This window comes from Glutamicibacter sp. 2E12 (assembly GCF_050030965.1).
GTDB lineage: Bacteria > Actinomycetota > Actinomycetes > Actinomycetales > Micrococcaceae > Glutamicibacter.
The window spans coordinates 2,216,020-2,443,791 of sequence record NZ_CP188297.1 but is presented as its reverse complement, the minus strand read 5'-3'; the positions used below and the strand labels follow the sequence as shown (position 1 = coordinate 2,443,791).

Sequence of the window (227,772 nt, the reverse complement as noted above, 5' to 3'; positions counted from 1 at the left end):
CTACTTCACCGTCTGGGGCCTGCTCCTGCCGGTGCTTTCGCTAGTTGGCTGGTTCGTCCTGCGTCCCCGCAAGCTCGCTGGCTGGATCGTCGGCCTGCTCTCCGCGGTGGGCCTGGGATTTGCGGCCCTGTCCGTGGCTGGTTCGGCCAGCGGATCCGTACTCGCCTTTACCCTGGTGACCTTGGCGCGCTACATTCTTCCGGCGATCCTCTCCGCCACCGCGGATCTTCTGGTCGCCAAGTACAAGGTACGCAAGAAGTAAAGAGCATCCGGCATAAAGCAGTGGCCAGCATCCAAATAAATGGATGCTGGCCACTGCTTTATGCGCTTGCCTGCTAGATCAGCGAATCACTGAGGTGATTCGGGGTGCCGAAGCGGTGAGCGGTGATGGATACGGCCTGCTCATGCAGGAACGGAAGCATCTCCACCCGTCCGGCAGCGGTCACCGGCGATGCGTAGATGGCCACATCCGGCTTGCCGTTGGCTGCCTCGGCGACAGCCTTCATCGAGCCGCCGATCAGGCGGATGCGGGCAGCGGACTCCGGACCGGTCTTCGCAGCCAGCTTCGCAGCACGGGCGGCGAATGCCGCAGCGTCTTCGCGCACCACGGTGACCGAGTTCTCGGCCAACAGGTTGCGCACGCCCAAGGGCAGCTGCACGTCAGCGGAGAAGATCACGCGGGAACCTGCGGTGACACCGGCGGCAATGACGCGCAGCGCCTCGGCCAGTCCGTGGCCGCTGGTGGCTTCTTCGAAGCGCACGGTCACGTCAACCGCGCGGTAGCGGAAGATGTTGCGCTCGGCGACCAGCCCCGAGCGGTCCTTGGCCTGGTTGAACTCGTTGTTCCACCACAGCTTGTCGCTGGCCAGTGCCGAGCCCAGCCACTGCGCCTGCTCCGAATCCAGTTCTGCGGTGTTCAGCAGGCGCTGGTCGAATGCCGAGAGCGCTGCGCCCTGCGTGGCGGGGGCGTCCACCCAGGAGCCCATGCCGACCAGGTAGTTCGGGCCGCCGGCCTTGGTGCCTGCGCCGATGGCCGACTTCTTCCAGCCGCCAAACGGCTGGCGCTGCACGATGGCACCGGTGATGCCGCGGTTGGCGTAGATGTTGCCCGCCTGGATGTTCTCCAGCCAGTAGCCCATCTCCGCCGAATCCAGCGAATGCAGGCCCGAGGTCAGGCCGTAGTCCACCTCGTTGACGATCTCCACCGCTTCTTCCAGGGTCTTGGCGGTCATCACGCCGAGAATCGGGCCGAAGTATTCGGTCTTGTGGTACTCGCTGCCGCGGGCCACATCGTAGCGCACGCCCGGCGAGTAGAGCTTGCCCGAGTCATCGAGCTGCTTCGGCTCAATGGCCCAACGCTCGCCGGCGCCCAGGGTGGTCAGGCCCCGCTTGAGCTTTTCGCCCGGCTCGCCGATCAATGGACCCATCTGGGATTCGGGGTTCCACGGGTAGCCGACCTTCAGCGACTTCACCGCATCGATCAGCTGGTTGTTGAAACGGCGGGATTCAGCCACCGAGCCCACCAGCACCACCAGCGAAGCTGCCGAGCACTTCTGTCCGGCGTGGCCGAAGGCCGACTGCACGACGTCGCGCGCAGCCAGATCCAGGTCGGCGTTCGGGGTGACGATGATGGCATTCTTGCCGGAGGTCTCAGCCAGCAGCGGCAGGTCCTTGCGGAAGGAGCGGAACAGTTCCGCGGTCTCGTAGCCGCCGGTGAGGATCAGGCGGTCCACGCGCTCATCGGAGACCAGCTGCTGGCCCAGGGAGCGATCGCCCACGAAGACCAGCTGCAGCACGTCCTTGGGCACGCCGGCATCCCACAGGCACTGCACCATGACGGCGCCCACGCGGGCGGCCTGGCTGGCAGGCTTGATGATCACCGAGGAACCGGCGGCCAGCGCCGAGAGGGTGGAACCGGCCGGAATCGCCATCGGGAAGTTCCATGGCGGGGTGACCACGGTCAGCTTCGACGGGACGAACTTCGCGCCATCCACGGTATCCAGTTCACGGCCCAGTTCCGCGTAGTAGTGCGCGAAGTCGATGGCCTCGGAAATTTCCACATCGCCCTGGTCAATGGTCTTGCCGCATTCGGAGCCCAGGACCTCGAGCAAGGTGGCGCGGCGCTCCTCGAAGAGCAGGCCGGCACGGTGCAAGATCTGCGCGCGCTGGGCCGCGCCCAGCTGCTGCCAGCCGGCGGCGGCATCCACGCCCATGGCGATGGACTCGTCGAGTTCGCCGGCGCTGTTCAGGGTGTTGTTCTTGACCAGTTCCTTGCCCAGCGGCGATTCCTGCATCTTGGCCAGGATCTCGCGTCCCCAGGCACGGTTCTGGTTCAGGTCCGGGTCGGTATCCGGGGTGTTGAAGAATTCGGTGGAGCCATCGGCGAAACCGGCCACGCGGGTGCTCAGCGCCGGATCCTGGACCTGGCGGTTCTGCACGCGGTGCGGGGCAGGGACCACATAGGACATGGCTTCCAGGGAAGCGAGGAAGCGGTTCTTCTCGCGTTCGAACAAGGCCTCGTTCTTGGCCAGCTCGAAGACTGCGGACATGAAGTTTTCCTGGCTGGCGCCCTCTTCGAGTCGGCGGATCAGGTAGGCGATGGCCACGTCGAATTCCTGCGGGTGCACCACCGGGGTGTAGAGCAGCAGCGAGCCGACGTCCTTGCGCACCGCTTCGGCCTGGCCGGTAGCCATGCCCAGCAGCATTTCGAATTCGATGCCGTCGGTGGCATTGCGCGACTTGGCCAGCAGCCAAGCCAGTGCAACGTCAAAGAGGTTGTGCCCGGCGATACCGATGCGGATGTTCTTCACGTGTTCGGGGCGCAGCGCGTATTCCAGCACGGATTTGTAGCTGGTGTCAGAGTCCTGCTTGGTGTGCCAAGTGGCCAGCGGCCAGCCGTGGATGTCGGCTTCCATGGTTTCCATTGGCAGGTTGGCGCCCTTGACCACGCGGACCTTGATGGGTGCGCCGCCTTCGGCCACGCGGGCCGCGGAGAATTCCTGGAGCTGGATCATCGCGCCCAGCGCATCTGGCAGGTAGGCCTGCAGCACGATGCCGGCGGGCAGGTCCTTGAATTCCGGCTTGGAAAGGATCTTGGTGAAGACCGCGATGGTCAGCTCCAGGTCCTTGTACTCTTCCATGTCCAGGTTGATGAATTTCTTCTTCGGGCTGTTGGCAGCCAGCTCGTACAGCGGCTGCAGCTTGTCCACGATGTGCTCCACGGCTTCGTCGAACGCCCAGTGGTTATGCGGGGCGACGGTCGAGGAGACCTTGATCGACACGTAGTCCACGTCGTTGCGTTCCAGCAGCTTGGTGGTGCCATCCAGGCGGCGGGCTGCTTCGCCTTCGCCGAGGATGGCCTCGCCGAGCAGGTTGACGTTCAGGTCCACGCCCTCGCGCTTGATCTTGGAGATCGCTCCGCCGAGCTTGGCATCCGAGGCGTCAATGATCAGGTGGCCTACCATCTCGCGCAAGACCTTGCGGGCGATGGGGACAACTACCTGCGGCACGATTGGGGCCATGGCGCCGCCAACGGCGACGGCCTTGCGCATGTACCAGGGCAGGAAGCCTGGAACCATTGGAGCCAGCGCCTTGAGGTTGGCTGCCGCGACGTTCAGGTCTTCGGGGCGGATCACGCCATCGACGAAGCCTACGGTGAAGTCCAGGCCCTTGGGGTCCTTGAGCACTCCGGCCAGGCGGGCGGCGGCGGCATCTACGGGGTATTCGGAAGCTTCGGTGAGCCAGCGGCGCACCAGCTTGATGACGTCGTCAGCGAGTTCGGCCGGCGAGGTGAGCGGGTTGCCGTCGGCATCTAGTGCGGCTGGCACTACGTGCTGGGTGGAGGTGAAAGACACTGGTGGTCCCTTCGATGCAATTCGTACTTGTGGTTCGGCACCGAACGCTGATGTCGTTGTGGCTAATCCGGCGGCCTGCTGCTGCCAGAGGGCCGCTAGGAAAAGCTGTGTGCAAGATCGAGTATGAACCTATATTGTCTTAAGCAAAAGTGAACAAAGCCGAAGATGTTCGTTCGGTTTTGCCGAAGTATTTGGACTCCGTGAGTCCCTATTAACTGAATGGCGGGAAAACCGTGCTTGAACTGAGAAGATTGCGCTTGCTTCGCGAATTGCATATCCGCGGAACCATTGCCGAGGTGGCCGACGCGCTGAGCTACTCCCCCTCATCCGTGTCGCAGCAGCTGAGCCAGCTGGAAACCGAAACCGGGGTGGAGCTGCTGCGGCGCACCGGACGCACCCTCAAGCTCACCCCGCAGGCCCAGATCCTGGTGGCCCACACCGAAGAGCTGCTCGATTCCATGGAACGCGCCGAAGCGGACCTGTCCGCGGCCATGTCCACGGTGTCCGGAACCGTCCGGCTAGCGGTTTTCCAGACGGCCATGCTCCGGCTCATGCCGCCGGTACTGCGCGAACTGCGCACCAGGCACCCCAATCTGCGGGTGGAAATGAGCCAGCAGGAACCAGCCGACGCGCTGAATGAAACCAGCAGCCGAAGTTTCGATTTGGTGGTCGCGGAGCAGTACTCGGGACATTCCGCGCCGCACTACGACAACCTCGATCGGCGTGTTCTGACTCACGATCCGATCCGCCTGGCCTTGCCGGCACGAGGCGCGGCCGGAAATGCAGAATTCGACCGGGTGCACACCTTGGAGCATGCCAACTCACTGCCCTGGGTGGTGGAACCCGCGGGTGCCGCCAGCCGGCACTGGGCCCTGCAGGCTTGCCGGCTTGCAGGGTTCGAGCCGGACCTGCGCTACGAAACCGCTGATTTGCAGGCTCACGTGCAGTTAGTCGCTTCGGGCAACGCCGTGGCGATGCTCCCAGAGCTGGTCCTGCGCGACCAGCGCAGCAGCCTGCGCACGGTGGATCTTCCCGGCTCTCCGGAGCGCACCATCTTCACCGCCATGCGGCATTCCTCCACCCAGTCCCCGGCCATCCGCGCGGTGCGCAAATCGCTGCACGCGCAGCCCGGAATGAGTGATGCAAGCAACTCCGCGATTTTGGCTACCCCTGCAGACTTCGATACGGTCGACTAGATAACAGAATGATCACAGACCAAATGGCACCCGGCGACAAACCGGAGAATTAGTGCCATAGTGGTGACTCGCACCACAGAAATCCGCGCCTATGGCGGCTGAGAAAAGCCCCAGGCACAAACGGTAATGAGGAAAAATGTCCGACCAGACTTTCCAGATGATTGCGATCGCAATTTACATGGCCGCCATGCTTGGCATCGGCTATATTGCATATCGCCGCACCAACAACATTGACGATTACATGCTGGCCGACCGCGGCCTGAAGCCGTGGGTCGCAGCCCTGTCCGCAGGCGCATCCGACATGTCGGGCTGGCTGCTCATGGGCCTGCCCGGCGCCATCTACCTCGGCGGCCTGCACGAAGCATGGATCGGCATCGGCCTGCTCATCGGCGCGTGGCTGAACTGGAAGTTCGTCGCTCCGCGGCTGCGTTCCTACACCGCGATCTCGCAGAACGCCATCACCATCCCGAGCTTCTTCGAAAAGCGCCTGAAGGACAACAGCCACCTGCTGCGCATCGGCGCATCGGTGATCATCCTGGTGTTCTTCACCTTCTACGTATCCTCCGGAATGGTGGCTGCAGGCAAGTTCTTCGAGGCTTCCTTCGGCTGGCAGTACCTTGCGGGCATGTTCTTCGTGGCAGGAATCACCCTGCTCTACACCCTGTTCGGCGGCTTCCTCGGGGCGTCCCTGACCGACATGGTCCAGGGCTTGCTGATGTTCGCCGCGCTGATTGCCGTGCCGATTGTGGCAGTCATCCAGATCGGCAGCATCGGGGACATTACCTCGAAGGTCACCGAAGTCAATCCCGAAGCGTTCAACCTGTTCTCCTCCTTCAGCGACAACAGCGCGATCCTGGCCGCCGTGGCCATCTTCTCCACCGCAGCGTGGGGCCTGGGCTACTTCGGCCAGCCGCACATCATCGTGCGCTTCATGGCGCTGCGCACCCCGGGCGAAGCGAAGACCGCACGGCGCATCGGCATTGGCTGGATGTTCCTGACCACCCTGGGCGCCATCGCCACCGCGTTCATCGGCGTCGCGTACTTCGCCGATCAGCCGCTGGACAAGGCCAGCAGCGAAACTGTCTTCCTGCTGCTGAGCCAGATCTTCTTCCACCCGCTGATCGCCGGCCTGGTGCTCGCCGCTGTGCTGGCGGCCATCATGTCCACCATGTCCTCGCAGCTGATCGTCTGCTCCTCGGCACTGGTGGAGGACCTGTACAACATCACCGGCCGCAAGGCTTCGCCCAAGGCCCTGGTCATGCTGGGCCGCTCCGGCGTACTGCTGGTGGCCGTCGTCGCCGCCCTGCTGGCGCTGAACCCGAACTCCTCCATCCTTGAGCTGGTCTCCTTCGCGTGGGCAGGCTTCGGTGCCGCCTTCGGCCCTGTTGTCCTGCTGGCCCTGTACTGGCGCAAGCTGACCGCCGTGGGCGGTTTCGCCGGCATGGTCACCGGCGCCGTCGTGGTGTTCATCTGGGGCAACGTGGACGTGCTGGCCTCGGCCATGTACGAGATCGTCCCGGGCTTCCTCGCCGCACTGGTTGTCGCATGGCTGGTTTCCCGGGCAACCTACCGCCCGAACCCGACCATCGATGGCGAGTTCACCGAAATGGAACAGGAAGTCGGCGCCAAGGTTACTGCCTAGCCAACGCCCCGATCCGAAGCTCCCTTGGTCCGCATGGACCAAGGGAGCTTTTCCCGTTCCAGGACCCTGGTGTAACAGTTCAGGCAGGCTTCGATGTCTATCCTGCCGAAGTGCACCGGGCACAGTAGCCTAGAGCTATGCCCGAGAAACCGAGCTGGAAGGAACTATTCCAAGATGAGCACCACGAGTAAATTCACGCACTGGCAGCGCACCGAGTCGCAGTTCCTGGCCGCTGACCCGCAGGCCGTCTATTCGATCGTGGGCAACCTGTCGCAGACCGGCCAGTGGATGAAGAGCTTCGACGGCTTCATCGTGCATGACGACCAGCGCGGCGTGGGCACCAAGGTGGATCTGTTGCCGCCGGGCAAGTTCTTCGGCCCGTTGCACCGCAGCACCGCGCCTTCGGGCTCCATCACCCGGCGCAACCAGGACACCCTCATGGTGGAGTTCACCCAGCCGCAGCCGGCCGGTGAAATGGTCTTGCGCTGGCAGGTAGAGCCCCATGAGCACGGACCCGTGCTGCACTTCACCGCTGAGCTCAACGGCCCGGGCACCACCGCTTTCAAATTCACCGTGGCCAACGCCCTGTGCAAGGACTTCGCCATTGCGGCGGCCCGCCTGTACCGGATCATCGCCCCGGGTGCGCACCGCAAACGCGATGCCCATGTGGTGATCTCCGGTGGTCGCGGATTCCTTGGCCGCAACCTCGTCGCCGATCTGGTCTGCCGCGGAATTTCAGTATCGGTGCTGACCCGCAACCCAGAAAACGATTTCCCTGCCGAGCAGTACAGCTGGGATGGCGTGCACCAGGGGCCCTGGGCCCGCGCGCTGTCCAGCAAGAATCCGGTGCACCTGGTCAATCTGGCCGGCGAGCGCGTCGACAAGCGCAACACCCCGGAGAACATCGCAGCGCTCACCGACTCGCGTGTGGCCTCCACCAAGACCTTGGCCGAAGCCGCAGCCTCGGCGCCCCAGCTGGCCACCTGGATCCAGGCCAGCACCACCGCCATCTTCGGTGACGCCGGCGAGGAAGAGCTGACCGAGTCCAGCCCCGTTCCCAGCGACCAGCGCGCCCTGCCGGAAATGACCGGGGTCGCTTCGGCTTGGGAGCAGGCCTTCTCCGAAGCCGCGGTCAACGCCGAACAGCGCTATCTCTTGCGCACTTCGCTGGTGATGCACCCCGACGCTCCCCTGCTTGGCCCGCTGAACCTGCTGGTGAATACCGGCATGGGTGGTCCCCTGGGGGACGGCAAGCAGTGGTTCAGCTGGATCGGGCTAGAAGACTGGCTGCGCTTGATCCGGTGCCTGCTCGGCTTCGAAGAGCCCTCCATCCCTGCCGGCCTGGTGCATGCCGCCAGCCCGAAGCCGCTGCGCAATGCCGAGGTCATGGCCGCCTTGCGATCCATCGCTGGGCTGCCTGGCCTGCCCACTGGGTCGGTGCTGCCCAAGATCGGCGCCGCGGTCATGGGAACCAATGCCCGGGTCGCGTTGACCGGCCGCAAGGTCACCAGCGAAGTCCTGCAGCAGGCCGGATTCGAATTCCAGCAGCTGGATTTCGCCTCGACAGTGGCTGGCTAGCGGCCGCCAGCTGCCGCAATAAGGAGTAACCTTTACCTCGCTTTGGGCTCGAACCTGCCGTTGCATGCCACGTCACAAGCCGCAGCGGCGGGGGCGGGCTCAATGTTCACCACGCGTTAAGCAGAACGTGTGCCGGTGCTTACGATGAGCGCTGAGCATGAAACTGTCACGCATTGTGCCGTGCAACCGCCCTTCTTCGGACAGTTTCAAAGGACATCTCCACATCATGGCCAACATTCTTGAAGCCCACGCCCCGGCTTCTCGCCACCGCATGCCCAAACCCAGCGATCTGGACAAGCTGCGCCACAAGGCGCGCGTTGTTACCGATCAGCTCAGCGCCAACGTCGCCGTCGACGCGGCCTACAACGAGTCCGAACCCGCGAATCTCCCGGCCAAGGTCCTGCGCATGGACCGCAAGCTGAAGAACATGAGCGAAGTTCGCCATTTCTTCCGCACCAATACCACTCCGATCTTCTTCCTCGGCGCCACCCCGGTCAATCTGCTGGGCCTTGACCGATGGGTCCGCAAATTCAGCTACATCACCTACTACGACGGCTGGGACGGCCACCACCCGCGGGTCTTCACCCCCGCCGAGAAGCCCTATGTCGATTTCCAGAGCGCCGAAGAGATCAACAACTGGCTGCTGGAGAACTCCGAGGTCCGCGAATACATCGATTCCCAGTGCACCCCGGGCGGTCCCCGGCCGAAGATCGCGATGGTCTTCTTCGACGAGGAAACCGAATCAATCTGCGAGGAACTGGGCTACGACCTGATCCTGCCCTCGGCCGCCTTGCGCACCGAACTGGACTCGAAGATCGTTACCACCAAGCTGGGCAATGCCGCCGGCGCACCATCGGTGCCCAACGTGCTGGGCACCGCCGATAACTACGACGAGCTCATGGAACTGGCCGGGGAAGCCGGCCTGGGCAAGGACCTGGTGGTCCAGACCCCCTACGGGGATTCGGGCAAGACGACCTTCTTCATCGACTCGAAGGCGCAGTTCAAGGCGCATGCCAAGAACATCATCGGCGAACAGCTCAAGATCATGAAGCGCATCAACAACCAGCCGGTAGCCGTTGAGGCAGTGCTGACCGAATGCGGCACGGTGGTGGGGCCGATCCTGACCGAACTGGCCGGCTACAAGGAACTGACTCCGTACAAGGGCGGCTGGTGCGGCAATGAGATGCACCCGGATGTGGTCACCGACTCGCAGCGTTCGCGCGCCATCGATCTGGTCCGCAAGGTGGGCAACGGTCTGAAGGACACCGGCTACCGCGGCTTCTTCGAGGTGGACGTGCTGGTGGACACCGACACCGACGAGGTGTACCTGGGCGAACTGAACCCGCGCATCTCCGGGGCCAGCGCCATCACCAACGTCACCGCCGGAGCCTATGCCGACGTGCCGCTGTTCCTCTTCCACCTGCTTGAATTCCTTGATGTGGAATTCGAGCTGGACATTGACGAGATCAATGCTCGCTGGGAAGAGATGAGCGGGGCTGATGTCTGGAGCCACATGATCATCAAGGAAACCGATGACATCCTGCAGTACATCACCCATGCCCCACGCACCGGAAACTATTACCTCGACTCGCGCGGCAAGCTGCAATTTTCCCGTTCCGCATTGGACTGGCACCAGCTACAGACCCACAAGGAAGCATTCTTCCTGCGCATCTACGGCGTAGAGGATTACCGATGGAAGGGAGCCGATCTTGGGGTCCTGGTCACCAAGGCCAAGCTGCAGTACGAAGGCAAGAAGAAAACCAAGCTCAGCATCGATGCCAAGCACTTCATCTCCTGTATCCGATCCCAATACAAGGGAATTGACGTTCCGCCATCAGAGCATGGCAACTGAAGCGACTGATGCCGCCGGGCACATGGCGGCCAACTTGGCAGGTCCTCCCAGCAAGGCGCTGAACATCGCCACCTGGCAGTACCCGCAGAATATCAAGCGCTCATTCCAGAACATCGCCAGGATCCATCCCACCGTGAAGGTTTCGCGCGGCGATGGCCCGATCGTCAGACTGCACCTGGCCGAGGAGAAGCTGGGCAAACTGGAAGTGGCCAAGGCGAGCATTACCGACCCGGCGCTGACCGTGCGCGGGGTAATGCACGCGACCAATACCGACGCCGTGCTGGTCATGCACAATGGACGGATCCTTTGGGAGAAGTACTACAACACCATGACGTCGCTGACCGATCATCTGCTGATGTCGGTCAGCAAGACCCTGGTGGGTTCCCTGGCCGGGGCGCTGGTGGACGCCGGAATGCTTGATGCCGAGCAGGCGGTAGCCACCTACGTGCCGGCGTTGGAACGCAGCGGCTATGCCGGCGCCCGGGTGCGCGACCTGCTGGATATGCGCTCCGGGATCAAATTCTCCGAAGAGTATCTGGATCCCAATGCCGAGGTGCGCCAGCTGGAGGAGGCCATCGGCTGGGCCCCGTCGCGTGGCGGCATCGGGCCTATCGGGATGTACGAGTTCTTGCTGACCCTGCAGGCCAAGGGACCGCACGGCGGGGTCTTCGAATACCGTTCCTGCGAGACCGACGCCCTGGGCTGGGTGCTGGAAGCCGCCGGCGGCGCCCCGCTGCAGGAGCTGCTTTCGGATTATGTCTGGTCCAAGCTCGGTGCCCAGCAGGATCTGGTGATGGGCGTTGACCAATTCGGCACCGGAATGTTCGACGGCGGATTCAACGCCTGCCTGCGCGATTTGGCGCGTTTCGGCCATCTCTATGTCAATGGCGGGCGTGCGCTGACCGGCAAGCAGGTTCTCTCCGAGGCATGGATCGCCGACACCTTCGCCACCGATCCCGCACTGGTCCAGGCGTTCGCCCAGTCCCCGGGCGACAACATGATGCCCGGCGGGCACTACCGGAACCAGATCTGGTTCCCGAACCCTGCCACCGGGGCCGCGGTGGCCCTGGGCATCCATGGCCAGATGATCTATATGGATCCGGCGACCAAGCTGGTCGCGGTCAAGCTTTCCAGCTGGCCGCTGCCGCAGGATGCTTCCAAGCTGTTCCCGACCATTCGTGCGTTCGAGGCGATCTCGGCGCATCTGGCCGGACGGAAAATACAGCCTTAGGGCTGCTCGGGACTCAGGCCCTGATTTGCGCATTCGGTGCGCGGATCAGGGCCTTTCGGTTCATGACGGCACCTGTTCTTGCGTGCAGCGTTCTTCGCCGCGGAAGCCGGAACTCACCCGGGGATGCCGGGTGGGTCCGCAAGCTGCGTTCAAGGCAATCCGCTCAACCCGCTCAGGGCTGCTGCTCCGCGACCTGTTCCAGGGCTTCGCAGGTGAACACCTGGTAGCCCAGGTCCTGGTGGTAGCCGTGGATCTCTCTGGTATCGAGCCGGTCCATGTAATCCAGAATGCACAGGGTAATGACCTGGCCGGGGACCAGCACCGGGAATCCCGGCGGGTACGGGGTGACGAATACCGCCGACACGACGCGTTCTCCGTTCACCAGCTGGGTGCGGATCTGCGCGGAGGACAGGAAATGCGTCGCCGGGTCCTGGTAGGTCAGGTAGTAGGCCGAGCGCATGTCCCCGCTTCCACCGCCTCCTGCGAATTCAGGAGCGAAGGCGCTGAAGTCCGGCAAGGGAATCTGTTCGGCCGCAGGCTTCTTGCCCAGTGCCAGCACTCTCCCATCCAGCCGGCGTTTGCGGTCCAGTTCCTCGGCGATCTTCACCAGCACCTCGATCAGGTGCGCCACGGCCGAACGGGTGGTGCCGATATTGGTCATCAGCAGCACCGAGGTGCGGCTGGTCTTGTTGACCTGGATCGAATGCCCATCCATCAGGTATTCGTGCTTGAAGGTGTCCCCGTCCACGCCGGTGCGGCTGATGTCCAGGGTCAGGCGCGAGGGGTCGACCACGAACTCGTCTTCCGCCCAGGCTTCGTCCCAGGCTGCCAGCCCGTCGCGCACCGGGTTCTGCGTGGTGGACTGGCGGTACTTCTGCGGGATCAGGTCCGTCGAATGCAGGATCTTGAAATACTTGCCCAGCAGCTCGTTGCGCGCCATGGCCCGCGAAATCGACTGCGCCAAATCGACCTGGCGCTGCACCAGCGCGTAGCCTTCCAGCTCCGCCTGACGGCGGCCGATATCCAGCGAAGCGAGGATCTGGTAGTTCGGCGAGGTGGAGGTGTGGGTCATGTAGGCCTCGCGGAAGGCGTTGAGGTTGCGCACCGCGAAATCCTGGTCGTAGATGTGGATCATCGAGCCCTGGCGCAAGGAGGTCAGGGTCTTATGCGTGGACTGCGTGGAGTACACCCGCAAGCGGACCTGCTCCGGATCCGGAATCAACCGGGTCTCCAGCCAGGCCTGGTCATTCTCCGGGTGCTCCACGGTGCCCGGTGATGGAAGGGCCGCACGCTGCGCGGCGTAGCGCTGGTGGTAATCCGCGGTCTCCAGCTGCTTTTCGAGCACGGCCGCCACGGTCATGGCGGTGCGCTGGCGGTACACCGGGTGGAATCCTGCGAAGGCGAACCAGGCCTCGTCCCAGAGGAACACCAAATCCGGCTTGATGGCCAGGCATTCTTCCATCACCCGGCGCGGGTCGTAGATGATCCCGTCGAAGGTGCAGTTGGTCAAGGTCAGCATCTTGACCTTGTGCAGCAGGCCCTCGCGGCGCAGCTGCAGCAGCCGTCCCTTGATCTCCTCCAGCGGCACCGCCCCGTACATCGAATGCTCGTTGAGCGGGTAGGCCTCCAGGTAGCTGACGTTCGCCCCGGCGAGCACCAGCGAGTAGTGGTGGGACTTGTGGCAGTTACGGTCCACCAGCACGATGTCCCCCGGAGCGAGAATCGACTGGTGCACGATCTTGTTGGCGGTCGACGTGCCATTGGTGACGAAGTAGGTGCGGTGGCTGCCAAAAGCCCGGGCCGCCAGCTCGTGGGCCTTCTTGATGGAACTTTGCGGGTCCAGGAGGGAATCAAGCCCGCCGGAGGTGGCCGAGGTTTCGGCCAGCAGCAGGTTCTTGCCATAGAAGTCCACCAGGTCCCTGGCCCATGGGGAGTTCTGCACCGAACCTGCACGGGAAATCGGCATGGCGTGGAAAACCCCGCCAGGCCGCTTGGCGTACTTCTGCAGCGCGTTGAAGAACGGGGTCTGGTAGCGTTCGAGCACTTCCGAGACAATCGACAGGTGCAGATCCATCCGGTCATTGCGCGAGAAGATCCGGCGGAAACGCCCGGTGATCTCGTGGGCAATCGATTCCAGGGCGACCCCGGCGATCAGGTACACCGGGACTTCGGGGCGCAGTTCATCGAGGATGTTTTCCAGATCCAGCAGGCCCTGGATCTGCCTGGTGGATTGGAAGTAGCCTTCCATCCGCCGGGCTATGAAATTCTTGAGCGTCGAGGAGAGCCGGCGACGCGTGCGCACATCAAAGCGGGCGGTCAGCACGACGGACTGGATGCCGGGGTTGATCAGGATCGCGGCCAGGGCGTCTTCCACGCTGGGCACCACCACGAAGTTGTAGTGGAACGGATCGGTGCGCTGGCGCTGTTCGGCGATTTCTTCCTTGAAAAGCTCGATCTCCTCCGCCGGGCCATTATCCACCAGCAGGATTTCCACCATCGGGGCCTGCACCCTGGCGTTGCCAGGTGCACCGTTGCCCAGCTGGGATGGATCCTGTTCCGCCTCGTCATGGCCTTCAAGGTCAATGTACTGGGTCAGCGTCCTGAAGGTCTGGTTCGCTTGGTAGACCAGCTTCATGGCATCTTCGTACTGCCCGCCGGACATGAGCCGGGAAACCTCGTTGAAGTATTCGATGCCGGGATTCGCCCAGTACGGTTCTATGGCTGCCAGCAGCCCCAGCAACCGGCCGGCCTCCAGTTCGTGCTCCGTGCGGCGGTCTTCCTCCTGGTATTCAGAAGAGATCTCGCTGAGCACATAGCCCAAGTGCTCCCACGCGTCCTTGCGTTTGCGCCACGCGCTTTCAGGCGTAGCCGTTCCCTGGTTCGTCCCGTAGGTCAACCTCTTGCTCACGGTTGCCGGTATTCCTTTCACCCCTGCAGCGTTAACTGGTTGTTAACAGCGCGAGCGAAGCCATGCCGCCCGGTATCGTGAGACTATGCCACTTCCGAAGCGGTTCCGAACCGTTGAGGCGATATTACGCATTATTATCGCCTTTCGGGGAAGTGTTCACTTGCCGTTCACCTTCCTGGGCCCAGCGGCGAACAGCGGCCAAAGACGAGTTGGACTCCAGTTGAATTCTGGTGCTGCACGACGCGGTTTCCTGGTCTGGTTCAGCTACTGATCAGCCGCCCACCGCGTTTGCGGGCGCTAACCACCAGAGAGGCCTTAACTTGCAGCATCGAGTTCCCCCAGGCGCTGTGGGAAATGAAGTCATAGAGCTCGGCCTGGTTGGCCACCGTCACGTCGACCACCAACTGGCAATCCCCGGCCACGGCCGCTGCATAGCGAACTTCCGGTCGGGTGGCGAGTCGCTGGCCCAATTTTTCGACTTGGGATGGCGTCGTCGAAACCCAGAGCAATGCCTCGACCGGCAACCCCACGGCCAGGGGCTCAACCAGGGCGCGAATGGCGATCTGCCCGGTGGATAGGAGCCAATCGATCCGCCGCGCAACAGAGGTCTCGCTCATCGCCACCCGGCGGGCAATCGACTCGAAGCTGGCTCTGCCGTCATCGTGCAAAGCATCGATGATCTGCTCGTCCTTGGAGTTGAGGTTCGGCTGGATGCGCCAGCTCGTGACATCCGGGTCCTTTTGCAAGGCAAGCTCTTCTGCGGGCTTCAAGGATCCCAGGCGCCACCCGCGGATCGTCTTGAAGTACTTCAACACCGGATACACGACAATCGACGAGACCCCCGGCGTAGCAGGCAGTTCCAGGGAGAGCACTTCGGTCACATCTCCGTTGTAGTGCATTTCCACGACGAGATCCTCCCGGCCAGTGACCTGGTAGGAAAAGCTGGTATCCGGCCGGGAAGACAAGGATTCACTGGCAATCCGCCCGGTGCCCGGGGCGCAAGTGCACGCGATCAGCAGCGAATGCTCGCGGTGGCGGATCGCCGCAACCGTAACCAGCCCATTCTCCAGCAACCACGCGCCATGGCGGGCGACCGAGCGTTCAGGCAGGTCAAGCACGGCAGCTATCTTCCGCCAGGTGGCTCGCCCGTCCACTTGGAGGGCGGCAATGATGCGGCGTTGCACCGTGCTCAGCTCGATCATCCGTTCCTCTGTTCTAGTCATCCAGCGGCGTCCCGCACCTCCTGGTTGGCCGTTTTCGGCCGGCCAATCGATGCATACTTCAGCGCGCGCCGGCCAGGCAGCTGCGCGGCATCTGTCGCCGCAAGCTGCGCAAGCGCCGTGGACACTGCCGCTCCGACTTCCAGCGAGAAGCGCTTCGGAGCGGTGGTCACATCATACTCCTCGGGGACGATCACCTGTACTATCCCCGCACGTCGCAGCGAGTATGCATCGGTTTTCTGGGCATAAGCCAACGGTGCGGCGTGCTCCGTGTCCCGGTACATGATCGCGCTGGCTCCCTCCGGCGGCAACGGGGAGAGCCAGGAGTTTGCTGCGGCTATGGAGATATCAGCCGGCAGCAAGGCAAGTGCGCCGCCTCCGGTGCCCTGGCCCAGCAGCAGCGAAACGCTCGGAACGCCAATGCCCACCAAGGTGCTCAGCGAGCGGGCAATCTGCCCGGCCATGCCGCCTTCCTCGGCCTCACGGCTCAGCGCCGCTCCTTCGGTGTCGATCACGGTGAGCATCGCTATGCCCAGATTCTGTGCCAGCAGCGCCCCCCTCCGGGCTTCGCGCAGGAAGGCAGGCCCCAGCGGATCGAGGTTTTCGGAGTGGTCTATCCGCGACCGGTCCTGGCCGATGACCACCGCCGGCTGGCCCCCGATGCGCGCGAGCGCCAGGTACATCCGCGGATCGCTTTCCCCTTCGGTGCTCCCGGAAAGCTGCAACGCATCGCTGGCGGCGTACTTGATGACGTGGCGCACCGAGGGGCGTCGGGATTTGCGCGTGGCGAGTATGGCATCCCACACCTGGGATTCGGTGAGTCTCCGGTCATCTGCCAAGGGGTAGCCGGCAATCGAGTCGATCGGATCTCCCGGGGCGATGATTGCAAGCACCCGGTTGACCAGCCCGCCCAGCTCATGGACCGGGACCACGGCGTCGATCAGCCCGTGCTTGTGGAGATTCTCGGAGACTTGCACTCCCTGCGGGAAGGGTTTGCCGTAGATGGTCTCGTACACGCGCGGGCCAAGGAATCCCAGCAGGGCACCGGGCTGTGCGATGGTGATGTGCCCGGTGGATCCCCACGACGCCATAACCCCTCCGGTGGTGGGATGCCGCAGGTACACCAGGTATGGCAACCCGGCAGCAGAATGCGCCCTAACCGCGGCCGTGATGTGCACCATCGACACGAACGCAGGGGTTCCCTCCTGCATCCGGGTTCCGCCCGAGGCCGGGGAAGCCAGTACCGGCAGTCCCAATGCGGCGGCTTTTTCGAATGCCGAAGCAATCCTGCGGGAGGTGCCCTGGCCAATTGATCCGGCCAGGAATCCGAATTCGGAGAGGACGACGGCCACTTTGCGGCCATTGATTGTGCCGGATCCGGTCAGTACCGCTTCGTCGGCCCCGGAACGGCGCGCGACTTCTTCCAGCTGGGCCCGGTAGGCGTCATCGGCAAAAGAATAATCCGCCGGCTCATCCCAGCTCTCGAAGCTGCCCACATCGAGCACCTGGTCGATCATGTGCTGTGCACTGATGTGCTCGATTTTCTCCTGCACCATACTCAACGCACCGCCTGCTGCGCGCGGGTCTTGAGCCATTCCCGGATCCGCTGCTCGTCATGGTTCAGCAGTGGCGGAGCGGAGTGCCCGGTCCGGGTGACTTCCTTGCCGCCCTCGAAGAACCGCAGCGGCGCGCCTGGGAGAGTCAGCTCCCCTAGCAACGGGTGCTGGACATTCAATGCCAGGCCTTGCGAGCGCACCTGGTCCCATTCGTACACCTCATCCAGGGTTCTGACGATGCCGGCAGGGACGCCGGCTTCACCGAGCATTTCCAGCAGCTGGCTGGTACCGTGGCGCTTGAACTTTTCTTCGATGGCTTCGATGAGCTCGTCACGCCGTTCGACGCGATGCTCATTGGTTTCGAACCCCTCGGTTGGCAGCTGGAATGCCGCCACCAGTGAATCCCAGAGCTTCGGGCTGCCCACGCTAATTTGCACAAAGCCATCGGCGCTGCGGAACAGTCCATAGGGCGCGATGGATGGATGGTGGTTGCCCTGGGCGCGCGGAACCTGTCCTGCAACCGTGCTGCGGGTGCCCTGAAAGGCATGCACTCCGATGATCGATGCGAGCAGCGAGGTGCGCACATGCTGGCCTCTGCCCGTGCGCTCGCGTTCCAGCAGGGCCGCCAGCACGCCGTAGGATCCATACATCCCGGCCAGCAGGTCTCCGATGGGAACGCCGACTTTCTGCGGGTCCTCCGGTCCGGAACCGGTCAGCGACATCAGCCCGGCCTCGCCCTGCAGAATCTGGTCGTATCCGCTGCGCCAGGCTTCAGGGCCGTCATGGCCGAAGCCGGAAATCGAGAGGGTCACGAGCTTTCCGTTAATCATCTGCAGGGCTGCATCGTCGAAGCCGAGCCGGTCCAGCACTCCGGGGCGGAAATTCTCTACCAGGACATCGGCCTGCGTCAGCAGGCTGCGCAGGGTCTGGATTCCGTCGGGGCTCTTCAGATCCAGGGCAATGGATTCCTTGTTGCGGTTGCACGAGAGGAAATAGGTCGATTGGCGGTCCTCCTCCGGCCCGACGAAGGGCGGACCCCAGCCTCGGGTGTCATCGCCGCCCTGGATATTTTCCACCTTGATTACTCGGGCTCCCAGATCGCCAAGCATCATCGTGGCATGCGGTCCAGCCAAGGCCCGCGACAAGTCGATGACGGTGTACCCGGACAGCGGTCCGGTGCTGTGCTGTTCCTTGTTCATATTTGCCTCTCTAGAATTCCGGTATCAGGCGCTGGCGGTCTTGACTGCATTGACGGCCACCGACTGCGGATCAGTGGCCAGAACCGGCATCACGTCCGCGAAGCGGTTCTGCTCCTCGTAGCCGGCAGCCCAATTGAGCAGCTGGGCGTCCTTGTAGTGATTCGCCGCCAGCTGCCATCCCACCGGAAGCCCGGACTCGGTGAAGCCTCCTGGCATGGCGATGACCGGCAGGCTCGTGGCCGAGAGCAGGCAGGCAGATCGCATCCAGTCCAGATAGGTCTCGGCGCGGGTTCCAGCGATTTGCTCAGGCCAGCGCTGCGCTGCGTCGAAGGGCAAGACCTGGGTTGCCGGGGAGAGGAACAGATCGTAGCGCGAGAAGTAGCGCTGAACTGCTCGTTCCAGCCGGGTTCGGGCCGCCATCGTCGAAATCATGGCTTCTCCGTCGAGGTCCGTCCCCTTCTTGACATTCCAGAGGACCTCGGGCTTGATCAGCGAGCCGTGGCTCCGCACTAGTCCGCCAAGATTAGTGGCGAAATCGAAGGCCCTGGTGTTGCCGAAGACTTCGTCGGCATCGGTAAAGTCAATGCACGCCTCTTCGACAATTGCGCCAGCGGCCTCGAAAACCGAGAGTTGGCGATGCAATACCTCTACGACCTCGCGCTCGATCGGAACACCGATCCCGAAATCGAAGCTATAGCCGATGCGGACTCCGCGCAATTCTGGTTCGGGAGTGCCGAAATCGCTGGCTGAGAGCTTGTTCGGGGTCGGAAGCCTGTCGTCACCTGCGCTGGCTCGCATGAACAGCGCGATATCCTCCACTGTGCGTGCGATCGGTCCCGAACGGGCCAGCCAGGAGTAGGCATTGGATTCCGCCTCCAGCGGGATGACCCCGTAGGAGGGCCGGAAACCAATGACATTGCAGAAACTGGCCGGAATGCGCAGCGAACCGCCCATGTCTGAGCCGTCACCGAGCGGCTGGATCCTAGCGGCGACCGCGGCGGCTACGCCGCCTGAGGAGCCTCCTGCCGATCGATCCACCGCATAGGGATTCGTCGTGGTGCCGAACAATTCATTGAAGGTATGCGATCCGGCTCCGAATTCCGGGACATTGGTCTTCCCCGTCCTGATCGCGCCTGCTGCTGCCAGTCGGGCGATCTGCAAGTCGTCCTGCTCTGGGACGTTGTCCTTTAATGCCAGCGACCCCTGGGTGGACAGCAAGCCGGCGGTGTTGAACGTGTCCTTGTGCGTCATCGGCAGACCGTGGAGCACTCCAGTCGGCTCGTTTCCCGCCGTGGCTTCATCGGCCTTAGCAGCGAGAATTCGCGCGCGTTCGAAATCCGTGATGACCACGGCGTTGATTTGGGCGTTAACTTCATCGATTGCCTGGATATGGCTCTCCAAGGCCTCACGCGCCGACAACTCGCGGTTGCGGATCTTTGCCGTGAGCTCCGTGGCGCTCAATTGCTGGATCTCGTTCATGGCCGTGCCTTTCTAAAGGATGACTGCATTGCGATATGTGTCACAATCTTCCGTCTACGTTGACCGCAAATGGAATACTCCTCAAGAAAACTCGCCATTTTGGGGGATCTCGCCATAAATATGGCTAATTCCGACATTCCTTGCCGAAGGCCTCCAATAGGAGGAACCTTGAATTCAATGAGACCGGCATCACATCATGCTGGTGAATATCGAAGGAGTTCCGATGCATTTCCCCCTTGCAGCCGGCGATCCAGTTTCAACTGACATCTGGGCCGTCGCCAACAGCCCTTTCCTGTGGTTCTGCGCTCTGGGCGTCTTCGCCGTGATCTTCGTCCAGACCATTCTCTATGTCCGTGCTGCCAAGGCCGCAGCACCCCATGTCGATATGCCCGTCCGCGAAGTCAAGGAAGCCTTCCGTGCCGGTGCCGTCGCCTCGATCGGGCCATCCCTCTCGGTGGTGCTGGTCGCCATCGCATTACTGGCTCTGTTCGGAACGCCAGCCGTTCTTGTCCGCATCGGGCTGATCGGCTCGGCCTCCACGGAAACGGCCAGCGCCAACTTGGCAGCCCAATCCATGGGCTCGATGCTCGGCGGGGATACCTACACCCAACAAGTTTTCGCCGTGGCCTTCATGGCCATGAGCCTATCGGGAGGCATGTGGATGCTCTGCACCTTGCTGCTGACCCCGGTCTTGAAACGCGGCGGCAAGTCCTTGGCCAAGCGCAACCCAGCGGCCATGGCCCTGATCCCCACCGCAGCCCTGCTCGGAGCGTTCAGCATGCTGACCATCGCCGAAATTCCCAAGTCCAGCATCCACATGACGCTGGTGCTGATCTCGGCAGCCTCCATGGCTTTGTTCCTCTTCTTGGCCAAAGTGCTCCAAGCCAAATGGCTCAAGGAATGGGCCTTGGGATTCGCGATCCTGATCTCGATCACCGCCGGCTACCTGATGCACACCGCATAGCGAATTAGAAAGGACAGAACCCATGAGCTCACCAGCAATGACCACTGCGGACGCCTCGATGGCCCGCTTCGAGCAGCAGACCACACGCTACGGTTCACTGACCATGACAGCCGGCTTGATCCTCTCGCTGCTCGGCCCGATCTACCTCGTATTCTTCACGGACCTCGACATCAGCCCTTCGATGATCTGGGTCGCCTTCGCCGCCGTTGCGGCCACCTTCGGAATTTTCTGGTTTGTCGAACCACTGACTTATTTCCCGATCCTGGGTTCGGCAGCTATGTACCAGGCCTTCATGATCGGCAATATCTCCAACAAGCTGCTGCCTGCCGCCATCGTGGCCCAGTCCGCGATCAATGCCAAGCCCGGCACCAGGCGCGGCGATCTGGCCTCGGTGATGGCCATCGGCGGCGCGGCCACCGTCCACCTGACCAGCCTGCTGGTCTTCGTGGGGATCTTCGGGTCCTGGCTGGTCTCGATCATTCCAAACGACATGATCGAGGTAGCCCGAATCTACATCTTGCCCTCCCTGATGGGAGCGGTACTTGTCCAGGCCATCGTCGCCATGAAGCAGGTTCGCCCGACCATAGTTGCCATCGTGCTGTCGCTGACCATGTATTTCGTGGTCATCCCGCTGGTTCCATCCTTGGCCCTGTTCGGCACAGCCCTGGTTGTGCTCTTCTCCATCATCGTTTCGTGGATCGTGCGCGATCGCAAAGCAGTCCACACGCCCGTTGCTGACTAAAGGAGTCACTTTGAATACCCAACCCGCTGGCGCATTGCAAACCGTCCTGACTGGCGAGCAAGCCGAGCTTATGCACGAAATGTATCGCCACCTGCATGCCAATCCCGAACTGTCAATGCAGGAACGCGCGACCGCCGCTTATATCGGCAAGCAACTCGACACCATGGGAATCGAGAACTTCGTCTGCGGCGGTACCGGCGTCGTCGGCATCCAACGCAATGGCGAGGGGCCTGTGGTAGGGTTCCGCGCCGATACCGATGGCCTGCCCATCGCGGAAGATACCGGAGCCAGTTATGCTTCGGAAGCTCGCGGCCAGCTGGCCGATGGCACTGACGTCCCGGTCATGCACGGATGCGGTCACGACACCCATGTCACCGCGGCGCTGACCGCCGCTGCCCGGCTCGCCGAGCAGACGGGGGCGTGGAACGGAACCATCGTGTGGATTTTCCAGCCCGGCGAGGAAACCAGCGCTGGTGCCAGGGCCATGCTCGAAGACGGACTGTGGGACAAGGCCCCGGTACCCTCGGTCATCCTCGGCCAGCATGTCTTTCCTTTCGCCGCGGGCTCGGTGGGCCTGACCAGCGGCCCCGCCATGGCAATGGCTGATTCGCTGAAGGTGACGCTGCACGGCAAGCAGTCCCACGGCTCACAGCCGCAAGACTCCATCGACCCGATCGTCCAGGGCGCGCACACGATCACGCGCCTGCAGAGCCTGGTTTCGCGGGAATTGCACCCTCAGACTCCTGCGGTGCTCACCTGCGGCTCGTTCCACGCCGGGTTGAAGGAGAACATCATCCCGGATCGCGCCGAATTCACCTTGAACATCAGGACCTTCGATGAGCAGACCCGCACCCAAATCCTGGATGGGGTCTCACGCATAGTGAGCGCCGAAGCCGCCGCGTCGAATGCTCCGGCACCTGAGATCGAAACGCTGAATTCCTTCCCCAAGCTGCACAATGATCCGGGCCACACCGAGCAGGTCAAGGAGGCTTTGAGCCGGGAACTCGGGGAAGGCAAAGTTGTCGACCTGCCCGCTGCCATGGGATCCGAGGATTTCGGGGCTCTGGGAGATGAGATTTCGGTGCCGTACGTCTACTGGTTCTTCGGCGGGTTCCTGCCCCGTGACGAGGCGCCACCGGTGAACCACTCGCCGTATTTCCTGCCTGATTACGAGCTTTCCCTGGCAACAGGGGTTCGCGCCGCGCTGGCGGGCCTGGGGCATTACCTGGCCAGGTAGCGGACTCCGGTTCCCAAGTCGATCGCGCCGCCGGCGGCATGCCAAGGCCCGGGTGGAGGAACACTCCTTCCGCCCGGGCCTTCGGAATGTTCTTGCCGGTTTGGCTAGAGCCGGGTACGCCCATCGAGGTAGGCGCCGAGCACCTGCAGCACACCGTGCTCGAGGTTGGAAGGCGCGGTGAAGTTCGCGGCTTCTGCCACCACCGGATGCGCATTGGCCATGGCGAAGGAGTAGGTGGCGGCCTTGATCATTTCCAGATCATTGGGGTAGTCGCCGAAAACTGCCGTTTCATCCGCGCTGATTCCCAGCTTGTCCTGCAAGGCTGCCAGGGCCAGTCCCTTGTGCACGCCATGGTTCATGGCATCCACCCAGTGGCTGCCGGAGATCACCACCTGCAGCGGCACCTGCAGCGCTGCCGCCATTTCCTGCACGGCGCCGGTGCCGACGTTGACGGCCATCTTGATGATCTCGTCCTCGACCTGGGCCAGGTCTTCAACCACCTGCACGGCGCGGTAGTACGGGGCCACGGCGTTGGCGAACTGCTCATCGGCGCGCTCCACATAGGCGGTGCGGCGTCCGCACAGCACCAATCCGGCATCCAGCGCCGCTTGCCCGCGCACGGCCTGGATGACGGCGGCTACCGATGGCGGGTCGATGATGTTGGAGTAGATCTCGTTCTCGCCGTGCATCACGACGGTCCCGTTCTCGGCAATGATCGCGATCTCCCCCAAGGGGGCGAACTGCTCGCGCAGGGTCGCGAACTGGCGCCCGGAAGCTGGCACGAACTTGATGCCGCGGGCCTGGAGCTTGTCGATCACAGCCCACGATGCCTCGGGGATCTTGCCTTCGCCGTCCAGGAAAGTGCCGTCCATGTCAACGGCGACGAGCTTGATCTGGGCCTTCGGGTCAATCGTATGCATAGGTTCCTAGTTGCCGGGTTTCAGCGCGCGGTGCGCAGCGCCCAGTACCCCGGCGGCGTTGTTGAATTGGGCAGGCACGATCTTGGCTCGCAGTTCCAGCTGCGGCAGGAACTTTTCGTGGTCTTCGGAGATCGCTCCGCCGATGATGATCAAATCCGGGCTGCACAGGAATTCCACGTGGGACAGGTAGCGTTGCAGGCGGGCGATGTACTGCTCCCAGCTGAGGTTTTCCTCGTGCATGACTCGCGCGGCAGCCTTGCTCTCGGCATTGAATCCGTCGATTTCGAGGTGGCCGAATTCGACATTCGGGAAGAGCACGCCGTCGCGGAAGAAGGCCGAGCCGATGCCCGTGCCCAGGGTCAGCAGCAAGGTGCTGCCCTTGACCGGCTTGCCATGTTCGGCTCCGGCACCCGCGTAGACCTCGGCCACGCCGGCGGCATCCGCGTCGTTGAGCACAAAGACGTCGCGGCCCAGGATCGCGCTGAAGGTGGCGGTGACGTCCAAGCCGATCCAGGCCTTGTCGATATTGGCCGCCGAGTGCACGACGCCGTCGATGACGATGCCAGGCACGGTGACGCCAGCGGGGATTCCTGCCAGCTCGTCGCCGGTGAGCTCCTGCAGGTCGGCAACGATGCCCGCCATCACCTGGGCGACAGCATCCGGATGCGCGCCCTCAGGGGTAGCTGCCTTGCTGAAGGTGCTCTCAACAAGCTTGCCGTCGGTTCCAACCAATCCGTACTTGATCGACGAGCCGCCCAGATCAAGGCCGATGGCAGCGAACTGCGACATGGATGCCGATGCGTCAGATGGTGCCATCAGTGGTCTCCCCGGTGAAGCAAATAAAATTTTAAGGACTCTTTACAATATATAGCTTGGATCACTTTGGTCAACGTACCCGGTAGTTTTCCCATAAGTTGGCCAAGGCCAGCTCCCTGGCGCCGGCCAAAGCGCCGCGTGCCGCGGCCTCGGTTCCCAAGGTGGAAAGCTGAACATGAACCGGTTTGGGCAGCAGGCTGTTCAGTTCGCTTTCCAGCGCCGAGCACAATTGCGGGGTGAGCCCCGGGCCGATCGCCACCACTCGCTGCGGATCAACGAAGCCGATCAGGTTGGCCAGGACGCGGCCGAACGGAGACAGGAAGGCTGGCCAGTTCCGTTCATCGGCCAGTTTTTCCCAGAGCACGCGGGTCTGGAACATCCCGGCCTCGCCGAGCGCATCGCGCAGGTTCGCGGTGCCTACCAGCTGGGTCTCCAGCTCGCCGGCGGTGCCGTGCTTGCCGCGGTGCAGCGCACCGTCGATGACCAGGCCTGCGCCCAGGCCGGAACCGATGTAGATCATCATCAAGGAACCGGCCAGCTCCCCGGCTTCTGCCAGGGCCATCCAATTCACGTCGTTATCCAGCAGCACCGGAACCCCGCCGGCGAACTGGCCGGCAAGGTTGGCCCCGGAGGAAGGGAAAATCGGGGTGGCCAGGACTCGCAGCCCGCCATCGCGCTGCACCGGGGCTGACTGGCTCACGGCCCCGGCCAGCAATGGGGAGCCGAGCTCAGCGGCCACGCGGGAGATCTCGCGGGCTCCCATTTGCTCTACCTGCGCGGCGGTGGTTTGCGCCGTCAGCGGGTAGAAGCGGTCCACCAGCGTCTTTCCGGCCAGGTCGGTGGCGCGGACCTGCAGGAATTCTGCCTGCAGGCACAGTGCCAGCAGGTGGCCGAAGCCGCTGTCCAGCGCATAGTGCTCGGGAACGCGGCCGCGCTTGGGCTCGTTGTCCCGCTCGATGGCCGAGGCCAGCCCGTTCTCCTGCAGGCGCGAGATCGCCTGCGATGCGGTAGGCTTGGAGATCCCCAGATCCGCAGCGATCTGGGTACGGGTCGCCGGGGCTTGGCAAAGGTAATCGAATACCCGGATGTCAGTCAGCGTTGCCAGGGCACGGGGCCCCGCAGTGGAATCAGTCACCCACCAATCCTACTGGCCTTCTGCCCTGATTTCAGGGCAGCAGAACTTGGCGCACCGACCGTCCCTCGGCTAGTGCATCCAGGGCGTCGTTGACCTCGGCCAGCGGCCTGGTTTCCACGAGTTTCTCCACAGGGAGCTTGCCGGAGCGCCAGAGCTGCTCGTAGTAGGGAATATCCTTCTTCGGCAGAGCAGAACCCATGTAGCTGCCGATGATCGTGCGTGCTCCTGCGGTCAGGCCCAGGGGCTCGATGCTACTCATCGCGCCCGGAGCCGGAAGCCCCACGGTCACCAGGGTTCCGCCCACGCCGGTGGCCTGCAAGGCGGTTTCGAAGGCACGCGGATGCCCCGCGGCCTCGATCACGATTTCGGCGGTGCGCTGCCCCAGGGCCTGCGGCGTGCAGGCTTCATCGGCGCCCAATGCCAGCGCGGTGGCCAGCTTGTCCTCATTGGCGTCAACGGCCAGGATCCTGCCGGTGCTCCTTTGCCCCGCGGCCACCAGCAAGGCGGCCATGCCTACCCCGCCCAGGCCGACGATGGCGACATCCTGGTCGCCGGTTGCCCCGGCGGCATTGCGCAGTGCACCGCCGCCGGTGAGCACCGCGCAGCCCAGCACCGCGGCCACTTCAGCAGGAACGTCCGCGCCCACCGGGATGAGGCTGCGCGCATCCATCACCGCATAGTCGGCAAAGGCCGAGACGCCGAGGTGGTGATGGACCGGCTGGCCATCGAGGGCCAACCGGCGAGCGCCGGTCAGCAGGGTCCCTGCTCCGTTGGACGCGGTGCCGGCGCTGCACGGCAGCTTGCCGCCCTTGGCGCACGCTTCGCAATGCTCGCAGCGGGGCAGGAAGACCGAGATCACCTGCTGGCCGATGTCCAGATCCACCCCATCACCCACCTGCTCGACGATGCCTGCTGACTCGTGGCCCAGCACCATCGGCAGCGGACGAGGCCGGTTCCCGTCGATCACCGACAAGTCCGAATGGCACAGTCCGGCCGCGGTGATGCGCACCAGCACTTCGCCGGGCCCGGGTTCTTCCAGTTGCAGCTGGCGCATCGCCAGCGGCCGGTGCTCGGCATAGGGCCGCTGGTTCTCCCGGCGCTCAAGTACCGCGGCATGGATCTGGCGCATGCTCAGCCCGCGGTTGGCTGGTTGGCTTCGGCCGACTCCGGGTTCCACCCGCGCACGCCACCTTCTGGCAGCAGGTTCTTCACGATCAGCGAGCAGTCCTTGTCACCCAGCCCCTGCTCGATCAGTTCGTCGAAGTGCTCGCGGGCCAACCTGGCTGCCGGCAGCTGCACCCCGGTGCTTGCGCCCGCGTCCAGGGCCAGCCCGATGTCCTTGCGGGCCAAGTCGGTGCGGAAGGTGGCCTCGAAATTGTTGTTCGCCGCGGCGGTATCGATGATGCCCGGCACCGGGTACCAGGTCTGCTGCGCCCAGGAGCGTCCCGAGGAGACCGAGGCGATCTGCCAGAAGACTTCCGGGTCCAGGCCCAGGGCCTCGGCTAGCTGGGAGCCTTCGGCGCTGGCCATCAGGTCGATGAACAGCATCATGTTGTTGCAGATCTTGGCGGCAATGCCCATGGAGGGGCCCCCGGCAACGATGGTCTTCCCGCTCATCGGGGCGATGAATCCGGTGGCCTGCTCCATCAGTTCTGGTGCCCCGCCGAGCATGAAGGCCAGGGTTCCGGCCGCGGCTCCGGAGATGCCGCCGGAGACTGGGGCATCGACGAAGTGCAGGCCGCGCTGCGCGGAGCCCGCGTGGATGTAGCGGGAAGTCTCGATGTCCACCGTGGAGGAATCCAGCAGCAGCATGTCCTTGCTGGCGTTGGCCCAAATGCCGGCGTCACCCTCATAGACCGCGCGCACGTGCGCTCCCTTGGGCAGCATGGTGAACACGGCGTCGGCCTGGTCCATGGCTTCGGCGATCGATCCGGCTATCTGGACTCCGCCGCCGGCCGCGGCGGCGCAGGCCTGCTCGTCCAGGTCGTAACCGCGCACGGTGTGCCCTGCGGCCACCAGATTCGCGGTCATCGGTCCGCCCATGTTGCCCAGGCCAATCCATGCGTACGTGCTCATCTGCACACCCCTCGTCCTTGAGTATTGTCCTTGTCAGGCCAGCGTAGGGTGCACGGCGTGCCAGACTCAATGCACTTGGGCACGCCAATTGCGCAAGCCTAGTGTGCGCTAGCGCACACGAGGCATGGCAGACTGTGGACCATGGACCGTCAGATCGATTACCGCCATCTCGAATCCCTCATTGCCCTGCTGACCGTTGCACGCCTGGGCCGCTACACCGCCGCCGCGAATGTTCTCGGGGTGAACCACTCGACGATTTCCCGTCGCATCGACGCACTGCAAAAAGCCATGGGCGGCCACCTGCTCACGCGCTCTCCCAACGGCTGGGAACTGACGGACCTGGGGCGCCGGGCCATGTCCAGCGCGGAAGCCATCGAGCAGGCCGTGGAAGCCATCGGCTCCCAGAAGGAGACCGGTGCATTGGCCGGCCATGTGCGCGTCGCCGCTCCCGACGCCTTCAGCGCCCACCTGGCGGCTCCGGCCCTGGCAAAGCTCCAGCTAAAGCATCCGCAACTGGTCTTCGAGATCGTTTCGGAAACCACCCGTGCACGGCAGACGCGGACCGGCATGGATTTGGAGATTGTCATTGGCGAACCCAGCGTCCGCAAGGCGGCCTCCACGAAACTCCTGGATTACGAGCTGCGGCTCTACGCCACGGCCGAGTACCTGGAAGCCCACGGCACCCCGGCACAGGTTGCCGATCTGGCCGGGCATAGCCTGAACTACTACATCGACACCGCGCTGACGGTGGACAAGCTCGACGAGGCCACCGCCGCCTTGCCGCCGATGCACCGCGCGATTTCCTCCACCAGCATCGCGGTGCAATATGCGGCCACCATGAACCATGCAGGCATCGGCTTGCTCCCCACCTTCCTCTCGGAGCACTACCCGAATATGGTTCCCGTGCTCCATGACCAGTTCACCTACCAGTCCGAGTACTGGCTGGTGGGACGCGAAGAAGCCTTGCGCAGCCGCGCGGTCCAGGAGACGGTGCGCGCGCTCAACGATGCAACCACCGCCGGAGACTGGTTCATCCCGCCATTCCCGGCGTACAACTTGTCCTCCGGCTAGGCGCCCTTCACCGTGGCCCGTCCGGTTCCCAGTCCACGATGGCCTGCAGCAGCTGCGCCACTGATCGGGCGCTGTCCAGCCGGAGCACCGGACGGGCTTCGTCATCCAGCCAGGCCTCATGGCGGGCGCGGCTGCGTCCGCTGAAGTCCGGGTCATCGTAGCCAGCTGCCCACGCCATGAATTGTTCCAGGGCTCCGAGTTCCAGGGATTGCCCGCTCAGGCGCTGCTTCTCGCGTTCTGCAAGACGGCGCAGGCGCACCTGGGGATCCAGCGCCAGGAAAACGAAGGCATCGCACTGCGACAGGACTTCTTCTCCCCATCCCTGCACTGATCCGGACAGTACCCAGGCTTTGCGCGGAACGAAGACCTGGTTCATGAGCATGGTTCGGGCAGCCGGCGCGCGCTGCTCGCGGTATGGCGGATCGGTCGGAACCCAGAAGTAGTCGTCGCTATCGGCATGCGGCACGGACCAGGCATCGGCCACGGCGCGCGCGAGGGTCGTGGTGCCACTGCCGCTGGCACCGAAGATATGCAGCCTGCACCGCTTCATCCAGAGCCCCGGCGGCAACTGTGGCTACTTTTCATCATTCTTCCGGCTGCTCCGGCGCCGCCCGTATGAAGCGCAAGCGGCAATGAAGCCAACACCGAACAGGAACGCCAACAGGTACTCAATTCCCATCTGCCCGTGCACCTCGCAATCGCATCATGCTGGGGGCAGTGATGTCCACTCAAACCCCATCCTTCTTGGCTGCCAGACTCGCAGATCGGCAACGGCGGCGCAAGCCGATGGCCCGCCCGCAGGTCGCTGAACACGCCCAAGACCAGCCCCTTCCGTGGAGCTGGTCTTCGGCGTCGTGCTGGATCTTGCGGCTTACTTCTGAATCTTCAGTTCGTCGCGGGCGGCCTTTTCGCCGTTCACTGCCAGCCGGTCCGCCTCGTCGATCTCACCGAGGTCCAGCCCCTTGGTTTCCTTCATGAAGAACACCGCCACCAGGGTGACCAGGGCGGCGAACACGATGTACCCGGCCACCGGAACCCAGGATCCGTAGACCTTGAGCAGGAAGGTGGCGATGATCGGGGCCATGGACCCGGCCACGATCGAGGTGACCTGGTAGCCCAGCGAGACGCCTGAGTAGCGCATGCGGGTCGGGAACATCTCGGCCATGATGGCCGGCTGCCCGGCGTACATCAGCGCGTGCACACCCAAGCCCAGCACGATGGTGGCCAGGATGACCGCATCGTTGGCGGTATTGAACAGCGGGAAGGCCGCCACGCCCCAGACGGCCATGAGCACCACGCCGGTGGCGTAGACCGGGCGGCGGCCGAGGGTGTCGGTGAAACGGCCGACGATCGGCACCAGGATCGCGTGGATCACGTGGGCAATGAGCATCAGGCCAAGGATCGTGGAGGTGTCCATGTCCAGCTGGGTGGCCATGTAGGTGATGGAGAAGGTCACCACCATGTAGTACATGATGTTCTCGCCGAAGCGCAGGCCCATGGCGGTGAACACCCCGCGCGGGTAGCGCTTGAAGACTTCGCCCACGCCGTAGCCGGCAGCCGCGTTCTGCTCCAGCTCAGCCTTGGCCTCCTTGAAGATCGGGGCATCGGAAACGCGGGTGCGGATGTAGTAGCCGACGACCACGATCACCACCGAGAGCCAGAAGCCGATGCGCCAGCCCCACGCCAGGAAGGCCGCTTCGCTCAGCGTTGCCGAGAGCACCAGCAGCACCACGGTGGCCAGCAGGTTGCCCACCGGCACTGCGGCCTGCGGCCAGGAGGACCAGAAGCCGCGTTCCTTGTTCGGCGCGTGCTCGGCCACCAGCAGCACCGCGCCTCCCCATTCCCCGCCCACGGCGAAGCCCTGGGCGAAGCGCAGCACGATCAGCAGGATCGGTGCGGCATAGCCGATGGAGTCGAAGGTGGGCAGGCAGCCCATCAGGAAGGTGGTTGCGCCGACCAGCACGATCGCCACCTGCAGCAGGTGCTTGCGTCCGTACTTGTCGCCGAAGTGGCCGAAGACGATGCCGCCGATGGGGCGGGCAATGAAACCGACCGCGTAGGTCAGGAAGGCCTTGATGATGTTATCCAGATCGTTGCCGGTATCCGGGAAGAAGATCTTGTTGAAGACCAGGGTTGCCGCGGTCGCGTAGAGGAAGAATTCATACCATTCGACGACGGTGCCAGCCATGGAGGCTGCTACGACCCGGCGCAATCCCTTGCGCTCGGCCTTCGATGACGTTTCGCTTGCCACTGTGCGTTCCTTCCGCCCACGCCAGTACCCCCTTTGGAACCGGCCTCATCAGCGAGTATGGCCTAGATCACATCGCGAAAGATAGGCGAAACGAGGCATAGTGGGAGGCGGATTCTGCACATTCAGCGTGCATTTTTGCACACGCAGCGGCGGCTGCTTGAAAGGTCGAGGATGACGGCTTGGGAAAACCCCGCTCACCAGGTGGCGTTGCGAGGCGTGCGCATGGATGCGCAAACCCGTTGCGCCCACTACCACTCCTTGTTCGATGTGATCGCACTGAAGCACGACTGCTGCGCCACCTTCTACCCCTGCCACCTCTGCCATGGCGAACTGGCCGATCACGAGGCAACGCCGTGGCCGGCGGACCGGTTCGATGAACCCGCCGTGCTCTGCGGGGTCTGCAGCACGCAGCTGAGCCCGGCGAAGTACCTCGATGCCAGTTCCTGCCCGAACTGCCAGGCCCTGTTCAATCCTGGCTGCAAAGTGCATCTGGACTTGTACTTCGAGATGAAGCCAGCCAGCTAGTCCCAGGGCAGTTCGTTCTCTTGTGCAGGCTGCTGCGGGATCACCAGCACCGGACGATGCTGCTTGTGGGCCAGCGCCACGGCGATCGACCCGTCCATCAGCTGGGCCATCTTGCTGCGGATCCCCGGACGGCGGGTGCCCACGACGATCATCTGCGCATCGAGCTGCTCGGCTACCGCGGCCAGCACCTTGGCAGGGTCGCCGGCCACGGTATAGCTCTTGAGCTCGACACCGGTAATCACCGAGGTGATTTCCCAGGCGAGTTCCTCGGAGACCGGGCTGGCCGAAGCCAGCAGGTCGCCCTCGGACAGCTTGTCGGCAATCAGGCGTCCGGAATCAGCGTGGATGCACACCAATCGTGCATCCAGCCCGCGTGCCAGGGCACCGGCCGCCGCCAAGACCGCCGGGGACATGCCCGATTCCACGCCCATGACCATAGTGCTCATCAGCTCTACCCGCTTCCCTTATTGGCAGTTCCGGTCGAAGGAACTGCAGTTCACAAATCCTTGAGCGCTATGGCCGGATCGCTGAGCCGGTCAGCGTCGATCTCCCGGCCCACCAGACCGCGCAGGGTGCCATTGACATCCCAGATGTTCACGTTCGCCGCAGCGGTGATTTCCGATCCGTCCTGCCAGAACATCAAGAACTCCCCGGATTCCATATCCCCGCGCACCACCGTCGTATCCCCGGGCGAACCATGGCCGACATATTCCATCCCGAGATCGAATTGGTCGGTGAAGAAGTAGGGCAGCCAGTCATAGGACCTTTCCTCCCCGGCCAGCGTGGCCGCGGCCAGCTTGCCTTGGCGAATCGCGTTATCCCAGTGCTCGACGCGCAGCTGCCTGTGCAATGCGGTGTTGAAGGCCTGGGCAATGTCCCCCACGGCTAGTATCCGCGCGTCGCTGCTGCGCAGCGAGGCATCCACCACGACGCCGGAGTCCACGTCCAGCCCGGCAGTCTCGGCCAGCTGCACATTCGGCTGCGCACCCACGGCCAGCAGCACCAGGTCGGCACGCGAGGAGCCCGCATCGGAAAGCACCTGCAGGTGCCCGTCGGCTTCTTCGATGCCGTGCACCCGTGCAGTGCGCACATCCACGCCATGGGACTGGTGCAGCTCCAAGAGGTGATTTCCAAGCCGTTCGCCGAACACCTTGGCCAACGGGACCCCGGAGGGCGAGTAGACAGTCACCCGTGCCCCGCGCTGGCGGGCGGCTGCCGCCACTTCCATGCCGATCCAGCCCGAACCCACCACCGCCACCTGGGCGCCCTCGACCAGTTCCGCACGCAGGGACTTCGCATCGTCCAAGGTGCGCAGCACGTGCACTGCGGGCAGGTCGTAACCGGGTATCGGGGTTCGGCCGCCCAGGCTGGCCCGCGAACCGGTGGCCAGCACCAGCTGGTCGTAGTCCAGTGCGCTGCCATCGGCCAGCAGCACCTGCCGCTTGGCGGTTTCGATGCTGGTGGCGGCGACGCCCAGTCGCAGTGCGACATCATGGCTTGCGTACCAGGATGCGTCATGGACGGTGAAGTCCGCCGGTTCCTCCTTGCCCTGCAAGAACCCCTTGGACAGCGGCGGGCGCTCATAGGGCAGCTGCGTTTCCTCGCTGACCAAGCTCAGCGCCCCGGTGTAGCCGAGCTCGCGCAGTTCGCCGACAACGCTCGCGGCGGCCAGGCCGCCACCAAGGACAACGATCGATTCCATGCTGCACCCCACTGCTCAACGACGATGTACTTTGATCCTCACACCCCATGGCCAGCTTGGCAACCTCTGGCCAGTTCACTGCCGGGAAAAGAAGAAACCGGCGAGCGGGCCGCTGCCTGCGGCCAGCTCGCCGGCTGTCAGGCATCCGCCTGCCCTGGCGGGTGCTACCGCTCGCCGTCCTTCTTCCGGCGCCCGCGGTCTGCGTTCTCCTCGCGGCGGCCAAAGGCACCGCGGGTGCGCGTCACCCGGTAGTCGATGCGGTCATCGACGTAGCGGCGCAGCTCCGGCTGGTCTTCGAGCGTGGCCCACAGCTCGTCGGAGACGTGCTCGGTGACCCGCTCGAGGCGGAGCTTGGCCTCGATGATCTCCAGCGTCTTGCTCTCGTGGCGCAGCCCCTTGATGGTCGCCACCGCCATCATGATCATGATGATGCTGAAGGGCAGCGCCGTGGCCAGCGAACCGGCCTGCAGCGCCTGCAATCCGCCAGCCATCAGCAGCGCCGCGGCGAGCAAGCCCTTCGAGCACCGCCCACAGCACGCGGGACCAGGTCGGCGGGTTCGGGTGCCCGCCGGAAGCCAGCATGTCCACCACCAGCGACCCGGAGTCCGAGGAGGTGATGAAGAAGATCGCCACCAGGATGATTGCCATCACCGAGAGGATCGATCCCAATGGCAGGTCCTGCAGGATCTGGAACAGCGAGCCCTCGGCGGAAACCGCCCCGTCCTGGACCATGTCCCCCGCTCCGAAGAACTGGCGGTACAGCCCCGCGCCGCCCATCACAGAGAACCAGAGGAAACCGACGATGGTCGGCACCAGCAGCACACCCAGGACGAACTGGCGCACGGTGCGGCCGCGCGAAATGCGGGCGATGAAGATGCCCACGAACGGGGCCCATGCGATCCACCAGCCCCAGTAGAAGACCGTCCAGCTGGAGAACCAGGTCTGCGCTTCCTCACTCTGCTGGAAGGCGCCGACGTCGAAGGTCATGTTCATCCAATTGGCCAGGTACACGCCCAGGGACTGCACGAAGTTCTGGAAGAGGAACAGCGTCGGGCCCAGCAGCAGCACGCTGATCATCAGCAGCCCGGCCATGGACAGGTTGATGTTCGAGAGCCACTTGATGCCTGCGCCCAGGCCGCTGACCACGCTCATGGTGGCCAGGAAAGTGATCACGACGATGAGGATGACCAGCAGCGTGTTGTCCACCGAATCCACCAGCCCGATGGATTGCAGTCCCGAGCTGATCTGCTGCACGCCCAGGCCCAGCGAGGTCGCGATGCCGAAGACCGTGCCGAAGATGGCCAGCACGTCGATCACATCGCCCAGCCAGCCCTTGACCCGCTCCCCGAGCACCGGTTCCAGCGCCCATCGGATGGAGACCGGGCGGCCGCGGCGGTGGATCGCATAAGCCAGGGCCAAGCCGATGACTGCGTAGATGGCCCACGGATGCAAGCCCCAGTGGATGAAGGTCTGGGCCATGGCCAAGCCCGCCAGTTCCCCTTCGGTGCCTTCCCATCCGGGCTTCGGGTCGACGGTGGCGTACATCAGCGGTTCGCCCACTCCGTAGAAGACCAGGCCGATGCCCATGCCGGCGGCGAAGAGCATCGCAAACCAGCTGAACAGCCCGAATTCAGGCTTCTCCCCGTCATTGCCCAGGGTGATCCGGCCCAGCTTGGAGAAGCCGACGACGATCACCAAAGCCACGAAGCCGCCGATGATCAGCATGTAGTACCAGCCCAGGTTCGTCACGATCCAGTTCTGCATCGCGTTGAACGTGGTGCTTGCGGTATCCGGCAGCACGATGGCGAACACGGCCACCGCGAGGATCACGACCAGCGCCGGCCAGAAGACCGCCGGAGCGATCCCGCCCTTGCCCAGGCGCACGCCCTGCCGGCGCAGCTTCGCGGTGATCTGCGCGTCGGTGTCATTTTCTGCAATATGCATATGCACCGGAATCGGCGCAGTATGCGGGGATGCCTCCGGCTCCGCGTCCAGCGGCCTGGGCAGCTCGCTGTTGGACTCCGCGGAGTCCGAGTCGTCGATTTTCTGGGTCATCGTCTCCAACCTTCCTTGCATTGTTGTCCTTCTGCTTTACACCCTTGTAGCTTGTGCGCCCAGAAGCAAGCTGATCTGCGATAAAAAGCTTGCGAAGCCGGGAATGGGAGTTTGCGCAAAGTCCTCATCGCCCCGGGCTAAACGTCTGGCGCAGCGGGTAGGGTGCGAAGTAACTCGCCAAGCACGCACCGGCGTGTGCCGGAAAACCAGCTAAGGAGCCAGCCATGCATACTTCCCGCCACCAAAGCACCGAAGCCGCTGAAGTCCCGGGCCGCTACGTGCTCGTCTTCGACCAGCCAGCTGCCGGCGCCCCTGGCCTGGCCCAAGTCCAACGCGACACCGAACTGCCCCAGCTGCTGGCCGAACAGGGCTACTCCACCAGCGAATACTTCCCGATGCTGGGCATCGCGGTGGTCTCCAGCGGCACCGAGCAGCTGGAGGACTTCCGCCAGCGCTGCGCCGGGCATCGGCTGCCGGCCTCGGTGGTGCCGGAACTGGTCTACCGGATTCTGCCCGATGCCGCCAAGGCCCCGGGCCAGTCCCCGTTCGCGGACACCGCGGAATTCACCTGGGGCCTGCAAGCGGTGGGCGCAGAGCTGTCCAGCTACACGGGCAAGGGAATCAACGTGGCTGTGCTGGATACCGGCTTCGACAGCGCGCACCCGGATTTCGCCGGCCGCACCGTGGATGCCAGGTCCTTTGTCGATGGCGAGGACGCCAACGACGGCCATGGGCATGGCACCCACTGCATCGGCACCGCCTGCGGTCCGCGCGACCCGCGGCAGGGACCGGGCTACGGGGTCGCCACCGAGGCCAATATCTTCGCCGGAAAGGTGCTGGGCAGCAACGGATCGGGCTCCGACTCCACGATCCTGGCCGGAATCAACTGGGCGCTGGAAAACAAGTGCGAGGTCATCTCGATGTCCCTCGGTGCCGACGTGAGAACCGTGCACCCGCCCTATGTCACCGCTGGGCGGCGCGCCCTGGAGCTGGGCTCGCTGATCGTGGCCGCCGCCGGCAACAACGCGCAGCGCTCCGCCGGGAACCCGGGGTTCGTCGGCGCCCCGGCCAACAGCCCCTACATCATGGCGGTGGCCGCCGTGGATCCGCACCTGGCCATTGCCGATTTCTCGGCACAGGCGCTGGATGCCCAGGGCGGCGCAGTGGATATCGCCGGCCCCGGCGTGGACATCTACTCTGCTTGGCCGGGAGAAAAACGCTACAACACGATCAGCGGCACCTCCATGGCCACCCCGCATGTGGCCGGCGTGGCCGCGCTGCTGGCCGAATCCACCGGGCTGCGTGCCCAAGAGCTGTGGGACAAGCTCCTGTCCACCTCCCGCGATGCCGCGCTGCCTGCTGAGGATGCCGGTGCCGGGCTGGCCCAAGCCCCGGCCGGGGCGGAAGGCCACTAGGATGTGCGACGTCCAGGTGCACATCTACGTGGTCACCGTGGTGGCCACCGTGGCCCCCGAATCCATCGTTGACCAGCTGCAAGCCCGCGGACTGCAGGTTAAGCAGGTGCTCGCTGCCCTGGGCCAGATTATTGGCGAGGGCAGCGAGCAGGTGGCCGCAGCGCTGCGGGATCTCGACGCGGTCGAATCGGTTGATGCCCAGCAGCGCTACCGGGCCATCGACGAGGGCAGCTAGCGCAGGATCACCGTGCGCTGCGCGCACCGCGCAAGGCCGGGCTATGGCACCGCTGGCGCGGCGAACTCTGCCATGGCATCGAGCAGCCAGCGCACGGCGTGCTCGGTGAACGAGGCACGCGGCATGATCCGCCAGCTCTGCTCGCCGGTGCGCCACAGCAGCACCGGAATATTCGCCAGCGAGGTGCTGATCGCCTGGTTCACGCCGAAGGCGCGCGGGTGCAGGTCCGCCGGGCAGCTCTTGCGCAGCACCAGCGGCGCATCCGGGCCGGAAAGTTCCAGCACGCTGCGGTTGGCCGAGAGGTCCACCACCTGCCCGGGCTGCTCGCCCAGGGCCGCGGTCAGCGCCCCGGCCAGCTCGGCGTTCTCGGCACTGGTGGCCAGGAACTCATCCGGCGCCAGCCACAGCACCGCGGTACCCGGCGCCTCGCCGGCCACCTGGCCCACCGCGGCGGGCAAGCCCACTCCGGTGGCCGCGGCCACCGCCGCATGCGCCGGACTGCCCGGCGCGCAGCGCAGCGAGATCTGGGTGGCGAAGGCGATTTCGCGCAGGCCCACGCGGCCGGCGATGCTGGCCGCTTCCATTTCCTGGGCCAGGTGCTGGGCCGGGGAACGGCGTACTTCGCTGTCAATCATGGTGTTGCTAGCCATCGCGACGGCTTCCTTCCGGGTCGTAGAGCACGGTTTCACAGACTTCGACGTCGACCAGCTGGCCGCCCACCGGGGTCTTGAGCACTTCGCCAATGCGGCTGCGCCCGTTCTTGATCAGCGCCAGGCCGAAGGTGCGTCCCAGCGCCGGCGAGTCGTAGAAGCTGGTGACCCAGCCTTCCATCGGGGTGATGCCCTCGGTGGCCATCGCGTCGGCGGCCACCAGCGCGGCACCCTCGGGCAGCCGCAGGGACTTGTCCACCGGCAGCACCGAGACCAGGTGCTTGCGGTCCTCCCGGAGGTTGTCCGCCCGGGAGTAGGAGCGGTTGCCGATGAAGTCCTTGACCTTGGAGACCACCCATTCCATGCCGGCATCCTGCGGGGTCACCGTGCCGTCGGTGTCCTGCCCGACGATGATGAAGCCCTTCTCGGCGCGCAGCACGTGCATGGTTTCGGTGCCGTACGGGGTGATGCCGTATTCCTGGCCGGCGGCGTACACGTCTTCCCAGACGCGCAGCCCGTGCCAAGCCGGCACCGCGATCTCGAAGGCCAGCTCCCCGGAGAAGGAAATGCGCGAGATGCGCGCTTCGATCCCGGAATCCAGCACCACGTCCTTGAAGGCCATGAACTTGAAGCCCTCGTTGGACACGTCCACGGTGGAGGCGACCTTGGCGATCACCTCGCGCGACTTCGGCCCAACCACCGCGACGGTGGCCAGCTGCTCGGTGACCGAGGTGCACACGACATCCAGCTCGGGCCATTCGGTCTGCAGCCACTCCTCCAGCCAGTCCAGCACGTCTCCCGCGCCGCCGGTGGTGGTGTGCAGCAAGAAGCGGTCCTGCGCCAGGCGCAGGGCTACCCCGTCGTCGAAGATCATGCCGTCGGCCTTGCACATCACGCCGTAGCGGCCCATGCCGACCTTCAGCTTGGTGTAGCCGTTGGTGTAGATGCGGTTCAGGAACTCGGCCGCATCCGCCCCGCGGATCTCGATCTTGCCCAGCGTGCTCGCATCGAGCATGCCCACCGAAGCGCGCACCGCGGCGGACTCGCGGTAGACCGCCTGGTCCATGGTTTCCCCCGGCTGCGGGTAGTACCAGGGGCGCTTCCACTGCCCGACGTCCTCGAAGGCCGCGCCGTGGGCCAGGTGCCAGGAGTGCATCGCGGTGATGCGCGCCGCATCCAGCTGCTGCCCGCGGTTGCGCCCGGCCAGGGCCGCGAAGGCCACCGGGGTGTAGGGGGCGCGGAAGGTGGTGGTGCCGATCTGCGCCGGGTTCTCGATGCCCAGCACCGCGGCGATCACGCCGATCGCCGCTACCCCGGAGGTCTTGCCCTGGTCGTTGGCGGTGGAGATCGAGGTGTACCGCTTGATGTGCTCCACCGACTTCATGCCCGCACCGGTGGCGCGCAGCACGTCGGCCACGGACTGGTCGCGCTGCAGGTCCACGAAATGGGCGGTGTAGTTCGCGGCGTCATCGCCCTTGGCCGATGGCACCAGCCAGACCGGACGGGTCTGGCCCAGCGCGGTCTCCAGCGCCTGCGGGGTGCGGGCCACGGTGGCGAATCCTGCCGCGGTGGCAGCCGCGGCGCCGGTGGCGGCCCCGGTGGACAGGGCGCTGGCGGTATCCAGGCGCCCGGTCACCGCGCCGGCCAGGTGCTGGTTGGCCACCGCGGCGGCCGGGACGAAGGCGTGGATGGTGGTATCCCAGTCCAGCTTGCCCTGGCGCTGGGAGTGCAGATGCACCACCGGGTTGAAGCCGCCGGCCACGGCCAGCACATCGGCTTCGAAGCGCTGGGTGGCCCCCAGTTCGCGGTGCTCGTCGAGCGTTGCGACCACGATGGCCGACAGCTCGCCGGCGGCATCCGCTTCGGTATCCACCACCACCGAACCCGGGATCACGGTGACTCCCTCGGCCACGGCGGCCGCGGCGGCGGCCGAGATGCTGGTGCGGGCGTCGATCACGGCCACGACCGAGCCGCTGGAGGCCAGTTCGGTGACCAGCCCGTAGGCCGAGTCGTTGGTGGTGGCCACCGCGATCCGCGACCCGGCGCGCACGCCGTAGCGGTTCAGGTAGCTGCGCACCGCGCCGGCGAGCATGATGCCCGGGCGGTCGTTGTTCTCGAAGACGATCGGGCGTTCGTGGGCGCCGGTGGCCAGCACCACCTGCTGGGCGCGGATATGCCAGATGCGCTCGCGGGACACCCCGGGCTGCGACGGACCGTCCAGGTGCACGGTGCGGCGCTGCGCGGCGATCAGGTAGTTCGCGTCGTAGGACCCGAAGACGGTGGTGCGCTGCAGGTGGGTGGTTTCCTCTGCTTCGGCCAGTTCGCCGGTGACCTGCTCGATCCACTGGCTGCTGTCCAGGCCGTCGATCTGCTCCCCGGCGGTGTCCAGCAAGGTGCCCCCGGCCTCGGCGCGCTCGTCGAGCAGCATCACCCGGGCCCCGGAGCGCGACGCTTCGCGGGCCGCGGCCAAGCCGGCCGGACCGGCGCCGACCACCAGCACGTCGGTGTGCACGTGCACGTGGTCGTAGTAGGCCGGATCGGTGGCCGGGTCCAGCACGCCCAGGCCCGACAGCAAGGTGGCGTCCAGCCCGTCGGTGACCGCAACGGTGGTGGCCGGCAGCATCGACTCGTCGATGTCCTGCTCATGCCGGGCGCCGACGGTGACCAGCGCGTTGGGCTCCTCGACCCCGGCGGCGAAGATGCCGCGCGGGCGGTCCAGGTACAGCGAGTTGCCGGCCTTGCGCAGCCCGTTGGCCAGCATCGCGCTGGCCACGGTGTCGCCGCGGAAAGCGGAGAGCTGCGCGCCGCCAATGGACAGGGCCAGTGGTTCCTCGCGGTTGATGCGGGCGCGGGTGCTCTGCGCTGCAGGCAGGCGTTGCGGCTTGCTCATCGGGTGCCTCCTTCGGCGCTGCGGATGTCGGTGGTGCTCAGTTCTGGGCGTGGTTCGCTGGCCTGGTAGATGGCCTTGAACTCGTAGGTGACGGTGTCGCGCAGGGCGTTGAACCACTTGCGGCAGCCGCCGGCGTGGACCCAGCGTTCGGCGAAGATGCCCTTCTTGTTCTGCCGGTAGAACAGGTAGCGGGACCATTCCTTGTCGCTCAAGGCGCTCGGGTCCGCCGGGTAGGCCACGTGGGCTTCTCCCCCGTACTTGAATTCGTTCTCATTGCGTGGCCCGCAGTTCGGGCAATCAATCAGCATCATGGCGGTTGCTCCTAGTGTGCGACGGCTGCGGCGCCGTGCTCGTCGATCAGGTGGCCGGTTTCGAAGCGATCCAGGCTGAACGGCTTGTTCAGCTCGTGCGGCTCGTCGTTGGCGATGGTGTGCGCCAGGGTGAATCCGGCACCCGGGGTGCCCTTGAATCCGCCGGTGCCCCAGCCGCAGTTCACGTACAGGTTCTGGATCGGGGTCTTGGAGATGATCGGCGAGGCGTCCATGGTGGTGTCCACGATGCCGCCCCAGGTGCGCAGCACATGCGCCCGGGCGAAGATCGGGAACAGCTCCACGGCCGCGGCCATCTGCTCCTGGATGACGTGGAAAGCGCCGCGCTGCCCGTAGCCGTTGTAGTTGTCGATGCCCGCGCCCATGACCAGCTCCCCCTTGTGGGCCTGGGAGACGTAGACGTGGATGTGGTTGGACATGACCACCGTCGGGTGCACCGGTTCGAACAGCTCGGAGACCAGTGCCTGCAGCGGGTGGGACTGGATCGGCAGTTCGAAGCCGGCCATTTCGGCCAGCACCGAGGAGTGCCCTGCCCCAGCCAGGGCGACCTTGCCCGCGTGGATGGTGCCGCGGGTGGTCTTCACGCCGGTGACCTTCTCGCCGTCCTTGATGAAGCCGGTGACTTCGCAGTTCTGGATGATATCCACGCCCAGCTCGTTGGCCTTGCGGGCGAAGGCCCAGGCCACGTGGTCGTGCTTGGCGATGCCGGCACGCGGCTGCCAGGTCGCGCCCATGACCGGGTAGCGGATGTCGTCGCCGATGTTGATGATCGGGCAGGCTTCCTTGACCTGGGAAGGGTCCAGCCATTCGGCATCCACGCCGTTAAGCTTGTTGGCTTCCACGCGGCGCACGGATTCGCGCACATCACCCAGGGTGTGGGCCAGGTTCATCACGCCGCGCTGGGAGAACAGGAAGTCGTATTCCAGGTCCTCGGGCAGCTGCTCCCACAGCTTCAGCGACTTCTCGTAGATGCCCGCTGACTCGTCCCAGAGGTAGTTGGAGCGGATGATGGTGGTGTTGCGGGCCATGTTCCCGCCGGCCAGCCAGCCTTTTTCCAGGACGGCGACGTTGGTGATGCCGTGGTTCTTGGCCAGGAAGTAGGCGGTAGCCAGGCCGTGGCCGCCGCCTCCGACGATCACTGCGTCGTAGGACTTCTTCGGTTCCGGGTTGGCCCAGAGGAATTCCGGGTGCTCAGGCAGCAGATCAGCCATGGCTATTCTCCAATCTTCTTCAGGTTCGGGTACAGCGGGTGGGCCGCGGCAAGCTGCAGAACACGATCCTTCAGCTCCGGCAACGCCGCCGCATTACCCTCAGCACCAGCAATCAACGCCTGCGCAATGATCTCCGCAACCTCAGCGAACGCAGCCTCCGAGAAACCACGGGTAGCCAACGCCGGGGTACCAATACGCAACCCCGAAGTCACCATCGGCGGACGAGGATCAAACGGCACCGAATTGCGGTTCACCGTGATCTCCACCTGCGCCAAAAGATCCTCACCCTGCTGCCCATCCAGCTCGCTATTACGCAAGTCAACGAGCACCATGTGAACATCCGTGCCACCAGTCAAAACGCTGATGCCCTTGGCAACAACATCTTCCTGGGTCAAGCGCTCAGCCAAGATCCGCGCACCAGCCAAGGTCCGCTCCTGGCGCTCCTTGAACTCCGGCGAAGCGGCAATCTTGAAAGCCACCGCCTTGCCAGCAATCACGTGCTCCAACGGACCACCCTGCTGGCCAGGGAACACCGCCGAGTTCAGCTTCTTCGCGATCTCCGCATCATTCGAGAGAATAATGCCGCCACGAGGACCAGCAAGCGTCTTATGCGTCGTGGAAGTCACCACGTGAGCGTGCGGGACCGGCGAAGGATGCAACCCGGTTGCCACCAGGCCAGCGAAGTGCGCCATATCCACGAACAGGTACGCGCCGACCTTGTCAGCGATTTCGCGGAAGCGCTTGAAATCCAGCTGGCGCGGGTACGCCGACCAGCCAGCAACAATCATCTTCGGCTGGTTCTCGATGGCAAGGCGCTCCACCTCGTCCATGTCCACTTCATAGGTTTCCTCGTCCACACCGTAAGGAACGATGTTGAACAAGCGGCCCGAGAAGTTCAGCTTCATCCCGTGGGTCAGGTGGCCACCGTGGTTCAGGTTCAGCCCCAGCACGGTATCGCCCGGGCGAACCAGCGCGTGGTACACCGACGCGTTGGCCTGCGCACCGGAGTGCGGCTGCACGTTGGCGAACTTCGCCCCGAACAGGTCCTTGAGGCGCTCGATCGCCAGCGTCTCGATGACATCAACTTCCTCGCAACCGCCGTAATAGCGGCGGCCCGGGTAGCCCTCGGCATACTTGTTGGTCAGTACCGAACCCTGCGCCTGCATGATTGCCTGCGCAGTGTGGTTCTCCGACGCGATCATTTCCAGGCCGCGCTGCTGGCGAGCCAGCTCAGCGTCAATACGCTGCGCTACTTCCGGATCGAGATGCGCGAGGTCTGCGGTCAGGGAATCTGCCGAGAGAGTTGAAGCTTGTGCCATTGCCCATTCCTAAATGTATGAATTGCCGACAACTGATATATCAATCTGCGATTCACTGTATGATGGAAGTCACAGCCCGGTCAATGGGTAGCCCGAAATTATTTCAGCGTGTAGCAATCACGCAGTATGGAACAGAGAAAACGGAGGCAAGATGACACTCGCCACACAGCTTCCCGTGGGCGCCGAGTCCCTGGCTGAACGCGCCTACCTGGTTCTGCGAGACCGGCTCATCATGATGGACATCGCCCCCGGCGACCCGATCAACGAAGCCCATCTGGTCAACGAACTTGGGGTCGGCCGCACGCCGTTGCGCGAGGCGCTCAAGCGCCTGGAGGTCGACCACCTGGTGCAGTCCTATCCGCGACGCGGCACCTTTGCCACCCGCGTGGACATCACGGAGCTGGCCGATATCACCGAAGTCCGCGAAGCCCTGGAACCCCTCGCCGCGGCCAAGGCAGCAGCCCTGCATGGCGGCAGTGCACGCAGTCGCATCGAGGCAACGCTCCAAGCCGTCAGCCAGCTGTCGGGCGCGAATCTCCGGCGCACGCTGATGGAGAACGACCTGGAAGTGCACCGGCTGATCTACCAAGCGGCCGGCAATCACCACCTGGAGCAGACACTGATCCGCCTGGATAACCTTGCCACCCGCATCTGGTGCATGGCCCTGGATCGCCTGCCGAGCATCGACGAGCACATTGAAGAACACATCTCGCTGCTCCAAGCCATCCTCGACGGCGACGCGCAGCTGGCACAGGAGTTGGCCCTGGAGCATATCGTGCATTTCGAGGCGTCGGTGCGATCCGTTCTCTAGCCGCGGCTTCACCGCTGGAGCGATGCCATGCACTGCGAAAAAATACTTATCCCCATTTCTCAGAATCGAAGACATGTTCGAGTAAGCGAAGTATAATTAGAACATGTCCGAAGCAAAGGCGCACGGAAACAGCCTCACCCCACCAGCACCCCCCGAGGAATTCGACCTCCACGTCCAAACCGTGCAAAACGACCTCTCCGCCCTCGAAGAACACGGCAGCAAAGCCGACTGCGCCCACGGCATCGAACTGCTGGAAGCCCTCATCTCCGCAGCACGCTGCAAGCAGGCCGGCCTCGCCCACCAAATCGAAAAAGAATACGTCCGCGACCACGAAGAACGCGGCATCCACCTCGATGACCAAACCCGCGGCGCAGCCGCCTGCGTCGCCCTGGCCCGCAAGCAATCACCGCACGGCATGCGCAACTACCTGGTCAATTGCCGCATCCTCTTCGAAGACACCCCGAACCTCGCCGCCGCCTGCGCCCGCGGCGAATTCACCGAAGCCCAAACCCAAGCCATCCTCACCCCGCTCCAAGACCTCAAACCCCAGCGCCGCACCGAATTCGACCAGTTCTACGCCCAGAACCCGCACATGTTCGAATCCATGGGCACCACCCAAATCAAGGAAACAGTCCGAAAATTCGCCCTGGCCTACATCTCCGACCCCGACTCCATCAAGCAGAAAACCGTCGAAGAGCAACGCAACCTCACCCTGAAAATCGACGACCAGCACGGCCGCATCATCATCCACGGCGAATACCCCCTGCTGCAGGGCATGTGCCTCAAACGCTACCTCGCCGAAGAATCCAAAACCCTGCGCAAAAAAGGCGACCCCCGCACCCGCACCCAGATCCGCGCCGACCTGCTCTTCAGCTACATGATGGTCGGCGAACCCTCCAAAATGCCCATCGCCCTGCAAGTCGCAGTAGTCATGACCGACCGGGCCCTGTTCGCCGGCGAACGCGAACCAGCCTACCTGGAAGGTTACGGCTTCATCCCCGCCCAGAGCGTACGCGAATGGATCAGCGGGCACCAGATCCCCAACAGCCTGACCTTCGACCAAATGGACGCCAAACCCACCACGGAGCTGATCGAACAGCTCGACGTGCGCACCGAACTGGCCCGCCTCTACACCGCACCCGGCGACCAGGACCTGATCGCCATGGACTCCAAAGCCCGGATCTTCCCGGAAAAGCTCAAGAAGTTCATCGCGATCCGCGACCGGCACTGCCGCACCCCGTTCTGCGACGGCATCGTGGAGGAAATAGACCACGTCAAGCAATACGCCCGCGGAGGCAAGAGCACCGTCTTCAACGGCGATGGCCGCTGCGCTAGTTGCAACAAGGCCAAGGAATCCGCCGGCTGGTACGAATACACGACCTACGGCAACGGCCACACCATCATGATCTGTCCCGGCTCGGCGATGTCCTACAAGTCCACCGCGCCACCAGCCACGGGGTACGCGCACAAGCCGTTCCCACAATTGAGACGCGACTCGAAATGGATACAGCAACTCAAGGAACGGCTGAAGCCCCCACCCGAACAACCGGATCCATGAGCCGCGAGGTAAACCGATCGTTTGCACCGCTCGCCGCTATTACGCAACCACGCATCACCCCGTCCCACCCCTGCTTGGCGCGCTAATCCAAACCGCCTGGCATGCATCCGCCACGCAACACTTCGATTTTCGTGCACCGCGCAAGCTGGCACCTCGTTACCGCACTGGCTTGGCACCTCTTCTTGCCGCTCATCGTGCAGATGCTGAACCCGCGAGATGCGCCACGACCACCATGCGAAGTTTTTCACCATGAGGCTTGACTGTGACGTGAGCCACTGAAATGATTCAGTGCAACACTGTTGCGCTTCTTGCAACCGTATTCCGATACCGAATCTTTCCCGCCTGCGGCATTACTTGCCCCACGGGTCCAGGAGAATTCCATGCACTCAGTATTCATAGACGAACTCGATGCCCAGACTTACGCCGAGAACGTAGCGCGTACCGGATCCACCATTATCATCCCGGCCGGAGCGACCGAACAGCACGGACCTCACATGCCACTGGGCGTAGATGCCATGCTCTCGCGTTCCATCGCAGAAGCCGTCGCGCAACGCACAGGTGCTTTGGTTGCGCCGGCGTTGAGCTACGGGTACAAATCCCAGCCCCGCTCCGGCGGCGGCAACCACCGCAAAGGCACCACCAGCCTCGGCGGCACTTCGCTTAGCTTGATGATTGAGGACGTAGTTGCATCCTTCATCTCCCAGGGCTTCGATAATGTTGTCGTCCTCAACGGGCATTTCGAGAACTACCAGTTCATCTACGAAGGATTGGACAACGCAGTAGCCAAGTGCCGAGCCGCCGGCGCGGCGTCGCGCGCCATCCTGCTGTCTTACTGGGACTTTGTCGATGAGGAAACCTTGGCCAAGGTCTTCCCCGACGGCTTCCTCGGCTGGGACATCGAGCACGGAGGCATCCTCGAAACTTCCTTGATGCTCCTGCTCCACCCGCACCTGGTAAACATGGATCGGGTTGTCGACCACCCGCCCGCTAAGCTCGCGCCCTATGACATCTTCCCGGAGGATCCGTCACGCACCCCGGACAGCGGTTGCCTCTCTTCTGCGAAGGGCGCCACGGCAGATCGCGGCCAGCTGCTATTCGAAACCGTCACAAACCAAGTTGCCGATGCACTCAAAGGCGAGCTGCTGCTGGGCAACATCAGCATCGAGGTGAAATAGCATGTCTGTGGATAGCTCGACATCCCAAGACAGGAAAAAGTCCGCGAAAGCACCCCGGACCCCTGAAGGCACTAAGAAGCAAGTTGAGGTACCACGTTTCATGGGGCGGCACATACCTCCCATGGATCGACTGCTCATTCGCGTAATCCCCCCAGTACTGATTATCGCCGTGATGATTTGGGTCCTGTCCAATCCAGAAGCCGCCTCAGCCGCGATTTCCGAAATGCGCACTTTCGTCACCGGAAAATTCACCTGGCTCTTCATCTTGTATTCAGTATTCACAGTGGTGGTGTGCATTTGGCTCTCCATGAGCCGAGTAGGCAAGATCCGTCTCGGTGGCCCGAATGCCAAACCGCAGCACAGCAAATTCGCATGGTATTCCATGCTGTTCGCTTGCGGCCAAGGCATCGGCTTGATCTTCTGGTCAGTTGCCGAACCAATTATGCTTCGCGATGAAAACCCCGTGATCCCAGCAGGGCCAAACGGTGGCGGCGAAGAAGGGGCCATTGTTTGGACCTACTTCCACTGGGGCTTGACCGCCTGGGCAATGTATTGCGCCGTTGCAGTGTGCTTGGCCTACTCGCATCACAACCTCGGCAAGACATTGACTTTTCGCGAGGCTACCGTGGATATGCTGCCCCGCTGGTCGCGACGCGGAGCCGGTGTCATCGTTGAGCTCCTGGCAATTATCGCGACCGTACTCGGCCTGGCTACCTCCTTCGGATTCGCAGCCATGCAGTTCTCCTCCGGCCTGACTTCCTTCACTGGATTAACCGCCAGCCCAATGATGTGGTTCATGGTCATTCTGATCTTCGCCGGCATCACCTCAATTTCGGCTATCGTCGGCATCAGCAAGGGTATGGCACGCATCAGCGGATTGAACTCGATCCTCAGTATCGTGCTGATCGCAGCGGTGCTGATTTTCGGCCCATCGCTGTACATCATCTCGAATCTGTCCCAGACCTTTGGCAGCTTCTTCACGAACTTCGCCAATATGAGCCTATGGAGCGATTCAGGATTGGCCACCACCACCCTGGATTCATGGCAAGACAGCTGGAATGGCTGGTGGACGGTCTTCATATGGTGCTGGGTTATTGCCTTCTCCCCATTTGTGGCCGGATTCATTGCCCGCATTTCGCGTGGCCGTACCATCCGCGAATTCGTTCTCGGCGTGACCATAATTCCTTCATTGATCGTGATGGTTTGGGTTGCAGTGATCGGCTCCGCAGCCCTCTACTACGATGACCAGACTAATCGTGGCATCAGCAGTGCAGTCGCCGAGGACACTTCCTCCGGCTTGTTCGTCATGCTTGACTCCGTGCCTGTCGTTGGCACGGTCTTGCTAGTTGTTTCCACCATCCTGGTGGCCACCTACTACGTGACATCCTTGGACTCTGGCATTTACGCACTCAGTGAATTCGTCTCCGCCCCGGGCAAATCCGGTCCAGTCTTCCGTGTAGTCCTCGTGCTGTCTGTCGCAACGGTGACCACCGTGCTGCTGACCATGGGCGGAACCGCGGTGGTCGATACGGTCCAAACTGGCACCATTATCGGCGCCTTCCCCTTCTCCTTCGTGATCATTTTGATGATCATCAATTTGATCCGGAGGCTGCTCAAACGAGACAAGGCGATCAAGCAGCTGGAAAAGGACATCAACAACCCCGACCCGAATCTGGTCTTCGTAGCCGACCCCGATGGCGGCGGAGCGATCCTCAAGGAAGACCCAGGACAGGACCCACAGAATTAAGCAGTAGAACCCGCATTGGCATGAAGGCCGCGATGCTCGCCATGATGAGCTTCGCGGCCTCCTGCATTACCTCGTGGTTTTCATATTCATGCAGGACAATTCCGATCTTGTGCACTGCAGAAAAAGTTTTCACAATCGCCCTTGACAGTGACGCAGGGCACACATAATTTAAATGCAACGGCGTTGCAGTGAGCGCAACACGTACTTCTTCTCCGGCGATTCCCATGAATCCTCGCAATCCATCTGATTGGGCCGGCCTCCCTTGACAGTTGATTTCCCACAAGGAGCCAAAACCATGACTACCGCCAATATCGCCACCAATGTTTCCGAACTGGCCCGACTGAAGACCCTGCACAACGGCGCCAAGGAGCAGCTGACCTTCTCGGATGCCGAGTTCGAGCGCCGCCTGGCCGGCCTGCGCCAGATCATGGCCACGAAGTCGCTGGACGCAGTCATCCTGACCAGCTACCACGGCATCAAGTACTACTCGGACTTCCTGTACACCACCTTCGGCCGCAACTACGCGCTGGTGGTCACCGCCAGCAACTCCACCACCGTCACCGCGAACATCGATGCCGGCATGCCATGGCGCACCAGCTACGGCGACAACATCGTGTACACCGACTGGAAGCGCGACAACTTCTTCTACGGCCTGCAGGAAGCACTTAAGCGCGACGGCGTGAAGGCAACCCGGATCGGCGTGGAAGACGACTTCCTGCCAGGCCGCACCCGCCAGCAGATCGCCGACACCTTCGACGGGGCGGCTCTAGTAGATGTTTCGCAGGACGCCATGCGCCAGCGCATGATCAAGTCCGCCGAGGAAATCGAAGTCATCAAGCACGGTGCGCGCATCGGCGACCTGGGCGGCGAAGCCATCAAGGCAGCGATCCGCGAAGGCATCAGCGAATACGAGGTCGCACTGATCGGCACCGAGGCGATGGTGCACGAGATTGCCAAGACTTTCCCGCACCGCGAAGTGCGCGATACGTGGGTCTGGTTCCAATCGGGCATCAACACCGATGGCGCCCACAACTGGGCCACCACCCGCAAGCTGGAGCGCGGGGACATCCTCTCGCTGAACTGTTTCCCGATGACCTCCGGCTACTACACCGCTCTGGAGCGCACCTTGTTCCTCGGCGAGCCGGATGCCCGCAGCCTGGAACTGTGGAACGTCAACGTCGAGGTCCACAAGCGTGGCCTGGAGCTCATCAAGCCCGGAGCGGTCTGCAAGGACATCGCAGCGGAGCTGAACGAAATCTACATCTCCCACGGACTGCTCCCGAACCGCACCTTCGGCTATGGCCACTCCTTCGGCGTGCTCTCGCACTACTATGGCCGCGAAGCTGGTCTGGAACTGCGCGAGGACATCGAGACTGTTCTGGAGCCGGGCATGGTCGTTTCGATGGAGCCAATGATCACCGTCGCTGATGGCGAGCCAGGTGCCGGCGGCTACCGCGAGCACGACATTCTGGTCATCGGCGAGGACGGCGGCGTCGAGAACATCACCAAATTCGGCTTCGGCCCGCAGAACAACATCATCGATGCCTAGGGGCAACTGATAACCGTGGGGCGGGGCCCGAGCCCCGCCCCACGGCTGCTTTAGCCATCTGGGGCGCAGCAAGCAGGGGGCTGTGCCTAGAACCGAAGACCACCCACCGGTCTGCCGGAACACTTCATCATTCCAGCGGCAAAGAAGCCAGCACTGGCCAAAGCCGTTGCCCTCCAGAGGCGGTTTCACCCCATGAACCATTCCAGCAACTCCCCACTGCAAGCTCCCACCGGAACCACGGCCGCAGCGGCCACCGGCGTGCCCCAGTCCCGCACCATTGACGCGAAGACCCGCCGCAAGGTGATCGCTGCCAGCTTCATCGGCAACTTCGTGGAATGGTTCGACTACGCGGCCTACGGCTACTTCGCCGTCACCATCGCCGCCGTATTCTTCCCCAGCGACGACCCCCAAGCTGGTCTGCTGATGACTTTCGGGGTATTCGCCATCTCCTTCCTGGTCCGTCCTGTCGGCGGGTTCATATGGGGGCATCTGGGCGACAAGATCGGCCGGCGTGAAGCCCTGTCGTGGTCGATCCTGCTGATGACCGGTGCCACCTTCTGCATAGCGCTGCTCCCCGGCTACGCATCCATCGGTTTTGGCGCGCCCCTGCTGCTCCTGGCCCTGCGTCTGGTCCAGGGCTTCTCTGCCGCCGGCGAGTATGCCGGCGCCTCCGCCTTCCTGGTCGAGTACGCGCCGGCCAACCGGCGCGGCCTGTACGCGGCAGTGGTTCCGGCGAGCACTGCCACCGGCCTGCTCTTCGGCTCACTGATGGCCGCCGGGCTGACCGGGTTGCTGTCAACCGGGGATCTGGAGTCCTGGGGATGGCGCATACCGTTCTTGCTAGCTGCGCCCATGGGGCTGATTGGCCGCTATATCCGCACCAAGCTGGAGGATTCGCCAGCTTTCCTTGAAGCATCCGAGTCCTCCACTCCTGAGGGATCCCCAGTCGGATCGTTGCTGAAGAACCACTGGCGCCAGCTGGTCCAGGCTGCGGGCGCAGTGCTGCTGAACGCCGTCGGGTTCTACGTCATCCTTTCCTACATGCCGACCTATCTCTCTGAAGAGCTCGGACTGGACGCCACCCGTTCCTACCTGGCAACGACAGTTGCACTGTTGACCTACGTCGGATTCATCTTTGTCACCGGCATGCTTTCGGATCGCTTCGGCCGCAAGCGTGTCTTGATCAGCGCATCGATTCTGTTCATCCTGTTCACCGTTCCTGCATTCATGGCCTTGGAATCGGGAAACTTCTTGGTCATTGTCTTGGTCCAGGTCCTGCTCGGCGCGATGCTCACGCTCAACGACGGCACCCTTCCGAGCTACCTCGCGGAAATGTTCCCCACCAAGGTCCGCTATTCCGGCTTCGCGGTGTCGTTCAACCTCTCAAATGCATTGTTTGGCGGAACGGCGCCATTCGTGGCCACATTACTGATTGCCACTAGCGGCAACGTCCTTGCCCCCGGCTGGTACTTGATGGGCGCAGCGGTGATTTCGCTGGTGGCGGTGGCCTGCTCGGTCGAAACCAGCCGCAAACCACTGGTTTGAGCCGTAGGATAGTAGCAACTCAGGAGGGGAAATGACTGAAATTCGCAGTGAAACCCGAGGCACCTCGGTGATCGTCAACGTGCTCGATGTGCTCCGTTGCTTCACCGTTGAGCGCCCGGTAGTGGGCGTCACCGAAATCGCGGAGCAGGTCGGCCTCCACAAATCGAGCGTCTCGCGCATTCTGGCCACCCTTGAGCAGGAACGCGTTGTGGATCGCGACGCGGAAACCCGCAAGTACCGCTTGGGTGTCGGCCTGATTGCCATTGCCGGACCATTGCTTGCCAACCTGGACGTGCGGCAGGTGGCTTACCCCATTCTGGAAGATCTGCGTGAAGCTACCGGCGAGACCGCTGTACTGAACATCTGGGACGGCAGCGAGTCGATTTCGGTAGAACAGCTGCCTTCAACCCATCTGGTCAAGCACACCTCGGTCATGGGGTCGCGGTACCGTTCGGGGCTGAGCGCTACCGTCCAGGTATTCCTCGCCAATGAGGATCCAGCACGCCGCGCGGAGCTGATCTCCAACGGAGAGATCGATCTTGCCGGCACGGCCCCCGCCGAATACCAGGCACGCCTGGATCTTGTACGCGAGCGGGGCTACGCGGTCAACTACGGCGAGACCTCCGCCGAGGAGGTCGGAGTGGCCGCAGGAATTCTCGATCACCGCGGTGAACTCGTCGCCTGCGCCATGACCGCCGCTCCGTTCTACCGCATCGGCGCCGATGAGCTGGAGCAGCTCTGCTCCAGCACCCGCACCGCAGCAAGGCGAATCAGCACCAGGCTGGGATACCAGGCGGAGGGATAGCCATGGATCCGTTTGAAGCGCGCGATGCCCATGCCTTCGACTACGGTATGCACGAAGGGTCAGCTATGAAAGTCAGCCACCACTTCGCCGGGCATACCGGGATGCCAGTAGCCATCCAGACCTGGGTGATCGAACCAGGCGGATTCGAGGGCTTCCATCGCCACGAGGGCGAGAGTGCTTCGCAGGAGTTCTACCAAGTGCGAGAGGGTCGGGCGCTGATGCGGGTCGGCGAGCGCGACTACGAGCTGGGCCCGGGCGACAGCATCTTGGCCGATGCAGGGGTGGACCACGACCTGCGAAATACCGGCGGCACTGGCCTGCGCGTGCTCACGGTTTAGGTCCCGCCACGCAAAGCCGACTTCTCAGCCTTCGGCTCGCAGCAGATTACCCAGCGCGGTCAACCAGGCGGACTGGCTTAGCTGGGAGTTTGCCCGAGGGCCTTTTGCCACCCCTCGCCCCGGTGCTGAAGTGGTTCCATGGATTACAACATCGGCTATTTCGTCGGTTCGCTCGCCACGAACTCCATCAACCGCGTCCTGTCCAAGGCCCTGATAGCCCTGGCACCTGAAAACCTCAGTTTCACGGAAATCCCGATCAGCGATCTGCCCTTGTATAGCGCTGACTACGATGATAATTATCCCGAAGCCGGGACCGCGCTAAAGACCGCCATCGAGGCCTCGGACGGCCTGCTATTCATCAGCCCGGAGTACAACCGTTCAATTCCCGGTGCGCTGAAAAATGCCATCGACTGGGGTTCGCGGCCCTGGGGCACCAACTCCTTCGCCCGCAAGCCCACCGGCCTGCTCGGCGCTTCGGTCGGAGCCATCGGTACCGCGGTCATGCAGTCCAGCATGCGCAGCGTCCTCAGCTTCCTGGATGCCCCGCAGCTGAACTCCCCCGAGGTCTACCTGCAGTACCGTCCCGAAGACTTCGGCGAGGACGGGAGCATCAGCAACCCGGACACCCAGAAGTTCCTGGCCCACTACATGGGCGAATACGCGGCGTTCGTTGAGCGTGTGCTCGATGCGACAGCTGCGGGTCATATCGGAGACGAAGGAATGTAGCCGCCTCCAACGTCCACTAGCCGCGCGAGTATTCGGCAAGGCAGACTCCGGAGGCAAAAGACTGCATGTTCTCCAGCTTCCAGCGATCCGGGGCATACCCGGTGTCCCCGAAGAGCCTGATACCCGACCCGAACATCACCGGCTGCACTTTCAGGGCCAACCTGTCGATGTCCGGCCGGAGTCTGGCGGCCAATTGCCCTCCGCCGCACAGCCAGATGCCGTCACCCGGTTGGGATTTGAGTTCCCCGATGACCTCTCGCGGATCCGCGCTGGTGAACTGCACCTCTTGGCTTCCTGGAGGTGCAGAGTGCTCGCGCGTGAAAACCATCTGCCTCAGATGCGAGTAAGGGCTGGGCAGTGCTGGCAAGCCGACAGCGTAGGTATTCCAGCCCATCAGCACCGTATCGAAAGGGCACCCCTCGATAGGCAGTCCAGCCGACTCTGCCAGCTGGGTCGGCGCGGTGCCGCGGTAGCGGTCCCAGATGGGCGCCGCATGGTCACCAGCCACCGCGAAAGCATCGAATTCACCGTTAGGACCGGCAATGTACCCGTCCAAGCTCACTGCAACGAAGTAGGTTAGTTCTCTCATTGATTCTCCCTTGGTTCGAAGACGGGATCGTCTGGGAAATTGAGCCAACCCTACAGCATGGCCTGTTGGGAACTTGGGAGAATGCGAAAAAGCCGGGAAACATCATTTCTGATGTTTCCCGGCTTGTTTCCATTTGGTGGAGGTAAGGGGATTCGAACCCCTGACCTTCTGCATGCCATGCAGACGCGCTACCAACTGCGCCATACCCCCAAATGAGGTGGTTTTCCGCAGTTTGAACAACCGCTGAACCGAGATAAAACTCTACCGGAGCACTGCCGAAAACGCCAAATCGGCCATTCGAGATGCTGGTCACACTCCGCTATTCACACGGTGCTCCCCAAGTGGAAGAATATGGGTCGGGACCTGCCGGCCCCACCCACTCCTTCGAAAGGCGCAATCCCATGACCATCGGACTGACCCCATACCTGCGTTTCGCCGGAGACGCCAAGGAAGCAATGGAGTTCTACCACCAAGTACTCGGTGGCGAGCTTTCCATGATGACCTTCCAAGAAGGCATGAATGACAACAATCCGGCCGTTGCCGACCAGATTATGCACTCCTCGCTATTCGTTGAACGCGGCCTGCACTTCATGGCCTCGGACACCCCGCCCGAAATGGACGCGCGGGGCAATGGCGTGATCGCGCTCAGCAGCGACGGGACGGCCGGAGCCGACGCGGAGACCCTGACCCGGTGGTGGGAAGGATTGGGCGAAGGCGGCCAGATCAACATGCCATTGGAGCGGGCCCCGTGGGGCGACTCTTTCGGCGAGCTGCGCGACAAGTTCGGCGTGGTCTGGATGTTCAACATCACCGCGGTGGCAAGCTAGCCGAAGCAGCTAGTGGGTGCGCGCCTGCTCGCGGGCTTCCAAAGCTTCGCGGCCTACGAGCAGGCCAACCTTCTTCGCGCGGATCTGGGTTATCCACGCTATCAGCAGGCCCAAAGCGGCCAGTCCAGCGCCGACCACAGATGGGGCGCGGAATCCGTAACCGGCGGCAATCACCGCGGCACCCAGGGCGGCGCCCAGCGCGTTGGCAACATTCAGCGCGGAGTGGTTCAGCGAAGCAGCCAGCGACTGCGCATGCGGGGCCGAATCCATCAGCAGCGTCTGCAACGCAGGGATCAGCAGGGAACCCACCGCGCCCATCACGAAGACCATGATCATCGTCGGAACCACCCAGCTGGTCACGGCCGCGAAAATCAGCATGGTGGCGATCATGAAAACGGAAGAAAGCTTGATCGCGCCGAAGATCGACCAGTCGGCAAGCCTGCCACCGGCCAGCGAACCAACGACCATGCCTACGCCATAGAGCGCCAAAGCCAACGGCACCAGCTCAATTGGCAGTCCTGCTTCTTCGGTCAGCGTGGGCGAAATGTAGGAGTACACCGCGAAGAATCCGCCGAAGCCGACAATGCCGGTGAGCATCGCCAGCCACACCTGGGCACTCTTCAAGGCGGTCAGCTCGCGGCGGATGCTCGCCCCGGCATCGGTCTTGCGCCATGGGACGAACAAGCTAATCAGCACAGCGGTCAACACGCCGATCGCAGTGACGACCAGGAACATCGAACGCCAGCCGTATTCCTGGCCGAGCCGGGTCACCAACGGGACACCGGCAACGTTGGCCACCGAGAGCCCGAGCATCACCCAGGCAATGGCGCGTCCGCGCATCGTGGCCGGAACCAGGCTGCCGGCAAGCACACCGGCCAGTCCGAAGTAGGCCCCATGCGGCAGGCCTGCAAGGAAGCGGGTCACCAGCATGGTGTTGTAGTCCGGAGCGAAGAATGAGGAGAGGTTGGCGAGCGTGAAGAAGAGAATCAGCAGCTGCACCGCACGCTTGCGCGGGATCTTGGCAGCCAGCGCAGTGAGCACCGGGGCGCCCACCACCACGCCGATTGCGTAGGCGCTGATCATCAGGCCCATCTGCGCATAGCCCACTTCCAGATCAGCGGCACCTTCCTGGAGCAAGCCCATCATGGCAAACTCAGTGACACCGATGCCGACGCCGCCCATGGCCAAGGCAACAATTGCCAGCAGTAGTTTTCCGCCAGATACATAGGCAGTCATTCAATTTCTCAATTCATGGCAGGGTCTTGGGAAGCGGCTCCCTCGGCGCTCTTATCCATCGTAGTGACTGCATCGGGCGACAGTGGCAATCCCCGAGCGGAAAATTACGAATCCCACAGTATTTTGTGCCACTGTATTAAGTCCTATGCCTCATTCATCGCACCATCGCCTGTCGGCCTCGCGAATAATCGCGAGGTTCTTCTTTGTCATGCTCTGTCTCGCGCTGGCCGGGCTAATGGTGTTCCACCAGCAGATCCCCGATGTCCTGGGTCTCGGATTGATCGTCGATAACCTGGCCCCGTGGATGGGCCTCGGAATTCCAGTGCTCTTGCTGATGGCCTTGGTGGTGCGCGGACGCATCAGCTTCATCGGCCTGCTCGTACCGGTCGTTGTTTGGGCTGTGCTCTTCGGGCCGGCGTTCCTGCCTTCGGACCGGCGCGCACCAGAAGCTTCCCTGCTGGTTGCCACGCAAAACGTCCACGAGTCTGCGGGCGTGCAAGCCGCCCGCGAATTGGCAGCCAACGGCGCGCAGGTCATCACCCTGCAGGAAATCGGTGAAGGCCAAGAGCCGGAAATCACCGCCGAGCTCGCCCAATCCCATCCTTACAGCTACATGGTCAGCACCGTAGGCGTGTGGAGCGCCTATCCGCTGAAGAATCCAGAGCCCCTGGATCTGGGGCTGGGTTGGGACCGCGCGTTGCGGGTGGACGTGGCCAGCGAAAAAGGGGATGTCCGCCTGTACGCTGTGCATGCGGCGTCGGCCAGGCCTACCGGCCATCACGAGCGGGACATGATGCTTGCTTCCTTGGCCGGCTACCTCGCCGATGACGATTCTGCGAAGATCGTTGCCGCCGGAGACTTCAACGCCACCAGCTCCGACCGCCACTTCGCGCCGGTCGCTAACCAGCTGGAGGAAGCCCACTACAGCGACTGGGGCTTGGCCCTGACCTGGCCGCGGTCCCTGTTCCCGATGCTCGGCATCGATCATGTGATGCTGCGCGGCGTCGAATCAGCAGGCCTGGAGCGGCTGGAAATCGCCGATTCCGATCATTACGCGCTCGCTGCCACGATCGATCTGGGGAACTAGTTCGCTTCCAGCCCGGTCTGGCGCAGCGTGATGTTAATGCGTCCGCCGCCAAGGCCCAGGCCTGCAGGCGCGGTCCCGGCATGGATCTTGCTCACCCCGTGATAGGCGAAGCGTGAGGGGCCGTCGAAGACGAACAGGTCCCCCGAAGCCAGCCGGATCTCTTGCCATGGCCGGTTGCGGTTCTCGGTATTGCCCAGGCGGAATGTTGCCGAATCGCCGATGGACAGCGAAACCACTGGGGCGTTGATGCGTTCTTGCGCATCCTGGTGCATGCCCATGGCGGCCTGCTCGTCGTAGTAGTTCACGATAGCCGCATCGGGCTGGTAGTCCTGCGCGCGCTGCAGGTCACCAGTAGCTTCTGCGACCGCTTGCTTGCCCAAGCGGACCAGCCAGTCTTCCATGGGCGCCACTGATTGCCCGTCCAGGTCGTCAGCGGTCTTGGAGTAGCGGTTCGGGCTCCAATGCCATCCCAGGCACAAGCTCTGCACGCTCATCGGATGGCCGTTGACGGCTGTGCGGTGCGGCGGAACAGGCCCGCTGCCCCATTCGAAGAAGCGCCGGACGATCCACTGCTGCGCGGGCGCGTCCAGCCACCCCGGCAAGTGCCAGGCTCCTGGGCGCAAGGCTCCCCCGGTACGGGGCAGTGCACTGTCGTCGAACAGGGATTCCATGTTCCCAGCGTGCCCGTTGCAGGCAGAACTCGGCAAGTCTCCCGCGTATTCGCTCACTGAACTTTGCAGGATCAGCCAGGCCGGTGCCTCGCAACAATATTTACATTAGAGACTTTGTGTTTCGTCTTACCCTCGCGAACATTTCGAAAAGGTTAACCTTTACTCGAATTATTGCGCTTGAAACATTTGCGATACCTCCGGGAAAACCTGGGCGCCTAAGCTGGGTGCATCCACTAGTTCAAGGAGAATCCCATGTCACCCCTAGAAACTCGAGCAGAATCAAGGAAACCATGATTGGCATCGACCTCGAACTGCGCGGATGCACTGTGCTGATCGCTGGAAGTAAATCCGGGAGCAAAAATACTGCGCTGCGCTTCCAGGCGGAGGGCGCCACGGTGCTCACCGCCGACGGGCCCTTCCAGGCAGTACAGTTGCTGGAACAAGCCGGCCTGCTGGTGATCTGCGATGCCGAACCGCTGCGCTTCGCCTCGGTGGTGCAGGCCGCGCGCATTCCCGTCATGCACCTTGGACCAGCGACCCGGGCCGGATCCATCACCCTGCTCGGTGGCGGCCCCGGCGCATTGGACCTGCTGACCCTGCGCGGCGTGCGGGCCCTGGCCGAAGCAGAAGTCGTCTTCGCCGACAGGCTCGGTCCCGCAGCGCACCTGCCGGCTCTCGCACCGCAAGCTCAAATCGTGGACGTCGGCAAGCTTCCCGGACACCACAAGCTCACCCAACGGGATATCGAAGCCCTGATGATCGAAGCGGCCCGCGGTGGCGCTGCCGTAGTCCGGCTCAAGGGCGGAGATCCCTTCGTCTTCGGCCGCGGCTTCGAAGAAATCGCGGCCGCTACCGCTGCGAGCATCCCGATCAGCGTCATCCCGGGACTGAGCTCGTGCATCACCGTGCCGGCAGCAGCCGGCATCCCGGTCACCGCGCGCGGGGTGAACACCATGTTCACCGTGGTCTCGGCCCACGATCCACTCAGCGATGCGCAGCTTGACCACCTGGCCAAGCTGGGCGGAAGCATCGTGATCCTGATGGGCATGGGCACCATCGAGCAGACCGTCGCCGGGCTGCACCGGGTCGGCATGGACCCGCAAATGCCATGCGCCATCGTCGAATCCGGCACCACCGACATCCAGCGCACCAGCTGCACCCGGCTAGCCCGTCTCGCCGAAACAGCCCGCGGCCATTCCAACCCTGCAGTCATTGTCATCGGTGAAGTCGCTGGGCTGCCGGCCACCCTGGTGAACGCGGCAGCGCAAGAAGAGCCGGCCACGCTGGCAGCGCAATTGGAAGTGGCCTGATGAGCAGCCCCAAACCCTTGGCCGGCTTCCGGCTGGCCGTCACCAGCGACCGCCGTTCCGCAGAACTCATCGAAGCCTTCGAACGCCGCGGCGCCGAGGTGACCCATACTCCGCTGCTCCAGCTCGCCCCGCTGGACGATGAGCAGCAACTGATCGCGCAAACGCAAAAGCTGATTGAGGTCCGTCCGCAGGTAGCCATCATTACGACCGCCTACGGACTGCGCCGCTGGGTTGACACCTCCGAGGCTGCCGGCATTGGCGACGAGCTGCTGGCAGCGCTCGGGCAGGCGCAGCTCTACGTCCGCGGGGCCAAAGCCCATGGCGCCGTCAAGGCGCTGGGCCTGGAACCGGCCGCCGTGGCCAAGGACGGGCGCAGCGTCTCCATGCTGGAACTGCTGGAGGGCAAGCTCCAGGGCGCCACCGTCGCCTTGCAGCTTCATGCCGATTCCGACCATGGAATGCCCCAGAGCCTGCGCGAGCTGGGCGCTCGCCGGGTGCTGAAGGTGGAGCCCTACCGCTGGCAGGACACCAGCAGCGATAGCGGGATTTCTGCTTTGGTGGAGGGCCTGTGCGCCGCCCACTTCGACGCGGTGACCTTCACCAGCGCGCCAAGCGTGCACGCGCTGTTCGCCGCTGCCAAGGCGCGCAATCGCTTGCCCGCACTGCTGCGCTCACTGGCCGAGCGCGTCGCAGTGGCCACCGTTGGACCGGTGACTGCTGCCCCGCTGATCGAGGCGGGCATCTGCCCGCTGGTTCCCGAGCGCCATCGCATGGGTGCGATGATCGGCCAGCTCGTGGAGCATCTGGCCTCGCTGGGCACGTTGCAGGCGCAAACGGTCCACGGCCAGGTGCAGCTGCGCGGTCGCACCCTCTCAGTCCAGGACGAAAACTGCGAATTGACTCCCGGGCAGGCCGAATTGGTGCGCGCGCTGATCGAGGCCGGCGGCAGCGTCCTCTCCCGCGAAGAGCTGGGGGCCGCACTTCCGGAAGCCAGTTCCAAGCATGCCTTGGATATGACCCTGAGCCGGCTGCGCAAGGCGTTGCCGCAACCAGAAATCATCGCCACGGTCATCAAACGTGGGTACAGGCTGAACGTATGATCACCCCGATGGGCTTTTTCCCTCCGGGTTACGTAGGATCGATGTCATGGTTAATATTCAGGTTGCCGGTGAAGCCCTAGTCGATATCGTCGATGGTGTGGCGCATCCCGGCGGTTCCCCGATGAATGTTGCTGTTGGACTGGGCCGATTGGGCCACGAAGTCCTGCTCCAGACGGACATCGGCGATGACGAGCATGGCCGGCTGATCGCCGAACATGTGGCGGCCTCAGGCGTTCAGCTCGCAGCCGGATCGCACACCGATGCGCAGACTTCCAGCGCCACCGTCGTGCTGGACGAGTCCGGAGATGCCAACTACGAGTTCCAGCTGAACTGCAAATTGCAGAGCATGGCTTCGACCCAAGCCACCTTGTTCCATTCAGGATCCGTTGCAGCATTCCAGGGTCCGAGTGCCGCTCGAATCCATGAGGCTTTCGAGGCTTCCCCACCGGGCCAGATCCTGAGCTTCGATCCGAACCTGCGTCCGGAGCTGGTCGAGGACCGGGCAGAATCGGTCAAGCAGATCGAGAAGCTGGCCGGGCTGGCGGATATCGTCAAGCTCAGTGACGAAGACGCCCTGTGGCTCTATCCGGGATGGGACACCAATCGCATCCTGGAGCACTTCTTGGAGCGCGGGGCATCGCTAGCGATCATCACCTTCGGCGCACGCGGAGCCGAGGCCCGGACCAGGCAAAGCGAGGTCATGGTTCCCTCGATTTCGGTGCGTACCGTAGATACGGTCGGCGCCGGTGATGCGTTCATGGCCGGGCTGCTCCACGCCATCTTGGACAGCTCGCTGGCCAAGTCCCTTCGCGATGGCACGCAGCTGGACAGCGTCGAGCTGGAGAAGGTCATGCAGATCGCTTCGGTGTGCGCGGGAATCACCGTGTCGCGCGCCGGGGCGAATCCTCCAACCCTTGACGAGCTGAATCATTTCCTCAGTTCCACGACGCGCTAGACCTTTCATTTCTGGCCGATAGTCGCTGGGATCTCCGCCTGGAATGGCGCTGATCCCAGCGACTATTTATTTCATTCGTTGTGGGTGACTAGCATTATCCGCCGGCAGCCAGCCCAGCAGCCTGGACTATCGAAGGAAACCGCTGACCAGGTTGCTAGAGTTCCTTGCAGAGCACTATGCACGATTCATTGAGGAGGCCCCATGGGCAGCAAGGTTCCAGCGGCCGATAACACCTTGCGGATCCTCAGGTTGCTGGCCAGCAGGAAGACCCCGACTCCGGCGGCAATGATCGCCACGTTGCTGGAGCTTCCTCGATCCAGTGTCTACCAGCTGCTGAACGTGATGCTGGAGCACGGATTCATCACCCACTATCCAGAGGACAAATCCTATGGTCTGGGTGTCTCCGCTTTTGAGCTTTCCAGCGCCTATACCCGCCAGGAACCGCTGGCACGGCTGGGTGCCCCGCTGATTGCCCAGCTGGTCGACAAGGTCGGGGAAAGCGCCCACCTGGCCGTGCTGCATGGTTCCGATGTTCTCTACATTGTCGAAGAACGCGCCAAGGGCCGGCCATCCTTGGTCACCGACGTGGGTGTTCGCCTGCCTTCGCACCTGACCGCATCCGGCAGGGCAATTCTCGCCGCGCTGCCCAAATCCCAGGTGCGTGCGCTCTACCCCGGTGCTGCCAGCTTCACGGAGCGAGTGGCCGAGTCATCGATCTCCAGCTACTCGCAGTTGCGCCGCGAGCTGGACCAGAGCACGCAGCGCGGCTATGCCGTAGAGCGCGGGGATGTCACCCCGGATTTCCACTCGCTCGCGGTAGAAATCCGGGATTCCAGCGATTGGCCGGTGGCCGCCGTTGCTGTCACCTTCCTGGCCGATCGTGTCCCCGAAGAGCAGTGGGAGACTCTCCTGCTGCAGATCCGCGCCACCGCTTCGGTGATTACCTCGCGGGTGCAGGGCAAGCGTCCTTCCTAGCCAGGTGCTACTGGTTCGAGAATGCCGCGTCGAAGGACGCTTCGGGGCGCTTGAACAGGAGGCTGCGGATGTAGCCCACAGCTTCCTTCGCACCGTGCAAGCGGTCCATTCCCGCGTCTTCCCATTCGATGGAGATGGGGCCCTTGTACCCGTGGAAGTCCAGTGCGCGGAAGGCATCTTCCCAGTTGATGTCTCCGTGGCCGGTGGAGACGAAGTCCCAGCGCCGGCGGGGATCGCCCCATGGGAGATGGGAACCCAGGATGCCGTTGCGCCCGTTGGGATGATGCATCCGGGTGTCCTTGCAATCCACGTGGTAGATGCGGTCGGCGAAGTCGGTGATGAATGCGACCGGGTCGATGCCCTGCCAGAACATATGGCTGGGATCCCAGTTCAGCCCGAACGCTTCGCGGTGGCCGATTGCTTCCATGGTGCGCACGGTGGTCCAGTGATCGTAGGCGATCTCGGAGGGGTGCACCTCCAGCGCGAACTTCACCCCCTGCTCATCGAATTCGTCCATGATCGGATTCCAGCGATCCGCGAAGTCCTCGTAGCCTGCATCGATGACCTCGCCCGGAACCGGCGGGAACATGGCGACGTACTGCCAGATCTTCGAGCCGGTAAAGCCAACCACTACACCGGCACCGAGCTTGCGGGCGACGCGGGCCGAGCGCTTCATGTCCTCGGCGGCCCGCTGGCGGACGCCTTCCCCATCCCCATCGCCCCAGACATAGTCGCGCAGGATGGCCTGGTGGCGGAAGTCGATGGGGTCATCGCAGACAGCCTGGCCGCCCAGGTGGTTGGAGATCGCCCAGGCTTTCAGCCCGTATTTGTCCAGGATTTCCAGCCGCGACTGGAGGTAGGCCGGATCCTCGTCGGCACGCTTGAGGTCCAGGTGGTCACCGCTGGCTGCGATTTCCAATCCGTCATAACCCCACTCGGAAGCCAGCCGGGCGACTTCTTCGAAGGGCATATCAGCCCACTGGCCGGTGAAAAGCGTCACTGGATGCGTCGCGTTCATGGTGGTTTCTCCTCTAGTCATCGGTGTCGATCCAGTCCCCGGAATCAGCCGATTCCAGAACGGCATCGGTCAAACGGCAGGCGCGGGCGCCATCGGCAAAAGTTGGGAGCCCTTCGGGTGCTTCGCCACGGATCGCCGCGTAGGTGTCGGCCACGAAAGCGGCGAAAGCATCCAGGTAGCCCATCGGGTGTCCTGCAGGTACCACCGACAAGCGTGCGGCATCGGGACTGAGATCAGCGGCCTGGCGGGACAGGATCGAGGACATGGCGGGTTTGCCGATCCACAGTTCTTCCGGCTTTTCCTGCTTGAATTCCAGCGCCGACCGGTCTCCGGACAACTCGATGGTCAAGGCGTTTTTCCGGCCGGCGTTGACCTGTGACACCATCAGCGTGCCGATGGCTCCCGAAGCCATCTGCACAATCAAGGCGGCAGCATCCTCGGTATCGACGTCCACGGCGCCCCGCTGCTTATGGGCAATGGAGGTGGCCGCGTTCAGCCGAACGATCCGCTCCCCCGCAATGAATTCCAGCAGATCCACCAGATGCGAACCGATGTCCGCGAAGGCCCGCGAAGGCCCGCCTTTGGCCGGTTCTACCCGCCAGTTGCTGTCGCTGACCGTATGCATCCAGTCTTGCAGGTACTGGCCACGCACGGTCAGCAGCCGGCCAAGTTTCCCTTCCTGCACGTGGGCCCGGGCCTGCCGCACCATGGGGTGGTAGCGGTAGACGAACGGCACCGAAGCCACGGCCCGGGAACGCGATGCCAGCAATGCCAGCTCGCCGGCTTCCCGGGCGCTGGTCGCCAGCGGCTTCTCGCAAACAACGGACAGGCCAGCTGCCAGTGCGGCGGCTGCCTGCTCGGCATGCAACGCATTGGGCGAGGTGACATGCACGGCGTCGCATTGGGCGAGCAGCGCTTCGACGCTGCCGAAACCGGGCACGCCCAGGGCGGCTGACGCTTGGCGGGTGGATTGCTCGCCGTTGGACCGCACCCCGATGAGCTGGGCGCCTGCCCGGCGGATCGCATCGGCGTGGGTCCGGGCCATGAAGCCGCCGCCGATGACGCCGACCTTCAGTTCCTGCATGGCCGGTGCAGCCTGCTGGCTGTTCAACTGGGACATGTAATTCCTTGTCTTTTCTTACTTGACCGCGCCGGAGGACAAGCCTGCGACCAGGTGCCGTTGCGCGAAGAGGAAACCGACCAGCACCGGAATCGATACCACCACCGAGGCGGCCATCATCTGGTTCCAGTACACATCGGTCTGCGAAGCGTAGGCCTGCAAGCCGATGGACAGCGTCCTGGTGTCCGAATTGGTGAGCACACTGGCGAAGAGCACTTCGCTCCAGGAAGTGATGAAACAGTAGACCGACACCGCGATGATCCCCGGGCGTGCTACCGGCAAGACCACCTTGAGCAGTGCGCCGAGCCGGCCAAGTCCATCGACCATGGCCGCCTCTTCCAGTTCCTTGGGCATGGCGGCAAAGAAGCCGGTGAGCATCCAGATGGAGAATGGCAGGGAGAACGTCATGTAGGTGACGATCAGCCCCAGGTAGGTTCCGTTCAGCTGCAGTCCCACGGCACGCTCCAGCTGGGTGAAGATCAAGAAGAGCGGCAGCAGGAACAGGATGCCGGGGAACATCTGGGTGGAGAGCACGATCAGCCGGAAGGACCGTGCCCCGCGGAAGTCGAAGCGCGAGAGCGCATAGGCGGCCAGGATCGCGATGGAAACCGAGAGGATGGTGGCGCTGATGGTCACGATCAACGAGTTGGCGAAGTACTTGCCCAGCGGCACCGTGGTCCAGATATCCAGGTACGGGGCCAGCGTGATTTCCGAGGGAATCCATTCGAAGGCGCCGCGCACATCCTTGAGGGGCTTGATGGAGGTCGTGAGCACCACGTAGAGCGGCAGCACGATGATCAGGGTGATGAAGGCTAGTCCGAAAACTCGCAGGATGCGGAAGCCGCGGGTCTCAATCATCGATGCTCTTTCCCTTCGGCATGACAAGTCGGATGTAGAACGCTGAGACGATCAGCAGGGCAATCAGCAGGACGACGCTCAAGGCGCCACCCACGCCGAAGTTCCAGTTGTTGAAGGACTGCTGGTAGATCAACGGGGAAATCAGGGTTGCTTCTTCCGGGGACACCGGGCCGAAGAGCAGGTAGGGGATGTCGAACTGGTTGAACACCCACAGTCCCAGCATCAAAAGCAGCACCACGTTGGCGTGCTTGATCATTGGCAGGGTGATCCTGGTGAACTGCTTCCACAGGCTGGCTCCATCCAGGGAAGCGGCTTCATAGACTTCGTTCGGGATGGATTGCAGGGCGGCCAGCAGCATCAGGAAAGCGAAAGGCCAGAATTGCCAGACGGCGACAACCACCATGACAAAGAAGGAATTCCCGCCCAATAGCCAGAACGGCCCTTCCTCCAGGATCCCGAGGTCTTCGACCAGGAAGCGGTTGACCATGCCATCGCGCTGGTTGAACATGAACGCCCAGGCGATGGTGGTGACGTAGCTTGGCAGTGCGTAGGGCACCAGGAACAGGGTGCGGAAGAATCCGTTGCTGCGGAATTTGGATGCCAGCAAGACCGCGGCGAAGATGCCAAGGCTCCAGGCGATTGCCACTACCAGGAAGGTGAACAGGAAGGTGCGCCCGAGGGCGTCGAAGAATTGGGAACCGATCGGACCGTTGGGGTCCAGCGCGGTGGTGAAGTTCTGCAGTCCCACGAACGGGGCCTTGACCCAGTTGGCAATGGAGAACTGGGTCAACGAGAGGAAGGCGATCCATACGCCGAGCAGCATCGGGATGATGTGGATCAGCAGTTCCAGGAATGCTGCGGGCGCTGAGAGCGCATAGGGGAAGAACCGGTCGCGCTTGATTGAACTGCGCTTGATCGCCCTTGAAGCGTCGCGGGGCTTGAGCGGTTCGCTGATTCGAGGCGGTGTCTGGGCTGGCGCCGACATTCGGTCTCCTTTCATGAAAACGAATTTGGGTGCTGCAACTGGCCGCGGGGGCGCAAGGAGGTCCGCTCCCGCGGCCAGTGCAACGTGTCGGGCCGCTAGCTAGCCGGCATCTGCTTCTGCGCGTCTTCCAATGCCTTGCGGACATCGGCCTCGGTGATTTTTTCGCCCTGGGCAATCCTGGCGAATTGCTTGGCGATGGCCTCGCCTACGAGGGATTCCATCTGCCCTTCGGTGGGGAACAGCGGCATCGGGGCAGCGTTATTGGCCAGGATCTCCTTCTTGGCCTGCTGCTCGGGGGTGTCGAAGGCCGGGTCGTCGAAAGCTTCGGTGACCGATGGCAGCGAGGTGTACTTGGCGTTCAGCTTCTTCTGCTCATCGACGCTGAGCAGGTGGTTCACGAATTCAAGGGCGGCATCCTTGTTATCCGAGTTCTCGAAGACGCTCACGTTGATGCCGGCAACCAGCGACTGGGTGGCTTCCAGCCCGGTGGCATCGGCGTTCTTCAGCGGGATGGGCGCCATGGCGTAGTCCTCGAAGCCAGCGGCATTGAAGGACTTGCCCGGGGCCTGGTCGAAGAACATGGCGGCGTTGCCGTCCATGATTTCCCCTGGCAGCACCGAACCGTCATTGATCTCGGCGTTGGACTTGGAGACCACGCCGTCCTCGCCCATCAGCTGGATCCAGTCGTTGACGCCGCTGACGACGCCATCATTGGTGAAGTCCGGCTTGCCGTCCGTGGTGTACAGCTCGCCGCCGTTCTGCATGCCCAGGATGAATGCGGAGTGGGCATTATTGGCGGTACGCTGTCCGGCCAAGGTGAAGCCGTACTGGTCGACCTTGCCGTCGTCGTCGGTATCCTTGGTCAGCTTCTTGGCGGTGGCCAAGAATTCATCCCACGTCTTCGGAGCCTGCTTGATGCCGGCTTCCTCGAACATCTTGGTGTTGTAGTACAGGCCGTAGGCCATGGAATACAACGGCAGCGAGGTTGGGGCCTGGCCCTCGGCGCCGCCGGTGGCCAGGGCTGCCGGCACGAACTTCTCGGCTCCGCCTATGGCCTCCAGCGCCTCGCCTTCAAAGGGGACGAAGGCGCCGCTGGCCTGCAAGGTGGTGGCCCAGGTGTTGCCGATGTTCAGCACGTCCGGCCCTTCGCCGCTGGAGACGGCGGTGAGGATGCGGTTGTACAGGTCGGCCCAGGGAACGACTTCCAGCTCGACCTCGATGCCGGTTTCCTCGGTGAACCGCTTGATGGATTCGCCCAGGATCTCCTCGTCCTGGGTGACCGAGCTGCCCTGGTTCGAAGCCCAGTAGGTGATGGTCCCGCCGGCTTCTTCCGAGCCGGAGCCGGAAGCCGAGCCGGAACAGGCGGCCAGGCCGCTGAGCGACAACGCTGCGATGGAGGTAATCGCCGTGAAGCGCCCCAGCTTGCTCTTGAAATGTGGTGCAGACATGTTTATTCCTTTTCAGGTGCGGGTGATGCTGTCAAGGGGTGGTGCTTCAGGCAAGGATGCCGGGAGCCGAAGGATCCCAGGCCGGGTCCAGCAGCGCGATGGGCTCGACCGTCGAGGCCACGTCGATGAATGCTCCCGATTCCATTGCTTCCGCGGCGCAGACCATGATGTCCAGGACGTGGAACGCCAGTTCGCCGGGCACGCGTTCCTTGCGTCCCTCGCGGATGGCTTGGGCGAGTTCGGCAACGCCGGTGCCGCGCCCGTAGGTGGATCCTTGGGCGGTGACAACGCTCGACTCCTGGTCCTCCAGGTGCAGGATGGTGTCTCCGGTGAATTCGTTCGGATCCGGCAGCTGCGCGGTGCCTTCCGTTCCGGAGATCTCCACGAACCCTGCACGCTTGAGCTTGGAGTCGAAGCTGAAGATGCACTGCGCACTGGCCCCGGATTCGAAGGAGAGCAGCGCTCCGACGTGGGTTGGGACCTCGACCGGGAAGCTGGTTCCGGCCTTGGGGCCTGCACCGATGACCCGCTGCGCGCGGGCCTGCGAACCCAGGGCGGCAACCTTGGCTACCGGGCCGAAGACCCGCACCAGGGTGGTCAGGTAGTAGGGCCCGAGGTCGAAGAGCGGTCCTGCGCCGTGGGCGAAGAGGAATTCCGGGCTGTGGTGCCAGGATTCCGGGCCGGGGCCCTGGAAGATGGCCAGGCCCGAAAGCGGGGTGCCGATGGCGCCTGCTTCAATCTGCCGCAGGCCGGTCTGCAGGCCCGCACCCAGGATGGTATCCGGGGCCACGGCGACGCGGACTCCTGCTGCCTTGGCGGCTTCGACCAGCTGCCGTCCGGATTCGCGGTCCAGCGCGTAGGGCTTCTCGCCCCAGACGTGCTTGCCGGCGGCCACCGCCTGCAGGGCTACCTCGACATGCACTGCCGGGATCGTCAGGTTCACGACGATCTGGATGTCTTCGCGGGCCAGCAATTCAGCATAGGTTCCCGAGGCTCCCACGGACCATTTGCGCGCTTGGCTTGCTGCGCGCTCGGTATCCAGGTCGGCGATGAACCGCACGGCGAGGTCCGGGAATGCGGTGAGGTTCTCCAGGTACTGGTCGCTGATGGTGCCGGCTCCGACAATGCCCACGCCCATGGGCTGATTCTGAAATTCCATAGTCCCTAGTTCTTTTCTGCTACGAGGTAGGCGCGGCTTTCGGACACGGCCTGGAAGATGTCGCCTGCGAAGTCATCGAGTTCCACTACATGCAGCATCCCGTTGGTGGCGTCGATGATCTGGTCGATCGGCATGGATCCGCTGCCCACTGGAACCTGTTCCTTGTGGTTCTTGGACTTCGGCCCGTCCTTGATGTGCAGGGCTACGACGCGGGGTGCCAGCGCTTCAAGCAGCTGGAGCACATCGGCGCCGCCCACGGCAACCCAGTAGGTGTCCACTTCCAGGACGACTTCCGGGTCCAGCAAGCTAGCCAGGTATTCCAGGGCCGTCTTGGAATTGATCTTGCTGGAGATCTCCCAGTCGTGGTTGTGGTAGCCGACCTTGATGCCGTATTCGGCCCCGCGCCGGGAGGCGGCGTTGAGCTTCTGCGCGATGGCACCGATGGACTCGGCATCCTGCCACTGCTCCGCCGGGATGAACGGATCGATGACGGTGCTGATGCCGAGTTTGCCGGCCGCGGCGAAGACCTCGTCGTAGTCCGAGGAGAGCAGCGGTGCGTGCGCCGTTGGCGCGCTGAGTTCGTTCTCGGCCAGCGCCTGTGCATACTCGTCAGCGCGGGCCACGAAGTTGTACGGCTCGACTTGCGTGTAGCCGATGCCAGCTACGCGTTCGAGCGTCGCGGCCAGGTTCTCTGCGATGTGCTCGCGCAGCGTGTACAGCTGGATTGATAGGTCGTGGGCAGGCAAAGGCGTCTCCTGAAAGAAGTGGTGGGTGCGATCCAGATGCTCATGACTTGCATCACACCTTGAGACTAGTTTTACTTTTGTCGATAGTCAATAGAAGTATGTCGACATTCTCATAAAGTGTTTCGGCTTCGCGTCCATTGCTGTGTTTTACTGGGTTCATGGCCAATCCTTCGAGCCCCCAAAGCATGCAATTCGCCCGCGGCGCCAGTGGGGCAGGCGACGTCTTGCAACTGTTCATGGACGGTGCCGCGCACAGCCGCACGGACCTTGCCGCCCTGACCGGCATGGCTCGCTCCACCCTGCAAGAGCGCCTCGACGTGCTCATCCAGCTGGGCCTGGTTGGCACCATCGCGGATGGCGCGTCCACCGGAGGCCGCCCTCCCCAGCGGCTTGCCCTGCTCCCCGATGCCCGCCTGGTGCTGGCCGTCGATCTGGGAGCCAGCCACCTGCGCGTTGCCCTGACCGATCTGGCCCCCACTCCCCTAGTGCAATCCCAGGCTCCCATTTCCTTCGCCGACGGCCCGGTGGCGATCTTGCAGACCGCGATGGATCTGGCCGATGGCTTGCTCGATTCGCTGGGCCGCACCCGTGACGATGTCATTGCCATAGGCATGGGAGTGCCAGGGCCGGTGAATTTCGAGACCGGCCGTCCCGCCAATCCGCCCATCATGCCCGGATGGGACGACTTCGACATCCCCGCTTGGTTCCAGCAGCAGCTGGACGCCTTGGTAGTCGTGGACAATGACGTCAACCTCATGGCCATTGGCGAGAAGGACCAGCTGGAGACCGGCAGCGAGGACTTCATTTTCGTCAAGCTGGCCACCGGCATCGGCTCGGGCATCATTTCCGGAGGACTGCTGCAACGCGGAGCGCAGGGCACAGCCGGCGATATCGGGCACGTGCGCATCCGCCGCGGCGATGGCATCTACTGCCATTGCGGCAATGAAGGCTGCCTGGAAGCCGTAGCCGCCGGACCCAAAATTGCCACCGCATTGCGGGCGCAGGGCATCGAAGCGCACAGCAACACCGATGTGGTCGCCCTGGTGAACTCGGGGAACATCCAAGCGATCCATGCAGTGCGCCAAGCCGGCCGCGACTTGGGCGAGGTTTTGGCTGCCAGCGTGAGCTTGCTGAACCCGTCGCTGATCGTGGTCGGCGGACGCATCTCCGCCGCCGGAGAGCACCTGCTGGCAGGCATCCGCGAGGTGGTCTACCAGCGCGGAGCGCCGCTGTCCACCCAGCACCTGCAGATCCGCACCTCGCGCAGCTGGGAAGTTGGAGCCCTGCGCGGTGCCAGCATGATCGCCATCAGCCAGGCCCTGAGCCCGCAGGCCATCGAACGCAGCGCGCTGGCGCTGATCCCCGCCACCTAGGAGCTGGAGGCAACCGGAAATTCCTCTGATTCTGAAATACCGGACAGCTCTGCCTATTCCCCGGTACCCAAGCCATGGCCGATAGCCAATGATGGAATCAGTTAGCTACGTTACATCGTAAGGAATTGCCATGAGCCACGAATCACGTGTTGTCCGCGCCCCGCGCGGTACCGAACTGACCGCCAAGTCCTGGGCCACCGAAGCCCCATTGCGCATGCTGATGAACAACTTGGATCCGGAAGTTGCCGAACGCCCCGAGGATCTCGTGGTCTACGGCGGCACCGGCAAGGCAGCCCGCTCATGGGAGGCATTCGATGCGATCGTCCAGACGCTCAAGGACCTGGAAGAGAACGAGACGCTGCTGGTGCAGTCCGGCAAGCCGGTCGGCGTCTTCAAGACCAACAAGTGGGCACCACGGGTGCTGATTGCCAACTCCAACCTCGTTGGCGACTGGGCCAACTGGGAGCACTTCCGCAAGCTCGAAGCCGAAGGCCTGATGATGTACGGCCAGATGACCGCCGGTTCGTGGATCTACATCGGCACCCAGGGCATCTTGCAGGGCACCTACGAAACCTTCGCCGCGATCGCCGAGAAGCGCTTCAAGGGCTCGCTGGCCGGAACCCTGACCTTGACCGGCGGCTGCGGCGGCATGGGCGGCGCCCAGCCGCTGGCCGTGACCCTCAACGGCGGTGCCGTGCTGATCGTTGACGTGGATGAAACCCGACTGCGCCGCCGTGCCTCCAAGCGCTACCTCGATGAGGTCGAGCTGGATCTGGACAAGGCGCTGGGCAAAGTCCTGGCCGCGAAGTCCGAGGGCCGCCCGCTGTCGGTGGGCTACGTCGGCAATGCCGCCGAGGTCTTCCCGGCGCTGCTCAAGCGCCACGTAGCTGGAGAATTCTCCTTCGAGATCGTCACCGACCAGACCAGTGCCCACGATCCGCTCAGCTACCTGCCGGTGGAATACACCATGGACCAGTGGCACGCCGAAGCCGAAGCCGATCCGGCCGGCTTCACCAAGAAAGCCCAGGCCGCCATGGCCGCGCAGGTCGAGGCGATGGTGGGATTCCAGGACGCCGGCGCGGAGGTCTTCGACTACGGCAACTCGATCCGCGACGAGGCACGCAAGGGCGGTTTCACCCGCGCCTTCGAATTCCCCGGCTTTGTCCCGGCCTACATCCGTCCGCTGTTCTGCGAAGGCCTGGGCCCGTTCCGCTGGGTAGCGCTGTCCGGGGATCCCGAAGACATCAAGGTCACCGACCAGGCGCTGAAGGACCTGTTCCCGGAAAACGAGCACCTGCACCGCTGGCTGGATGCCGCACAGAAGCACGTGGAGTTCGAGGGCCTGCCTGCGCGCATCTGCTGGCTGGGCTACGGCGAGCGCCACAAGGCCGGCTTGCTGTTCAACCAGCTGGTCGCCGAAGGCAAGGTCTCTGCACCTATCGTGATCGGCCGCGATCACCTGGATTCGGGTTCGGTAGCTTCGCCGTACCGCGAGACCGAGGCCATGAAGGATGGCACCGATGCCGTGGCCGACTGGCCGCTGCTGAACGCCTTGACCGCAACCAGTTCGGGTGCCACCTGGGTTTCGATCCACCATGGCGGTGGCGTGGGCATGGGCCGTTCCATCCACGCCGGCCAGGTCTCCTTGGCTGACGGCAGCGAAATGGCCGCCGCGAAGCTGGAGGCGCTGCTGACCAATGACCCGGGCATGGGCGTCATCCGCCACGTCGATGCCGGATACGAACGCGCCGCCGAAGTTGCCGCTGAACGCGGCGTGCGCATCCCGATGGCCACACAGGAGAAGTAGGACGCGCACATAGCCTGAGGCACCACTGATTGTGGTGCCTCAGGCTATTTATTCAATTCCAGGACCGCGCGGCCCGGGTTAAGGCTCCCGGGTTTCCGCGCTGATAAACCAGGCTTGCTGCTCCAGATCCGCAATGTACTGGTGCAGGATATCGGCGGTGGTCGGATCCGCTTCATCCACCGGGTCATGGACCTCTCGCATGACTCCCACAGTGGTCTGCAGTGCCTTGACAACCATGTCCACTGCATTAGTGGTCAGGATTTCGGTATTCACCGGTTGTTCCAGCTTCGTGTACTTCGTGACCGTTGCTGCCAGCCCGTCCGGAGTGGCATGCAAAGCTCGCATCCGCTCGGCGACTTCATCCGAGCCGCGACGCGCGATGTCAACGATTTCGTCGAGGTTCTGGTGCAGGTCGCGGAAGTTGGGACCAACAACGTTCCAGTGGATTTGCTTGCCCACCAATTGCAGGTCCAGCAGCTGGATCAGCACGGTCTGCAAGGACTCGCGCAGCACTTCCGGAGCCACGAACCCGTTTTCTGCGTTTTCGCGATCAGTTTTCTTTGCTGGAGTCTTCTTCGAATTAGCCAATGCTTCTCCTTACGTTGTCATGGACGCTTGGGGCAAGACCTGTCTCGGTGTCCCAGTCTGGACACTATCGATTTACCGGGCGGATTCCGACCGGATGGACAATTCTTTCGGAGAACGCTCAGCTTTCTCTTCGCGCCTGTTGAGCAATTCCAGAAGCCGCCATGGCAGCTGCGGAAAATCCTCCTTGTCCCTCGGGTTCCCGGGAATGGCGATTCCTTTAGCACGCAGTAGTGAATATTGGCCGAAGTCTCTGAACACCATGGGTATTGGCTTAACTGCGGGTTTCCAGCGGCCCTGAGCTTCCCCGAAATCCTTGAACCGGGCTTTTTCTACGCATAGCGTAGGGCAAGTCAGGATCCACCGACCCACGGAGGACAGCATGTCTGAGCAGGATGCAAACGAGCAGTTCGGGAACTTCGACAACAACGAATCTGAAGGCTTCGAAAGCCAGTCCAATTCAGATTTCGGATCAAATGACAATGGCGGATTCGAAAGCCAGCAGTCAGAACAGCAGTCCTATGGCGGTGGCGAAAGCCAGCAGTCCTACGGCAATGACAGCCAGTCGGAACAGCAGTCCTACGGTGGCGGCGAAAGCCAGCAGTCAGAACAGCAGTCCTACGGCAGCGATAGCCAGTCCGGACAGCAGTCGGAGCAGCAGTCCTACGTCGATAGCAACGAATCCGGTGAGGAATCGTTTGGCGGCGAAAGCCAGTCCGGACAGCAGTCCGATGGCCAATCGTATGGAAACGATGAAAGCCAATTTGGTTCCGAAGAGCGGAATGAAGGATTCTAGGAACCAAATAGCCCGGTAGGTTCGCCTGCCGGCTCAAATCGTGCCCGTTCTCCCCCTGGGCACTAGTAATCGCTTCACTGCTTGCACTGGGCAAGCGGTGAAGCGATTACTTTTGTCCCCGCACGGAATCGTCAGCAAATTGCATGGTTGCGTGCTCCCGGGGCACGAGAACTCATTCGTTCCTGAGCCGTTCGCGTTGGTCATTTATCGTCATTCAACGCAGAATGTATCTATACCGCGTGTCCAAATGCGCTGGCCGGTTCGATTGACAGGATGGTTATGTTCTCGAAAATTACCAAACGCCTCGCTGGGCCGCTGGCGGTTGGAATCCTTGCAGTCGCACTGGCAGGTTGCGTGAGCATCCAACCCTCCAGCGAAGAGACAAGCGCACCAGCAGAAGAAAGCATGGCACCGGAGAACGCCGGGCCTATCGAAGGCAGCGTCACCCCAAGCTCCAAAGCCCCAGAAGGCGCTTCTACTGGTACTCCCAATGTTCCGAAGGCACCTGCGGACAGCACCTTCCAGTCCGTCTATGATTTCCTCGATGCGCAAGCGACCGAAATCAGGTGCACGGGCGGCATGGATATCTCTGAAATGGGTCAAATGCTGAAGCTCATCGGCGATTGCCAGAACGTCACCGTCTCTGGTTCCGGAAACATGATCGTCGCTCCGCACATCAAGAATCTTGAGCTGGACGGCAGCGGTAATATCGCAGCGGTCAAGAACATCAAGCACGTAACCCTTAGCGGCATCGGCAATTCTGCCGCATCCCTTAACGAGAACGCCAAGGTCACGGACAACGGCTCGTCCAACAAATTTGGCGAGGAAGCCTTCGAAGGCATCATCTTCTGAAACCGGAACCCCTGAACGGGCCTCCAATTGGAGGTCCGTTCTTTTCTCCCTCCAGGGCACTGTCTGACATTTCGGACAGATGACCCGAATATCAGTGCCGTGCAAACTCGTTCTGCCGAACAATGGAGATTAGAGACCTCATTGCAGCGTAGAGAACGGATTGAAAATCATGGCTACTTCCCCGCACGTAACCCTGGACCTAGCTGGCGCCACCGCCGATGACGTGATTGCGGTAGCCCGGCACAACGCGCAGATTAGCCTCGCGCCTCAGGTTCTTGAAGAACTGGCAGCAGTCCGCGCCCACATTGATGCCCTGGCTTCAGCCGACACCCCGGTCTATGGCATTTCCACCGGGTTCGGCGCCCTGGCAACGCGCCACATCGCTCCCGAGGACCGCGCTAAACTGCAGCGTTCGCTGATCCGCTCGCATGCAGCCGGCATGGGCGACCCAGTTGAGCGCGAAGTGGTGCGCGCGCTGATGTTCCTGCGCGCCAAGACCCTGGCCTCGGGCCGCACCGGCGTGCGCCCGGTAGTGCTGGAAACCATGGTTGGACTGCTTAATGCCGGCATCACCCCGGTGGTGCGTGAGTACGGTTCGCTGGGTTGCTCAGGAGACCTTGCTCCGCTCTCCCACTGCGCACTGGTCTTGATGGGCGAAGGCGAGGCCACTGACCGCGAAGGCGTGAAGCGCCCAGTGCCGGAGCTCTTTGCTGAAGCAGGACTGGAACCTGTCGAACTGGCGGAGAAGGAAGGCCTGGCGCTGGTCAACGGCACCGACGGCATGCTCGGCCAGCTGCTGATGGCACTGGCAGACCTGGAAGAGCTCGCAGACATTGCCGACGCCACCGCGGCCATGAGCGTCGAAGCCCAGCTGGGCACCGACCAGGTCTTCCGTGCTGAACTGCACGAACCGCTGCGCCCGCATCCGGGCCAGGGCCGCAGTGCTGCGAACATGTTCAGTTTCCTTTCGGGCTCCCCCATTGTCGCTTCGCACCGCGAAGGCGACGGCCGGGTGCAGGATGCCTACTCGCTGCGCTGCTCCCCGCAGGTTACCGGCGCAGTGCGCGACACCATCGCCCATGCCCGCCTGGTCGCCACCCGCGAATTGGCGGCAGCCATCGATAACCCTGTCGTGCTGCCATCGGGTGAAGTCACCTCCAACGGCAACTTCCACGGTGCTCCCGTGGCGTACGTCTTGGACTTCTTGGCCATTGCCGTAGCTGACCTGGGATCCATTGCAGAGCGCCGGACCGATCGCATGCTCGACCCGGCTCGTTCCCGCGATCTGCCAGCTTTCCTTGCCGATGACCCGGGCGTGGATTCGGGCATGATGATCGCCCAGTACACGCAGGCCGGACTGGTCGCGGAGAACAAGCGTCTGGCCGTACCGGCCAGCGTGGATTCCATCCCGTCATCAGCGATGCAGGAAGACCATGTTTCCCTGGGTTGGCACGCGGCGCGCAAATTGCGCACCTCGGTCGCCAACCTGCGCCGCATCCTGGCAATTGAAATGCTGATTGCCGGTCGAGCCCTGGATCTGCGCCAGCCATTGCAGCCTGGCCCGGCTACCGGCGCCGTATTGGAGCTGCTGCGCACCAAGGTCGCAGGTCCGGGCGAGGACCGTTTCCTCTCTGCCGAGCTGGAAGCTGCTTGCCAGTTGCTGGCCTCCGGGGAAGTGCATCGCGTGCTGGAAACCCATCTGCCAAAGTAGCCGTTCGCGGCCAACTGTGTGGGGTGCCGGACAATGCCCGGGCATCTGCGCGCAAGAGGCGTAAGCTTGGATACCGGGAAACCACTTACCTCGCGTGAAAGAATCGTCTAATGCAACGCACCATGTTCAAGTCCAAGATCCACCGGGCAACTGTCACCCAGGCAGACCTGCACTACGTAGGCTCGGTCACCGTTGACTCCGAGCTGCTCGAAGCCTCGGATATCCTGCCCGGCGAACTGGTCAGCATCGTAGACATCACCAACGGCGCCCGCCTGGAAACCTACACCATCGCCGGCGAGCCGGGCAGCGGGGTCATCGGCATCAATGGTGCGGCAGCGCATCTGGTGCACCCCGGGGACCTGGTCATCCTGATCAGCTATGCGCAGATGGAAGACGCCGAGGCTCGTGGCTATGTGCCGAGCGTGGTGCATGTGGATGCCGATAACAAGATCATCCACCTCGGCGATGATCCTGCCGAAGCGGTGGCCGACGGGGTGCAGACCCCGCCGTACGCACTGCTGAACAGCAACTAGTCCAGCTTCACAAGGCCAGCCGGCGCGCAAGGTATTGCGCGGTTCTGCTGGCCTTGTCTTGCGCCACCGCCGTTGGGGTCCCCTCGGCAACGATGCGCCCGCCGCCATCCCCGCCGGCCGGCCCCAAATCGATCACCCAGTCGCTTGCGGCAACCACATCCATCTGGTGTTCCACCACGATGACGGTGTTGTCCTGGTCGACCAGCTGCTGCAGCTGCGATACCAGCAGCTGCACGTCGGCAGGGTGCAGTCCGGTGGTGGGCTCATCGAGAAGATAGAGCGTGTGCCCGCGGCGCTGGCGCTGGAGTTCGGTGGCCAGCTTGATGCGCTGGGCTTCGCCGCCGGACATTTCGGTAGCTGGCTGGCCCAGCTGCAGATACCCCAGTCCGACTTCGCGCAGGGTCGCCAGGGCCCGTGCCGCGGAAGGGATTCCGGAGAGGAATTCTTCGGCTTGGCTGACGTCCAGTTCCAGGATCTGGGCAATGTTCTTGCCCTGGTATTCGACGTCCAGGGTCTGCTGGTTGTACCGGGTTCCGCGGCATTCGGGACATGGCCCGTAGGTCCCTGGCAAGAAGAGCAGCTCGATTTCCAGGTAGCCTTCGCCCTGGCAGTTCTCGCACCGCCCGCCGGCAACGTTGAAGGAGAAGCGTCCGGCACTGTAGCCGCGTTGCCTGGACAGCGGCAGCTCGGAGAAAGCCTTGCGGACCGCATCGAACAGGCCCGTGTAGGTTGCGACATTGGATCTGGGCGTGCGCCCGATGGGCTTCTGGTCCATGAGCACTACGCGGCTTAGCTGGTCTGCGCCGGTGACCTCGGCGATCACCGCGCGGTCCGCCGCCGCCTCCGGATCCTCCGGCCCGGCAAGCACCGGGCCGCCCGCAGCCTGGGCCAGGGCACCGCAGACCAGGCTGGACTTGCCCGATCCCGACACGCCGGTGACCGAACAGAAGACCCCCAGCGGGAACGCGGCGTCCACGTCGTCCAGGTTGTGCAGGTTCACCCCGCGCAGCTGCACCCATCCTTGGGCTTCGCGCGGCTCGCGGCGCGGCGCAGGCCCGGGATCGAGGAAGCGCCGGGTCACGGATCCCTCAATTCCGGACAGCCCGGAAACTTCTCCGCTGTAGAGCACCTGCCCGCCGTTGCTGCCCGCGCCCGGGCCGACATCGACAATCCATTGCGCACGGCTGACCACATCCATATTGTGCTCCACCACGAACACCGAGTTGCCTTCGGCCTTGAGCGCATCGAGCACCTCGATCAGCGGCTGCACATCGGCCGGGTGCAGTCCGGCCGATGGCTCATCGAGCACGTAGATGACGCCGAACAGTCCCGCGCGCAGCTGGGTGGCGATGCGCAGGCGCTGCATTTCCCCCGGCGACAGCGTCGGGGTGGCGCGGTCCAGGCTCAGGTATCCCAGCCCGAGCTCGACCAGCACCTGGATTCGGCCCAGCAGGTCGGCGCTGATGATGCTCGCGACTTCAGCCTGCGCCTCAGCCTGGGCATCAGCCGCGAAGGGGCGCAAGAGCTCGGCCAGGGAGCTGAGCGGCTTGCCGTTGAATTCCGCGATATCCAGGCCGTCGAAGGTGACCTGGAGGGCATCGGGGCGCAATCCCGTCCCCGAGCACGCCGGGCAATCCTGCGAATGCATGAAAGCCAGCGCCTTGGACCGCAGGTTCTCGCTCTTCGAGGTCGCAACCGTGTGCCGGACGTAGCGTTCGGCACTCCAGAACCGGCCCTTGTACGGTTTGGCCACGCGATCCCGTTCCGGGGTGACTTCCACGACTGGCTGGTCTTCGGTGAACAGCAGCCACTTCCGTGTTTCCGCGGGCAGCTGCTGGAACGGAACGTCGATGTCGTAGCCCAGGTGCGTGGTGATGTCCCGCAGGTTCTTGCCCTGCCAGGCGCCGGGCCAAGCCGCAATCGCGCCGTCCCTGATGCTCAGGGAGGAATCCGGGACCAGCGATTCCTCGCTGACCGAATGCACCGTTCCCGCACCGTGGCATTGCGCGCAGGCGCCGGCCGCGGTGTTGGTGGAAAAGGCATCCGAATCCAGCCTCGCCGCACCCTGGGGGTAGGTTCCTGTGCGGGAGAACAGCATGCGCACGGAGTTGGACAGCGTAGTCAGGGTCCCGACGGTGGAACGGGAACTGGCAGCACCACGCCGTTGCTGCAGGGCCACGGCCGGTGGCAGCCCGGAGATGAATTCCACCTTGGGAGTGTGCCCCTGGGCGATCAGGCGCCGCGCGTAGGGAGCCACCGATTCCAGGAATCGGCGCTGGGATTCAGCGAAGATGGTTCCGAAGGCCAGGGAAGATTTCCCGGAACCGGAGACCCCGGTGAAGGCGACAATGGAATCGCGCGGAATGCGCACTTCGACATTGTCCAGGTTGTTCTCGTTGGCACCCCGCACGTGGATGAATCCGTCATGGTCGGCAGGTGCCCGGAAGGATGCAAAGCTCTTCATCTTTCCCACACTATGCGCCTGCACGGGGCGAACTCAATTCGCACCTCGCGCGCTCACCCTTCGGATTGGCAGGCCGCGTCGGGGCATCCTTGCCAGGTCTTCGAGAAGTATCCGACGATATCGGTACTGTGTTCCCACGGGTAGATTTCATCGACCTTCCCGTGGATACGCATCGCTGCCTGCTCCACGGCCAGGTGGAAGAACCGGCAGACCTGTGAGTAGTGCCAGAGATCCGCAATCAGCTCGGCCAGCTGTCCATGGGCCAGCGGCCGGCCGGGTCCGAATCCGGCTGCCGCCATAGCCTGGAGCACGATCTCCTCCGTGAGTTCATGGCCTTTGCCGCAATCGTACCAGGCCAGGCCCTGGCTGGGCATCGACCACACATCAATGCTGCTCCCGGCGGCGCCATCGGGTTCCATCTGCTCCTCCATCGTCGAATTCTGCTTGGCTCCCGAATGTACCGGCCGCGACCTACAGTTTGGCCCGGCGGGCCAGCAAGCTCTTGCCTGCACCGGCATTGCTTGGCATAGTCGTTTGAGCCGGCGGGGTTCAACCAGCTGGCGGATTGAGGCCGAGGAGAACAGTGATGATCAAGCGTTCCCACCCCGATACCAGCGATGGCGCACCGCACCGGCAGTGGAACGAGCTGCTGCAGGAAATGCGGGTGATGCAAACTGGTGTGCAGATCCTGGCTGCTTTCCTGGTGGTTTTGCCCTTCCAGGCGAGGTTCGAGATGCTCAGCCGAACCGACGAGGTGGTCTACATCATCTTGCTGGTGGCGGCCACTGTGCTGATTCTGCTGCTGATCACCCCCGTGGCCGTGCACCGGTATCTCTTCGGACAGCGGCTCAAGGAGCAGACGGTCAGCTTGGGCCACGCCATCGTGAAGATCGTGGGCATCGGCGTGGGGTTGCTGGTCTCGGGTTGCGTCTGGTTTGTGCTGCAGGTGCTCTTCGGCTGGCAAATCGGGGCCTGGATCGGAGGGCCGCTGATCCTGGTGGCCTTGTTCCTGCTGGTGGCGCTGCCACGGATCCTGATCCGGGTTGGACCCGAGAACGGCTCGGGGCACTAGGCTTCGGGCCGGCTAGGCCATCTTGTCGACGCGGCGCAATATCAGCCGCATTGGCGCATGCCTGAGGGCTCGCGGCAGCAGCCGCGTGGCGGCCCTGGCGACGGCGATGACGCGGGCGTTGCGCTGCGCGGCTTTCCCGGTGAGGCGATAGCCGAAGCCTTCGCGCACCGGGGCCGGCAGCTGGGCGATGGTCACGTCGCGCATCAACGGCATGCCGATCCGGACCCACCATGGGGCATTGCGTGCTTCGAAAAGTTCGCGGGCCAGCGCCCGGGTCTGGTTGGTGACTTCCAGCTTCGCTTGATTCTGCGCAAAGTACTGCTCGAAGCCGCCGAGGTCCTGCGGCCAGTAGTCGACCGGCATCTGCAAGGCATCACCGAGCCGTGCGTACTGCAGGTAGAGCTCTTCCTGGTCGGCCTCGTTTTCATCCAGGATCTGGCCGGCAATCACGCGGGCCGAATCATAGAGCGTGGCCGCCACCCACAACTGCAGCCTGGGATCCAGCGCAGAATACGCGGGCCTGCCCTCGTCACGCGTTGCGCGAATGGGCCGGTGCGCCGCGTCCACATGGGCGATGATCTTGCGCTGCTGTTCTGCTGTGCCATTGCTCAATGCATAGATATATCCGAGGGTATGAATCAGCCGGCTGAGCGGGTTGGCGGCGAAATCAGAGTGCTCGGCAATGGCCCGGCCAATCTGCGGGTGGGCCAACTGAAGCAAGATGGCTCGGCCCGCTCCGAGCAGCAGCCCGGCTTCCGGCGCGATGCGGGAGAAGGGCTCGCCGTTCTCTGCGGCCATGTTCCTTTGCTTCATGACCCCCATTCTAGGCAGTCGGCTTGCCCAAGGGCATTGGCGCCGATGGCTGCAGGAAGTCGCTCAGGATTCTTGCGTCGCAGCCTTCTTCAGCAGGACAACGACCGAAGTTGCGGCCATGAACACGGTTCCCGCGATCACCGCAATGCTCTGGGGCGTCTGGCCCGGGTCGCTGGACAACGCCGGCACGGTGAGAATCAGGACGGCCGCCCCCAGCACCATGAGGGCAAAAGCTGCATAGAACATCTTCTTCATTGCCGGTCTCCTTGCGTCTCTCCTCGGGTAGCGCGCTGCCGCGAAACAGCTGCGGCATCCGTTCCCTAGAATGCTACCCCGCAGTGCAGGATCGCGTTGGCGTAGGGGGTAGCTTCCCCCGTGCGCACGATGACCTTGGCCTGGGGCAGTTGGGCTTTCAGCTCTTCGTGGGAGATGAAGTCCGGGTCCAGGCCCTTGGCCAGGCACAGTTCCTGGACCGGGCCGTTCTCGGCTTCGGCCGCCAGGGTGCTGTTCTCGATCACCAGGTTCCGGGCCAGGACCTCGAGCACCTGATCGAAGCTGGGCAGCCCCTGCACCAAGGCCAGATCGATGACCAGTGGGCCTTCGGGCAGCGGCAGGCCGCAGTCCGCTATCACTACGGTGTCGGTATGCCCGCACTTGGCCAGGGCGGCCAGCAGCGGGGCGTTGAGAATTTCGGATTTCAGCACAGCGGCTTCCTCAGGTCTTGCTCGAAAAGGGGTCTCAGAGGTTCTGCAGGGAACGCGGGTAGGAAGCCTGGGCGCCGTGCGCCTGCACCGTCAGCGCGGCGAACTTGCCGGCGAATTCTGCGGCCTGCGCCAGGTCATCGCCCTTGGCCAGGCGGGCAGCCACCGCACCGGTGAATGCGTCGCCGGCACCGGTGGTGTCCACGGCCTTGACCTTCACGGCGGGCAGCGCGCGAACCTGGACCCCGCCGTTCTCCCCTGGGAAACGGTCGGCAACCAGGCAGCCATTGGCGCCGAGGGTGATGACCACGCTGGCGATGCCCTCGTCGACCAGCATCCCGGCCAGGCGCTCGTACTTGCCGTCGAACTGGCGAGCCGGGTGCGGGTTCAGCTGCTGGAGCACGGCTTCGGCCTCATGCTCGTTGACCACCAGCGGGTTGGCCTTGAGCAGGTACTCGCGGTCCAGTTCGATCACCGGCGCCAGGTTGAGCACGATGCGCTGTGTGGCAGCATCCATGGCGGCCTTGATGCCCGAGGCAGGAATCTCGCCCTGCAGCACCAGGATGCCCTCGATGCCCCCGGCGGCCTGCACAGCCTCGCCGGAGACGGTCGAGTTGGCCCCGGAGACCACGGCAATGGAGTTCTCCGCGCCACGGTCCACCTGGATGATGGCTACGCCGGTCGGCTCGCTGGCGCGGGCCACGCGATCGAGTTTCACGCCGGCTTCCTCGAGCTGGCCCAGCGCGATTTCGGCGTGCGAGTCGTTGCCGACGGCGCCGATGAATTCCGTGGCGGCACCGGCCAGCGCGGCGGCCAGCGCCTGGTTGGCGCCCTTGCCGCCGGGCGAGAGCTGGTAGGAATCTGCCAGCACGGTTTCGCCCGGGCCGGGAAGGCGGGCCATCAGCGCGGTGATGTCCACGTTGCTAGAGCCCACAATGGTGACCTGGATGTCCTGCTGCATGCTATTTCCTCTGGTTCTCTCCACCCGGCGGCCGATGGGCGCCGGTGCACTGCTTGATTGCCGCTAAGGGCAGATTACTCGCCTGCGTAGTCGGCGACGTTCTTCTCGTCTACCGTGTCAACGGCGACCTGCACGTTGGCTTCGACTTCTTCGCCCTTGATGGCCTTGGCCAGGATCTGCACCGACTGCTTGCCCAGCTCGGCCGGGTTCTGGGCGATGGTGGCAACCAGGGTGCCATCCTGGACTGCCTTGAAGCCGTCGTCGGTGCCGTCGAAGCCGACTACCAACACGTCCTTGCCGGCCTTGTCGCCCAGCGCCTGGATGGCGCCCAGGGCCATTTCGTCGTTCATCGCCAGCACGCCAGCGGCATCCGGGTTGGCCTGCATCAGGTTGGTGACCACGTCCAGTGCTTCGGCTCGGTCGAAGTTGGCGGTCTGCGAGGAGACGACCTCGATGTCCTTGAACTCGGCCAGGCCCTTGTCGAAGCCTTCGCCGCGCTCGTTGGTTGCCGAGGCGCCTGGAACACCTTCCAGCACGATGATCTTGCCCTTGCCGCCCAGCGCCTCGCCCAGCGCCTTGGCAGCCTGCTCGCCGCCGGCAACGTTATCCGAAGCCACGAAGGAAGCGATCTTGGTCTCGCCCACCGCGCGGTCAACCGCAACGATCGGCAGGCCGGCCTCGGCCACCGGGTTCAGGCCGGCTTCAGCGGTTTCGGTATCCACGGCGTTGATGATCAGGCCGGCCGAGCCGTTGGTTGCCGCGGTTGCCAGCTGGTTGGCCTGGGTTGCGGAGTCGTTCTGCGCGTCGACGACGGACAGGTCGATGCCCTGCGCTTCGGCCTCGGCCTGGGCGCCGTCACGCAGGTCGACGAAGAACGGGTTGTTCAGGGTGGACACTGCCAAGGTGGCCGAGCCGGCCTCTGCTTCGGTGCCGCGGTTGCAGGCGGCCAGGCCGGCCACCAGGGCCAGTCCGACGCTGACGGCTGCGGTCTTGCGGATGATGTTCTTCATGGGGTTCTCCTTTGAACTTTTCTTGAATTGCTGGGTACGGAGGGAAAATCTAGTGCTTGACGTTCTTGCGGCGCAGCACGTCGAAGCCCACGGCGATCGCAATCACGGCGCCGATGACTACCTGCTGCCAGAAGGCGGAAACCGAAAGCAGGTTCAGCCCGTTGCGGATCACAGCCAGCACCAGGGCGCCGATCAGGGTGCCGGAGATGCGTCCCACGCCGCCGGAGAGCGATGCGCCGCCGATGACCACGGCCGCGATGGCATCCAGTTCGTAGCCCGATGCCAGGGTCGGCTGGGCCGAATCCAGGCGGCCGGCCAGAATCATGCCGGACAGGGCCGCGAAGACGCCGGAGATGACGAAGACGGTGACCAGCACGCGCTTGACCGGGATGCCCGACAGGCGCGCGGCTTCGGTGTTGCCGCCCACGGCGAAGGCGTTCTTGCCGATGACGGTGCGGTTGAGCACGAAGGCGGCGAGCACACCGGAGACGACCAGGATCAGGATCGGCACCGGGATCGGGCCCAGGTCATCGCCCAGCCAGGACACCGAGGAGCTGGTGGAGATCGGCCGGCCATCGGAGATCACCAAGGTCAGCCCGCGCACCACGGTGAGCATCGCCAGCGAGGCGATGAAGGTGGGCAACTTGCCGTAGGCGCTCATCGCACCGGTGACCCAGCCGCACAGTGCACCGACGGCCAGGCCGATCGGGATGGACAGGCCATCGGGCAGGCCGGCGGTGGTGATGGCGTAGGAGGAGCCCATGGCCGAGAGCGCCGCGACCGAGCCGACCGAGAGGTCGATGCCGGCGGCGACGATCACGAAGGTCATGCCGAAGGCCATCACCGCGATGGTGGAGACCTGGATGCCGATGTTCATCAGGTTCGGTCCGGTCAGGAAGCGCGGGGTGGCGATGAACAGGGCCAGGCAAAGAATGACCAGGCCAACCAGGGCTCCGTTGTTGGCAAGGAATGCCTTGAAATCAAAGCCCTTCTTCGGGGCAGTAGCTACGCTGCTCATTACTTGGTTCCCATTTCTTCTTCGCGGTGCACATTGCTGACGGCCAGGGACATGATGGCGTCCTGGGTGGCTTCTTCGGTGGCCAGTTCCCCGGCGATGCGTCCCTGGCTCATGACCAGGACGCGGTCGGACATGCCCAGCACTTCGGGCAGTTCGCTGGAGGCCATCAACACGCAGCCTCCGGAGGCGGTGATCTCATTGATCAGTTCGTAGATTTCGACCTTCGCTCCCACGTCCACGCCGCGGGTCGGCTCATCGAGCAGCAGCACCTTGGCCCCGGCGGTGAACCAGCGGCCGAACACGGCCTTCTGCTGGTTTCCGCCCGAGAGCGAGCGGATGGGCGCATCGATGCTGCCCATGCGGATGCGCAGGCGTTCGGCGACCTGCTGCGCGCGGGCCTTCTGGCCCTTGCGGTCCACCAGTCCGTTCTTGGCGGTGGCGGCCATGGTGGCGTAGCCGATGTTCTCGGCCACCGAGGCATCCAGCACCAGGCCCTGGGTCTTGCGGTCCTCGGGAACGTGCCCGATCCCGGCACGGGTAGCTGCAGCGACGTCGAAGCTGGCCAGCTTCTTGCCGTTGACCGCCACGACGCCGCTGGCGTACTTGTCGGCTCCGGCGATGGCGCGGATCAGCTCGGTGCGCCCGGCACCCATCAGGCCGGCCAGGGCAACCACTTCGCCGGGGCGGACTTCCAGCGAGATGTCCTTGAGCATGCCCTCGCACAGGTTCTGCACGCTCAGCAGCGGCTTCTGGCCTGGCTCGGTGGCTACGCGCGGGAACTGGGCGTCGATGTCGCGGCCGACCATGAGCCGGACCAGCTCGTTCTCCTCGGTGTCCGCCGGCACGGTGGCAATGAATTTGCCATCGCGCAGCACGTTCACGAAGTCGCCGATTTCGGCAATCTCATCGAGGTGGTGGCTGATGAACACCATGCCCACCCCTTGTTGCTTCAAGGTGGCGACCACCGAGAACAGGTGCGCGATTTCGGCCTTGGTCAATGCCGCGGTGGGCTCATCGAGGATCAGCACGCGGGCGTCCAGGCTCAGCGCCTTGGCGATCTCCACGAGTTGCTGCTGGGCCAGGCCCAGCTGGCCCACCGGCGTATCGACATCCAGCGCCAGTCCGAGCTTGTCCATCGCTTCGCGGGCGATCTGGCGCATGGCGCGGCGGTTGATGATGCCGAATTTGCGCGGCACGCGGCCCAGGGTGATGTTCTCGGCGATGGTCATCGACGGGACCAGGTTCAGTTCCTGGTGGATAGTGGCGATGCCCAATGCCTCGGAGGCCTTGGTGTTGGGAATCTTCACGGCCTTGCCGTCCACCAGGATCCGGCCGGCGTCCGGCTCGTGCACGCCGGCGATCATCTTGATCAGCGTCGACTTGCCTGCGCCGTTCTCGCCGAGCAGCACCGAGACCTTGCCGGCATGCACCTCGACGGTGACCTCGTCGATCACCTGTACCGGGCCGAAGGACTTGCAGACCTTGTCCAGGACCAGCAGAGCGTCATTACTCATTTTCGTTCCTTCCATCCTCGCCTATGCGCCGGTGGGTTGCGTTGGGGCCAGCGACTCACGCGCGGTGAATCGGCTGATGAATTCTTGGGGCTCGGGGCTCTTGCCCGCCATGACGTCCTGGAGCGCGGTGACCGCGGCGCGGCCCATGCTGGTCAGGTCGTGGCTGATCGTGGCGATCGGCGGATCGTGCATGAGCATTGCATCCACCTCGTCGAAGGTGATCACCGAGAGCTGCTTCCCGATCCGGATGCCGGCTTCGCGCCACACGGTCAGTGCGCCGATGGCCATCGGCGCATCGGCGATGACCACCGCGGTCGGCTGCAGTTCATGGCCCAGCAGCCAGCGGGCGCCTTCGGCACCCGAGGCGGCGCGGAAGTCGCCGGCAAAGTGCAGGGCAGGATCGGTATCCAGGCCGTTGGCGGCCATCGCCGAGTCGAAGGCGCTGTGGCGTTCGCGGGCGGTGGATGCGTGGTCCGGGCCGCCCAAGAAAGCGATTTTGGCGTGGCCCAGGGCCTTCAGCCGCGCGATGGCTTCTTCCAGGGCGCCGGTGCTGGAGGCGGTGATGGATGGGATTCGAAGCTCGGGCAGGGTGCGGTCGACGAAAACCAGCGGAGTGCCCGAGGCAATGATGCGCTGCATCATCTGGCTTGGCCGGTCGGCGTCTTCATCAAGGCCCTGGGGAACGAGAATCAATCCGTCAACGCGGCGCGAAAGCATCGCGGCGAGGAACTGGTCCTGCTGTTCGGTGTCCTCGTTGGCATTGCCGATGAAGGTCATCATTCCCGCGGCGTGGGCCTGCTGCTCGACGGCATGCGCGAGATCGGAGAAGTAGGGGTTGCGCACATCGGATATCAGCAGCGCGATGGTGTCGGTTTTGGTGGAGCGCAGGGAGCGGGCCTGGGCATTGGGCACGAAACCCAAATCCTTGGCGACAGCTTCCACTTTTTCGCGGGAAGCGGCCGAAGTGGCGGGGTGGCCGGATAGAACGCGCGAGGCAGTCGCGGAAGATACTCCGGCTGCAAGTGCCACATCCTTGATGGTGACAGCGTTCATGTCGATAAGCCCCTTTGCTTACGTGTAATCGATTCCATGGAATCGATTACACAGTTTTCCGCACAAAGAAATTTAAGTCAATACGCTGCCCCTGGGCCTCGGATAATCCTTATCCATGGAGCAGAATTTTTAGGCTCGTGACTAGCCGCTTTCAGTTGTCAGCGGTCTCCAGCCCGAATTGCCCAATAATCAAAGTCACCTCGCGGCCAGCTGGCCCGATGGTCGCTAAGATGGTGCTTGTGTCGGTCAACCAGCTTTCAGATAGCGCCCAGAACTATCTCAAGATCATCTTCGGTCTCAACGAGTGGTCGAGCGATCCGGTAACCGCCAGCATCATCGCCAGCAAATCAGGCATGAAGCTCTCCACGGTTTCCGGCGCCCTGGGCAAATTGCGCCAGCAGGGCCTGCTCGACCATGCGCCCTATGGCGCCGTAACGCTGACCGAACTGGGACGCGAGTATGCGGTGACCATGGTGCGCCGCCATCGCCTGATCGAAACTTTCCTGGTGCAGATGCTGGGCTACCGCTGGGACCAGGTGCATGACGAGGCCGAGAGCCTGGAGCATGCGGTATCCGATTTCATGATCGAGCGCATCGACAGCTTGCTGGAGCACCCCACCCGCGACCCGCATGGCGACCCCATCCCGACGGCCGAAGGCAGCATTTCCATCCCGCAGGCGTTCAACCTGAGCGAAGCCAGCGATGACGCCCAGGTGGTTGTCGAACGCATCGCCGATGACGATTCGCAGCTGCTGCAGCATTTCTCCGATCATCGGATCGTTGTCGGCGCGCAACTGCGCATTACCGCTGGCGAGCAATTCTCCGAGACAGTGAATGTCCAGGTCTGCTCAACTGGCGAAACCCTGCGGTTGGGTTCGCGTGCAGCCGCGGCCGCATGGGTCTCCCTTCTCCCCTGAATAGCCTTTCCAGGTCCTGGTCAACGGCAAGCGGAAGGCCCGTGGCATCGACGCGTCCCTGCACCCAGGGTGCTGATTGTCCGGCCAATAGTCTAAAGTGATGATCAACCAGGGATACTGCAATGTACAAGTTTTACATGGGGGTACATTGCAGCATTCTTGGCGAACTCCTGCGCTCACACTCTCTTGAAAGACATCACCTTGCCAAGAAAACTCATTGCTGCGCTCTGCGCTGCAGTTTTGGTGCTCGCTGGATGCAGCGCACCGGCAGAACCTTCGGCACTTACCGGGATGGATCCCGCACCGGTTGAAGACCTGCTGGCAACAGATCGGCCATTGCTGGTTGAACGGGCTGCCACCAGCAGCAAGAAGGTCCTTCCCGGGGCGAAGCTCAAGGGCCCCAAGGCCACCGCAATGCTCAAGACCCTGCCGGTAAAGGGCAAGGCGGCCGCCACTGGGTACAACCGGAACAAGAAGTTCGGCAATGGGTGGAAGAACTTCGACAAGGACAAATGCGATGAACGCCAGGACACCTTGTCCCGGGACATGTCCAAGGTGAAGTTCAAGGACCGCAAGAAGTGCACCCTAGCTTCGGGCACGTTGCATGACAGCTACACCGGCAAGAGGATCAACTGGAAGGTCAAGTCAGGCAGCGTCGACATTGACCACGTGGTTTCCCTGAAGAACGCGTGGATCTCCGGCGGCCAGAAGCTTTCCCAGGCCCAGCGCCAGGCTCTGGCTAACGACCCGCTGAATTTGATGGCCGCTGATGCCTCTGCCAATCGCCAAAAGGGCGATAAGAACACAGCTGAATGGCTCCCCAAGAACAAGTCCTTCCGATGCCAGTACGTAGCCACCCAGATCAGCGTCAAGAAGAAGTACGCGCTGTCGGTCACCAAAGCCGAAAAGCAGGCCATGGCCAAAGTGCTCAAGAGCTGCCGCAACCAGAAGGCCGCGAAAGTCACCACGATCAAGCCTGCCGGTTCCAAGCCCAAGGCATCACCGAAGAAGGACGTGCACAAGGCTCCTTCCGTGGTCAAGGGCACCGTGCATCCGGGCGCTTACTGCAAGCAGGCAGACAAGGGAAAGCGCGGCAAGTCCAAGGCCGGCAAGCTCTACACCTGCAAGACCGACGCCAAGGGCAAACTGCGCTGGCGCGCCTAATGCCGCTTGCAGGTCCCGATCGAGCCAACTGATTCAGCTGCCCATCCGGGCGCAGCGCAGGGCAGCGCCCTTCCAGTTAGCAGGGTGGTCGGGTGGAGGTTCAAGCCATGCGCCGGATCGCCCGGATCCGGATCCAGCCATGAATCGAGAGGACCTGCCGCAGCGTTGCCGGCCATGGGAAGTACGCTGATTCGCTGATGCGTGCATCCATTGCCCATCAGCTGTCGCCGGCGAGCGCACGTCTCACACGCCATTTTCCTTTCAGCTGCGGGAAACTTGCCACCGCCTTCTACGCGTTCGCCGCAAGCGCCTTGCGCCGCCCCTTGCTGGCCAGCCGGGTGGCAATGAGTCCTTGCTTCGGACTGAACAGATAGGCAATTCCAAAAATCGCCGCCTGGGCCAGAACCACCATTCCGCCGGTTGATGCATCGAGGTAATAGCTCATGTAGACCCCCAGGATTCCTGCACAGGCTGCGAGGATCGGTGCGATCAGAAGCATCTTCCCGAATCGATCGGTCAACAGGTAGGCCGTGGCGCCGGGGATGATCAGCATGGCAACTACCAGGATGACGCCCACCGCCTGCAAAGCCACAACAGAGGTCATGGCCAATAGCCCCAGGAGCACCGCACCGATGATCCGCGGGCTCATCCCCAAGGCATGTGCGTGCGTTTGGTCAAAGGCATAGAGGGTGAAGTCCTTGCGCTTGAGAATCAGGATGGCGAAGGTGATCGCGCCAAGCACCAGGACCTGCCACAGGTCATTGGCCGAGACGCCCAGCAAATTGCCGAAGATGATGTGGTTTAGATCCACATGGCTCGGCGTGACCGAGACCAGCACCAGCCCGATGGAGAAGAGCGTGGTGAAGACGATGCCAATGGCAGCATCTTCCTTGAGCTTGGTGGTGTCTCGGACTCCCCCGATCAGGGCCACCGCGAGGAATCCGAAGACCAGGGCACCCAGGGCAAAGGGAGCACCCACGATGTAGGCCAGCACGACTCCGGGCAAGACCGCATGCGAGACTGCATCGCCCATCAGCGACCAGCCAATGAGGACCAGCCAGCAGGACAGGACCGCGCACAGTACGGCGGCGATGATCGTAACCAGCAGGGCGCGCACCATGAAGGTGTAGCCCAGCGGCTCAGCTAGCAATTCAATGAGGTTCATTCCCCGCCTCGCTTCATGGGATCCAGCCCGAAGGCCAGGGCCAGGTTTTCCGCCTGCAGCACGAGATCCGGATGTCCATGCATCAGCACCTTGCGCATCAGGAGCACCGCTTCATCGGCAAGTTCCGGAAGCGCGTGCAGGTCGTGGGTGGAAATCAGCACGCTGCCGCCTTCATCAGCAACTTCGCGCAACAGCTTGGTGATCGTTGCTTCGCTGCGTTTATCCACGCCTGCGAAAGGCTCATCGAGCAGCATGATATTGGCGCCCTGGGCAATGCATCGGGCGACGAAGGCACGCTTCTTCTGTCCTCCGGAGAGCTGGCCGATTTGCCGGTTGGCAAAACTGGCCAGCTCCACCCGTTCGAGGGCTTCATCCACGGCGGCGTGGTCCCTCTTCCTGGCTCTCCTGGTCCATCCCATTTGCCCGTAGCGCCCGGTCATCACCACTTCACGCACCGAGATCGGGAAGTTCCAATCCACGGCTTCGCTTTGCGGCACGTAGGCAAGCTGCCCGCTTTTCCGAGCTTGCAGCGGGTCGGTGCCGTTGATGCGCACGCTGCCGGTGTCGGGCTTGATCTGCCCCATGATGGTTTTGAACAGCGTGGATTTGCCCGAGCCGTTCATCCCGACCAGGCCGCAGACCCGACCGCGGCCCAACTGCAAGGAGGCATGGTCCAGGGCCAGCACGGGGCCGTAGTGGACGGTCGCGGCCGACACATCAATTGCGAGGGCATCGCTGGGCTTCGCGTTCATGGTGTTCCGCCTTTCAAGGCACGGGCGATGGTTCTGGTGTCATGCGAGATCAGGTCCAGGTAGCTGGGTACTGGACCACCAGGCTCGGATAGCGAGTCCACATAGAGCGTTCCGCCATAGGAGGCATCGGTGGATTCGACGACTCGTTGCATGGCCGCATCGGAGACCGTGGATTCGCAGAAGACCGCAGGAACATCGTTTTCCCTGACAAAGTCAATCGCCGCGGCGACCTTGCGCGGCGTAGCCTGCGATTCCGCGTTGACGGCCCAGAGATACTTTTCGGCCATGGCGGTATCCCGGGCCAGATAGCTGAAGGCCCCTTCGCAGGTCACCAGTACCCGCTGGCGTTCGGGGATTTCTGCCAGTGCCGCTTCGAGCTCGTCGTGGACCTTTTGCAGTTCGGCTTGGTAGGCCTTGGCGTTGTCCCGGTAGTCGCGCGCATTGGCCGGGTCCAGTTCGGTAAATGCATCTGCCATGCGGTCCACGTAGATTTTCACGTTCAATGGGCTCATCCACGCATGCGGATTGGGCTTTCCCGCACCTTCTTCCTGGACGATATCGATGGCCTTGATCCCTTGGCTGACGGTGGCATGCGGAGCGTCATTGCCTTCGACGAATTGCTGGAACCAGGCTTCGAGGTTCAGCCCGTTATCGAGAATCAGGTCCGCATGCGATGCCCGGCGCAGATCATCAGGGGTAGGTTCGTAACCGTGGATCTCCGCACCAAGACGGGTAATTGATTCAACGCGCAGGTGATCGCCTGCGACATTCTGGGCGATGTCCTGCAGGACCGTGAAGGTTGTCAGCACCACCGGCCGGTGGTCTTGGCTGTCGGCGGGCACGGCACTTTGGCTACCGCCGCATCCAGCGAGCGCGAACAGGCATGCCAAGCCAGCAGCCAGCCAGCCTGCGCGTTGCCCCGCACGTGATCGGGGCTTGAGGGTTCGCACCATTGCACACCATTCCAAATCTCGCCATGACGATTAGTTCGTCCCCCTCAATCATAATGTTTGAGGGGTCGAACATTGCAAGTTCGCGTCGGCAGATTTCGGTGCGCCCTACTGCATCAGACCCCCAGCAGGGTATTAACCAGCCTGGCTGCGGTGCGGGCCGTTCTTCCGTCAATATCCAATGATGGATTCAATTCGACAACATCGACCAGCGCCAGCTTGTCACTGCGCGCCAGCATCGCGCAGACCCCGTGGATTACTTCCAGCGGCACCCCGAATCCGGCAGGGGCGCTAACCCCGGGGGCGACCGAGGCAGGAAGCACATCCAGGTCAATGGTCAGGTACAGCTTGTCTACGCTCTCCATGAAGTCGGCAACGAAGGCCAGGACGGAAGGCAGCTGCCCGGCAGTGCACTGCTCGTCAAGCAGGTAGCGCACTTCCAGGGCGCGGGCCTGCTCGAAGAGGACCCGGGTATTGTTCGGTTTGCTGATGCCCACCACGGCATAGTTGAAATCTTGTCCCGCCGCCTGCAGGTCCTTGGCAATATCCAGGAAAGGAGTGCCGCTGCTCCGCCGCGGAGCACTGCGCAGATCGAAATGCGCATCCAGATTCAAGATGCCCAGCCGAGTTCCAGGCTCTTGGCTGCAATGCCGGAAAAGGCCGTTGAACGAACCGTAAGCCGTTTCATGGCCGCCGCCGAGCACGACTGGAAGCATCCCTCCTCCGAGCAAAGCGCTCACCGACTGCGCCAGCCGCTCCTGCCCTGATTCAAGCTCATCGCCAGATACTGCGACATCACCAGCATCAATCAGGAGCCGTGGCTCGTGGATAGCAAGGGAACCCAAGGCGGCACGCAGCGCCTGTGGTCCTTGCGCCGCCCCGGCCCGGCCCTCGTTGCGCAGCACGCCGGCATCCGAAGCGAAACCGAGCAGCGCTGCCGGTCCCCGCCTGCTGGACTGGTCGTCAGCCTTGCGGTTGATTTGCTGATGCCATCTCAGGTGCTGCTCGCCGGCACCGTCATTGCGCCCGCTCCACGTAGCCGCTGCCCGGTCAACAGCCAATTCCGGCTTAAAATTCTCCATGGTTCCAGCTGACCAGAGACACCGCGAGTACGCTATGCCCCCTGCGCATCTTCGTCTGAAACACCAGACAGCAGCAGATTAGCGGGTTCGCAGCGCCCCGTAGTCCAGCGGACCTCCCGTGGCCGAGTTGCCGTAGACCTCCACATGGATGTGATCCATATGCATCGTGGTGTCATTCCAATTGCCGGTGAACTGGTTTCCGTACTTTCCTGATCCGGAATACGGCGTCCAGCCTGTCGTGGGAAGCCAAATCCGGTCTTGCCAGATCAGGTAATAGATACCCAGCTGGCTGCGGTTATCCAGCAGGAACTGGGCCAGCTTCTTGCCCTGGGCAACCCGCTGCCTGTTCTTGTAGTCGCGAATCATCAGGTCCACGGCCTTCCCGGAGCTGTGCCCGGCAGAGCCGCTTCGAATGGTATGAATGGCGCTGATAGTATCGCCGGTCTTCCCCTGCAACGCAGCGATGACGCGCTGCGCATCGGGTTGCAACGTTCCCGGCTCATTTTTGGAAAGGTAGTTTTCCTTGACCCAGCCGGTGGCCTGGGGAGCGGCGACTTGCGCCCATCCGGAATCGCTGCGCAGGTAGGCGACTTTCTGCCCCGCTGGCAGCACGGCTTTGCTCTGGTGGCTGATTCCCGCGCCGGCGCGGAGGTTCACGTTGGTTGTGGTCCAGCGGTATTCGGCTTTCGGTGCCGGTGCCGGTCGCGGCGCCTGCGGTTTGCTAGTAGCAAGATAGCCATTGCTGATCCATCCGGTGCCCTGCGTTGAGGCAACTCGCGTCCAGCCATTGGCCGTTCCCAGGACGCTGACCTGCCGGCCCTTGGAGATGACCGCCAGTGATTTATGGCCGGTGGAGTACCCGGAGCGCAGGTGCACATTAGCCGTCGTCCAGCGCTTGGCCTGCTTCAGCGGCGTGTAGGCCTTGGCCACCAGTACGCTTGATGGAACCCATCCCATCGTCTTGGAAGTCTTCACTCGCGCCCAGCCATTCGACGTGCCGTGCAGGGTGAGCTTGGACCCCGCTGGCACGGTCCCCAGGGACTTGGCAGAGCCCGAAGCGCCGACGCGCAGGGCGGTATTAGCCAGGATCCAGCGAGCCGATGGGTTGGCGGGCTTGTAGGCGGTGCTGGACAGGCTAGTGCTAGGCACCCAGCCGGTGCCGCGCTGGGACTTGATCTGGGACCAGGAACCTCGGGTTGCGTACAAGCCGACTTTTTCACCCGGCGCAAGGCTTCCAAGGGATGGAGATGAGCTGCGATTGGACTGGCGCAGGACGCTGCTGCTGATCAGCCAACGGTTCCCGATCGTTTTCCGGGTTGCTGCCGGTTGCGACGACAGCTGCTTGGCCGGCAGCCAGCCGCGTTTTCCGGCAGAAATGGCATAGGTCCACGAGCCTGACGTGCGCAGCCACTCGACTTTGGCTCCAGCTGGAACACCCGCAACGCGTGCCGCTTTGGCAGAGGCGGACTTGCGCAGCACTTGCGCGGTTTTCGCATACCGGTACACCGGCGCGGGCATTGCGGTAGACAGCTGGCTGGTGGGCACGAAACCGGTGATCTTGCCGATTCTGATCCGGCTCCAGGAACCGGTTGCGCCCAGGCGCTGGACCTCGGCTTTGCGCATGGCCCCGGTCAAGGCCGCGGATGCCGCCGATGCCTTCTTGCGCACCGGCTGGAAGGAAATCAGATAGCGCACGGCTGAAGTCTTGGGCTTTGCCGGCGCCGGCGCTTTCGGCGTTGCCAGGTACTTGGCCGAGACCCAGCCGGTCTTCTTCATGTAGCTCGCTTGCACCCAGCCCGATGAACCCTTGGACGCGAGGAGCTTGGCACCTTTGGGAATGACTAGCAGCGACGCGGATCGGACCGATGGCGACTTGCGCAAATTCAGGTTGGTGGTGGTCTGCTTGGCAATTGCCGGAGGAGCGGCAGCGAGTTGCGCCAGGCCGGCTGGTGCCTGCGTTGAGGCGCTGGCGCCAGTTGCGGTCCCGAAGGACAGCATCAGGACCAGCAGCAGGCCCAGTACACGTTTAGAGAATTTCAATGTCAGTGCTTTCGAGCAAGGGCATATTGCCGTTTCCTGCGGCCCACGGAAGTGCACAGCGATCCGCTGTGGTGACAATTGCTGTTACCGCCAAGGAAATCATGACACAGGTATGGCGGTTTCACCGCGCTTGGATTCTAAGGTTCTAGCGTGCCTCGGAAATGACGAAAGCGGTGACGGATCCGGGTTCGATTTCAGTTCGCCCGGCATCCTGGATGACAGGTCCAGCGGCCTGCCGCGACAAGCGGTCGAATTCCCTGCGCGGCAGGTGCTTGATGCCCACCGGAGCATGGGCGTGGAGCCACGCTTCGACCTCTTCCGCTGGGGATTCTGTCAGCCAGGCGAACAGCGCGTGTGCTGCCTGCGCCGCGGCCTTGCCTGTGGACATGTCCAAGGATTTGTTCAGCACGATGCTGATCTGCGCATCCAGGACTTCCTCCGCTTTTGGAAGCTGCGTGCCGGAGACCTGCAACTTGGCAATCAGCTTCGGCAAGTCAGCGGCCGGCAATGGAGGCAAGCCAACGGCTCGGGCCTTGCCCACTTCGCTGACCATTTGCTCAGGGAACATCTCCAGCACCTTGGCGAACATCTTGGGATTAGCCCGGCGTACCGATTTGGCGTAGGCCTGTGAAGCCCACTGCTGCCAATCCGGGTTCTGCGGATCTTGCAGATAGGCAATCACGGCTGCTCGTGCCACCGCTGACAGGCCCTCGTCCTCGCTCGACGGATCCTCCTTGTCGATTCGCAGGATGATGGGCTGGACCAGTTCTCCGGGGTCGCGATCGCGCAGTTCAGTCATGGTCTTATTCTATGGCGAGTGGCGGCCCTGAAATACTCGGAGCGGACTAGCAGTGCCCTGACTGCCGAAGCCGATTGCTCCCCGGCTTCCACCGCGTGCACAGCGCGGCATTGCGCGGCATTGCGCCATGTCCCAATGCTTGGCTTATGTTGGCCGATGGGCCCGAGCACTGGTGCTTCGGGGAACGGCAACGGCAAGCTGACCAGCAAGCTGATTCCAATCACCTCCGCGAACACCACCGTTTTGCCAGTGGGCGTGCAGTTCATCGAGCCCACGATACGTACCGATGGGCTGGGCACCGTGCTGCTCGATGAGGCTGTCGGCGAATCGTGGTGGACCCTGCACCCTGCTGTTCCGGGCAACGATCCAGCGGAGATCCTGCCGGCGCGCACTCTTGCCAACTACGAGGAGCTGGGCGCGCCCGGTCGCCGTTGTTCCAGAAATCCATTACGGATGGCCCGCAAGCCTTTGATGCTGCCTTGGCAGCAATGAACTTCCAGGGTGCAGTTCGCGTCGTTGCGGATATTTGGCCAGCACCGGCTAACTAGCGGCTTGGACTCTTGCCTAGCGCCGCCGCACCTTGCGAACAATCAGCAAGATGACACTGGTAAGCATAGCCGTCGCCAAGCTGACCAGCAGCGGAGCCTGCCACGGAATTTCCAGGACACTTCCGGTGAATTGTTCCCAGAAGGAGCCGACGGTCTTCCAGCCAGTGGTCTTCGATCCAATAACTCTGGCCGCGCTTTCCACGACTGCCGGCATCATCCATTGGATAGCCAATGCGAAAACCCACATCAGCAAGTTCATGACCCTCGAGAACCCGACGAATCCCAAAATGAGGCCGAGGATCAGCGGCCCGGAATACCAAAGGTAAACGTAGTACGACTGGGCGCCCGCAACGAGCGATGCGATGATCTGCAGCCAATAGCTCACGCCCACAGTGAGCGTTGCATAGAAGAGCACCGCTATGGGCAGCCGCAATTTAGTGGCCAGGAAATACCAGGCTTGGCTGACCAGCAGCAGGCCACCGAAAACCCAAAGATGGCGAATCGAAGCTGGGGAGAGTTCCCCGTCCAAGAGCCCCGATTCGAATGCGTGGAGTCCTTGGAACCCCAGGCCCAAGAGTCCCAGGACCATGCCCACGGCAGTCACGATGGCAAAGCCGGTGCGGCTATATCCAATGCGTCGGGCAAACCAGCAGCCCCAGAGGGTGATCACGGAGAAAACCACCAGCAGCCCTTGGGCGTCGTCGCTGGCATGCGGGAGAATTGAGCGGTCTTCCTGACCGATCCATAACCACGGCAACACCGCGATCGCAGTGATCAGCAATCCGGCGACCAATTGCATCCACCAGTTTTGCCAGACGCGCCTCATTGAACCCACTCTTACTCCTCGGTGTCCCTACGCGCTCATTGTTCCAGAGCCAGAGCGAAGCATCGCGAATGCCGGCAGGCGTTTCCTCCAACTCGCTCGGAGCTTGTGATTCGAATGTGAGTGATTTTGGCAGAAATGCCAGATGGCCCGTGGGCATTCCACCCAACTGGAATGCCCGCGAGCCATCTGGACTATGTCTTCTACCTTGCCTTGGCGTGGGTGGCCAGGGCTCCTTGATCCCGTAAATGCAGATGGTTTACGTCATCAGGCGGTCCTCGTTGATTTCGGCGGTAACCTGTTCAACTTCATCTACCAACAGTGAACTACACATAGATCACACTGTGCAACAGGCGTGCTAACAACTAGTCAATATGATCAATTGGACAAGGAATATCTCGTTATTATTCGCCATTTTGCCGTGAGATCTGAATCACAAATTTTTGATCAGGAAATGCGGCGGGGACTATTGACCTTGACGTTGCGTCAACCATTAGCGTGGTAGCCATGAAGGATTCAACTAGCCACGAGCCGGCAGTTCACCACTCGATTGCGCATGTCTCAAAATCCGCTGGCATCAGCAGCCGTACCTTGCGGCACTACGACCAGATCGGCTTGCTGAAACCTGACTACGTGTCTGCCAACGGCTACCGGTTCTACACCGACGGGCAGCTGGTCCGGCTCCAGCAGATTCTCCTGCTCAAGCAGCTGGGCATCAAGCTGGAGACCATCGCTGAAATCCTGGACGAGCAACGCGATGAACTGGTCGCGCTGAGCACCCACAAGGAACAGCTCCATAGGCAGCGTGCGGCGCTGGACCGGCAGATCGCTGCCTTGGAGCACAGCATTTCAACACTAACGACAGGAGGAAACATGGAACCGGAAAAGAGCTTTGACGGCTTCAACGAGCAGTACAAGCAAGAGGTTGCCGAACGCTGGGGCGCCGACGCGTATGAAGCATCGAATCGCTGGTGGCGTTCCAAAACCGGGGACCAGCAAAACGCATTCATGGAAGAGGTAAAGATGCTCAATCAGGATTGGATCGTGGCGGGGAAGAATTCCGTCCCAGCGGACAGCTTCGAAGCCCAGGAATTAGCGGCTCGACATGTGCGCTGGCTCCAGAGCGCCAAGGGCACCCCGCTGGATTCCGGCGATCCGGCACAGCACAAGGCATATATCTGCAATCTCGGCGAGATGTATGTCGCTGATCCGCGGTTTGCAAAGAACTACGGCGGATACGCGGAGCTGGTTCGCGACGCATTGCGGATCTTTGCAGAACGGGCTATCGAGCTGGACTAGGCTGTGGCTGTTCCCTATGGACTCGGGAACAGCCAAGGGCACCGCATTCAGCTCTGGGATTCGTTCGCGATATCGTCGCGGGCCTGCGCATAGCGTTCTTGGATATAGTTCTCCAGTGCAACGCGTTCCACGCGCCACATGCCCCGCCCGCCAATTTGGATGGCCGGCAGCTCGCCGCTTTTCACCAAAGCGCGGACCTGGGGCAGCTTCACATTCAGTTCCTCTGCCACGTCTTCCAACCGCAAAAACCTCATATCAACAGGTTACTGTGATTAGCGCCCATTTGATCTCAGCCTGGTTATTTTGTGGATAAAAGATGGCTTTTCGCCCGAGCATTCGCCCTGTTGACCCCAGTAGCCGACTTGCACGCAATAATATCGGCCAATCCGCGCAACACATTTGGGATTCACTGGTCATATTGACTAAAATCTAGGTTGGTACTTATGCACGCGCAACACAACCTGTCTCAGGAGACCACCACATGAATTCGGATACGTATCAGCTCGATGAAACCGACCGGCGTATCCTTCTGGCACTCGATGCGGATCCGCGTGTGCCGATCATGATGCTGGCGCAGCAGCTGGGCCTGGCCCGCGGCACCGTGCAGACTCGTTTGGAACGCTTGGCCCATTCAGGTGCGTTGCGCCCGAACACCGCGCGAATCCTCCCTGCGTCCATGGGCCGTGGCGTCAGCGCTTTCGTTAGCGCTGAATTGAACCAGGCCAGCTTGAATGAGGCCATCGCCGCACTGCGCCAGATTCCCGAGATTCTGGAATGCGTCGCGCCGGCGGGAGACACGGACCTGTTGATTCGTGTGGCCGCGACTGACCCGGATGACCTGTACCGGGTCAGTGAAGAGATCCGCCTCTGCCCGGGCATAACCCGCACTTCCACCTCGATGATCCTGCGCGATGTCATCCCATTCCGCACTACCGAGCTGCTCAAGAAGCTGAGCCAGGACTAGCTCCCAGTATGTTGGAGTCCAATGCGTAAACGCCGTTGCCGGCACCGCAAGGTGGCCGGCAGCGGCGTTTGGCATTATGGCCTGTTTGGAACTTCTTCGAGAATGGCAGCGGGCAGATACTTGGCCGAGCGGTACACCTGCATCATGGATAGCAGGCAGAGCACGGCAAGCAGGCCAATGAATAGAGCAGGATGAGCGACCGTGCGCCACAGTGCAAAGAATGTCGGGAAGCTGAACCCGATGAAACAGCACATGTAGAACCGGCCGGTCAATTTGCCGACGTCGGCGCCGCCGGCAAGATCCAATACCTGGCTTAGCCCGGCAACCAGCAAAATGCCATTGGCCGAACCGGCTATGGCGAATGCGATAATTCCCAAGAATTCTGAGCCGCTCAGCGACACTGCGATCATCATGAGCAGTGCAGCCAGCGAGGTAGCCAGTCCAGCCATGAGCAGCTTGATCTTGCCCAAGTCATTGAATCTCTTGACGAATGGCTGGATCAAGGTACCCATGCCCATGGTGACCGCGACTGCCAAGGTGGTGTAGAACAGGCTGGATTCACCGGCGCCGTTGCTCAGCGCCGGAACCACGGCAAACCCTGTTGCCGCCATGCCAAAGACCCATGGGGCTGCGGGCAAGACGATGCGGTAGAACCGCTGGAGGTTTGCCGGAGTCGTCACGTCGGCCTCCAGATGATGCCCTGCCCGGTCAGTGACTCGGTCTTCTCGGGTGAAGAACATCAACAGCAACCAGGAAAGCGCCGCGGCGGCATGGACGATGTATGCCAGTTCCGGGCTGCCGCTGGTCCCGACAATTGCCCCTGAAATGACCGGTCCCAGCGCGAAACCCAAGGACGTGCACAGCGCGGCACGAGTCGCGCCGGCAGCTCCCGGGCTAAGCAGCTTCACCCAGCTGGTGATGGCAACCATGGCCAGGCCCATGCCCAAGCCGGTCAGGATGCGTCCCGCATAGAGACCGGACTCGTGAACCGATCCGAAGATGAGCCCGAGGGATCCCAGAATGGAGCAGGCAAGGGCAAGCAGCGAAAATGGCTTGCGCCCGAACTTGTCCGCCAGCGGTCCGCCGAAAGCCAACGCCGGGATCATGCCCGCCAGGTAGCTGCCCATGACCAGCATGGCCTCGAACTCACTGAGCTCGCGGAATTGCTGGTACCAATTGATCAGCGATACGTATTGGTTGGCACACCAACCAGTGAGCACAAGGCATACGCCCGGAAGCCACCACGGAGTTGCCTTTCGGGTGGTCATGCGAACAGTGATTTCTACCGCTCCAACTCGTGGAACAGTTCACGGACGCGATCAGCAATTTCATCGCGGATCATGTTCATTCGTTCGGCACCGGTGATGCCGTCTTCACTGGGTTCGTAGGTGACCCAGCGTTCGGTCTTGATGGACGGATCGAATTGCGGATTCGCATCGGAGCCAAGGATTACCACGCGGTCAACTTGCTCGACGACGCGAGGGTCGATGGCCTTGGGCGTGCCCTGCGACATGTCCGCGCCGGCCTGCGAGAGCGATTCAACCGCTTCGTGGTTGATGCCTGAACCTGGGTTGGTTCCAGCCGAGTAGCTGGTAACTTTCCCTTCAGAAATGTAGTCCATCAATGCGGCCGCCATTTGCGATTTGCCTGCATTGCGGGAGCAGATGAAAAGTACCGAGTTAGCCATGAACCTATTGAACCATTTGCGCGCCGGTTAGGGGCCTTTGGACGAGAAGGTTGCGAAGCAGGAAAAGACCTGCCCTTGGCGAAAGCAAACAGCACTCCCGCTATAGCTAAAAGTGGCGGATTTGGCTACGGTTGGAAATACTCAGCCCAAGGCAATAGGAGAAAACGTTGCTTGCTCTACATAAGAAGATGATTGTATCCGGCGTCGTCATCGTGTTGGCAGGCGTTCTCATCAGCAGCATCTTGCCAGTCCTGGCGATGTGGAGCTTCGAATCCGGTTTTGGAAGCAGCCCTTTGGGCAGCGCGCCGCTGGCTTTCCTTAATTCATTGATCCAGAGCGCGCTCATCCCCTTCGGCGCCGTGCTGGCCGCCATCGGCGTGGCCAAGCACATGACCCGGGCCGACGCCGCCGATTAGCGGCAAGATAGCTCCTGCGGCGGCGGCACCGAACACGAAGGACCACCCGCGATTCGTTCGCGAGTGGTCCTTCTGGTTCGTTGCGCCGGTCCTACTTCAGCAGCTTGTAGGTCTTGATGGTTTCTCCCTTGAAGAACGCCGGGTGGCGCACCCGCATCCACAGCATGATGCCAACGCCCAGCAGCAGCACGCCGACCCCGAGGATGAACACCATGCCCACTCCCCCGATATTGGAGCCCGAACCGTAGTCCGGATTCATGGATTCGATGGCGGTGGCAAAGAACATCACCAGCAAGACGACGCCACCTGCCAACGGCGCCAAGAACTTGCAGAAGAAGTTCCTGGCATTGGCGAACAGTTCCCCGCGGAAGTACCAGACGCAGGCCAAGGCGGTCAGCCCGTAGTAGAAGCAGATCATCAGGCCCAGCGCCGTGATCGTGTCCCACAATGCGTTCTCCGAGAGCAGCCTGGTGACCACGTAGAACACGGCAGCGGCAGCAGCGGAGGCGAAAGTCGCCACCGACGGGGACATGAAGCGCGCGGAGATCTTCGCGAAGCTGGAGGGCAGCGCCTTGTAGTAGCCCATGGCCAGCAAGGTGCGTGCCGGCGAAACCATGGTGGATTGCAGCGAGGCCGCGGAGGAGGACAAGATGGCCAAGGACATCAGCATCGCCAGCGGGCCCATGACCGGACCGGAAAGCACCGCGAAAATTGATTCCTGGTTCTCCGGGTTGCCTGCGCCCAGGCCCGTGGTGCCCACCCCGGCCCAGTAGATCACCCCGAGGGATACGGCCAGGTACAACGCGATGATCACCAGCACCGTCCAGGTGGCGCCGCGTCCGGGGACCTTCTTCGGATCGGTGGTTTCCTCGTTCATGGTCAGGGTGACATCCCAGCCCCAGAAAACGAAGATGGACAGCGAGATGCCCGCGGCGAAGGCCGAGAAGGTATCGATGCCGGCCGGATTGAACATCTGCCAGGTGATGGGTGTCGGATCATTGGGCTGGCTGGAGGTCAGGGCCATGACCGCGAAGAGCAGCAGCACCGCCACCTGGAACCCGACCAGCACGTACTGGAAGACCTTCGTGGCGTTCATGCCCCGGTAGGAGATCCAGGCGGCCACCGCAATGAACACCAGCGTGGTGGGGATGTTGACCCACAGGTTGCCGGTCAGCTCCGCAATCCACGGCTGGCCGGTGAGCTGGGCAATCAGGATATAGAAGAAGTCCACGGCCACTGCCGCCAGGTTGGAGAGCACAATCACCGTCGCAGCGATCAGGCCCCAGCCTCCCATCCAGCCGATCATCGGGCCGAAGGCACGCGTCGCCCAGGTGAAGGAGGTGCCCGAATCGGGCATGGCGCTGTTCAGCTCGCGGTAGCCCAAGGCCACCAGCAGCATCGGCAGGAATCCGGCCAGCAGGATCGCAGGCAGGCTGGTGCCGACTTCGGCCACCGTGGCGCCGAGGCCTGCGGTGAGGGTGTAGGCCGGGGCGATGCAGGAGATGCCGATAACGACAAGCCCCAGAACGCCAACGGTGCCCTTGGACAGTCCTTTTTCGTGCAGTCCGCTCTCGGAGCGTGCAGGCGGCGATGCCTGCCTCAAGTCGTGCGACATGGTGGTTACCTTAAACAATTAGCGAGGTGTGAGTGCGTCGGCCAGAAGTACCGAGCCACCTTCCGTCAGGGGTCAGATGGGCACCGTCCGCGTGCTTCGCGACGGCAAGTGCCCGGGGAACAAGGATCGTGCAGGAATGATGCGCTGCCTTCTAGCTGGCAGCCTCGAGGGTCGGGACGACGCCCATCGGGACGTTGAGCTGGCCCAGGATCCGCTGGGCCTTGGGGCCGATGAACAATCGGCGCGGGGCGGCCAGCCGGGCCGATCCCAGCAGTGCCAGGTCCCCGTCCTGCCAGGACAGCTGGGCGGCCGCTTCGTCCAGGCCGCGCCCGGAGACCACCTCGACTACCGCCTCCAGGCCCAGGGAACCGGTCAGTTCCTGCAGGTAGCTGCGGGTTTGGGCCAGATGGTCATCCAGCTCCAGCCGGGGGTCGGCCAGATCCATATGGGAGACCAGCGTGGCCACGCGCAGCGGCAGTCCGCAGGCGGCGGCGATCCGCGCCGAGAGGCCGATGACTTCCCGTGCCCCCGGGCGGTCCCCCACGAATGCGGTCAGCCTGGTGATCTTCCCGCCGGCTGCGCGCAACGTGGCCAGGGAGGCCGGCGAGGACATGAACACGGCCATCGGCGAGGAATGCAGCAGCGCATTGGCGATCGCCCCGGGGCTGAAGAATCCGGCTCGGTGGCGCTTGCGGCCGCCCAGCACGATCCCGTGGGCCCCGAATTCCTCGCCCAGGCCGATGAGCCCCTCGGCCACCGAGGGCACGGAACGGGCTACCACCGAGGTGGCGATTCCTTCCGGCACCAGGGCCAGGGCCTGCGCCGCCCAGCGGTCCACCTGGTCGGAGAGGATGGAGGAGAACCCATGGTCCCCGCCGGGGTAGACCGCGTTGAACGGGGTGGCGGCAGGCAGCACGATGGCGATCCGCAAGGACGCGTCGCGGGTACCGGCCACCAGGGCGCTGGCCAGTTCGATGGCTTCGGCACCGCGCTGGTCCGCGGTGTAACCTACGAGCAATTTCATGGTCTAGGCACTGGCCTTTTCCTTGGACGGGGTCAGCGTGGCAACGCCATCGTAGCTCTGGTCGTAGGCGGTGCCATCCAGTGCGGCGATGATGCGCGCGGCCGAGCGGCGGCCCATGCGCACCGCGCCGTCCACGTGCTGGAAGCCTTCGCCGGCCAGATCCGAGGAGGAGAAGTAGATCGGTCCGACATTCTCGTTCTGCGCCGGGCCGAAGCGGTGCAGCCCGCCCAGGTCGTAGCTGGTGGCGTAGGCGCCGCGGGTCCATTCCTCGGCGGCGAAGTCCGAGAGGTAGAAGACCTTGGGATCCAGTGCCTTCTCGCCCAGGTAGCCGGCCATGGCCTTGAGGATCACCGCGCGGCGCTGTTCCTCGTCCAGTTCCCACATGGCGTCGGCCTTCAGATCCGAGATGAAGCCGACCAGTGTGCCGGTTTCCTCCCCGGCATAGGTGTTGTCGTAGAGCTCCTGGACCAGGCTGCTCGGGCCGAAGCAGGTGCCCGACAGGCCCTCTTCGCGCCAGAACGGGGTGTCGTAGACGGCGTGGACCTTGATGACCAGGCCCATGGACTGGTGCTGGTGGGTGATCTGCTGCTTGCGCGGCAGCGCCGGGACGTAGGAAATGCGCGAGTACAGGTTCGGCGGTACCGCCAGCACGGCCTTCTTCGCCGAGACGGTCACGGTGCTCCCGTGGGCCACCACCCCGCCATCGAACCATTCGAGCTTGAGCACGGGGTTGTCCAGGAAGACGGTCTGCTGGCCCAGCTTCTCGGCCAGGGTCTTGGATACGCCCTGCATGGTGCCCACGATGCGCCGGTCCAGGATGAAGTCCTCGTCCACCAGGTTGTCGAAGGAGCCGGCCGAGGACGCCATGAGCACCGCCTGCAGCGCGGAGAAGGTGTGCGCCGGCTTGGTCAGCATGCCCCCGGCGATGAACAGGCCCACGTTGTTGCAGGCCAGCTCGTCGGCACAGTGCTGGCGCAGGAAGTGGTGGAAGGAGATCTGGTCCAGCTCCTGGGCCTGAGGGTGCTCCCACGGCTTGTCCGGGTCCATTCCGGCGGCCAGCTGGTTCATGAGCTCTACCAGCTTGTCCATTTCGGCCACGGTGCTGGCGGCCACCGGGAAGTCCTCGCCCTCATAGGCGATCCGCTCGCCTTCCCCGGTGAGGTAGACGCTCTTGCCCGCCTTGTAGCGTTCGAAGGTCTCGATGCCAAGTTCATTGATCAGCGAGTAGAGGCCGGTCTGGTCGGGGCTGATCCACTGGCCGCCGATCTCGATGGTCGCGCCGTCCATGACGTCGGTCCAGGTGCGCCCGCCGACGCGGTCGCGGGCTTCGAGCACCGCGACGGACTTGCCGGCCTTGCTCAGCTCATAGGCTGCTGTCAGTCCCGATGGCCCTGCACCGATGACGACGACGTCGCGTTCCAGATGTTGCATGATCGACTCCCTTGCACATTTAAATGAATAAGGTTCATTTACCTGTCATATAGCATAGGGTACGAAGATCCAGTTGTGAAGCACCCCACGTCAGGAAGAGGTCCGCATGAGTGAAACGGAAGCCAGGCGAGCCGGGCGCCCGCGCAAGGCGGTGCTGAATCGGGAGCGCATTACCGAGCACGCGCTGGAACTTGTTTCCGGGGACGGCTACGAGTCCCTGACCATGCAGCGGCTGGCAAAATCCCTGGGCGTCTCTCCATCGGCCCTCTACAATCACGTCGATTCCAAGCACGACCTCCTGCAGTGGATCCAGGAACTGGTCATGGCCGATATAGACACCTCGGTATTCGACCAAGCCGATACCAAGCAGGCTTTGCTTCAATGGGCTACGAGCTACCGGAACGTCTTCGCGCGGCACATTCCCCTGATTCCGGTCATCGCGGTACTGCCCGTCTCCGATTCGCCGCGCACCTTGGGAATGTACGAGCGCGTTGCCGAAGCGCTGGCAGACTTCGGCATGGCAGAGAACGAGATTGTGCCGACGATTGTTGCACTGGAGTCATTCATCTTCGGTTCGGCCATGGATACGGCCGCCCCGCATGACATTTTCGACACCAGCAATCACCAGGATCTCACTCCGCATTTCACCCAGGCTGTGGCGGCGCAACGCCGATCAGAGCTTGATACCAGCGACGATTCGTTCCAGCGCGGGTTGTCGGCCCTCGTTGCCGGCTTGCTGGCAAACGGAAGCTGAGCATGGGCTATCCGGAACAGCGGCCGCCGAAGAAGGGGCTTAGCGCCAAGCAATGGGCAGCTATTGCACTGGTGATCCTCGCGGTGGTCTTCATGCTGCAGAACCTGGCCTTCGTCCGCGTTGAATTCTTCTTGATCCATTCCACGGCTCCGCTGTGGCTTGTCCTGCTCATTACCCTGGCCGCAGGGTATGCCATCGGGTGGTTCTCCAGACGGCGAGGCTAGTCGTCGAGGATTGCCCACTCCCCCACCTGCTCGTTATCCGAGTCGTAGACATCTTCCTGGGCGCCGGCAACGATCGGATACATCGTGATGTTCGTCGACCAGTCGCGCAGAATCTTCTGCAGCTCCTCCAATGGCTTGAGCTGCATGTTCTCGGTATCGAAGTTAACTTCCAAAACAAAACGCATGGCCTGCTCCCGTCCTTCCCGTTGCCGCCATCCTATGCCTGCCGGGCAAGAAATACGAGACTTGCCGCAAGCCCGGCCTCGGAGTAAGCACCTGGTCCGGAAACAGGAAAACGGGATCCCGAGTTGCCTCGGAATCCCGTTTTCCTGGAAATGCTTGCGAGAGCTACTGGCTTGCGCCCATGTAGCTCAGCGACTGGAGAGCTTCATTGCCGCCGACCTTGTACAAAGCCAAGACCAGGCCGCCGAAGACGATGCCCATGATGGCAGAAAAGCCGAGCGAGATCTTGACCAGCGAACGAACTTCGCCGCGGCTAACCTCGGCTTCATCGTTGAGGTAGCGAGCCGCGCCCTGGGTGAAGCTGGCTGCCGGGGTCAATGCGGGAACTGGTGCGGTGAGCAGGTTCGAGGCCGTATCGGTGGCTCCACCGCGCAGATGGGCAACAGTGGTGCGGTTCTTCCGATCCTGGCGGAGCTTGACGATGTTGGCGCCGTGGCGTGCCAAGAGGATGTCTTCACCGAGTGGGATCGAGGCCATTGTTGTTGCTCCTAAAGAATTAACGCTGCTGCATTTCCAGTCATATCCATCATTTCCGACCATTTATCTATTGAGAAGTGGTTTGTTCAGAACCCCACATGCCCCTGTGATGCAATCCGCATGATTCAGGGGTTAAATCGGCCTTTCTGGTGACCGGGGACATAGTTTCCCGGAATTGCGCGAGGTTAATTACCTGCCTGCATTCCGCTGGCACCTGCCGTTTATTCCCGACACCATTTCCCGGTTCATTGGCATTGGGTAAAGACGGGGCCAGCGGCTGCCCAAGGCCCTTGACGCGGCTGAGCCCCAGTCCGGAAATGGACTGGGGCCCAGCATCGTCAGCGCATGGGTGCAAACCCTATGCGGTCTTCAGGTCCTGCCCATCCTGCTTGCGCTGGCGCTTTGCCGCGCGGATCTGCAGTACCAGATCGTGGTTCGACAGGTCTTCCGGCGAGGCAACGCCGCGCTTCCGGGCCTTGGCAACCAGGGCCTGGCGGATTTCTGCCTGGTGGGTGCGCTTGTACCGGATCACCAGCACAACGGTTGCGATGGCCAGAACAATCAAGGTCACCAGTGCGGTGACAACAGTTGCGTCAAAATGCATTATCTTCTCGACCTCCCCATTCTTTCAGTCGCAGCTGCGGTGGGGTCCGTTGCTTGTCTGGAGAACCGATCCCCAGCTGCCAACGGGCCGCAGCCATGCTAAGAGAAGAACATCAAGTTTAGCATGTTTCTTCGACCAACGCAGGGCTGCGGGTTGTTCCTGCGAACATCGGCGAGATGGAAATCGGTCAAGAATGGGGCCTAGTACTCTCCGCTGCCGTGGCCGTGTTCGAATACCAGGGAGGTTTGGGTGGTGGCCACGGCCGGATTGGCCGAGAGGTTATCGAGCACGAACTGGCGCACATCCGAAGAATTGCGCACCGCTACGTGCAGGACGAAGTCGTCAGCGCCGCCCAGGAAGAACAGCTGTCGCACCCCCGGTTTGCTGCGCATGTCAGTAGCGAAGTTCGACATCAGGTGACGGGCTCCGGGACGGATTTTCACGAAGATCAGCGCTTCGAGCTCCCGGCCCAGAACCTGCGGATCCACTTCGATGGTGAAGCGCGAAATCACTCCCGAATCGCGCAAGGCATTCAACCGCGCCAGGCAGGTGGACGGTGCTATGCCCAGCTCCTCGGCGAGGGAGTTGTTGGTCCGCCGGGAGTTCTTCGTCAGCAACGCCAGCAGTTTGCGGTCTATGCCATCAAGCTGCGTTGCACGGCTCTCCCGCCCGGATTCGTTCATCGACATTCAGCCGCACCTGCTCCTCATTATCGCGGTTCGCTGGATTCATCATACGGCCCGGTTGGCGTCCCCTTGGCGTTTTTCCGCCACCAGTTCCCGGTGCCGCACCGTTTCCGTTCCGCTCGGTGCGCGACGCTGGGGAATGCTTCGTCCAGGACCTACGGAACGCTCTTGATCTGGCGTACCAGCACGGCGCCGAGGAGGCTGATCACCACAGAGCACAGGAACAGGGTTGGGTAGCCGCCGAACCAGCTCACCGCCAGCCAGGCGATCAGCGGGGCGACCACCTGCGGCAGCGAGTTGGCAATGTTGATCATACCCAGGTCCTTGCCGCGCGAATCGGCGTTCGGCAATACCTGGGTCAGCAGCGCAAAGTCCACCGCCAGGTAGGCGCCGAAGCCGATGCCCAGGAGCACTGCGGCGACAATGGCGGTGGCGAAGGAGGTTGCCGTCGCCAGCACGCCGGCCGCGGCGGCCACGATGACCGAAGAGATGATGACGTACTTCTTGCGCTTGCCGTCCTTGTCCGAGAGCTTGCCGGAGATCACCGAAGAGAAGATCACGCAGAAGGCGTAGATCGCGGTCAGCACCAGCACGCCCTGGGCCGGTTCTGGATGCTTGATGGCATCCTGCAGGAAGAACAGCAAGTAGACCAGGCACAGCTGGCAACCGAGATACAGCAAGAAGCGGGTCAGCCAGGCCCATCCGAAGTCGGCATGCTTGACCGGGTTGATCCAGAAGCTGCGCAAGAATTCCAGCGGCTTGACAGGCTCCAGTGCTCCCTTGGGCAGCGGAACATCCTGGCGCATCAGCACGAACGGAATGGAGCAAATGGCCACGGCGGTAGCGACGATGGCGTAGCCGAAGACCAGGTTGCTCGCAGCGACCATGCCGATCACGGCACCGATCAGCGAACCGCAGGTTTGGCCCAAGGCCACCAGCCCGCCAACCATGCCGCGCTGCTCTACCGGCACCTTGTCCGGGATGGCCGCGAAGATCGCAGCCAGCGCGGCGTTGCCGGCAGCTTGCATCAGCGCCCAGCCGATGACCAGCGTGCTCACGGTTTGCGAGGTCGACATCAGCAGCAGGGCCAGCGCAGCGCAGATAGTTCCAAAGAACACCCACGGGATGCGGCGCCCGAATTTCGATGTGCTGCGGTCGCTGAGCGCGCCGAACAGCGGGTTGGCTACCAGCGAGACGGCCGCGCCGACGCCGGTGACCAGCGAGAGAATCGCGTTCTTCTGGCTGGCATCCAGTTGTTCGGCGTGCAATCCGAGCAGCACCTGGATCGGTGCGAAGAAGCCGACATTGATACCGATATGGACAATGACAACCGCAGCGATCCAGCCAGGGCCAACCCGTTTGGTGGGCGTCTGCAGGGCCGCGGGAACCTTCAGTGGTTCGGCTGCATTCATAAGTTTCTTACCGGCCTAACTCGCGCGGACCCGTCAGGGGGTCCTTCAATTGTTCAATGCTTGGGGTGGCTGATTTCGCAATGAGCCGTCTCACGGCCTTGGCCATCAGGCCGCCATCGATCATCGAAGCGGACACCAATGAGCCCTTGGCGTCGAGCCCGAAGACCGTCTGGATCTTGCCTCGCCGGTTCAGGCGCGTCACGGTGCTGGCGGCCTGGCTGAAGTCGCCCACGGTTTCCACGTGCATTTCGTGGCGGTCGCTCCAGAACCATGGCACCGAACGCTTCGGTGCGGCTGTGCCCATGATTGTTGCCGCCGCTTGGGCGGCATCTTCCATGGCAGCTTCCCAGTGCACCGCACGGGGCTGGTTTTCCTCCCGGGCGACGTCGCCGATAGCCAGCACCTGCGGGTTGCTGAGGGAACGCTGCTGGGAATCGACAACGATCCCGTCGTCTACTTCCAGGCCCAGATGCCCGGCGAGCGCGGTTTCAGGTTCGACGCCGATGGCTGCCACGATCAGCTCCGCATCATGGCGCTGGCCATTGGCCAGTGCATAGTTGGGGCCGAGCTCGGTCACCGCACCAGTCAAGGTGGCAATGCCGTGGTTGGCATGATCTGCGTGCAGCTGTTCGGCAAGTTCTTGGCCCAGCACGTGGGCAAGAGGTGCGTCGGAGCTGGAAATCAAGGTGACTTGTGCCCCGGACATCTTGGCGGTGGACGCGAATTCGGCCCCGACCAGTCCCGCTCCGATGACAAGCACCCGCTGGCCGAACATCCCCGATTCCAGGACGTCGGATATCCGGGCGGCGTCAGCAGCGCTGTGCAGGCTGAGCGCATGGTGCCCACCGGGAACATCCAATGCCTTGGGCGTGGTGCCGGTAGCCAGCACAACCCAGTCGTCAGCGGATTGCGGCAGTTGCAGGCTTTGGACATCTTCCTGGATCAGGCCGACGCCATGGTGCTGGTACCAGGACACCGGTGCGAACGGTTCAACCTGCAGGGACTTGCTCAGCGGCGGACGATCATAGGGCAGGCCCTGGGCATCGCTGATCTTGATGGATCCGGCGTATTGCTGTTGCACCAGGTGCCGGGCCAGTGCGTACCCCGCGACCCCGCCTCCGATGATGTGCACGGAAGGCATTTAGATTTCAAGCTCCAAGAAGCCGTCCACGACGTCCACCTTGTAGGTCCGGGCGTCCACGGTGGCGGGCATGCACTGCACCTTGCCGGTTTTCAGGTCGAAGGTCGAGGAGTGGATGGGGCATTCGATGCTGCAGTCTTCGAGCCAGCCGTCGGAAAGCGAAGCGACCTCGTGGGTGCATTCATCCTGCAGCGCATAGAAGTTGCCGTCTTCGGCGTGGAAGATCGCGATGTCTTCGCTTGCGCCGCTGTCTTTGGCTTCAACCAGCAGCGATTCGCCTTCGGGGACAAGATCTACGGGACCGACTCGGAAACTCACGATGACTCCTTAATAATCACGACGTTCTCCACTAATCTTGTCACCTATTGATTGCCTGCGCCTATTTGATGGCCAGTTATCACCGCTGCCCACGTCTTATGGCTGGGCGTGCAAGCGCGATACGAGGCCTTGCAAGGCGTGGTCCGCTGGCAGGAGGGCCAATGCACGGGCTCCGTCCAGCCCATTTCCCGGCGAATCCTGGACTTGCGCGGCAGGGACCAGCAGGTGCAGCTCCCGCACGAAGCTGCTTCTGGCGAATTCGCCGGCGAGCACTCCCCCGATGGCTGCGACCGGAATCGCTCCGGCCTGCCGTTCCAGCCTCGCGCGGCGCAATGCCGTTGCTGCGGAGCTGGCCAGTTCTGCACCGGCGAGCGCGCAGATCCGCGCCGCCATTTCATCGGTCGCGGCCAACTGGGCAACCGTCTGCGCAAAGGAGGCGACGATGGCCACCCTGTCCGGTATCGCTTGCAGGTCAATATACGCTTCGGAGAGATCGGGCCAGCGCTTCGCGAGTTCCCCGGTCAGCGCGGTGGCTGGCCCGCGGCCGTCAAAGCCGCGCATGGCCGCGTTCATTGCCTTCTGGCCAATCCAATAGCCGCTGCCGGCATCACCCATGATGTGGCCCCATCCATCAACTCGGGCCACCGAGCGGGGGCCTACCGCCAAGGTGACGACACCGGTACCGGCTGCAACGACAGCGCCGTGGCGTTCTCCCAGCGCTCCGAGATAGCTGGTCACCGAGTCGTGGGCCAGCGCAATATGGGAAATAGCGCTGGATCCGATGAGGTCGTAGAGCTGCCGTGCATCATGTTCGGCTTTCACCAGGCCTGTGGTGCCTACGCTCACGGTGCTGCACTCCCATCCGGCGGCAGCGGCAGCTTGGTTAATGGCGCGTGCCAGTTGGGGCAGGACTGGTTCATGGGTTTGCACACCGGGAAGCGCTAATTCTGCAGTTTTGCCATCCTGCTCGAATCTCAGCTTGATTCCGGTCTGCCCACCGTCTACTGCCAAAAGTCCAGATGCCATTTTTCCATTCCTCTTGCACTTTGTTTCCAGGATACTTTGCGCTCCCCGCATTGGCCGCAGAGCTGGCGGGGTTCGCCCTGCAATCCGCAGGTGCCGCGAACTGATCACCGGCACGGTCGAGTCAGCAGCTTCGCGGCCCAGAGCTGCGGGCCCCGCGGTGTGGTTGCCTCTGGCAATGAATGGAAGAACGCAGGAACCCAATGGCAATCCACCTCTGCGGGATTCCAGCTGATTGGCAGCACCCTTCCGATAGGCCATGTCCTGGAAAGTTCAACGGCCGTTGGAGACTCGCATCCCGGTTGCTGGTGCACTCGCGACTCGTCGCACGCAATTGGCTGGAGAGGCTTGCTTGGGCGCAGATCGCGACCGAAAAAGGTTATGAGGCATCTGGAAGCTTGGCCCAAACCGCAGCCCTGTACGGCACGAGCCGTGACGAATTCAAGGATTGCATCGCGCAGAGAGTTGAAGGAGGAGCAGAATGAACTTTCCCTCGAACGCGCAAAGGCCGTTGCAATCCCCGGGATCCAGGGATTGCAACGACCGCAAGAACGATGGTTGATTCTCGTTCAGCTATTGGGCTACCGCAGTTTCAATTTCCTTGAAGGCATTCTGCGCCGCGTCGCTTACGCTCTGGCGCTCGAAGAACACTTCCATTTCATAACGGTAGAGGACATCCTGAACCGCACTGAACCCCATTGGCGGGATTGGTTCCGTGCTCTGAAGTTCGGGTTTCAAGCTCGTCACGAATTCTGCAGAAGAAGCTTCGATTGAATCCAATTTTGAGACGACTTGTTCCCGCACTTCGGTGTTCGAAGGTAACCCGCGGTCCATCTGGTTCAGCGCGCCAGCTTCTTGCGAATTCACCATGAAGTCAACAAATCTCTTGACCTCTTCCGGGTGTTCGGTGCGAGCATACCCCGACATCATCATTGACGACTTGTGCCAAAGACCATTGTCCTCAGCCTTGCCGGTGTGGCTTGGCAGTCGCAGCGGAACCAAGTCCGAACCAACCGCTGTGGAAAGGCCTCCCAACTGGTTGCTCCACCACATGCCGAAGGCTGCCACTCCCGTGCCTGTCATAGAACGGTCTGGACCTGCATTCTGGTTTTCCGCCAGGACCGAGGCCTTTGGATAAGAACCGTTATCCATCAAGTCCTTGTGGTGCTGGAAGTACTTGGCCAGATCGTCAGGCGAGAATCCGAGTGATCCATCCGAGCTCGTCAGATTCTTCTTGTCTTGACGCAACCAGGTCTGCAACCCGGCCGGTTCGTTCGGGGCTTCGGCTCCATATTTGCCGTCGAGCTTCTGGCTCACCGTCTCGGTGATCGTCCGGTAGTCATCCCACGTCCAGGTCTTGTCATCTGGAACTTCCAGGCCAGCTTCGGCTAAGACTTTTGGATTTGCGGTCAATGTGAAGGAATTGATTCCGGTGGTAATGCCGACAAGGCCGGCATCGGTCGTACCGTTTTGAACGGCAACGTCTTCGAACTTGGAAACATCTACGCCTTCGAGGTCCAGCAATGCGCCGCGGTCCGCGTATTCGCGAAGGTACTTGTCGTCCATCTGGATAATGTCCGGAGCATCGTTGGAGGCAACCTGTGTTGCGAGCTTGTCCCAGTAGCCGCTCCAGTCGGAGTACTCGCCTTGGACATCGATGTCCGGGTTGGCCGCTTCGAAAGCCTCAATAATTTCATTGGTTGCCTGGGCCCGCGAATCCGAGCCCCACCATGAGAAACGAAGCTGGATCTTCCCGTCCTCACCGTCGGCAGCGCTGCTACCGCCACAGCCAGTGAGGGCCAGAGCGGCTACCGCCACAACTGCAACTGATTTGCTTAGCCGCAGACCGAATTTCCGTCCAGTTTTTCTCGTGCATACCTGCTGAGTCATGAAAATCTTCCTTGGGTGGGGTGGTGATGCGAGGCCATCCTGCAAGCAACACCTGGTTTTTCAATGTGGAAAGCGCTTGCCAAACAATCTAGGTGTGATTGCGGTCACTGGTCAAGGGGTTTCGGGAATCAAGTCAGTTAGTTTTCGCATGGCACGATTCCCAATGAACATCACTACTGGCCGTCAGCCAGCTGCGTGGACTCGCGCAGGACCGGCACACCGGAAACCACAATCTTCCGCAGTTCGCCGTGGTTCAGCGCCATCTCACCAGCCCATTTTCCGATTTCTTCCAGAGGAAGTCGAGCAGTGCTGACCGTGGGCGTAATGTCGATAAGGGTCGGGATGTCGTCGAATCCCACCACAGCGATATCTTCGGGAATACGCAAGCGGTTCTCGCGAATCGCCCGAATGGCACCCAGGGCCATGACATCCGAAACGCAGAACACGCACACCCGATGGACACCGCCTGCCGACTTCTGCCGCTTGAGGTAATCGCTCATTGCAACATAGGCCCCCTCGCGCGAGAAGGGGCCGCTGATAACTTCCTCTGCATCCAGGCCACTGCGCTTCAGCTTCTCCAGGAACCCGTTGGAACGGTCCCTTGATGTCAGCAGATTCGCTTCCCCGGCCAATACGACAAACCTGCGGTGGCCGGCACTGATCAACTCGGCCGCCAGGTGCTCGGCAGTTGCCTCGTTGTCGATTTGTATGCCGCCCATATCGGTCATGGGCTGGCCGATAATCATGACTTGGCCACCATTTTCCTGATAATTCTCGATCAGTTTCAGCAACTGCCCGTTCTCGCCCAAACTGCGCGATCCCGACAGGATGATAGCGTCCGTCCGTTGCGACATGAATGCCTGAACGGCTTCGATTTCCCGCTCGGGATCGTACTCCGTGCTGGCCAAAAGCAGCTGGACACCGCTATCACCAAGAGAGCGCTGCACTCCCCGGGCGATGGTAGAGAAGTAGGGGTCGGCTATGTCCCTGACCACCAAGCCGATCAGCTTCGTGGTGGATCTGGCAAGCGCTTGCGCTTGGGCATTGGGGAAGTAACCGAGCTTTTCAGCCGCAGCACGCACTTTATCCGAGATTTCCACAGCCGGCTTGCGTGCTGACCCATTGAGCACTCGCGAAGCGGTCGCCAGGGAAACCCCGGCTTCATTAGCCACATCAGTTAGTCGAACAGCCATCTGAAATCCTTATCATTCTCTGCAACCTGGCACAAGCTTATCTTTCGCGAACGTGATGGTTGACACTCCAATTACACCTCACTATCGTGGAAAGCGCATTCCCATTCTATTCCCTTACGCATTCCCCGTTTCGAGGAGACCCCAGTGACAGAAACAAAAGTTCTACGCATCGCCATGAACGGCATCACCGGCCGCATGGGATACCGCCAGCACTTGCTGCGTTCAATCCTTCCTATCCGAGACCAGGGAGGAATCACTCTCGGGGACGGTTCGAAGCTGACCGTTGAACCGATCCTCGTTGGACGTAACGAAGCGAAGCTGCGCGAACTTGCGCAGAAGCACCAGGTTGAGCACTACAGCACCGATCTTGACTCCCTGATTGATGACCCGAGTGTCGACATCATTTTCGACGCGTCCATGACTTCCTTGCGTTACGAAACGCTGTCGAAAGCCATCGGGGCAGGCAAGCATATCTTCACCGAGAAACCGACCGCTGAAACCCTCGAAGAGGCCGTGGATCTCGCCCGCCAGGCACAGGCCAAGGGAATTACCGCCGGCGTCGTGCACGACAAGCTCTACTTGCCGGGCCTGGTGAAGTTACGCCGTTTGGTCGACGAAGGCTTCTTCGGACGCATTCTCTCAATGCGCGGCGAGTTCGGCTACTGGGTATTCGAGGGAGACATCCAGGAAGCGCAGCGGCCTTCCTGGAACTACCGTCTTGCGGATGGCGGATCGATGACCACCGACATGTACTGCCACTGGAACTACGTCCTTGAAGGAATCATCGGCAAGGTCAAGTCCGTCACCTCGACCACGGCAACCCACATCCCTACCCGCTGGGACGAACGAGGCGAAGCCTACGAAGCCACCGCAGATGATGCGGCCTACGGCATCTTCGAACTCGAAACTCCTTCCGGCGATGCAGTAATTGCGCAGATCAACTCCTCGTGGGCAGTGCGCGTCTACCGCGATGAACTGGTGGAATTCCAGATCGACGGCACCCACGGTTCCGCCGTCGCGGGATTGAACAAGTGCGTTGCCCAGCAACGCGCCCACACTCCGAAGCCTGTTTGGAACCCCGATTTGCCAGTCACTGAGTCGTTCCGCGACCAGTGGATGGAAGTTCCCGCCAATGCCGACCTGGATAACGGCTTCAAGCTGCAGTGGGAAGATTTCTTGGCCGACATCGCAGCGGGACGCAAACACCAGTATGGCCTGCTTTCGGCCGCTCGCGGTGTCCAGCTGGCGGCTTTGGGATTGCAGTCAGCCGCCGAACGACGCACCCTCGATATCCCGGAGATCACGCTATGAGCTACGCATCCTTGCCCGAATTGACACTCATTGACGAAAACGGGCAGAACTTTTCCTATCGGTTGAAAGGCCCCGGCGAATTCCAGCGGCCGTCTGCCCCGCTTTCCTCGCGCAAGGCCTATGCCGCAGCCCATGTCATCCCCCTCATGGGAGCAGACAATACGCCTGGCGCACCGGCAAGCATCGATTGGGATGCGACGCTGGCCTACCGGCACGAGCTATGGTCCTACGGGCTGGGTGTCGCCGATGCGATGGATACGGCGCAGCGAGGCATGGGGCTGGACTACGCGGCTACCTGCGAGTTGATCAGGCGATCGGCGATCGAAGCGGCCGTGGTTCTCCAGAAGAACAGCTACCCGGCCTTGGCCGGGCTCACCGTCAGGGATATCCTCGCCTGCGGTGTCGGCACGGACCAGCTGTCGGCAGACACTGTCCAGCCGGGCCAGCTGGCTGAAGTCACCAACGCTTATTTGGAGATGCTGCGCCTTGTTGAAGATTCAGGTTCGAAGGCGATCTTGATGTGCTCCCGGGCCCTGGTCAAGGCAGCGCGCACCTCGCAGGATTATCTGGACGTGTATGCGACTTTGCTCGACGCTGCCAAGCAGCCAGTGATCCTGCATTGGCTTGGAGACATGTTCGATCCACAGTTGAGCGGCTACTGGGGAACACAGGATTTGGCAGAAGCCACCGGGGTTTTCCAGTCCATTCTGGAGCAGCACGCGTCGAAAATCGACGGCGTCAAAGTCTCTTTGCTCAATGCCGAGCATGAGAAGCAGCTTCGTGCCGCATTGCCAGCTGGAGTGCGCCTCTACACTGGAGACGATTTCAACTATCCCGAGCTGATTCACGGTGACGGGCAACTGCATTCCGATGCGTTGCTGGGAATTTTCGCCGCCATCTATCCCGCTGCGTCAACGGCCCTGCAGGCTTTCGATGCAGGCGACGCAGAACGCGGCCGGAAGATCCTGGACTCCACCAGAGAGCTGGGATTGCATATTTTCAGCGCCCCAACTTTCTACTACAAGACCGGGATTGCCTTTCTTTCGTGGCTCAATGGGCACCAAAGCGGTTTCCAGATGATCGGCGGGCTGCACGCCGGACGTTCACTGCCGCACTTGGTGCGCACATTCGTTCTCGCTGATGGCGCTGGCCTGTTGCAAAACCCTGATCTGGCTGCTGGGCGAATGGAACAGCTCCTGGCAATTTCTGGAATCAAAACTACAACTTCGTCCCTGACAGGTGTGTCATGACATTCGAACTATCGCTTAATACCGGCACTACCCCGAATCTCAGCCTCCACGAAGCCGCTGAAGCTGCAGCGCAGGCGGGCCTGAGCCATATTGGTCCGTGGCGGCATTTGCTTGCCGAGGCCGGTGGCGCTGGGCCAGCAGCCCAGATCATCGCTGGGGCAGGGCTCAAAGCCAGCACCTTGTGCCGTGGCGGCTTTCTCACTGCACCTTCTGCCGAAGCCCAAGCTGCCGCGCTGGCATCGAACCGGCAGGCCATCGAGGAAGCTGCCGTCATCGGCGCCAATGAATTGATCATGGTCGTGGGCGGCTTGCCGTCGGCCGCGCATATTCTGGGCGGCACCGGGGATCCAGCAGACAAGAACATTGTCGCGGCGCGTGATCGCGTCGCGCGCGGCTTGGAAGAGCTGGTTCCCATCGCCCTGGAACACGGCGTTCGGCTGGTGCTAGAACCGTTGCATCCAATGTATGCCGCCGACCGAGCGGTGCTTTCCACACTCGGACAGGCCCTGGACTTGGCCAGTCCTTATCCAACCAAGGCCGTGGGCGTTGTTGTTGACACCTTCCATGTGTTCTGGGATCCGCAGTTGCAGCAGCAGATCCAGCGGGCAGGCCTTGAGCATCGCCTGGCCAGCTACCAGATCTGTGATTTCAATCTGCCGATTGCCAGCAATGCACTGCAATCCAGAGGCATGATGGGCGACGGCCATATCGATTTCTCGGCGATTTCCCGATGGGTGTCACAGGCCGGATACCGAGGTCCAGTTGAAGTCGAGATCTTCAATGAGGAGATCAACCAGCAGGATTCCGCGCTGACCTTGGCAACCATGTCCCAGCGCTACGAAACTCTAGTACTGCCCCACCTTGAGCAAGCTGCGGGCGTTCAGCCGGCCAGCGCATTAAACTGATCTGAATTCGAATATCTCTGAAGGAACACGATGAATCAGCAAGCCACCGCAGCGGGATCTGCAACGACTAGTGCCCTGGCAGCGCCAACTGCTCCTGCGGTGGTGCTGATTGGTCTGAACGGATTCGGACGCCAGCATTTGGCAAATATCCATCGACTCGCAGCCGAGGAGAAAATCACGTTCCTTGCCGGCATCGATCCGGTCGATCCCGGGAAAGAGATTCGCGGCAAGGACACGCACGTGTTCGCCGACTTTGATGCTTTCCTCAGCTCCGGATTAACCCCGGACATCATCATTATTTCAACGCCGATCAGTACGCATGCCGACCTGGCGATGAGGGCCTTGCGTACAGGTGCAGATCTCTACCTCGAAAAACCGCCGACAGCGACCCTGGATCAGTATTCACGCCTGCTGCAAGCCGCGGCCGATGCTGGCGCCCACGTGCAGGTAGGGTTCCAGGCCCTTGGCTCGACAGCCTTGAAAACCATAGATGGGTTCTTCGCCGATAACGCGAAGAACTCTCCCATCGGGGCCCTTCGTGCGGTGGGTGCCAGTGGAAATTGGCTCCGCACCACGGGCTACTATGAACGTTCGCCTTGGGCAGGACATCGGAAACTCGACGGCGTCGAGATTGCCGACGGTGTAGTGACCAATCCCCTGGCCCACGCGGTCGCCAGCGCCTTGCACATCGCCGGAGCGCGCAAAGCCCAGGATGTCGCCCATCTGGCCACCGAGCTGTATCACGCCCACAGCATCGAAGCAGACGATACCTCCGTGGTGCGCGTGCAAACGAGCACCGGAATCCCCGTCATTGCCGCGCTGACCGTTTGCGCCAGTGAACAGCAGGATCCATGGATCACCATCTATGGCACCGAAGGCACCGCAACCTTGTACTACACCCGTGATGAGCTGCTGGTTCGACCCAACCCGGACTTGGGGCTTCCAGAATCTTCTGAAGTTTTCGGACGAGTCAACCTTCTCGAGAACCTCGTCGAGGTGCGCAACGGCAGCGAAACCGAACTCTTGAGCTCTTTGGCGTCGGCCGGTGCTTTCATGCGCGTCCTCGAGCAGATACGGACCTCGGATACTCCAACTCAGATCGCGGAAGAGCAGGTTATCCCTGCAGGGGATGGAGCAGATTTCCACCCAGTGATACCGAACATCGAACGATTCATCGACCGGGCGGTGGCGGCGCAGTCCAGTTTCTCTTCACTCGGAGCGCCTTGGGCCTTGCCAGCGAAAACCAGTGGCTCGTTGTCGCTGATCAATCCCGCAACGGGGAAGCAGCGCACCCTTGCGGAGTTGCGGACGGGAGAAGATATTTCCCGCACCAATTCACCGCGTCCTTTCTTGGATAACCTGAAGACCTTCAACGGAGTTGTGGTCAGTGAGCAGCAACCGCTTGACCACACCTGGCATCTAGGTGTCGGGGTTGCATTGCAAGATGTGAACGGGACCAATTTCTGGGGTGGGCGCACCTACACCCGCGACGCCTCACGCTACATATGGCGTGCGGACCATGGACATATCCGCACAGCGTCCAATGCGTTCGCCCGCAATGGCAGCGCTTTGGATTCGCAGCTTGAATGGGTCAGCCACGAACAGGAAATCCTGCTCGATGAGCACCGTTCAATTGAGCTCAATGCATTTGAGGACCACGAAAGCGCCATCACTGGCTGGAGCCTGGATTTCAGTTTCAGGCTCTCGGCGCGCGAACGCCAAGTGTCGCTTGGCTCTCCGGGTACCAACGGCCGTCACAACGGCGGCTACGGAGGTTTCTTCTGGCGTCTGCCGCCAATCGCTGATCCACAGATTTTTACCCCATCGGCTACCGGGGAATCGCAAGTCCACGGTGTGCACAGTCCGTGGCTCGCTTTCAGTGCCACGTTCTCCTCGGACTCGGTGGCTTTGGCTGATCTTGCTGAAGGCCACGGGGATGCCACCATCATTTTCTGCAGTGAGCATGATGACCCATGGTTTGTTCGCAGTTCTGGATATCCGGGTGTCGGCAGTTCGCTGGCCTGGTCTACACCGGTTGTGCTGGACCCTCAGGAAGCGATAACCCGCCAAGTTCGAGTACTCGTGGTTGATGGGAGGGTCCCGGTGCAGACCGTGGCCCTGCTAGCCCGAAAATACGGTTCAGGTTCCAAGGAAGGCTGATTGTGCCCACCACCGCCACTCATGAATACGCAAAGAAGCATGCCCAACTGGTCGAGCTCATCAGAAGCCACCATGGGCAGTATCTGCTTCTCTCAACCCCCGCTTCGCTTGCCTGGCTCTTGGGCGGTGCCCGCACTCACGTATCTCTTGCGGCACCACCCATTGCCCGGGTTCTGGTTCATGCCCAGGGTTGCGAGCTTGCAACGTCCGTGAGCGAAGCTGCACGGATCCAGCGAGAAGAGCTCGGCAACGTGGAACAAGTTTCGGTGCATGTCACCGCCTGGTACCAGGATCTCGACAATGTCCGAGAATGGTTTCCAGCGGCGAGCGGACAAAAGATCCTCAGCGAGCGGGAAATCGAGTCCGATTTGCGAGCCCTTCGCTCAGCACTCAATGAAACTGAGATTAATAGGTATCGCGCTCTTTGCCGCGACACGGCTGCGCTCATGACCCAAGTGCTGTCGGCCGCCCGTAGCGATGATTCCGAGTTCGACGTGGCAGCCAAGCTGACAGCTGGAGCCGTCGTCCAAGGAGGCGAAGTGCTCGTTGCCTTGGTCAGCGGCGATTCACGTGCCGCAGCCCGGCACCCCCTGCCCACCGCGGCCCCGCTCGGAGGCAAAGCCATGGCAGTGCTGTGCGTAAGACGTCATGGGCTCATTGCCAACATCACCAGGTGGGTGCGATTCGGTGCGCCGACGCCTCAGGAACTCTCTGGAGAAGACGACATCCTGGCTGTCGAGGCAGATATCCTTGCGGCAATTCGCCCTGGCGGCGTTCTCGGTGAATTATTGCCCGTCATCCAGGAATCCTACCCGGAGCATGGTTTCGATGCCGGGGAATGGTCGTTGCATCATCAAGGCGGCATTGCCGGCTACAACGGACGAGATCCCCGGCTCACCCCAGGAGCAACTGATCTCTTCCAGTTGAACCAGGCTTTTGCGTTCAATCCCAGTGCAGCACGCGATGGTCTGGCGTTCAAAGTTGAGGACACCATGCTGCTGACCGAGTCCGGGGATTTTGAGGTTCTCACCTTCGATCCGCTCTGGCCCTCAAACCTGGTTAACGGTTTGCCACGGCCGGCAGTACTTCAACGCTAAGCGCACCCCTAAACAATTATTGGCTGGGAAATCCTTTTGAGGTTTCCCAGCCAATAATTTTATGTACCGATGCCTTTTATACGGTGGCCTTCAATTCCGAGCGCCAGCTGCGTTTCGGTTCCCAGCCAAGGACATCTCGCGCTTTCTGGATACTGAAGGCAGGGCTATCCGTGGTGAGTCCCGCTGCGACGTCCTCGAGCTCCGGATAAATCTCTGGGATCAGCTCTGCGAGCGGACGCGTTGCCATGGCATCCTTTGCACCAACGAAGAACACCGAGCCATTCTCTACGCGGTCAAACCGTTCAAGCAGTACCAGCAGGAAATCTGCCACGTCCCGCGCATCAACGTAATTGAATAGCGCAGGCGCTGACAAGCGAGGATCTTGTAGGCGCTCAGCAACAGTGTGTCCCTGCTGCGTTGGAGCGCCGGCCCACTCTTCCTCTGCGATCACATAGCAGGGCCTGAAGGAAGCGAACTTCACCGAACTTGCCGGTCCCATTTTCGCTGCGAACATGGCGGCAATCTGCTCGGCTACGAATTTGGAAAGCCCATAAGCATGCCATGGCTTGGGAACTTCGTTTTCATCAAGAGGCAGCTTCTCCGGCACCCATCCGCCCGGAGAACCATAGCCCATTATTGATGGGCTGGAGGCCAGCACGACCCTGGTAGCACCGGCCTCCACTGCCGCCGAGGTGACGTTATGGGCAATGGTCGCGTTCGTGTGCAGAAGCACCTCTTCCGGGGCCATGAAAGGAACAGCCATTGCCGCGAGGGACACCACCGCTTGCGGAGCAAGCTGCTCGAATAGCGCATGCGTAGCCTTCGCATCCATCAGATCGATGCAGTGATACTCCACGCCATCGAGAGGTTCTTCCGGAATCTGCCTGTCAAGAGAGATCACTTCATGCCCTGCGTGGGAAAACCCCGCGAGCACGGCACGGCCTAAACGCCCTGCTCCCCCGGTGATGACGACTTTTTCACCCATGGCTCCGTTTACACCTTGACCTTCGGTTGAAACGAAATGTCCACGCCCAGGCCAGCACTCCCGACGTCCACGAGCTGCCTGGTTTCCAGCGATTGATTTCCGCAAATCCCGACAGCAATGGCGCGCACACCGTCGATGAATCCGGCCTGCCGCGCATATCCATCCTCGTTGGCTCCGCGGAAGAGCTCTTCGAGCAGGAGCTTGTCGCCGCCACCATGCGATCCATTCGAGTTTTCGATCTGAATCTCCACTGCTTCTTCCCAATGCCGCTGCAAAAGCAATCTCTCGCCTTTCGACCTGGCATTGCCGCTCTGGCCATCATTGCTATATGAAGGATCCACCGGATGCCCGCCGGCCGCGGGCAGTACTGCTGCCCGTTCGACAACGTCCAGTTCCAGGCGTCCTTCCGTCCCGTTCACCGCAACCCGGTATCCTTCCCATGGGCTGTGCGCGTTCAGGGAATATGAAAGCACCGGTCCGTTTTGATACTCAGCAGTCAGGCTCAAATTGTCTTCGATGGTGATCTCGCCATTGAAGACTCCCTGGTCTCGGCGGTACCCATCAAAGTGTTCGTTCTCTAGATAGAGCTTTTCCAACCGCTCATCGCTGCGAAGATCCAAATCAAACGGATCCTTATCGCTTAGCCCGTGGGTACCGCGTTCGTTGGCTTGGCGGCCCCTGAACTCTGCGTTGTCGGGCCCGTAGAACTTCAGCCCTCCTGTTGCAAAGACCTTCTGCGGTGAATCGTCGAGCCACCAATTGACCAGATCGAAATGATGGCTGGACTTATGGATTAGCAAGCCGCCAGAGTTTTCCTTGAGTCGATGCCATCGGCGAAAGTAGTCTGCTCCGTGAACGGTATCCAGCATCCAGTTGAAGTCCACGGATGTGACTTGGCCGATTTTCCCATCGTCGATGGCCTTCTTCAGGGCTGTATTCCGAGGAGAATAACGGTAGTTAAACGTGACCACGATTTCATGGCCGCTTTCTTCCACCGCCCGAGCTATACGAGCGGTGCTCGGCGCATCAATTGTTAGTGGTTTCTCAACTATCACGTCGGCGCCGGCATACAGAGCGGTGCAGATCAGCTCAGCATGCGTGTAGTCCGGGCTCGTGATGATTACCCGGTCAATGTGGCGTTCTCGAATGACTTTGGCCAAGTCTTGCGGATCAAAGGACCCGACCTTCTCGCCGAAGGTCTGTTCGACTACGTCTTGGTAGTACTCGATTCGCCCCTGGTTGGTATCTGCCAATGCGACAAGTTCAGCGACGTCGCTATGTTCACCGAAGATAGCAGTCAGGTACATTTCGCATCGGTTCCCTGTGCCGATCAGTACGTAGCTGGTGCGTGATGAGCTTCCCATGCGGTTTCTCCTACGATAAGTTTCTGGCGCTTGTGTCTGGTATCGGTCGAGGCCACTGGCCTAGCGCTGTTGTCCTAGGCCAGTGGCATATTCCTGCTATTTGATACCAGTAGTTGCGATGCCCTTGACCAGGTATTTCTGCCCGAAGAGGAAGGCAAGGAATACAGGGACCAACGTGACGATCGACATTGCGAACAGTGCGCCCCAGTTGGATTCTCCGGTGGAGTCTATGAATGCGTTGAGCGCAACTTGCACGGTGTAATTACTCGGGTTGGTGAGGTAGATCAGTGAGGTAAAGAAGTCGCTCCAGGTCCAGATGAACGTGAAGATTGCCGTAGTTGCCAAGGCTGGAACCATAAGCGGCAGGATGATCTGCAGGAAGATTCGTGGATGGCCGGCGCCATCGATTCGGGCTGCTTCATCCATATCCTTAGGGATTCCTCGGATGAATTGGATCATCAGGAAGATGAAGAACCCGTCCGTGGCAAGTAGTTTCGGAACGATGATTGGCCAGAAGGTATTGACCCAGCCGATCTGAGAAAACATGATGTACTGCGGAACGATAATCACGTGGATCGGCAGCATGATGGTCATCAGCATCAGCGCGAACATAATCTTCTTGAACTTGAAGTCAAGCCTGGCAAATGCGTATGCCGCCATGGAGCAGGACACCAAGTTGCCAAGGATGCATCCCAAAACCAAAATCGCAGAGTTCATCAAGTACTTGCTGAAAGGTTCAGACAGCGCGTTCCAACCGCTGGGGTAGTTATTCCAGTCCACCTGGGAAATAACCAAACCGGCCTCGCGGAAGATCAGGTCGTTCGGGCGGAAGGAGCTAGCTACCATCCACAGCAATGGATAGATCATGACTCCGGCACCCAGGATCAGCAGCGCATGCTTTAGCAATGAGCGCATTGAAACCTTGAACTTCGGGCTCTTACCCTTAACGGTCTTGCCTCGTTCATCAGTACCGCCAACCGGCGGCTTTTTTCCGAGAAGTTCTTCCTCATCAAGCACGAGTTCTTGCGGTGACCCACCGCGTACTTGCGAATCTGGAAGTGAAGTTTGATTAGTCATCGTAAAACACCCAATACTTAGAAACGAAGAAGTTCACAGCGGTAAATGCACCAACTATGAGCACCAGGAGCCATGCCATGGCTGAGGCATAACCCATATCGAACTGTTTGAATCCTTGCTGGTACAGGTAGAGCGTGAAGAACATGGTGGAATCGGCAGGACCGCCCGATCCATTGGACACGATGAAAGCTTGAGTGAAGTTCTGGAAGGCCCCAATGATCTGCAGGACCAGGTTGAAGAAAATAATGGGGCTAATCATCGGCAACGTGATACTCAGGAACTGCCGCCATTTGCTCGCCCCATCAATGGAGGCTGCTTCGTAATACATCATGGGAACTTGACGCAGACCCGCAAGGAAGATCACCATCGGTGAGCCGAAGGTCCACACGTTGAGCAAGATCAGGCTTCCAAGTGACGTATTTGGATCGGAGATCCATCCAATGCCTTGGATACCGACCAATTCCAAGAGCTGATTCACCAGGCCGGTGGTACCGAAAATCTGCTTCCACAGCACTGCGATTGCAACTGAGGAACCCAGCATGGAAGGCAGGTAGAAAATTGAGCGGTAAAAAGAGAGCCCGCGCATTCCCCGGTCAAGCAAGATTGCTACGGCGAGGGCCACTGCCAGCTGCAACGGAACACCGATCAAAACGTAGGTGAACGTGACCCGCAATGAATTATGCAGCCGCTGGTCGTCGAGCATCCGTTCAATGTTCTCAAATCCTGAAAAGGACGGAGCCTGCAAAAGGTTGTAGTCCGTAAACGCAAGATACAGCGACATGGCCATGGGCCCCAGGGTGATAAGGAATAACCCGATCGTCCACGGAATGAGGAAGATATGCGCTGCCTTGTTGTCCTTGGGAGGGACTTTGCGGCCATTGTTCTTGCTGAGGTTCTGCAGTTCGGCAATGGCGCTCATTGACCACTACCTCCTTTCGACGAAACGCGAAGGCAGCCCTTACGAATCGGGACCGACATGAGTGACTCCTTGCTAGAAGCGCTTGGTGAAGATGATTCGAAATCGACTTCAGGAATGCGCTTTCCAATCTCTATTCCTCAACGCTAAACTAAACACCAACGTGAGGTCAACCACACTGGCGAGATAGGTTTGAGGAATCGCCTCGGAGCCACCGCTGGACGCCATCACACGGTGCGAACAGTCGCTGGATGCGTCCATATGAAAATAGGAGATCAGTAAAATGTCGCAGGCCAAAGACGGTTTAAGTGACACTATCGTGTCAATAGAGCTCTATTGGATATCACTGCCTTTTGATGCCGCGCGGCGAAGCCAGGAAGATTCCAATGCGGAATCAATCGATGCTTTCAATGCATCATCACGCACGTTGACCCAGATGGAATCATTAATGGTGAAGGTGCAAACCGCGGATGGGTTCACCGGCTGGGGCGAAGCCTTCGGCCACAAATCCAATCCCGCGACATGGGCTGCCCTTGAACAGATCGTGGCCCCCTTTTTCTTAGGGCGTTCATCGGCCCTCGACGGGAGCATTGCCTCGGCCGAATATGCATTCCACGCCTTCGGGCGCACCGGACCCATTCACTTCGCACTATCCGCAGTGGACATCGCTCTTTGGGATATAGCGGCACGTCGTGCAGGACAGACGCTGCGGGAATTCATCAATATCGATGCCCGCCATGAAATCAATGCCTACGCGTCTTTGGTCCACTATGCCGAGGATCCGCAGGAGGTTGCTTTTCATCTTTCCAGGGCTTTGGAACACGGATTCAAGGCATTCAAAATCCATGAGTCCTCGATTCCAGCCATCAAGGCCGCACGGCAGGCCGTGGGCTCCCACCCGCTGATGGTCGATGTCAATTGCAAGTGGCATCATCCAGCCGAAGCCGGGTCGTCGATTGCTGCCATGGCGGACCTGGAGCTGCTGTGGATCGAAGAACCGATCTTCCCGCCAGATGATTCGCAATCACTAGCCGCCCTCAATGCTCGTTTCGGCAACGTCTCCGGTGGAGAAAACCATTCAGGGGTCCAGGGGCTGACCTCGGATATGGAACTCGGCGCCCTGCAGTTTGCCCAGCCTAGCGTCGGAAAGATTGGCGGACTCAGCGCCATGCTCAAAATTCGCGAGGCGGGTCAACGGCTTAATGTCCATGTGGTGCCACACTGCTTCTACTACGGTCCGGCCCTCCTGGCCACCGCGCAGCTGATCGCCGCAGACCAGGAAGTCCAGCTTGCCAACGGGTCACTCCGTCCGGAATTGGAAATCCCCTTCCTCGGTTGGGAAACCCAGCTCCACCCTTGGCATGCGCCGCATCAGGGGAAGCTCACTAACGAGGGTACGATCCGTCTGCCAACGGAAGCCGGGCTCGGTTTCACTCCGGATCCAGTCGTTCTTGAAAACCATGCCCTCAAGCATCTGGTCTTGACCACTGCGCCTTGCGAAGGGTAAATGATCCGGCAAGGCAATAGCCGCTTCAAGCATTGCGGACAGCCCGCGATTGCCTGGAGCCCCGCCGTCCAGACGGGAACCTGCCGTGGTTTCAAGCACCCGAGAGGCAGCTCCGGGCGCATTCGACCACAGAGAAGAAAGGGGCAGCAGGCCACCGAAGAAAACACTCGAAAAATCACTTGTGTAATAAGTTTCTTACTTATAGGATAAGTAATTAAATGAGCTTACCCCCACAGTGATCCCAACAGGAGATTCCCGCCATGACCTATACCCCCGACGCCATCCGCCACGTCAAGCTTTCAACGGCCCGGTTGCCGCTGGCCACACCGATCTCCGATGCGAAAGTTTTCACCGGTCGCCAGAAGCCAATGACCGAGGTGGTCTTCCTCTTCGCGGAGATCACCACGGAACAGGGCCATGAGGGTTTCGGGTTCTCCTACTCCAAGCGGGCTGGCGGTCCTGCACAGTACGCCCATGCCAAGGAAGTCGCACAAGCGATGATTGGCGAAGATCCAAGTGACATCGCCAAGTTGTACACCAAGCTCCTCTGGGCCGGCGCTTCGGTGGGCCGCTCTGGTGTGGCGACCCAGGCGTTGGCCGCACTTGATATCGCGCTCTACGACATGAAAGCCAAGCGCGCGGGGCTTCCGCTAGCCAAGTTCCTCGGCTCCCACCGCGATTCGGTGCGCACCTACAATACTTCCGGCGGCTTCTTGAACGCCAGCATCGAGGAGGTCAAGGATCGGGCTACCCAGTCCATCGAGGAAGGGATCGGCGGCATCAAGATCAAGGTCGGCCTGCCGGACAGCGCCGAAGACCTGCGCCGCGTTGCCGCAGTGCGCGAGCATATTGGCCCGGATTTCCCGCTCATGGTCGACGCCAACCAGCAATGGGACCGCGCTACCGCATTGCGCATGGGGCGCAGGCTCGAGGAGTTCAACCTCGTCTGGATCGAAGAACCGCTGGATGCCTACGATGCTGAAGGCCATGCGGCCCTGACCGCTGCCCTGGATACGCCAATAGCCACAGGAGAGATGCTTGCTTCGGTATCCGAGCACGAACGCCTGATTGCCGCACGCGCCTGCGACATCATCCAGCCTGACGCTCCCCGGGTCGGTGGCATCACCCAGTTCCAGAGACTGGCAACTTTCGCTGACCAGGCTGGGCTGGATCTGGCACCGCACTTCGCAATGGAAATCCACTTGCATCTGGCAGCAGCGTACCCACGCGAGCCTTGGGTGGAGCACTTCGACTGGCTCGACCCGCTGTTCAATGAGCACTTGGAAACCAAGGACGGCCGGATGATCGTTCCGAACAGGCCAGGGCTCGGCTTCACCCTGAGCGACCAGGCCCGCGCGTGGACCACCGAAACCGCGCAATTCGGCACCGCCTGAGTCCCCATGACTGGACCTTCGCGCCGGAACCGCCTGCCAGGCGGTTCCGGCGCTTATCCTTTAAGCATGCACAACGCCAAACCCAATCTGGCATCGGCCTTGGTCGGGCACCTGCGCGCGCAGATCAGCGGCGGGGCCATTCCTCCGGGACAGAAGCTGCCCAGCGAGAACGAGCTGATCGCCGAGCACGGGGTATCGCGCACCGTGGTCCGCGAGGCCATCACCCGGCTGCAGGCCGAAGGGCTGGTCTACACGCGGCGCGGCGCGGGCAGCTTCGCTTTGACTCCTCCACCGCCCGCCGAGCCTGCCGCTCAAGCACTGGTTCCGCGGACCGTCGAGGAACGCCGCCAGTTGATCGAGTACCGGGTGGGTTTCGAGACCGAGGCCGCCGCCGTCGCGGCCCGCTCCCGCACCGCGCAGGATTTGTCCGCAATGGACCAGGCCCTGCGGGGCTTCGAGGCCGCAGCGGGCAATGCGGCGGTGAGCATGAGCTGCGATTTCGAGTTCCACCTGGCCGTGGCCAGGGCTACCGGCAATCCCTACTTCGGCCAGGCTGTGGAGAATTTCGGTCCCTCCATGATCGCGATGCCGCGCGGCCGGCTGGATTCGGCCGACACGATCACCGCCGACCGGCTGGGTTCGGTGGCCGCAGAGCACCGCACCGTGCGTGATGCCATTGCCTCCGGCGACCCGCACATGGCGGCCGCGGCCATGCGCATGCATTTGGGCAACTCCATGCTGCGGCTGCAATCCGAAGCGGGGCTCGGCCCCGCGCTTTAGGGCCGGGACGCGGAAAAGACCTCCGGCTGGCCGTGGCAGCTGCCATCAGCTCCATGTCGCCGAGAGGTCTTTCCTTCAAAGTTCCGTACCGGGCCTAGGTGATCACCAGGTCCAGTGCGAAGACCCCGAGCAACCCGAGTACCGCCAACGTCGTGGTGTAGGTGGTGCGCACCGCGAGCGCCTGCCCGACATTGAGGTTGAAATACTCCTTGAACATCCAGAAGCCCGGGTCGTTCACGTGGCTGAAGGCGATCGAGCCGCAGGCGGTGGCCAGCACCATCAGCTCAGGCGACGCTCCGGTGGCCGCGACCAGCGGTGCAGCGATGCCGGCGGCGGTCGATACCGCCACCGTAGCTGATCCCAGCGCGATGCGCAGGATCACCGCAATGATCCAGGCGAGGAACAGCGGGCTGAGATTCCACCCCGCAGTGGTGTCCGCAATGTAGTCGGCAATGCCGGCGGAAACCAGCACCTGCTTGAAGGCGCCGCCGGCGCCGATGACCAGCAGGATCATGGCCATGGCCCGTGCGGCCTCGCTCATCGACTTGGCGACCTGCGCCATGGAACGGTTGTTCAGCGGGCCGAAGGCGGCAATCGCCACCAGCAGGGCGATCAGCAACGCAATTTCCGCAGAGCCCAGCAGCGCGAGCACATCGTCGGCCTCTTTGCTCAGCGTCACGGTCATGCGCAGGATTTCCGAACCGGCAATCAGCACGATGGGCAGCAGCGCCACCAGGAAGGACAAGGCGCCCGAGGGCAGCTCGTCGTCGGCGAAGTCCTTTTCCGCGAGCAGCCCCGAGGGCATCTGCGGGTTCATCTGCCGCACGAAGGACAGCCGCGGCCAGGCCATCGCAATGGCCACACCGGCCGGAATGGCAATGAGCAGGCCGTAGGCCAGCGTCAATCCGACCGATGCGTTGTACAGCCCGGCCACTGCGGTCGGACCCGGGTGCGGGGGCAGGAAGGAATGCATGGTGGACAGCGAGATGGACATGGGCAGGCCCACCCACAGCAGGTTGACCTTGGTGGCGCGCACCAGGGTGAAGGCGACCGGCACCAGGATCACGAACGCGACCTCGTAGAACATGGTCACGCCGATCAGCATCGCGGAAATGATCATGGCCCACTGCACGCCACGCTCGCCGAAGACCGAGAGGATCTTGCGGGCAATGCGCTGCGCCGCCCCGGCGTCGCCCATGACGCGGCCAATCATGGCGCCTAGGCCGATGACGACGGCGGTGCTTCCCAGCTGCCCGCCCAGGCCCTCGGTGATGATCTCCGGGATGTCAGCGACGCCCGCGGGCTCGCCGTCCACGCTCAGCGATCCGGTGGCGACGGCCCAGAAGGCCACGAGGGTGGCGACGAGGATCAGGGCGATGAATCCGTTGAGCTTGAACCTCATCATGAGGATCAGCAGCACGACTACCGCCAGCGCTACGACAAGCAGGGGCATAAAGGGGCTCCGATCTGGGGAATACTTTGGAAAGGGTGGAATCTCGGCATCGCGGGTGGCGGCGGGGGCTTGGGTTTACGTGAGCTGCCGCATATCGCCATGTGCCTGTAGTCACGTTAGTAAGCCGGGATCGCTCCCGTCCAAGACTCGATCCGCATGTTTTGATACCCAGCCGGCATCGCGTTGCGTGCCCGGGTGGCGGCCATCCCCGCGATCCCGCGACATTCCGGCACTCCGCGCCCGGTAGCGCATTCGGCTCGGCGTTTCGGCACTCCCCGGGAACCGTGCATTGAGTGACGAGCCTCACAGTAGTTGACGCGCTGCAACCATTGAGGAGCCACCGGACCGTGGACGCGCAAAGGCCGCGGAAGGCTTCCGTTGAAGCCTTCCGCGGCCCTTGGCAGCGGTGCGGTAGCGGGTCAGCCGGCCTTGACGGCCAGCACCGGATGCTGCGCCTGCAGCAGGATTCGCTGGGCGTGCGAGCCCATGATGAACTTGCCCACCTGGCTGCGCTGGCGCAGCCCGATGACGATCAAGGACACCTCGTGCTTCTCGGCCAGCCCGAGGAACTCCTCGGTCAGGTCATCACGGTAGCTGGACTCCACGATGCGAGCCTCGACTCCCGCCGCGGCGGCAGCTAGCAGTACGCGTTCCAGGTCCTCGGGCGAAGCGGTGTGCTTGTCCACCAGCGACCCCTCGCGCGAGGAGTTCACGATCAGCAACGGTTCGGCGCGCAGCTTCGCCTCGATGATGGCCGCGTCGACGGCGGCCTGCCCTACTGGGGTGGGGACGTATCCCACGATGATGCTCATGCGTTTTCCTTTTCCTTTACGGCCTGCACGGCCACCAAGCGGTTCTTGCGCTGATCGATGGCGGACTTGATCATCGGCCACACGGCCACGAACACGAACACCACCAGCAGCGTTGCGGAGATGGGTCGGGACAGGAAGCCCGAGGGGTCGCCTTCCAGCACCAGCAGGGATCGGCGCAGGTTGGATTCCAGCAGGCTGCCCAGCACGAACGCCAGCACCAGCGGGCCGGGCTCGAAACCGAATTTCTTCATCAGGTAGCCCACGGCGCCGAACATGACCACCAGCATCACGTCGAACATGGAGTTGCGGATGGTGTACGCGCCCAGCAGGGTAATCAACGCGGTAATCGGCGCCAGGATCGCGGCGCGGATGCGCAGGATCCGCACAAATACCCCGATCAGCGGGATCGACATGATCAGCAGCAGGATGTTGCCGATATACATCGAGTTCACCACGCCCCAGAACAATTCCGGGTCATTGGAGATCAGCTGCGGGCCGGGGGTGACCCCCTGGATCAGCAACGCCCCGAAGATGATCGCCATCGTCGCATTCGCAGGAATGCCCAGAGTCAGCAACGGGATGAACGAGCTGGTCGCCGCCGCATTGTTCGCGGTTTCCGGTCCGGCGACACCCTCGATCGCCCCCTTGCCGAAGCGCGTAGGGTCCTTGGCGGTCTTCTTCTCCAGCGCGTAGGAGGCCAGCGAGGAGATCGTCGCGCCGCCGCCGGGCAAGATGCCCAGGAAGAAGCCGAGCACCGACCCGCGGCCGATCGCCCCGGAGGCCTGCTTCAGGTCCTGGCGCCGCGGCCACACGTTGGCCACCTTCAGCGGGGCGGACACGGCCCGGTGCCGCTCCTCCAGGTTGTAGAGGATCTCGCCCACGCCGAACAGGCCCATGGCGATCGGCACGAAGTCGATCCCGTCGGCCAGCGACAGGTTGCCGAAGGTGAAGCGCTCGGCCCCGGTGAAGCCATCGCGACCCACCGTGGCCAGGAACAGGCCCAACGCCGCGGCGATGATCGCCTTGATCTTGGAGCCTCCGGAGATGGTGGCCACCAGCAAGATGCCCAGCAGCGCCAGCGCCGTGTACTCCGGCGGGCCGAAGTCCAGCGCGAAACTGGCCACCAGCGGAGCCAGGAAGGTCAGACCCACAATGGCGATCGTGCCGCCAATAAACGAGCCGATGGCGGCAATGCCCAGTGCGGTGCCGGCCCGGCCCTGCTTGGCCATGACATAGCCGTCGAAGACCGTCACCACCGAGCTGGCCTCGCCGGGAAGGCGCAGCAGCACCGAGGTGATCGTGCCGCCGTACTGGGCACCGTAGAAGATGCCGGCCAGCATGATGATGGCGGTCACCGGCTCGACACCGTAGGTCAACGGCAGCAGGATCGCGATCGTGGCCGCCGGGCCCAGGCCCGGCAGCACGCCGATCAGCATGCCAATGACAACGCCGAGCAGGCAATACAAGAGGTTTGTGGGGTCCAGGACGGTGCCGAAGCCGTCCAGGACTGGTCCGAAGAAGTCCATGGGAGTCAACCTTTAATTGCGACTTAGAACAGTCGGGGAATCGTGGTGCCGAGCGCGGCAATGAAGATGGCGTAGAAGGCCACGACCACCAGCACCGAATACAAGGCGGCAGAGCGCCAGCGCTCACCGCCCAGCCAGCGCATCCACACGAAGCACAGCAGCAGCGCGGGAATCTCGAAGCCGATCAGCGGCATGAGCACCACCATCAGGATCAGGGTGGCGAAACCAATGACGGTGTACCAGCTCATGGCACTGAACTTCTCCCCGTCCTGCCCGCCGCGCCTGCCCACGATGAGCTGCACCACGGCCATGACGGCGGCAATCAGCGTGACGATGAAGGGCCACATCCCGGCGCTGGGCGCCGCGGGGGTGCCCAGCCCCAGGCCAACGGACAGCGCCATGCCGGCGCAGCCCAGCGCGAGCACCACCAGGCTGGAGGCAAGGTTCGCCACCGGTCCGGCCGGTTCCGGGGCCTCGGCTTCCCACTGGGCGGCGAGTTCCTCCGGGGTCAGCGCCTCGGGCGACGAATCGTCCTCGGGCTGCACCGGGCCGGATTTCGCGCGGGGCGCGCCGGGCACCGGCGGGCGTTCAACGTGTTTGGCTTGCATGATGTCCTCCTGTGCTTGAAGTGTTCCGGATCAGCTGGCTGCCGGGAGGCTACTTGCCGGCCAGCGAGATGTCGTACTCATCGGTCAGTTCCTTGTACTTCGCGGCCAGCTCATTCCATTCGGCGGTGACTTCCTCGCCGGAAATCTCGTTCGGAGTCAGCATGTTCTTCTCGTTGAACGAGGTGTAGGTGTCCGTGGCTACCGCGTCCTTGATGGAGGCCACCAGCTTCTGCTTGGCGTCATCGCTCAGGCCCTTCGGGGCTGCGATGGCGCGGTACTGGGAGACCGGGACTTCATAGCCTGCCTCGATGGCGGTGGGCACATCGGGAAGGAACTCATTGCGCTCGGAGGAGAAGACCACGATCGGGGTGACGGTGCCGGCGTCGATCTGCGGCTTGGCTTCGCCCAGCTGCACTGTGGAGACCTGTACCTGGTCGCCCATGACGGCGGTCAGTGCCGGGGAACCCGAGTCGAATGGTACTGTGGTGCCTTCGATGCCCGCCTGGGCCAGGATCAGTTCCTGGGCCAGCTGCGAGCCGGTGCCCACGCCGGTAGTGCCGAAGGACAGCTTCTTGCCGCTGTTCTTGATGTCATCGAAGTTCTCCATCCCCGACTTGGTGCTGGCTACCATGACGTAGTCATCCTGACTCAGTCCCATGAGGACATCGAGGTCATCGAGCGAAACCGCCTCGTCCGCGGATACCGCCAGCGGGGTAATGGTGATCAACGAGGCGTTGAGCAGCACGAGGTTCTGCCCGTCCGGGGCCATGGCCGCCACTTCTTCGGTGGCCAGCGCGCCGTTGGCGCCCGGCTTGTTCACCACGGGCAGGGCCACGCCCAGGGAATCCGCCATGCCGTCCGCCGCGGCGCGCGCGATCAGGTCGGTGGAGCCGCCAGGCGCCTGGCCGACGGTCAGGGTGATGGGGCCGCTGGGGAATTCGGCGGAGGCCGAGCCCCCGCCGACGTTGCCGCCGCAGGCGGAAAGCGCTAGTACCGCGCCAGTGGCCGAGAGGGCGAGCAGCGAGCGGCGAGTCAAGCGATTTTTCATGGGAAGTTCTCCTGTGGTGTCGAGTGTGGGACCCCGGCCGAGGCCTCGAGTGAGACAGCTCACCTTGCTGGTCTTGGAGTCAAGCGTAGAAACTTGAAGTGATGCATGTCCAAGGTTGAATGTGCATAGAATGATTCCAGAAAGGTATCAAATGTTTACTCTGGACCAAGCACGCAGTTTCGTTGCCGTTGCCGAGGAATTGCACTTCGGCCGTGCCGCCGAGCGGCTGAACATGACTCAGCCGCCGCTGAGCCGGCAGATCCAGAAACTCGAGCGCACGGTCGGCGTGGAACTGCTCGAGCGCGACAACCGCCGCGTGGCCCTCACCGCGGCGGGCCATGCTTTCCTCCAGGATGCCCGCCGGCTGGTCGTGGCCGCCGAGCGTGCCCCGGACAATGCCCGCCGCATCGCCGCCGGCCAGCTGGGCGAGCTGCGCATCGGCTTCACCGCGGCCTCGGGCTTCAGCCTGCTCGGCCCGCTGCTGGGAGAAATCTCCGCGCAGATGCCGCAGGTGCACCTGGAGCTGTCGGAAATGGTGACCGGCGAGCAGGTCGACGCCCTGCTGGACGGCGACATCGATCTGGGCTTAGCCCGCCCGCCCTTCGACGAGAAGCTCTTCGAATCCGCACTGCTATTAACCGAGGGGCTCTACGTGGCAGTGCCCTCCGGCCACCGGCTGGCCCGGCTGCAGCGGGAGGTATTGTTCGATGACCTGCGCAACGAACCGCTGATCATGCACTCCCCCACCAAGGCCCGCTACTTCTACGACCTGGTGGTGCGCCGCGTCGACATCGAGCACAAGAACGTGCGCCATACCGTCAGCCAGGTGCTGACCATGCTCGCGCTGGTCTCCGCCGGGCGCGGTATTGCTTTCGTCCCGGAGAGTGCCAAGCTGCTGGGCGTGGGCGGGGTCAGCTACCTGCGGCTTGGCGAGGTTACCGACGATCCGGTGCAGCTGCACGCCATCTGGAGCAAGTCCTCGCGCAATCCGGCGCTGGAACGGGTGGTCTCGATCGTGCGCCACGCGCTGCACGCTGAATGATGCACAGTAGGTATCAAACAATACAAATATGGGCTTGGACAGGCATCATAGAGGGTTCCTAGGCTGAGGGTAATACCAATGCACCGCCCCCAGCTTTCCCGCCTCGCCTGAGGTGGGAACCAGTCAAAGGAACAAACCATGGCCCAGTACACCCCCGCCGAACTTGCCTCCAAGCTCAAGGACGGGTTGCTCTCCTTCCCGGTCACCGCATTCGACGCGAACCTGGAAATCGACGAGGCCGCGTACCGCAACCACCTGGCCTGGCAGTCCAGCTTCGATGTCGCGGGACTGTTCGCCGCCGGAGGCACCGGCGAAGGCTTCACGCTGACCCCGGCAGAGGCCTCGCGTGTGGTCCGCATGGCAGTGGAAGAAGCCGGCTCCAAGGTTCCGGTGCTGGCCTCGGCCGGCGGTTCGACCAAGCAGGCCATCCAGAATGCGCAAGACGCCGAGGCCGCAGGGGCCGAGGGCCTGCTGCTGCTGCCACCGTACCTGACCGAATGCGACCAGGAAGGGCTCTACCAGCACGCGTCGGCCATCTGCGCATCGACGACGACCGGCGTAATCGTCTACAACCGCGCCAACGCGATCTATTCGGCGGACACCGTGGCCCGGCTGGCCGATAACCACGAGAACTTCATCGGCTTCAAGGACGCGCTGGGCGACATCGAGCACCTGACCAAGGTGTACGCCAAGAACGGCGACCGCCTGTTCTACCTGGGCGGGCTGCCTACCGCGGAGACCTTCGCGCTGCCGCTGCTGCAGCTGGGCATGAGCACCTACTCCTCGGCCATGTACAACTTCGTTCCGGAATTCGCGCTGGACTTCTACAAGGATGTGCGCGCCCAGGACCTGAAGGCGGTCAACGAGAAGCTGAACCGCTTCGTGCTGCCGTACCTGGAAATCCGCGACCGCGTCAAGGGTTACGGCGTATCCATCGTCAAGGGCGGGCTGAAGGCCATCGGCCGCGACTCCGGCTCGGTGCGCCCGCCGCTGCAGGATCTGACCGAGCAGGACCTGGCGGACCTGTCCGCGCTGATCCAGCAGGCAGGCATCGTTCCCGCCGGCGCGAGCCTCTGACCAGCACTGGCACTTTACGACACACCAATCAGTCGACTCAGGAGCAATTCATGAGCACAACCACGCAGAACCTCACCGGCCAGTCCATCCTCGCCGGCGCCAGCACCGAAGGCAACGGGCGCAAGGTCAACGGCTATAACCCGGCGACCAACGAGCGCCTGGAACCTGCCTACAGCCTCATCGATGAGCAGCAGCTGAAGCTGGCCACCGCTGCGGCGGCCGAGGCCTTCGAGTCCTTCCGGTCCTTGGAACCGTCGAAGCACGCAGAGTTCCTGGAAGCCATCGCGGAGAACATCGAGGCAGTGGGCGCCGAACTGGTCGCTCGCGCCATGGCCGAAACCGGCTTGCCCGAGGCGCGCCTGACCGGCGAGCGCGGGCGCACCACCGGACAGCTGCGGCTGTTCGCGCAGGTGGTACGCCAGGGCGACCAGCACGGCGTGCGCGTGGACCCGGCCCTGCCAGAGCGCACCCCGGCCCCGCGCGTGGACATCCGGCAGCGCAAGATCCCGGTGGGCCCGGTCGCGGTGTTCGGCGCGTCGAACTTCCCGCTGGCGTTCTCCACCGCCGGCGGCGACACCGCCAGCGCGCTGGCTGCCGGCTGCCCGGTGGTCTTCAAGGCCCACAATGCGCACCCCGGAACCAGCGAGATTGTTGGCCATGCCATCAGCAAGGCCGTCGCCGACTTCGGGCTGCACCCGGGAGTCTTCTCCCTGGTTTATGGCCCCGGCGCGTCGATCGGCCAGGCGCTGGTGAAGGATCCGGCCATCAAGGCCGTGGGCTTCACCGGTTCGCGGGCCGGCGGCACCGCCCTGATGGCCGCCGCGGCCGCGCGACCGGAACCTGTCCCGGTGTATGCCGAGATGAGCTCCATCAACCCGGTGATCTTCTTCGAGGGAGCATTGGCGCAGGATCCCGTTGCGCAGGCCAAGGCCTACTTGGCTTCTGTTGTCGGTTCTTCCGGGCAGCTGTGCACCGCACCGGGTCTCGTCTTTGTTCCCACTGGAGCTGCCGGCGACGCATTCGCCCGCGCCGTCAGCGGCCAGGCACCGGAAACTTCCGGGCAGACGATGCTCACCGAGGGAATCTACAATTCCTGGACCGCTGGTGTCCAAGCGCTCGGCAGCCAGGACGGTGTCGAACTGCTGGGCCGTGGCACCGAAGGGGCAACCGAGAACGCTCCGGCACCGGCCATCTACACCGCTGGAGTGGAGCAGCTGCTGGCCAACCCGGTGCTGCAAGACGAAATCTTCGGAGCCGCCTCGCTGGTGATTCGCTACGCCGATGCCGCACAGCTGCAAACCGCGCTGGGCCGGCTGGAAGGCCAGCTCACCGCCACCTTGCAGCTGGACGATTCGGATCACGAAGCCGCAGGGCAGATCATCGGGACGCTGGAAACCAAGGTCGGGCGCATCCTGGTCAACGGATGGCCAACCGGTGTGGAAGTGGGCCACGCGATGGTGCACGGAGGTCCGTTCCCGGCAACGTCCGACCCGCGGACCACCTCGGTGGGCACCCTGGCCATCGAGCGCTTCCTGCGCCCGGTCGCCTACCAGAACTTCCCGGACGCGCTTTTGCCCAAGCCCATCGCGGAAGACAATCCGTGGAAGTTGACCCGCCGGATTGACGGCGTCCTGCAGGCGAAAGGCGAATAATCCATGACTTCCCAGCCCACCATTGCCTCGGTGAAGGTCATCCCGGTCGCCGGGCATGACTCCATGCTGCTGAACCTCTCCGGGGCGCACGGGCCGTTCTTCACGCGCAATATCGCTATCATCACTGACTCCGAAGGCCGCACTGGCCTCGGCGAGGTACCTGGCGGCGAAGCGATCCGTTCGACCATAGAGGAGGCCGGCACACTGATTACCGGCGCCCCTGTGGCGACTTACCGTTCGCTGCTGCGCCAGGTGGCAGCCCGCTTCGCAGACCTCGATTCCGGCGGACGCGGTGCACAGACCTTCGATTTGCGCACCACCGTGCACGCAGTCACCGCACTTGAGTCTGCACTGCTGGATTTGCACGGCCAGTTCCTCGGAGTGCCGGCGGCCGAACTGCTCGGCGATGGGCAGCAGCGCGACGCGGTTCCGATGCTCGGTTACCTGTTCTACGTGGGCAACCCGGATACGACGGATCTGCCGTATCTGCGCGAACCGCAGGGCAACGACGATTGGGAGCGCTTGCGCCGCGAGGAAGCCATGACGCCAGAAGCCGTGGTGCGCCTGGCCGAGGCGGCGCAGGCACGTTACGGGTTCAAGGATTTCAAGCTGAAGGGCGGCGTCCAGGACGGGGACTCCGAGGTCGATGCTGTCATCGCTTTGAAGGAACGCTTCCCCGAAGCCCGGATCACGCTTGACCCCAATGGCGGCTGGCTGCTCGAAGATGCTATCCGGCTTGGCAAGCGCATGCGTGGAGTGGTGGCCTATGCCGAGGATCCGTGCGGCCCTGAGGGCCGCTTCTCGGGCCGCGAGGTCATAAGCGAATTCCGCAGGGCGACCGGTCTGCAGACCGCCACGAACATGATTGCGACTGACTGGCGAGAAATGGCGCACGCGGTGCGCACCAATGCGGTAGACATCCCCCTGGCAGATCCGCATTTCTGGACCATGTCCGGTTCAGTGCGCGTTGCCCAGCTGTGCAACGAGTTCGGACTGACTTGGGGGTCGCACTCGAACAACCACTTCGACATTTCGCTGGCGATGTTCACCCAGGTCGGCGCCGCTGCTCCGGGCGAGATCACGGCACTCGATACCCACTGGATCTGGCAGGATGGACAGGGCCTGACCGAGGAACCATTGGTGATTCGGGACGGAGAGATCAAGGTTCCGCAGCGGTCCGGCTTGGGTGTCAGCCTGGACATGGATCGGGTCGCCCAAGCCCACGAACTGTACCTGGAACATGGGTTGGGCTCGCGTGACGACTCGGTGTCCATGCAATACCTGATTCCCGGCTGGACCTTCGATTCGAAGAGTCCCGCGCTGGTTCGCTGATGGGCTGCCAGGGAATCTGAATAATGCACCGTGGACGGTAGAGGGAGCATTCGCACCCTCGCCGTCCACGGCTTCGAGAAGCCCCGGAGCTGGGAACACCAGTACCGGGCGGGAAAGGCAATATGCAAGGAGTTCTACAGGGATTCTCCGTTGTCTTGATCCTCATCGGCATCGGCCTGCTGACGTCGGTCGCGCTGCCGCGACAACGCGCGGCCATTGCCCAGGGGCTGACCCCGCTCATCTTCTACATCACCAACCCCGCCCTGATGTTCACTCTGCTTGCCAGCACCGATCTGCATGCGGTGGTTGGTGTATTCACCCCGATAGCCTTGATGGTTGCCGTGCTGACCGGCTCCGCTTATGCCTTGGTCGCGCGGCTGACCTTCAAGACTCCAGCTCATCGGCTGCCCGTTGCGGCCATGTCCACGAGTTATGTGAATGCTGGAAATATCGGTGTGCCGCTGGCCCTTTATGCGGTGGGCAGCACCAGTCCCGTAGTGTCGGTGCTCATCGCGCAGTTGCTGATCATCGCTCCCGTCTACCTGTGCATGTTCGCGGTGCTCTCCCGCGCCAAGTCCGGTGGCGCGGATAGCCTGCCCGGTGCGAAAATGATCCTCAAGCCCATCGCCAACCCTGTCACTATTGCGACCTTCCTCGGTGCGGTGTTCTCCTTCTTTGGCCTGGCACTGCCCGAAGTCATTCATGCGCCAGTGCAAATGATTGGCGACGCATCCATCCCCCTGTTGCTGATGTCCTTTGGAATGGCGCTATACGGCCAGCGTCCATTGTCAGATAAGAACCTGCGCGGCGAAATCTATCTGGCGACCGCGTTCAAGGTGTTCTTCATGCCTTTGCTCGCCTGGCTCGTTGCCCGCTTCGTTTTCGGCCTATCCGGAATCGAACTTCTCGGAGTAGTGATCATGGCGGCGCTTCCAACCGCGCAAAACGTCTTGCTGTTTGCCCAGCAATTCAAGTTGCCCGTCGCCGTGCCGCGCGAAGTGGTGCTGGCAAGCACCCTGCTGACCTTTCCCAGTGTGCTGGTCATTGCCTTCTTGCTGGGCTAGATACGTGCAGCACCGGTATTCGCGCCGGTGGGCATCTTGGGCCTGCCGAAGCAATCCGTTGCCAGCTGTCTCCCGAACGGTAACTCGGCGGAACTGATGGGCTGGCCAAGCGTCCAGCCGATGAGCTGGCAACCAAGGCGCTATCAGCCATCGCACGGTGCCGAATCCGGAGGGGCGCCATTTATTCAATGAATTAGCCAAGATACCTAGCACGCTTGGACCAAGGCTTCGACGCCAGGAGAGCTGGATCCCGGAATGTACTTCTAGCGTGAAACAACTTTGGAAAGATAGCGTTCGCTATGCAAATAATTATGTGTTTTCCATGGTCAGTGCGGATCTGAAAATTTCGAACTCCCCAAACATGCAGATAACCATCATTCATTTTTCGAATCTGCGAGTCCGCCGGGATAGTTCCACAGAAATATGTGAAACACCTTTTTAGTACATGAGCGAATATAAAAGATTTATTTGAGAAGTACTTCCTTTAGGAGTTGCCGAGCAGTTACGCTCCTACCGGCACACACCACATCGATTGATCACCGACCTTTGTGCGCCCAAAAACCCTACAAGGAGAACATCAATGGCACGTTTTTCTACCCCTCTTCGGAGAACCCTGGCCGTCTCCGCGGCCGTAGTGATCGGCATGAGCGGCTTCGGCGCTGGCGCCTTGCCAGCTACCGCCTCCCCCGTATCGGCTCCCGCTGAAAAGTCCCTCCCCAAGGCAAATGGCGAAGACAAGGTCAAGATCGGTTCGGTTCAATCAGGCGAGGCCTACGACCAGTTCATCGTCACCTACAAGGCTTCAGCCACGCAGACGGGCAAGTCCTCCCGCGCCAAGGCCTGGGGCAAAGCAGCCAAGGCAGCAGGCGTTACCGTCAAGGAAATGCGAGCCATGGCCACCGGCAGCTTCGTGGTGAAGGCCGACAAGAAACTCAAGGGCAAAGGCGCCAAGGAGTTCATGGCCGATATTGCGCAGTCTGGTCTCGTGGAATCGGTGGAACCCGATGCCATTATGAAGATTTCCATGACGCCTAACGACACCCGGTACGGCGAGCAGTGGCACTACAGCGGCACCAACGGGATGCGCTTGCCTTCGGCCTGGGACATCGCCACCGGCGAGGGCAGCATCGTCGCTGTCCTGGATACCGGCATCACCTCGCACTCGGACCTGAACGCCAACATCGTTTCCGGCTACGACTTCGTCTCCAGCTCTACCTCGGCCCGCGACGGCAACGGCCGCGACGCGAACCCCCAGGATGAGGGCGACTGGTACGCCGCCGGCGAATGCGGCGGCAGCTACTCGGGCAATTCCTCTTGGCACGGCACCCACGTGGCCGGCACCGTAGCCGCAGTCACCAACAACTCCAGCGGCGTGGCCGGAGTTGCCCCGGATGCCAAGATCCAGCCGGTCCGCGTCCTGGCCAAGTGCGGCGGCAGCCTGTCCGATATCGCCGATGCCATCATTTGGGCTTCGGGCGGTTCGGTCCCGGGAATTGCCAATAACCCAACCCCGGCAGACACCATCAACATGTCCCTGGGCGGTGGCGGCGCTTGCGGAACTACCTACCAGGCGGCCATCAACGCCGCGGTTCTGCGCGGCACCTCGGTGGTAGTTGCCGCCGGCAACGAAAGCCAGAACGCTTCGAATTCCCGCCCGGCCAACTGCGAAAACGTCATTACCGTAGCGGCAAGCAACCCTTCGGGCGCTCCGTCGTACTACACGAACTACGGCTCGGCCGTTGACGTCACCGCACCTGGTGGCGACACCCGCTACGCCGGCCAAGGCGTGCTGTCCACCATCAATACCGGCACCACTACTCCATCCAGCCAGGGCTATGCCTTCTACCAGGGCACTTCCATGGCCACCCCGCACGTAGCGGGCATGGTCGCACTGATGAAGTCGGCAGACCCTGGGATGTCCCCCGCCTCCGTGGAAACTGCGTTGAAGCAGGGCACCCGCGCGATGCCAGGCGGTTGCAGCATCGGTTGCGGCGCCGGACTGGTGGATGCCGCCAAGATCATGAATGCCCTGGACGGCAGCAACCCAACACCAACCCCGGAGCCAACTCCGGATCCGGAGCCAAGCGGCAACCTGCTGAAGAATGCTGGCTTCGAGAACGGGGCGGATTACTGGACCGCCAACCGCGCCGACACCTTCGAGTCCGGCTCGGCAGCCCGCTCCGGCAGCGGATTAGCTGGGCTGAATGGTTGGGGCAATTCCAACACCTACACCCTGGACCAGAAGGTCGCCATCCCGGCAGATGCCACCAATGCGCAGCTGGAGTTCTACCTGCATGTGCTGACCAATGAAACTACTGCCTATAGCCAGTACGACAAGCTGACCGTACAGGTTCTGGACGGCTACGGAACCTACAACATGGGCACCTGGTCGAACTTGGATGCCGGCTCGTCGTACGAACTGCAGGCTGTTGACCTGAACAACTTCCGCGGTAAGACCGTTACTTTGCGTTTCAAGGGCGTGGAAGACAGCTCGCAGGCTACCTTGTTCCGCATTGATGATGCATCGGTAGCCGCCAGCTAGAGGATCGACCAGAAAAGTCCACTATTACCTGCGCAAGCGCGGCACCAATCGGTGCCGCGCTTGCTGCGGGAAAGATAGGGATATCGCCTAGCTCAAGGTCCAGGAGCGCTTGGACAGGCCGTACCAGAAACCGTCAATTGCCGTCTTGGCATCAATTCCACCCGAGGCGTATGCCGCACCCAGCGCAACGTACAGCGGAGCCCAATGCTCCGAGCGCGGGTGCGCTTCGCGGGCCGCCGGGGCCTTGTGCAGGAAGTCGAGGATGGAGTCCACATCCCCGCGGGCCATTGCCTCCTCGGCCCAATGGTCGAACTCGCTGGAGGCCGATGGCGGCGCCGAATCCGGCCCGCCGGCTGGGTTGAACCAGCGCAAGTTGTGGGTGGTGAATCCGGAACCAACGATCAAGGTTCCCCGCTCGCGCAAGGGCGCCAAGCTCTTGCCCAGATCAAAGAGTCCTGCAGGATCCAGTGTTGGCATGGACATCTGCACCACAGGTACATCCGCATCCGGGAACATTTCCTTCAGCGGCACGTAGGCGCCATGGTCCAGCCCACGCGTCTCGTCGCGCTCCACGTGATGGCCATAAGCCGAGGTCAGCCGTTCGACTTCATTGGCCAGCTCGGGCGCCATTGCCGCATCGTAGCGAACGTCGTAGTACTTCTGGTCGAAGCCCCAGAAGTCGTAGACCAATTCGTTCTTCTGCTGGGTAGCACTCAGCGTCACCGGCGCATTTTCCCAGTGCGCGGAGATCATCAGAATATCTTTCGGCTTCTCGAAAGTGCCGGACCAGCTAGCCAGCTCCTGGGTCCAGCGCTGGTCGTCGGCCAGTGGCGGTGCACCATGGCTAAGGAACAAGACGGGAGGGGTATCGGATAGCTGATTCATGATTAAAAACTACCAACCATTAGTTGAAGCGTCAAGCTTTATTTTCATGAATCCCGATATCCAATTCATGCAAGACCCTCAATGCTCTCCAAGAGGGCCGTGGACAGTGCGGACAGCTTCGCCGCACCACGTTGGGTCCAACGCCAGCGGCAACGGAGGCCATGGCTTTCTTGCTCTGCTTCTGAGCGGCGGCGGGAATCTATTGCTTCTCTAATCACGAATGCAATTGGCAAGTCGGTCCTAAGCTGCGCCGGAGCAGTGGAACTGTACGGCTTTGCAGGCATCAGGCGTTGCCTGGCCAGTCTTTTCCAAGCCATTAATTACGCTCAGCTGGGGATTCGCAGTACGTTCAACACTTCGGCTTCGAACGGCTGCGGTCTCCAATATCAGACTTATTGACCATTAATCTTTAGAATGGTTTGTATGCAAGAAGAAGAACTGATGCAGACGGTCGAAGAAGAATTCACCGCCATCTTATTGCGCGCCCGCCAGATGCTGATCCGTCGCGCCAAGATCATCCACCCGGACCTGCAGGATCCGGGGTACCGCTTGCTTGCAGTGGTCATCCGTGATGAAGCCCAGCAACAGGGAGCACTCGCAGAAAAACTGCGTCTGGACAAGGCGACTATTTCCCGCCTCGTGCAGCACCTCGAGTCTCTGGAACTTGTCACCCGCACCCAGGATCCTTCCGATGGCCGAGCCCAGCTGGTCTCGGCAACAGAAAACGCCAAGGAAAAATGGCGCTCCAGCGGTAACACGCTGCGTGAGGAACTGCGCCGCCAGCTCAAGGAATGGGAAGCCTCCGAACTGAAGAATTTTGGAGATCTCCTGCACCGCCTCAACGACAGTTTTGAACAGATTCTCTAGTCCCCGATCATCAGCTGAAGCCTTGGAGACCTTCTGGTTTCCAAGGCTTCAGCTTTTTAGGCTCACTCCATCAGCGCCAGGAAATCATCGGCGCTTAACGCAGCACTCTGCGCGGCTTGGGCAGTCTCTCCCAGGACATCATTGAACAGCTGCGTCTTCTTGGCCTGCAGCGCGAGCACCTTGGATTCGATGGTGTCCTTTGCCACCAAGCGATACACATAGACCGGACGAGTTTGCCCAATGCGGTGGGCCCGGTCAATAGCCTGGGCTTCGGCCTGCGGGTTCCACCATGGGTCCAGCAAGATGCAGTAGTCGGCGGAAGTGAGATTAATGCCGAAGCCGCCGGACTTCAGCGAGATGAAGAAGACCGGGAAATCTCCCTCGCTGAAACCGTCAATCAGTTCCTTGCGCTTTGGGCCAGTGGTGGACCCATCAAGGTATCCGTGCTCAATGCCCAGCTCTTCAGCGACGTCGCGTGCCTTGGCCAAGAAACTGGTGAATTGGCTGAAGACCAGAATCTTATGCCCTTCAGAAACCGCGTCCCCCATGAGTTCGCGCAGCATTTCCAGCTTCGCGCTCGGAGCATCGCCCTCGCCTACCAAGGACGGATCCAAGGCCAGCTGGCGCAGCAAGGTCAGCGATTGGAGAATCTGGAAGCGATTCGAATCAACGTCGTCAACCAGCCCCAGAACTTCTTGCCGCACACGCTGGAAGCGGCGGTCATAAGCTTTGCGGTGCCCCGGCTCCAGTTCGACTTCCAGCACCTGCTCGGTCTTCGCCGGCAACTCTGGAACGACCTGTTCCTTGGTACGGCGCAGCACGAACGGACGCAGTCGGCTCTTCAGGCGCTCCAGGCGCTCCTGGTCTCCGTCGGCAATGGGCTTCTGGTAGTTGTCCTTAAAGGACTTCGCACCGCCCAGCAGGCCTGGTGCAGCCAGTGAGACCAACGCCCACAGTTCCAGCAGGTTGTTTTCCATGGGAGTGCCAGTGACCACGAATTTGCACGGCACTGGCAGCTGCCGGGCCTGCTTGTAGCCTTTGGAGGCATGGTTCTTCAGTTGCTGGGCCTCGTCCATGATCATGACGTTGAATCCGGCGGCTTCAAAATCCTCATAGGCCAGGCGGAAGATCGTGTAGCTGGTAACTACCAATTGGGCGTCACCGATCTGCGACGCCATGCTTTGGCCGCTCTTTCTAGCTGTTGAAGTGATGCCGGTGACTCTCATCTGCGGCGCAAATCGCTGCGCCTCATTGATCCAGTTGCCCACCACCGAGGTAGGAGCCAGCACCAGGAATTTCTGGGCAGGATCCTCGACGCGCGCTTGTTCAAGGCAAGCCAGCAACTGGACGGTCTTGCCCAGACCCATATCGTCGGCAAGGACGCCACCGAGATCATGGGTACGCAAGAAGTTGAGCCAGGATAGGCCGTGGCCCTGATACGGGCGCAGTTCAGCGTTGAACGTTTCCGCTAGCTGGACCGGCTGCATTTCTTCACCGCTTTGCAGCGCCTTCATGGTCTGCAGCCACTGGTTGTGCTGGGCTTCGATAATGCCCAGATCCACCAGTTCTTGCCACCAGTCGATGCTCAACTTATGGATGCGGATCGTATCGCCCTGCACCGTGCCCAGCTCCCCGGCCTCTGATATCAGCTGGCGCAGCTGCGTGAAATCTGCACCATCAATCGGGATCACCGTAAGGTCATCGAGGACGAGATACTCATCTTGCTTGGTCAAGGCCTCCAGCAGCAGTGGGAACGGGACCTTGGTCTCGTCCAGGAGCACTTCCACAGACAAGTCGAACCAGTCCCCCGTGCTTTCGCCGGCTTCGACACTGACAGCGGCCGGGGCGTGGCTGATCCGGTACTTCGGCAGCCTGTTCTGCTCTTCAACGACCACATCGGGATGCTCTGCCAATAGCGGCAATGCGTAGACCAAGAAATCGATGGATTCGGAGGTGCTGAATTCCTTCGGCGGGAAGATTCCTGAAGAGGTCAGTTGCCCCAAGGAAGCCTGCGCGCCGAGCTTGTCCTGCACCGAAGCAGCAATTTCCTTTTCCACGGCATACTGGCGGGGGCCCGCGGAGGCGTACTCCCAGGAATAGCTCACGGTCAGCGGAGTTCGGATGCTCTCCAGGGACAGCTTGAGGCTGGGGCGTGCTGGAACAGGGATGCTGTAGCTGTCATCCTCGCTCTTCAACGGTGCCATCAGGCGCAATCGGTCCAGGTGCTGGCGCTCGAAAAGCTCAACGCCTTCCTGCGGGATGGATTGCGCACCGGATTCAATAAATGTGGCCAGTTCCTTCGTGACCGGTTCAGCGAACCGGGCCAAACCGATTTCCCTGGCCTTCGGCAAGGGGCTGGACGCGTAAGCCAACAAGGTCGGCGGCGTGCCTATGGGCAAGAGGTAGACGTGCTCTTCGCTCGGCCCGCGCAGCTTCCCTTCCATGCTCAGGCCATGTTCACCGCGACGCACATCCACGTGTGCCATGGCTGGTTGCTCGCTGAACTCCACCGGGGCCTTGGCCGTAGAACCGCCGTTGACGATCTGCACTCCAGCTTCACGCAGGGCTTCGAACGCATCCAGCAGGTCCTGGCCTGGAAGATCCATCAAGGAGATCCACTCCTTGGGATCCCACGAATGGCGATAAGTATCTTGTTCAACGTGTTCACGCAACCGGTCCAGTTCAACGACCGCACGACGCTGCTTCTTGGAGAACCGCGTATCAAAAGCAACATTGCGCCAGCTGATCCCGGTTTGGATCCAGGGGCTCTTGGTGCCCTGGCGGGCCGGGCGTGCCTGCAAGGTCAGCGCGTCCTCGCCGCCATAACGCGGTTCGCTTACCACTTTCAGGATCAATCCCAGCGGTTCTTCGGCAACCAGCGGCTCATCGGAAATGACTGGAAGCAGACGGTCAAGGGTACGTTCCCACTGCGGCTTGCTATTGCGTTTCCAAGCGTGGGGATCCACCCCGGAGTCGGAGACGAAAAAGCCCTGGTCTTCTTCGGTGGTGACCTCAATGAGCAAGGCGGCGACATCTTCACAGGACTGAACCCCCGGATGCTTGCCGCAGAAGCTGGTGAAGCTGATATTGCCCTCGGTGATTTCCAATTGGGCCATCACCGATTCACGCAGCACCACACCGGAGATGCGGGTAGATCCCGGTTGCATTACCCGGTTGGCGATCTGCACTTTTCCGGAATCACACAGGAATTGGCCCAGGTTGTATTCGGATTCGGTCACCAAGGTCTGGGCCGCAGAAAGTGTCAGCTGGAATTCCATACTCGCCGTTCATTGTTCGTGCAGTGGGCGCCCGAGAGCTAGATTCCATCTTAGCGAGCCGGAAAGCAAGATGCCCGGTGACGAAAAGTTACTTCTGCCCTTTACCCGCGGGCCCTGCAACCGATAGAAATTAATCACTGAATCACGAGTTCCACTCTTTGAGCCCTGGCTGAGTGGACGGCAACCCTCCTGCGTCATTGTGCGGGGTGCCCCAGGTGAAGATTCGACGCATCTTGAACGCAAAGATGCGTAAGCGATGGCGCCCCTTGCGCCAGAAAGGGGATCAATTCCCCATGACTAATGCAGCATCTGCCCCAACCGTATCCGAAGACCGCGCACAGCGCCTGCAGGAAGCAGGCAAGGGCTGGGGCGAACGAATTTCGGCTGCCCCGCAAAGTGCCCAATTGACTTTCACCGTCGAGGGCGAAGGCTTCGATTCGGTAGCCAGCAACATTGTCTCCGGCAAGCACACCTTCCAGGTCGACGAGCCAGCTGCCCTGGGCGGCAGCGACCTGGCCGCAAGCCCCGTGGAATACGCGCTCGGAGCGCTCATCTCCTGCCAGGTTGTGGTCTACCGCTTGTACGCGCAGAACCTCGGCATCCAGGTGGACGACGTGAAGATCCAGGCCAATGGCCACCTCGATGTCCGCGGACTCTTCGGCATCGACCAGACCATCCGCCCCGGCTTCTCGTCGGTGGATCTGGACATCCGGATTGCCGGACCGGAATCAGCTGAACGCTATGAAGAACTGCGCCGCGCAGTGGATGCACACTGCCCGGTGCTGGACCTCTTCGCCAATCCGGTGCCCGTGACAACCGCGGTAAGCATCGCAGAGACCAACTAGAGTTCGCTGAACTAAAAAGCACCGCGGCGGCCCCCGACTTCAGGGGCCGCCGCGGTGCACTTCTAGCTGAAGCCAACTATTGCCCCAGGAAGTTCAGCAGGACTTTGCCGGAGCGAGCCGAATCCTTGGCCGTTTCGAAGGCTTCAAGCGCATCGGCGACCGGGAACTCGTGGGTTACCGCCTCGGAAACCTGCAGTGAACCGTCGGCCAGGGCAGCAAGCACATGGTCGATTTCGTCGTTGAAGCGGAAGGAACCAACCAGTTCCAGCTCGCGGGTAATAGCCAGCGAAATGAGTGCGGGTTGTTCTCCTGAGGGCAGCAACCCGACCATGACCACTCGACCGCCGCGCACGGCACCGCGCACGGCGGAGGCCAACCCGCGGAAGTTGCCGCTGGCCTCGATCACCACGTCCGCGCCCACCTGGGCAAGAGCTTCCTGGTCATCGGCGCGCAAAGTTGAAGTGGCACCGAGTTTCCCGGCGATTTCCAACGGCTTCTCGTGCATGTCCACTGCGATGATTTCTTTGGCTCCGGCACGCTTGAGCACTGCTACAGCGAGAGCTCCGATCGGCCCAGCACCAATAACCAGCGCCTTCTTGCCGGCGACTTCACCGGCGCGCGACACCGCATGCCAAGCAACCGCAGCCGGTTCTGCCAGTGCCGCATCACGCAGTGCTAAGCCAGCAGGCAGCTCACGCAGCATGCGTGATGGCAGGTTCACTTCGCGGGCGAATGCGCCCTCGGTGTGCGGGTAGCGGGCGGCCGAGCCCAGATAGGTGCACCCCGGGGAAAGATTCGGGCGGTCGGCCGGGTAGGGTTCCCCGGTCTCGCCTGGTGTTGCCGGGTGCACGGCGACTTTGGTTCCGGCTGCCGGCCCGCTGCCGTCAGCGGCGGCCTGCATGACGGTCCCGACGATTTCATGCCCGAGAACCATTGGAGCCTTGAGGATCGATTCCCCGGCGGCGCCGTGGCTCCAGTAATGCAAGTCTGATCCGCAGATACCGCCGTAAGCGATGGCAACGCGTGCTTCATCTGCTCGCGGCGCTGCCAGCTCGATTTGTTCAATACGCAAATCATCGGCTGCATGGGCCACGACGGCCAACGTGCTGGTGGCGAGGGAATTAGACGACAACGCTCATGCCTCCGTCGATGAAAATGGTCTGCCCGTTCACGTAGTTCGATCCATCCGAGGCCAACCAGACTGCTGGTCCGGCCAGATCCTCGACAGTTCCCCAACGGGCAGCCGGGGTGCGGCCCAGAATCCAGGAATTGAATTTCTCGTCATCCACCAGATTCTGCGTCATCTCGGTGTGGATGTAGCCCGGTGCGATGCCGTTGATTTGCAGTCCCGAACCAGCCCATTCGGCGGTCATGGCGCGGGTGAGATTGCGCAGGCCTCCCTTGGCCGCACTATAGGCGGAGATGGTGGGGCGGGCCAAGTCGGTTTGCACCGAGCAGATGTTGATGATCTTGCCTTCGCCACGCTGCACCATGGAGCGTGCGACCTCTCGGCCTACCAGGAATGCGCTGGTGAGGTTCGTGTCAATCACACGCTGCCAGTCGGATACTTCCAATTCCAGCATCGGAACGCGGTGTTGGATACCGGCGTTGTTCACCAATATGCGGATGGGGCCGATGGTCTTTTCAATGGCGGCAATGTTCTCGCGCACGGCGGCATCATCGGTGACATCGAAGCAGACGCTATGGATTCTTTCGGCGCCATAGCGGGTGCCGAATTCGGCGACAGTTTCGGCCAAGCGTTGCGCATCGCGGCCGTGCAGGATGATGGTGGCTCCGGCATCGGCCAGGGCACGGGCAAGTTCGCGGCCAATACCGCGGGAGGACCCGGTCACCAGGGCCAGTCGTCCGGTCAGGTCAAAAAGTTGGCTCATGAGTTCCCTCGCATGAAGTGTCGATGGTTCATCGACGGGAACTCACCAGCGGTATGTACCGGCTGCTGTATCCGAAAAAGTAGCCCCGTCGCTTCCCCAAAAACATATCAGATATAAGAGGTGCGAGGGGCCATAAAGTCCGACTTATTTATTTGAAAACTATCCTGCCGGATCTAGCGGGTCTGCGAGTAGAACCAGTTGATGTGCTCTTCGAGCAGCTGGGCCGCCCGTTCGCGCTGGTTCGTCGCGAACGCGTGGTGGATGGCCTTGTGCTGGCGGCGCAGGATGCGCACCACCGGCTGCCAGGCCTCATCGCTGGGCACCGATTCGGAAACATAGTCGCTGATCGAGTTGCGCAGCGATTCCATCATCGATTCCACTACCGCGTTGCCGGCCATGGAGGCCAGGAGCACATGGAACTCGGCATCAATACGGTGGAAGGCCTCGCGCGAGAGCTGCGCGTCGTCCATGCGCATGATCAGCACCGCGGTGCGGTCAATGACCTGCTGGGCATGGATTGGATCGCGCGGCGTCATTTGCGCTGCCCAGGTTTCCAGCAAGATGCGAGATTCGACGATCTCGCGGACGTTGATCCCCTTGGCCGCCAGATGCAGGCGCAATGCCTGCGAAATGCCAGCCGAGGGGTTGGAGATGATCACCGCTCCGGAGTTGGGCCCGGAGCCGGTTGAAGTCTTGATAATGCCCATCACATCAAGGATGCGGATGGCATCGCGGACCGAGGCCCGCGAGATCCCATGCTGCTCCGCGAGCGCACGCTCGCCGGGAAGCTGGTCTCCAACGGAGAGCTTCTCCTTGCGCAGATCCTCTTCAATTGCTTGGAGAACAACCTGGTACGCACGCGGAGCTGGGTTTACTGGCATCGGATCTATTTTAGCCGTTCACGGCTAAGGCAGCATCCAGGACAGAACCGGGGTGGACTGCAGGTAAACCAAGCAGCACAGCACCAGCAGCATGCCTACGGACCAACCGGCAACCTTCTTGAGGATCACCGACTCCTGGCCTTCCATCTTCACCGAGGTAGCGGCGATGGCCAGGTTCTGCGGGGAGATCAGCTTGCCGACCACGCCGCCGGAGGTGTTGGCGGCAACCAGCAGGTTCGGATCGATGCCGGCATTGATGCCAGCGGTCTGCTGCAGCTTGGCGAACAGCGCGTTGGCCGAGGTGTCCGAGCCGGTCACCGCGGTGCCGATCCAGCCCAGGATTGGCGACAGGAAGGCGAAGAATGCGCCGGTGCCTGCCAGCCAGGTGCCAATGGTGATGGTCTGGCCCGAAAGGTTCATTACGTAAGCCAGGCCGAGGACCGACAGGATGGTCAGCGCGGCGTAGCGCATGTTGTAGACGGTCTTGCCGATTTCGGCAGCACCCTCGGCGAAGGTCATCTTGTACTTGCCGTTGCCGTCGTTCTTCGCGTAGACCAGGGCCACGATCAGGCCGGTGATCAGCAGCAAGGTGCCCGGGGAGGATAGCCACTGGAAGTTGTAGATGGTCGAAGATACCGCTTCGCCATCAGCATTCAGGATCTTGCCGTCCAGTCCTGGCCAGCCGAACTTGATGTCCGTGGTTGCCAGCCATGCAGGAATGTCCACGCCCAGCTTCCACAGCTTGGCCACGCCGAAGATGACGATAACCAGCAGGTACGGGAACAAAGCCATCCAGGTGTTGACCGGGTGCAGCTTGGCATTGGCCTCGTATGGAATTGCGGCGGCTTCAGCAGTCAGCACGCGCTGGCGTGCCTCGTCGGCACCCTTTGGAGTCCAGAAGCGCAGCAGGATCACTGCGGCGGCCAGACCAACCAGCGCAGCAACGATATCGGTCAGCTCATAGGAGAAGTAGGTCGAGCACAGCCACTGGGCGACACCGAAGGAAATGCCGATGGTCAGCGTTGCCGGCAGGGTCTGGCGCATGCCGCGCCAGCCGTCGAGGATCAGGACCAGGATCGATGGGACGAACAGCGCCAGCAGCGGGGACTGATGGCCAACGATGGCGCCGATGTCGGCAGCCGGGATGCCGGTCAGGGCACCGGCGGTGGTGATCGGGATCGCCACGGCGCCGAAGGCCACCGGGGCGGTGTTGGCGATCAGCACGGCGCAGGCTGCGCGCAGCGGCGACAGGCCCAATGCCAGCAGCATGGTGGCGGTAATCGCTACCGGTGCGCCGAAGCCTGCCAGCGCTTCAAGCAGGCCGCCGAAGCAGAAAGCAATCAGCACGGCCTGAATGCGCACGTCGCCGCCGCCGATGACGTCGAAGACGCGGCGCAGGTCTTCGAAGCGGCCCGACTTGACGGTGACCTGGTAGAGGAAGATCGCCATGACAACGATCCAGACAATAGGGAAGGCACCGAAGACCATGCCCATCAGTCCGGAGTTCAATGCCAATCCAACCGGCATGTTCCAGCCGAAGATCGCCACGAGGATGGCAACAGCGAGCGAGCCGAGGCCGGCCCAGTGGGCCTTGACCTTGACTACCGCCAGAAGTACGAAGAAGGCTACAAGCGGGATCAGTGCGATGAGCGCTGAAACAGCTATGCTCCCCGCGATCGGATCCGTGGAGGGTGTAAACACGGTGTGGGCGTCCTTACTCGAGATGGTCTGACCATATGTGGTCCGACCACCTAGAGTACAAGGTGAGAGCTATCACAACAAGTCTTGACTATTACGAAGTACGTGGCATAGTATGGTCTGACCACACCCTGAAAGAGTCATTTATTATGCGAATTGCTCTCTTTGCCACGTGCATTGTGGATGCTATGTATCCGGAAACCGCCAAGTCGACAGTGAAAATCCTGGAACGCTTGGGCCATGAAGTCATTTTCCCCAAGGCGCAAGCCTGCTGTGGGCAAATGCACATGAATTCCGGTTATATGCCTGAAGCCCTGCCCGTGGTCGAAAACCACATCAATGCCTTCGACACCGAAGACTATGACGTCGCGGTGGCCCCCTCGGGCTCCTGCGTTGCTTCGGTCAAGCACCAGCACCCTTTCCTGGCAGAGCGCCTGGGCAAGCCGGAGCTCAAGGAACGCGCAGTTGCCGTGGGCAAGCGCACCTATGAACTGAGCCAACTGCTGGTGGATGTCCTGGGGATCACCAACGCCGCCGAGCAGCTGGGCAGCTACTTCCCGCAGACCATCACCTACCACCCTTCCTGCCACGGCATGCGTTCGCTGAAACTCGGCGATCGGCAACTTGATCTGCTCAAGACCGTCGGCGGCATCACCGTCAACGAGCTTCCGGAAGCTGACCAGTGCTGCGGCTTCGGCGGTACCTTCTCGATCAAGAACTCCGATGTCTCCACGGCAATGCTCGAAGACAAGATGAAGAACATCTGCTCCACCGGCGCCTCGGCCTGCGCGGGCGGCGACGCCTCCTGCCTGATGCACATCGGCGGCGGACTTTCGCGCACCGGAGCCAAGCCAAAGACCCTGCACCTGGCAGATATCCTGGCCAGCACCATGGAAGAGACGGTGTCACTGTGACTCAGGTATTCCTCGGCATGCCTGCCGGCGGGCAGGGCAACCTGTTCGAGACCGAGCCATTCCCCAAGGCCGCGCACCGCGAACTGGGCAACACCCAGATGCGCAAGAACCTGCGCCACGCCACCCACACCATTCGCGACAAGCGGCTGAACGTCGTCGGCGAGCTTCCGGACTGGGAAGAGCTGCGCGACGCCGGCAGCGCCATCAAGAACCTGACGATGGCCAACCTCGAAGAGCGTTTGGAAGAGTTCGAGAAGAACTTCACCGCCCGGGGCGGCATTGTCCACTGGGCCCGTGACGCGGACGAAGCCAACAAGATCGTTACCGAGCTGGTCAAGGCGACCGGCTCGAAAGAGGTCGTCAAGGTCAAGTCCATGGCCACCCAGGAAATCGGCCTGAACGAGCACCTGGAGACCGAGGGCATCGAAGCCTTCGAAACCGACCTTGCCGAGCTGATCGTCCAGCTGGGCAACGACAAGCCAAGCCACATCCTGGTTCCGGCGATCCACAAGAACCGCACCGAGGTGCGCGACATCTTCCTCAAGGAAATGCCGGTAGTGGATCCGAACCTGACCGATGAGCCAGCCAAGCTGGCCGAAGCTGCCCGCAAGCACCTGCGCAAGAAGTTCCTTTCCGCCAAGGTCGCGATCTCGGGCGCGAACTTCGCGCTGGCCGATACCGGCACCCTGGGTGTAGTGGAATCCGAGGGCAACGGCCGCATGTGCCTGACCCTGCCCGAAACCCTGATCACCGTCATGGGCATCGAGAAGGTCCTCCCCCACTGGGAGGACCTCGAAGTCTTCATGCAGCTGCTGCCGCGGTCTTCCACCGGCGAGCGCATGAATCCCTACACCTCGCTGTGGACCGGCGTGAGCGAAGACGATGGCCCGCAGAACGTGCACATCGTGCTGCTGGATAACGGCCGCACCCGCGCCCTGGCCGACCGCTTCGGCCGCAGCGCGCTGAACTGCATCCGCTGCTCGGCCTGCATGAACGTGTGCCCAGTGTACGAGCGCACCGGCGGCCACGCCTACGGTTCGACCTACCCGGGCCCGATCGGCGCAATCCTCTCCCCGCTGCTGACCGGCATCGAGGTCGAGGAAAACGGCTCCCTGCCATATGCTTCCTCGCTGTGCGGCGCCTGCTACGACGCTTGCCCGGTGAAGATCAACATCCCGGAAATCCTCGTGCACCTGCGCGGCGAGGATGTGGATGCCAACCGCGACAAGCACAAGCTCCCGACCCAGATGGATCTGCTGATGAAGGGCGGCTCCTGGGCGTTGGGCAAGGGCAAGAACCTCGGCCTGCTCGAAAAGGCCTTGCCGCTGGGCCGGCTGATGTCCGGCAAGGAAAAGAAGATCAAGAAGCTTCCGGGCATCGCCGCAGGGTGGACCGCCAGCCGTGACATTCCCGCCCCGCCAAACAAGTCCTTCCGCGACTGGTGGAGCGACGAGAAGGAGTCCAAGTGAGCGCAAAAGACGAAATCCTGGGACGGATCCGCTCGGCACTAGCCGATGCTCCCGTCGCCCAAGAGGTACCCCGCGAATACCGCAAGACCTCGGATATGGGTGAAGCTGAGCTCATCGACCTGCTGGTGGACCGCTTGGTGGATTACAAGGCCGGGGTGGACGTCATTGACGCCGCGCAGATCCCGGAATACGTAGCGGCCAAGCTGGCGGGAGCCTCCAGCGTTGTCTACCCGCATGGCTTGGACACCGACTGGCTCTCAGGGCTGGGCGAGAAGGTCGAGCAGCGCATCGATGCCCCGGGCGCACGGCTGAGCATCGCCGAACTGGATGAAACCAGCGCCGTGGTCACCTCGTCGGCCGTTTCGGTCGCCGAGTCCGGCACCATCATCCTTGATGGCGAGCCAAACCAGGGCCGCCGCGCGATTTCGCTGGTACCCGACCACCATGTGTGCATCGTGCCGATCTCCTCGATCGTGCGCCTGCTGCCAGAAGCCATGCCGCGACTGGCCATCACCCGTCCGCAGACCTGGATCTCCGGCCCGTCGGCCACCAGTGATATCGAGCTGGAGCGCGTTGAAGGCGTGCACGGCCCGCGTACCTTGGACGTCCTGATGGTTCGCGGCCTGTAAGGCTGGCGCAATAAGCTTTCGCGGCCGGTTCCCCCCTCCTAAACCTCCAGGGGAACCGGCCGCGAGTGCATTTAAGTGTGCTGTCGGCTTCTTGCCCTAGCCGCCGGCAATAAAACCCTTCAGGTCCGCCTCTATTCGATCGCGCGCGGCAAAAAAGCGAAGCCGGCAGTCCAGCTTCGAACATTTCGCGGAAGCGCACCGGTGGCATGGAAACGCTCAAGCCCGCGATGACTTCCCTGGCTCCATCGTGACGGCAATCCGTTATACTTCCCTTGCCTCGGATTTTCATCACCGGAGATATCTGGCGCACCCAGCCCGCCAATCCTGTCCAGGCTTGGACGTGTCCATGGCGCTGCCGCTGGACGCGACCGGTGAGTTGGGCGAATTCTTCGCTCAATTCATGACTGAATCACCAGTAACTGCCTAGCTGCCGATGCGTCATCTGCCCGTGGCAGCTGTCATCCAAAACAGCATCAGCGGGCAGATTCTGATTACATGGATAGGCAGGCGGAAGATTCTCACTTGAAGGGCCGGGATGGAGAAACAACAGGACCTTCGGATTTCGGTACGCACCATTCCCGATTCGGCTTTGCGCTTCGTCGGCTTCCTCTCCTTCTTCGACCGCTATGGCACCCCTCCCATGCTGGTCGCACTTTCGCTGGGTACATCGCTCAGTTTCGCCCAAGCCGTCCAACTGGTAGCTTCCTATGCCTTGTTCTATGCCATAGGCCAGCCGATCTGGGGCGTGCTTAGCGATCGTTTCGGGCGTCTTGCGGTATTGCGCGCGGCGCTCATCGGCGCTTGCCTCGGCGCGGTCGCCAGCATCATGTTCACCGACTATTTGCCGCTACTCATTGCCCGCTCCGTCACCGGGTTCATGTTCGGCGCACTGTATCCAACCCTGATGACGCTCCTGGGCGATACCCGTACCGGGGTGGAACGCGCTCGCGGCTTATCTGATTTGCAGATCTATTCCTCGCTGGGCACCACCCTGGCGACATTAGCTTCAGGAGCATTGGCAACATACGCGAACTGGCGGCTGGTGTTCCTGTTGCCTGCACTGGGTTGCGTAGCGGCCCTGTATAGCTTGCGGAAGGCGGCAGAGCCCGAGCATTCGCGTTCCGGATTCAAATTCCGTGCAGCTTTGCGTCCCATGAATTTGGCCCTTTATGCCATCGTCTTCCTCGAAGGCGGGCTGCTCATGGGATTGCTGACCTATATCGTTCCCGCCTTGCAAGAATCCGGTGTCGCTATTGGCTTGGCAGGAGCGCTAGGTTGCGCTTTTGCCCTGGGAGTCATTCTGGGTGCACGCTTGATGCGCCGATTGGTGGCACGCATTGGCCGAACGTGGCTTATTGGGGGTGGCGGCCTGGTGCTTTGCGCAGCTTTCCTCCCCTCGGCGTTCGCTCCCTCCCCTGCCTCCTACACCTTCACCGCGTTCTTCCTGGGTGCCACGAACGCGATCATGCACTCATCAATGCAGGGGTGGGCGACCGATATCTCGCCTGACGCGCGGGCCACCACCGTTTCACTGTTCGTTTTTGCCCTGTTCGCGGGGGCATCTGCGGCGACCTACCTAACTGCAGATCTAGCGCAGAATGGCCACTACGGCCAGATCTTCGGAATCGGCTTGGCACTGAGCCTATTACTTGTGGCGGTGGCGACTGGCACTCATGCGCTGTGGCGCAGAATGCATCCAGCCAGCTGACTTCACTGGCAGGTAGGGGGCATTCTGGCATTGCAGAGAGTTCTTCTAGAGATTAGATGTTATTGCCGGTTGCATGTGAGAATCTTGAATTAAGCGAACGAGCCTCACAAGCGGAAAGCAGGTTGCCATGACCAGTCCAGGCGAAGAACCACGAAACCCCTATTCTTCAGGGCACCAGGGTCAGAACCGGCAGTACCAGCAGCCTGGTTCCTACGATCTCAACGGCGTCCCGCAACAGCCTTACTACAATCAACAGGCACATGGCCAACCGGGCCAGTACCCCCAGGGCAACTTCGGCTATCCGACAGCATCCCAATTTCAAGGCACCCAGCTGGCACAGACCTCGATGATTCTTGGCATTGTGTCCATCTTCGTTGCAGGCGTGATCCTTGGCCCGATTGCTATTTTCAAGGCCAATAAAGCCGAAAGGGAATTCAATACGGTATCCACGGTCGGCAAAGTGACCGGTTGGATCGGCACCATTTTGGGCGTGCTCTGGATCGTGTATGTCGCATTCCTTGTCATCGGTGCTATCGCATTTTCCGTGGACCCGTCATTCAGCGGGTCCTAGGCACTTCTTCCCTCCACTTTAACGACAAAGCCTCCGGCTCACTTTCGTGAGCCGGAGGCTTTGCCGGTATCGGCCCTTGTCCCGTCATCCCCATGACGGCCTTCGGGAAACTTTTACTCTGCGGTTGGCAGTACGAACGAAGCGTCGATTTCGATCTTGACCTTGTCGCTGACCAGAACGCCACCGGCTTCCAGTGCTGCGTTCCAGGTGATGCCGAATTCCTTGCGGGAGATGGTCGTGGATGCGAAGAAGCCAACGCGGGTTGCACCGAAAGCGTCTACAGCTTCGCCGCCGAGCTCTGCTTCGAATTCAACTTCCTTGCTCACGCCGCGGATGGTCAGATCGCCAACGAGAATGAACTCGCCAGCCTCGCCCTTGACCGCAGTGGACTTGAAGGTCATGGTTGGGAACTGCTCGGCGTTGAAGAAGTCCTCGCCCTTCAGGTGGCCGTCGCGGTTAGCGTCCTTGGTGTTGACCGATGCGATCTGGACGGTTGCCTCGACCGAGGAGTCCGCCAAGGTTGCGCCGGTGGTCAGGGTTGCGTCGAATTCAGTGAAGCTGCCGCGAACCTTGGAGATGCCTGCGTGGCGAACCGAGAAGCCGATCTCGGAGTGCGATGCGTCGAGGTTCCAGGTTCCGGTGGTCAGTGCAGATGCAGTCATGTCTAAGTCCTTTCGTCGGGCCATCAAGTAGTTGACGCCTCAATTTGTTTTGCTGATACCAGTATGACACTAATGAAGTTGAAGCGTCAACCACTTTCCCTAAAAAAGTTTCATCTGGCTATTCAAGAGATCCGTATTTTGATACTGACTAGGAAAGTTTCTACTGAAGTCATTTTTCATGCACCCCTTTACTCAGACGCGTACATGGCTAGACTGAGGCCATGAACGCAAATGACCCAGTTCCCGATCATGCCCAAGAAGAAGCCGAGTTATCCGCAGAGCTAGAGGAAATTTGGCAGGAAGAATCCATCACTACCGCTGCCACGACCGAAATCGCCGATGAAGTCGACGGCGAGCTAGGCACCCGGAACCAGCAATAGGTAGATGGCCTCCACCTATTTCTATCCTGCAAGCAAATCCATCCGAGAGAAACCAATCCCCAGTGAATCCTCGGCGACATTGAAATGGATCCCCGGCATCGCGATGCCGGGGATCCATTGCTTAATCCATGCAGTTTTCGTTGCCTCGGTTAGGGATTGGAGACCAAGCCTTGGCCAACCATCCATTCGAAGGCAACATCCGCCGGTTCACGGCCAACCACGTCCACCTGGTAATTCAGGTCCATCAAGACCTGATCAGTCAGCAACGGAGCGATCTTGTCCATGATCTGCTGGATTTCCGGGTGCTTTTCAAGGAATTCTCCGTTGAAAGCCGGGGCGGCGTTGTAGCTTGGGAAATACTTCCGGTCATCTTCCAGCACGGTCAAGTTAAGCGCCTTGATGCGCCCGTCAGTGGTGAAGACTTCACCGAAGTTGCACGCGCCATTAGCGGTTGCCTGGTAAATGGCACCCACGTCGTACAGACCGATATTGTCCTCAGCCACTTCTGAACCACGGTCGATATCGTAGTGTTCCAGCATTGGAGTCAGACCGTCTCGACGGGAATTGAATTCCGGGTCGACGCAGAACGTCAGATCTTCGGGGTCCAGCGTCTGCAGTTCGGAAAGCTTGGCGATACCCAGCCGCTTGGTCGTTTCTTCGTTCATCGCCAATGCGTAGGTGTTGTTCAACGGTGCCGGATTTCCCCAGATAATTCCATTGGCAACATCCTCATCGTGCACCGACTGCCACTGCTCTTCTTCACCCACAACAGGTGATTCGTGGCCCAAGTAGGTCAGCCACGCGGTACCGGTGTACTCCCAGAGCACGCTCGCGTCGCCGGAAAGCAGCAACTGACGTGCCGGCTGGGAGCCAGGAACATTGGTCAGGTCGGTGACGTCGTAGCCGGCGGCCTTGAGCGCGATCACGGTGATCTTCCCCAGCAGCAGCTGCTCGGTAAAGGACTTGGACGTGACGGTCACGGTGGTGTCTTCAGCGTTTTCGACCAGCGGCTTGATCTCGGCGGGGCCGGCATTGGGCGCCGTCCCGGTCGATGGGCTTAGTCCGCACCCGGTCATTCCGATCAGGGCGGCCATGGACAAGACAGCTAAATTCAGTTTGCGGTTCACGAAAGTCCTCTCGGTCGTGCCACCTGTTCGACGACACGGCCAAGCCAGTCAATCGTCAAAGCCAGCAAGGCCACTAGCAACGAGCCGGCAATCAGCACCACATTCAGGTTCAAGTTCACACCCGTAGTGATCAAGATGCCCAGCCCGCCGCCGTTGATAAAGGTCGCCAACGTGGCGGTGCCTACCAGCAGCACCAGGGCTGTGCGGATGCCCGATAGCATCACCGGGACGGCCAACGGCAGCTCGACCTTCAACAGCACGGACATCTGGCTCATGCCGATTCCCCGCCCGGCCTCCACCAGGCGTTCATCAACCTGCTGCAGGCCAACAATGGTGTTGGAGAGCACCGGAAGAATCGCATAGATCACCAGTGAGACAATGGCAGTTTTCGGGCCGAACCCCAACCAGAAGGCCAAGAGCACGATGACGCCAATGGCGGGTGCGGCTTGGCCGAAGTTGGCAATGGCGCGCACCGCCGGGGCTGCCTTGCGCAGTCCGGGGCGAGTGAGCAGCACGCCGAGCGGAATCGCGATCAGCAGCACGATGAGCGCCGAGATGACCGTGATGTTCAGGTGGTCGAGGGTGTAGCCCCAAATCGTTGCCGGATCCAGCGTTTGCTGTTCGGTCTCGGTCAGGTCGGCTGTTACCAGCCAACCCACCAAGATGGCGAAAGCAGCTGCGATTCCGGCGATCTGCCAAATCAAGCTGCGGGTTTCGGATCTCATGCCGATTCACCATCCTGCCCGGTGGCCGCACTATCGATATTCACGACGTTGATGGCACCCGAGTTCAGGCCAACCGGCGCCTCGTGATTAGCATCCGTGGTGTTGTTCGCGGCCGCGATCGCCTCCATGACGGTCTGCACCGTGATGACACCCGTGAGCACATCACGGCGTCCCGTTACCAGGGCCGACTCGGAACTGGCCACCAGCATGGTGTCCAATGCGTCGTTCAAGGTGGCCTGCTCACCGACGACCGGCATGGATTCATCGTAGGTACCCTCGATGATCTGGGCACGCGACAGTTGCCGGCGGTCCATGCGGCGCAGCGGACGTCCCCGCGAATCAAGCACTACCGCGTATTTGCGTCCGGCGCCCTGCAGCTGCGAGAGCACCTCCGAAGCATTCTTGCCCGGTGTGGTGGTGATGGCTTCTCCCAGTTCCACTTCGTTCACCCGCGTCAGGGTCAGCTGCTTCAAGCCGGCACCCGAACCGATGAAGTTCTCCACGAACTCGCTGGCCGGATTGGCCAGGATCCTTTCTGGGGAGTCGTACTGCTCCAGCTGCGCGCCTTCGTTGAAGATCGCAATCCAGTCGCCGAGCTTCACCGCTTCGTCGAAGTCGTGGGTCACGCACACGATCGTCTTCTGGACTTCAGACTGGATGTTCAGCAGCTCATCCTGCAGACGCTGGCGGGTAATTGGGTCAACTGCACCGAATGGCTCATCCATCAGCAAGACCGGTGGATCCGCTGCCAATGCACGGGCGACGCCCACACGCTGCTGCTGGCCGCCGGAGAGCTCCTTGGGGAAACGGTCCCGGTAAAGTTCCGGATCCAGCGAGACGAGTTCCAGCAGCTCGTCGACGCGGGCAGCGATCTTCTCCTTGGGCCAACCCAGCATCTTTGGAACCATGGCGATATTGGTCGCCACGGTCATATGCGGGAACAGGCCGCCAGCCTGGATCACATAGCCAATGCGGCGGCGCAGTTCATCACCGTTCATGCCGGTGACATCTTCGCCGTCAATGACGATCTTGCCGCTGGTCGGCTCGATCAGGCGATTAATCATCTTCAGGGTGGTCGTCTTGCCGCAGCCGGATGGCCCCACGAACATCACGATGGACCCGGCAGGGATCTCCAGGGTCAGGCCGCCTACGGCCGATTTCTTTTGTCCCGGGTAGGTCTTGGTTACTTCTTCAAGCATGATCGAAGCGCCAGTGACATTCTGGGCCACGGCATTTTCAGGGATCTTATGTTCAGACACGGATACCTCGCGGGGTAGTCAGTCGGCCAATGCCGAGCAAAATCAAATCAAGGATGAGCGCCAGGATCACGACGCCAACTACGCCGGTGATCACGGATTCCAGGGAGTTCGCGCCGCCCAGACGCGAGAGTCCTTGGAAGATGAACCCGCCGAGGCCAGGACCCAGGGCGTAGGAGACCACTGCGGCGACGCCCATCACCATCTGGGCTGAAATTCGTACGCCAGTCAGGATCACCGGCCAAGCTATGGGAATTTCTACTGATATCAGAGTCTTCAGCCGGCTCATGCCGATGCCGCGCGCTGACTCGATAATGGTTGGTTCGATGTTGTTCAGCCCAACGATCGCGTTGCGCAGAATTGGCAGGGCGGCGAAGAACGTCACCACGATGACTGCCGGAGTAACCCCGAAGCCCACGGGGACAATAAGCAAACCGATCAGGGCAAAGGACGGAATAGTCAGGCCGATGGCGCTAATGCCGTTAGCCAAGCCTGATAGGGGCTTGTTGCGGTATACCAATACGGCAATCAGCACAGCAATAATTGTCGCCAGGATCAAGCACTGCGCGACTAGCGAGAAGTGCTGCCACGAGGCGAAGAGGATATGGCGAGATCGCTCGCCAAAAAAGTCACCCACATTAAAACCTGCTTCACTTTAGTTTCGTATCTAGATCGTTATTTCAAGACTGGTCTCTGGGACCGTAGCTTGCCATGAGTTTAGCCGGGTCAGCGGAGCATGGCCAAGCCACGTTTTCCAGATCAAAGCTCTGGCTCGGCCGTATTTAAGGCCAATTGCTATCAATTGCCGATCACGAAATATGGTGCACTTTCAGCGAAAAGTGTAGTGAGATAGATTCATGAAACTTGCAACGCTCCGCCTCGCCAGCGAACCAGGCCATACCACCGCTGCTGTCATTGAAGATGGCCGCGCCTACTACTTGGACAACCTCGATTCAGTGCAGCGTTTCCTGCGTCTTGATGACGCAACTCAGCAAGAAGTAGTTGCTCGCGCTTTGGTGGGTGATTCCATCGCCGAGGGCGAAGCCGACTACGCTCCGCTGATCCCCAAGCCGGAGAAAATCTACTGCATCGGTTTGAACTACAAGACGCATGCGGCCGAGGTCGGCGAAGACCTGCCGAAGTATCCGACGGTGTTCGCGAAGTTCGCTTCCACCCTATGCGGCGCCAAGGACACCATCGAAATTCCAGTGGAAGACCACCGGGTGGACTACGAAGCAGAGCTGGCTATCATTATCGGCAAGCCGGGTCGCCGCATCAGCCAGGAGGATGCTGCCGCGCATATTGCCGGCTACGCCGTGGCCAGCGATGTGTCGATGCGCGGCTACCAGGGCCGCACCCAAGAGTGGCTGCAGGGCAAGATCTGGGATCGTTCCACTCCCCTGGGCCCGTGGCTCGTGACCCCGGATGAGCTGGATCCCGCCGCCCGCATTACCAGCACGGTCAATGGCACCGTGGTGCAGGACGAACAGATCGATGATCTGATTTTCTCGGCTGACGCCTTGGTTTCCTACCTCTCGACATTCAATGAATTGCAGCCAGGCGACGTCATCCTGACGGGTACGCCCTCTGGTGTTGCGTTAGGCCGCCGCGACGAGAATGGGCGTCACCCGTGGCTCAAGCACGGCGATTCACTTGAAACTTCGATCGAAGGCCTGGGTACCTCTGCGGTAGTTTTCAACGCGCCGCAGAACTGATATTCCTTGTCGCTTCCGGGGGCCTGTCCGCATTGGCGGGCGGGCCCCCGAGGCGTTAAGCCCCGTTCCCAATTTTGCTATTGAGACTCATTCTCATATAAGCTTGAACGCGTGAATCTCATCGTTCTCTCCGCACTTGATACTTCCAGCCGCGACTCCGGCCTCAGCCACCTGGGACACCACCATCCTGACGCCGTCATCTTGCGCTATGACTTCGTCGACGGCAATCGGCTGGTGCGCCACGTCTCCGGATCTGCAGCCGCAGAACATGCCGAAACCGTTCTTGGGCACCCCTGCATCGGCTGTGCCACGAAGTTCGAGATCCTGCCGACGATCCAACGCCTGGCCCCCGAAGATTCCGAGGCCACAATGATCCTGGCGTTGCCCGCCACATGGCATAGCGGAACAGTGCTGGACATGCTCGGGACAAAGCTCGAACCACTGGAAATCCGGATCAGCAGCATCGTCTTGTCCCTGGATCCCGCCGAATTGGAAAACCAGATGTGGGACCGGCACACCCTCTGGGAATCGGGATTCAACGCCATGGAACGCGATGCGAGGACGTCGGGAGAGTTCTTCTTCACCGAATTGATGCAGGCAGATACCCTCATTCCGGTCGAAGGCCTGGAAACCCAGCTGCTCGAAAGCGCCACCGGTCCACGACGCGCTGGCGGCGCCGACTATGAAGCCGGCCTAGAATTAGCTCGGCAGATGGCACCGCATGCGCATATCTGCGTGCACGAAGAAGGACTCGGCTCCTTCCACCCCGGAGCAGCGCGCCAACGCACCAGCGCCGGGCACCTGCCGCGAACAGCAACCAATGCCCGCACTGCGCCGATCCACCTGCATGCCGAACGTCCGCTTCATCCCGAGCGCTTCCGCAAAGCCCTGCCGTCCCTGGCTGAATCCTGCACCTGCATCCGCGGAATCCTCTGGGTGGCTAGTGCCCTCAGCGAGCGCGTCGCCATCGGCGGAGCCGGTCCGCGCATCTGGATGGAAAACACCGGAGCGTGGAATTCGAATATCGCCGTCTCGGAATTGCTGCTCTACGGATCCGAACACGAAGCTTCGCAGATCGAGACGGTCTTCGAGCAATGCCAGGTCACCGAAGAAGAACTCAAGGACCTGTTCAGCTCCGCACATCATGAAGGAGGTGAATGGCATGAAAGTTAGGAATTCCATCCGCGCATTGAAGAAGGCGCCCGGCTCCCAGGTGGTCAGACGACGAGGTCGCGTCTTCGTGATCAACAAGCAAAATCCGCGCATGAAAGCGCGGCAAGGCTGAAGCCCGGAAATTGCCGGCGTCCACTTCGGTGGATGCCGGCAATGCGGCAGCCAGCCCGAGCCCCGGGCCTGATCGTGAAATAAAGTTAACAAACCGGACATGGCATCCGCCAGCGCGCTTTGTGACACAGTTCTCCCCTTGCCATATGATGGCACTCACATAAGGGGATCGGCTTCTCGCCTGAAACTCTTCATCATCAGTCACTCGCACATAAGGATATTGAGTCCATGGACGCTTTGGGCGATCTCTTCGGGGACATCTCCTCCGTCATTTGGGGACCGTTTGTCCTCATCCCGCTACTTTTGGGTACTGGCCTGTACCTGACCATCCGCTTGGGTGGCCTGCAATTCTTCAAGCTCGCTGCCGCATTGCGCCTGGGCCTGCTCAAGCGCAAGGATGCCGAGGCAGAAGGCGACATCTCGCAATTCCAGGCACTGACCACAGCGCTGGCGGCCACTGTCGGAACCGGTAACATCGTCGGTGTCGCAACCGCCATCGGCATCGGCGGCCCAGGTGCCCTGTTCTGGATGTGGGTCACCGGCCTACTGGGCATGGCATCGAAGTACACCGAGGCCTATCTCGGCGTGCGTTACCGCGGCACCGACGCCGCAGGCGAAAAGTCCGGCGGTCCGCAGTACTACCTGGAACGCGGCATTAAGGGTCCGCTGGGCAAGTTCCTGGCCCTGTTCTTCGCCATCGCCGCCACCCTGGCCTGCTTCGGCATCGGCAACATGACCCAGGGCAACTCCATCGCCCTGAACTTGGAGAATTCGTTCCACGTCACCCCATGGGTTACCGGTGTCGTGCTGACCGTGCTGTCGATCGCTGTCCTGGTCGGCGGCATCAAGTCCATCGGCCGTGTCACCGCTGGATTCGTTCCGGTCATGATCGTCTTCTACGTGGCCGCATCGATCTACATCCTGATCGCTAACGTCGGCGGCATTCCTGCAGCTTTCGGCGAGATCTTCACCGACGCCTTCACCGGCACTTCCGCTGTTGGCGGCTTCGTCGGCTCGGCCATCATCATCGCTGTCCAGTACGGTGTTGCCCGCGGCATCTTCTCCAACGAATCCGGCATGGGTTCGGCTGCTATCGCTGCCGCGTCGGCACAGACCACCCACCCGGTTCGCCAGGGCCTGGTCTCCATGACCCAGACCTTCATCGACACCATCATCGTTGTTACCTGCACCGGCCTGGTCATCATCACCACCGGCACCTGGAAGGTGATCGATGAATCCACCGGCGAGCAGATCTCCGCTGCGCTGATGACCGGCCAGGCATTCACCCACGGCCTGCCTGGTGAATGGGGCCACTGGATCGTGACCATCGGACTGGTCATGTTCGCCTTCTCCACTATCTTGGGCTGGAGCTACTACGGCGAGCGCAACATCGAGCGCCTCTTCGGCCGCAAGCTCGTGATGCCATTCCGCATCGTCTTCTCGCTGGTCGTCTACGTAGGCTGCACCACCGAGCTGACCGCCGTTTGGAACTTCTCGGACATGATGAACGGCCTGATGGCGCTGCCGAACCTGATCGGCCTACTGATCCTCTCGGGCATGGTGGCTCGCGAAACCCACTGGTACCTCAAGCATGACCCGAAGCTGGAAGCCAACAAGGCGCAGATCGAGGACTTCATGAATGATCGTCCGGGTTGGGCTGAATGGAAGGCTGGCGACGTCGTCGGTTCCTCTCGCAACCGCGGTGCCCACGAGGCATAGGCACCGCAAGCTAAAAGAACCCGTTCAGCATCTGATTGATTCCAGATGCTGAACGGGTTCTTTGCTGTTGGAAGACAGCTAAAGGCTTAGGCGTTCCACAGGCCGTAGGAGTCGGCCAGGTCGGCGATCTTCTGGGCACGGGCCAGACGCGGCAGGTATGAGCCATCGCCCACCGAAGCGCCGGCGGCGTGCGCTTCGAGCAGTTCCATGGCCCAAGACAGCTCGTCTTCGCTGGGTGCCAACGCGGCGTTAATGCCATCTACATGATCGGTGGACAACGACAGCTTGCCGGTCATGCCCATGGAGGCGGTGATGCGGGTTTCTTCGGTCACCTTGGCGGCATCGGCACCTGCCGGTGGAGGTCCGTCGATAGCGCCAGGCAGCTTGCCTACACGCGAAGCGATCACGAGCCGGCCGCGTGCGTAGGCCAGTGCCATCGGGTCGTCGGAGACGCCCGTGTCCTTGCGGAAGTCGTTGATGCCGAACGCCAGGCGGAAGGTACCCGGGGCCGAAGCGATCTGCGTGGCGTTCTCGATACCCAAAGCGGTTTCGATCAAGGCCAGGACCGGAGTGCCCGCGCGCAGCCTCATCGCGCTGTAGGTAACCTGTTCAGGCTGCTCGGTCATGGCCAGCATGATTCCACGCAGGCCGGGAGTTCCCGACAGCGCGGCAAGGTCATCGGCCCAGAAATCAGTGTCAATGCCGTTGACGCGCACCCACGCAGTCATGCCATTGGAGAGTGCTCGCACTACGTTGTCGCGAGCCTGGATCTTCTGGTCGTCAGGAACGGCAGCTTCCATGTCAAAAATCACCGAGTCCGCTTCACAAGCCAGTGAAGGAGCGAAAGTTTCCTCCTTGGCCGCATTGACCAAGAGCCAGGAACGGGACAATTTTGCAGGAAGAGCCGCAGCTCGACGATTTCGGAATGCCATACGTCCTACACTACTCACTCGGCCCTCCAAGCTTCCACTGGCCATGTACAGTATTTGCTTCAAGTGAACCGAAAGGCGCGGAATGCAGCACTGGAGCAGTCCGGATGCACGGCACCAACCTGAACCGGGTAGCCTTCTGCGCAGTGGAGCTGAGCATGGATGCAGTGTTGCCTGCGGCGCTCCACGGGCTCCCGCGTTCTGCCATTTCCGAAGTCCTACCGCAGGCTGGAAACGCGGGAATTGATCATCGGTGGTTCTGATTCTGCAGATCAACTGCCTCCCGCTAACTCCATTCGCCGGAACCGGAGGATTTCCTTCGCATAGTTTCCCGCGGCTTCATTCTCGGACACAGGCTGCCACCCGGAGGTCCAGCAGCAACCAAATGTCCCATTCAAGTGCAGGTTCTGCCCATCTGGCCACTGCGCGAAGCAGCGGACTACCTACCCGAATCCAGTGGCGTATAACCAACTTCACAACTGTTAAGCTTGCTCGCAGTCCAGGGTGACGAACAAATATAGCTGGTCAATATATCTGCGATAACCTCTTTCAGCGGTCTCGTTCTCCTTCGAAGCAGGCCGTCTCCTTCGAAAAACCGAAGGGATCTGCTCATGAAAGGTGCAGCCGTGGCGAACGATTCCGCGCAACTGAAAACCGTTTCCGATGGAACGAATCTTGAGCGCGGACTGTCCAGCAGGCACATCCAGCTCATGGCGATCTCCGGAGCGGTCGGCACCGGATTGTTCATGGGCTCCGGCAAGACCATTTCCGCTGCTGGCCCGTCGGTCATCTTCGTATACATGATCATCGGCTTCATGCTCTTTTTCGTCATGCGTGCCATGGGCGAGATCCTGCTCAGCAACTTGAACTACAAGACCTTCGCAGATTTTGCCGGCGATCTCTTGGGACCTTGGGCTGCCTTCTTCACCGGCTGGACCTATTGGTTCTGCTGGGTCGTCACCGGCATTGCGGACGTAGTCGCGATCGCCCAGTATGTCGCCTACTGGTGGTCCGAGATCCCGCTATGGCTCCCGGCGCTATGCTGCATCCTGCTATTGGTCGGGCTGAACCTGCCCACCGTCAAGGCTTTTGGTGAAACCGAGTTCTGGTTCTCATTGGTGAAAATCGTTGCAATCCTGGCATTGATCGTTTGCGGCTTGGCAATGATTGCCACCGGATTCAGTTCTCCCGAGGGAGACACCGCCTCTTTCGCCCACTTGTGGGCGCACGGTGGCATGTTCCCCACTGGTTTCATGGGCTTCGTCGCAGGCTTCCAGATCGCCGTTTTCGCCTTCGTCGGCATTGAATTGGTAGGTACGGCTGCGGCTGAAACCAAGGATCCTGAAAAGAATCTCCCGAAGGCCATCAATTCCATTCCGCTGCGCGTGATCCTGTTCTACGTCGGTGCCTTGACCGTCCTGATGGCCGTCACCCCCTGGTACAAGTTCTCCGCTGATGCATCGCCATTCGTTGGCATGTTCTCGATGGCTGGCTTGGCCGCAGCTGCAGGTCTGGTCAACTTCGTCGTGCTGACGGCCGCCGCTTCAAGTGCAAATTCCGGAATCTATTCGACATCGCGCATGCTGTACGCCCTGTCGCAGGATGGAGATGCTCCGCAGAAGTTCAGCAAGCTTTCTGCCACGCAGGTGCCACGCAATGCGTTGCTATTCTCCTGCATCTTCCTTCTTGCTGCCGTCGTGCTGTTGTACGCGGGTGACTCCGTAGCCCAGGCCTTCACGTTGGTGACCACGGTGTCTGCCCTGTGCTTCATGTTCGTCTGGTCAATGATCCTTATCAGCTATTTGGCCTTCCGCAAGCGCCGCCCGCAGCTGCATGATGCCTCCAAGTTCAAGGTCCCCGGCGGCATGGGAGCCCCCTACATGGTCCTAGCCTTCTTCGTATTCGTCCTGTGGGCATTGACCACGCAGGCCGATACGCGTGCTGCGTTGCTGGCTACGCCCCTGTGGTTCCTTGTAGTTGGAATGTTCTACCTGAAGGTGCGCAAATCCGATGGCCATCAGGCCCTGCGCGCAGCACATCGGGCAAAAGTCCGCGCGGAGAACGAGGCCGCTGCAATCCATCGGCGAAGCTAGGCCCTTTGCAAAGGATGCCAAGGCCTAATTGTGCCGGGCAACTACATATTCGTAAGGGATATCCCGGCCGACGAGTAAGACTTCTAGCAACCCCAGGCTTTCTCCGTACCTCTGATAAGCCAATGGCACCTGCTTGCGGATTCCGGTACTGATCTTGGAGAAGTACAACAGTGTTCCGTCCTTCCAGCGGCCGGTGTGCCCGTGGGCGAAAACCTCATTCCATTCCAGCACGGACGCAGAAAATCCGTTGAGCATCTGAATGCTGTCATCCATGTCCAGCCCTCGAACAAGGAATTCTGGGTGCCCGATGCGACTCAGGCCAACGGTGTAGGCAAGCGATGGGCTGATCCGGTCCGACTCAACAAAAATCACTTCATGTCCGTAGTCGCGGATCCGCTGGTCGATCAGGGCTTCCAGTTGCTTGCGTGTCATGCCATTGCACATATCGCACATGGTCAAGTTCCTTTCCTCTGCCTGCTCATCTTTTGACGATGCGGCGCAGTTCCTAGTGAGCCGACTGTTGCTGGATCACGGCGAAGTCCCTGGGTTCCGTGCAATGCAGAGTTCTTATCGGGATGTCGCCAAGGATCAGACTGGTGAGGGGAAGAGTGTTCAGTTCCGACTCTGGCTCCGAGAAAATGAGCTCGCTAAATAGCGATGTGTTGTGGGTACCTTCGGAAAAGACTTGTCCATGCTCGACGACTTGTGATGCCAGATGCGTGAGAAGCCCAAAAACATCATCTTCGTCTCCACCGATACTGACGATTTCAGGATGCCCTCGTTTCGCCAATCCCAGTGTGTACCCCAGGACCTGTTGCTGCCTTGCCATAGTGCTGAGCACTACGGCATACCCCTTCTCTGATATTTCGCGCAGCGCAACAACGCCAAGTAGCTGCATTTCGGGCAACGAGCTGCGGACACTGAGATGGACGCCTTCAGGATTACTCATCGCATTCCTCCTTGGTTGATCTGATGCCAGCAAGTGTGGCGCGAATTCATCGCCCCGGCAGGAACTTTCTACGATTGTGGATATCCCGAGACAACGGCCTCAGAATAGGCCGGCGCATGAAAAAAGCACTGCCCGCAACGAGTCGTTGCAGGCAGTGCTTTTTCGCCAGCTTCTTCTACTTGGCTTTTTCTGCTTCCGCAGCCACAGCCGCGGCAACAGCAGGCATCACGCGGTCATCAGTTGCCGAAGGAATGATGTAATCTGCTGCCAGATCATCGCCAACCAGGTTGGCAATGGCATGGGCCGCGGCGACTTTCATGCCCTCGGTGATCTTCTTGGCGCCCGAGTCCAGGGCGCCGCGGAAGATGCCCGGGAAGGCCAGCACGTTATTGATCTGGTTCGGGAAGTCGCTGCGGCCAGTGGCCACCACGGCCGCATACTTCGCGGCAGCATCCGGCATGATTTCCGGGGTCGGGTTGGACAGCGCGAAGATGATGGCGTCCTTGTTCATCTTCGCCACGGCAGCTTCTTCGAAGGTCGACGAGGAAAGTCCTACTACGACATCCGCGCCGTCCAGTGCCTCGGCCAGGCCACCCATGACATCTTCACGGTTGGTGCGGCTGGCCAGGTCGGCCTTGACCGGATTAAGGTCGTCTCGATCGCGGTGGATGGTGCCACGCGAGTCGAGCACGATGACGTCATCCACGCCGGCCGAAAGCAGCAGGTTGGTGACGGCGACGCCAGCCGAACCGGCACCGGAGATGACGACCTTCAACGAGCTGATGTCGCGCTTGGTCTGGCGGGCCGCGCCGATCAGAGCTGCCAGCACCACCACCGCGGTGCCGTGCTGGTCATCGTGCATAACAGGGATATCCAGCGCCTCGATCAGGCGCTTTTCGATTTCGAAGCAGCGCGGGGCGGAGATGTCTTCCAGGTTCACGGCGCCGAAGCTCGGACGCAGGCGAATGACGGTTTCGACGATTTCATCGACGTCGGTGGTGTCCAATACCAACGGGATCGAATCCAGACCGCCGAATTCCTTGAACAGGGCGCTTTTGCCTTCCATGACCGGAAGCGAGGCAGCCGCACCGATGTTGCCCAGGCCCAGCACAGCGGTGCCGTCCGAAACGACAGCGACCAGACGGGAGGCCCAGGTGTGGGTGGCGTGCTTGGCTGGATCATCTGCGATGGCCTGGGATACCTTGGCGACACCCGGAGTGTAGGCGATGGACAGGTCGCGCTTGGTGTTCAGCGGCATTTGCGATGAGACGGAAAGCTTGCCGCCAAGATGGGCGTCGAAAATCTCTTCGTCGGTGATGGCGGACAGGTCTTTAGTGGATTCAACAGACATTGAATAGCTCTTCTTTCAAGAAAGTTCTGATTGACGAAAACGCAGTACCCACGAAATTGGTGGCAGAGCGTAGGAACGCGCATGACCATTCATCCGACCGCAATGGAGCGTGACCCACAGGCAATTAAGGAGGGCGTCAGGCTTCCATGTACACAATTCCCAGAGGGGCTCCGCCGGGTGAGGCTGAAGGATCCGTCATGGTGTGCCGGAAGATGGCTGGTCAGTACTTTCTTTAGACCTACGTTTTCCACCATACGGGAACCGCTTGGCGCTGTACAACCCCCATTCGTCGCATCTGTGTCATAAAGGAGTTGCGACAGGCAGTCCATTTGCAGCGTCATGAGGTGCACCCGAAGGACATCTCAGGCAAAATAAGGGCCATGGCATCACCGACTTCAGCACTGGGCAGGGTCCGCACCTTCGAGGCGTTAGATGAGAAGACCACCGCGCGGCTACGCCGCGCGCTGGACGAGTCGGATGACACGACCGTGTTCGTCAACGGCACCGCGTTGAAGTTGCCCAAAGAAGCGCACCAGGCGCTGATCGAGGTGCTTTCACGGTTTGCAGATGGCGAGTCCGTCAGCATCGGCACACCCGAGCTGCTCCTTAATACTTCCCAAGCAGCCCAAATGGCCGGAATCTCCAACAGCTACCTGCGCAAGCTGGCCGACGCCGGGATCATTCCAGTGGAATACCGCGGCACCCATCGCCGCATTCGCCCAAGCGCCATCCAGCAGTGGCTGGATTCCCGCACCGAAACCGAGAAATGAGCCAACCAGTCAGCGAATCCGCCAGCGCCCCGCAGGAGGTCGTTTGGTGGGATCGCCTGCTCATCCGGGTCCCGGGCTATTCCCTGTTCGCATGGCTGGGCGCTTACGGCATGTACCAAGCAGGGGACATTACCTTGGGTACCGCAGCGCTGCTCTTTTTCGCCCTCGCCCTTCCCTTGCTGGCCGGTTGGCAGATCTTCCAGGTCCTGCGCAGCCGCCGGCGCATCCAGTTATGGCGAAACGCCCAGCGGATCTCCCAAGGCAGTTTGGGTGTTCCCAACGTGGCCGAAATCCGCGCGAAGCTCGACCGGATTATCAGCATCCGGGCTCATGGCCCGGAACCGAAGAAGCCACGTTTCGGCGGCCTTGCACTTTTCGCAATGATCCTCGGGATCGCCGGGATAGCCATCACTGCGGGAATCTTGCTGGCGAAGCTTGGCCTTGCCGGCCTGTCGACGTTCGTCGTTATCGGCTTGCTTGTGGTTGCCCTGCGTCCGTTGCAACTCATGGGCGTCCAGAACCGGGCGTACCGAGCAGTGGTTTCTATTCCCAGGAAGATCGCCGAGGTTCGCAACCTGGTGGTGCGGGAGCGCCAGGTTTCCAGCGGGCAACGCAGCACGCAAGCTGCCGACAGTGCGCTGGATTCGTCCCTGATGATCATCGATGCTGCCATTGCCCAGTTCCGGTCCGGAAAATTCCGGGCCTCGGCGGACTGCGTCGATTTGCTGGTCCTCCTGGCCGGGCAGTGCTGGCTGCCCGGCAGCAAGCCCCGAATTCTAGCCGAGACACTTCATAGCCGCGTCAATGCGGCACTGGGCCAGCTGAGTATCGAGGAACGCAACGCCTCGCGCTGGAGCAGAGAATCACGTTGCTGAAAGCGCAGGTCTTGCCAAGCCTTGAATTTCCTGCTGGAATACCAAAGTATTCTATTTGAAAACAATTCTTGTGCCGCACCCAGCGCAGGAACCCCGCTCCCCCGCCCCGGGAGCCTTGCCGAGGAGAACCATGACCACCGCATCAGAATCGCTGACCACTTCGCACGAATCCTTGCTATCCGAGCGCGCGGCCGGAATCAAGCAGTCCGCGGTGCGCGACGTATTCGAGCTCTCCTTGGACCCTTCCCTGGTATCCCTGGCCGGAGGCAACCCCTACCTGCAGCTGCTCCCGCTGGAAAAGGTCGGTGAAATGGCCCGGCGCATCATCGTCGAGCAGGGTCCCGAAGCATTGCAATACGGCTCCGGACTTGGCACTCCTGAACTGCGTGCACAAATTATCGATGTCATGGCAGCTGAAGGCATCACGAACGTGGGGGTCGAAGATGTCGTGGTCACCAACGGCTCCCAGTCAGCACAGGACATGGCCTGCAAGGTCTTCTGCAATCCCGGAGACACTGTGCTCTGCGAAGATCCGACCTATGTCGGGGCCCTGAATACCTTCGAGGCCTACCAGGTGTCCGCCCGCCCCGTGGGCACCGATGCAAATGGCTTGATTCCTGACGCCTTGCGTGCGCGCATCGCCGAATTGCGCGCCGCCGGCGAGCGCATCAAATTCCTCTACACCATCCCGAACTTCAACAACCCATCAGGGATCACTCTGGCGGCCGAACGCCGCCAGGAAATCGTGGACATCTGCCGCGAAGCCGGCATCCTGATCCTGGAAGACAACCCGTACGGAATGCTGCGCTACGAGGGAACCCCTGCGCCTACCCTGCGGAGCCTGGACCCGGAAAACGTCATCTACATGGGTTCCTTCTCCAAGATCTTCGCGCCCGGCCTGCGCATCGGCTGGGCAGCGGTCCCGACCCACCTTTTCCGCCGCTTCTACCTGGCCGGCGAGGCGGTAGCCCTGTGCCCACCGACCTTGAACCAGATGATCATCAGCGCCTACCTCAACGAGCATGATTGGAAGGGGCAGATCACCAAGTACAACGACCTGTACCGTTCCCGCCGCGACGCGATGCTCGAAGCATTGGCCAAGTACCTGCCGGCAGGCGTCACCCATACTCGTCCCGAAGGCGGCTTCTTCGTTTGGTTGACCTTGCCTGAAGGCATTGACACCTACGCGTTGCTGCAGCAGGGCGTGAAGGCCGGGGTCATCTTCATCCCAGGCGCGGCATTCAGCCCGAGCGGCCAAGCCGACAACAAGCTGCGATTGGCTTTCTGCTCCGTTGACGAGAAGACCATCGACGAAGGCGTCCAGCGACTGTCGGGCCTGCTCAGCAACGAGATCTTCAAACTCTAAGTCCGGAGGCTTGTACCGGGAGCTCACGGCCCGGTACAAATGGCCGCCCTTGCATCCTTGATGGGAAGCTTGCTGTCCGCCTCCTGGCCAAGTCCGCACAGTTCCAAGCCGGGGCCTGGATCTCCGGCTAGCCCTGCGCAATCCGTGATTCCACGGAAATCTCAAGCAGCTTCTGCTCGGTCGCTTTCAAGACACGGTGCGCAGGCCATATCGCCCGCAGCTCGCGCAACAGCGCCGGCCCATCAAACGGGATCTCGACGAGCAGCCCCTGCTCCAACTGGCTCTCTACCGCCAAATGGCTGAGCACAGCGGGCCCCATTCCGCGCGCCACGCACTGGCAAATCGTTGCGTTCGAGTTGAAGACAGCGACCGGATTCGGGCGTTCGGCATGGGCAATGTAATCCAAGAATGCCCGGGTGCCGGAGCCTTCCTCGCGTTCTATCAGCGCCGTGCTTTGCAATTCGTGCAGGCTCAGCGGTTCCTTCCGTTGTGCCCAAGCATGTGAAGGCGACGTGACCACGAGCATTTCATCGTGAAGTACCTGCCGGCTTTTCAGGCCCAGAGGAATGTGCGGGGTTTCCACGAATCCTAGTCCCAATTCCTCCTGCTGCACTGCACGAATAACATCTTGGGAATTCATGATCTTCATTCGAGGGATGACTCGTGGCAGGGCACGATGCAGTAGTCCGATCCAATTTGGCGCCAAGAATTCAGCCACCGTCATGCTGGCTCCGAATTCCAGCTCTCCCTCTCCGGTTTCAGCCAGCGAGCGCGCGCCAGCGGCGAAGGTTTCCAGGCTGTCCAGGACTTCACGAGCCCATTGGACGGTCAGCACTCCCTCTGCGGTCAAGCGCGATCCGGTGGTCTTGCGTGCCACAAGCTGGTATCCCAGCCGGCGCTCCAACGTTTTCAATGCGCGGGTGGCATTTGGCTGCGCCATCCCGGCCGCACGGGCACCGGCGCTCAGGCTCCCGTGATCGGCGATGCCGACCAGCAACTCCAATGAGGAGGGTTGAATCCAGCGGGCAATGTCTTCGAGAGATGACGAGCTGCTTTCCATATCATGATCATATGTCCGCGATAGCAAGAAGTGGCATACCGCAATTCTCCAAACCGGAGAACAATTATTTCCATGCACGACTCCACAAGTCCCGTCAAAGAATCTGCCACCTCCAAACGTGACCAGTCCGGACATCGAAAACCTGCTTCGCGTTTCGCTCCGGCTCTTCCGGGACTGCTCCTCTGCCTTGCCGCCGGCATCTTGTGCATGTTCGCCAGCCGCTACATCCATGGCCTGAGCGCCCTGCTGCTAGCTATCCTGCTCGGTGCGCTGTGGCGCAATCTTGCCCCGGTCCCGCAGGCTTTTGCCCCCGGCACGGCAATTGCCGGCAAGAAGCTGCTGCGCCTGGGCATTGTGCTGCTGGGCTTGCAGCTCTCGCTGGGCACCATCCTCGGCCTGGGCCCCGGGGTACTGCTGGTGGTGGCTCTCTCGGTTGGCATCACGTTCTTGGCCACCTTGTGGATCGGCAAGAAGCTCGGCATGGATCTGCCGCAGCGCCTGCTCATCGCCACCGGCTTCTCCATCTGCGGTGCCGCCGCGGTCGCAGGTGCCGAGAATGTCGTCAAGGCCAAGCAGGATCAGGTCGCCACCGCGATCGGGCTGGTAGTGCTCTTCGGGACATTGATGATTCCGCTCATGCCCGCGGTGGGCTTGCTGCTCGGGCTGGATGAACGCAGCATCGGCATGCTCATCGGCGCGTCCACCCATGAGGTCGCACAAGTCGTCGCCGCCGGCGGTTCGGTAGGTGCCGGCGCCTTGGCCGTGGCGGTGACCGTCAAGCTGGCCCGGGTGGTCCTGCTGGCTCCAATCATTGCCGGCGTCGGCGTCTTCATGCGGCGGCGCCAATCGGTGCAAGGCGGCAAGAACCCGCCACTGGTGCCGCTGTTCGTGCTCGGGTTCCTGGTGGCAATGCTGCTGCGCACCACCGGGCTGGTTCCCGAGGCGTGGCTTGCAGCTGCGGCCAGCGCGCAGACGCTCCTGCTTGCCGCGGCCATGTTCGCCTTGGGGCTCGGGGTCCACCTGCGCAGCATCGTAAAAACCGGCGGACGTTCATTGCTGCTGGGGTTGCTGTCCACCTTGGTGATCATCGCCGTGTCGATCGGCGGAACCCTGCTGTTCCCGCCGGCCTAGGCATGGCAGCCATGCGGGCCCGCCGCACCTATTTCGCGCTCCAGCCGCCATCCATGGTGTAGGACGCTCCGGTCACCATGCCCGCGGCATCCGCACTGAGCCAGGCCGCCAGCGAAGCGACTTCCTCTGGTTCAACCAGGCGCTTGATGGCCGATTCGGCAAGCATGATCTTCTGGATGACATCCGACTCGTCAATGCCATGCGAATTCGCTTGATCGGCAATCTGCCGCTCCACCAATGGGGTACGCACATAGCCCGGGTTGATGCAGTTGCTGGTGATCCCATAGTCGGCACCTTCCAATGCAGTGACCTTCGACAGTCCCTCCAACCCGTGCTTGGCCGCAACGTAGGCGCTCTTGAATGCGCTGGCCCGGAGTCCGTGGATCGAAGAAATATTGATGATGCGGCCGAAGCCGCGCTCGCGCATGCCGGGCAGTGCTGCCCGGATCAGCAGGAACGGCGACTCCAGCATGAGCCGATGGATCAGCCTCCAGGCTTCGGGGTCGTACTCATGGATTGGAGCCACCCTTTGCACGCCGGCGTTGTTAATCAGGATGTCGGTATCCACGCTGAGATCTTCCAGCGACGCGGTATCCGAAAGATCCACAGCCCATGCTTTTCCGCCGAGCTCGCGGGCCGCTTCTTCAGCGGCCTGTTCATTGAGGTCGGCAATCGTCACGGTGGCACCGGCGTCGGCCAATGCCCGGGCACTGGCCAGGCCTATGCCGGAGGCGCCACCGGTAACCAAGGCGCGGCGCCCCTTTAACCCCTGGGGCCATGGGCCAATTTGTTCCGCCATTGCGCTCATCCTCTGCTCGGCTCCCCTGCGGCTTCCAGTTGCGATGCCCGCAGCTTCGCGCAGGTCTCTGTGATTCAAACTAGGCTCCGTCAGGAATCCGGTCAACGGCATTTGCTGTGCAGATTCCGCAGGTCAATGTGCAAGCATGCACAGCGGCTTCTGCCGGTTGCCCGTTTGCTGTGCGCTGGAAGCTAAGCTGGCTCTCGAAGGCTATTTTCACTTCCAAGAGCCAAGGACATGGTAGGCAATGACGACTTCCCCGATACCTGCGACTCCCGCCGAGGTCCCGATCCGCAAAGCGGCCAGTGTTTTGCTGCTGCGCGAGGCAGCTGGCGGGTTTGAGGTTTTCGTCCAGCATCGCGTGAACACCATGGACTTCGCAGCCGGCATGGTGGTTTATCCCGGCGGCCGCGTTGATGCCCAAGACGGCCAAGCGGTGGCGGCAGGAGAGCTGGATCCCGCCTTGCTCAGCGAGCACGCCCGGCAATGGGCGCGCACCTCGATCCTTGGGGAAGGACCAGATCGCGCGGAGCATCTGGCCGGGGAGATCCTGGTCGCAGCACGTCGTGAAGTCTTCGAGGAGACAGGGCTGCTGCTGGATCCTGGCCAACTGCGCCCCTGGGCCAATTGGGTCACCCCAGCCGGTTTCCCGCGGCGGTTCGATACGTACTTCTTTGTCGCGGCCTTGCGCCCCGGCCAGGAACCAGTCCACCAGACCACCGAAGCGGTGATCTCCACATGGATCAGCCCCCAGGAGCTCTTCGCTTCCCTGGAACGCGGCGAGATTAAAATGATGCGCCCCACCCAGCGCACCTTGCGGGATGCGATGGAGCAGGGCGGCATCGAGCAGATCATTTCCAGCGAGCCGGCCATCTCATCGGTTCATCCGGATCCCCGCGATTCCCTCTCGGGAAACGCTGTGCGGAATTCGGAAAAGCAGTTCAACGCCTGATTGCCGCCGGTCAGGATTCCAGCAGCGTGCGTCCAACGATGAGCGACATGATCTCGTTGGTGCCTTCCAGGATCTGGTGCACGCGCAGATCCCGCGTGATCTTCTCCATCCCGTAGTCCGCGAGGTAGCCGTAGCCGCCGTGCAGCTGGATAGCGCTGTTGGCGGCGTTGAACCCGGCGTCCGTGGCCATCTTCTTGGCCATCGCGCAGAGGCGGACGCGGTCCGGGCTCTTCGCGTCCAGTGCGGCGGCGGCACGGCGCAGCAAGGAGCGGGCGGCTTCCAGCTCCATGTCCATTTCGGCCAGCTTGAAGACCAGCGCTTCCTGTCTGGTCAGCGGTCCGCCGAAGGCCTGGCGCTCCTTCAAATACAGCGCCGACTTCTCCAGCGCGCTCTGCCCGCCACCCAGCGAGCAGGCCCCGATGTTCAGGCGGCCGCCATTGAGTGCCTGCATGGCCATGGAGAATCCCTGGCCTTCCTCGCCCAGCAGGTTGGCGGCGGGAATGCGCACGCCTTCCATGATCACCTGGCGAGTGGGCTGCGCCTTCCAGCCCATCTTCTTTTCGTTCGGCCCGAAGCTCAGGCCCTCGGCATCCCCGGGAACAAGGAAGGCGCTGATGCCGCGCGAACCGGTATCAGCGGTACGGGCCATGACGATGTAGAGCGCCGAGCTTCCAGCTCCCGAGATGAATTGCTTGACGCCGCTGAGCACATACTCGTCACCGTCCTTGCGGGCACGGGTTGACAGGGCCGCCGCATCGGAGCCGACTCCGGGCTCGGTCAGGCAGTAGGAGCCCAGGTCGTCCATGGCGGTCATCGATGGCAGCCATTTGGCGCGCTGCGCGTCGTTGCCGAAGGTGTCGACCATCCACACGACCATGTTGTGGATGGAAATGTAGGCGGCCAAGGTCGGGTCGGCCTTGGCGAGTTCCTCGAAGACCAGCACCGCATCGCTGCGGCTCAGACCGGATCCGCCATGATCTTCAGAAACATAGATTCCGCCCATGCCCAGCTGTCCGGCTTCGGCCAGCACATCCACCGGGAAGTGCTGTTCCTGGTCCCACTTCAGGGCATTGGGAGCAATCCTGGTCTCGGCGAAATCATGGACCATCTCGATCAACGACTTCTGGTCTTCGCTTACTTCAAACAACACCGGCTCCTTTGCCTGCACCTTGCGTCTTTGACCTCAGTCTATGTGACGCAAGATACAATGAGGGCCAATAGGATGAGTTCCGAAGCATTCATTTCGAAAGAGTTGGGCTAAGCGCATGCAAATCCGGACAAGCACCGCCGGGGATTGGCCTGGGATCTTCGGCTTCTACCGCAAAATCATGGATGAGGGACAGACCTACGCCTTCCCCCAAGGCCAAACCCTTGAAGAAGCCCGCCCCTGGTGGATGGAGACGCTACCAGGGCAAACGGTCGTTGCCGTGGCAGATGGCAGGATCATCGGCTCGGCCAAGATGGGGCCAAACAAGCCCGGACGGGGAGCCCACATAGCCACCGCGTCCTTCCTGGTCGATCCGGAATGCCGCAATCGCGGCGTGGGACGAGCACTGGGCGAATACGTGATCGACTGGGCCCGGCAGGAAAATTATCACGGTATCCAGTTCAATGCGGTCGTCGAGACCAATGAAGCCGCAGTGCGTCTATGGCAATCGCTGGGCTTCAAGATCCTGGGCACCATTCCGGGCGCCTTCAACCATCCGACCAAGGGGCTGGTGGGCCAGCACTTCATGTTCCTGCCGCTGCGTCCTGCTGCTCCACCTGGCCATTAGCCGCGCGCGTCGAACCGCTCACGGGCAGCGAGCACTTTGGGCACATGCTCCTCGGACCACAGGCGCAGGATTTCCATGGGTTCCAGGATCCCGCGTCCCAATTCGGTCAGCTCGTAGTCGACCCGCACCGGCACCTGGGCATATACGGTGCGCTGCACCAGCCCGTCACGCTCCAGGTTGCGCAGGGTATTGGTGAGCACCTTCGGGGTGACCGCGCCGATGCGCTGGCGTAATGCAGAGAAACGTTGCGGGCCGCCAGCCAGGGACAGGAGGACCAGCGGAGTCCATTTATCGCCTAGGCGCTGCATGATTTCACGTGAAGGGCATTGCTGCACGAACACGTCAAAAGAGCCATGGCTATCCATGAGGAAACCTAGTTTCGTTGTAGTGGGCGGTATCTAAAAGATACCATTGTGCCGGACCCAATTTCCCAAGGAAAGAGAACACCATGAAGATTGCAGTTTACGGAGCTACCGGCATGGTCGGCTCGGAAGTCGTTGCCGAAGCCATTTCACGCGGCCATGAGGTCACCTCGGTCTCCCGTTCGGGCAAGGGAATCGACGGAACCACCACCGTGGCCGCCGAGCTGGGCGACGGGGCAACCTACCGCGACCTGGGAAAGAACAACGACGTGCTCGTCATTGCCGTACCGCCATCGCGCACCGGTGGCGACCACCAGGAATACCTGGATGCCTTCGAGCAGATCACCGAAACCCTGGTCCCAGCCCGCCTGCTGGTTGTCGGCGGCGCCGGCGCTACCGAGGTAGACGGCGTCCGCCTGGTCGACACCCCGGGCTTCCCGGAGGAATACAAGGCCGAAGCCACCACCTGCGCCGAGGTCTACGACATGTTCACCTCGGTTTCCGGCATCACCTGGACCGTCGCGGCTCCAGCCCCGGTGATCATGCCTGCACGCCGCACCGGCAGCTACATCCTGGGCACCGATTCGCCAGCAGGCGACTTCGTTTCCTCCCAGGACTTCGCCGTGGCCATCCTCGATGAAATCGAAAGCCCGGTCCACCAGAACCGCCGCATGACCGTGGCCAGCGAAAAGTAGATCCCCTCGAGGATCTCCGCTAGCCAGGTTTCGTCGGATCGGAGCGATTCGCTCCGATCTGACGAATGCGTTCCAGATGGCTAGAGTTGGTTTGGTCATCACCACTAGTTCATCGAGGTAAGCCCTTCCCCATGCAACGAAACTCGCGCGCGTCCAAGATCCTTGGCTGCGCTATCGCGCTCCCGCTCCTTGGATCCCTTCTAGCCAGCTGCTCGGCAGGTGCAGGACCCGATGCCCCCGCAGAGGAGGCGAAGCCGGTTGCCGGCGGCACCCTGGTCTATGCTTCGGGCGACGCCGAGCCGGCCTGCCTGGATCCGCATGTGGGCGGCAACTACCCGCAAGCCCTGGTCGCAAGCCAGTACCTCGAATCCCTGTTCACCAAGGATGCGGACGGGAAGATCATCCCGTGGCTGGCCGAAAGCACCGAAGTTTCCGAGGACGGCCTGACTCGCACCATCACCCTGCGCGATGGGATTTCCTTCACCGACGGCACGAAGCTCACCGCCAAAGCCATCGAAGCCAACATCGAGCACCTGAAGGATCCGAATACCGCGTCCTCCACCGGCTACCTGGCCGTGGGCAAGGTCGTGGATATCGAGATCGCCGATGAGCTCACCGCCAAGCTGACGCTCTCCGCCCCGGATAACGCGCTGCTGGAATCGCTGTCCATGCCATGGACCGCCATCGAATCCCCCAAGGCGCTGGAACGCGACCAGGCTACCAACTGCGCCTCACCGGTAGGCACCGGCCCGTTCAAGGTCGAATCCTGGGAGCACCAGAAGGCCGTGAACCTGGTCCGCAACGAAGACTACGTGCCGCCGGTCAAGAACGCGGAGCGCTCCGATTCCAAGGCCTATCTGGAGGCCATCACCTGGCGCTTCATCCCTGAGGCCGCCACCCGCTATGCAGCCCTGGTCTCGGGCGAAGTCGATGTCATCGACAACACGCAGCCGGACACCATCGCCACGGCAAAGCAGGACGGCTCGCTGGGCCATCTGGACGCCCCGCGCCCGGGTGCTTCCAACCGCCTGGAGCTGAACAGCTCCAAGGCGCCATTCGATGACCAGCGCGTTCGCGAGGCGTTCATCCGCTCCGTGGATGCCAACGCCGGCGTCAAGGCCCTCTATTTCGGCACCACCGAGCGCAGCTACTCGCTGCTGTCTTCAGCCGAACCGCTGGGCTACTCCGATGAATCGCTGTTCACCACCGACGTTGCCAAGGCCAACGCGCTGCTCGATGAAGCAGGCTGGAGCGAACGCGACGCCGAGGGCTACCGCGTGAAGGACGGCAAGCGCCTATCGCTGGACTTCCCGGTCTCCACCAACCAGTCGGTTCCTGCCGAGCAGTCCCTGTTCGAGCAGTTCCAGGCCCAGGCCAAGGCCGTGGGCTTCGAGGTGAAGATCCAGCTGCTGGACCTGTCCAGCTGGTACGGCGCCCTGGCCAAGCACGATTACAACTTGGTCTCGGCTCCCTACACCAAGGTCGGCCCGTCGGTGCTGCGCATCTTGTACCACTCCGACTCGACCGTCCCTGCGCCATCGGGCTACTTCGCCAACAATGCGCAGGTGAAGAACGAGAAGCTCGATGGGATCCTGGCCCAGGCCGAAGAGGCCAATGATGAAGCCCAGCGCGCTGCGCTGTACGAGCAGGCCCAGAAGCTGGTCCTGGAGGGCTACTACGTGCTGCCGCTCTACGACCAGCAGAACCACTTCCTCTACGGCAAGAACGTGCACGGCATCGGCGCCACCACCGCGGTGTCTTCGCCGGTCTACTACGACACCTTCATCACCAAGTAGCACCCCATGGGCACGATTGCTTGGGCCGGGCGCAAGATCGGCGGCGCGCTGGTGGTGCTGTGGCTGGTGGCCACCGCCATCTTCATCGCCATCCGGCTGATCCCCGGCGACCCGGCCGAAGCAATCATGGGCGGCCCCGGTTCCCAGGCCTCGGCCGAAGCGCTGGCCGCGGCCCGCGCCGAGTACGGACTGGACCTGCCGCTCATCTCCCAGTACCTGATGTACCTGGGCAAGCTGGCCACCTTGGACTTCGGCACCTCCTATTCGCTCAAGCAGCCGGTCGCCGGCATCATGGGCGATCTCCTGCCCAATACCCTCTGGCTTGCGCTGCTGGCCCTGGCGGCCGCCTGGGTGCTGGCCCTGGGCTTCGCGGCATCGGCCATGCGGGCCAACCGCTTTGGCGCATGGCTGGGAAATATCGTGGAGATCATTGCCGCCGCCGTGCCGCACTTCTGGCTCGGCGCGGTGCTGATCATGCTCTTCTCCTCGATGCTCGGCTGGCTGCCGGCCGTGGATAACGGCACCGCCCAGGGTTTGGTACTTCCCGTGCTGACCTTGGCATTGCCGCTGGCCGGGTTCCTCACCCAGCTGATGCGCGATTCGCTGAGCGCAGCCCTGGGCAGCCAGTTCGCGCTGGCCGCGCGTGCCCGTGGCGAAAGCCGGCTGGCGGTCTTCTGGCGCCATGGCTTGCGCCATGCCGCCTTGCCTGCCCTGGGCCTGACCGGCTGGGCTTTCTCCTCGCTGCTTTCCGGCGCGGTGGTGGTCGAGGCGATCTTCGCCCGTCCGGGCCTGGGGCGCTCGCTGCTTTCTGCGGTGCTGGCCCGCGACATCCCGATGGTCACCGGCATCGCGCTCTTCTCCGCGCTGGTCTACATCGTGGTCATGGCGATCACCGAAGGCATCGAGCGAGCCATCAATCCGGCAGGGGCGAGCTCATGAGCCGCACCGCAAGAATCTTCGCCGCCGCATTCATCGCCTTGTGGGTGCTCATCGCGCTGGTTCCTTCGGTGCTGGCCCCGGGCGATCCATTGGCTATCAACCCGGCCGAGGCATTCAGCAAACCCGGCGCCGCGCATTTCTTCGGCACCGACGAATCGGGCCGCGACATCTATACCCGTGTCATCCATGGTGCCCGCGACTCGTTGGCTATCGGCCTGGCGGCTACGGGATTGGGCATGGGATTGGCCATCGTCTTGGGCACAGTTGCGGCATTGTCCCCGCGCTGGCTCGACGAGATCATCCTGCGCGTGCTCGAAGCGCTCTACGCGATTCCGTCCTTGCTGATGGCACTGCTGATCATTGCCTTCACCGGCCCCGGTGTCGGTCCGGCCATCGTCGCGGTGGGCCTGTCCACCGCACCGGGATATGCCCGGCTGGTGCGCAGCCAGATCCGCACGCTGAAGAGTACGGAAATGCTGGAGGCAGCCACCGTGCTGGGCCGCGGCTCGTGGCTGCTGGTCCGCAACCATTTGGTTCCCAACGCCCTCAAGCCCCTGCTGGCTCTGGTGACCTTGGGGATCGGCCAAGCCGTGATCTGGGCTGCTGCCCTGTCCTTCCTGGGCTTGGGCACTCCCCCGCCAGCTCCCGAATGGGGTGCCATGCTTTCGGCCGGGCGCACCTACCTGCACTTCGCGTGGTGGATGAGCTTGTTCCCCGGCTTGGCGATAGTTGCCGTGGCCGCAGGCGCCACGCTGATTGGCCGCGCGCTGGGCGGAAGGGCAAGGACAGCATGAACGAGCAAGCACTGATTACGGTCAAGGACCTTTCGGTCCGTTTCGGTTCCGCCGTGGCGGTGAAGAACATTTCCTTCACCGTCCAGGCCGGACGTTGCCTCGCATTGGTCGGCGAATCCGGGTCGGGCAAATCCGTCACCGCCCGCAGCCTGCTGGGACTGTCCGGAGGCATCGCGAAAGCCGACGAGCTGACTGTCTGCGGGCAGGACGCCTTGGAGCTCGCCGACCGCGGCTGGCAGCAGATCCGCGGGAATTCGGTGTCCATGATCTTGCAGGATGCGCTGATGGCGCTCGATCCGCTGCGCCCGGTGGGCCGGGAAATCGGTGATGCGCTCAAGGCGCACGGCAAGATGTCCAAATCCGAGCGCCAGCAGCGAGTGCTCCAGGTGCTGGAATCCGTGCGCATGCCCGAGCCCGGGCGCCGTGCCAAGCAGCGTTCCACCGAGCTCTCTGGCGGCATGCGCCAGCGTGCCCTGATTGCCCAGGCCCTGGCCGGCAACCCGCAGGTGGTCATCGCCGATGAGGCAACCACCGCCTTGGACTCTGCGCTGACAGCACTGGTCCTTTCGCAGCTGCGCGAGCTCAAGGAGCAGGGCCGCGGCGTGCTGATGATCAGCCACGATCTGGCCCAGGTAGCGCATTTGGCCGACGACATCGCGGTGATGCGCAACGGTGCAATCGTTGAGGCCGGCAGCACCGGGCAGATCCTGGGCGACCCGCAGCACGAGTACACCCGCCAATTGCTGCGGGCCGTGCCTTCGGGGATACCGCGCTTCGCCCCGTTGTCGGCAGCCAGCAAGCCGTTGACGGCACCACCGCCAGAAGCACCCGCCACTACTGTCCCCGCGTTATCAGTCACGCAGCTGTCCAAAACGTTCGGCAAGCACCAGGCCGTGGATGCGATCAGTTTCGAACTGCCCCGGGGCAAGACCCTGGGCGTTGTCGGCGAATCCGGGTCCGGGAAGACCACCACCGCGCGCATGGTGCTGGGCTTGCAGAAGCCTGATGCAGGCAACATCAAGCTGCTCGGCGAGCACTTTGCCCCGGCCCTCGAATCCCAGCGCCGAAAGCTGCGCGAACAAATGGGCGCGATCTACCAGAACCCGTTGGGGTCTTTCGATCCGCGCTATTCGGTGGGGCAGCTGCTGGCCGATGCGCTGAGCCGCGGCAAGTCCAAGCGCGCAGCCGAGTACCGCAAGCCGGTGGCTGAACTGCTCGAACAAGTGGAGCTGTCCACCGAATTGCTGGGCCGCAACCCGCGCGAGCTTTCCGGCGGGCAGCGCCAGCGCTTGGCGATTGCCCGTGCGCTAGCGCCCAAGCCGCAGGTGCTGGTCCTTGACGAGCCGGTCTCGGCCTTGGATGTATCAATCCAAGCCACGGTGCTGGACCTGCTGGATCGGATCCAGCTGGACACCGGAACCAGCTACCTGTTCATCAGCCATGACCTGTCGGTGATCGAGCACATGAGCGACTCCGTTGCAGTGATGCATGAAGGCAAGATCATCGAGCAGGGCTCTACTGACCAGGTCTTCAGCGCCCCGCAGCACGATTACACGAAACTGCTGCTCTCGGCGATGCCGCGGTTGCGCTAGACCAGATCGACCATCTGGTCCTTGACCTGCTTGCGCAGGATCTTGCCCAGCAGCGAGCGCGGCATCTCATCGATCTGCACGATGCGCTTAGGCACCTTGTAGGCGGCCAGCAGCTCGCGGCAGTGGGCGCGCAGCGCGTCCTCGTTCAGCCCGCAGCCCTCTTCGAGCTGCACCGCGGCAACCACCATTTCGCCGCCGCGGGCCAACGGCTTTCCGAAGACCGCGGCATCGGCCACGTCAGCGTGCTGGCGCAGGGCGATCTCGACCTCAGTCGGTGAAACGTTGAAGCCGCCGGTGATGATCAGCTCCTTGGCGCGGTCCACCACCTGGGCGAAGCCGTCCTCGTCGACGGTGACCACATCGCCCGAACGCAGCCAGCCGTCCTCGGTTTTGGCCTTGGCCGTTTCCTCCGGGTTGTTCCAGTAGCCCTGGAACACCTGCGGGCCCTTGATCAGCAATTCGCCCGGTTCTCCCTGGGCCACTTCCCGGCTCGGGTCCTCCACGTCCACGACCTTCATCAGTGTCGAGGGGAAGGGCACGCCGATGGTGCCGGTGCGGCGGCTGGGGTGGAACGGGTTGCCCAAGGCCACCGGCGAGGACTCGGTCATGCCGTAGCCTTCCACCAGCAGGCCGCCGGACATCGATTCCCACAGCTCCACCACATGGTCGGGCAGGTTCATCGCCCCGGAGATGCAGTACTTGGCGCTCTTCAGCGAGACGCCGCGCTCCTTGGCCGCCAGGGCGGTGCGCTCGTAGATCGGCGGCACCGCGCAGTACACGGTGGCCGGGGACTTCTTCCAGGCATCCAGGATCATCTGCGGATCAAACTTCGGGAAGAGCACCAGCAGGCCCTGCTTCTTCACGCCGAAGGTCAGGTACAGGGTCATGCCGAAGGCATGGAACATCGGCAGGATCGCGTAGAGGATTTCCTCGCGCTCCTGCGCCCCGAGCATCCAGGCCTCGCCCTGCAAGGCGTTGGAATAGAGGTTGAAGTGGGTGAGCATGGCGCCCTTGGGGTGGCCGGTGGTCCCCGAGGTGTACTGGATGACCGCCAGATCATCGACATCCGGATGCGGGTGGTTCGCATCCAATTGCGCACCGGAGAGCAGGTCCTTCCATGCGACGGTGCCCGAGGTGCGGGCCGTGAGCGACGCCTTGGTCTCGCGCAGCTTCTTGACCGGCAGGTTCAGCGCCAGGCGCTTGACCGCGGGGAAGGCTTCGAGCAGGTTGACCGAGACGATCGAGTCCAGCTGCACGTCCTTGGGGAATTCCTGGACGTTGGCCACGACCTTGTCCCAGGCAATCGCGATGCGCGCCTGGTGGTCCTCGAACTGGTGGCGCAGTTCCCGCGAGGTGTACAGCGGGTTGTGCTCCACCACGACGGCGCCAAGGCGCAGGATCGCGTAGAAGGCGATCACGTGCTGCGGGCAGTTGGGCAGGATCAGCGCAACGCGGTCGCCGGCGCGCACGCCGAGCTTGCGCAGGCCCTCGGCGGCCTTGGCTACCTGCGCGCCCAGATCGGCGTAGCTGGTGCGGCGGCCGAAGAACTCGGTCGCCGGACTATCGCCGGCTTCACGCACGGAGCGCTCGAACATGCGGCTGAGCGGTTCGGTGGGCAGCTCGATTTCGGCCGGGACTCCCGGCTGGTAATTTGCCACCCATGCGGGCGCAGCACTATTTTCCATACCTCCAATCATGCCCTGTTACGGGACATGGCGCGATTCCAGGTCTTCCCGGGTGCAAACGACGCGCTGCAGGTGGCGGATCCGCCCGCTGGCGTCAATGCCCCGGCACCGCACAGCTGGGATTTTCCTGCGAACACCCGGAGCAGGGCAGCGATCGGCGATAGCGTGTGCGTGATTGCACGGCTACGCAACTACCGGGAGGCATCCATGCCAGCACGCCGAAGCAAACGGCTTCCCATCACGCGCCGGCGCGCGGGAACCGGCTTCTTCTACCTGGAAGGGGCACGCACGGTGAAGGACCAGCACCTGCTGGATCGGATCAGGCAATTGTCGATCCCGCCGGCATGGAAACAGGTCCAGATCGCTGCCAGTGCGCGGGCCAAGGTCCAAGCTCGCGGAATCGATGCGGCAGGACGCACCCAGATGATCTACCACCCCGATTTCCGCGAGCGGCAGGATGCCGCCAAATTCGACCGGTTGCCGGCGTTCGGCCGCGCACTGCCCAATCTCCGCCGCCAGCTGCTGCGGGATCTGCGCCGGGGAAGAAACGACAAGGACAGGGTCACTGCGGCCGTGGTCCTGCTGCTGGATCTGCATCTGCTGCGCATCGGCACGCACGCCTACTCGCGTTCCAACCAATCGTTCGGGGCCGCTTCGCTGCGAGCCAAGCATCTGGAGGTCCAAGGGCATTGCGCCACCCTCGAGTTTCCCGGCAAGAGCGGCCAGCAGCAGCATGTGAAAATCAGGAGCCGGCGACTGGCACGAGTACTGGTCCAATTGCGCGATCAGCCGGGCTACGAGCTTTTCCGCTACCTGGATGACGATGGGCACTCGCACCTGCTCCAGCCTGCGCAAATCAACCGGTACCTCGAGGAGCATCTGGGTAGCGGATTCACCGCCAAGGACTTCAGGACCTGGGGCGGCAGCTTAGCGGCTTTCAGGGCACTGATCGAGGCTCCCGCCTCGGCTATGGCTGCCGATGATGCCAGGAATCTGCGCAAGCTGGCCATCGAGCAGGCCGCCGGAAAACTGGGCAATACTCCCGAAATCGCGGCCGGCTCCTATATCGATCCCCGTGTGCTGGAGCTGGCGGACGATCCGGAAAAATTGGCGGCGCTGCGCCGTTCCAAACGGCAGCTGGGGACCAAGAACCATTTGGATCCGGCTTCGCGCTGCCTGCTGCGGTTCCTTGAAAGGGCCAGCTAGGTTCAGAATCTAGAAGTTCAGTCCGCGGGCCGCTACATCCCATACCTCGCTGGTGCCGTCCTCATGCACTGCCAGCACGTTGTCGACCAGGTTCACCGCGACGCAGACATGGTTCGGGATGACGTGGAGCTGCTCGCCGTGGGCCGGCAGGTCCAAGTGCTCGGGCCACAGCACGGTGGCGTGATGCTCCGATAGTGCGCTGATGCGGGCTTCAGGGCACTGGGCGATGCGCCCGTATCCGGTGGCCCAGGCCGGGCGGTCGCTTCCGAGCACCTTGCTGCCGGCGTCCAGCACGATGCGCCGGGGAATCTGCCCATCGCCTTCATGGCGGCTGATCACGGTGGAGGCGACGGTCAGGGAAATATCCTCCCAGCGCACGCGCCCCAGCTCGAACTGCTGCGCATCGCCGAAGACGTATACCCCTGGACGCACCTCGGTCAGCACCGAGTTGTCGCTCAGTTCGGCGGTCGGGGTGGAGCCCCCGCTGATGCGCTTGATGGCATGCCCGGCCTCGCGCAGCAGGCACGCCGCTTCGGCCAGGGCCTTGTGCTCATCGTTGAGTGCCGCGTCGATGCCGTCCGGCGAGTAGCTGTGGCCGGGGAAGGTGAAGATCCCATGCACGCGCATGCCTGCCGCACGGGCGGCATCGGCTATTTCCACCGCGCCTTGCGGGCTGGTGCCGCTCCGATGATGGCCGCTGTCGATCTCGATGACGAGCTTGATCTTGGAGGCCTTCTCCCCCAGCATCCTGGCCATCTGCTGCACGGCCTGGACAGAGTCCGTGCCGATGCTCAGCTTGGCACGGCGCATCAGCTCCAGGATGCGTGCCGCCTGGGATTCATTGACCCACAAAGGGTAGGCGATGAAGATCTTCGCGACCCCGTGCAGCGCAAACGCGAGGGCTTCGCCGACAGTTGCCACGGTGAGTCCGGCGGCACCGGCGTCCATCTGGCGTTCGGCGATTTCATGCATCTTGTGCGTCTTGGCATGCGGGCGCAGTTTCAGGCCCTGGCTCGCCACCCGGTGGGCCACCCGGTCAATGTTCTGCTGGAGCTTCGCTACGTCAACGATGACCTGCGGGGTGTTGATTCCGGCCGGGATAGTGCCCAAATTTTCCGTCCTTCTGCACTTGGCTGCGTCACGGGGAATCCTGGAAATAGGCATTCCCGCCGATCTGAAAGATTACCGCAGGAAGCTTTGTACAGGGGAAGGAAAAAAACTAGCGTGGCAGCGTGCTTGACCGGGCCGACAGCTTGGTGGACAACTCATGCGCGTGGTGCAGCAGCAGATTGCCCAGCTCTTCGCGGCGGTCCGCTTCAAAACGCGTGTGGATCCCGGTCAGGCTCAGTGCCCAGGCAGGCTGTCCCGAGTTGTCGAAAACCGCAGCACCCATGCCCCAGCTGCCCTCGACGATCAAGCCGGGGTTGACCGAATAGCCCAGCTGGCGGGTTTCGGCGACCTTTTTGCGCAGCTCTTCGCGCGAATGCGCCGGCCCATATCCTGGCTCTAGATCGGCATCGCGCAGGTAGCGCTCAATGCCCTGTTCAGGCAGGAAAGCAAGGATCGCGATTCCGGCCGACGCGACTCCCAGCGGGAAGCGCCGTCCTTCATACAGCACGAACGAGCGGATGGGAAAGGCTCCATCCTGGCGCAGCAAACACACGGTTTCGTCCCCTCGCCGCGCCGAGAGGAACGCACTTTCCCCGGTCGCCTCGGCCAGCGCGGCAACATGCTCGCGGGCCAATTCGCTGATGTCGTAGCGCTCGGCTGCCACCGCGCCCATGAGGTAGAGCTCGGGGCCAAGCAGCCAGCGGCCGGTGCGATGATCGTGGTCGCAGAATCCTTCGGTGGCCAACGCGCTGAGCAGGCGATGCACGGTGGGCCGGGCCAAACCGGTGCTCCGGGCCGTTTGCGTCGTGGTGATGCCCTCGGGCATTGCGGTGCTCACGGTGCGAAGCACGGCGGCCAGCCGCCCTACGACTTGGGTTCCAGCCGGGGAATTGCTCATGACCACATTATGGACGATCGGTTACGGGCCGGATAATTCCCGCTTCATACTTTGTCGCCGTACCCCTGTTGCTATCGAGCTGGTCGGCGGATAATTCAGCACATGGAAAATACATGGCAAATCGTCATCGACTGCGCCCGCCCGCAAGCAATGGTCCGGTTCTGGGCCGAAGCCTTGCGCTACGTTCCCGAGCCTGCCCCGGACGGGCATCCCACGTGGCGCGCCTACTGGCAGTCCATGGGCGTGCCGGATGATGAATTGCCGCCCGGAACCGGTGATGAACCGGAGTCGCTGGTCGATCCGCAAGGTGGTGGGCCAAGGATTTGGTTCCAGCAGGTACCGGAGGCCAAGAGCATCAAGAATCGCCTGCATCTGGACTTGCTGGTCAGCGGCGGCCGCGGCGTTCGCTTCGAGGAACGCAGGCAAATCATCACCGACGAGGCAGAGCGCCTGGTGGCCCTGGGGGCCAAAGTCCGCACCGTTCACGACATGCCGGAGATGGGCCATTTCGCTATCTGCATGCTCGATATCGAAGGCAATGAGTTCGACATCGTCTAGCCCTCTCAGATGTGTCCATAATATGGGCCGCTTGGCCATTCCTCCTCACCATCCGACCAGTTACCCGGCAATGCACCGGGTCTATTGCATGCTCACCTGCGACTACGTACGTTAGAGGATAAGCAGATCCGCGCTCCACATAGTGGACACATGGAGGAATCGATGACAACGAAGTTTCGGGATGACGCAGCCGCCGCCTTGGCTGCCGTCGTCAAGGATGGCATGACCATTGCAGTGGGCGGTTTCGGCCTCTCCGGCATCCCCAACCGCCTGATCACCGCACTGCGGGATTCGAAGGCAACCAACCTGACCATCGTGTCTAACAACATGGGCGTAGACGGCAAAGGGCTGGGCATCCTGCTGGAAAATAAGCAGGTCTCCAAGGTCCTGGCCTCCTACGTCGGGGAGAACAAGCTGTTCGCACAGCAGTTCCTCGATGGGGATCTGGAAGTTGAATTCTGCCCGCAGGGGACCTTGGCCGAGCGCTTGCGCGCTGGCGGGGTGGGCATTCCCGCCTTCTTCACCCCCACCGGCGTGGGAACTCCGATCGCCGAAGGCAAGGAAGTCATGGAATTCAACGGCAAGCCAGCGATCCTCGAGCGTGGAATCTTTGCCGATATCGCACTGGTCAAGGCGCACCAGGCCGACGCCGAAGGCAACCTGCGCTACCGGATGACCTCGAAGAACTTCAACCCGCTGGCTGCCATGTCCGGCCGCCATACCTTCGCCGAAGCCGAGGAAATTGTCGAGGGCTACCTGGATCCGTCGCTGGTGGAGACCCCCGGCATCTTTGTGCAGACCCTGGTGCAGGCCGATGCGGTCAAGGACATTGAACAGCGCACCGTGCGCAGCCGACAGGAGGCCTGAGCATGTGGACTCGCGATGAAATGGCGGCCATTGCCGCTAGCGAATTAACCGATGGCCAGTATGTGAATCTCGGTATTGGAATCCCCACGATGGTGGCCAACAACTTGCCGGAAGGCGTTTCGGTCAAGCTGCAAAGCGAAAACGGCCTGCTGGGCATGGGTCCCTTCCCCTATGAAGGTGAAGAAGATGCGGATCTGATCAATGCAGGCAAGCAGACCGTGACCATCCTGCCCGGCGGCAGCTTCTTCGATTCGGCGACCTCCTTCGGCATGATCCGCGGCGGCCACGTCCAGACCGCGATCCTCGGCGCCCTGCAAGTGGCTGCCAATGGCGATCTGGCCAATTGGACCATCCCAGGCAAGCTGGTCAAGGGGATGGGCGGCGCCATGGACCTGGTCGCCGGCACCCCGCGCGTGATCGTTCTGACCGATCACGTGGCCAAGGACGGGACATCCAAGATTGTGGAGAAATGCGACCTGCCGCTCACCGGAGTCGGCGTGGTCAACCGCATCATCACCGACCGAGCAGTGTTTGATATAGAAAACTCGACCTTGACCCTGCGCGCAGTAGCCCCGGGTGAAAGCGTGGAAACCATCAAGGAAATCACGGCAGCAGAATTTGCCGTGGATATTGTGGAGGATCTGAAAGCATGACCGCAAAGATTGTGGGCTACGCCCGTACCCCATTCGTGAAATTCAACGGCGCCTTCGCCGCTGTTCCAGCCACCGAGCTCGGCGCCCATGCCGGCAAGGCCGCGCTGGAACGTGCCGGAGTTGATCCCAGCGAGGTCCAGCAGGTCATCGCCGGCCAGGTGCTGCAAGGTGGCGCCGGCCAGAACCCGGCCCGTCAATCCGCCGTGGGTGCCGGCATTGCGCTGGACGTTCCGGCCATCGCCGTGAATGCCGTATGCCTCTCAGGTGCCGAGGCCGTTGTGGCAGGAGCCCGCCTGATCAATAGCGGCGAGGCAGACGTTGTCCTGGCTATCGGCCAGGAATCCATGTCGCTGGCTCCGCATGTGCAGCGCGCCCGTGCCGGAACCAAGTACGGTGCCATTGAACTGATTGACACCCTGGAATACGACGGCCTGACCGATGCTGCCGAGAAGCGTTCGATGGGCGCTTCCACCGAGGAGCACAATGCCAAGTTGTCGATGACCCGCGAGGCCCAGGATACGGTCTCGGCCGCATCCCACCAGCGCGCTGCCGCGGCCCGAGATTTCGCAGCCGGCGAGATTGCGCCATTTACCATTTCCAGCCGTCGCGGCGACACCACGATCAGCGAAGATGATGGCATCCGCGAAGCAACCACCGTGGAATCCTTGGGCAAGCTGCGTCCGGCCTTTGCCAAGGAAGGCACCATTACCGCGGGCAACTCCTCGCAGATCACCGACGGCGCAGCAGCCGTGGTGCTGGCCAGCGATGCGGCCATTGAGCGCCTGGGCCTGAAGCCGCTGGCCGAAATTCTCTCGCACGCTTTCGTTGCCGGCCCGGACCGCACCCTGCACGAGCAGCCATCCAATGCCATCAGCGCAGCCCTGGAGAAGGCCGGCGCCAAAGCCCAGGATCTGAAGGCCGTCGAAATCAATGAGGCGTTCGCCGCTGTTTCGGTGCAGTCCACCAAGGCACTGGGTCTCGATGCCTCCATCGTGAATCCGCATGGTGGCGCGATTGCCCTGGGCCACCCGATTGGCGCTTCCGGTGCACGCATCATTGGCACGTTGGCCCGCCAGCTCCACGAGATGCCGGCCGGCTCGCTGGGCGCCATCGGCATCTGCGGTGGCGGCGGCCAGGGCACCGCAATGGTGCTGCGTTCGCTGTAGCCGCTGTCCGATTAGCCGGTGCGGTTGGGTCTGTCGGGATCCAACCGCACCGGCTTTTCCTTTTACCGGTGAAGTGAAAGGCGGAACTCGCTCCTTAACCCGCCGCATATTTCTTAACTGGACTTTGTTCTTCCACTTACTTGTTATGTAATTGGAAGGTCATATTCCAATTGTTCGACTTTAAGTTTCCAAGAACGCCCGGATGTGACGCCATCATCGCACCATGTGAGGACTCACCTTGGAAAATACGCAATTGCCTGATGATCCAAAGGTGCCACCGGCACCTTTGGATCCATTGCCAGCGCCGGCGGCACCGGCGAACCCGTTCGAGAATGCCGGGCAGAACCGGCAGGTCAGGAAATTCACCAACGCGGTCCTGGAACTGAAGTCCCGTGCCAGCCTGCAGCTTCTTGGATTCCAAGCCGGCGCCATTGCGGCCATTGGCATCGTCCTGGCTCTTTGCTACCTGATCCCCCTGGCCTCAATGGCCAAGGAGATCGGTGGCGGCGGCTCCGCTGAATTCAACGTGGCGTCCCAGCTCAATTCCTTCAAGGCCTTCATCATGGTCTTCGGTGCCGTCCTGGGCGGCGGGCTGAAGATCACCGGATCCGGGGGCGGATTCGGCATGTTCGGCGAGCTCAGCCTCGCATTCGCCCTCGTTTCGGTCACCTCCATCGTGGCAATCTGCGCCGCGAACTACCTGATCGTGCGCAAGCTGCGTCGTGGCGCACGCAACGGCGGATGGAAGAGCGCTGCATTGGCCTCCGGACTGCACGCGCTGGTCCTGTCATTGGTCTTCCTGGTCATTGCGCTCTTCGGGAAGCTCAGCATCCAGGGTGGCGAATTCTTCTCCGCCACGGTGTCCCCGCGATATGCAGGTGTCTTCTTCACGATTGCCTTGGCCGTTTTCTTCTCGCAGTTCCTTGCCACCGCGCCCCAGCGCGCCAACGCCGGATCCCCATTGCTTACCGGGGTCCGCGAGGCCGTGGCCCTGGCTGTTTCGACCTTGGCCGCTTTCGCCTTGGTCGGCATCATTGCCGCATTCACCCAGCGTCCGGATGACATGCCCTGGAGCTTGGGCCTGATCCTGCTCCCGCTGCTGGGAACCATCGGTTCATATGTGGCAGCGCTGGGCTTCCTCGGGGCGCTGGCTCCGAATGTCTCCGGCATGGCCAGCTTCCTGGGCGAATACACCGCCGATGCCCTGCCCGAATCCGTCCTGCGCATCTGGGATATCGCCGACGGCAAGGGTGCTTGGCTCCTGGTCCTGAGCGTCATCCTGGTACTCCTGGCGGCTATCCGTATTGGCGTGCACCGTGGTCGACTGGCCGCTGGCTTCGACCTGCAGCGCGCTTGGCAGCTGCCGGTAGCGGCTTTGGTCCTGTGGATGATTCTTGCCGGGCTGACCAACATCTCCCTGGGTGGCGCTATCACCGCCAACGAGATGGGCAACATGAGCGGCAGCATGTCCTACGGCATCACCTGGTACTCGGTGATCTTCTTGGCACTCGGGGCCGCAGCTGTCTCGCTGCTGGCAGAAATCCTGCCCTTGCAGGTCTACCGCTTCGCCCCATCCCTGCTGGCAGTGATTGCCGGCAAGGACGCCTCAGCGCGATGGATTTCCGGCCAGGCACCTGCCGTTGCTCCAGCTTCGCCGGTTGCAGCCGCACCCAGCCAGGCTGCTCCAGTTGCCGCCGCAGCCCAATCCACCCCTGCCGTGTCCGCCGACGGCCAGCCGATGGCTGGTGAACCGGCTCCGGCGCTGGCCCCGGCCTCGGAAGAGTCCAAGAAGAAGGCCAAGGCCGTTGGCTTCTCGGTTCTCGCGCTGGCAGTCATTGCCGGTCTGGGCTTCGGTGCCATCGCCTACCTGAACGGGCAGCGCAAGCCGGAAGCTGAAGTTGAGAAATACCTCGCGCTGCTTGCCGAGGGCCAGGCCGGCAAGGCGACCGAGATGGTCGACCCGGGGATCGACAACGCCTCGCGCGTCCTGCTCAGCGACGACGTTCTGGGCAACGCCAAGCAGCGCTTGGAACTCGTTGATGTCATCGAGGAATCCAAGGGCAAGGACTCGGCCCGTGTGCGAGCGATCTACTCCATCAACGGCGAGCGCCACGAACGCTCCTTCAATGTCGACGCGGGCGACAAGGACTTCGGCCTGCTCGATACCTGGGTGCTCCATGAAGCATTGATTGTTCCGGTGGAGATCACCTCCGATAAGAGCTCGGAAGTCACTGTCGGCAAGGCCAAGGTCAAGCTGCTTGAAAGCGAGGACTACTACGGCGAGGGACGTTCCTTCACCGGCAGCTTCTACGCCTACCCGGGCATCTATGATGTCTCAGCGCCTGGCAACGAATACCTGACGAGCGAAGCCCAGGAATTGCGTGTCAACCATCCTGATTCGCAGCCGGCACAGGCGGCGCTGGTTACGACCACCACCGAGAAGCTCGACGAGCTGGTGCTGGATGAGGTCAAGAAGTTCGCTACTGCCTGCGTGACCGTTCCAACCAACCTCGATGACGGTTGCCCGAGCACCTTGCAGTCCAAGGACATCGCATCGTTCTCTGTGAAGTCGCATGCTGAAAGCGTGGCCATCGAGGAATCGGGCAGTTTCTCAAGCTCCGAGATCGTCTTCAAGTACAAGCTCAATGACACGGAGTTCATTGATTACGACGAAGAAGAGCTCACCCGCAGCTTCACGGGCAGCGTGGATTGGTACGGCGAGAAGCCCCAGGTCACCGTCGAAGGCGCATCCTGGTGGTAAGCCGCTGCTTCAGCTGTGGCAGCCCGCCGCTGACTAGAACGCAAAGCCGCGTGCCGGCCATGATCCATGGCCGGCACGCGGCTTTGCTCTTTGCTTCCTAATGCCACAGCGGTTCGCGCGAGACGTGGTTGACCAGTAGCTGCGCATCCAGCTCGACATAGGTTCCATTGGCCATGCGCGGATTGCTTTCGCCGGTGAGCGCGGCGATTACCGAGCAGATCAAGGCGCTGTGGCTCACGACCATCACATTCTGCCCGGGATGCTGATGGCAGATCTTGAACAATGCGTTCACTGCACGCCCCACCAGATGCTCTTCGGTTTCTCCAGTGCCAACCAGCAGTTGGCGCTGTTCGTCGGCGCCATCGGCCACCAGGGTGCCTTCGAGATCGCCGAAGTCCTGCTCCATCAGTTCCTGGTTTTCGTGCAGGGCACGGATGCCCAAGCTATTGGCGAGGATCTGCGCTGTTTGGCGGGCACGGAACAACGGGGAGGAATACACCGCGTCCCAAGTGCCTTCGGGCGCCAACTGCGCGGCTAGCTGCTGGGCTTGGCGGATGCCGGTATCGTTCAGTGGCAGGTCGCTGCGTCCATGCAGGCGTCCTGCCTTGTTCCATTCGGTCTGTCCGTGGCGGATCAGGATCAGTTTCTTTGCGCTCATCGTCTTCTTCTTTCTGGCATGCACCGAAGCAACTGGTGCCCGGTGCGAAGTAGTGTTCTTGGAGTCAGTTGCCGGTCTGCGAACTCTTGACCGGCGCTGGCAGCGGGGTGCTCGCGTGCAGCGCGGCGTACTGGCCGCTGGATGCAGCGAACGCGTCGACCGATTTCGCCCCGACCTTGATGACGTTGAATCCCGCTGCGGGCTCGTCAACGATCTGCGTCGGGGCAAATGGATTCATGTTGTAGGACACTGCAGGAGCCATGAACACCGGGGTGCTCAACAGCTGGCTGGTGGACGCCTGATGGTAGTGGCCGCAAAGGATTGCACGGATATCGCTTCCGGCGGCGATGGCCGCCAGCTCCATCGGGCTCTCCAGCCCGCGGCCGGCGCGGGCTTCATTGGCGGCTTCCACCGGAGGATGGTGCAGCAGAAGCAGGGATCCGCGCGGCGCCGGAACCGCCAGCAGCGAGGCAAGCCAATCGAGCTGCCGCTGTTCCAAGCGTCCCCGGGCCAACTGGAATCCCCCGCTGTCCAAACCAATAATCCGAAGCCCCAGGACCTCGTGCACCGTGTCGGCTGGATGCGGACCGGTGGACAGGCGCCTGGTGTTGAAGGATTCTCCAATCGCGCCCAACGGATCATGGTTGCCCGGAACGGTGATGACCGGGCAATCCAGTTCGCGCTGGGCCTGGTTGAAGATCCCTGCGGCCCGCTCATGGATGTCCGAACCGCGGTCTGCGATATCGCCGGTCACCACAATGGCATCCGGACCCAGACACGCGGCTGCTTCCAGCGCCTGTTCTGTTCGTTGCCACGAATCAATGGATCCGTGAAGCAGCTGCCCTTCGGGACGCAGGTGGGTGTCGCTCAATTGGATTATCGTCAGAGGTTCCATTTTTCCTCCTTCACGGCTGCTGCATTTCATCCCATTGAACGCCGGGGTTCTGGCCAGCAGGTGAACAGGGTGTCGACGCCATATGAAGTCCTGAAGAATCGGGGTTTTGCCGATAATCGGACAAATCGGCCATGGAAGGCAGGTAAAACTGGCTGACACATGCTTTCTGGCGCATATGAACGGCGAGTAGCATCCAAAACGACTAATCTTAGAAGAGAAGATTTGAATCCACCGAGGAGCTATATCCATGACCGGCAGCAAAGTCGTCGCCTTTGGCCACTTCCAGCCAGAGCGCATCGTCCCTAACACCGAGCTGGAAAAGTTGGTGGAAACCAGCGATGAATGGATCACCCGACGTGTCGGCATCGAAGAACGCCGCTGGGGAACCGGTGTTGAAACCGTAGACTCCATGGCCATCAAGGCCGCAGAGATGGCGCTGGGCAACGCAGCTGGCATCAAGGCAGCCGATATCGACATGATCATCGTCGCCACCTGCACCGCTACGGACCGTTCGCCGAACATGGCCGCACGCGTAGCTAACGCCCTGGGCATGGACCAAGGGCCGGCAGCGGTGGACGTGAACGTGGCTTGCGCAGGCTTTGCCCACGCCGTTGGCCTGGCCCAGGGCGCCATTGCCGCTGGCTCGGCGACGAATGCCTTGGTTATCGGCTCGGAGATGCTCACCGACTACACCGACTTCACCGATCGCACCACCTGCGTGCTGACCGCGGACGGCGCTGGCGCCTTCGTGATCACCGCATCGGAAGACAACGGCATCTCGCCGGTGGTCTGGGGTTCGGTTCCGTCCCTGTCCGATGCAGTGCGCATCGAAGAAGAAAACAACATGAAGTTCGCGCAGAACGGCCAGAGCGTTTACCGCTGGACCGTCACGCAGCTGCCGAAGATCGCTTCGAAAATCATCGACCGTGCCGGCATGAAGCCTGAGGAGCTGGACGCCATTGTCCTGCACCAGGCCAACCTGCGCATCATCGAGCCATTGGCAGAGAAGATCGGCGCACCGAACGCGCGCGTGGCCACCGATGTGGTGTACTCGGGCAACACTTCGGCCGCTTCGGTTCCGCTGGCCCTTTCCAAGTTGATGGCTTCGGATGAGCCATTGCCTTCGGGTTCCAAGGCGTTGCTCTTCGCCTTCGGTGGCGGCCTGGCTTACGCCGGCCAGATCATCACGATCCCTTAAGTATTTTCGCCATGAGTGGGCGCTACGGCATTTTGCCGTGGCGCCCACTAGTGCTTTAACGGCGCCTTCCGCATCAGCCTAAAAAGCTGCTCCGCACCCCTTGCAATAACGCGTTAGTGACTGCTAACGTATTTTTCATGCTTGATCTACTGGAAGTCGCTTCCGAGCCAACGCGCAGGCGCTTGATTCAGTTGCTGGGTTCCGGGGAACGCACGGTGACGGAACTGGCCGCGAACTTCGCCGTCAGCCGCTCCGCCATCTCGCAACACCTGCTGCTGTTGATTGACGTAGGACTGCTGCAAGCCCGCAAGGATGGCCGCAGCCGCTACTACTCGCTGGACCCTGCAGGCATCACGAAGCTCAAGGCCCTCCTTGACTCGTTCTGGAATACCGAACTCGACCTGCTCGTTGCCGAGGCCGCCGAATTGGCGTCGTTCAATGGGCCACCGCACCAGCCACCAGGAGAAAAGCCATGAGCTTTGAACGAACAGTCATCCTCCCCGTTGACGCCGACACCGCCTTTGCACTGGTCACCAACCCGGAACGCCTTCGCCGCTGGCAAACCGTTGCCAACCGCGTTGACCTGCAGACCGGCGGCAGCTACCGCTTCACCATGGGTCCGGGCCACCAGGCCTCGGGCACTTTCACCGAAATCGAGCCCGGCAAGCGCCTGGTCTTCACCATGGGATGGGAAGGTTCGGATGCCGTTCCGCCCGGCGATTCGACGGTTTTCATCACCCTGGAACCGCTGGATCAGGGCACGGCCCTGACCTTGCGCCATGAGGGGCTGGACGCCGAGCAGTCCTCGGGCCACGCCGAGGGATGGAACCACTTCCTGGATCGGCTGAAGGAGTTTGCCGAAACCGGCGAAGCAGCCATCGACGAGTGGAACGCCGTGCCCGAGCCGCAGAATCCGATCGTTTCCGCCGAGGGCTCCGTGGCAGCCCTGCAGTTCATCCTGAACAACATCTGCGCAGCGGACCTGGCCAAAGCCACTCCCTGCTCCGAGTTCTCCGTGAGCGAGCTGCTGGATCACCTTGCGGGTTCGGTCTCGATGATCGGCGGTGCCCTGGGCGCTGCGGTATCCGATGACCCGGCCCTGGCGCCGGAAGCACGCATCGCCAACCTGGTGCAGCCGACCCTGGAGGCTTTTGCCGCTCGCGGCGTTGCCGGCGAGATTGATCTCGGATTCGCTGTCATGCCGGCTTCAGTGGTTGCCGGGATCCTGAATCTGGAACTGATGGTTCACGGGTGGGACTTCGCCCAGGCGACCGGCCAGGAGTTCGCGATCCATCCTGGCCACGCGGAATACGTACTGGGCTTGGCACGCAAGACTGTGGGACCGGCTCAGCGCACCTCCGGCTCCTTCGCGGAAGAAACCATGGTCGCCGAATCCGCCAGCAGCCTGGATCGACTGATTGCCTTCACCGGCCGCGTTCCCGCAGGAGCCTGAGGACCTCCCATGGTTGATGTCTCCACGAGCATCGCTATCGACCGGCCACGTTCGGTGGTGGCCGGCTACGCGATGAACCCGCTGAACGCTCCGGCGTGGTACCGGAATATCCATTCGGTGCGCCGGCTGGATCCCCATGGCTTCGGCCTCGGATCACGCACCGCCTTCGAAGCCAGGTTCCTTGGACGGAAGCTTTCCTACACCTACGAAGTCACCAGGTTCGCGCAGAACGAGGAACTGGTCATGGCCACCGCGCAGGGCCCGTTTCCCATGCGCACCACCTATCGCTTCGAAGCGATAGGGCCAACGGCGACTCGGGTCCACCTGCGCAATGACGGCGAGCCAACTGGCTTCGGCAAACTGGCCGGCCCGCTGATGGAAATGATGATGCGGCGAGCCAATATGGCTGATCTCCGGGCGCTGAAAAGCATCCTGGAGAAAGACTGAGGACCAGCGGCGAACACCGCGGATACCTTGCCTGTGGCATCGTGTCCGCGGTGTTCGCGCGTCACTGACCTGAGCATTCCCGATTGCTCCAGTTCCCGACTTGACGTTAAGTGGATCACACCCCAGACTGGTACACGTGAACCTGTCTGACAGCTGGACACCCGGACAGCAACCGATCGAACGACGATCCGCTGCCGAAGGCGTCTTCCATGCACTCCGCCTAGCCATTGAAGCCCAGGAAATCGCCATCGGCGCGAAACTGGGGTCCGAAGCTGCCCTCGCGGCCGACTACGGCGTGAGCCGCTCGGTCATCCGCGAAGCGCTGCGCTCCTGCGCGGCCCTGGGCCTGACCCGCACCGAAACCGGGCGCGGCACCTTCGTGGTCTCCCACCGGCCCACCCGCGAGCTGAAACTGGGCACGTTCTCCTCCGACGACCTGCACGAAGCCCGTCCGCATATCGAGATCCCGGCTGCCACCCTCGCCGCCACCCGGCGCACCGCCGAGGACCTGGAGCGGATCAGCGGGCTGATCGAGGCGATGGAGCAGGAAGACGACCCGGCAGCCTGGGTCGAGCTGGACGCCGCCTTCCATGCCGCGATCGCCCAGGCCAGCGGCAACTCGGTGTTCTCCAAGGTCGTCGCGGACATCCGCGAGGCCATGGCCCGCCAGTCCGAGACCGTGAACCTGGTTGCCGGCCGCCGGTCGCCGTCGAACTCGGAGCACCAGGAAATCTACCAGGCCATCGCCGCCCAAGACCCGCAAGCGGCCAACAATGCGATGGCCAAGCACCTCAATGCGGTGCAGCAAGCAGTATCCACCATAGTCAGGAGCAAGAAGTGACCCCCGCCGATCCCCAGACCCTGCGCGCTTCGCTGGTCGTTGAGGCACTGCCGCAGCACGAACCGCTGGTCATCGCCACCCGCGGCGAGGCCGTGGAGTCCATCCACTACGGCTCGGCCGTGCTGCTGGATCCCGCCGGCTCCATCGCCGCCAGCCGCGGCGATGCCCAGGCCGCGTTCTACCCGCGCTCGGCGCTCAAGCCGCTGTTCGCCGTGGGCATGCTGCGCGCCGGACTGCAGCTCGACGACCAGCAGCTGGCCTTGGCCTCGGCCAGCCACTCCGGGAGCCCGCGCCACCTGCAGGTCGCCGAATCCACGCTGGCCGCCGCCGGCCTGGACCACACAGCGCTGCGCAATTCCACCGACCTGCCCTACGGCGTTGCCGAGCGCCAGGACTACCTGGCCGCTGGCGGCAAGGCCACCGCGCTCGCGCAGAACTGCTCGGGCAAGCACGCCGCACTGGCGGCCCTGTGCGAGCTCAAGGGCTGGGACACCGCCAACTACCTGCATGACGAGCGCCTCCTGCAGCTGCTGCAGGACACCGTGGAGGATCTTTCGGGCGAACAGATCTCCGGGGTGAGCACCGACGGCTGCGGCACCCCGGTCTACCGGATGACCCTGGCCGGATTGGCCCGCGCCTTCGGCAAGCTGGCCAGCGCCGCGCAAGGCACCGCCGAGGCACGCGTGGCCGCGGCAATGGCCGGCTACCCGGAACTGGTAGCCGGCGTTGGCCGCGATGTCACCGCCCTGATGCGCGCGGTGCCCGGCTCCGTGGCCAAGGACGGTTTCGAGGGCATCCAGGCCGTGGGCCTGCCCGATGGCAGCGCGCTGGCCGTGAAGATCGCCGACGGCTCGGACCGCGCCCGGATGCCGATCACCGCCAAGCTGCTCGCCGAGCACCTGGGCTCCGAGGCCGCATTGGCCCTTGAACCGCTGGCTACCAGCCCGGCCTTTGGCGGCGGTGCGCCCGTGGGCCTGCTGGCCGCACTGTAATTTTTTCCGTTCCAACCATTTCAACGAATCCTGGAGAAGAATCCACCATGCCTGAAACCTTGCTCAGCGGCCAGACCCGCAGCGAGCATGACCTGATCGGCGACCGCGATATCCCGGCGGATGCCTACTGGGGCGTGCACACGCTGCGCGCCAAGGAGAACTTCGACATCACCGGCACCGAGCTGTCCGGCAACCCGCACCTGATCCGCGCATTGGCGCGCGTGAAGCAGGCCGCGGCGCGTGCCAACCACGAGCTGGGGCTGCTGGACACCCAGCGCGCGAACGCCATCGACCAGGCCTGCGAGGCCATCGCCGGCGGGGCGCTGCATGAGCAGTTCATCATCGACCCGATCCAGGGCGGGGCCGGCACCAGCACGAACATGAACGCCAACGAGGTCATCGCCAACCTGGCGCTGGAAATCATGGGCCATGCCAAGGGCGAGTACTCCTTCTTGCACCCCAACGACCATGTGAACCTCTCGCAGTCCACCAACGACGCCTACCCGACCGCGGTGAACATCGCCACGCACTTCGCCACCCAGCCGCTGCTGGCAGCCATCGAGGTGCTGCAGGATTCGTGCATCGCCAAGGCCGCCGAGTTCCGCACCGTGGTGAAGATGGGCCGCACCCAGCTGCAGGACGCCGTGCCGATGACCGTGGGCCAGGAGTTCCGCGGCTGGGCCGTGACCCTGGGCGAGGACCGGGCGCGGCTGGAGGAATCGCTGTGCCTGGTCACCGAGATCAACCTCGGCGCCACCGCCATCGGCACCGGGCTGAACGCCCCGGCCGGCTATGCCGAGGCCGCCTGCCGCCACCTGCGCGAGCTGACCGGCCTGCCGCTGACCACCAGCCCGGACCTGATCGAAGCCACTTCGGATGTGGGCGCGTTCGTGCACCTCTCGGGCGTGCTCAAGCGCGTGGCGCTGAAGATCTCCAAGATCTGCAACGACCTGCGCCTGCTCTCCTCCGGTCCGCGCGCTGGCCTGAACGACCTGCAGCTGCCGGCCGTGCAGTCCGGCTCCTCGATCATGCCCGGCAAGGTCAACCCGGTGATCCCGGAAGTGGTCAGCCAGATCGCCTACCAGGTGGTGGGCCACGACTTGACCGTGACCATGGCCGCCGAGGGCGGGCAGCTGCAGCTGAACGCCTTCGAGCCGGTGATTGTGCACTCGATCGGGCTCTCCCTGAAGCACCTGGCCAACGGCTGCCTGACCCTGGCGCACAAGTGCATCGACGGGATCACCGTGGACGAGCAGGCGCTGCGCCGCGAGGTGGAGAACTCCATCGGCCTGGTCACCGCGCTGAACCCGCGGCTGGGCTACGCGGCATCCACCTCGGTGGCCCTCGAAGCGCTGCACACCGGGCGCGGCGTGGCCGAGCTGGTGCTCGAACGCGGCCTGCTCTCGGCCGAAGACCTCAATGAGTTGCTCTCCCCCGAGCGCCTCGCCAACCTCACCGACTAGATCCGAGGAATCATATGGATAATTCCACTCCGCACGCCACCGCGGCGCACGTCCCCGATGCCGCGCTGACGGCCGGCGACAACGATTACCACAAGGGCCTGTCCTCCCGGCAGATGCAGATGATCGCCATTGGCGGCGCCATCGGCACCGGGCTGTTCATGGGTGCCGGCGGCCGGTTGGCCGAAGCCGGACCGGGCATTGTCATCAGCTACGCAGTCTGCGGCTTCTTCGCCTTCCTGATCCTGCGGGCGCTGGGCGAACTGGTCATGCACCGCCCGTCCACCGGTTCCTTCGTGTCCTACGCCCGCGAGTTCTACGGCGAGAAGGCGGCCTTCGCCACCGGCTGGCTGTACTGGCTGAACTGGGTAATGACCGCCATTGTCGATATCACCGCGGTGGCCCTGTACATGGGCTTCTTCGGCAAGTACGTGGGGTGGATCAGCTCGGTGCCCCAGTGGCTCTGGGCGCTGCTGGCGCTGGCCGTGGTGCTGGCCATGAACCTGATCTCGGTCAAGGCCTTCGGCGAGATGGAATTCTGGTTCGCACTGGTCAAGGTTGTGGCCCTGGTGGCCTTCCTGATCATTGGCTGCTACTTCGTCATCTTCGGCACGCCGCTGGCAGGACATGAGGTCGGCTTCTCGCTGCTCAGCTCCAATGGCGGGCTGCTGCCCAATGGCCTGCTGCCGGTGCTGGTGCTGATGCAGGGCGTGGTCTTCTCCTATGCTTCCATCGAGCTGATCGGCACCGCCGCGGGCGAAACGGAGAATCCGGAAAAGGTCATGCCCAAGGCGATCAACACCGTGATCATCCGCATCGCCGTATTCTACGTCGGCTCGCTGGTGCTGCTCTCGCTGCTGCTGCCCTACACCGCGTACAGCGCCGGGGAATCGCCGTTCGTGACCTTCTTCGGATCCATCGGCGTGCAGGGCATGGACGTGGTGATGAACCTGGTGGTGCTCACCGCGGCGCTGTCCTCGCTGAACGCCGGGCTCTACTCCACCGGGCGCATCATGCGCTCCATGTCATTGAACGGCTCGGCGCCGAAATTCGCCGGGCGGATGAACAAGGCCGGGGTTCCCTACGGCGGCATCGTGATCACCGCTGTGGTGGCCGTGTTCGGCGTGGTGCTCAACGCCGTGGTCCCGGCCAAGGCCTTCGAGATCGTGCTGAACTTCGCGGCCATCGGCATCATTGCCTCCTGGGGGATGATCGTGCTGTGCCAGATGGCGCTGGTGAAGTCCGCCAAGCGCGGCGAGCAGCAGCGCCCCGGCTTCCGGATGCCGCTGGCTCCGGTCTCCGGCTGGGTCACCCTGGGCTTCCTGGCCCTGGTGCTGGTGATGATGGCCTTCGATAATCCCATCGGCACCTGGACCATTGCCTCGCTGGTGGTCATCATCCCGTTGATCATCGGCGGCTGGTACTTGTGCCGCGGACGGATCAACGAGATCGCCAAGGCGCGGCTGCACAACGAGCAGCCGGCCAACCAGCGGTAGCAGGATCCCGGGACCGGCCCGGAAGCAGCCTCGAGCTGCTTCCGGGCCGGTCCTTTCTTGCGTGCCGGGCTTGGCCTAGCCCTTGGCCGGCTGGACGCTGAGCAGGATTTCGCGCACCAACGCATATTCCTGGGTATCCAGGAATTGCTGCGCCTGTTGCTTCACCGGGTCATCCGGGACGCCACGGTCTTCCAGATAGTCCTCTTCGACCCACATCATCGGCGACTGCTCGCCGACCTTGAAGAAGTTCAGATCCGGGTTCTCATTGCGCTGGGCGAGCACTTGGTCATCGACCAGGGCAATATCGAACCCGGACTCCTTCTCGCCATCCTCCTGGCTGGTCGATTCCCAGAACTCGGCAATGAAGCTGGCGGGATGGAAGCCGGTGCCAGCTCCGGGGTCCGGCAGCTCTTCGCGCTCCAGTAGCTCCCGCTCGTACAGAGACACGTCCCCATCCGGCGAGGTTGCCGTGGTGGGGATCAGCGTGAGCACATGCTTGCCCTGCGCGTCCTTGATCTCCCATTCATCCCATTCGGTGCATTCACCCTCGCAGTCATCCCCGGTGGCGGTCCACTGCTCCGGGGTCATGAACTGGATGCTATGCACTTCATGCTCTTGGCTCAGCTCGGGCGCCGCCGTGCTTGGCGCATCCGGGCTTTCGGCGCTTGACGATGGGCTGGATTCGGGGCTCGAAGCCTCCGGCGAGCTGGCACTTGCCGATGGCGATGTGCCGCTTGGCGCAGGTTCCTGACTGGGTGTCGAGTCCGGCTGGGCTCCCTGGCAGGCAGCCAGCATCAGGGCTGCTGCGCACATCATCGGGAGCGCGCCGAGACGGGTTCTGGCACGGTTCATCTTTTCCAACTCCTTGATCCATGATCCGGTCATGCAGCTGACATCGCGAGCTCCCCCATTGAATTCATCCTCCACTCAATTGCAGGTTTTTCCAATAGCGGCGGCATCACGCCTTGGTTGCAAGTTGTCCCGGTCTTGTTGCCGATGCCAGGTAATTTTCGATTTCCGGTAGTGCCCAGCCGCGAACAGTGGCAAGATATGTGAAGTGGAACACTCTAAGCATTCATTTCATAATTTAGATTCATTTATTGGCCTGGGCCGCCTCGGCGGCCTGGCGCTCTCCCCCGACGGCACCAAGCTCGTCACCACCCTCAGCGAGCTTTCCGAGGACGGGACGAAATACGAAAGCGCCCTTTGGTCGCTGGATCCCAAAGGCGAAGCACCAGCACGCAGGCTGACATTCGGCGAGCACGGCGAATCGCAACCGCAGTTCGCCGCCAACGGCGACCTGTTCTTCGTGGCCAAGCGCTCGTCGAAGGAAGACGCCAAGGCCGAAGGCTGGATCCTGCCGGTAGCAGGAGGCGAAGCCCGCTCGGTGATTTCCCACCCTGCCGGGGTGCAGTCCTTGCGGATCTGCCAGCAGTCCCCGCAGACCATCGTGCTGCGCGCCTCGGCCTTCTCCCGCGCCAAGGACCTGGACGCCGAAGCGGCACTGCGCACCGGCCGCAAGGACAAGAAGGTCTCGGCGATCCTGCACACCGGCTACCCGGTCCGCTACTGGGACGAAGATCTGGGCCCGTCCACCCCGCACTACTACACCGGGTCCCTGCCGGGCCTGCAGGACGCCACCAGTACCCAGCTCACCGACCTCACCCCGGGCATCGGCGCGAATCTGGAGGATACCTCCTACGACGTTGCTTCCAATGGCAGTTTCCTGGTCACCGAATGGCAGGTTCCCGAAGGCCGGGCTTCCTCAGCCCCGGGAGTGATGCGCATCGACCTGCACACCGGCGCCCACGAGATGCTGCTGGCCCCCGATGCCCAGTACGAATATACGCTGGGCAAGATCAGCCCGGATTCAACCCAGCTGGCCTACGCCCGCTGGGAGCGTTCCACCGCCGATACCGCCCCGGTCTTCGAGTTGTGGCTGATGGATCTGGCCGACGGCGCCACCCACCGGATCGCCGCCGGCTGGGACCGCTGGGTCAATGACCTGCAGTGGGTTCCCAACGGGCGCTCGCTGCTGCTGACCGCCGATGACAACGGCCACGCACCGGTCTTCCATCTGAGCCTGTACAACGACAAGATCACCCGGCTCACCGATGACGGCGCGTACACCGATCTGGCCATCAGCAGCGACTCGCGTACCGCCTACGCGCTTCGTTCCAGCTACCTGTACCCGGCCGAACCGGTGGCCATCGACCTGGCGCACACCGGGGACCTGGAGCCGGGCGAATACGCGGCCTTGACCGAGCTGCGTTCCCCGGTCTCCCGCCCGGCCCTGCCCGGAACGCTCACCGAGGTGTCAGCCACCGCCGATGACGGGTCGAGCATCCGCGCCTGGCTGGCCCTGCCCGCCACCGCTTCTGCCGCCGACAAGGCGCCGCTGCTGCTGTGGATCCATGGCGGGCCGCTGGGCTCGTGGAATGCCTGGAGCTGGCGCTGGAGCCCATGGCTGCTGGTGGCCCAGGGCTATGCCGTGCTGCTGCCGGATCCGGCCCTGTCCACCGGCTACGGCCAGGAGTTCATCCAGCGCGGCTGGGGCCGCTGGGGCCAGGAACCGTACACTGACCTGCTGGCCATCACCGATGCCGCCGAGGCGCGGCCGGACATCGATGAAACCCGCACCGCCGCCATGGGCGGCTCCTTCGGCGGCTACATGGCCAACTGGGTGGCTGGGCACACCGACCGCTTCAAGGCCATCGTCACCCATGCCAGCCTGTGGGCGCTGGAAGGCTTCGGCAAGACCACCGACGCCGCGTTCTACTGGACCCGCGAGATGAGCCCCGAAATGCGCGAGCAGAACTCGCCGCATCATTCGGTGGGCAGCATCGTCACCCCGATGCTGGTCATCCACGGCGACAAGGACTACCGGGTGCCCATCGGCGAGGGCCTGCGCCTGTGGTACGAGCTGCTAGCCGATTCGGGGCTGCCCCAGAAGGAAGACGGCAGCACCGAGCACCAGTTCCTGTACTTTCCGGATGAGAACCACTGGGTGCTGTCCCCGCAGCACGCCAAGATCTGGTACCAGGTAGTCACCGAGTTCCTTTCCCAGAAGGTGCTGGGCAACGCGCCGCAGGAACTGCCCGAGCTGCTGGGCTAGAACCGCGCAGTGCCGGACTGCCGGGGCGGAGTCATTTCTGTCCCGGCAGTTCCACTGGCGCTGGAGCATCTCCCCCGGCACCGCGGCTGGCCAGCACCAGCGCCTTGGCCCGCCGCGCCACGTCGGCATCGCGTTCGCCCAGCAGCGCTACCAGCCGGGCCAGATGCGCCGTGCGCTGGGCATAGCCGGCGGCAAGGCGCTGGCCCAGGGTCATCGAGGATAACTCCTGGGCTTCGCGCCACGCCATCATCAAGGCCCGCTCGAACAATCGCTGCCCTGCCTCGTCCGCATTCGGGGCCGCGGTCGCGCCGAGCACGGCCACCGCATTGATCTGCGAATCCTCCAAGCCCATGGCCAGCTCCTCCAGCTGCCGGCGCGAATGCTGGACGGACCGCGAGCCGCGGGAGAACCGGGTCAGCTGCGAGGTCGCCCCGAGCAGGTACTGGAGGACCTGGACCACGTTGACCACCGTGAAGAACAGCATGAACACGAGCATCCAGTACAGCAGCGAGGTGCTGTAGTCCGGCTGCTCGTACCCGGCCTGCTTGAGCACCACGGCGAAGTCCTCGGCCGCGCTGGCGGCTTCCATGGCCGGATAGTTCGACTCGTAGATGCTTCCATGCTCCCACCCGCCGGTCGTGCCCCAGGAGGCGGTGCCGCTGATGACTGCCCCCGAGATCAGCCCGGGGACGATTCCCTTGCCCTCGTCGGTGATCAGCAGCGGGATGATCGTCAGGTCCTCGGGCAGCTCGCCGTTGGCCGGATCCGCGCGATCGGAGTATTCGTCCTTGATCCGCAAGATCGCTGTGCGCACGCTCTCGGGCGTCGAATCGCGGTATTCCGAGCCGTCGAAGTGCTTGAGTTCCAGGTAGGCTTCGGCATCGCGGACCACGACCAGGATCTGCTGCGGAGTGTCGAAGTCCTCTTCCATGTACCGGCGGATCTCGGCTTCGTCAACCAGCTTTCCCTGGTCATCGATTTCAAGTTCCATCCCCCGCCCGGACCCCTCATAGGTGCGTCCAGGCTCGCTGGCTACCGAGGACACGATGACCCCCGCGGCGATCAGGCTGCCCAGCAGCAAGGCAGAGAGCAGGCCGGCCGTCCACGCCCGGCGCAGCTTGGGCGGTTCATCGCCCTCGGTGCCGACGGTGCCGGCGAACTTGGCCAGCGCGCGCCGCCAAGCACCGGGCTCGCGCGGCATGCCGTCTGCCTCCTGATCGGCCTGAAGCGTATCGCCGAGAATCCCGCGGGCCAGCGAGTTCGCCGTGGCGATCTGCGCCAGCGCACCCTGCTTGGATACCGGCGGCAAGCCCAGGCTGGAGCGCAGCTCATTGTGCTGGGCGCCGATCTGGGGCACCGGCTGCTGCAGCCCCCGCGGATACCGGCGCAGCCGGGCAGCGATCTTCCCGGCGAGCTTCGCCAGCCGCCGTTCGGCCTCGGCCCAGCGCTCGATGGCGGTGCGCTGGCTGGTATCGCCATGGGCGGCATTGAGCAGTTCGCCGAGGGCACTGCGGAAATCCGCCAGGTCCTTGCCGGCCACCATGGTGCCCGGGGCGGTGTCCAGCCGGATCAGCAGCGCCGTGGCCGCATCGTTGATCGGGCTGCTGAGCTTGTCGAAGGTGGATCCGGTGCCAGCCAGGTGCGCATGCACCGAGCCGGCGCCCATCAGCGAGTCGGCCAGTTCCGTCAGCTTGCGCGTGTCGGCCTCGAAGGCCGCCAGCTGCTGCCCGGTGCTCTGTTCCAGGCATTCGGCCCGGGTGAACAGCGAGCGCACCAAGGGCGCTTCGCGGCGGGCGGCATCCAGGGACAGGGATTCGAGCTGCCGCCACGCCTTGGTGAAGCCGGCAGGACGGCGCGATTGCTCGGTGGCCTGGTAGGTGGCTTCCAGTGCTTCGAGGTCCAGGAGCACGCGGGCCAGCTTGCGCTGCGCCGCGGCCAGCCGCCGGTGGCGCGATGCCCACCGCGAGCGGTAGCGCAGGGCGCTGGCCAAGAACGCGGCGGTGAGCATGGCGCTCGCACCCACGGCCGCGAACCAGAAGATCGCCGAGCTGCTGGGCGAATTGTCCAGCAGCACGGCGGCAGTATGCGCGGCGGCCACCGCCGCCTTGGGCCCATGGCCTACCGAAACGTTCTTGGTGAAGGCGTGCTCGATGTCGAAGCGCAGGTCGGTATGCGCGTCGTCGGATGCTGCAAGGCTGCGGTCCAGGCCCACCCCGGCGAAGCGCTGTTCAGCGTCGCTTAGCCCGGGATCCCTGTTCTCCATCCTGGTCGAGACGATGATCTGGTTTTCCGGCACCTGCCCGCGCAGCAGTTCATCACCCGTGAGCCAGCGGTCGGTGATGACCAGTTCCAGCGGGGCCGTGGCACGCACCGGGTGCCGGGCCAGCTCGGCGTCCACCGTCTGCTGGGTGATGTTGAAGCCGTTATCGCCGCGGACCACCACCTGGACCTCGTAGGGGTCCGGGACGTTGGCTGCCTGCACGGCCAGCACCGCGCGCCCGCCCAGCGCGGTGGTCACCAGCGCCATGATGATGGCGGCGATGGCGGTCCAATGGAAGGGGCGGTGCAACCGCCGCCCGGTGGAATCGTGCATCAAGCGGGCCGGCATCAGCGGGTCCCGCTTCCTGGCGCGAAATTCCGGAGCACCGCGATGGGATCGTCCTCCATCGGATCGGTTTTCCGCTGCGCGCTTTCCATCGACTCGCCCAGGCCGTGGGGAATCTTCAGCCTCGCCTGGCCGGCTTGGGCCAGTGCATCGTGCAAGACGCCATCGAGTTCGTCGCGCAGTTCCCACAGCCTGTCCAGGATCCCCGGGGCCGTATCCGCGCCGCTACTCCTGCGGCTCAGGCGGGTGTGCAGCAGCTGCAGCTCATCGGTATGCGTGATGATCACGGTGCGCGCGGCCTGCGCGCAAGCCAGTTGCCCGGCACCGGGAAGATCGAGGAACAGCGCCAGGTCCTCCAGCCGTGCACGGTGGTATTCGAAAATCCGGTTCCAGGACTCGCGCGAATCCCGTGGCCGTGCCGTGAAGGCGTGGGCCAGCTGCACCGCTCCGCGCAGCAGCGAGAGCTCGTGCTCGCGGTCGCGCAGCCGGGCCAGCTGCGCTTCGGAGACCTGCTGCGGCTGCAGGGAATCCGGGGCCATACCCAATGCGCGCCAGGCCCCTGGCTGGGAGCCGGCCCGTTGCCTTTCAAGTTCTGCCATGACCTGCGCCAAGCGGCTCTCCCGCGTCAGGCCGGGATCGGGCACCGGATGGCGGTCCAGGTAAATGCTTGCCCGCTGGATCCGTGATTCGAGCAGCTCGGCCTGCTTGTTGCGATCGGCGGCGGCTGCCTGCCGGGCCTTGCGGCGCTTGGCACGCCAGGCCCATGCGAGCAGGAACGCAACGGCGGCGGCGAGCGCGCCCACGGCGATCACCTTGGCCAGTGCCCGGTCCGGCGGTGCCTGCAGCTGCTGGGTGGTGGCCAGCGCGACGGCGGTGATCCCCGCGGTGTAATCCCCGGCGGCGAACTCGCCCTGCCCTGCCTCCAGGATCCGCTGCTGGCTTCCCGGTGCGGTTTCGCGCACGTCGCGCCCGGGATCCACGGCGATTTCCACCGGATCCCCGGCTTTCTCGGGAAGCATCACGCCGATGGCGATCCAGCCTTCCCCGACATAGCCCAGGGTCTTTCCGTTCTCCAGCCAGTCATCGCTCAGCGCGTCGCTGTCGCCGAACATCAGCATCCCGCGCACCAGCTGCCCGGCGCCCTTGAGGTTGTTGGGTTCCTGGTCCACCCCGAGCAGGATCTTCGCATCCTGTTCGCCCACGGCCTGCCTGACCTGGTCCATGATCCGTTCCGAATCCACCTCATCGAGTGCCGCATCGGTGACCGCCAGGTAGAAGTTGCCTTCCTGCGAGGTCACCGACGGGATGAGGACGGTGCCTTCATCTGCGGAGTCATCGTCGGGCGTCGCCGAGGGGTAGACCGGTGCCGTGGCCTCTGGCTGAGTTGGATCCGCGGCTGCCTGCGCCGGCACAACGCCCAGTCCCAGGCCCAGTCCCAGGGCTGCGAACAGGCCCGCGAGCAGCAGCTTGCCGGGGTACTTCAGGTCGGTGCAACACGTGCGGTTCATGGGAACAACTGTATCAACAGGGGTTTGAATAACCCTGCTCAAGGAACAATTCGAACCGCGGGGACAGCACCTCCCCGCGCAGATCCCCGAAAGGTTCTGCGCGGGGCGGTGGGCTGCCTCGCTGGTCCGGGAGCCCTTAGTCCAGCAGCATCGCCGGTTCCTGAAGGATCGACGCCACGTCGGCCATGAAGCGGGCCGAGAGGTCGCCATCCACCACGCGGTGGTCGAAGGAGCCGCCCAGGGTGGTGATCCAGCGCGGGACCACTTCGCCGTCGATGACCCATGGCTTCTGGCGGATCGTGCCGAATGCAACGATGGCTACTTCGCCCGGGTTGATGATCGGGGTACCCGTGTCGATTCCCAGCGCACCGATGTTGGTGATGCTCAGCGAGCCGTCGCGCATGTCCTCTGGACGGGTCTTGCCGGCACGAGCGGTGGTGGCCAGATCATTCAGGGCGATGGCCAGTTCCTTCATGTTCAGGTTCTGGGCGTCCTTGATATTCGGCACCAGCAGGCCACGCGGGGTGGCTGCGGCGATGCCCAGGTTCATGAAGCGCTTCTGGTGGATCTCGGCGCCGTTTGCGGTTTCCACCCAGCTGGCGTTCACCGAAGGGTTGCGGGCCGCCGCCCAGATCACGGCACGGGCCAGCACCAGCAGCGGCGAGACCTTGATGCCCTCGAAGTCGCGGGACTTCTTCAGGCGCTGCACGTATTCCATGGTTCGGCTGGCATCCACATCCACGAAGATCGAGACATGCGGTGCGGTGAAGGCCGAGTCGACCATGGCCTTGGCGGTGGCTTTGCGCACGCCGCGCACCGGGGTGCGTTCCACGCGGGCATCGGCCAGCTGGCCGTGGGCCCAATAGGTTGGCGCCGCTGCATGCTCGGCTTCGCGCTGGGCCTGGTAGCTATTGACGTCTTCGCGGGTGATCTCGCCCTGGTTGCCGGTGCCCACCACGTCGTTGATGTCGATGCCCAGCTCCTTGGCCAGCCGGCGTACCGGCGGCTTGGCCAGCACGCGGTCCACGAAGCTCGCCACCGCAGGCTTGCGGCGGTCGACTTCGCGGGTCACCGCGGTACCCAGGGACTGCGCGCGGCGCGAGATGGTCTCGGCCAAGGCGGAGCCGGAGGCGCGCACCGCTGCGGTTCGCGCACCGGCCGTCGAAGGAGCGGGGCGGGTGGTGCGTGCCCGGCGCACCGAGGCATCAGCGGTGGGGCCCGATCCGACCAGCGGGCCGGGTTCCTCCGAGGCCTGCGGTGCGGCGGTGCTCAGGGCTTCGGCTGCTTCGGGCACGCCGGTTGGAGGTGCCGCGTTGCCTTCTTCATCGATGGTGATCAGCGGGTTGTCCACGAGTACGGTATCGCCCTCGGCCGCGTGCAATGCGGTGACCACCCCGGCGAAGGGGCAGGGCAGCTCGACCAGCGACTTCGCGGTTTCGATTTCCACGAAAATCTGGTTGACCTCAACGGTGTCGCCCACCTTGACCTTCCAGGAGGCGATATCCGCTTCGGTCAGGCCTTCGCCCACATCGGGGAGATTAAAGACTGTCATTACTACTCCTTGGATTCCGCTTAGTAAGCGAAAGACCGGTCGAGGGCTTCAAGCAACTTGTCGATGTCCGGCAGGTACTGGGACTCCACCTTGGAAATCGGGTAAGGCATGTGGAATCCGCCCACGCGCAGCACTGGGGCTTCCAGAGAGAGGAAGGCGCGCTCGGTGATGCGGGCCGCGATTTCGCCGCCCAGGCCGCCGAAGGTCGGCGCTTCGTGGGTGACAATCAGCCGGCCGGTCTTCTGCACCGATTCGGTAATGGTGTCGAAATCGATCGGCGACAGCGAGCGCAGGTCGATGACCTCGATGGACCGGCCATCTTCCAGCGCGGCATCAGCGGCAGCCAGGGCGATCGGCACCAGCGGGCCGTAGGCGACGATGGTCGCGTCGGTGCCCGGGCGGACCACCTGCGCCTTGAAGGCATCCAGCGCCGGGGTTTCGGTATCGACCTCGCCCTTGAGCCAGTAGCGGCGCTTGGGCTCGAAGAAGATCACCGGGTCCTGGCAGCTGGCTGCCTGCTGGATCATCCAGTAGGCGTCATGCGCGTTGGACGGGGTGATGATGCGCAGGCCCGCGGTGTGGGCGAACAGCGCCTCCGGGGATTCGGAGTGGTGCTCGATGGAGCCGATGCCGCCGCCGTAAGGGATGCGGATGACTACAGGCGTGGTCAGACGCCCCTCGGAGCGGGCGTGCATCTTGGCCAGCTGGGTGGTGATCTGGCTGAAAGCCGGGAAGACGAAGCCGTCGAACTGGATTTCCACCAGCGGGCTGAAACCGCGCAGGGCCATGCCCACGGCGGTGCCGACGATGCCGGCCTCGCCCAGCGGCGAGTCGATGACGCGGTGCTCGCCATACTTGTCGATCAGCCCGTCGGTGATGCGGTAGACGCCACCGAGGCGCCCGATGTCCTCGCCCATCAGCAGGGACTTGCCATTGGACTCCAGCACCTTGTCCAGGCCGCTGGTAATGGCCTTGGCCAGGGTCATTGTGGTGGTCATTTAGTGCTCTCCCTCAGCCGCATCGGCGAATCCTGCTTCGTATTCCAGATGCCAGGCCAGTTCTTCCTGGATCAGTGGATGCGCTTCGGCGTAGACCTGCTCGAAGGACTTGGCCAGCGGCGGGACAGGGAAGGCCATGGCGTCTTCGCGGACCTTGGCAGCCATCGCATCAGCGTCGGCGGCCAGCTGCTCGAAGTAGGCGTCGTCAACCAGGTTGTTCTCGCGCAGGTAGGTTTCCAGGCGGATCAGCGGGTCCTTCGGGGCCCACTGGGCCTCTTCTTCGCTCATGCGGTATTTGGTTGGATCATCGGCGGTGGTATGCGCGCCGAGGCGGTAGGTGACGGCCTCGATGAGGACCGGGCCCTTGCCGCTGCGTGCGTGTTCCAGCGCCCAGCGGGTGACCGCCAGAACGGCCAGCACGTCGTTGCCATCCACGCGCACTCCCGGCATGCCGTAACCTGCGGCGCGGTTGACCAGCGGCACCTTGGACTGGACCTCGAAAGGAACGGAGATCGCCCACTGGTTGTTCTGGCAGAAGTAGACCACCGGTGCGTTGAAGGAGCTGGCGAAGACCATGGACTCATGGGTTTCGCCCTCGGTGGAGGAGCCATCGCCGAAGTAGGCGACTACGGCGTTGCCTTCCTTGGCGCGACGGGCTTCATCCCAGCCGCGCTGTTCCATGTTCAAAGCCATTGCATAACCGGCGGCATGCGGCATCTGCGCGGCAAGCACCATGGTGTACATGTGGAAGTTGTTTTCCCGGGGATCCCAGCCGCCTCCGGAGATGCCGCGGAACAGGCGCAGCATTTCGGAGAAGGAGACATCGCGGGTCAGTGCCACACCGTGCTCACGGTAGGTGGGGAAGATGTAGTCGCTTCGGCGGGTGGCACGGCCGGAACCGATCTGCGCCGCTTCCTGCCCGCGCAGCGGAACCCAGAGGCACAACTGGCCCTGGCGCTGCAATGCTGTGGCCTCTTGGTCGAATCGACGGGTCAATGCCATGTCGCGGTAGAAGCCGCGAAGCATGTCATCATCAACGTCACCCAGATACGCATCGTACGTTCCATGGGACTGACGCTGGCCGTCCGGAGTCAGGATCTGAATCAGATCCGGCTCCGTCGCCTCGGTCGCAGCACGCGTCATTTATCATCCTTCGGTCATAAATATGCCCCACACGGAATACATTCCGCATGGGACATATACGGCTTGTCTAATTTCTAAGCCTATAGGCACTGACCGCTAAAACGCGAGAAATCAGCACCAGTTGCCCCTATGCCAGGTCTAGTGATTCCTTGCACAGTTCAATAAAACGATCGTTTGCTTCAACTTCGCCGATGGAGACGCGCACTCCTTCGTTCGAGAAGCCGCGCACCGACAGCGCCACGGCGTTTGCCCGCTCGACGAACTCATCGGTATTTTCGCCCAGCGGAAGCCAGACGAAGTTCGCCTGGGTGGAAGGAATCTTCCAGCCCTGCCCGGACAGGGCCGAGGCAACTCGTTCGCGTTCCATGACCAAGCCCTCAACGCGCTCAAGCACCTGGTCGATGTGGGCCAGCGAAGCGACCGCGGCATCCTCGGCCACGCTGGAGACGGCAAACGGGGTGGCCACTACGCGGATGTTATCGGTGATCTCCGGGTGAGCCACCGAGTAGCCCACCCTGAGATTCGCCAGGCCGTGAGCCTTCGAGAAAGTGCGCAGGAGAACCACATTTTCGTTCTCGTTGTAGGTATGGATGCCATCCACCGATTTCTCGTCGCGGACGAACTCGGTGTAGGCCTCATCCAGGACAACCAGCACGTTCTTCGGAACCCGTGCCAGGAAGTCATCGACTTCGGCCTGGCTGAGTACCGGACCGGTGGGGTTATTCGGTGTGCACAGCAAGATGACTGAAGTATTCTCGTTCACCGCTGCGATCATGGATTCCAGATCGTGGCGCCCGTCTTCCAGCAACGGGATTTCAACGGGCAGCGCACCGGCAGTCTGCACGAGGATTGGGTAGGCCTCGAAGGAACGCCACGCATAGATGACTTCATCCTGGATGCCGTCTTCGTTCTGGCCCGCGAAAGCGTTCAGGATCTGCACCAACGCGCCAAGGGAACCGGCCCCGGTCACGATGTCTTCCGCAGGAACGTCCAAGTACTCGGAAAGTGCTTCGCGCAGCTTGGTCGATAGCGGATCAGGGTAGCGATTCAGGCTGGACTGCTCCACGACCGCCCGATGCACAGCGTCCAAGGGACCGAAGGGAATTTCATTCGATGACAGCTTGTAAGCTCTCGCGCCTTCAATAGGGGCAGGCGGCTTGCCCGCAGCGTATTTGGGCAAACGTGCAACTACAGAGCGTGGCTGCACCTGATCTTGGGTCACCGGGTTCTCAGTCATACCTCAAAGCCTAGCCCTCACTAAGGGTTTAGCGATATCTCCGGTTCATCCTAATCCCAGATTTCTATGCCAAAGTTAAGGCATGAGCTTTCTGATTCGAGTCATCGTCAATGCGCTTGCCCTCGCCGCCGCCGTCTGGATTGTGCCCGGCCTCAAGATCGTCGCGGCCGGCGAAGGTGCAGTAAGCACGGTCATCGCCTATTTGGCGGTTGGCGCAATCTTCGGATTGGTCAACGCCTTGGTCCGTCCGATCGTCAAGCTGTTCTCCTTGCCAATCACCTGCCTCACCTTGGGCTTGTTCACTATCGTGATTAACGCCCTGATGCTCCTGCTGACTTCATGGCTGACGACCTTCACCCCGATTGAACTGGTCATCGAGCAGTTCTGGTGGGATGCCATCGCCGGTACGATTATCATCTCCATCGTCTCTGCGGTCCTCGGATTGTTCGTCAAGAGCGAGAACGAGTAAGCGGTATTCGACGCAGTACAAGAAGAGGACGGCATCCGACAGGTGCCGTCCTCTTTCGTTAATATCCGATTCGCCGCCCCCGATCAGCGTCCCATCTTCTGCCCTGATCCACAGCACCATTCATCAGCACGGTGATACCCGGTGATGCTGATCCGGCCGGCTGGTTGCAGTTCTTGAGCGCTTTAGTGGCGTGGTGCCATGTGCTTGAGCCGCTCCTTGTCTTCTTCCTTCAAGGGCGGACGTTCTTTTTGCTTGCGCTCCAGCTTGAACATGCGGATTTTCAGCGGGGATTCGGGAAGGTAGAACTGCTTCAGATGCTCTCTGATTTCCAGTTTCGGGTCCTCATCGAGTTCCAGGAGGTGGTCACCGTAATTCTTGAGATGATGCGACGGGCCAAAGAGCCCATCTTCGGGCAAGATGTCCTGCATGTGCTCGCGCGGACCTGGGAAAGTGGTGGTGTAATGCTCGCCCTTGCGGGGATTGGGTCCGCCATCGGTGCCGGGCACCATATCTTTTCGGTCTTCTACGGATAGGCTGCGGATATCCTCTGGCAGATCAATAGTGCCGATGGGAGAACCAAGGGTCAGCACCTTGTTCAGCTTGTACTTGCGCTTCAAGAACTTGTTCTTCGTCAGCTGGGCTACGTGAATGCCTCCTTGCGAGTAGCCGGAGAGGATTACTTCATCGCCCTCTTTCGCTCCGCTGAGCCTTAATGCTTCATCGAGCGGTTCCACAAAATTCTCGGATTCCACCCCGAAGCCGTCAGCGATGCCTTCCGGGCCAAAAGGCGAAGGAACTTCGGCGTCATCCTGCGTCCCCGGAAAGAGCGCGATATAAGTATCATCGTCAGCTTCGACGATCATGATCTTTCCGTTGTTCTCCGTGCCTTCGCCCTCCAGCTTTTCGTGCAGCTGGAAATAGCTTCTCATCTTGCCATCCAGTTCAACCGTCTGAGCTGGATCTTGCCCTGCGAGCTCTATTTCGGTATTCCGGTTTGACCCCAGCAGCCGCATAATCCGCGACAGCGACTTGGCGGTACCTTCGATTTGCTCGGTCAAGGTCATATTCGGCGCCAAGGGCCAGTGCGGGATGTAGGACATCAGCAAGCGCAAAAAGGTCTCCATGCTTTCCCTCGGCGGACGCCAGCCGTTATCGCGGGTCTTGGATATGAAGTCCCCGACCAGTACTGCGCTGGTGCTTACGAGCATCATCCGTTCAACTGCGGCTTCGGCAACCTCATAATTCCGCATGGCCGCAGAGACCTTTCCGGTAAGTTCGAACGCTGTGATTTCGCCTTCCCTGGCCTGCTGATAGCTGTCTCTGATCAAATCGCCTAGATGCCCGATGCCATAGCCCCTGGCTTCAATGCCTGCCGCCATGCACTGCAGATTCAGGTCCCCCTGGCAACTGTACGCAGCCTGCGCGGCCCTGAGTAAAGCGTCGGATATGCCATTGATGTCGCGAGCAACCCGCTGGCAGATTTCCCCTGCCTGGGCGTAATCCGGCTCGTTGTAATTGACTTCATATCCCATGGCTACGAGGCCATTCTCTGGTTCATGATTTGCGCTTCGAGGTTTTGGATCTCACGCATGGCAACCCCCAAGTACTCTTCAGCGTTGTCCAGCTCGCCATTGAGCATTTCCAGTCGCTGGCTCAGCTCCTCAACATTGTCTAGAAACGCCTTGCCAGCCTTTGAATTCCAAGTCAATGCCCGGATTGAACCCAACTGTGCGATGGCAAACTTAGTGGTTTTCTGGGCGTCATCGAGCTGACTTGCCACCGTCAGCAGCGTCGCTTGAAACATCATTTCCTTGCTCCGCATCCTTGAGAATTTGTCCACCATCATGGACAGCAACAATGGGGCACCAGCACGTTTGGCGACCGGTTGTGGAAACAGCAGTGAAGTAAAAGATGTGATGTAGCGCCGAGGATGGAAGAATATGAGTATGGCTGAGATTGCGCGCACTTCCCTTGCTAATGAACCACTGGCTTTGACTGCCCTCGACGGACGCTACCGCAGCGCCGTGGCACCGCTGGTCGACTACCTTTCCGAAGCGGCTTTGAACCGCGATCGCGTTCACGTTGAAGTTGAATGGCTGATCCACTTGACCGATAACTCCGTTCTTCCAGGCACCTCCCCGCTTTCTGCGGAACAGAAGGCAGCACTGCGCAAGATCGTCACCGATTTCAACGCTGATTCCGTGAAGGAACTGGCAGAGATCGAAGCTGTCACCGTTCACGATGTGAAGGCTGTCGAGTACTACATCGCTAACCGCCTGGAAGCGATCGGCATTGGCAACCTCAAGCCGCTGGTGCATTTCGGTTGCACCTCTGAAGACATCAACAATCTGTCCTACGCTCTGGGCGTCCAGGGTGGCGTGCAGCAGGTATGGCTGCCGGCAGCCCGCGACCTGGTGGCACAGCTGGCCAAGATGGCCGAGGACTCCCGCGACGTGCCGATGCTCTCGCGCACCCACGGCCAGCCAGCCACCCCAACTACCTTGGGCAAGGAACTGGCAGTTCTGGCGTGGCGCCTGACCCGCCAGCTGGACCGCGTCGAGAAGACCGAGTACCTGGGCAAGATCAACGGCGCTACCGGCACCTATGCTGCCCACTACGCTTCGGTCCCTACCGCTGACTGGCAGCAGATCTCCAAGGGTTTCGTTGAGCACCTGGGCCTGACCTGGAACCCGCTGACCACCCAGATCGAATCCCACGACTGGCAGGCAGAGGTCTACGCAGACATTGCACGCTTCAACAGCATTCTGCACAACCTGTGCACCGATGTCTGGAGCTACATCTCCATCGGCTACTTCGCGCAGATCCCAGTGGCCGGCGCCACCGGATCCTCGACCATGCCGCACAAGGTCAACCCGATCCGCTTCGAGAACGCTGAAGCTAACCTGGAGATCTCCAACGGCCTGCTGAACACCCTGGGTTCCACCCTGGTCACCAGCCGCTGGCAGCGCGACCTGACCGACTCCTCTTCGCAGCGCAACATCGGTACCGCTATCGGCCACTCGGTTTTGGCGATCTCGAACGTTGCCAAGGGCTTGGATCGACTGTCTGTCGCCGAAGCCGTGCTGGCTGACGACTTGGACCACAACTGGGAGGTCCTTGCAGAGGCCATCCAGATGGTCATGCGCGCCGAGGCTATCGCCGGTGTCGAAGGCATGGATAACCCGTACGAGCGCCTGAAGGACCTGACCCGCGGCCACCGCGTGGATGCGGCCCGCCTGAAGGAATTCGTTGGCGAACTGGGCCTGTCGGCTGAAGCCGAAACCCGCCTGCAGTCGCTGACCCCGGGCAGCTACAATGGCATCGCTTCGCAGCTGGTTGACCACTTGAAGAAGTAATCCGGTGGCGCAAGCTTCCCGAACGACGGCTTAAACGAGTTCCGCCCCGGAGCGATCCGGGGCGGAACTTTTAATACTGGGCATCCGTAGCAGCTTCAATTCGAATTTGCTTCTCAGCGCTGCAATTCCATGCCCCTGTATTAGCGAACGGGGGCACCCGGGCCCAACGGGATGCCCAGCGCCCACCATGCCAAGAAAAGTGCCAGCCAAACCACGAACATGATCACGGCGCAAGGCAGGGTAAAGGAGATCAATGTTCCTATGCCGGCCTTCTTGTTCAAGGTCTGCAGATACCCAACGCAGAGCACGAAACTGGTACTCATCGGAGTAATGGAATTGGTGCAGGAATCCGCAATCCGATAAAGCGCCATGGTCGTCGCCGGATTGGTGCCCAATAGCATCATCATGGGGACGATTACCGGTGCCACCAGTGCCCACAACGCTTGCCCTGAAGTAATCAGCAGGTTCAAGGTCGCAACGCCCAACACGACGATCAGGAACAGCCCGACCGTGTTGATCCCCAGCCCCTTGATCGTATCGGAGCCCATTACTGCGACCACGGTGCTGATTTTCGTGTACTTGAACAGGGCCAGGAATTGCGACACCGCGAAGAACAGGACAATCAATGGCGCGATGGCACGTATTCCGTCGGCCATGAACTGGGGAATGTCCGCATTGGACGCCAGCTGACCAGAGCTCTTGGCAAAAGCTGTCCCGATGGCCAGGAAGAACAAGGACAGGAAGAATGCTATTCCGTTCAAGAATGGCGACTCAAGGAACTCGCCGTTCTCGCCTCGCAGCGGTGACGCTGGAATCGCTACTGCCACAGCCAGCACGGCCACGAAAACCAATGCCACCACACCAGTGGTGCGAAGGCCACGACGCTCGGCCACATCTGTGAGGCGGAGTCCTACTGCCCGGCTGTCGCCTGGCGGCACCTCGGTAGCTTCGACGATAAGCGTCCCTTCCCGCCGTTTCAGAATCAGCTCCGTAACCACGGTGACCGTGACCGCCAAGACCAAGGCCGAAACCGTGGTGAAGTACATATTATCCGTCGCACGAACAGTAGTTGCCGGGTCGATGATTTGTGCGGCTTCCGTTGCCACTTTGGCGAATACCACGTCGCCGGGTGCAATCAACGGATTGGCATCGCCGGCTGCATTAATCGATACGAACGCGACGATCATGCCAAGCATCGGCGAGCGGCCCACCGCTTTAAAAGCCACCGCACCCAAGGGAATCAGTACTACATAAGCGGAGTCCGAGAGGAACTTGGATAAGGCACCGCCTAATGCCACGGCGAAGACGAC

205 protein-coding genes, 1 tRNA gene, 1 pseudogene and 1 riboswitch (2 of these 208 cut by a window edge) are annotated in these 227,772 nt (G+C 62.3%); of the genes and pseudogenes, 98 read left to right on the top strand and 109 right to left on the bottom strand.

Annotation, left to right across the window (positions count from 1 at the left end):
• A protein-coding gene (locus ACP3TE_RS11425) for a hypothetical protein (RefSeq protein ID WP_332727621.1) crosses the window boundary here: on the top strand, positions 1 to 262 show its 3' portion. It extends 338 nt beyond the left edge of the window; only the last 262 of its 600 coding nucleotides appear in the window; its start codon lies beyond the left edge, outside the window; its stop codon occupies positions 260 to 262.
• Between the two features lie 73 nt (positions 263 to 335).
• On the opposite strand, the gene ACP3TE_RS11420 is transcribed toward ACP3TE_RS11425, so the two are convergent.
• Entirely contained in the window at positions 336 to 3,854 is a 3,519-nt protein-coding gene (locus ACP3TE_RS11420; RefSeq protein WP_426733617.1) for a proline dehydrogenase family protein, read from the bottom strand.
• Positions 3,855 to 4,087: 233 nt separating this feature from the next.
• On the opposite strand from ACP3TE_RS11420, the gene ACP3TE_RS11415 reads away from it, so the two are divergent.
• The 5 genes from ACP3TE_RS11415 to ACP3TE_RS11395 all read left to right on the top strand — a co-directional run bounded on the left by ACP3TE_RS11415 (position 4,088) and on the right by ACP3TE_RS11395 (position 11,353).
• Complete coding sequence (locus ACP3TE_RS11415; protein ID WP_133834891.1) at positions 4,088 to 5,050, top strand: LysR family transcriptional regulator; 963 nt, start codon at positions 4,088 to 4,090, stop codon at positions 5,048 to 5,050.
• 136 nt (positions 5,051 to 5,186) lie between these two features.
• Positions 5,187 to 6,692 carry a sodium/proline symporter PutP gene (gene putP, locus ACP3TE_RS11410; protein WP_105658877.1) on the top strand — a complete coding sequence of 502 codons (1,506 nt, stop codon included), beginning with the start codon at positions 5,187 to 5,189 and terminating at the stop codon, positions 6,690 to 6,692.
• 174 nt (positions 6,693 to 6,866) lie between these two features.
• The gene (locus ACP3TE_RS11405) at positions 6,867 to 8,270 is read left to right on the top strand and encodes an NAD-dependent epimerase/dehydratase family protein (protein WP_426733616.1); all 1,404 of its coding nucleotides are present in this window, start codon (positions 6,867 to 6,869) and stop codon (positions 8,268 to 8,270) included.
• Positions 8,271 to 8,496: 226 nt separating this feature from the next.
• Complete coding sequence (locus ACP3TE_RS11400) at positions 8,497 to 10,122, top strand: biotin carboxylase (protein WP_426733614.1); 1,626 nt, start codon at positions 8,497 to 8,499, stop codon at positions 10,120 to 10,122.
• Positions 10,112 to 11,353, top strand: coding sequence for a serine hydrolase domain-containing protein (locus ACP3TE_RS11395; RefSeq protein ID WP_400343777.1), 1,242 nt, complete (start codon positions 10,112 to 10,114; stop codon positions 11,351 to 11,353). Before ACP3TE_RS11400 ends, ACP3TE_RS11395 begins: the two co-directional genes overlap by 11 nt.
• Before the next feature lie 172 nt (positions 11,354 to 11,525).
• Here the strand turns inward: ACP3TE_RS11395 and ACP3TE_RS11390 are convergent, their stop codons facing one another.
• From ACP3TE_RS11390 to ACP3TE_RS11370, 5 genes are all read right to left on the bottom strand, one after another.
• Complete coding sequence (locus tag ACP3TE_RS11390; protein ID WP_426733612.1) at positions 11,526 to 14,261, bottom strand: aminotransferase class I/II-fold pyridoxal phosphate-dependent enzyme; 2,736 nt, start codon at positions 14,259 to 14,261, stop codon at positions 11,526 to 11,528.
• A 260-nt stretch (positions 14,262 to 14,521) separates the two neighbouring features.
• Positions 14,522 to 15,484, bottom strand: coding sequence for an Lrp/AsnC family transcriptional regulator (locus tag ACP3TE_RS11385; protein ID WP_286134385.1), 963 nt, complete (start codon positions 15,482 to 15,484; stop codon positions 14,522 to 14,524).
• Complete coding sequence (locus tag ACP3TE_RS11380; protein ID WP_400343771.1) at positions 15,481 to 17,037, bottom strand: carboxyl transferase domain-containing protein; 1,557 nt, start codon at positions 17,035 to 17,037, stop codon at positions 15,481 to 15,483. The genes ACP3TE_RS11385 and ACP3TE_RS11380 overlap by 4 nt, the downstream gene beginning before the upstream one ends.
• A 2-nt stretch (positions 17,038 to 17,039) precedes the next feature.
• Entirely contained in the window at positions 17,040 to 18,236 is a 1,197-nt protein-coding gene (locus ACP3TE_RS11375) for a CaiB/BaiF CoA transferase family protein (protein WP_105658883.1), read from the bottom strand.
• 24 nt (positions 18,237 to 18,260) lie between these two features.
• Positions 18,261 to 19,715 (bottom strand): amidase, encoded by a 1,455-nt coding sequence (locus ACP3TE_RS11370; protein WP_105658884.1) that lies wholly within the window; start codon positions 19,713 to 19,715, stop codon positions 18,261 to 18,263.
• Positions 19,716 to 19,938: 223 nt separating this feature from the next.
• On the opposite strand from ACP3TE_RS11370, the gene ACP3TE_RS11365 reads away from it, so the two are divergent.
• The 3 genes from ACP3TE_RS11365 to ACP3TE_RS11355 all read left to right on the top strand — a co-directional run bounded on the left by ACP3TE_RS11365 (position 19,939) and on the right by ACP3TE_RS11355 (position 22,658).
• Positions 19,939 to 20,679 carry a DUF5058 family protein gene (locus ACP3TE_RS11365; protein WP_105658905.1) on the top strand — a complete coding sequence of 247 codons (741 nt, stop codon included), beginning with the start codon at positions 19,939 to 19,941 and terminating at the stop codon, positions 20,677 to 20,679.
• Positions 20,680 to 20,701: 22 nt separating this feature from the next.
• The gene (locus tag ACP3TE_RS11360) at positions 20,702 to 21,421 is read left to right on the top strand and encodes a hypothetical protein (protein WP_105658885.1); all 720 of its coding nucleotides are present in this window, start codon (positions 20,702 to 20,704) and stop codon (positions 21,419 to 21,421) included.
• A gap of 70 nt (positions 21,422 to 21,491) precedes the next feature.
• On the top strand, positions 21,492 to 22,658 hold the full coding sequence (locus ACP3TE_RS11355; protein WP_105658906.1) for an amidohydrolase: 1,167 nt from the start codon (positions 21,492 to 21,494) through the stop codon (positions 22,656 to 22,658).
• Between the two features lie 104 nt (positions 22,659 to 22,762).
• Here ACP3TE_RS11355 and ACP3TE_RS11350 read toward each other — a convergent pair whose 3' ends face one another.
• The 5 genes from ACP3TE_RS11350 to mmsB form a co-directional block, all read right to left on the bottom strand.
• Entirely contained in the window at positions 22,763 to 23,578 is an 816-nt protein-coding gene (locus ACP3TE_RS11350; protein WP_133834900.1) for a Cof-type HAD-IIB family hydrolase, read from the bottom strand.
• A gap of 6 nt (positions 23,579 to 23,584) precedes the next feature.
• A complete protein-coding gene (gene ppgK, locus ACP3TE_RS11345) occupies positions 23,585 to 24,394 on the bottom strand; it encodes a polyphosphate--glucose phosphotransferase (RefSeq protein WP_426733607.1) in 810 nt (269 codons plus the stop codon).
• A 70-nt stretch (positions 24,395 to 24,464) separates the two neighbouring features.
• Positions 24,465 to 25,529: an ROK family transcriptional regulator gene (locus ACP3TE_RS11340; protein ID WP_332499328.1), complete on the bottom strand. Its 1,065-nt coding sequence runs from the start codon at positions 25,527 to 25,529 to the stop codon at positions 24,465 to 24,467.
• 31 nt (positions 25,530 to 25,560) lie between these two features.
• Complete coding sequence (locus ACP3TE_RS11335) at positions 25,561 to 26,658, bottom strand: alcohol dehydrogenase catalytic domain-containing protein (protein ID WP_426736223.1); 1,098 nt, start codon at positions 26,656 to 26,658, stop codon at positions 25,561 to 25,563.
• A gap of 2 nt (positions 26,659 to 26,660) precedes the next feature.
• Positions 26,661 to 27,605: a 3-hydroxyisobutyrate dehydrogenase gene (mmsB, locus tag ACP3TE_RS11330; protein WP_105658908.1), complete on the bottom strand. Its 945-nt coding sequence runs from the start codon at positions 27,603 to 27,605 to the stop codon at positions 26,661 to 26,663.
• A gap of 141 nt (positions 27,606 to 27,746) precedes the next feature.
• Here mmsB and ACP3TE_RS11325 point away from each other — a divergent pair, with 141 nt between their 5' ends.
• Entirely contained in the window at positions 27,747 to 28,676 is a 930-nt protein-coding gene (locus ACP3TE_RS11325) for a LysR family transcriptional regulator (protein WP_105662687.1), read from the top strand.
• 7 nt (positions 28,677 to 28,683) lie between these two features.
• Here the strand turns inward: ACP3TE_RS11325 and ACP3TE_RS11320 are convergent, their stop codons facing one another.
• Positions 28,684 to 29,226, bottom strand: a complete 543-nt coding sequence (locus tag ACP3TE_RS11320) for a hypothetical protein (protein WP_402741960.1) — start codon at positions 29,224 to 29,226, stop codon at positions 28,684 to 28,686.
• A 321-nt stretch (positions 29,227 to 29,547) separates the two neighbouring features.
• A complete protein-coding gene (locus ACP3TE_RS11315) occupies positions 29,548 to 30,927 on the bottom strand; it encodes an MFS transporter (protein WP_105662689.1) in 1,380 nt (459 codons plus the stop codon).
• Between the two features lie 171 nt (positions 30,928 to 31,098).
• On the opposite strand from ACP3TE_RS11315, the gene ACP3TE_RS11310 reads away from it, so the two are divergent.
• On the top strand, positions 31,099 to 31,452 hold the full coding sequence (locus ACP3TE_RS11310) for a CHY zinc finger protein (protein ID WP_402735182.1): 354 nt from the start codon (positions 31,099 to 31,101) through the stop codon (positions 31,450 to 31,452).
• Here the strand turns inward: ACP3TE_RS11310 and ACP3TE_RS11305 are convergent.
• The 3 genes and pseudogenes from ACP3TE_RS11305 to ACP3TE_RS11295 form a co-directional block, all read right to left on the bottom strand.
• Complete coding sequence (locus ACP3TE_RS11305; protein ID WP_426733602.1) at positions 31,449 to 31,898, bottom strand: universal stress protein; 450 nt, start codon at positions 31,896 to 31,898, stop codon at positions 31,449 to 31,451. The genes ACP3TE_RS11310 and ACP3TE_RS11305 overlap by 4 nt on opposite strands.
• Before the next feature lie 50 nt (positions 31,899 to 31,948).
• The gene (locus tag ACP3TE_RS11300) at positions 31,949 to 33,154 is read right to left on the bottom strand and encodes an NAD(P)/FAD-dependent oxidoreductase (protein ID WP_426733600.1); all 1,206 of its coding nucleotides are present in this window, start codon (positions 33,152 to 33,154) and stop codon (positions 31,949 to 31,951) included.
• Positions 33,155 to 33,318: 164 nt separating this feature from the next.
• Positions 33,319 to 35,209, bottom strand: a pseudogene (locus ACP3TE_RS11295) (BCCT family transporter).
• 224 nt (positions 35,210 to 35,433) lie between these two features.
• On the opposite strand from ACP3TE_RS11295, the gene ACP3TE_RS11290 reads away from it, so the two are divergent.
• Positions 35,434 to 36,624: a S8 family serine peptidase gene (locus tag ACP3TE_RS11290; protein ID WP_426733598.1), complete on the top strand. Its 1,191-nt coding sequence runs from the start codon at positions 35,434 to 35,436 to the stop codon at positions 36,622 to 36,624.
• A 1-nt stretch (position 36,625) separates the two neighbouring features.
• Positions 36,626 to 36,859 (top strand): hypothetical protein, encoded by a 234-nt coding sequence (locus ACP3TE_RS11285; RefSeq protein ID WP_426733596.1) that lies wholly within the window; start codon positions 36,626 to 36,628, stop codon positions 36,857 to 36,859.
• A 41-nt stretch (positions 36,860 to 36,900) separates the two neighbouring features.
• Here the strand turns inward: ACP3TE_RS11285 and ACP3TE_RS11280 are convergent, their stop codons facing one another.
• From ACP3TE_RS11280 to glyA, 5 genes are read right to left on the bottom strand one after another with little or no spacing between them, the layout of a single operon-like run.
• Positions 36,901 to 37,509 (bottom strand): sarcosine oxidase subunit gamma, encoded by a 609-nt coding sequence (locus ACP3TE_RS11280; RefSeq protein WP_133834910.1) that lies wholly within the window; start codon positions 37,507 to 37,509, stop codon positions 36,901 to 36,903.
• The gene (locus tag ACP3TE_RS11275; protein WP_426733594.1) at positions 37,502 to 40,399 is read right to left on the bottom strand and encodes a sarcosine oxidase subunit alpha family protein; all 2,898 of its coding nucleotides are present in this window, start codon (positions 40,397 to 40,399) and stop codon (positions 37,502 to 37,504) included. Before ACP3TE_RS11275 ends, ACP3TE_RS11280 begins: the two co-directional genes overlap by 8 nt.
• The gene (locus ACP3TE_RS11270; protein WP_133834912.1) at positions 40,396 to 40,710 is read right to left on the bottom strand and encodes a sarcosine oxidase subunit delta; all 315 of its coding nucleotides are present in this window, start codon (positions 40,708 to 40,710) and stop codon (positions 40,396 to 40,398) included. The genes ACP3TE_RS11275 and ACP3TE_RS11270 overlap by 4 nt, the downstream gene beginning before the upstream one ends.
• Positions 40,711 to 40,721: 11 nt before the next feature.
• Positions 40,722 to 41,939: a sarcosine oxidase subunit beta family protein gene (locus tag ACP3TE_RS11265; RefSeq protein ID WP_359192659.1), complete on the bottom strand. Its 1,218-nt coding sequence runs from the start codon at positions 41,937 to 41,939 to the stop codon at positions 40,722 to 40,724.
• A 2-nt stretch (positions 41,940 to 41,941) separates the two neighbouring features.
• Positions 41,942 to 43,258 carry a serine hydroxymethyltransferase gene (glyA, locus tag ACP3TE_RS11260; RefSeq protein ID WP_426733592.1) on the bottom strand — a complete coding sequence of 439 codons (1,317 nt, stop codon included), beginning with the start codon at positions 43,256 to 43,258 and terminating at the stop codon, positions 41,942 to 41,944.
• A 151-nt stretch (positions 43,259 to 43,409) separates the two neighbouring features.
• Here glyA and ACP3TE_RS11255 point away from each other — a divergent pair, with 151 nt between their 5' ends.
• From ACP3TE_RS11255 to ACP3TE_RS11215, 9 genes are all read left to right on the top strand, one after another.
• Positions 43,410 to 44,069, top strand: a complete 660-nt coding sequence (locus tag ACP3TE_RS11255; protein ID WP_426733590.1) for a GntR family transcriptional regulator — start codon at positions 43,410 to 43,412, stop codon at positions 44,067 to 44,069.
• Positions 44,070 to 44,172: 103 nt separating this feature from the next.
• Positions 44,173 to 45,627, top strand: a complete 1,455-nt coding sequence (locus ACP3TE_RS11250) for an HNH endonuclease (protein ID WP_426733588.1) — start codon at positions 44,173 to 44,175, stop codon at positions 45,625 to 45,627.
• A 380-nt stretch (positions 45,628 to 46,007) separates the two neighbouring features.
• Positions 46,008 to 46,802: a creatininase gene (locus ACP3TE_RS11245; RefSeq protein ID WP_426733586.1), complete on the top strand. Its 795-nt coding sequence runs from the start codon at positions 46,008 to 46,010 to the stop codon at positions 46,800 to 46,802.
• Between the two features lie 121 nt (positions 46,803 to 46,923).
• Entirely contained in the window at positions 46,924 to 48,549 is a 1,626-nt protein-coding gene (locus tag ACP3TE_RS11240) for a BCCT family transporter (protein WP_426733585.1), read from the top strand.
• 295 nt (positions 48,550 to 48,844) lie between these two features.
• Positions 48,845 to 50,098, top strand: a complete 1,254-nt coding sequence (locus ACP3TE_RS11235; protein ID WP_426733583.1) for an aminopeptidase P family protein — start codon at positions 48,845 to 48,847, stop codon at positions 50,096 to 50,098.
• Positions 50,099 to 50,290: 192 nt separating this feature from the next.
• Complete coding sequence (locus ACP3TE_RS11230) at positions 50,291 to 51,643, top strand: MFS transporter (RefSeq protein WP_426733581.1); 1,353 nt, start codon at positions 50,291 to 50,293, stop codon at positions 51,641 to 51,643.
• A 31-nt stretch (positions 51,644 to 51,674) separates the two neighbouring features.
• Positions 51,675 to 52,448 carry an IclR family transcriptional regulator gene (locus tag ACP3TE_RS11225; RefSeq protein WP_400341169.1) on the top strand — a complete coding sequence of 258 codons (774 nt, stop codon included), beginning with the start codon at positions 51,675 to 51,677 and terminating at the stop codon, positions 52,446 to 52,448.
• A 2-nt stretch (positions 52,449 to 52,450) separates the two neighbouring features.
• Positions 52,451 to 52,786 carry a cupin domain-containing protein gene (locus ACP3TE_RS11220; protein WP_426733579.1) on the top strand — a complete coding sequence of 112 codons (336 nt, stop codon included), beginning with the start codon at positions 52,451 to 52,453 and terminating at the stop codon, positions 52,784 to 52,786.
• A 138-nt stretch (positions 52,787 to 52,924) separates the two neighbouring features.
• Positions 52,925 to 53,512, top strand: coding sequence for an NADPH-dependent FMN reductase (locus tag ACP3TE_RS11215; RefSeq protein WP_400341173.1), 588 nt, complete (start codon positions 52,925 to 52,927; stop codon positions 53,510 to 53,512).
• A 16-nt stretch (positions 53,513 to 53,528) separates the two neighbouring features.
• On the opposite strand, the gene ACP3TE_RS11210 is transcribed toward ACP3TE_RS11215, so the two are convergent.
• A complete protein-coding gene (locus tag ACP3TE_RS11210) occupies positions 53,529 to 54,101 on the bottom strand; it encodes a dihydrofolate reductase family protein (RefSeq protein ID WP_426733577.1) in 573 nt (190 codons plus the stop codon).
• 134 nt (positions 54,102 to 54,235) lie between these two features.
• Positions 54,236 to 54,311 (bottom strand) — tRNA-Ala (locus ACP3TE_RS11205).
• Positions 54,312 to 54,502: 191 nt separating this feature from the next.
• Between ACP3TE_RS11205 and ACP3TE_RS11200 the strand changes: the two genes are divergently transcribed.
• Positions 54,503 to 54,928 (top strand): VOC family protein, encoded by a 426-nt coding sequence (locus ACP3TE_RS11200; protein WP_426733576.1) that lies wholly within the window; start codon positions 54,503 to 54,505, stop codon positions 54,926 to 54,928.
• A gap of 9 nt (positions 54,929 to 54,937) precedes the next feature.
• Here ACP3TE_RS11200 and ACP3TE_RS11195 read toward each other — a convergent pair whose 3' ends face one another.
• Complete coding sequence (locus ACP3TE_RS11195; RefSeq protein WP_105656358.1) at positions 54,938 to 56,164, bottom strand: MFS transporter; 1,227 nt, start codon at positions 56,162 to 56,164, stop codon at positions 54,938 to 54,940.
• 208 nt (positions 56,165 to 56,372) lie between these two features.
• Between ACP3TE_RS11195 and ACP3TE_RS11190 the strand changes: the two genes are divergently transcribed.
• Positions 56,373 to 57,251 carry an endonuclease/exonuclease/phosphatase family protein gene (locus ACP3TE_RS11190; protein ID WP_388023018.1) on the top strand — a complete coding sequence of 293 codons (879 nt, stop codon included), beginning with the start codon at positions 56,373 to 56,375 and terminating at the stop codon, positions 57,249 to 57,251.
• On the opposite strand, the gene ACP3TE_RS11185 is transcribed toward ACP3TE_RS11190, so the two are convergent.
• Positions 57,248 to 57,922 carry an alpha-ketoglutarate-dependent dioxygenase AlkB family protein gene (locus tag ACP3TE_RS11185; protein WP_426733573.1) on the bottom strand — a complete coding sequence of 225 codons (675 nt, stop codon included), beginning with the start codon at positions 57,920 to 57,922 and terminating at the stop codon, positions 57,248 to 57,250. The genes ACP3TE_RS11190 and ACP3TE_RS11185 overlap by 4 nt on opposite strands.
• Positions 57,923 to 58,212: 290 nt before the next feature.
• On the opposite strand from ACP3TE_RS11185, the gene cobA reads away from it, so the two are divergent.
• The 4 genes from cobA (at position 58,213) to ACP3TE_RS11165 (ending at position 62,262) form a co-directional block, all read left to right on the top strand.
• Entirely contained in the window at positions 58,213 to 59,232 is a 1,020-nt protein-coding gene (cobA, locus tag ACP3TE_RS11180; RefSeq protein WP_402696947.1) for a uroporphyrinogen-III C-methyltransferase, read from the top strand.
• A complete protein-coding gene (locus ACP3TE_RS11175) occupies positions 59,232 to 60,332 on the top strand; it encodes a uroporphyrinogen-III synthase (protein ID WP_426733571.1) in 1,101 nt (366 codons plus the stop codon). Before cobA ends, ACP3TE_RS11175 begins: the two co-directional genes overlap by 1 nt.
• A 46-nt stretch (positions 60,333 to 60,378) precedes the next feature.
• On the top strand, positions 60,379 to 61,287 hold the full coding sequence (locus tag ACP3TE_RS11170) for a carbohydrate kinase family protein (RefSeq protein ID WP_105656354.1): 909 nt from the start codon (positions 60,379 to 60,381) through the stop codon (positions 61,285 to 61,287).
• A 201-nt stretch (positions 61,288 to 61,488) separates the two neighbouring features.
• Positions 61,489 to 62,262, top strand: a complete 774-nt coding sequence (locus ACP3TE_RS11165) for an IclR family transcriptional regulator (RefSeq protein ID WP_105661938.1) — start codon at positions 61,489 to 61,491, stop codon at positions 62,260 to 62,262.
• A 7-nt stretch (positions 62,263 to 62,269) separates the two neighbouring features.
• Here the strand turns inward: ACP3TE_RS11165 and ACP3TE_RS11160 are convergent, their stop codons facing one another.
• The 7 genes from ACP3TE_RS11160 to ACP3TE_RS11130 form a co-directional block, all read right to left on the bottom strand.
• Entirely contained in the window at positions 62,270 to 63,280 is a 1,011-nt protein-coding gene (locus tag ACP3TE_RS11160; protein ID WP_332487608.1) for a sugar phosphate isomerase/epimerase family protein, read from the bottom strand.
• A 13-nt stretch (positions 63,281 to 63,293) separates the two neighbouring features.
• Positions 63,294 to 64,400 carry a Gfo/Idh/MocA family protein gene (locus tag ACP3TE_RS11155; protein WP_426733569.1) on the bottom strand — a complete coding sequence of 369 codons (1,107 nt, stop codon included), beginning with the start codon at positions 64,398 to 64,400 and terminating at the stop codon, positions 63,294 to 63,296.
• 18 nt (positions 64,401 to 64,418) lie between these two features.
• Positions 64,419 to 65,258: a carbohydrate ABC transporter permease gene (locus tag ACP3TE_RS11150; protein ID WP_105656351.1), complete on the bottom strand. Its 840-nt coding sequence runs from the start codon at positions 65,256 to 65,258 to the stop codon at positions 64,419 to 64,421.
• Complete coding sequence (locus ACP3TE_RS11145; protein WP_105656350.1) at positions 65,251 to 66,243, bottom strand: carbohydrate ABC transporter permease; 993 nt, start codon at positions 66,241 to 66,243, stop codon at positions 65,251 to 65,253. Before ACP3TE_RS11145 ends, ACP3TE_RS11150 begins: the two co-directional genes overlap by 8 nt.
• Positions 66,244 to 66,338: 95 nt before the next feature.
• On the bottom strand, positions 66,339 to 67,691 hold the full coding sequence (locus ACP3TE_RS11140; RefSeq protein WP_426733566.1) for an ABC transporter substrate-binding protein: 1,353 nt from the start codon (positions 67,689 to 67,691) through the stop codon (positions 66,339 to 66,341).
• Positions 67,692 to 67,737: 46 nt separating this feature from the next.
• Positions 67,738 to 68,850 (bottom strand): Gfo/Idh/MocA family protein, encoded by a 1,113-nt coding sequence (locus ACP3TE_RS11135; protein WP_426733564.1) that lies wholly within the window; start codon positions 68,848 to 68,850, stop codon positions 67,738 to 67,740.
• A 5-nt stretch (positions 68,851 to 68,855) separates the two neighbouring features.
• A complete protein-coding gene (locus ACP3TE_RS11130) occupies positions 68,856 to 69,596 on the bottom strand; it encodes a sugar phosphate isomerase/epimerase family protein (protein WP_426733562.1) in 741 nt (246 codons plus the stop codon).
• 185 nt (positions 69,597 to 69,781) lie between these two features.
• Here ACP3TE_RS11130 and ACP3TE_RS11125 point away from each other — a divergent pair, with 185 nt between their 5' ends.
• Entirely contained in the window at positions 69,782 to 70,969 is a 1,188-nt protein-coding gene (locus ACP3TE_RS11125; protein ID WP_166650785.1) for an ROK family transcriptional regulator, read from the top strand.
• A 130-nt stretch (positions 70,970 to 71,099) separates the two neighbouring features.
• On the top strand, positions 71,100 to 72,776 hold the full coding sequence (gene hutU / locus ACP3TE_RS11120; RefSeq protein WP_426733560.1) for a urocanate hydratase: 1,677 nt from the start codon (positions 71,100 to 71,102) through the stop codon (positions 72,774 to 72,776).
• Positions 72,777 to 72,854: 78 nt separating this feature from the next.
• Here the strand turns inward: hutU and ACP3TE_RS11115 are convergent, their stop codons facing one another.
• Entirely contained in the window at positions 72,855 to 73,364 is a 510-nt protein-coding gene (locus tag ACP3TE_RS11115) for a Dps family protein (protein ID WP_426733558.1), read from the bottom strand.
• Positions 73,365 to 73,743: 379 nt separating this feature from the next.
• Between ACP3TE_RS11115 and ACP3TE_RS11110 the strand changes: the two genes are divergently transcribed.
• The 4 genes from ACP3TE_RS11110 to panD all read left to right on the top strand — a co-directional run bounded on the left by ACP3TE_RS11110 (position 73,744) and on the right by panD (position 77,253).
• Positions 73,744 to 74,157, top strand: coding sequence for a hypothetical protein (locus ACP3TE_RS11110; RefSeq protein ID WP_426733556.1), 414 nt, complete (start codon positions 73,744 to 73,746; stop codon positions 74,155 to 74,157).
• 354 nt (positions 74,158 to 74,511) lie between these two features.
• Entirely contained in the window at positions 74,512 to 75,009 is a 498-nt protein-coding gene (locus tag ACP3TE_RS11105) for a DUF3060 domain-containing protein (RefSeq protein WP_426733554.1), read from the top strand.
• A gap of 169 nt (positions 75,010 to 75,178) precedes the next feature.
• Positions 75,179 to 76,720, top strand: coding sequence for a histidine ammonia-lyase (hutH, locus tag ACP3TE_RS11100; protein WP_133834003.1), 1,542 nt, complete (start codon positions 75,179 to 75,181; stop codon positions 76,718 to 76,720).
• A gap of 110 nt (positions 76,721 to 76,830) precedes the next feature.
• The gene (panD, locus tag ACP3TE_RS11095) at positions 76,831 to 77,253 is read left to right on the top strand and encodes an aspartate 1-decarboxylase (RefSeq protein ID WP_332503325.1); all 423 of its coding nucleotides are present in this window, start codon (positions 76,831 to 76,833) and stop codon (positions 77,251 to 77,253) included.
• A gap of 7 nt (positions 77,254 to 77,260) precedes the next feature.
• On the opposite strand, the gene ACP3TE_RS11090 is transcribed toward panD, so the two are convergent.
• A complete protein-coding gene (locus ACP3TE_RS11090) occupies positions 77,261 to 79,717 on the bottom strand; it encodes an ABC transporter (protein ID WP_426733552.1) in 2,457 nt (818 codons plus the stop codon).
• A gap of 53 nt (positions 79,718 to 79,770) precedes the next feature.
• Positions 79,771 to 80,148, bottom strand: a complete 378-nt coding sequence (locus tag ACP3TE_RS11085; RefSeq protein ID WP_426733550.1) for a hypothetical protein — start codon at positions 80,146 to 80,148, stop codon at positions 79,771 to 79,773.
• A gap of 155 nt (positions 80,149 to 80,303) precedes the next feature.
• On the opposite strand from ACP3TE_RS11085, the gene ACP3TE_RS11080 reads away from it, so the two are divergent.
• Positions 80,304 to 80,789: a DUF6328 family protein gene (locus ACP3TE_RS11080; RefSeq protein WP_105656337.1), complete on the top strand. Its 486-nt coding sequence runs from the start codon at positions 80,304 to 80,306 to the stop codon at positions 80,787 to 80,789.
• Between the two features lie 12 nt (positions 80,790 to 80,801).
• On the opposite strand, the gene ACP3TE_RS11075 is transcribed toward ACP3TE_RS11080, so the two are convergent.
• The 8 genes from ACP3TE_RS11075 to ACP3TE_RS11040 all read right to left on the bottom strand — a co-directional run bounded on the left by ACP3TE_RS11075 (position 80,802) and on the right by ACP3TE_RS11040 (position 87,859).
• Positions 80,802 to 81,602 carry an oxygenase MpaB family protein gene (locus ACP3TE_RS11075; RefSeq protein ID WP_166650776.1) on the bottom strand — a complete coding sequence of 267 codons (801 nt, stop codon included), beginning with the start codon at positions 81,600 to 81,602 and terminating at the stop codon, positions 80,802 to 80,804.
• Positions 81,603 to 81,665: 63 nt separating this feature from the next.
• The gene (locus tag ACP3TE_RS11070; protein WP_359185514.1) at positions 81,666 to 81,857 is read right to left on the bottom strand and encodes a TRADD-N-associated membrane domain-containing protein; all 192 of its coding nucleotides are present in this window, start codon (positions 81,855 to 81,857) and stop codon (positions 81,666 to 81,668) included.
• 65 nt (positions 81,858 to 81,922) lie between these two features.
• Positions 81,923 to 82,306, bottom strand: coding sequence for a D-ribose pyranase (gene rbsD, locus ACP3TE_RS11065; protein WP_332487579.1), 384 nt, complete (start codon positions 82,304 to 82,306; stop codon positions 81,923 to 81,925).
• 34 nt (positions 82,307 to 82,340) lie between these two features.
• On the bottom strand, positions 82,341 to 83,264 hold the full coding sequence (locus tag ACP3TE_RS11060; protein ID WP_426733547.1) for a ribokinase: 924 nt from the start codon (positions 83,262 to 83,264) through the stop codon (positions 82,341 to 82,343).
• A gap of 74 nt (positions 83,265 to 83,338) precedes the next feature.
• Positions 83,339 to 84,274, bottom strand: a complete 936-nt coding sequence (locus ACP3TE_RS11055) for a substrate-binding domain-containing protein (RefSeq protein ID WP_105656332.1) — start codon at positions 84,272 to 84,274, stop codon at positions 83,339 to 83,341.
• 49 nt (positions 84,275 to 84,323) lie between these two features.
• On the bottom strand, positions 84,324 to 85,292 hold the full coding sequence (locus ACP3TE_RS11050) for an ABC transporter permease (protein ID WP_426733545.1): 969 nt from the start codon (positions 85,290 to 85,292) through the stop codon (positions 84,324 to 84,326).
• A complete protein-coding gene (locus ACP3TE_RS11045) occupies positions 85,292 to 86,806 on the bottom strand; it encodes a sugar ABC transporter ATP-binding protein (RefSeq protein WP_105661958.1) in 1,515 nt (504 codons plus the stop codon). Before ACP3TE_RS11045 ends, ACP3TE_RS11050 begins: the two co-directional genes overlap by 1 nt.
• 21 nt (positions 86,807 to 86,827) lie before the next feature.
• Positions 86,828 to 87,859, bottom strand: a complete 1,032-nt coding sequence (locus ACP3TE_RS11040; RefSeq protein ID WP_426733543.1) for a LacI family DNA-binding transcriptional regulator — start codon at positions 87,857 to 87,859, stop codon at positions 86,828 to 86,830.
• Between the two features lie 239 nt (positions 87,860 to 88,098).
• Here ACP3TE_RS11040 and ACP3TE_RS11035 point away from each other — a divergent pair, with 239 nt between their 5' ends.
• Positions 88,099 to 88,776 (top strand): metal-dependent transcriptional regulator, encoded by a 678-nt coding sequence (locus tag ACP3TE_RS11035; protein WP_426736221.1) that lies wholly within the window; start codon positions 88,099 to 88,101, stop codon positions 88,774 to 88,776.
• 291 nt (positions 88,777 to 89,067) lie between these two features.
• A complete protein-coding gene (locus ACP3TE_RS11030; protein WP_426733541.1) occupies positions 89,068 to 89,940 on the top strand; it encodes an HNH endonuclease family protein in 873 nt (290 codons plus the stop codon).
• Positions 89,941 to 90,229: 289 nt separating this feature from the next.
• On the opposite strand, the gene ACP3TE_RS11025 is transcribed toward ACP3TE_RS11030, so the two are convergent.
• The 6 genes from ACP3TE_RS11025 to ACP3TE_RS11000 form a co-directional block, all read right to left on the bottom strand.
• Entirely contained in the window at positions 90,230 to 91,105 is an 876-nt protein-coding gene (locus ACP3TE_RS11025; protein WP_105656327.1) for a metal ABC transporter permease, read from the bottom strand.
• Positions 91,102 to 91,857, bottom strand: a complete 756-nt coding sequence (locus ACP3TE_RS11020) for a metal ABC transporter ATP-binding protein (protein WP_105656326.1) — start codon at positions 91,855 to 91,857, stop codon at positions 91,102 to 91,104. Before ACP3TE_RS11020 ends, ACP3TE_RS11025 begins: the two co-directional genes overlap by 4 nt.
• A complete protein-coding gene (locus ACP3TE_RS11015) occupies positions 91,854 to 92,810 on the bottom strand; it encodes a metal ABC transporter substrate-binding protein (RefSeq protein WP_105656325.1) in 957 nt (318 codons plus the stop codon). Before ACP3TE_RS11015 ends, ACP3TE_RS11020 begins: the two co-directional genes overlap by 4 nt.
• A gap of 113 nt (positions 92,811 to 92,923) precedes the next feature.
• Positions 92,924 to 93,889 (bottom strand): formimidoylglutamase, encoded by a 966-nt coding sequence (gene hutG, locus ACP3TE_RS11010; protein ID WP_105656324.1) that lies wholly within the window; start codon positions 93,887 to 93,889, stop codon positions 92,924 to 92,926.
• 78 nt (positions 93,890 to 93,967) lie between these two features.
• Entirely contained in the window at positions 93,968 to 95,929 is a 1,962-nt protein-coding gene (locus ACP3TE_RS11005) for an SH3 domain-containing protein (RefSeq protein ID WP_426733538.1), read from the bottom strand.
• Between the two features lie 145 nt (positions 95,930 to 96,074).
• Complete coding sequence (locus tag ACP3TE_RS11000; protein WP_105656322.1) at positions 96,075 to 96,728, bottom strand: peptidyl-tRNA hydrolase; 654 nt, start codon at positions 96,726 to 96,728, stop codon at positions 96,075 to 96,077.
• Positions 96,729 to 96,884: 156 nt separating this feature from the next.
• Here ACP3TE_RS11000 and ACP3TE_RS10995 point away from each other — a divergent pair, with 156 nt between their 5' ends.
• Complete coding sequence (locus ACP3TE_RS10995) at positions 96,885 to 97,220, top strand: hypothetical protein (protein ID WP_105656321.1); 336 nt, start codon at positions 96,885 to 96,887, stop codon at positions 97,218 to 97,220.
• Positions 97,221 to 97,292: 72 nt separating this feature from the next.
• Here the strand turns inward: ACP3TE_RS10995 and ACP3TE_RS10990 are convergent, their stop codons facing one another.
• Complete coding sequence (locus ACP3TE_RS10990) at positions 97,293 to 98,102, bottom strand: hypothetical protein (RefSeq protein WP_146112218.1); 810 nt, start codon at positions 98,100 to 98,102, stop codon at positions 97,293 to 97,295.
• Between the two features lie 504 nt (positions 98,103 to 98,606).
• On the opposite strand from ACP3TE_RS10990, the gene ACP3TE_RS10985 reads away from it, so the two are divergent.
• On the top strand, positions 98,607 to 99,398 hold the full coding sequence (locus tag ACP3TE_RS10985; RefSeq protein ID WP_426733536.1) for a MerR family transcriptional regulator: 792 nt from the start codon (positions 98,607 to 98,609) through the stop codon (positions 99,396 to 99,398).
• 47 nt (positions 99,399 to 99,445) lie between these two features.
• Here the strand turns inward: ACP3TE_RS10985 and ACP3TE_RS10980 are convergent, their stop codons facing one another.
• Positions 99,446 to 99,652: a helix-turn-helix domain-containing protein gene (locus ACP3TE_RS10980; RefSeq protein WP_105656318.1), complete on the bottom strand. Its 207-nt coding sequence runs from the start codon at positions 99,650 to 99,652 to the stop codon at positions 99,446 to 99,448.
• Between the two features lie 227 nt (positions 99,653 to 99,879).
• On the opposite strand from ACP3TE_RS10980, the gene ACP3TE_RS10975 reads away from it, so the two are divergent.
• Complete coding sequence (locus ACP3TE_RS10975) at positions 99,880 to 100,362, top strand: Lrp/AsnC family transcriptional regulator (RefSeq protein ID WP_332487556.1); 483 nt, start codon at positions 99,880 to 99,882, stop codon at positions 100,360 to 100,362.
• Between the two features lie 74 nt (positions 100,363 to 100,436).
• Here the strand turns inward: ACP3TE_RS10975 and ACP3TE_RS10970 are convergent, their stop codons facing one another.
• Positions 100,437 to 101,630: an MFS transporter gene (locus ACP3TE_RS10970; protein WP_105656316.1), complete on the bottom strand. Its 1,194-nt coding sequence runs from the start codon at positions 101,628 to 101,630 to the stop codon at positions 100,437 to 100,439.
• A gap of 14 nt (positions 101,631 to 101,644) precedes the next feature.
• On the bottom strand, positions 101,645 to 102,049 hold the full coding sequence (locus ACP3TE_RS10965; protein WP_105656315.1) for a low molecular weight phosphatase family protein: 405 nt from the start codon (positions 102,047 to 102,049) through the stop codon (positions 101,645 to 101,647).
• Positions 102,050 to 102,216: 167 nt separating this feature from the next.
• On the opposite strand from ACP3TE_RS10965, the gene ACP3TE_RS10960 reads away from it, so the two are divergent.
• A complete protein-coding gene (locus tag ACP3TE_RS10960; protein ID WP_146112217.1) occupies positions 102,217 to 102,465 on the top strand; it encodes a hypothetical protein in 249 nt (82 codons plus the stop codon).
• 91 nt (positions 102,466 to 102,556) lie between these two features.
• On the opposite strand, the gene ACP3TE_RS10955 is transcribed toward ACP3TE_RS10960, so the two are convergent.
• The 3 genes from ACP3TE_RS10955 to ACP3TE_RS10945 form a co-directional block, all read right to left on the bottom strand.
• Positions 102,557 to 104,080 (bottom strand): APC family permease, encoded by a 1,524-nt coding sequence (locus ACP3TE_RS10955; protein WP_105656313.1) that lies wholly within the window; start codon positions 104,078 to 104,080, stop codon positions 102,557 to 102,559.
• A gap of 151 nt (positions 104,081 to 104,231) precedes the next feature.
• Positions 104,232 to 105,104 (bottom strand): universal stress protein, encoded by an 873-nt coding sequence (locus tag ACP3TE_RS10950; RefSeq protein ID WP_105661970.1) that lies wholly within the window; start codon positions 105,102 to 105,104, stop codon positions 104,232 to 104,234.
• 3 nt (positions 105,105 to 105,107) lie between these two features.
• Complete coding sequence (locus tag ACP3TE_RS10945) at positions 105,108 to 106,535, bottom strand: flavin monoamine oxidase family protein (protein ID WP_105656311.1); 1,428 nt, start codon at positions 106,533 to 106,535, stop codon at positions 105,108 to 105,110.
• A gap of 106 nt (positions 106,536 to 106,641) precedes the next feature.
• Between ACP3TE_RS10945 and ACP3TE_RS10940 the strand changes: the two genes are divergently transcribed.
• Together ACP3TE_RS10940 and ACP3TE_RS10935 are read left to right on the top strand one after the other, a co-directional pair.
• Entirely contained in the window at positions 106,642 to 107,289 is a 648-nt protein-coding gene (locus ACP3TE_RS10940; protein WP_105656310.1) for a TetR/AcrR family transcriptional regulator, read from the top strand.
• A gap of 2 nt (positions 107,290 to 107,291) precedes the next feature.
• The gene (locus tag ACP3TE_RS10935) at positions 107,292 to 107,513 is read left to right on the top strand and encodes a LapA family protein (protein WP_105656309.1); all 222 of its coding nucleotides are present in this window, start codon (positions 107,292 to 107,294) and stop codon (positions 107,511 to 107,513) included.
• On the opposite strand, the gene ACP3TE_RS10930 is transcribed toward ACP3TE_RS10935, so the two are convergent.
• From ACP3TE_RS10930 to ACP3TE_RS10885, 10 genes are all read right to left on the bottom strand, one after another.
• Complete coding sequence (locus ACP3TE_RS10930) at positions 107,510 to 107,698, bottom strand: hypothetical protein (protein ID WP_038993331.1); 189 nt, start codon at positions 107,696 to 107,698, stop codon at positions 107,510 to 107,512. The two genes, ACP3TE_RS10935 and ACP3TE_RS10930, sit on opposite strands and share 4 nt — an antisense overlap.
• A gap of 163 nt (positions 107,699 to 107,861) precedes the next feature.
• The gene (locus ACP3TE_RS10925) at positions 107,862 to 108,233 is read right to left on the bottom strand and encodes a hypothetical protein (RefSeq protein ID WP_105656308.1); all 372 of its coding nucleotides are present in this window, start codon (positions 108,231 to 108,233) and stop codon (positions 107,862 to 107,864) included.
• A gap of 358 nt (positions 108,234 to 108,591) precedes the next feature.
• Complete coding sequence (locus ACP3TE_RS10920; RefSeq protein ID WP_105656307.1) at positions 108,592 to 108,837, bottom strand: hypothetical protein; 246 nt, start codon at positions 108,835 to 108,837, stop codon at positions 108,592 to 108,594.
• A 200-nt stretch (positions 108,838 to 109,037) separates the two neighbouring features.
• Entirely contained in the window at positions 109,038 to 109,526 is a 489-nt protein-coding gene (locus ACP3TE_RS10915; RefSeq protein WP_105661972.1) for an Lrp/AsnC family transcriptional regulator, read from the bottom strand.
• Between the two features lie 152 nt (positions 109,527 to 109,678).
• Complete coding sequence (locus tag ACP3TE_RS10910) at positions 109,679 to 110,935, bottom strand: MFS transporter (protein ID WP_105656305.1); 1,257 nt, start codon at positions 110,933 to 110,935, stop codon at positions 109,679 to 109,681.
• A gap of 7 nt (positions 110,936 to 110,942) precedes the next feature.
• Positions 110,943 to 112,076, bottom strand: a complete 1,134-nt coding sequence (locus ACP3TE_RS10905; protein WP_105656304.1) for an NAD(P)/FAD-dependent oxidoreductase — start codon at positions 112,074 to 112,076, stop codon at positions 110,943 to 110,945.
• Entirely contained in the window at positions 112,077 to 112,394 is a 318-nt protein-coding gene (locus tag ACP3TE_RS10900; protein ID WP_105656303.1) for a bifunctional 3-phenylpropionate/cinnamic acid dioxygenase ferredoxin subunit, read from the bottom strand. It lies immediately after the preceding gene.
• A gap of 96 nt (positions 112,395 to 112,490) precedes the next feature.
• Positions 112,491 to 113,420: an N-acetylglucosamine kinase gene (locus ACP3TE_RS10895; protein ID WP_426733529.1), complete on the bottom strand. Its 930-nt coding sequence runs from the start codon at positions 113,418 to 113,420 to the stop codon at positions 112,491 to 112,493.
• A 570-nt stretch (positions 113,421 to 113,990) separates the two neighbouring features.
• Entirely contained in the window at positions 113,991 to 115,307 is a 1,317-nt protein-coding gene (locus tag ACP3TE_RS10890) for an ABC transporter substrate-binding protein (protein ID WP_105661977.1), read from the bottom strand.
• 173 nt (positions 115,308 to 115,480) lie between these two features.
• Positions 115,481 to 116,500: a LacI family DNA-binding transcriptional regulator gene (locus tag ACP3TE_RS10885; protein ID WP_105656299.1), complete on the bottom strand. Its 1,020-nt coding sequence runs from the start codon at positions 116,498 to 116,500 to the stop codon at positions 115,481 to 115,483.
• A 174-nt stretch (positions 116,501 to 116,674) separates the two neighbouring features.
• Between ACP3TE_RS10885 and ACP3TE_RS10880 the strand changes: the two genes are divergently transcribed.
• The 5 genes from ACP3TE_RS10880 to ACP3TE_RS10860 are packed head-to-tail and all read left to right on the top strand — an operon-like array spanning position 116,675 to position 123,223.
• Positions 116,675 to 117,811, top strand: coding sequence for a Gfo/Idh/MocA family protein (locus tag ACP3TE_RS10880; RefSeq protein WP_133834173.1), 1,137 nt, complete (start codon positions 116,675 to 116,677; stop codon positions 117,809 to 117,811).
• A gap of 11 nt (positions 117,812 to 117,822) precedes the next feature.
• The gene (locus tag ACP3TE_RS10875) at positions 117,823 to 119,061 is read left to right on the top strand and encodes a dihydrodipicolinate synthase family protein (RefSeq protein WP_402696964.1); all 1,239 of its coding nucleotides are present in this window, start codon (positions 117,823 to 117,825) and stop codon (positions 119,059 to 119,061) included.
• Positions 119,058 to 119,966: a sugar phosphate isomerase/epimerase family protein gene (locus ACP3TE_RS10870; RefSeq protein WP_133834027.1), complete on the top strand. Its 909-nt coding sequence runs from the start codon at positions 119,058 to 119,060 to the stop codon at positions 119,964 to 119,966. Before ACP3TE_RS10875 ends, ACP3TE_RS10870 begins: the two co-directional genes overlap by 4 nt.
• A 30-nt stretch (positions 119,967 to 119,996) precedes the next feature.
• Positions 119,997 to 122,126: a DUF6807 family protein gene (locus ACP3TE_RS10865; RefSeq protein WP_426733526.1), complete on the top strand. Its 2,130-nt coding sequence runs from the start codon at positions 119,997 to 119,999 to the stop codon at positions 122,124 to 122,126.
• Between the two features lie 2 nt (positions 122,127 to 122,128).
• Complete coding sequence (locus ACP3TE_RS10860) at positions 122,129 to 123,223, top strand: M24 family metallopeptidase (protein ID WP_426733525.1); 1,095 nt, start codon at positions 122,129 to 122,131, stop codon at positions 123,221 to 123,223.
• Positions 123,224 to 123,299: 76 nt separating this feature from the next.
• Here the strand turns inward: ACP3TE_RS10860 and ACP3TE_RS10855 are convergent, their stop codons facing one another.
• The 4 genes from ACP3TE_RS10855 to ACP3TE_RS10840 form a co-directional block, all read right to left on the bottom strand.
• On the bottom strand, positions 123,300 to 124,208 hold the full coding sequence (locus ACP3TE_RS10855) for an NAD-dependent epimerase/dehydratase family protein (RefSeq protein ID WP_105656293.1): 909 nt from the start codon (positions 124,206 to 124,208) through the stop codon (positions 123,300 to 123,302).
• 8 nt (positions 124,209 to 124,216) lie between these two features.
• Positions 124,217 to 125,572 carry a Gfo/Idh/MocA family protein gene (locus ACP3TE_RS10850; protein WP_105656292.1) on the bottom strand — a complete coding sequence of 452 codons (1,356 nt, stop codon included), beginning with the start codon at positions 125,570 to 125,572 and terminating at the stop codon, positions 124,217 to 124,219.
• Between the two features lie 96 nt (positions 125,573 to 125,668).
• Positions 125,669 to 126,649, bottom strand: coding sequence for a carbohydrate ABC transporter permease (locus ACP3TE_RS10845; protein ID WP_286134060.1), 981 nt, complete (start codon positions 126,647 to 126,649; stop codon positions 125,669 to 125,671).
• Positions 126,642 to 127,568, bottom strand: a complete 927-nt coding sequence (locus tag ACP3TE_RS10840) for a carbohydrate ABC transporter permease (RefSeq protein ID WP_105656291.1) — start codon at positions 127,566 to 127,568, stop codon at positions 126,642 to 126,644. Before ACP3TE_RS10840 ends, ACP3TE_RS10845 begins: the two co-directional genes overlap by 8 nt.
• Before the next feature lie 280 nt (positions 127,569 to 127,848).
• Between ACP3TE_RS10840 and ACP3TE_RS10835 the strand changes: the two genes are divergently transcribed.
• The 3 genes from ACP3TE_RS10835 to ACP3TE_RS10825 all read left to right on the top strand — a co-directional run bounded on the left by ACP3TE_RS10835 (position 127,849) and on the right by ACP3TE_RS10825 (position 131,246).
• Positions 127,849 to 129,072, top strand: coding sequence for a mandelate racemase/muconate lactonizing enzyme family protein (locus tag ACP3TE_RS10835; protein WP_105656290.1), 1,224 nt, complete (start codon positions 127,849 to 127,851; stop codon positions 129,070 to 129,072).
• 260 nt (positions 129,073 to 129,332) lie between these two features.
• Positions 129,333 to 130,466: an L-talarate/galactarate dehydratase gene (locus ACP3TE_RS10830; protein WP_105656289.1), complete on the top strand. Its 1,134-nt coding sequence runs from the start codon at positions 129,333 to 129,335 to the stop codon at positions 130,464 to 130,466.
• A gap of 66 nt (positions 130,467 to 130,532) precedes the next feature.
• The gene (locus ACP3TE_RS10825; RefSeq protein ID WP_133834028.1) at positions 130,533 to 131,246 is read left to right on the top strand and encodes a FadR/GntR family transcriptional regulator; all 714 of its coding nucleotides are present in this window, start codon (positions 130,533 to 130,535) and stop codon (positions 131,244 to 131,246) included.
• Positions 131,247 to 131,340: 94 nt separating this feature from the next.
• Here the strand turns inward: ACP3TE_RS10825 and ACP3TE_RS10820 are convergent, their stop codons facing one another.
• From ACP3TE_RS10820 to ACP3TE_RS10800, 5 genes are all read right to left on the bottom strand, one after another.
• On the bottom strand, positions 131,341 to 132,699 hold the full coding sequence (locus ACP3TE_RS10820; RefSeq protein ID WP_332730670.1) for a gluconate:H+ symporter: 1,359 nt from the start codon (positions 132,697 to 132,699) through the stop codon (positions 131,341 to 131,343).
• A gap of 419 nt (positions 132,700 to 133,118) precedes the next feature.
• Entirely contained in the window at positions 133,119 to 133,511 is a 393-nt protein-coding gene (locus tag ACP3TE_RS10815) for a universal stress protein (protein WP_105656286.1), read from the bottom strand.
• On the bottom strand, positions 133,508 to 135,037 hold the full coding sequence (locus tag ACP3TE_RS10810; RefSeq protein WP_105656285.1) for a tripartite tricarboxylate transporter permease: 1,530 nt from the start codon (positions 135,035 to 135,037) through the stop codon (positions 133,508 to 133,510). The genes ACP3TE_RS10815 and ACP3TE_RS10810 overlap by 4 nt, the downstream gene beginning before the upstream one ends.
• Before the next feature lie 23 nt (positions 135,038 to 135,060).
• Positions 135,061 to 135,645: a tripartite tricarboxylate transporter TctB family protein gene (locus ACP3TE_RS10805; protein ID WP_133834029.1), complete on the bottom strand. Its 585-nt coding sequence runs from the start codon at positions 135,643 to 135,645 to the stop codon at positions 135,061 to 135,063.
• A 49-nt stretch (positions 135,646 to 135,694) separates the two neighbouring features.
• The gene (locus ACP3TE_RS10800) at positions 135,695 to 136,693 is read right to left on the bottom strand and encodes a Bug family tripartite tricarboxylate transporter substrate binding protein (RefSeq protein ID WP_105661987.1); all 999 of its coding nucleotides are present in this window, start codon (positions 136,691 to 136,693) and stop codon (positions 135,695 to 135,697) included.
• Positions 136,694 to 136,844: 151 nt separating this feature from the next.
• Between ACP3TE_RS10800 and ACP3TE_RS10795 the strand changes: the two genes are divergently transcribed.
• The 6 genes from ACP3TE_RS10795 (at position 136,845) to ACP3TE_RS10770 (ending at position 145,402) form a co-directional block, all read left to right on the top strand.
• Positions 136,845 to 137,735: a LysR family transcriptional regulator gene (locus tag ACP3TE_RS10795; protein WP_105656282.1), complete on the top strand. Its 891-nt coding sequence runs from the start codon at positions 136,845 to 136,847 to the stop codon at positions 137,733 to 137,735.
• A 138-nt stretch (positions 137,736 to 137,873) separates the two neighbouring features.
• Positions 137,874 to 138,812 (top strand): 5-dehydro-4-deoxyglucarate dehydratase, encoded by a 939-nt coding sequence (kdgD, locus tag ACP3TE_RS10790; RefSeq protein ID WP_105656281.1) that lies wholly within the window; start codon positions 137,874 to 137,876, stop codon positions 138,810 to 138,812.
• 50 nt (positions 138,813 to 138,862) lie between these two features.
• Positions 138,863 to 140,464: an aldehyde dehydrogenase (NADP(+)) gene (locus ACP3TE_RS10785; protein WP_402696927.1), complete on the top strand. Its 1,602-nt coding sequence runs from the start codon at positions 138,863 to 138,865 to the stop codon at positions 140,462 to 140,464.
• 3 nt (positions 140,465 to 140,467) lie between these two features.
• Positions 140,468 to 141,796, top strand: a complete 1,329-nt coding sequence (locus tag ACP3TE_RS10780; RefSeq protein WP_402696925.1) for an enolase C-terminal domain-like protein — start codon at positions 140,468 to 140,470, stop codon at positions 141,794 to 141,796.
• A gap of 122 nt (positions 141,797 to 141,918) precedes the next feature.
• Positions 141,919 to 142,860 (top strand): AEC family transporter, encoded by a 942-nt coding sequence (locus tag ACP3TE_RS10775; protein WP_402696924.1) that lies wholly within the window; start codon positions 141,919 to 141,921, stop codon positions 142,858 to 142,860.
• A 580-nt stretch (positions 142,861 to 143,440) separates the two neighbouring features.
• Positions 143,441 to 145,402, top strand: a complete 1,962-nt coding sequence (locus tag ACP3TE_RS10770; protein ID WP_426733516.1) for a S8 family peptidase — start codon at positions 143,441 to 143,443, stop codon at positions 145,400 to 145,402.
• Between the two features lie 87 nt (positions 145,403 to 145,489).
• Here ACP3TE_RS10770 and ACP3TE_RS10765 read toward each other — a convergent pair whose 3' ends face one another.
• Entirely contained in the window at positions 145,490 to 146,287 is a 798-nt protein-coding gene (locus ACP3TE_RS10765; protein WP_426733514.1) for a dioxygenase, read from the bottom strand.
• A gap of 423 nt (positions 146,288 to 146,710) precedes the next feature.
• Between ACP3TE_RS10765 and ACP3TE_RS10760 the strand changes: the two genes are divergently transcribed.
• Positions 146,711 to 147,154, top strand: a complete 444-nt coding sequence (locus ACP3TE_RS10760) for a MarR family winged helix-turn-helix transcriptional regulator (protein ID WP_181148765.1) — start codon at positions 146,711 to 146,713, stop codon at positions 147,152 to 147,154.
• Positions 147,155 to 147,216: 62 nt separating this feature from the next.
• Here ACP3TE_RS10760 and ACP3TE_RS10755 read toward each other — a convergent pair whose 3' ends face one another.
• Positions 147,217 to 150,432 (bottom strand): DEAD/DEAH box helicase, encoded by a 3,216-nt coding sequence (locus tag ACP3TE_RS10755; protein WP_105656274.1) that lies wholly within the window; start codon positions 150,430 to 150,432, stop codon positions 147,217 to 147,219.
• Positions 150,433 to 150,572: 140 nt separating this feature from the next.
• A riboswitch (SAM riboswitch) is annotated at positions 150,573 to 150,694 on the top strand.
• Positions 150,695 to 150,725: 31 nt separating this feature from the next.
• Between ACP3TE_RS10755 and ACP3TE_RS10750 the strand changes: the two genes are divergently transcribed.
• On the top strand, positions 150,726 to 151,277 hold the full coding sequence (locus ACP3TE_RS10750; RefSeq protein WP_133834033.1) for an OsmC family protein: 552 nt from the start codon (positions 150,726 to 150,728) through the stop codon (positions 151,275 to 151,277).
• 76 nt (positions 151,278 to 151,353) lie between these two features.
• Here the strand turns inward: ACP3TE_RS10750 and ACP3TE_RS10745 are convergent, their stop codons facing one another.
• The 4 genes from ACP3TE_RS10745 to ACP3TE_RS10730 all read right to left on the bottom strand — a co-directional run bounded on the left by ACP3TE_RS10745 (position 151,354) and on the right by ACP3TE_RS10730 (position 155,751).
• Positions 151,354 to 152,409, bottom strand: coding sequence for an L-idonate 5-dehydrogenase (locus ACP3TE_RS10745; RefSeq protein ID WP_105656272.1), 1,056 nt, complete (start codon positions 152,407 to 152,409; stop codon positions 151,354 to 151,356).
• Positions 152,399 to 153,169: an SDR family oxidoreductase gene (locus tag ACP3TE_RS10740; RefSeq protein WP_105656271.1), complete on the bottom strand. Its 771-nt coding sequence runs from the start codon at positions 153,167 to 153,169 to the stop codon at positions 152,399 to 152,401. Before ACP3TE_RS10740 ends, ACP3TE_RS10745 begins: the two co-directional genes overlap by 11 nt.
• 173 nt (positions 153,170 to 153,342) lie before the next feature.
• Positions 153,343 to 154,050 carry a FadR/GntR family transcriptional regulator gene (locus ACP3TE_RS10735; protein WP_426733511.1) on the bottom strand — a complete coding sequence of 236 codons (708 nt, stop codon included), beginning with the start codon at positions 154,048 to 154,050 and terminating at the stop codon, positions 153,343 to 153,345.
• Positions 154,051 to 154,074: 24 nt separating this feature from the next.
• Entirely contained in the window at positions 154,075 to 155,751 is a 1,677-nt protein-coding gene (locus ACP3TE_RS10730) for an L-lactate permease (protein WP_105656269.1), read from the bottom strand.
• A gap of 146 nt (positions 155,752 to 155,897) precedes the next feature.
• Here ACP3TE_RS10730 and ACP3TE_RS10725 point away from each other — a divergent pair, with 146 nt between their 5' ends.
• The 5 genes from ACP3TE_RS10725 (at position 155,898) to ACP3TE_RS10705 (ending at position 161,039) form a co-directional block, all read left to right on the top strand.
• Entirely contained in the window at positions 155,898 to 156,662 is a 765-nt protein-coding gene (locus ACP3TE_RS10725; RefSeq protein ID WP_105656268.1) for a (Fe-S)-binding protein, read from the top strand.
• Between the two features lie 17 nt (positions 156,663 to 156,679).
• Positions 156,680 to 158,131 (top strand): LutB/LldF family L-lactate oxidation iron-sulfur protein, encoded by a 1,452-nt coding sequence (locus ACP3TE_RS10720; RefSeq protein WP_426736219.1) that lies wholly within the window; start codon positions 156,680 to 156,682, stop codon positions 158,129 to 158,131.
• Complete coding sequence (locus tag ACP3TE_RS10715; protein WP_332594596.1) at positions 158,128 to 158,760, top strand: LutC/YkgG family protein; 633 nt, start codon at positions 158,128 to 158,130, stop codon at positions 158,758 to 158,760. The genes ACP3TE_RS10720 and ACP3TE_RS10715 overlap by 4 nt, the downstream gene beginning before the upstream one ends.
• A 535-nt stretch (positions 158,761 to 159,295) precedes the next feature.
• A complete protein-coding gene (locus ACP3TE_RS10710; protein ID WP_426733508.1) occupies positions 159,296 to 160,468 on the top strand; it encodes an MFS transporter in 1,173 nt (390 codons plus the stop codon).
• Positions 160,469 to 160,595: 127 nt separating this feature from the next.
• Positions 160,596 to 161,039, top strand: coding sequence for a DUF4190 domain-containing protein (locus tag ACP3TE_RS10705; RefSeq protein WP_105656265.1), 444 nt, complete (start codon positions 160,596 to 160,598; stop codon positions 161,037 to 161,039).
• A gap of 113 nt (positions 161,040 to 161,152) precedes the next feature.
• Here the strand turns inward: ACP3TE_RS10705 and ACP3TE_RS10700 are convergent, their stop codons facing one another.
• The gene (locus tag ACP3TE_RS10700; protein ID WP_105656264.1) at positions 161,153 to 161,701 is read right to left on the bottom strand and encodes a YceI family protein; all 549 of its coding nucleotides are present in this window, start codon (positions 161,699 to 161,701) and stop codon (positions 161,153 to 161,155) included.
• Positions 161,702 to 161,922: 221 nt separating this feature from the next.
• Here ACP3TE_RS10700 and ACP3TE_RS10695 point away from each other — a divergent pair, with 221 nt between their 5' ends.
• Complete coding sequence (locus tag ACP3TE_RS10695) at positions 161,923 to 162,081, top strand: hypothetical protein (protein WP_166650780.1); 159 nt, start codon at positions 161,923 to 161,925, stop codon at positions 162,079 to 162,081.
• A 149-nt stretch (positions 162,082 to 162,230) separates the two neighbouring features.
• On the opposite strand, the gene ACP3TE_RS10690 is transcribed toward ACP3TE_RS10695, so the two are convergent.
• Genes ACP3TE_RS10690 through ACP3TE_RS10675 form a run of 4 tightly spaced genes read right to left on the bottom strand, consistent with a single transcriptional unit; the run spans position 162,231 to position 165,826 of the window.
• Positions 162,231 to 163,208 carry a glycine betaine ABC transporter substrate-binding protein gene (locus tag ACP3TE_RS10690; protein ID WP_426733505.1) on the bottom strand — a complete coding sequence of 326 codons (978 nt, stop codon included), beginning with the start codon at positions 163,206 to 163,208 and terminating at the stop codon, positions 162,231 to 162,233.
• Positions 163,205 to 163,933 carry an ABC transporter permease gene (locus ACP3TE_RS10685; RefSeq protein WP_105656263.1) on the bottom strand — a complete coding sequence of 243 codons (729 nt, stop codon included), beginning with the start codon at positions 163,931 to 163,933 and terminating at the stop codon, positions 163,205 to 163,207. The genes ACP3TE_RS10690 and ACP3TE_RS10685 overlap by 4 nt, the downstream gene beginning before the upstream one ends.
• Positions 163,930 to 165,192 carry a betaine/proline/choline family ABC transporter ATP-binding protein gene (locus ACP3TE_RS10680; RefSeq protein ID WP_105656262.1) on the bottom strand — a complete coding sequence of 421 codons (1,263 nt, stop codon included), beginning with the start codon at positions 165,190 to 165,192 and terminating at the stop codon, positions 163,930 to 163,932. The genes ACP3TE_RS10685 and ACP3TE_RS10680 overlap by 4 nt, the downstream gene beginning before the upstream one ends.
• Entirely contained in the window at positions 165,185 to 165,826 is a 642-nt protein-coding gene (locus tag ACP3TE_RS10675) for an ABC transporter permease (RefSeq protein ID WP_105656261.1), read from the bottom strand. The genes ACP3TE_RS10680 and ACP3TE_RS10675 overlap by 8 nt, the downstream gene beginning before the upstream one ends.
• 220 nt (positions 165,827 to 166,046) lie before the next feature.
• Between ACP3TE_RS10675 and ACP3TE_RS10670 the strand changes: the two genes are divergently transcribed.
• The 4 genes from ACP3TE_RS10670 to ACP3TE_RS10655 all read left to right on the top strand — a co-directional run bounded on the left by ACP3TE_RS10670 (position 166,047) and on the right by ACP3TE_RS10655 (position 169,907).
• On the top strand, positions 166,047 to 166,904 hold the full coding sequence (locus tag ACP3TE_RS10670) for a fumarylacetoacetate hydrolase family protein (RefSeq protein WP_105656260.1): 858 nt from the start codon (positions 166,047 to 166,049) through the stop codon (positions 166,902 to 166,904).
• Positions 166,905 to 167,015: 111 nt separating this feature from the next.
• Positions 167,016 to 168,077 carry a GTP-binding protein gene (locus ACP3TE_RS10665; protein ID WP_105656259.1) on the top strand — a complete coding sequence of 354 codons (1,062 nt, stop codon included), beginning with the start codon at positions 167,016 to 167,018 and terminating at the stop codon, positions 168,075 to 168,077.
• Entirely contained in the window at positions 168,067 to 168,189 is a 123-nt protein-coding gene (ykgO, locus tag ACP3TE_RS10660) for a type B 50S ribosomal protein L36 (RefSeq protein WP_081461171.1), read from the top strand. Before ACP3TE_RS10665 ends, ykgO begins: the two co-directional genes overlap by 11 nt.
• Before the next feature lie 227 nt (positions 168,190 to 168,416).
• Entirely contained in the window at positions 168,417 to 169,907 is a 1,491-nt protein-coding gene (locus ACP3TE_RS10655) for an alanine/glycine:cation symporter family protein (RefSeq protein ID WP_105656258.1), read from the top strand.
• A gap of 86 nt (positions 169,908 to 169,993) precedes the next feature.
• Here the strand turns inward: ACP3TE_RS10655 and ACP3TE_RS10650 are convergent, their stop codons facing one another.
• Positions 169,994 to 170,839 carry an HpcH/HpaI aldolase/citrate lyase family protein gene (locus ACP3TE_RS10650; protein WP_105656257.1) on the bottom strand — a complete coding sequence of 282 codons (846 nt, stop codon included), beginning with the start codon at positions 170,837 to 170,839 and terminating at the stop codon, positions 169,994 to 169,996.
• A gap of 608 nt (positions 170,840 to 171,447) precedes the next feature.
• Between ACP3TE_RS10650 and cycA the strand changes: the two genes are divergently transcribed.
• Positions 171,448 to 172,929, top strand: coding sequence for a D-serine/D-alanine/glycine transporter (gene cycA, locus ACP3TE_RS10645; protein WP_105656256.1), 1,482 nt, complete (start codon positions 171,448 to 171,450; stop codon positions 172,927 to 172,929).
• A 24-nt stretch (positions 172,930 to 172,953) separates the two neighbouring features.
• On the opposite strand, the gene ACP3TE_RS10640 is transcribed toward cycA, so the two are convergent.
• From ACP3TE_RS10640 to ACP3TE_RS10630, 3 genes are all read right to left on the bottom strand, one after another.
• The gene (locus ACP3TE_RS10640) at positions 172,954 to 173,361 is read right to left on the bottom strand and encodes a DUF4262 domain-containing protein (RefSeq protein WP_181148764.1); all 408 of its coding nucleotides are present in this window, start codon (positions 173,359 to 173,361) and stop codon (positions 172,954 to 172,956) included.
• A gap of 73 nt (positions 173,362 to 173,434) precedes the next feature.
• Positions 173,435 to 173,878: a DUF4262 domain-containing protein gene (locus ACP3TE_RS10635; RefSeq protein WP_426733500.1), complete on the bottom strand. Its 444-nt coding sequence runs from the start codon at positions 173,876 to 173,878 to the stop codon at positions 173,435 to 173,437.
• Between the two features lie 175 nt (positions 173,879 to 174,053).
• Complete coding sequence (locus tag ACP3TE_RS10630) at positions 174,054 to 175,229, bottom strand: NAD(P)-dependent malic enzyme (RefSeq protein WP_105656253.1); 1,176 nt, start codon at positions 175,227 to 175,229, stop codon at positions 174,054 to 174,056.
• 380 nt (positions 175,230 to 175,609) lie between these two features.
• Between ACP3TE_RS10630 and ACP3TE_RS10625 the strand changes: the two genes are divergently transcribed.
• The 3 genes from ACP3TE_RS10625 (at position 175,610) to ACP3TE_RS10615 (ending at position 178,240) form a co-directional block, all read left to right on the top strand.
• Entirely contained in the window at positions 175,610 to 175,999 is a 390-nt protein-coding gene (locus tag ACP3TE_RS10625; RefSeq protein WP_105656252.1) for a helix-turn-helix domain-containing protein, read from the top strand.
• Entirely contained in the window at positions 175,996 to 176,874 is an 879-nt protein-coding gene (locus tag ACP3TE_RS10620) for a hypothetical protein (RefSeq protein ID WP_402741613.1), read from the top strand. Before ACP3TE_RS10625 ends, ACP3TE_RS10620 begins: the two co-directional genes overlap by 4 nt.
• 130 nt (positions 176,875 to 177,004) lie before the next feature.
• Positions 177,005 to 178,240 (top strand): PLP-dependent aminotransferase family protein, encoded by a 1,236-nt coding sequence (locus ACP3TE_RS10615; protein ID WP_402741612.1) that lies wholly within the window; start codon positions 177,005 to 177,007, stop codon positions 178,238 to 178,240.
• Positions 178,241 to 178,367: 127 nt separating this feature from the next.
• Here ACP3TE_RS10615 and ACP3TE_RS10610 read toward each other — a convergent pair whose 3' ends face one another.
• The gene (locus ACP3TE_RS10610) at positions 178,368 to 179,300 is read right to left on the bottom strand and encodes a LysR family transcriptional regulator (protein WP_332594975.1); all 933 of its coding nucleotides are present in this window, start codon (positions 179,298 to 179,300) and stop codon (positions 178,368 to 178,370) included.
• 72 nt (positions 179,301 to 179,372) lie between these two features.
• On the opposite strand from ACP3TE_RS10610, the gene ACP3TE_RS10605 reads away from it, so the two are divergent.
• Positions 179,373 to 180,431 carry a YeiH family protein gene (locus tag ACP3TE_RS10605; RefSeq protein WP_332727528.1) on the top strand — a complete coding sequence of 353 codons (1,059 nt, stop codon included), beginning with the start codon at positions 179,373 to 179,375 and terminating at the stop codon, positions 180,429 to 180,431.
• 28 nt (positions 180,432 to 180,459) lie between these two features.
• Here ACP3TE_RS10605 and ACP3TE_RS10600 read toward each other — a convergent pair whose 3' ends face one another.
• Positions 180,460 to 181,230, bottom strand: a complete 771-nt coding sequence (locus tag ACP3TE_RS10600) for a 3-hydroxybutyrate dehydrogenase (protein WP_332498844.1) — start codon at positions 181,228 to 181,230, stop codon at positions 180,460 to 180,462.
• A 247-nt stretch (positions 181,231 to 181,477) separates the two neighbouring features.
• On the opposite strand from ACP3TE_RS10600, the gene ACP3TE_RS10595 reads away from it, so the two are divergent.
• Complete coding sequence (locus ACP3TE_RS10595; RefSeq protein WP_426733497.1) at positions 181,478 to 182,182, top strand: NUDIX hydrolase; 705 nt, start codon at positions 181,478 to 181,480, stop codon at positions 182,180 to 182,182.
• A 10-nt stretch (positions 182,183 to 182,192) separates the two neighbouring features.
• On the opposite strand, the gene ACP3TE_RS10590 is transcribed toward ACP3TE_RS10595, so the two are convergent.
• Positions 182,193 to 183,329 carry an acyl-CoA dehydrogenase family protein gene (locus ACP3TE_RS10590; protein ID WP_332488881.1) on the bottom strand — a complete coding sequence of 379 codons (1,137 nt, stop codon included), beginning with the start codon at positions 183,327 to 183,329 and terminating at the stop codon, positions 182,193 to 182,195.
• Positions 183,330 to 183,447: 118 nt separating this feature from the next.
• Here ACP3TE_RS10590 and ACP3TE_RS10585 point away from each other — a divergent pair, with 118 nt between their 5' ends.
• A complete protein-coding gene (locus tag ACP3TE_RS10585) occupies positions 183,448 to 183,957 on the top strand; it encodes a GNAT family N-acetyltransferase (protein ID WP_332504326.1) in 510 nt (169 codons plus the stop codon).
• On the opposite strand, the gene ACP3TE_RS10580 is transcribed toward ACP3TE_RS10585, so the two are convergent.
• Complete coding sequence (locus ACP3TE_RS10580; RefSeq protein ID WP_426733494.1) at positions 183,954 to 184,322, bottom strand: winged helix-turn-helix transcriptional regulator; 369 nt, start codon at positions 184,320 to 184,322, stop codon at positions 183,954 to 183,956. The two genes, ACP3TE_RS10585 and ACP3TE_RS10580, sit on opposite strands and share 4 nt — an antisense overlap.
• An 83-nt stretch (positions 184,323 to 184,405) precedes the next feature.
• Here ACP3TE_RS10580 and ACP3TE_RS10575 point away from each other — a divergent pair, with 83 nt between their 5' ends.
• From ACP3TE_RS10575 to ACP3TE_RS10555, 5 genes are all read left to right on the top strand, one after another.
• Positions 184,406 to 185,014, top strand: coding sequence for an NAD(P)-dependent oxidoreductase (locus tag ACP3TE_RS10575; RefSeq protein WP_133834063.1), 609 nt, complete (start codon positions 184,406 to 184,408; stop codon positions 185,012 to 185,014).
• A 131-nt stretch (positions 185,015 to 185,145) separates the two neighbouring features.
• Positions 185,146 to 186,810 carry an ABC transporter substrate-binding protein gene (locus ACP3TE_RS10570; protein WP_105656242.1) on the top strand — a complete coding sequence of 555 codons (1,665 nt, stop codon included), beginning with the start codon at positions 185,146 to 185,148 and terminating at the stop codon, positions 186,808 to 186,810.
• Between the two features lie 6 nt (positions 186,811 to 186,816).
• Positions 186,817 to 187,749: an ABC transporter permease gene (locus tag ACP3TE_RS10565; protein ID WP_105656241.1), complete on the top strand. Its 933-nt coding sequence runs from the start codon at positions 186,817 to 186,819 to the stop codon at positions 187,747 to 187,749.
• The gene (locus tag ACP3TE_RS10560) at positions 187,746 to 188,543 is read left to right on the top strand and encodes an ABC transporter permease (protein WP_426733492.1); all 798 of its coding nucleotides are present in this window, start codon (positions 187,746 to 187,748) and stop codon (positions 188,541 to 188,543) included. The genes ACP3TE_RS10565 and ACP3TE_RS10560 overlap by 4 nt, the downstream gene beginning before the upstream one ends.
• Entirely contained in the window at positions 188,540 to 190,135 is a 1,596-nt protein-coding gene (locus ACP3TE_RS10555; protein ID WP_426733490.1) for a dipeptide ABC transporter ATP-binding protein, read from the top strand. Before ACP3TE_RS10560 ends, ACP3TE_RS10555 begins: the two co-directional genes overlap by 4 nt.
• Here the strand turns inward: ACP3TE_RS10555 and ACP3TE_RS10550 are convergent.
• Entirely contained in the window at positions 190,132 to 191,820 is a 1,689-nt protein-coding gene (locus tag ACP3TE_RS10550; protein WP_105656238.1) for a long-chain-fatty-acid--CoA ligase, read from the bottom strand. The genes ACP3TE_RS10555 and ACP3TE_RS10550 overlap by 4 nt on opposite strands.
• A gap of 27 nt (positions 191,821 to 191,847) precedes the next feature.
• On the opposite strand from ACP3TE_RS10550, the gene ACP3TE_RS10545 reads away from it, so the two are divergent.
• Complete coding sequence (locus tag ACP3TE_RS10545; protein ID WP_105656237.1) at positions 191,848 to 193,026, top strand: DNA topoisomerase IB; 1,179 nt, start codon at positions 191,848 to 191,850, stop codon at positions 193,024 to 193,026.
• 9 nt (positions 193,027 to 193,035) lie between these two features.
• Here the strand turns inward: ACP3TE_RS10545 and ACP3TE_RS10540 are convergent, their stop codons facing one another.
• Both ACP3TE_RS10540 and ACP3TE_RS10535 read right to left on the bottom strand, forming a co-directional pair.
• Positions 193,036 to 194,136: an alanine racemase gene (locus ACP3TE_RS10540; protein WP_105656383.1), complete on the bottom strand. Its 1,101-nt coding sequence runs from the start codon at positions 194,134 to 194,136 to the stop codon at positions 193,036 to 193,038.
• Positions 194,137 to 194,245: 109 nt separating this feature from the next.
• Positions 194,246 to 195,034: an IclR family transcriptional regulator gene (locus ACP3TE_RS10535; protein ID WP_105656236.1), complete on the bottom strand. Its 789-nt coding sequence runs from the start codon at positions 195,032 to 195,034 to the stop codon at positions 194,246 to 194,248.
• A gap of 102 nt (positions 195,035 to 195,136) precedes the next feature.
• Here ACP3TE_RS10535 and ACP3TE_RS10530 point away from each other — a divergent pair, with 102 nt between their 5' ends.
• The 5 genes from ACP3TE_RS10530 to ACP3TE_RS10510 all read left to right on the top strand — a co-directional run bounded on the left by ACP3TE_RS10530 (position 195,137) and on the right by ACP3TE_RS10510 (position 201,039).
• The gene (locus tag ACP3TE_RS10530) at positions 195,137 to 195,592 is read left to right on the top strand and encodes a VOC family protein (protein WP_133834072.1); all 456 of its coding nucleotides are present in this window, start codon (positions 195,137 to 195,139) and stop codon (positions 195,590 to 195,592) included.
• 162 nt (positions 195,593 to 195,754) lie between these two features.
• Positions 195,755 to 196,459 carry a CoA transferase subunit A gene (locus tag ACP3TE_RS10525; protein ID WP_332502959.1) on the top strand — a complete coding sequence of 235 codons (705 nt, stop codon included), beginning with the start codon at positions 195,755 to 195,757 and terminating at the stop codon, positions 196,457 to 196,459.
• 2 nt (positions 196,460 to 196,461) lie between these two features.
• Positions 196,462 to 197,112, top strand: a complete 651-nt coding sequence (locus ACP3TE_RS10520; RefSeq protein WP_105656234.1) for a CoA transferase subunit B — start codon at positions 196,462 to 196,464, stop codon at positions 197,110 to 197,112.
• Positions 197,109 to 198,278 (top strand): acetyl-CoA C-acyltransferase, encoded by a 1,170-nt coding sequence (locus tag ACP3TE_RS10515; RefSeq protein WP_105656233.1) that lies wholly within the window; start codon positions 197,109 to 197,111, stop codon positions 198,276 to 198,278. Before ACP3TE_RS10520 ends, ACP3TE_RS10515 begins: the two co-directional genes overlap by 4 nt.
• Positions 198,279 to 198,531: 253 nt before the next feature.
• Entirely contained in the window at positions 198,532 to 201,039 is a 2,508-nt protein-coding gene (locus ACP3TE_RS10510) for a hypothetical protein (protein ID WP_426733486.1), read from the top strand.
• 97 nt (positions 201,040 to 201,136) lie between these two features.
• Here ACP3TE_RS10510 and ACP3TE_RS10505 read toward each other — a convergent pair whose 3' ends face one another.
• The gene (locus tag ACP3TE_RS10505) at positions 201,137 to 201,697 is read right to left on the bottom strand and encodes a histidine phosphatase family protein (protein ID WP_105656231.1); all 561 of its coding nucleotides are present in this window, start codon (positions 201,695 to 201,697) and stop codon (positions 201,137 to 201,139) included.
• A gap of 64 nt (positions 201,698 to 201,761) precedes the next feature.
• Positions 201,762 to 202,592: a metallophosphoesterase family protein gene (locus tag ACP3TE_RS10500; protein WP_426733484.1), complete on the bottom strand. Its 831-nt coding sequence runs from the start codon at positions 202,590 to 202,592 to the stop codon at positions 201,762 to 201,764.
• A gap of 247 nt (positions 202,593 to 202,839) precedes the next feature.
• On the opposite strand from ACP3TE_RS10500, the gene ACP3TE_RS10495 reads away from it, so the two are divergent.
• The 8 genes from ACP3TE_RS10495 (at position 202,840) to ACP3TE_RS10460 (ending at position 210,479) form a co-directional block, all read left to right on the top strand.
• The gene (locus ACP3TE_RS10495; RefSeq protein ID WP_105656229.1) at positions 202,840 to 203,790 is read left to right on the top strand and encodes a beta-ketoacyl-ACP synthase III; all 951 of its coding nucleotides are present in this window, start codon (positions 202,840 to 202,842) and stop codon (positions 203,788 to 203,790) included.
• Positions 203,791 to 203,927: 137 nt separating this feature from the next.
• Entirely contained in the window at positions 203,928 to 204,266 is a 339-nt protein-coding gene (locus ACP3TE_RS10490) for an ArsR/SmtB family transcription factor (RefSeq protein ID WP_105656228.1), read from the top strand.
• Positions 204,263 to 205,243: a TIGR03086 family metal-binding protein gene (locus tag ACP3TE_RS10485; RefSeq protein WP_105656227.1), complete on the top strand. Its 981-nt coding sequence runs from the start codon at positions 204,263 to 204,265 to the stop codon at positions 205,241 to 205,243. Before ACP3TE_RS10490 ends, ACP3TE_RS10485 begins: the two co-directional genes overlap by 4 nt.
• Positions 205,244 to 205,252: 9 nt before the next feature.
• Positions 205,253 to 205,690 carry an SRPBCC family protein gene (locus ACP3TE_RS10480; RefSeq protein ID WP_105656226.1) on the top strand — a complete coding sequence of 146 codons (438 nt, stop codon included), beginning with the start codon at positions 205,253 to 205,255 and terminating at the stop codon, positions 205,688 to 205,690.
• A 136-nt stretch (positions 205,691 to 205,826) separates the two neighbouring features.
• Entirely contained in the window at positions 205,827 to 206,531 is a 705-nt protein-coding gene (locus tag ACP3TE_RS10475) for a FadR/GntR family transcriptional regulator (RefSeq protein WP_105656225.1), read from the top strand.
• Positions 206,528 to 207,523 (top strand): asparaginase, encoded by a 996-nt coding sequence (locus tag ACP3TE_RS10470; RefSeq protein WP_286172202.1) that lies wholly within the window; start codon positions 206,528 to 206,530, stop codon positions 207,521 to 207,523. Before ACP3TE_RS10475 ends, ACP3TE_RS10470 begins: the two co-directional genes overlap by 4 nt.
• 47 nt (positions 207,524 to 207,570) lie before the next feature.
• Entirely contained in the window at positions 207,571 to 208,986 is a 1,416-nt protein-coding gene (locus tag ACP3TE_RS10465; RefSeq protein ID WP_105656224.1) for an aspartate ammonia-lyase, read from the top strand.
• Between the two features lie 14 nt (positions 208,987 to 209,000).
• A complete protein-coding gene (locus ACP3TE_RS10460) occupies positions 209,001 to 210,479 on the top strand; it encodes an amino acid permease (RefSeq protein ID WP_105656223.1) in 1,479 nt (492 codons plus the stop codon).
• Positions 210,480 to 210,554: 75 nt separating this feature from the next.
• Here ACP3TE_RS10460 and ACP3TE_RS10455 read toward each other — a convergent pair whose 3' ends face one another.
• Positions 210,555 to 211,331, bottom strand: coding sequence for a hypothetical protein (locus ACP3TE_RS10455; RefSeq protein WP_426733480.1), 777 nt, complete (start codon positions 211,329 to 211,331; stop codon positions 210,555 to 210,557).
• Between the two features lie 205 nt (positions 211,332 to 211,536).
• Between ACP3TE_RS10455 and ACP3TE_RS10450 the strand changes: the two genes are divergently transcribed.
• Positions 211,537 to 213,594 (top strand): prolyl oligopeptidase family serine peptidase, encoded by a 2,058-nt coding sequence (locus tag ACP3TE_RS10450; protein WP_426733478.1) that lies wholly within the window; start codon positions 211,537 to 211,539, stop codon positions 213,592 to 213,594.
• Between the two features lie 31 nt (positions 213,595 to 213,625).
• Here ACP3TE_RS10450 and ACP3TE_RS10445 read toward each other — a convergent pair whose 3' ends face one another.
• From ACP3TE_RS10445 to ACP3TE_RS10420, 6 genes are all read right to left on the bottom strand, one after another.
• A complete protein-coding gene (locus tag ACP3TE_RS10445) occupies positions 213,626 to 216,202 on the bottom strand; it encodes a hypothetical protein (RefSeq protein WP_426733476.1) in 2,577 nt (858 codons plus the stop codon).
• Positions 216,202 to 217,707 (bottom strand): hypothetical protein, encoded by a 1,506-nt coding sequence (locus ACP3TE_RS10440; protein ID WP_426733474.1) that lies wholly within the window; start codon positions 217,705 to 217,707, stop codon positions 216,202 to 216,204. Before ACP3TE_RS10440 ends, ACP3TE_RS10445 begins: the two co-directional genes overlap by 1 nt.
• A 136-nt stretch (positions 217,708 to 217,843) precedes the next feature.
• Complete coding sequence (locus ACP3TE_RS10435) at positions 217,844 to 219,259, bottom strand: dihydrolipoamide acetyltransferase family protein (protein WP_332731564.1); 1,416 nt, start codon at positions 219,257 to 219,259, stop codon at positions 217,844 to 217,846.
• A gap of 20 nt (positions 219,260 to 219,279) precedes the next feature.
• Positions 219,280 to 220,257, bottom strand: coding sequence for an alpha-ketoacid dehydrogenase subunit beta (locus tag ACP3TE_RS10430; RefSeq protein ID WP_133834092.1), 978 nt, complete (start codon positions 220,255 to 220,257; stop codon positions 219,280 to 219,282).
• Positions 220,258 to 221,400: a pyruvate dehydrogenase (acetyl-transferring) E1 component subunit alpha gene (pdhA, locus tag ACP3TE_RS10425; protein ID WP_105656216.1), complete on the bottom strand. Its 1,143-nt coding sequence runs from the start codon at positions 221,398 to 221,400 to the stop codon at positions 220,258 to 220,260.
• Positions 221,401 to 221,527: 127 nt separating this feature from the next.
• On the bottom strand, positions 221,528 to 222,637 hold the full coding sequence (locus ACP3TE_RS10420; protein WP_332489307.1) for a histidinol-phosphate transaminase: 1,110 nt from the start codon (positions 222,635 to 222,637) through the stop codon (positions 221,528 to 221,530).
• Positions 222,638 to 222,719: 82 nt separating this feature from the next.
• Between ACP3TE_RS10420 and ACP3TE_RS10415 the strand changes: the two genes are divergently transcribed.
• The gene (locus ACP3TE_RS10415; protein WP_105656214.1) at positions 222,720 to 223,106 is read left to right on the top strand and encodes a phage holin family protein; all 387 of its coding nucleotides are present in this window, start codon (positions 222,720 to 222,722) and stop codon (positions 223,104 to 223,106) included.
• 182 nt (positions 223,107 to 223,288) lie between these two features.
• On the opposite strand, the gene ACP3TE_RS10410 is transcribed toward ACP3TE_RS10415, so the two are convergent.
• Both ACP3TE_RS10410 and ACP3TE_RS10405 read right to left on the bottom strand, forming a co-directional pair.
• On the bottom strand, positions 223,289 to 224,638 hold the full coding sequence (locus ACP3TE_RS10410; protein ID WP_426733471.1) for a hypothetical protein: 1,350 nt from the start codon (positions 224,636 to 224,638) through the stop codon (positions 223,289 to 223,291).
• Positions 224,639 to 224,640: 2 nt separating this feature from the next.
• Entirely contained in the window at positions 224,641 to 225,072 is a 432-nt protein-coding gene (locus ACP3TE_RS10405) for a hypothetical protein (protein WP_332489309.1), read from the bottom strand.
• Here ACP3TE_RS10405 and purB point away from each other — a divergent pair.
• On the top strand, positions 225,053 to 226,462 hold the full coding sequence (gene purB / locus ACP3TE_RS10400; RefSeq protein ID WP_332489310.1) for an adenylosuccinate lyase: 1,410 nt from the start codon (positions 225,053 to 225,055) through the stop codon (positions 226,460 to 226,462). The two genes, ACP3TE_RS10405 and purB, sit on opposite strands and share 20 nt — an antisense overlap.
• Before the next feature lie 140 nt (positions 226,463 to 226,602).
• Here the strand turns inward: purB and ACP3TE_RS10395 are convergent, their stop codons facing one another.
• Positions 226,603 to 227,772 carry the 3' portion of an AbgT family transporter gene (locus ACP3TE_RS10395; RefSeq protein WP_426733469.1) on the bottom strand. The gene runs 381 nt beyond the window's last position, so 1,170 of the gene's 1,551 nt are visible here — the last part of the coding sequence; the start codon falls outside the window, past its right edge; its stop codon occupies positions 226,603 to 226,605.

Coding starts and splice junctions, on each gene's coding strand:
- ACP3TE_RS10930 (WP_038993331.1), bottom strand. CDS start 107,698: ATGCGTTTTGTTTTGGAAGTTAACTTCGATACCGAGAACATGCAGCTC.
- hutU (WP_426733560.1), top strand. CDS start 71,100: ATGAGCCACGAATCACGTGTTGTCCGCGCCCCGCGCGGTACCGAACTG.
- ACP3TE_RS11070 (WP_359185514.1), bottom strand. CDS start 81,857: ATGAAGAAGATGTTCTATGCAGCTTTTGCCCTCATGGTGCTGGGGGCG.
- ACP3TE_RS10700 (WP_105656264.1), bottom strand. CDS start 161,701: ATGACTGCATCTGCACTGACCACCGGAACCTGGAACCTCGACGCATCG.
- ACP3TE_RS11170 (WP_105656354.1), top strand. CDS start 60,379: ATGGTTAATATTCAGGTTGCCGGTGAAGCCCTAGTCGATATCGTCGAT.
- ACP3TE_RS10975 (WP_332487556.1), top strand. CDS start 99,880: ATGAATTCGGATACGTATCAGCTCGATGAAACCGACCGGCGTATCCTT.
- ACP3TE_RS10865 (WP_426733526.1), top strand. CDS start 119,997: ATGAATCAGCAAGCCACCGCAGCGGGATCTGCAACGACTAGTGCCCTG.
- ACP3TE_RS10810 (WP_105656285.1), bottom strand. CDS start 135,037: ATGGACTTCTTCGGACCAGTCCTGGACGGCTTCGGCACCGTCCTGGAC.
- ACP3TE_RS11405 (WP_426733616.1), top strand. CDS start 6,867: ATGAGCACCACGAGTAAATTCACGCACTGGCAGCGCACCGAGTCGCAG.
- ACP3TE_RS10580 (WP_426733494.1), bottom strand. CDS start 184,322: ATGGATAGCCATGGCTCTTTTGACGTGTTCGTGCAGCAATGCCCTTCA.
- ACP3TE_RS11145 (WP_105656350.1), bottom strand. CDS start 66,243: ATGTCGGCGCCAGCCCAGACACCGCCTCGAATCAGCGAACCGCTCAAG.
- ACP3TE_RS10520 (WP_105656234.1), top strand. CDS start 196,462: ATGTGGACTCGCGATGAAATGGCGGCCATTGCCGCTAGCGAATTAACC.
- ACP3TE_RS11200 (WP_426733576.1), top strand. CDS start 54,503: ATGACCATCGGACTGACCCCATACCTGCGTTTCGCCGGAGACGCCAAG.
- ACP3TE_RS11015 (WP_105656325.1), bottom strand. CDS start 92,810: ATGGTGCGAACCCTCAAGCCCCGATCACGTGCGGGGCAACGCGCAGGC.
- ACP3TE_RS11380 (WP_400343771.1), bottom strand. CDS start 17,037: ATGGTGCAGGAGAAAATCGAGCACATCAGTGCACAGCACATGATCGAC.
- ACP3TE_RS10655 (WP_105656258.1), top strand. CDS start 168,417: ATGGACGCTTTGGGCGATCTCTTCGGGGACATCTCCTCCGTCATTTGG.
- kdgD (WP_105656281.1), top strand. CDS start 137,874: ATGGCCCAGTACACCCCCGCCGAACTTGCCTCCAAGCTCAAGGACGGG.
- ACP3TE_RS10830 (WP_105656289.1), top strand. CDS start 129,333: ATGACCTATACCCCCGACGCCATCCGCCACGTCAAGCTTTCAACGGCC.
- ACP3TE_RS10420 (WP_332489307.1), bottom strand. CDS start 222,637: ATGACTGAGAACCCGGTGACCCAAGATCAGGTGCAGCCACGCTCTGTA.
- ACP3TE_RS10750 (WP_133834033.1), top strand. CDS start 150,726: ATGACTAATGCAGCATCTGCCCCAACCGTATCCGAAGACCGCGCACAG.
- ACP3TE_RS10760 (WP_181148765.1), top strand. CDS start 146,711: ATGCAAGAAGAAGAACTGATGCAGACGGTCGAAGAAGAATTCACCGCC.
- ACP3TE_RS11000 (WP_105656322.1), bottom strand. CDS start 96,728: ATGACTGAACTGCGCGATCGCGACCCCGGAGAACTGGTCCAGCCCATC.
- ACP3TE_RS10545 (WP_105656237.1), top strand. CDS start 191,848: ATGGCGCGATTCCAGGTCTTCCCGGGTGCAAACGACGCGCTGCAGGTG.
- ACP3TE_RS10465 (WP_105656224.1), top strand. CDS start 207,571: ATGCCTGAAACCTTGCTCAGCGGCCAGACCCGCAGCGAGCATGACCTG.
- ACP3TE_RS10485 (WP_105656227.1), top strand. CDS start 204,263: ATGAGCTTTGAACGAACAGTCATCCTCCCCGTTGACGCCGACACCGCC.
- ACP3TE_RS10770 (WP_426733516.1), top strand. CDS start 143,441: ATGGCACGTTTTTCTACCCCTCTTCGGAGAACCCTGGCCGTCTCCGCG.
- ACP3TE_RS11225 (WP_400341169.1), top strand. CDS start 51,675: ATGACTGAAATTCGCAGTGAAACCCGAGGCACCTCGGTGATCGTCAAC.
- ACP3TE_RS10560 (WP_426733492.1), top strand. CDS start 187,746: ATGAGCCGCACCGCAAGAATCTTCGCCGCCGCATTCATCGCCTTGTGG.
- ACP3TE_RS10635 (WP_426733500.1), bottom strand. CDS start 173,878: ATGAGTAATCCTGAAGGCGTCCATCTCAGTGTCCGCAGCTCGTTGCCC.
- ACP3TE_RS10915 (WP_105661972.1), bottom strand. CDS start 109,526: ATGTCGATGAACGAATCCGGGCGGGAGAGCCGTGCAACGCAGCTTGAT.
- ACP3TE_RS11210 (WP_426733577.1), bottom strand. CDS start 54,101: ATGAGAGAACTAACCTACTTCGTTGCAGTGAGCTTGGACGGGTACATT.
- ACP3TE_RS10555 (WP_426733490.1), top strand. CDS start 188,540: ATGAACGAGCAAGCACTGATTACGGTCAAGGACCTTTCGGTCCGTTTC.
- ACP3TE_RS10880 (WP_133834173.1), top strand. CDS start 116,675: ATGAACGGCATCACCGGCCGCATGGGATACCGCCAGCACTTGCTGCGT.
- ACP3TE_RS11235 (WP_426733583.1), top strand. CDS start 48,845: ATGACTACCGCCAATATCGCCACCAATGTTTCCGAACTGGCCCGACTG.
- ACP3TE_RS11255 (WP_426733590.1), top strand. CDS start 43,410: ATGACACTCGCCACACAGCTTCCCGTGGGCGCCGAGTCCCTGGCTGAA.
- hutH (WP_133834003.1), top strand. CDS start 75,179: ATGGCTACTTCCCCGCACGTAACCCTGGACCTAGCTGGCGCCACCGCC.
- ACP3TE_RS10805 (WP_133834029.1), bottom strand. CDS start 135,645: ATGCAAGCCAAACACGTTGAACGCCCGCCGGTGCCCGGCGCGCCCCGC.
- ACP3TE_RS10685 (WP_105656263.1), bottom strand. CDS start 163,933: ATGAGATCCGAAACCCGCAGCTTGATTTGGCAGATCGCCGGAATCGCA.
- ACP3TE_RS11245 (WP_426733586.1), top strand. CDS start 46,008: ATGCACTCAGTATTCATAGACGAACTCGATGCCCAGACTTACGCCGAG.
- ACP3TE_RS11090 (WP_426733552.1), bottom strand. CDS start 79,717: ATGAAGAGCTTTGCATCCTTCCGGGCACCTGCCGACCATGACGGATTC.
- ppgK (WP_426733607.1), bottom strand. CDS start 24,394: ATGGCACCATCTGACGCATCGGCATCCATGTCGCAGTTCGCTGCCATC.
- ACP3TE_RS10490 (WP_105656228.1), top strand. CDS start 203,928: ATGCTTGATCTACTGGAAGTCGCTTCCGAGCCAACGCGCAGGCGCTTG.
- ACP3TE_RS10435 (WP_332731564.1), bottom strand. CDS start 219,259: ATGACAGTCTTTAATCTCCCCGATGTGGGCGAAGGCCTGACCGAAGCG.
- ACP3TE_RS10550 (WP_105656238.1), bottom strand. CDS start 191,820: ATGGAAAATAGTGCTGCGCCCGCATGGGTGGCAAATTACCAGCCGGGA.
- ACP3TE_RS10890 (WP_105661977.1), bottom strand. CDS start 115,307: ATGACTCAGCAGGTATGCACGAGAAAAACTGGACGGAAATTCGGTCTG.
- purB (WP_332489310.1), top strand. CDS start 225,053: ATGGCTGAGATTGCGCGCACTTCCCTTGCTAATGAACCACTGGCTTTG.
- ACP3TE_RS10940 (WP_105656310.1), top strand. CDS start 106,642: ATGAGTGAAACGGAAGCCAGGCGAGCCGGGCGCCCGCGCAAGGCGGTG.
- ACP3TE_RS11320 (WP_402741960.1), bottom strand. CDS start 29,226: ATGAAGCGGTGCAGGCTGCATATCTTCGGTGCCAGCGGCAGTGGCACC.
- ACP3TE_RS10985 (WP_426733536.1), top strand. CDS start 98,607: ATGAAGGATTCAACTAGCCACGAGCCGGCAGTTCACCACTCGATTGCG.
- ACP3TE_RS11310 (WP_402735182.1), top strand. CDS start 31,099: ATGACGGCTTGGGAAAACCCCGCTCACCAGGTGGCGTTGCGAGGCGTG.
- ACP3TE_RS10595 (WP_426733497.1), top strand. CDS start 181,478: ATGACGACTTCCCCGATACCTGCGACTCCCGCCGAGGTCCCGATCCGC.
- ACP3TE_RS10460 (WP_105656223.1), top strand. CDS start 209,001: ATGGATAATTCCACTCCGCACGCCACCGCGGCGCACGTCCCCGATGCC.
- ACP3TE_RS11020 (WP_105656326.1), bottom strand. CDS start 91,857: ATGAACGCGAAGCCCAGCGATGCCCTCGCAATTGATGTGTCGGCCGCG.
- ACP3TE_RS10570 (WP_105656242.1), top strand. CDS start 185,146: ATGCAACGAAACTCGCGCGCGTCCAAGATCCTTGGCTGCGCTATCGCG.
- ACP3TE_RS10720 (WP_426736219.1), top strand. CDS start 156,680: ATGCCTGCCGGCGGGCAGGGCAACCTGTTCGAGACCGAGCCATTCCCC.
- ACP3TE_RS10950 (WP_105661970.1), bottom strand. CDS start 105,104: ATGAAATTGCTCGTAGGTTACACCGCGGACCAGCGCGGTGCCGAAGCC.
- ACP3TE_RS11175 (WP_426733571.1), top strand. CDS start 59,232: ATGAGCAGCCCCAAACCCTTGGCCGGCTTCCGGCTGGCCGTCACCAGC.
- ACP3TE_RS10775 (WP_402696924.1), top strand. CDS start 141,919: ATGCAAGGAGTTCTACAGGGATTCTCCGTTGTCTTGATCCTCATCGGC.
- ACP3TE_RS10780 (WP_402696925.1), top strand. CDS start 140,468: ATGACTTCCCAGCCCACCATTGCCTCGGTGAAGGTCATCCCGGTCGCC.
- ACP3TE_RS10850 (WP_105656292.1), bottom strand. CDS start 125,572: ATGGGAAGCTCATCACGCACCAGCTACGTACTGATCGGCACAGGGAAC.
- ACP3TE_RS11160 (WP_332487608.1), bottom strand. CDS start 63,280: ATGAACGCGACGCATCCAGTGACGCTTTTCACCGGCCAGTGGGCTGAT.
- ACP3TE_RS10905 (WP_105656304.1), bottom strand. CDS start 112,076: ATGCCTTCCGTGCACATCATCGGAGGCGGGGTCGCGGGGTACGCACTG.
- ACP3TE_RS11215 (WP_400341173.1), top strand. CDS start 52,925: ATGGATTACAACATCGGCTATTTCGTCGGTTCGCTCGCCACGAACTCC.
- ACP3TE_RS10855 (WP_105656293.1), bottom strand. CDS start 124,208: ATGGGTGAAAAAGTCGTCATCACCGGGGGAGCAGGGCGTTTAGGCCGT.
- ACP3TE_RS11395 (WP_400343777.1), top strand. CDS start 10,112: ATGGCAACTGAAGCGACTGATGCCGCCGGGCACATGGCGGCCAACTTG.
- ACP3TE_RS11165 (WP_105661938.1), top strand. CDS start 61,489: ATGGGCAGCAAGGTTCCAGCGGCCGATAACACCTTGCGGATCCTCAGG.
- ACP3TE_RS11040 (WP_426733543.1), bottom strand. CDS start 87,859: ATGAACGCTGTCACCATCAAGGATGTGGCACTTGCAGCCGGAGTATCT.
- ACP3TE_RS11285 (WP_426733596.1), top strand. CDS start 36,626: ATGTGCGACGTCCAGGTGCACATCTACGTGGTCACCGTGGTGGCCACC.
- ACP3TE_RS10845 (WP_286134060.1), bottom strand. CDS start 126,649: ATGACTAATCAAACTTCACTTCCAGATTCGCAAGTACGCGGTGGGTCA.
- ACP3TE_RS10575 (WP_133834063.1), top strand. CDS start 184,406: ATGAAGATTGCAGTTTACGGAGCTACCGGCATGGTCGGCTCGGAAGTC.
- ACP3TE_RS11085 (WP_426733550.1), bottom strand. CDS start 80,148: ATGGAGGAGCAGATGGAACCCGATGGCGCCGCCGGGAGCAGCATTGAT.
- ACP3TE_RS10955 (WP_105656313.1), bottom strand. CDS start 104,080: ATGTCGCACGACTTGAGGCAGGCATCGCCGCCTGCACGCTCCGAGAGC.
- ACP3TE_RS11370 (WP_105658884.1), bottom strand. CDS start 19,715: ATGAACGAGATCCAGCAATTGAGCGCCACGGAGCTCACGGCAAAGATC.
- ACP3TE_RS10735 (WP_426733511.1), bottom strand. CDS start 154,050: ATGCCAGTAAACCCAGCTCCGCGTGCGTACCAGGTTGTTCTCCAAGCA.
- ACP3TE_RS10910 (WP_105656305.1), bottom strand. CDS start 110,935: ATGAATGCAGCCGAACCACTGAAGGTTCCCGCGGCCCTGCAGACGCCC.
- ACP3TE_RS10925 (WP_105656308.1), bottom strand. CDS start 108,233: ATGGCCTCGATCCCACTCGGTGAAGACATCCTCTTGGCACGCCACGGC.
- cycA (WP_105656256.1), top strand. CDS start 171,448: ATGAAAGGTGCAGCCGTGGCGAACGATTCCGCGCAACTGAAAACCGTT.
- ACP3TE_RS10505 (WP_105656231.1), bottom strand. CDS start 201,697: ATGAGCGCAAAGAAACTGATCCTGATCCGCCACGGACAGACCGAATGG.
- ACP3TE_RS11195 (WP_105656358.1), bottom strand. CDS start 56,164: ATGACTGCCTATGTATCTGGCGGAAAACTACTGCTGGCAATTGTTGCC.
- ACP3TE_RS10495 (WP_105656229.1), top strand. CDS start 202,840: ATGACCGGCAGCAAAGTCGTCGCCTTTGGCCACTTCCAGCCAGAGCGC.
- ACP3TE_RS10755 (WP_105656274.1), bottom strand. CDS start 150,432: ATGGAATTCCAGCTGACACTTTCTGCGGCCCAGACCTTGGTGACCGAA.
- panD (WP_332503325.1), top strand. CDS start 76,831: ATGCAACGCACCATGTTCAAGTCCAAGATCCACCGGGCAACTGTCACC.
- ACP3TE_RS11140 (WP_426733566.1), bottom strand. CDS start 67,691: ATGTCTGCACCACATTTCAAGAGCAAGCTGGGGCGCTTCACGGCGATT.
- ACP3TE_RS11300 (WP_426733600.1), bottom strand. CDS start 33,154: ATGGAATCGATCGTTGTCCTTGGTGGCGGCCTGGCCGCCGCGAGCGTT.
- ACP3TE_RS10820 (WP_332730670.1), bottom strand. CDS start 132,699: ATGCCCCTGCTTGTCGTAGCGCTGGCGGTAGTCGTGCTGCTGATCCTC.
- ACP3TE_RS10840 (WP_105656291.1), bottom strand. CDS start 127,568: ATGAGCGCCATTGCCGAACTGCAGAACCTCAGCAAGAACAATGGCCGC.
- ACP3TE_RS10885 (WP_105656299.1), bottom strand. CDS start 116,500: ATGGCTGTTCGACTAACTGATGTGGCTAATGAAGCCGGGGTTTCCCTG.
- ACP3TE_RS10605 (WP_332727528.1), top strand. CDS start 179,373: ATGCACGACTCCACAAGTCCCGTCAAAGAATCTGCCACCTCCAAACGT.
- ACP3TE_RS11060 (WP_426733547.1), bottom strand. CDS start 83,264: ATGCAGCAGGACATCCAGGTCACCATTGTGGGCTCTAGCAACGTGGAC.
- ACP3TE_RS11050 (WP_426733545.1), bottom strand. CDS start 85,292: ATGAGCAGCGTAGCTACTGCCCCGAAGAAGGGCTTTGATTTCAAGGCA.
- ACP3TE_RS10640 (WP_181148764.1), bottom strand. CDS start 173,361: ATGACACGCAAGCAACTGGAAGCCCTGATCGACCAGCGGATCCGCGAC.
- ACP3TE_RS11280 (WP_133834910.1), bottom strand. CDS start 37,509: ATGGCTAGCAACACCATGATTGACAGCGAAGTACGCCGTTCCCCGGCC.
- ACP3TE_RS10725 (WP_105656268.1), top strand. CDS start 155,898: ATGCGAATTGCTCTCTTTGCCACGTGCATTGTGGATGCTATGTATCCG.
- ACP3TE_RS11360 (WP_105658885.1), top strand. CDS start 20,702: ATGAGCTCACCAGCAATGACCACTGCGGACGCCTCGATGGCCCGCTTC.
- mmsB (WP_105658908.1), bottom strand. CDS start 27,605: ATGAGCACGTACGCATGGATTGGCCTGGGCAACATGGGCGGACCGATG.
- ACP3TE_RS11025 (WP_105656327.1), bottom strand. CDS start 91,105: ATGAACCTCATTGAATTGCTAGCTGAGCCGCTGGGCTACACCTTCATG.
- ACP3TE_RS11275 (WP_426733594.1), bottom strand. CDS start 40,399: ATGAGCAAGCCGCAACGCCTGCCTGCAGCGCAGAGCACCCGCGCCCGC.
- hutG (WP_105656324.1), bottom strand. CDS start 93,889: ATGGAGAATTTTAAGCCGGAATTGGCTGTTGACCGGGCAGCGGCTACG.
- ACP3TE_RS10565 (WP_105656241.1), top strand. CDS start 186,817: ATGGGCACGATTGCTTGGGCCGGGCGCAAGATCGGCGGCGCGCTGGTG.
- ACP3TE_RS11325 (WP_105662687.1), top strand. CDS start 27,747: ATGGACCGTCAGATCGATTACCGCCATCTCGAATCCCTCATTGCCCTG.
- glyA (WP_426733592.1), bottom strand. CDS start 43,258: ATGGCACAAGCTTCAACTCTCTCGGCAGATTCCCTGACCGCAGACCTC.
- ACP3TE_RS11030 (WP_426733541.1), top strand. CDS start 89,068: ATGGATCCCGCACCGGTTGAAGACCTGCTGGCAACAGATCGGCCATTG.
- ACP3TE_RS11335 (WP_426736223.1), bottom strand. CDS start 26,658: ATGCGCCAGATCCATGCCGCGGTACTTGAGCGCCGGGAGAACCAGCGG.
- ACP3TE_RS11240 (WP_426733585.1), top strand. CDS start 46,924: ATGGATCGACTGCTCATTCGCGTAATCCCCCCAGTACTGATTATCGCC.
- ACP3TE_RS10785 (WP_402696927.1), top strand. CDS start 138,863: ATGAGCACAACCACGCAGAACCTCACCGGCCAGTCCATCCTCGCCGGC.
- ACP3TE_RS10650 (WP_105656257.1), bottom strand. CDS start 170,839: ATGGCATTCCGAAATCGTCGAGCTGCGGCTCTTCCTGCAAAATTGTCC.
- ACP3TE_RS11185 (WP_426733573.1), bottom strand. CDS start 57,922: ATGGAATCCCTGTTCGACGACAGTGCACTGCCCCGTACCGGGGGAGCC.
- ACP3TE_RS10920 (WP_105656307.1), bottom strand. CDS start 108,837: ATGCATTTTGACGCAACTGTTGTCACCGCACTGGTGACCTTGATTGTT.
- ACP3TE_RS10440 (WP_426733474.1), bottom strand. CDS start 217,707: ATGAACCGCACGTGTTGCACCGACCTGAAGTACCCCGGCAAGCTGCTG.
- ACP3TE_RS10995 (WP_105656321.1), top strand. CDS start 96,885: ATGGGCCCGAGCACTGGTGCTTCGGGGAACGGCAACGGCAAGCTGACC.
- ACP3TE_RS10825 (WP_133834028.1), top strand. CDS start 130,533: ATGCACAACGCCAAACCCAATCTGGCATCGGCCTTGGTCGGGCACCTG.
- ACP3TE_RS11075 (WP_166650776.1), bottom strand. CDS start 81,602: ATGAAGCAAAGGAACATGGCCGCAGAGAACGGCGAGCCCTTCTCCCGC.
- ACP3TE_RS10895 (WP_426733529.1), bottom strand. CDS start 113,420: ATGGCATCTGGACTTTTGGCAGTAGACGGTGGGCAGACCGGAATCAAG.
- ACP3TE_RS10945 (WP_105656311.1), bottom strand. CDS start 106,535: ATGCAACATCTGGAACGCGACGTCGTCGTCATCGGTGCAGGGCCATCG.
- ACP3TE_RS10600 (WP_332498844.1), bottom strand. CDS start 181,230: ATGGCGGAACAAATTGGCCCATGGCCCCAGGGGTTAAAGGGGCGCCGC.
- ACP3TE_RS11265 (WP_359192659.1), bottom strand. CDS start 41,939: ATGGCTGATCTGCTGCCTGAGCACCCGGAATTCCTCTGGGCCAACCCG.
- ACP3TE_RS10480 (WP_105656226.1), top strand. CDS start 205,253: ATGGTTGATGTCTCCACGAGCATCGCTATCGACCGGCCACGTTCGGTG.
- ACP3TE_RS11385 (WP_286134385.1), bottom strand. CDS start 15,484: ATGACTAGAACAGAGGAACGGATGATCGAGCTGAGCACGGTGCAACGC.
- ACP3TE_RS11080 (WP_105656337.1), top strand. CDS start 80,304: ATGATCAAGCGTTCCCACCCCGATACCAGCGATGGCGCACCGCACCGG.
- ACP3TE_RS10800 (WP_105661987.1), bottom strand. CDS start 136,693: ATGAAAAATCGCTTGACTCGCCGCTCGCTGCTCGCCCTCTCGGCCACT.
- ACP3TE_RS11190 (WP_388023018.1), top strand. CDS start 56,373: ATGCTCTGTCTCGCGCTGGCCGGGCTAATGGTGTTCCACCAGCAGATC.
- ACP3TE_RS11375 (WP_105658883.1), bottom strand. CDS start 18,236: ATGAACAAGGAACAGCACAGCACCGGACCGCTGTCCGGGTACACCGTC.
- ACP3TE_RS10815 (WP_105656286.1), bottom strand. CDS start 133,511: ATGAGCATCATCGTGGGATACGTCCCCACCCCAGTAGGGCAGGCCGCC.
- pdhA (WP_105656216.1), bottom strand. CDS start 221,400: ATGACGCGTGCTGCGACCGAGGCGACGGAGCCGGATCTGATTCAGATC.
- ACP3TE_RS10965 (WP_105656315.1), bottom strand. CDS start 102,049: ATGGCTAACTCGGTACTTTTCATCTGCTCCCGCAATGCAGGCAAATCG.
- ACP3TE_RS11110 (WP_426733556.1), top strand. CDS start 73,744: ATGTCTGAGCAGGATGCAAACGAGCAGTTCGGGAACTTCGACAACAAC.
- ACP3TE_RS10710 (WP_426733508.1), top strand. CDS start 159,296: ATGGAGAAACAACAGGACCTTCGGATTTCGGTACGCACCATTCCCGAT.
- ACP3TE_RS11125 (WP_166650785.1), top strand. CDS start 69,782: ATGCAATTCGCCCGCGGCGCCAGTGGGGCAGGCGACGTCTTGCAACTG.
- ACP3TE_RS10980 (WP_105656318.1), bottom strand. CDS start 99,652: ATGAGGTTTTTGCGGTTGGAAGACGTGGCAGAGGAACTGAATGTGAAG.
- ACP3TE_RS11230 (WP_426733581.1), top strand. CDS start 50,291: ATGAACCATTCCAGCAACTCCCCACTGCAAGCTCCCACCGGAACCACG.
- ACP3TE_RS11350 (WP_133834900.1), bottom strand. CDS start 23,578: ATGCATACGATTGACCCGAAGGCCCAGATCAAGCTCGTCGCCGTTGAC.
- ACP3TE_RS10500 (WP_426733484.1), bottom strand. CDS start 202,592: ATGGAACCTCTGACGATAATCCAATTGAGCGACACCCACCTGCGTCCC.
- ACP3TE_RS10515 (WP_105656233.1), top strand. CDS start 197,109: ATGACCGCAAAGATTGTGGGCTACGCCCGTACCCCATTCGTGAAATTC.
- ACP3TE_RS10670 (WP_105656260.1), top strand. CDS start 166,047: ATGAAACTTGCAACGCTCCGCCTCGCCAGCGAACCAGGCCATACCACC.
- putP (WP_105658877.1), top strand. CDS start 5,187: ATGTCCGACCAGACTTTCCAGATGATTGCGATCGCAATTTACATGGCC.
- ACP3TE_RS10740 (WP_105656271.1), bottom strand. CDS start 153,169: ATGAGCCAACTTTTTGACCTGACCGGACGACTGGCCCTGGTGACCGGG.
- ACP3TE_RS10525 (WP_332502959.1), top strand. CDS start 195,755: ATGACAACGAAGTTTCGGGATGACGCAGCCGCCGCCTTGGCTGCCGTC.
- ACP3TE_RS10430 (WP_133834092.1), bottom strand. CDS start 220,257: ATGACCACCACAATGACCCTGGCCAAGGCCATTACCAGCGGCCTGGAC.
- ACP3TE_RS11150 (WP_105656351.1), bottom strand. CDS start 65,258: ATGATTGAGACCCGCGGCTTCCGCATCCTGCGAGTTTTCGGACTAGCC.
- ACP3TE_RS11250 (WP_426733588.1), top strand. CDS start 44,173: ATGTCCGAAGCAAAGGCGCACGGAAACAGCCTCACCCCACCAGCACCC.
- ACP3TE_RS10990 (WP_146112218.1), bottom strand. CDS start 98,102: ATGAGGCGCGTCTGGCAAAACTGGTGGATGCAATTGGTCGCCGGATTG.
- ACP3TE_RS11290 (WP_426733598.1), top strand. CDS start 35,434: ATGCATACTTCCCGCCACCAAAGCACCGAAGCCGCTGAAGTCCCGGGC.
- ACP3TE_RS10615 (WP_402741612.1), top strand. CDS start 177,005: ATGACCACCGCATCAGAATCGCTGACCACTTCGCACGAATCCTTGCTA.
- ACP3TE_RS10765 (WP_426733514.1), bottom strand. CDS start 146,287: ATGAATCAGCTATCCGATACCCCTCCCGTCTTGTTCCTTAGCCATGGT.
- ACP3TE_RS11305 (WP_426733602.1), bottom strand. CDS start 31,898: ATGAGCACTATGGTCATGGGCGTGGAATCGGGCATGTCCCCGGCGGTC.
- ACP3TE_RS10415 (WP_105656214.1), top strand. CDS start 222,720: ATGAGCTTTCTGATTCGAGTCATCGTCAATGCGCTTGCCCTCGCCGCC.
- ACP3TE_RS10695 (WP_166650780.1), top strand. CDS start 161,923: ATGAACGCAAATGACCCAGTTCCCGATCATGCCCAAGAAGAAGCCGAG.
- ACP3TE_RS10455 (WP_426733480.1), bottom strand. CDS start 211,331: ATGAACCGTGCCAGAACCCGTCTCGGCGCGCTCCCGATGATGTGCGCA.
- ACP3TE_RS10870 (WP_133834027.1), top strand. CDS start 119,058: ATGACATTCGAACTATCGCTTAATACCGGCACTACCCCGAATCTCAGC.
- ACP3TE_RS11270 (WP_133834912.1), bottom strand. CDS start 40,710: ATGATGCTGATTGATTGCCCGAACTGCGGGCCACGCAATGAGAACGAA.
- ACP3TE_RS11400 (WP_426733614.1), top strand. CDS start 8,497: ATGGCCAACATTCTTGAAGCCCACGCCCCGGCTTCTCGCCACCGCATG.
- ACP3TE_RS10630 (WP_105656253.1), bottom strand. CDS start 175,229: ATGTCTGTTGAATCCACTAAAGACCTGTCCGCCATCACCGACGAAGAG.
- ykgO (WP_081461171.1), top strand. CDS start 168,067: ATGAAAGTTAGGAATTCCATCCGCGCATTGAAGAAGGCGCCCGGCTCC.
- ACP3TE_RS11155 (WP_426733569.1), bottom strand. CDS start 64,400: ATGTCCCAGTTGAACAGCCAGCAGGCTGCACCGGCCATGCAGGAACTG.
- ACP3TE_RS10410 (WP_426733471.1), bottom strand. CDS start 224,638: ATGGGATATGAAGTCAATTACAACGAGCCGGATTACGCCCAGGCAGGG.
- ACP3TE_RS11045 (WP_105661958.1), bottom strand. CDS start 86,806: ATGAGTAATGACGCTCTGCTGGTCCTGGACAAGGTCTGCAAGTCCTTC.
- ACP3TE_RS10610 (WP_332594975.1), bottom strand. CDS start 179,300: ATGGAAAGCAGCTCGTCATCTCTCGAAGACATTGCCCGCTGGATTCAA.
- ACP3TE_RS11135 (WP_426733564.1), bottom strand. CDS start 68,850: ATGGAATTTCAGAATCAGCCCATGGGCGTGGGCATTGTCGGAGCCGGC.
- ACP3TE_RS10620 (WP_402741613.1), top strand. CDS start 175,996: ATGAGCCAACCAGTCAGCGAATCCGCCAGCGCCCCGCAGGAGGTCGTT.
- ACP3TE_RS11220 (WP_426733579.1), top strand. CDS start 52,451: ATGGATCCGTTTGAAGCGCGCGATGCCCATGCCTTCGACTACGGTATG.
- ACP3TE_RS10625 (WP_105656252.1), top strand. CDS start 175,610: ATGGCATCACCGACTTCAGCACTGGGCAGGGTCCGCACCTTCGAGGCG.
- ACP3TE_RS10795 (WP_105656282.1), top strand. CDS start 136,845: ATGTTTACTCTGGACCAAGCACGCAGTTTCGTTGCCGTTGCCGAGGAA.
- ACP3TE_RS10585 (WP_332504326.1), top strand. CDS start 183,448: ATGCAAATCCGGACAAGCACCGCCGGGGATTGGCCTGGGATCTTCGGC.
- ACP3TE_RS11365 (WP_105658905.1), top strand. CDS start 19,939: ATGCATTTCCCCCTTGCAGCCGGCGATCCAGTTTCAACTGACATCTGG.
- ACP3TE_RS10935 (WP_105656309.1), top strand. CDS start 107,292: ATGGGCTATCCGGAACAGCGGCCGCCGAAGAAGGGGCTTAGCGCCAAG.
- ACP3TE_RS10705 (WP_105656265.1), top strand. CDS start 160,596: ATGACCAGTCCAGGCGAAGAACCACGAAACCCCTATTCTTCAGGGCAC.
- ACP3TE_RS10530 (WP_133834072.1), top strand. CDS start 195,137: ATGGAAAATACATGGCAAATCGTCATCGACTGCGCCCGCCCGCAAGCA.
- ACP3TE_RS10445 (WP_426733476.1), bottom strand. CDS start 216,202: ATGCCGGCCCGCTTGATGCACGATTCCACCGGGCGGCGGTTGCACCGC.
- ACP3TE_RS10835 (WP_105656290.1), top strand. CDS start 127,849: ATGTCGCAGGCCAAAGACGGTTTAAGTGACACTATCGTGTCAATAGAG.
- ACP3TE_RS10970 (WP_105656316.1), bottom strand. CDS start 101,630: ATGACCACCCGAAAGGCAACTCCGTGGTGGCTTCCGGGCGTATGCCTT.
- ACP3TE_RS11055 (WP_105656332.1), bottom strand. CDS start 84,274: ATGAAGAACATCATCCGCAAGACCGCAGCCGTCAGCGTCGGACTGGCC.
- ACP3TE_RS11355 (WP_105658906.1), top strand. CDS start 21,492: ATGCACGAAATGTATCGCCACCTGCATGCCAATCCCGAACTGTCAATG.
- ACP3TE_RS10535 (WP_105656236.1), bottom strand. CDS start 195,034: ATGAGCAATTCCCCGGCTGGAACCCAAGTCGTAGGGCGGCTGGCCGCC.
- cobA (WP_402696947.1), top strand. CDS start 58,213: ATGATTGGCATCGACCTCGAACTGCGCGGATGCACTGTGCTGATCGCT.